Raw genomic sequence first — 228,085 nt, 5'->3', positions numbered from 1 at the left:
TACCCCATGATCGATCGCGCGGCCAACATCGCCGCTGCCGGTTTTGCAAAAAATATGAGGATCATAAAGCGTTATGATCCGTCATTGCCATTTGCCGTCATCAATGACGATGCACTTGTACAGATCATGCTCAACCTGCTGAAAAATGCCGCTGAGGCGCTGGATGGCATCGAAGAACCCTGCATCCGCGTTGAAACCGCGTTCCGCCATGGCGTATCGGTCGTGCTGGGCGATGGAAAGGGCAGCGCGGTACTGCCGATCGAGATACTGGTCATCGATAATGGGCCGGGCGTGCCTGAACATATATTGGATCACCTGTTCAACCCCTTCATCACGGGCAAGCGCGACGGACAGGGGCTGGGGCTGGCATTGGTGGATAAGCTGGTGCGGGACATGAATGGGTTCGTCCAATATTCACGCGATCCAGACGCGGGCGAATCGACGTTCCGTATCCTGCTTCCCATGGGGATGGGCGCATGACGACCACAGGGTCCATTCTGGTCGTCGATGACGATCCCGCCATTTGCATGGTGGTCGGGGAAGCGCTGCGTCGGCAGGGGCATAAGGTAAAGACCGCCTCGTCCATTCGGGAGCGTAGCGCCCTCATCGACAGTTTTGCGCCGGATGTACTCATAACTGACGTCATGCTGCCGGATGGAGATGGCTTGGACGGCGTCGCGGAGATCCTGGAGCGCAGGCCGGGCCTTAGCGTGATCATATTGTCGGCGCAGAACACTTTGAACACTGCGATCCGGGCCACGGAGAAGGGGGCCTTCGAATATCTTCCCAAGCCGTTCGACCTCAATGAATTAGCGCGGGCGGTGGGGGACGCCCTGGGCATGAACAAGGCCGAGGAGGGCAATCAGGAGGATGGCCTTCCGCATGACGGGCTGCCCCTCGTCGGACGATCTCCCGCCATGCAGGAGGTTTACCGGACGATCGCGCGGGTATTGTCCAACGATCTTAGCATTCTGGTGCTGGGGGAGTCGGGTACGGGCAAGGAACTTGTCGCCGAAGCGATCCATGGGCTGGGGCAGCGCCGGACCAAGCCATTTGTCGCCATCAACATGGCGGCAATTCCGCGCGAACTGATCGAGGCGGAACTGTTCGGCTATGAGAAGGGTGCGTTTACGGGGGCCAATGTCCGGACTGCCGGGAAGTTCGAGCAGGCGCAGGGTGGAACCCTATTCCTCGATGAGATCGGCGACATGCCGATGGAGGCGCAGACGCGCTTGCTCCGGGTCTTGCAATCAGGTGAGGTGACGACGGTCGGTGGATCGAAGCCGGTGCGGGTGAATGTCCGCATCGTGGCGGCGACGAACAAGGACCTTCCCAAGCTGATCGAGGAAAACAGGTTCCGGGAAGATCTTTATTACCGGCTGAATGTCGTGCCTATCCCCTTGCCTGCCTTGCGCGAACGGCGGGAGGACGTGATCCTGCTTGCAAGGCATTTCCTGGAGCGCGCCGCGCAAGAGGGACTGCCCCGAAAGACGTTGTCGGATGACGCCGCGCAATTGCTGATGGCCTATCATTGGCCAGGCAATGTCCGTGAGCTTCAGAACCTGATGCAGAGGCTGGCGGTCCTGAGCCGCGAGACCGTGATCGCGGGGGAGGTGTTGCGCAACAGTTTGCCGCTGGACCTGGTGCCTCCGGATTATGCCGCGCCTGCCGATCAATTGGTCCTGGCCTTGCGCGAATGGGCAAAGCGGCAGTTGGGGGTCGGCATCGGACAGCCCAATCGGAACCTGCATGATGATATGCTGGCGGTCGTCGAACCGATCCTGTTGCAGGAAACGCTGGCGAGCGTGGATGGTAACCAGATCCGGGCCGCCGGGTTGCTGGGGATCAACCGTAACACGTTGCGCAAGAAGTTGACCGACTATGGTTTGGACCCGCTGCAGTTGCGCGTTTCCGACTGAGGCGGGACGAAACGACACAGGTGTTCGGCCAAGGGACAATCTGTCCCAAATACTGTGTTTGATCAGGCACGGCGTTGTTGTAAGAAAGCCACTATGGAAGGTGCAGTGACTCTCTCCAGGCGAGGTCGGGCATGGAAGAGATATTTTCCGCCCTTCCTTCGACGTCATCTCGCTCCGCTGGTAGAGGCGGTCACGTTAATGCTGTTCCTAGGAACGGCGGGTATCACCTATTTCCTGTTATCGGGCCAGGGCCAGTCCTACACGCTGCTTACGCCGCCGATCGTCGCGTTGTTGCTGGTGGGAAATCTGGTTCCGGCGATTGCGCTTCTCGTGCTGCTTGGACGCCGGGTTGCAAAGCGCCGCGCCGCCCAGTCCGCGATAGGCAGCGACGGGCAACTTCACGTCAGGCTGGTGGCCATCTTCTCGATCGTGGCCAGCGTCCCGATGTTGCTGGTCGTCATCTTTGCCTCACTGCTGTTCCAATATGGCGTGCAATTCTGGTTTTCGGACAGCGCGCGCGGAATGTTGCAAAATGCCAGCGACCTTGCGCGCGGCTATTATGAGCAGAATCTTCGCGAGGTGGGCGACGAAACCGTCACCATGGCGAGCGACTTGCGGGATTATCTCGGCCAATCGAAGGTATCGAGCCCGCGTTTTGCCGAAGGTTATATTTATCAGGTTGTCACACGAAAGCTCAATCGCTCGGCAATCATTGAAGTGGGTAAGGACGGCGTGGCGCGTACCGCCGCAACGGTTGATCCGGATAGCCGACCCGCCTCAGACATGCTGTCACCCGATGCGATCAAGCGACTGGAAGCTGGCGAGAATGTGGTTGTCGCCGCGAAGCCAAACCAGATCGAAGCGGTGACGCTGCTCTACCCCGGCGCGAAAATCTATCTTTATGCCACTCGGGATTCCGGTTCGACTGCGTTCAGCAACGTGGAGCGCGCCCAGAAGGTCCTGTCCGACTATGATATCTTCGCCGCCCAATCACGCGCCCTTCAGCTACGATTTAACGTTGCCCTTTTCGTGGGATCGCTTCTGCTGGTTGGCATAGCGGTCTATATCGCTTTGGCAGTTGCGGATTGGATGGTTCGCCCGGTGAATGAGTTGGTGACCGCCGCCCGGCGGGTGACGGCAGGTGACCTGTCCGCTCGCGTTACCAGTCCCCAGTCCCGCGATGAAATCGGAACGCTCGCATCTGCCTTCAACAGGATGACCCAGAGGTTGGAAGCGCAGACCGGCGCGCTCGTCGCCGCAAACAGCCAGTTGGATGAACGTCGCGCCTTTATCGAAGCCATCCTGTCAGGGGTTTCCGCAGGCGTATTGTCGGTGGACAGGGAAGGGGTGATCCTGCTTCTCAACAGTTCGGCCGCCGCCATTCTGGTGAAGGACGGCGATGATCCGGTAGGGCGACCGCTGAGCGCCGTTTCGCCAGAACTGGCGGCCCTTATCGCTTCGGAGGAGGGGGCGGGGATTGTCCAGACACGCGCGCATGGCGAAGTACGGACCTTGGCCGTCAAAGTGTCGGAGGACGCGTCCCGCCATATCCTGACGTTCGACGACATCACGCAGCAATTGTCCGATCAACGACGCGCCGCGTGGTCAGATGTGGCTCGTCGGATAGCGCATGAGATCAAGAACCCGTTGACGCCCATCCAGCTCGCGGCCGAGCGTTTGCAGCGGCGCTATGCCGAGGAAGTGACGAGCGACAAGGCCACCTTCGCTCGCCTGACCGGGACCATCGTCAGACAGGTAGGCGACCTGCGACGGATCGTGGATGAATTTTCTTCGTTTGCCCGGATGCCCAAACCTGTGTTCCGCCGCGAGGCTGTTGCGGATATCGCCCGTCATGCCCTGTTCCTGCACGAAGTGGCACATCCCGACGTCAAGTTTGAATTCCATGGCGGGCCACATGATATGGAACTTGTTTGCGACCGGCGGCAGTTGGGGCAGGCGCTGACCAATATCGTAAAAAATGCCGTGGAGGCTATCGAACCCAAGCCCGAACCTGCCGAGGGTGGAGTCCGTGGTCATGTTCGCATGACGGTCGGTCAGGAGGACGGCAACCTGCTCATCAACGTCAGCGATGACGGGATCGGGCTTCCGCCGGAGCGGGAGAGGGTGCTGGAACCCTATATGACGACCCGCAGCAAGGGGACGGGCCTGGGGCTCGCGATCGTCAAGAAGATCGTCGAGGAACATATGGGTGAGATCCGCCTGGAAGATGCGGAAGGCGGAGGGACGAGCGTTACGTTGCGCTTCCCCACTGCCGCTCTTGAGAAATTGGAAGAAGGGCAGGTCGTAGCATTGCCCAAGGGAAAAGTGACAGCCAATGGCGCTTGATATTTTGGTAGTCGATGATGAAGAGGACATCCGTGATCTGGTCGCGGGCGTGCTTGAGGATGAGGGCTTTACCACTCGCACTGCCGCCAACAGCGACAGCGCGATCGAGGCGCTGGATACCAGACGTCCTTCGCTGGTCCTGCTGGACGTCTGGCTTCAGGGATCGACGCTGGATGGTCTGGAATTGCTCGACGTGATCAAGCAGCGCGACGCGACCATTCCGGTGCTCATGATTTCAGGGCATGGAAATATCGACACGGCCGTGGCTGCGATCCGCAAGGGCGCGGCGGACTTTATCGAAAAGCCTTTCGAGGCCGACCGGCTGTTGCATCTGGTCGCGCGCGCTACAGAGACCGAGAGATTGCGGCGGGAAAATCAGGTCCTGCGTGCCCGGTTTGGACAGGATGACGAACTCACGGGCACGTCGGCCGCGATCAATGCGGTTCGGGCGACGATAAAAAAGGTCGCGGGCACGGGCAGCCGGGTGCTGATTTCCGGTCCTGCGGGCGTCGGCAAAGAAGTAGCGGCTCGCATGCTTCACAGCTGGAGCGGGAGGGCCGACGCGCCCTTTATCATCGTCGCGGCGGCGCGAATGGACCCCGACCGGGTCGAAGAGGAACTGTTCGGCGTCGAAGATCCCAGCGGCCTTGTGCGTCCCGGCTATCTTGAGCAGGCGCATGGCGGCACGCTTTACCTTGACGAGATCGCGGACATGCCCGTCACGACGCAGGGCAAGATATTGCGGGTTCTGACGGATCAGAGCTTCACGCGCGTGGGAGGGCAACGGCAGGTGAAGGTGGACGTACGCGTCATCTCTTCGACCGCGCGGGACCTGGCGGCGGAAATTGAGGAGCGGCGGTTCCGGGAAGACCTGTTCTATCGCCTCAACGTCGTGCCCCTGATCATCCCTTCCCTCTCGGAACGGCGAGACGACATTCCACCGCTGGTCGAACATTATCTAGCACGTTTCGCGGCTGAACGGCGGGTGCCGTCGCCCGAAATCGCCAGTGACGCCATGGCTGCGCTTCAGGCGAACGAGTGGCCCGGCAACGTTCGCCAGCTGCGCAATGTCATCGAACGGACAATGATCCTCGCTCCGGGCGAGCGGATTGGCCGGATCGAGCTGGACATGCTGCCTAGCGAACTTTCCAGCAATGGCGCAGGCGAAGGGATGGGTCAGTCCGCGATCATGGGGGCGCCGTTGCGGGAAGCACGCGAAAGTTTCGAACGCGAGTATCTGCGCATTCAGATCAGGCGATTTTCCGGCAACATATCCCGGACGGCCACGTTCATCGGCATGGAGCGGTCTGCATTGCACCGCAAGCTCAAGCTGCTTGGGATCACGGATGGAAAAGACAATTGATGCAAGGGGATGAACGATAGCCCATCTGGGGCATGGACGCCCCTTCGCAATTGCGGTAGCTTTCTGATTGCCCCCGGTGAGCGGGGGCAGGCAAGACACCCTGCCCAGGGGTGCAAGAGCGGGTAACGTCCCGCCAATAAGGTGAAGACCATGGCAGAAAAACTCAATAATCTTCAGGACATATTCCTGAACAACCTGCGCAAGAGCAAAACTCCCGTGACCATGTTCCTGGTCAAGGGCGTGAAGCTGCAAGGGATCATCACCTGGTTCGATAACTTCTCAGTTCTGTTGCGGCGCGACGGGCAATCGCAGCTTGTCTACAAGCACGCGATTTCCACCGTGATGCCCGCTCAGTCGATGGACTTGACCGACCTTCGCAAGGCGAGCGACGGCAATTCAAAGCCCAAACTGCTTCAGGAAGTATTCCTCAGCGCCGTTCGCAAGTCCGGTAGCCCGGTGACCATGTTCCTGGTCAACGGCGTGATGTTGCAGGGCGAGATCGCAGCATTCGATCTTTTCTGCATGCTGCTGGAGCGCGACGGCATGGTGCAGCTTGTCTACAAGCATGCCATCTCCACTGTTCAACCTCTCCATGCGCTTGACCTGAGTGGCGAAGGCGAGGGCGAGGATTGATCAATCTATTTCGGTACGGCCCGCCTTCTGATGAGGCGGGTCGGCGCCTGATGCGTTAGGCGCTTATGGCCGTCTTCAACCGGGACTCTGCCGACGAAGTATCGCGTGGCGCGCGGGCCGTGGTCGTGCGCGCTGAAACTCACGGCGTCGAAAGGCGTGATAGTGACGCCCGCCTTGAGGAGGCGAAAGGCCTCGCTCTGGCTATCGGCATAGACGTGCGCGCGGCGCAGGCGTTTCGCGTGCGGGATCGGAAACCCGCAACTTTGTTCGGAAGTGGTCAGGTCGACCAGATCGCAACGCTTGCGCGGATGGAAGATGCCGAACTGGTGATTGTCGACAACGCGTTGAGCCCGGTTCAGCAAAGCAATCTTGAAAAGGCGACCGAAGCCAAGGTGATCGACCGAACCGGGTTGATCCTGGAAATCTTCGGGGAGCGTGCGGCCACCAATGAGGGACGCCTTCAGGTCGAACTGGCCCATCTCGATTATCAGGCGGGCAGGCTGGTGCGCAGTTGGACCCACCTTGAACGGCAGCGTGGCGGCTTTGGATTCCTTGGCGGCCCCGGTGAAACGCAGATCGAGGCGGACCGGCGGATGATCCGGGATCGCATGGCAAAGATCAGGCGTGAACTTGACCAGGTGACCCGTACCCGCAGTCTGCATCGGGCACGGCGGCAAAGAGCTCCTTGGCCGGTGATCGCGCTCGTCGGTTATACCAATGCTGGCAAGTCCACGCTTTTCAACCGCATGACGGGCGCCGATGTCATGGCGGAAGATTTGCTGTTCGCGACGCTGGACCCCACCATGCGCCAGATCGCATTACCGGGATTGGACAAGGCGATCCTGTCGGACACTGTCGGTTTTGTGTCGGATCTTCCGACTCAGCTTATTGCGGCGTTTCGCGCCACGCTGGAAGAAGTTCTGTCCGCTGACCTCATCATACATGTCCGCGACATCGCGCATCCCGATAGCGAGGCGCAGCGCGATGATGTGCTGGACGTGCTGAGTGAGCTTGGTGTTGCGGGTGAGGGCGCTCTTGAGGGCGGAGCAGGGGACGACGCTCCCCCGATTATCGAGGCTTGGAATAAACTTGATCTGCTCGGTGAGGAAGAAGCTACGCAACTTCGGGAAATTGCGGAGCGGCGCGGAGATGTCGTGATCCTTTCCGCTCTGACTGGGGACGGCGTGGATGATCTGCAACGATGCATAAGCGCCCGACTGACTGCTGGCGCGCAAATCCATCAACTTCGAGTGCCGTTGGCGGATGGCGCTGCCGTTGCCTGGCTGCACGAGCATGGTGAAGTGATAGAAAGCGAAACGGTCGATAGCGAGCTTGTCGTCAAGGTTCGGCTGTCCGACTCTGCCTTTGCTCGTTTCAGCAAACGCGCGGGTTCTTGATCGATTAAGGGCGGGCCAATTCGCGTTTGGCCTGCTGCCACAGAGCTTCTTTTCCATCAAGGTCGAGGCTTTGAAATCGATCGCCAGCGGTCTGTTCCATGACGCGGAATCGGGCTTCGAATTTCGCGCTGGCGGCCCGTAGCGCGGCTTCCGGATCGACCTTCAGGTGCCGGGCCAGATTGACGACAGCAAACAGCAGGTCGCCGACCTCCTCCTTATGTTCTTCGGGCGATGTGGCGTCGTGAACTTCCTGCAATTCCTCTTCAATCTTCGCGACCGCACCTTGGGTGTCGGGCCAGTCGAAACCTGTGCGGGCGGCGCGCTTCTGGAGCTTTTCGGCGCGGAGTAGTGCGGGGAGCGCGTTGGCAACGCCAGCGAGAGCACTGCTGTCGGGTTCCCTGGCGGCGCGTTCGGCTGCTTTGATCGCTTCCCATTGGGCATGGCCATGTTCGCGTTCGGCACCTTTGCCGAAGATGTGCGGATGGCGGCGGATCATCTTGTCGGTGACGCCGTCGATCACGTCCTGGAGATTGAAGTGCCCGACCTGTTCGGCCATGCGACTGTGGAAGGCTACCTGTAGCAGGAGGTCGCCGAGTTCGTCGCAGAGCGCGGGCATGTCGTTACGTTCGATCGCGTCGGCGACTTCATAGGCTTCCTCGATCGTGTAGGGCGCGATGCTGGCGAAATCCTGCTGGATATCCCAGGGACATCCGGTTTCCGGATCGCGGAGACGGGCCATGACGTTGGCGAGCGGCATGATGTCGGCGGGGCTCGCTTTGGTGCTGGATGACATGGGGGTCCTGAAATCAAGAAGGAGGTGGCGAGAAGATAGAGTTTTGGTTGGGGGAAGGCTATCCCTTCCAGAGTGATATTTGTACGATAATATATATTATGTTAAATATAAATTGGGGTGGCCGTTCCGGAGCGTACCCAGATGAAGCAATTAGAGGCAATTAGTCGCTGTCACCGATAGTCACCTGCCACCGAAAACCGGGCCGTGCATTGCCTGAAGGCGGCGCTCCCCACATTCGTGACGTGAACGCCCCCACATATCAGTCTTCCCGGATTTGGCTGTGGCGGCGGGTGTCGGGCATTTTGATGTAGATGATCAGCGATATGGCGATCATGACGCTTACATAGATGTAAAATGCCTGTTCGATGCCGATCTGCTTGAAATAGAGCGCCACGAATTCGGCCGTGCCGCCGAACAATGTGTTCGCCAAGGCATATGGCAACGCGACGCCAAGAGCGCGGATATGGGCCGGGAAAAGCTCCGCCTTCACGACGGCGTTGATCGATGTGTAGCCGGTGACGATGATCAAGCCCGCCATCACCAGCAGGCCCGCTATCAAGGGATCACGAGTTACGGCAAGCGTGGCGAATATCGGATAAGTGAACAGCAAGCCCAGGATGCCGAACCCGATCATCAACGGTTTACGCCCGATCCGGTCGGAAAGCGCCCCGGCTACAGGTTGCAACAACATGAAAAAGAACAAGGTTATCCCATTGATCTGTGATGCTGTTTCCCGGCTTAGCCCCGACGTGTTCACCAGGAATTTCTGCATGTAGATGGAATAGGCATAGAAAGCGATGGTGCCGCCCGCCGTGAGCAGCATCACGGTCAGCGTTTCGCGAGGATGCTTGGTGATGAGCTCGACAAAGCCGGATCGCGGCGCTCCTTCGGCTTTCGCCGCGTGGTAGCTCTGCGTTTCACTGAGCCCACGGCGCAGCCAGAAGACGATCACGGCCAGCGCACCACCAATCACGAAAGGTATCCGCCATCCCCAGGCATCAAGCTGCGCAGTGGTCAGCACGCCCTGAAGGACAAGCAGCACGCAAATTGCGACGAGTTGCCCGGCGATAAGCGTAACATATTGAAAGCTTGAGAAGAAGCCGCGCCGATCTCGTCCCGCCATTTCAGACAGATAGGTTGCGCTGGCCCCATATTCGCCGCCGATCGAAAGGCCCTGCATCAGGCGGGCAAGGACGAGTAGCAGGGGCGCCCCTACCCCGATCACATCATAGCCGGGCGTCACGGCAATAAGCAGCGAACCCGCGCACATGAGAGCCACGGACAGGGTGAGACCGCTTTTGCGTCCATGTCGGTCAGCATAAATGCCCATCAGCCAAGCGCCGATCGGCCGCATCAGGAAGCCCACGGCGAATATCCCTGCGGCGCTCAAAAGCTGGGCGGTGCGATCTTCGCTCGGGAAGAAATGCGGTGCGAAATAGAGTGTGAAGGCGGCATAGGCGTACCAGTCATACCATTCCACGAGATTGCCGGTGGAACCGCCGATGATCGCCTTCAACCTTTCACGCTGGGTCGGTGCGCGCAGCGCCAAGGTTGCCGTCATGGATTCAGCACCATCTCACCATTTTCGACGCCCCAGCTTTTGAGCCGGGACAGCATGTTCATCCCTATGACGTTCACCTCACCAAAGGCGGGCGATATGACGATCGGAAGATCGCTAGACCGGATTGGGCCGATGGCGAGGGTGGAGATGGAGGAACGCTTGGCGTCAATCTGACCGTTGGCGGTCATCATCGACACGCCCGGTGCGTTCAGGTCAAAATTGAGCCCGGCCGCACGCGCCGAGGGGACGGAAAGGGCCGTGATGCTGGCGCCGCTGTCTATGAGGAAACGGGTGGCAGTGCCATTGACTGTTCCTTCGACCCAGAAATGTCCGTCAGGCGCCATGGGAATGCGAAGTGCCTGACCTTCGGCGCGGGCAGGAGGCGGTGTTGGGGGCGTTTCCTGCGAAACCGGCCCTGCCCATTCCCCAGCCATTCTGGTAGAGAAAAGTCCGGCTTTCTCACCAATTTTGAACAATCCCAGCAGGGCCGCGAATATGGCGACCCAGACCAGTGCAAGGCGGAGCATGCCAGCCATGGGCATGCGGCGAGCCAGCAAGGCGGAGCCGACGAGAACAAGCGCGAGCACATACCAGATGCTGGAAGCCGCCTGATCCCCATTCATGCCGTCAGCCCCCATCCCCGTTCAATTCGATCCACATGCCATCATAGCCGGGCTCCACGCCGTCCGGCAGCGTTTTCAACAGAGCCGCATAGTCCATGCTTTGATCCATATGCGTGAGAACGGCGCGGCCGGGACGGACGGCCGAAATGCCATCGAGGGTCAGGGCCAGATGCGGATGGGTCGGATGCGGCTTTTCGCGGAGGGCGTCGACAACCCAGACGTCCAACCCGTCGTAAAGGCTGATCATGTCGGCTGTAAGATCATGAAAATCAGTGGCATAGCCTATCGACCGGCCACCCGATGTGAAGCGAAAGCCGGTTGAGTAAATCTCGCCATGGGGCTGGTCTGTGCAAGCGATGTCGATGTCACCGATGCGCAGGCCATCGGGCAGCACATGCGGTTCAATGGTCTGATGATAGCCCTGTCGTCCTTCAAAGGCGTAGGCAAAGCGTTCCTTCAGAAGTTTGAGCGTCTGGCGGCGGGCATAGCCTGGCACGGGCGTGCGGCGGTGGTGGTAAAGCTGGCGCACGTCATCGATGCCGTGACAATGATCCGCATGGTCGTGGGTCCAGAGAATGGCGTCGATATGGATGACATCGGCGGCCAGCAACTGGGCACGCATGTCGGGGGACGTATCGATCAGGAGGCGCGTGGTGGGGCTTTCTACCAGGATCGAGGCCCGTGTCCGCCGGTTCTTCGGCTCGGCAGGGTCGCAGCTTCCCCAGTCATTGCCGATCCGCGGGACGCCCGAAGAAGTGCCGCAGCCCAGGATGGTGAGCTTAAGGCTCATGCCTTTTGCGCTGCTCCGGCCTTGCTGAACAAGCTGTGGAAGTTCGCTGAGGTTGCGGCGGCCAGTTGCTCCACGCTTTCGCCGCGCAGCTTTGCCAGGAAGCGCGCGGTATCGGCGACGAATGCCGGTTCGCAGGGCTTGCCACGGTGCGGCACGGGCGCGAGGAAGGGAGAGTCCGTTTCGACCAGCAGCCGGTCGAGCGGCAGACGGGCAGCGGTTTCCTGAAGATCCTTCGCGCTCTTGAAGGTCACGATGCCCGAAATGCTGATGTAGAAGCCGAGGTCCAGGGCCGCATCGGCAAAGGCTCCGCTGGCGGTGAAGCAGTGGATGACGCCGGGATAGACGCCCTGCCCCATTTCCTCGCGCAGGATGGCGAGGGTATCCTCCTCGGCATCGCGGGTGTGGACGATGAGGGGCAGGCCGGTCGCGCGGGACGCGGCGATATGGGCGCGGAAGCTGCTTTGCTGCCGGGCGCGGTCGCTATGATCATAATAATAGTCGAGGCCGGTTTCCCCGATGCCTACGACCCGTGGATGGGCGGCGCGTTCGATCAGTTTGGCCGTGTCGATGTGGGGATGTTCGTCGGCCTCGTGGGGATGGATTCCCACTGTGGCGTAGACATCGGGTTGCTGTTCGGCTGTCGCGAGCACCGCATCCCATTCGCTTTCGCGCGTCGCGATGTTGAGCATCAGATCGATGCCAGCGGAGCGCGCCCGTTCAAGCACATTCTGCTGATATTCGACCAAGCCTTTGTAATTCAAGTGGCAATGACTGTCGATCAGCATGGGGTCAGGCGTCCGCTTCGGTGAGTTCGAGGCGCGGGAAGAGTGGCTTGGGCGCGCTGAGGGTGAAGCCGCTGGCGCGGAGGTCGGCGTAGCTGCTGCTGCCGATCGCTTCGTAGGTCCGGCTCGTCTGCGGAACGCCCATCTGATCGAGCAGCGCGGTGGCGCTGGCCGGGATCACGGGCTGGATGATGATGGCGAGGTTGGCGATGGCTTCGTAAAGCGTCGCCAGCACCGCTTCCATCCGCGCCGGGTCGGTCTTGCGCAAGGCCCAGGGTGCTTGCGCGTCGATATAAGCGTTGCAGGCGAACACGGCGCGCATCCATGCTTCGATCGCTGTGGAGGGCGCGAGATCGGCCATGGCGGTTTGGAAGGTTTGGGCAGCGTCGCTGATTGTTTTCAGCAGATCGCGGTCCACATCCTGCGGCGCGGGTTCGGGCAAGCGACCTTCGAGATTCTTGGCGATGAAGCTCAGGGTCCGCTGCGCCAGATTTCCGAAGCTGTTGGCTAGGTCGCTGTTCGATCGGGCAACGATCGCCTCTGCGCTGTAGCTGCCGTCATTGCCGAAAGTGACTTCGGACAGGAGGAAATAGCGGAGCTGGTCCACGCCGAAACGCTCGGCCAGTTCCATCGGGTCGGCGACGTTGCCGACTGACTTCGACATCTTCTCACCACGGTTGAGGAGGAAGCCGTGACCGAAGATCTGCTTGGGCAAAGGCAGCTTTGCACTCATCAGGAATGCTGGCCAGTAAACGGTATGAAAACGCACGATATCTTTTCCGATAATGTGCGTGATGTCGCCACCTTCCGACCAGTAGCGCGCCATGCGCTCGGCGTTGTCGGGATAGCCGCAGCCGGTCAAATAATTGGTGAGCGCATCGACCCAGACATACATGACATGAGATGTACCGGCTTCGGCACTGCCCGGAACCTTGACGCCCCAGTCGAAGCTGGTGCGCGAGACGCTGAGGTCGGAAAGGCCGCCTTCTACGAAGCGCATGATTTCGTTGCGCCGGCTGTCGGGCTGAATGAAGTCGGGCTGGCTGTTGTAGAGGTCGAGCAGCTTTTGCTGATAGGCGGACAGGCGGAAGAACCAGCTTTCCTCGACAGTCCATTCGACCGGCGTGCCCTGAGGTGAGAGCTTTTCGCCCCCTTCCCCATCGACCAGTTCCTTTTCGTCGTAAAAGGCTTCGTCGCGGACCGAGTACCAGCCTTCATAGCGGCCGAGATACAGGTCGCCATTGGCCTCCATCGCCTGCCAGATGGCTTGGGATGCGCGGTGATGGTCAGGCTCGCTGGTGCGGATGAAACGATCATAGCTGATGTTCAGACTGTCGTTCATATCCTTGAAATAGCCTGACATTTCGTCAGCAAGGGCGCGCGGTTCGATGCCGCGCGTGCGGGCGGCCTGATCCATTTTCAGGCCATGTTCGTCAGTGCCGGTCTGAAAGAAGACGTCGCGGCCCATCATCCGCTGGAACCGAGCGATCGCGTCGGTGGCGATCACCTCATAGGCATGGCCGATATGGGGGCGGCCGTTGGGATAGCTGATGGCGGTGGTGATGGTGTAGGGCTGCGACATGCGCCTTCCCTAGCGGCTGTTAAGGCGCGCGCAAAGCCTGCTTTTCAACGCTGATCCGGGGCGAGCGCGGCGACATGGCCCGCGAGTTCGAAAGCAACGGCTGCGGGGTCGAGCGAGAGGATGATGGCGCCGCTGGCGAGTTGGCGGGCGGCTTCCCAGTGGTCCAGTGCTGTGCCGAGCGCGGGGCCGCTGCGCTGGCGGGCGGCGTCGGCGATGAAGGCGGGGACGCGTTCGAGGAAGGCTTCATAGCGGGGGCGCGCAGCTTTGCCGGAGAGCTGCTTTGCGAGGATGAGGCGGTGGCGGTTGCCGGGGTCGCCATCCGCCGCGATGGCGCGGAGCATGCGGTCCAGGTCGGTTACGTCGAGGCCCGCGTAGCGCAGGGCCTTCCCGGGCGCGCCCTCTCCCAGGGCGGCAAGCGCCTCTATGTCTGCGGGTGGGAGGTCCGGCTGCTCTCGGCGGAGGATGGTGCGCATGGCTTCGCTGTCGAGCGGGTCGAAGCGCAGGGTGCGGCAGCGCGAGCGAATGGTGGGCAAGAGGCGGCCGGGCGCGTGGCTGACGAGGAAGAAGAGCATGTCGGCGGGTGGCTCTTCCAGCGTTTTGAGTAACGCGTTGGCGGCGCCGCGTTCGAGGTCGTCGGCGCTGTCTATGACGACGATGCGGCGGGGCGACAGCGACGGGGCGGACTGGACGAGGCGCTGGAGGCCGCGCACCTGATCGACGGAGATGTTGCGGGCGGTGCCGGTTTCTTTTTCCAGGCAGTAGAGTTCGGCGTAGTCGGGATGGGCTTCGGCCTCGATCAGCTTGCGGATGGGGTGATCGGTGGGGACGGACAGGCCTTCGCCGTCGGGTGCGGGGCCTGCTGCTTCGGCTAGGAGGCGAAGGGCGAGCGCGCGGGCGAAGCTAGCCTTGCCGATTCCGCGCGGGCCAGCGAGTATCCAGCCATGATGCATGCGGCCACTGCGGGCGGCGGCGAGCAGCGTGTCGGCTTGGGTGTCATGGCCGAGGATGGCGATCATGGCAGCAGGTCGTGGAGCGCTGCGAGGAGGCGCGAGGTTACGGCTTCGGGGTGGCCTGACGCGTCTATCGTGCGGATGCGGGCGGGGTCCTGATCGGCGAAGCGGGTGAAGGCGGCAGCGACATTGGCGTGGAAGGCTGCGTCGCGGCCGCCGATGCGGTCGGCGGCGTCTCCGTCGCGGGACCAGGCGCGTTGCTGTGCCTCTGCTTCAGGGAGTGTCAGGAAGAAGGTTCGGTCGGGGAGGAAGTCGGCGCTGCCGATGCGGTGGAGGGTCAGTATGTGGGCGTCGGTGAGGTCGCCCATGCCCTGATAGGCGCGGCTGCTGTCGAGGAAGCGGTCGGACAAAACCCAGGCGCCGCGATCTAGCGCGGGGCGGATTGTCTTTTCGATATGATCGGCGCGGGCTGCGGCGAAAAGGAGCGCTTCGGCGCGGGGGCTCCAGCGGTCGGCGGTGCCGGTGAGCAAAAGCGCGCGGATGGCTTCCGCGCCTTCGCTGCCGCCGGGTTCGCGGGTTTCCACGACTTCCAGCCCCTTGGCGCGCAAGGCGGCGGCGAGGGCGCGGAGCTGCGTCGATTTACCGGCGCCCTCCCCGCCCTCCAGAGTGATGAACCGGCCGCGTGTCACCCGAAGAAGGACTTCAGGCCGTTCCAGAGGCGACCGAAGATGCCGGCTTCAGACACTTCCTCACCCGCGACCAGAGGCAGCACCTGCGGCGGGGTGTCGGGGGTGGAGACGATCAGTTCGGCGACCTTCTGCCCCTTTGCGATCGGTGCCTTGATCGGGCCGGTATAGGCGACCTTGACCGAGATGTTGCCCGACGCAGTGCGGGGCAGAGTTACGGCCATGTCCTGCGGCGCGACGAGCGGCACGCTGGTTGCGCTGCCCAGCTGAACTTCAGCGGTGTCGACGGTCTGGCCCTTTTTGAAGAGCGGCTGCGCCTTCCACGCCTTGAAGCCCCAGTCCATGAACCGAACCGATTCCTCGATGCGGCCATTAAAGCTGGTAAGGCCTGCCACGACCATGACCAGGCGGCGGCCGTCCTGTTCGGCTGAACCGGTAAAGCCGTAGCCTGCTTCCTGCGTATGGCCGGTCTTCAGACCATCGGCGCCCGCGACCTTACCCAGGATCGGATTGCGGTTCCCCTGCGCGATGTCGGAGCCGCCCATGGTCTTGCCCCAGGTGAAGGAGCGGGTGGCGTAGAAGCGCTTGTAGAGGTCCGGTGTCTCCTCGATCGTGGCTTCGGCAAGAAGGGCAAGATCCTGCGCAGTTACGTAGGTGACGCCTTCATCGGGCCAGCCGTTGCTGGTGCCGAAATGGCTGTTCTTAAGACCAAGGCGCTTGGCTTCGTCATTCATCTGCGCGACGAAGGCCTGCTCCGTCCCGGCGATCCCTTCGGCCAGCACGACGCAGGCGTCATTGCCGGACAGGGTCACGATGCCGTGGAGGAGATTTTCGACAGACACCTGCTCGCCCGCCGACAGGAACATGGTCGAACCGGCCGCAGGGCCGTGCCACTGCTTCCAGGTTTCGGGGCGGACGGTGAATTTCGTGTCGAGCTTCAGGTCGCCCTTCTGGATCAGGCGGAAGGCGACGTGCGCCGTCATCATCTTCGCCATGGAGGCGGGCGGCATCCGCGTTTCGCCGCCCTTGTCATAGAGCACGGCGCCCGACGACAGGTCCTTCATGTAAGCGATGGGCGCCTCACTGGTGTAAGGAGGCGCGGCGGCCGTGAGAGGCTGCGCCAGCAATCCGACGAAGAGGATGGCGGCTAGTGACTTGTTCATGAGGACTGCCTTCGCACTGATGGATTCGGGTGATGAGAATGCCGTGCCCCTGTCATTAGCCATGACAGACACATTCTCAAGAGGGCTGGCGCTTTACTGCCTGACGGCGTCGGCAAGCAGCCCGACCGACAGCGCGTAGAAATTCGAGCAATTATAATCAAGGATCGCCCGGTAATTGCTGGTGAGCAGATAGGCGGTCTTGCCCGGACCATCGGGTTCGAGCAGCGTTGCCATGACCGTGTCCGCTGGCCAGCTGCCGCCGGTCGGGACGATGCCCCGGCTGCGCCATTCGGCCATTGTCAGCCAGCGGCTGTGACGATTGAACACTCGGGGACAACGCGCGGGTGAAAGCCGTGCCGATACGCTAGCCCGGTTGAACCCGGCGGGCACCGATACGGCGACGCCCCATGGCTGGCCGCGCCGCCAACCGGCATTGACGAAATAATTGGCGATGGAGGCCAGCGCGTCCGCTTCGCTGTTCCAGATATCGACGCGTCCATCGCCGTCGCCATCCTTGCCCAGACGCAGATAGACGCTGGGAAGAAATTGGGGATAGCCCGTCGCCCCTGCCCAGCTGCCGATCAGGCGGCTGCGCGGCACGCCATTGTCCAGCATCTTGAGCGTCGCCAGCAATTCCGGTTCGAACAGGGTGCGGCGGCGCCCTTCATAGGACAGCGTCGCAAGCGAGCGGATGAGGTCGAAGTCGCCGGTATAGGAACCATAATTGGTTTCATGGCCGTAGATCGCGACCATGATTTCCTCCGGCACGCCGGTTTCCACCTCTATCCGAGCAAGCCGGGCGCGGTTCGCCTGATAAGCGGTGCGGCCACGGCTGATGCGCGCGGCATCGACATGCTGGCGCCGATAGGGTTCGAAATTGGGAATGGGCGAATAGGCCCCTCCCCCCGGCTGGTTCTGATCCAGTTGGACGACGCGCGGGTTCGGCGTGAGCGTGGGGAAGACGGAATCCAGCGTGGAAGAGCGGATGCCCATCGCCTGCGCCTTTGGTCGTAGCGTTTCCAGATAGCTGCGAAAACCCGCGTCCTGCGCCATGTCCTGCGTCATGCCAGGCCCCGCCATCAAGCTGCCCGCCGTGACGACGGCAAGACGCAGTAGAAGCGAGTGAATGGTTGAACGCATTAGAGAATCTCCCTCAGCCCTTTGTGGCACAGCGACAGCAGGAGGCGAAATCCCCCTTGTCGCTTCCGTTCCCAGAAGAACGCGCCGAAAGCGGATTTTGCTCATTTTACGCTTGGCATGACGCAAAGCTTCGCTAGGAAGCGAGCGGACGGACAGGTGGCCGAGTGGTTTAAGGCAGCGGTCTTGAAAGCTGCTGGGGGTTGCGAGGCTGCATCGGGCGTGATGGAGGAAAAGGAAGGCAATTAGAGTCGCTTAGCGACAGGTCGGTAACATGCTGCGCGAGCGCGATTTTCGCCTTTGTAGCAGAGTTGTAGCCGCCGTCGCTGGGCCGGCATGGAAGTGTGGCCGAGTGGTTTAAGGCACTGGTCTTGAAAACCAGCGACGGTGCAAGCCGTCCGTGGGTTCGAATCCCACCGCTTCCGCCAACTAGAATGAAGCAGGGGAATATCGATGGCGATAGAAGACGACATCATTAAGCTGCGCGCCCGCATCGCCGCGCTGGAACTCGCCACGGTCACTCAAACTCTGCTGGAGGGCGCCTCCGAGCCCGGCTTCAATCCTATCGAGTTCGCCGCTCAACGTGCATCGTTCTGGAAGCAGATCGGCGAATCTCTGAATGACGATGGCGAGCCCAGCAGTGCAGCTTTTGAAGAAGCTCTGACGAAGCTAGGCAACCTACTGTCCATGATGGCAAAGCCGATCGATGCAGAGTTGCAGAAGCGGCAGAGCGAAGGCTCATAGCAGCACCCCGCGCACGAGGCGCAGGGTGCTGACAGCGTCAGGGCGGAAGGAGTGTCGCCTACCCCCGCTGCTGCGGATGTTCGATTAACGAGGGACCGTCCGCTGATCCTCGGCGCGGGTGAAGGCGACAAAAGCCCGCGCAACCCCATGCTGCTACTGGCCGGCACCGTCAGCGAGCATATGCCAGCGCCCATACCCCGCCCTCGTCCCATTCACGGAGATGGTCGAGGATTCGCAGGAAGTCCCCTGCCAGCGTGCCAGCCATCACCTCCGCATATGTGGCATCGGCGAACGCGTCGAACGAGCCACACATGATGACGATGGGCGACGGTCGCGGCTTCCGAGCGGTCTCCAGTTTCGCCACGCGGCGCTGAAGTGCCCGAAGGCCCGCCACTGTGGTTAGCCCTTCTTGGCGAGCGCCCTGCTCACCTCAATGTCAGCGGCCAGCGCACCGCCCGCGAGTTCGGCGTTCTCGTCCGCGACACCGAAATGGCGCTGCACGATGCGGTCGGCATGTTCGATGGACATGCCATACTTCTCCGCCTTCGGGTGCGAACCGGGTTCGGCGGCTTTCAGAGATTCGGTATTGTCAGTCATGGGCGTATCACCTTCAGTTGAGTGAGAATGTCGTAGGCTTCGGCGCGGACCTCCCGGTCGTCGCAGTCGCGCATCAGTTCACACATGCTGGCAACCGCTATCTGGCGCAGTTCCCCGCGCTCCTGATCGTTCAGGGTGGCGAGCATGTTGGCAAACGGCGTCCAGCGGTCGGTGTTGAGAATGTCGCCGTGGTTGAGGGGCACGACGTAGAGCGGGCGCGCCATCTGGTCCGCGATGGCCACAGCCCAATCCAAGCATTCCTGATAGGCGCTGATTGGGAGGTAACGCAGGCTGCGACCGGCAACGGTTCCGGGCGTATCGCCCTCGCCGAATAGGATCACCTGCACCAGAACGTCATCCGGTTCCGGTGCCTCCGTGAAGACACGGTTCCGCTGTGTGGTTATCGTCGTCATGAGCCGGTGCCCCTATGTGTCAATCGTCGGGGTACGGTCGGTCGCATCGCCGACCTTTCCAACCGAAGTGCAACAAATTGCAGTTCACGTTCGGGCATCGGACGCGGCCTCCAACGCTTCAATCCGAGCCTCAAGGGTCTCCTGCATCCGCACGTCGCCAAGGCGGGCGATGCTGTCGATGATGAGCCGACCGACATCAGGAGCGAGTTGTCCGCGCGCTACGCCATCCAGCACCTGGGCGACCTGCTCGCTGATCGGGGCGGACGCATCAAACTCGAACTGCACCTTCTCCGCCTGCGCCTTGATGCTGGGCAGGCACTTCGCCATCAGAATCGCAGCCGAGTTGCTATCTCCCTCCAGCGCCTTCCCGATCAGCACCGCGACGATGTTACGCATCTCGTCGAGCATCTGTTGTGTGGCCAGCAAACGCCGATCCGGGATGCCTGCGGGCCTTCCGGCAGGATTCGGGCTAGGTCCGCCAGCGATCCAGTTCGGATTACCCGGCCCGCGAGGCTCGGCTGCAGGTGGCGGAGGCGTAGGCTTCCAGTCCGTGCCCCATGGAGGGGTGATGGCGTTCATCGAACTACCTCGATTTGATTAGAACAAGCGTCAGACCGGGATGGCGAACGCTTCGTTGGACTCTTTCACCTGTTTGCGCACCATTGCCGGGGTGATCGTTTTGACGAGGACCGGCGCGCCGTTCACCTTCGACGTTTCGTAGATCTTGATGTCGCCGACCGCATCGGTCACCGCCTTGGTCAGCAGCTTGTATCGGTTGTTGAGCATGTCAGCCGCTGCCTTCATCGCGCGGACCTTCTTGGCTTCAAGCGGGCGCTGGGCATTGTGCCAGTCGCGCAGAAACTCGGCGTGCAGTTCGGGTTCGAGGCCGGAGAGGTAGGGACGACCGCCGAGGACCGCCGTGACAGTCACATCATCGCCCGCCTCGATTGCCTGCCGCAGCGCGTTCATGCGCGGACCCGGTTTCAGGTCGCGGAAGTAGGCGCGGATTTCCGAAGCCATGGACGCGGTAGCGCGCTGCTCGACGGGCGCGTTCAACTCCTTGTCCATCGTCGCGATATTGGCGTTCAGCGTGTCCACAGCGCGGGACCACGACGCATAGACCTTGTTCATCACCTTGGTGGCGTGATTGTCGACCGCGACTAGGCGCGCCGCATCATTCCAAGTCGGATTCCTCTCCGCGCCAGCCTTGGCGTCGTGGATCGACTGCAACGCTTTGAATGCCTCGTCCACCGCTGTCTCGGTCTGGCCAAGCAACGGACGAGTGTCGTCGTCGTAGTCGAGAATCTCACCCGCGATACCGGGATGAAGCGTGGGCGAAATACGGATGTCCATTTCATCGGACATTTTGGGGCCTCCTATGCTTGATGCGGCTAAACATTGGCTACAAGCTAGGAAGGGCGGTTGAAGGTCCGCAAGCAATTATTTTGCTATTACAATTACTTAGGTCAGTTCTGCGGCAGACCCACAGCAAAGAACATATACGCGGCTCGGCGATTTGCGGGTGATGACCACGGTCAGCTGTGGAACAAACTAGGAAACCCTTGATCCTGAGCTTCACTCCGGCAAGTATGTGCTGAGGGGAAAGGGGGTAAGATGACGAACAGGGTTCATATAGACGCACCCGCCGGTGTGGTGGAAATCGAAGGCGAGAAGGATTTCGTAGAGGGGCTTCTTGCGAAGCTGTTCCCGCTGTTGGAGGAGGCTGGCTTCGGCAGCCGACCGCCGAATGGCTCTCCGGCGCAGGCAATTGACGAGCCGGCGGAGGCCGATGATGCAGCACCGGAGCAGGCTGGGAAACCCAGAGCCAAGAGACGGAAAGTAAGTGCGCCGCCAAAGGGGCAATCTTGCGCTGCTAGGATTTTGACGCTCAAGGACGAGGGGTTCTTCAAGGATCATCGGTCTGCCACAGAGATTGTTGAAGGTCTCAAAGGAAAGGGCTGGACTCACGCGCCCAATCAAGTTGGCGCTGCGCTAACGCAGATGTTCGGCAGGGGTGACATTCAGCGCACAAAAGAAGGCAACGGTGCGTGGAAATACTTCTGGGATAGGGGCTGATATTTGAGTCTTCCAAGCCTGAGAGACACGTTAAGCGCGATACCGGCTGGGCTGCGCGACCCTCTTATCGATGAATTTGAGCAGGCGCTTGATGAATACCGCGCTGCGGACTGGGAAAAGGTCGGCCTCAAGGCAGGTAAGTTCTGCGAGATTGCCTATTGCGTTTGCGCCGGTCATGCGACCGGCACCTACGCAGCGACACCGTCCAAGCCGAGCAACTTTCCTCAGGCTTGTCGCAACCTTGAGCAGCACAACGGCACAAAAGGTAAGTCGCTGTGTATGCAGGTTCCGAAGGTGCTTGCGGCGCTCTATGAGCTGCGGAACAACCGCGCCATCGGCCATGTGTCTGCCGAGGTCAGCCCCAACCACATGGATGCGGAGCTTTTCCTCCGCGGCATGAAATGGGTGATGGGGGAACTCGTCCGCAACTACTCGAAACTCCCGCTTGCCGACTCCCATGCCGTTGTCGAGGCGGTGACCGCTCGGACTTTCCATATGGTGTGGTCGAGTGGTGATGTTCGGCGCGTTCTCGAACCGGCAAAAACCTCGGGTCAGAAAGTGCTGATCCTGCTCTACGCCGAAAGCAAACCCGTCTCGGTGTCCCAGCTACAAGCATGGGTCGAGTATAAGAATGGAACCGACTTCAAACGCAAGGTGCTGAAGGATCTTCATAAGAAGGCGTTGGTCCACTTTGACGAGAAGGCAGCCACCGTCCAGATTCTGCCGACCGGGCAGTCGCTCGTAGAGAAGTCCGGCCTGCTGGTGACAAAGTGACCACACAGGCGCGGGCAACGCACCAAAGCACTTTTGCCGTTGACCACGCGCGAACTGACTTAGCGTTGCTTTGGTGCGTTTCCCTATAGGGGCTAACGCAGCAACGCGGCTGCGTAGCGCCCCGCCCTAGGGGCGTTACGCGCACCAAAGCGCACCAATAACGCCCCAACGCACCAAAGCCGGTCGATGTGGTCAAAGCGGGTCAACGGGGCGAAGATGGTTGTGCGCGCCGCCGCGTCCTGAACTGGCCTTGGCTTCGATCACGACCCGCCCATCTTCGAGCAAGCGGCGCAAGGTATTGCGGGTCGCCTTCTGCGAAATTGGGCTGATGTCTTCCAGCGTCCGCCCGGAGTGGCGAACCCCCTTTTCCCACTCGTCCCTGAGTAGCTGCCAGAGCAGGTCCGAATTCTTCCGCATGGACGCCGCCGCGCCCTCGGACGCCGACACCGCTTCATGGCGCTGGAACGTATAACCATGCCGCTTGAGGTAGATGTCGGGCTGTGGTTCGCACCATGTCATCTTGGGTCGGGCAAGAACGAAACCGCCCTCCTTCTCCCCAAGCGTATCGCCTGTCCTCTCCGTCCATTTTTCAGGGGTGAGGCGCTGTAGGACATGCACCATGCGGGCACCGTCAGCGAGCGCGCTGCCGCCGCGACCGCTATACTGGTCTAGCGTTTCCTCGCGAGCGTTGGCCTTGCCGGTGTGGTGAACATACAGCACGGCGCACCGCACGGTATTCCTGATGCGCCGCGCGGCATCAATCATGCCCTGTTCCGCGTCGTTAATGCGGCTTTCGCCAACACCGAATGACACCATCGGGTCGATGACGACGAGCGACGGACAGAGCAGGCCAACCTCTACAATCAGCCGATCAAGCTGCTTGCTGGGCATCACCACGTCCTTCTCCACCGTGGTCAGCTTGATCCCCTTGCCCGATACGTCGGTGATGATGACGCTATCGCGCACCTCCTGAACTTGCTCGTCGGTCAGACCAAGCTCGTGACACATGAAGCGCAACCGGGCGATCAGCGTCTCGCGGCTGTCCTCTGCCGTCAGCAGGACCACTGGACCGGGTGCCCGAACCTCATAGCCGAACAGGTCCAGCCCGAGGACGATATGGATTAGCTGAAACAGCAGGAGTGTCGTCTTGCCGGTGCCACCGGGCGCGATGAATACGCCTACATCCTCATAGAACCACCGATCCACGATGCAGGGTTGCTTGCCACGCGCGCTGTTCCATTCGTCACGCGATATGGGACCGTCCAGCTTGAGCAGGTTCACCTTTTCTGAGCGGCGGTCCATTTCATCGAAGAATGCAGCAGCGACCTTGACGATGGTGCCGTGCTGAGTGCGTTCGGTGTGGTCCGCGTTGTCAGATGGAGCATCGTTCCAGAAGAACCCCTGCTTGGCGAGTTCGGGGTCAACCATGACGAGGGCTCCCGCCGGTCGGGCTACAGGTCAATGTGCGCGCATCGCCATCCGCATCCGGCGAATTTTTACGCGGCGGTGAGTTTTGCGGGAAAACACTCGGGGATTGCGGACCCACGGCGAGGTCCTGTAAATTGGTGCTGTTCACGATGATACTCCACCGGCAGGGCCACCACCCTGCCGGTATTCATGAGGGGAGGGTCAGGCAGCGACCTGTTCGCTGGTGCTGTAGCGCGCACCCGAAGCGAGCCACGCCAGCACATCGCGTTCGGAATACCGAACAATCCGCGTTCCGGGTGGTGCGAAGTGGCGCAAGGGAATGCCACGTCCGCGATAGCCTTCCAGCGTATCGGGCGAGACGCCGATCAATTCGGCAGCTTCCTTCGGATCGAGCGGACGGCCCTTGGGCGTGTAGTTGAACAGCTCACAAAGCTGGTCGAACGTCATATCGGTATCGGCGATCATGCCGGTGAACTCCACATCACCCTGCGCGCCATGGAGCGTCGATCAGGGACGTTGAGCTGTGGTCACCAGCACCGGAGGAACACCCTCCAGCAAAGTGTCCGAGTCCTGAGGGAATTTCACCCCTGCTACGTCGGCTTCGGTTCCGGGAACTTCTCTCGTGGATGCGGGTCCGGCCGCAGTCACCCGTGAGTGACGGCAGTTACCTTATGCTGCTCGTAATGGGTCGTGCAAGCGAGTTAACACTCATTTCCAACATCGGCACAGATCAGGCTGGCAGATTTTTGGTCCGTAAACCGATCAGGGGGCGATTAGCAGGTCGCCGGCCTCGACCGATTTCCCTCGATTGCGCGATTTGGACCTGACCGAGACGGCCTCTCGAATACAGGCCGGCTACAGCCCCGATCGGCACCGTGCCGCCCCTACCCCGGCGGCGACCCCGGCCTCGGGGCTGTGCGCGAGGCTGCGCGGCCTGCCGCGTGCATCACCCAGCCGCGTGCAGCGACACCACATTCGCGCCGCTCGCCTTCGCTGCCTCAACCTCAATCCAGTCCGCAATCTTCTGCACCTCGGGCTGGAGCCACTGGAGGTTCGTGGTGTCGAAGTAGTGCTCGGCGGTCACGTCGCGGGTCAGATGGTTCGTGAGCAGGTCGGTGCGAAACTTCTCAATGCGGCAGCACCGAAGCGATATGTTCGTCATCGTGCGGCGTAGGTCGTGGTTCGTAAGGCGGACACCAGCCGCCGCGCTCACCTTCTTCATCACGTCGCGCGGGTCCGCAATGTGGCCGGTCTTACCCCACGAAGGAAACACGAAGTCGCCGTTCGTCAGAGCGCGGCGGCGCTTGAGCAATTCGACAGCCTGCGTGCTGAGCGGCAGGAATACCTCATGAGAATTCTTCGGATCGGGCAGATGCCAATGGCCCTCGTCCAAATTGATCTGATCCCAACGAAGGGAGTTGCCCTCGGATAGACGGCACCCGGTCAGTAGCAGCCACGTCACCAAATCGATGCTCGCGACCGTTTGCGGGTTGTGCGAATCCTCGCGCAACTGATTGAGCATATTCCAGACCGCGCCGACCTTGCTGTCGGGGATGCGTGTGGTCCGCGCCTTCAACCTCACCCGGTCGTCCTTGAGGACGGCCACGGGATTGAGCGCGACGACAGGCGACCCGTCCGCCAGCTTATATTGGCGGCTGGCATAGTTGATGAGCGCACCAAGGACGGAGAACGCCTGATTGGCTTGCCCCGGCGCGCCCTTCTTGCCGTGCAAACCGCCCGTCAGCATCTTCCGATACAGCTTCTTGCACTGGTCCTCGGTGATCGAGGCAATGGGCTTCTGCGCAAGGCTGGCGAAGGTCGTTCGCAAATGGCGTTCGATGGTTGCCTTGCTGCTCGCCTTCAGCTTGCCGGGGCGGGCGACATAAGCCTCAACCACTGTGGTCAACGTCACCTTGAGCGCTTCGTCATGCCGCTTCGCATCACGTGGGTCGATCCCCTCGCGCATGTCCTGCAACACCTTCTGCGCCCGCTTTCGCGCGTTCTCCTCGGTGTAGGTGCCAAACGCGCCGATGGTGAACTGCACCAGCTTCCCCTTCACCCGGCCCAGCGCGATGAAGGTCTTCTTACCTTCCGACGAGACGCGGAGGCCGTAGCCCTTCACTGCCGCATCCCATCTGATTTCGTATCCCTCGGTTGGGATCGCGACGCGCTCAATGAACGCCTTCGTAATCTTCACCGGCTCTTGCTTTGGCTTCGCCATATCTACGCTCCGTCGAACACATTTGTAACAGGTAATACCGTGCTACGACGTGCGCTCGCGAGCTTGCAAGGACGTTATGTTATTGATTCGTAAGGCGTTTACAGGTGTCTGCGTGCAGTGACAGGTTACTACAGGGCCGGGTGTCCCAAACTTGAAAACCGCCGTGGGTTTACGCTCACCGTGGGTTCGAATCCCACCCTGTCCGCCATTAGTTGATGGCGCGGCCCAAACTATAACAACCTGCGTTCTAACCCCATTTTTGGCTGGCCGAATACGGTCAGATAAGGACGCAACTCCCAGTCGTCCGCATTGGGCATTCTGTCAGTCGTCCCGCAGATCAGGCAACTGCGCGCGGCCGAACAGAAATTCAAAGCCGCGACGGCTGATATACCCACCAGACTCGGCTAATTCAGTTGCGCGATCCTCAGGACCACCCGGATACCGGATCCTATAGCGGACCTGCCCCAAGCGCGTCGAAAAATCGGCAAGTTCGTCGCCCGTGAATTTGACGCGTTTTACGCTCTTTTTATGGACGCGAACGGCCGTGATTTCGTCTGGAGTGTCGGGGCGCCAGTCCCACCGCGAATGGACGACTGCCTGCCTAAAATCGCTTAGGTAGAGGATTTCGTCATATTGCGCCTTCAAGACCGCTTGTCGGGCGCCGTCTTGCTTGTTGGCAACGCGTTCCATCCACAGCTTCAGCACTGAGCTAAATTGAGCATTGTTCATTGAGGCGGGCAGGTCTTCACCATCCTCGAACGACAAAAGCGTTTGCTCAAAAATATCGGACTCCAAAAATCCCCACTGCGACACGATCGAGCCAATCAAAAATATTTCGCGCTCTGAAAGCTCGGTGTTAAGTACGATCGGTACTTCGCTCTTCACGACGATGGTCTCCAGTTGGGAGAGCGCTCATTGCACCCGCTCAAACTGGTTGGCGAGGAAAAAGCCGATCGGTGGTGTCGCTTGTCGATGTCAGCGATCTAATGAGATGTGCTGCATTTAGCCTTATTATTTTTAGCCGCAATGATCAGGAATCTCCGGCGCGCAAGAGAGTGATCGCCCTGTCGGCAACCGGAACGAATGTCTCGGCCCCCTTCTCGTGCAGAGCGAATATCTGCGCTCGCATGCGCGGTTCCCAGAATTTGGCGATGTGATCGGCGACTGCCTGTGCCGCTTTGTCTTCGCCCATGGTCATGAAGTTTCTGGCGATCTGGTTGGCCATATAGACCAGCCGGTCCTGATTGGACATCATCGAGTGGTCTTCGGTCATGCCGTCATTCCGCTGCGTGGATCATGTCGATGCGCCGACTGCGCCGTGCTTGCGCGTCATAGCTTTTCTGCCAGTCGCTGGGACCATTGGACGCGGACACCTGCACCGCCGTCACCTTATATTCCGGGCAATTGGTGGCCCAGTCCGAATAGTCGGTGGTGATGACGTTCGCCTGCGTTTCGGGATGGTGGAAGGTCGTATAGACAACGCCCGGCGCGACGCGTTCGGTCACCAGCGCTCGCAGGGTGGTTTCCCCTGCCCTGCTGCGGAGCGTTACCCAATCACCGTCCTTAAGGCCCCTGTTTTCCGCGTCGCTGGGATGGATTTCCAGTCGATCTTCGGGATGCCAGGCAGCATTGGCGGTGCGGCGGGTCTGCGCGCCGACATTATATTGGCTAAGGATGCGCCCTGTGGTCAGCAATAGCGGGAAGCGCGGGCCGGTCTTTTCATCGGTCGGCACATAGTCGGTGACGACGAACTTGCCCCTGCCCCGCACGAAACCGTCAATATGCATGGTCGGCGTGCCGTGGGGAGCCCGGTCGTTCGCGGGCCATTGCAGCGACCCTTCCGCGTCCAGGCGGTCATAATGCACGCCCGCGAAGGTCGGGGTGAGCGCGGCGATTTCATCCATGATCTGCGCCGGGTGGCTGTAGGTCCAGTCCAGCCCCATGGCGTTGGCGACCAGTTGCACGATCTCCCAATCTTCATAGCCGTTGAGTGGCGTCATCACCTTGCGCACGCGCTGAATGCGCCGTTCGGCATTGGTGAAGGTCCCGTCCTTTTCCAGGAAGGTGGAGCCGGGCAGGAAGACATGGGCGTAATTGGCGGTCTCGTTGAGGAAGAGGTCCTGCACCACGACGCACTCCATCGCCGCCAGCCCGGCCGCGACATGGTGCGTATTGGGGTCGGACTGGAGAATGTCTTCGCCCTGGATGAAAATGCCCTTGAAGGTGCCGTCGGTCGCCGCATCCAGCATGTTGGGGATGCGAAGCCCCGGTTCGGGGTCCAGCGCCACGCCCCAGCTTTGTTCGAACAGCGCGCGGGTGGCATCGTCGGAAACGTGGCGATAACCGGAAAATTCGTGCGGGAAGCTGCCCATGTCACAGGCGCCCTGCACATTATTCTGCCCCCGCAGCGGATTCACGCCCACGCCCTCACGCCCGACATTGCCGGTCGCCATCGCGAGGTTGGCGATCGCCATGACGGTCGAGCTGCCCTGGCTATGTTCCGTGACGCCGAGGCCGTAATAGATCGCGCCGTTGCCTCCGGTGGCGTAGAGGCGAGCGGCGGCGCGGACCTCCTCCGCCTTTACTCCTGTCAGCGGTTCGATCGCTTCGGGAGAACGGGCTGGCTGTGACACGAACTCGGCCCATTCGACAAATTCGTCCCAATCGCAGCGCGCGCGAATGAAGGGTTCATCGTACAGCTTCTCGGTCACAACGACATGAGCGAGAGCCGTCAGCATGGCGACGTTGGTGCCGGGGCGCAGCGGCAGATGATGTTCCGCCTGAACATGAGGCGACTTCACCATGTCGATGCGACGCGGGTCGATGACGATCAGCTTCGTGCCCTGCCGCAACCGCTTCTTCATGCGCGACGCAAATACGGGGTGGCCGTCAGTCGGGTTGGCGCCGATGACGAGGATCACGTCGGACTGCATCACGCTGTCGAAATCCTGCGTCCCGGCAGAGGTGCCGAAGGTCGTGCTGAGCCCATAGCCGGTCGGCGAGTGGCAGACGCGCGCGCAGGTATCGACATTATTGTTGCCGAAGCCCTGGCGGATCAGCTTCTGGACGAGGAATGTTTCCTCATTAGTGCAGCGGCTTGATGTGATGCCCCCGATGGAGCGCGTGCCATATTTGGCCTGGATGCGGCGGAACTCCGCTGCCGTGTGGGCAATGGCTTCTTCCCACGATACCTCGCGCCAGGGCTGGTCCACGGACGCGCGGATCATGGGGTTGAGGATACGGTCCTGATGCTGGGCATAGCCCCAGGCGAACCGGCCCTTGACGCAGCTATGGCCGCGATTGGCCTTGCCCTCTTTCCACGGCACCATGCGTATCAGTTCCTCACCACGCATCTCCGCGCGGAAGGTGCAGCCGACGCCGCAATAGGCGCAGGTGGTGATGATGGCCCGGTCGGGCGTGCCGATCTCGACCACCTTCTTTTCGATTAGCGAGGCGGTGGGACAGGCTTGCACACAGGCGCCGCAGGATACGCATTCGGAGCCAAGGAAATCCTCGCCCTGCGACGCCGAGACTTTCGATCCAAAGCCCTTATCCTCAATCGTCAGCGCGAAGGTGCCCTGCACCTCTTCACAGGCGCGCACGCAGCGGGAGCAGACTATGCATTTGCTGGGATCGAAGTCGAAATAGGGGTTCGACTGGTCCTTGGCCTGCCCCATATTGGTCGCGCCGTCATAGCCATAGCGGACCTCGCGCAGTCCCACCGCACCGGCTTGATCCTGCAATTCGCAGTCGCCATTGGCCGCGCAGGTCAGGCAGTCGAGTGGATGGTCGGAGATATAAAGTTCCATCACCCCCCGGCGGAGCTGCTTCAGCCGATCGCTTTGGGTGCGAACCACCATGCCTTCGGCGATGGGGGTGGTGCAGGATGCGGGATAGCCGCTGCGCCCCTCTACTTCGACCAGGCATAGGCGGCAGGAACCGAAACTCTCCAGATTGTCAGTGGCGCACAGTTTGGGAATGGAGCAGCCGGTGAGCGAGGCGGCGCGCATGATGCTCGTGCCCTCGGGCATGGTGACGCGCTCGCCATCTATTGTGAGCGTGACGGACTTGCCGGTGGAAATGGCGGGTGGCGTGCCATGATCGGCTTCGCGGGTGAAGGTCATTCGGCGGCTTCCTTGGTAGACGCGGGCGCGCCAAAGTCCTCAGGGAAATGGTCGAGCGCGCTCAGCACCGGATAGGGGGTGAAACCACCCAGCGCGCAGAGCGAACCATATTTCATCGTGTCGGCGAGGTCGCGCAGCAGTTGCAGATCCTCATCCACGCCGCATTGCATGGCGCCGGGCGCTCGTGAATAGAGCGCCTTGTTCAGCCCTGCCGAAATTGATGGATTAGCAGGGGGCGGCCCCTCCGCCCTGCGGGTCAACAGCCGATCCATGATCTCTACCCCGCGTGTCGATCCGATGCGGCAGGGCGTGCATTTGCCGCAGCTTTCGACCGAACAGAACTCCATGGCAAAGCGCGCCATATGCGCCATATCGACGCTGTCATCGAAGACGGTGATGCCAGCATGGCCGATTAGCCCCCCAGCTTGCGCAAAGGCTTCATAATCGAACGGCAGATGGAACATCGATGGCGGGAAGTAAGCGCCAAGGGGGCCGCCCACTTGCACCGCGCGAACGGGGCGACCGCTCGCCGCGCCCCCGCCAATGTCGTTCACCAACTCGCCAAGCGTGATACCAAAGCCGATCTCATAAAGGCCGCCATGCTTCACATTGCCTGCGAGCTGCACCGGCATGGTTCCGCGCGAACGACCAAAGCCAACCGCCGCATAGGCGTCCGGCCCCTCTGCCAGGATGAAGGACACCGCAGCCAGCGACAGCACATTGTTAATGACGGTCGGCTTACCAAATAGCCCCTGCAAGGCCGGGAGCGGCGGCTTTGCCCGCACCTGTCCGCGTTTGCCCTCGATACTGTCGAGCAGCGCTGTTTCCTCGCCGCAGACATAGGCGCCCGCGCCCTCGCGCACCTCCAGCGTGAAAGGCGCCATGAGATGCGCGCTGGCGTCGATCGCCGCGCGCATGGTGGCGATGCTGTAGGGATATTCGCTGCGAATATAGATATAGCCATGGGCCGCGCCGACGGCATGGGCGGCGATTGCCATGCCTTCGATCAGGCAGAAGGGATCGCCCTCCATCAGCATCCGATCCGCAAAGGTGCCGCTGTCGCCTTCATCGGCATTGCAGACGATGAACTTGGGGACGCCCGGCGCATCCAACACCGTCTGCCATTTGATTCCGGTCGGGAAACCGGCGCCGCCGCGTCCGCGCAGCCCCGACGCCTTTACCGCGTCGACCACTTGCTGGGGAGGCATGGCGCGAGCCTTTTTCAGCCCCTTCCAACCATCATGGGCGGCATAATCGGTAAGGCTTAGCGGATCGATGATGCCGCACCGCGCGAAGGTAAAGCGCTGCTGGCCAGCGAAGAAGGGCAATTCGTCCACCTTGCCCAGTTTTGCTGGATGCGTGCCATCCAGCACGGCTGTGACATCCTGCGGCCCGACCGGCCCGTAGCCGATGCGGCCTGCATCCGTCTCCACTTCGACCAATGGCTCGATGGAAAACAAGCCGCGCGATCCCGTGCGCACCACTTCCCACCCTGCTTCCGCGAAGCTGCGTGCGACTTCGTCAGCGCCGAGCGCGACGGAGGCCATATCTCGGCTGATAAAGACCCGGCTCATGCCGCCATCTCCGCCGCGATCCGCTCCAGGGCTTTGGCATCGATCCCTGCAACCGGTCGGCCGTCCACCAGCGCGTTCGGGCCGATCGCACAGAGGCCCAGGCAGTAGACAGGCTCCAGGCTTAGCTGGCCGTCGGCCCGGGTCTCCCCCATGGCTACGCCCAGAATTTGCGCCGCCTGACGTTCGACCGCCGCGCCGCCGCGTGACTGGCAGCTTTCCGCCCGGCAGAGCTTCATAATGTGACGGCCGGGCGGAACGCGGCGAAAATCATGGTAGAAGGTGATGACGCCATGCACGTCCGCGCGGGTGAGGTTCAACGCCTGCGCAATTATCAGGACCTGCGCATCGTCGATATAGCCCGCCTCGTTCTGCACCGCATGCAGAAGCGGCAGTAACTGGTCGCGCGTCGCGCCATGACGCGCTGTCCAGCTTTCGATAAACGCTTCCATCCTGCCCCTGCCTGCAGCCTTCGATCCGCCGCCATGGTGCCGGGCCACTCGGCTCGGGTCAAATTGAAGCCTCTAATGGTTGATAGATATATTCTATGAAGCGGCGCGATATCCATTGGGCAGGCGCAGGTCGCGCGCGACGCTGAGGACCGCTTGAGCCAGCGGCCCCATTGGTGCGCGATCCGACACTATCACGCCGACCCGGCTACCTTCCGTTGTGGCGGGCAGCGGATAGGTACGCGCCCAGGCCAGCCCTTCCAGCAAGGTGGCATGATTTTCCGGAATGATGGAACAGAGCCGTCCCTGCTGCACGAGGCCAAGCAGTGCGACATAGCTGTCCGCCGTGACCACCGGGCGCAGGGCAAGCCCCCGTTCGGCCAGACGGGCGTCCAGGATACGTCTGTTCTGCATGCCTTGATGCAACAGGCACAGCGGCAGGTCCGCAAGATCGGCCCAATCGAGCGGATCGGGTATCGCCGCACCGCCAACCGCACCGATGAGGATCGCCCGCTCCGTATAAAGGGGCACTGACAAGGCGTGGGCCGGGGGCTCGAAATCGAGATAGGTGATCCCGGCGTCCAGTTCGAACGCGGCGAGGCCCCGCTCGATCTGCCGCGAAGTGAGCGCGCGGACGGAGATGTTAAGGCCCCGATGGCGCTCCAGCATCGCTTCGGTGAGATGGCCGATCACCGGCATGGCGGCCGGGATTGCGCCCAGCCTTAATTCACCCTTCAGCGGACCACGGGCCGTTTCCGCCGCGTGGCCAAGGGCTTCGGCAGCGGCGATCAATTGGCGTGCCCATGGCAGAATTGCCTCTCCCTCTGCGGTCAAACCCACATATTTGCGATCGCGCCGGATCAGCCGCTTTCCCAGCTGCGCTTCCAATGACGCGATGCCCACGGACAAGGTGGGTTGCGAGACATTACAATAGGACGCGGCGCGCGCGAAATGACCTTCGCGCTCCAACGCCAGGAAATATTCGACAAGGCGCGTCTGCATGCTGCCATCTACACTGGATCGGGCGCAAGTTCATAGAGCGAAACTATGGTAACCACTCGAAGGGGAAACCGGGCGAGAATTCAGCCGTATGCGCATCCTGTTGGCCGATTTTGCAGATGATCGCACCTGCGCCTCGCCTTAACCCTCGTTAAGGAGTATTGTTAGCCAGCATGCTATCACTTCCACCTCACCATCTGGAGGTTGCAATGTCTGGGCAAACGGATGCACCTTATTTGTTCCGGCGCGCACGGGAGGAAGCTGCCAAGGTCAACGACGCCTTGGCAAGGCACGCCCCTGCCGAAGAAGTCGCGGCGCATCGGGAATTGGCGTTGCGGTACAAGGTGCGGGCGCTGGCCGCTTCCTGTCCCGATCAGGTCCTGCATGACGCCATGGAAAATTTTGACGTGCCGGGCGACCCCGTAGGCGGAAAGCCTGCGCATTAATAACCCAGGGGGATTGCGGCCGATACAAATGAAAGCGCCCCCGAGCAAGGGATGCCGGGGGCGCGACTTGTATGCTGTCGGGCATCCAAATCGCGGCGCGTTTAACAGAAATTGTTGACGGCCGCAATCCAGTGATAACTTTCCAGCGGCCATGCCGTAACGTCAATGCGCATGTCATCGTCCTTTGGCGAAGCAATATGCAGGTGGGACAAAAAGGCTAATTGAATTAGGCTCCCCTATCATCACATGGACTTGTGGCAACAAAGGCCCGGAATCAGCACAGGGGAAAGCAGGACATGGTTCAACCGTCGGATAAGTTGCCGCGGCGTTCGCTGATCGAAACGGGCGCTCTGGGCCGTTGCCCCCGGTGCGGAGAAGGACATATTTTCAAGGGGTTTCTTACCGTCCGCGATCGATGTGAGCTTTGCGGACTGGATTATTCCTTTGCGGACCCGGCGGATGGCCCAGCGGTGTTCGTGCAGTTGTTCGCCTGCGTTCCCGGCGTCATCTTCATCGTGATGCTGGAGATATTGGCGCGGCCGCCTCTATGGGTGCACATCGCCGTCGGTATCCCGGTGCTCATATTGACGACAGTGCTGCCGCTACGCCCGATCAAGGGCTGGCTGGTCGCCGCCCAATATGTGACGAAGGCGCAGGAGGCAGGGACGGCGGACTTATGGGCCAAGCTGCACGGAGATGGGTCGGACAAGCGGGATTGAGTAGTCCGGCGATTTTGGGGAGCATCCTTTGCGGCGCTCCCTTTGGCACCACCCGGCAACTGATCCGGGTTCACTTGAGACCTGTTCGCCTGAGATGCCCTGAGTTCACGGAACAAGTGCAACACCTGCTAGGCGCCGTCTGCATTCACCGTATCCAGATCATGGCGCATGCGAGATGGACGAAGCCCATGAAGGCTGAGATGGTTTTCTCGCATCGTAAGGCGATCCTACGGAAGCGTTTGAGTTTGTTGAAGAAGCATTCGACCTGATGGCGCTCCTTGTAGAGCCTCCAGTCAATGGGCGGCGCGACAGCGCGGCTGGGATTGGCCTTGATTTGAGCGGTTGCGCCGAGTTCACCGGCGATGAAGGCGCGTAGCGGATCGGCGTCATAGGCGGCATCGGCAATGACATGATCAACGTCCTTGAGCCCGGCCAGGAGGGACTGGGCCTGCGGGCAATCGCCATATTGCCCCGGCGTTGGATGGATGCGCAGCGGCAGGCCGATCGCATCGACCACGGCATGCAATTTGGTTGTCAGCCCGCCACGCGAACGACCGATGGCGGCACTTTGAGCCCCCCTTTTGCGCCCGCCGCGTCGGCGTGGACCTTTGAGATCGTGCTGTCGATCATGACATACTCAAAGTCGGGCGTATCGGCCATGGCATGGAAAAGCTCTTCCCACACGCCATTGTGAGACCAGCGGCGAAAGCGGGCATGCACCCCCGTCCACTTCCCGAAAACCTCAGGAAGATCCCGCCAATGCGCTGCGTTGCCCGCCATCCACAAGATCGCATCGACAAACAACCGGTTATCCACTCCGCTCCGGCCCGGCATGCCAGATCGCCCGGGAAGATGCCCTTTGATCCGCTCCCACTGGTCGTCCGTCAGTGCACGTCTGCTCAATGATCGTCTCCTTCGACAACCTTGAATCAGAACTTCAACTCAATGGGAATCCTGTGAATGCAGACAGCGCCTAGGGGTGTTGTTGCGATGGGACAGAGATATGGCCAGCTCAGCCTTGAGGAGCGGATCGAGATTTACCGCCTGCATGCAGGCGGTAAATCGCAAAGAGCCATAGCGGCGCATCTCGGGCGGCGCCAGCTACGATCAGCCGCGAACTGCGGCGCAACAGCGTGCGAACCAAGGTCTGGCCCGGTGGCTATGAGCCTGTCCGCGCCCAGCAGCTTGCCGAACGCAGGCGCCGATGGGATTGCCGCTTCAAGCTGGAACGCCAACCGGACCTGCGCGGCCTTGTGAGGGACGGCCTTGCGATGGGATGGTCCCCCGAGCAGATCGCAGGCCGATTGACGCGCGAACATGGTCGCACCCTCATCAGCCCTGAGTCAATCTACCGCTTCATCTACCACCGTTCGGCACAGAAGGATTATTGGCATCGCCTGCTGCCACGCGCCCGGCACAGGCGCGGTCACCCTGTCCCTACCGGCGGGAGCATGCTCGACATCATCAAGCATCGCCGCCCTTGACCGAGCGCCCGCCCGACGCCGATGATCGGCAAAGCCCAGGCCATTGGGAAGCCGATTTCATGCTGTTTGCCCGCTATGGCCAGGCCATCCTCGTCGCCCATGAACGCGCCTCCCGGTTCACGATCATCCACCGGCCACAGGATCGAAAGGCCCGCAGAACCGCAGGCCATCTGGCGGACATGCTGGCCGACCTGCCCCAAACCCTCCGACGCTCCATCGCCTTTGACAATGGACCCGAGTTCGCCCGGCATCACCAGCTCGCAAGCCAGATCGGCATCCAGACCTTCTTCTGCGATGTCCGATCACCCTGGCAAAAGGCGGCGTCGAAAATGCCATCGGACGCCTCCGCCGCAGCCTGCCGCGCAAAACCAACCTCGATGCCATCACCCCCGATGATATCCTCGCTGCCATACAGCGATACAATCATACGCCAAGAAAATGTCTCGACTTCCTTACCCCGCAGAGGCATTCTCTCGCTTCAATCCAAATGTTGCACTTCAAACGTGAATCTACATGCCAGCTTTCGCTGGCATGACGGGGGATTAAAACCGGCCTTCTGCCTTAGAAAATCACTGCCTCAAGCGAGCGCGCCGTGGCAGTGCTTGTATTTTTGACCGGAGCCACACGGGCATAGCGCGTTGCGGCTTATATCCAGATTAGTGAACTCACCAGGCTGAGCGTTGCCGACCGGTGGGCGGGGGAGCGTGGTCGTGATGCCGCCCAACTGACCCGCGTCGATATCACCGCTATTATCTTCGCCCGAGAAGGGGTCGATGTGCGTGGTGATGAAGTCGGGGAGCACCGGCAAGTCGAACTCAGGCAGCGGCTCTTCCATCCTGAACTGAACGCGCGCGATCGAGCCGGTCACATCCTCACGAATGTTGCTCAGCATGCGCTCGAACAGGGCGAAGGCTTCCTGCTTATATTCGTTGATCGGCGTCTTTTGCGCATAGGCGCGCAGGTGAACGACCTGGCGCAGCGCGTCGAGGGTCGACAGATGCTCTTTCCAGTGATGGTCGAGGCTCTGGAGCAGGATCGACTTTTCGATCATGTGCCAGTTTTCCGGATCGATCCCGCCAATCTTTTCGGCGACCGCTTCATCGGCAAGAGTCTTGAGGCGTTCCTCGATCAATTCCGGATCGACGGCATCTTCCGTCAGCCATGCGTCGAAGTCGGGTTCAAGCCCGAGGATTTCGGCGGTGCGCGCCTTCAGCCGGTCGATATCCCACTGTTCGGGATACGTGCCCGGAGGACAGGATGCGCCGACAAGGTCGTTGACCGTTTCGTGCCGCATATCCGTCACGACGTCATCAACGGTATCAGCGTCCATGATGTCGGCGCGCTGTTCATAAATGACCTTGCGCTGGTCGTTCATGACGTCGTCATATTCGACGACCTGCTTGCGGATGTCGTAGTTGCGCGCTTCGACTTTCCTCTGCGCGGTTTCGATCGCCTTGCTGAGCCACTTGGACGGGGGCAGCGCCTCGCCATCCTCAAGGTTCGAGCGGATCATTTTGGCAAACATGGTGTCCGGGCCGAAGATGCGCATGAGATCATCGTCGAGGCTGAGGTAGAAGCGCGAGAGGCCGGGGTCGCCCTGACGCCCTGAACGGCCACGCAACTGGTTGTCGATGCGGCGGCTTTCATGGCGTTCGGTCGCAAGGACGAAGAGGCCACCAGCGGCGAGCACCTCGGCCTTTTCAGCTTCGATCTCGGCGTCGATCCGGGCGATCGCGGCTTCGCGCTCCGGCCCTTCCGGCATGTCGCGCAATTCGTCCTCGACGCGCATTTCCAGGTTGCCGCCCAATTTGATGTCGGTGCCGCGACCAGCCATGTTGGTGGCGATGGTGACCGCGCCCTTCCGGCCCGCCTGCGCGACGATGTGCGCTTCGCTTTCATGGAAGCGAGCGTTGAGGACGGCGTGCTTCACGCCTTCCTGATTGAGGAATTCGGACAGCATTTCCGACTTTTCGATCGACACCGTGCCGACGAGGACGGGCTGGCCCTTTTCGGCATGGACCTTGATCGTCTTGGCGATGCCGCGGAACTTGTCTTCCAGATTCTTGTAGAAGCTGTCTTCCTCATCGACACGCTGAACCGGCCGGTTGGTCGGAATGGTGACGACGTTCATCTTGTAGATTTCGTAGAATTCGGTCGCTTCGGTCGCGGCCGTGCCGGTCATGCCGCCCAGCTTCGGGTACATGCGGAAAAAATTCTGAAAGGTGATGGAGGCGAGCGTCTGGTTTTCCGGCTCGATCTGAACGCCTTCCTTGGCTTCCACCGCCTGGTGCAAGCCATCCGACCAGCGGCGGCCATCCATCATGCGGCCGGTGAACTCATCGATGATGATGACCTTGCCGTCTTTGACAATGTAATCGATGTCGCGGCGGAACATCACGACCGCACGCAGGGCCTGGTTGACGTGGTGAACGACGGCGGTGTTTTCGAAATCGTAGAGGTTCGCGCCCTCCAGCAGACCAGCATCTTCCAGCAGACGCTCGATCTTTTCCGTGCCGTCCTCGGTCAGGGTGACGGTGCGCTGCTTCTCGTCCTTCTCATAATCGGCTTCGTCCAGCTTCTTCACGATAGCATCGACGGCGACATAGAGTTCCGACTTGTCGTCGGTCGGACCCGAGATAATCAGCGGGGTGCGGGCTTCATCGATCAGGATCGAGTCCACCTCATCGACGATGGCGAAGTTGAAGGGCCGCTGCACCATCGATGCGCGGTCGTACTTCATATTGTCGCGCAGATAGTCGAAGCCGAGTTCGTTGTTCGTCGCGTAGGTGATGTCGGCGTTATAGGCTTCGCGACGCTGATCCTCGCTGAGATTCGGGACGATCACGCCCGTGGTGAGGCCGAGGAAGCGATAGACCTGTCCCATCCATTCACAGTCGCGGCTGGCGAGATAGTCGTTGACGGTGACGACGTGGACGCCCTTCCCCTCCAGCGCGTTCAGATAGGTGGCGAGCGTCGCGACCAGCGTCTTACCCTCGCCCGTGCGCATTTCGGCGATCTCGCCGCGATGGAGGACGATGCCGCCGACCATCTGAACATCATAATGGCGCTGATGAAGGGTGCGCTTGGCGGCCTCGCGGACGGTGGCGAAGGCTTCTGGCAGCAGGTCGTCGAGCGTTTCGCCCTGCGTCAGGCGTTCGCGGAATCGCGCCGTCTGGGCCGTCAGTTCCTCGTCGCTCATCGCTGAAATGGCGGGTTCGAAAGATGCGATGCGTTCGACGATCTTGCCCAGCGACTTTACGTAACGTTCGTTGGACGATCCGAAGATGGACTTGGCGAGTGCGCCGAACATGCAAGTTCCTGACAAAAGGGGAGCGCGCACCCTTTTAAGGCAACGCACACGGATATGCGCGGCGATTTAGGGTTTGGCTGTGGGATAGTCAATTGATGAGCGGCCTGAACGCTTCGATCGAGGCAATGATTGACGGACGGATGATATGCGCTAATCCGCGCTCATGACACAGCGCTCTCCCCTCGCCCCCGCAGCCTTTCCTGAACTTCCCGCCATTTCGGGCGTGACCGCGCGCGTTGCCAGGGCGCGATACAAGAATTGGGATCGGTGCGACCTGACCTATGTCGAGCTGACCGAGGGCACAGCGGTTGCTGGCGTCACGACGCAGAGCAAGTGCCCGTCGCCCGAGGTTGAGTGGTGCCGGGACGCCATTCCGCTCGGGGCGGCGCGGGCGCTGGTGGTGAATGCGGGCAATGCCAATGCCTTCACAGGCCATCGCGGGCGGGCGGCGGTCGAGGCGATCGCGGCGAAGGTTGCCAATCATCTTGGGTGCCTGCCTTCGGATGTGTTCGTATCTTCGACTGGGGTGATCGGCGTGCCACTGCCCGTGGACAAGGCGGAGGCTGGGCTGGAGGCAGCTTTCTCCGCCGTGCCTTGCGAGTGGGAAGAGGCGGCGAATACGATCGGGACGACCGACACCTATGCCAAGGGCGCGCGCACCAGCGCGATGATCGGCGGGACGCGCGCTGAGCTGGTGGGGATCATCAAGGGATCGGGCATGATCGCGCCGGATATGGCGACGATGCTCGGCTATATCTTTACCGACGCAGCGGTCGAGCCGAAGCTGTTGCAGCAGATGCTGTCGGCGGCGAACCGGCGGACTTTCTCCTGCATCACGGTCGATAGTGATACGTCGACCAGCGATACGGTGCTGGCTTTTGCCACGGGCAAGGCGGGCAACATCCCGTTGGCGTCTATGGATGACGCGGGAGCGGATGCCTTTCAGGCGGCGCTGGACGACCTTTGCCTACAACTGGCGCATCTGGTGGTGCGCGATGGCGAGGGCGCGTCGAAGTTCATCGAGATCAGCATCGAAGGTGCGGAGAGCGACGCAAGCGCACACCGGATTGCGTTGTCCATCGCCAACTCGCCGCTCGTAAAGACGGCGATCGCGGGCGAGGACGCCAATTGGGGCCGCGTCGTCATGGCCGTGGGCAAGGCGGGCGAGCCAGCGGATCGCGACAAGCTGTCCATCCGGTTCGGCGTGACGCAGGTGGCCTCGGGTGGGCTTGCCGTAGAGGGATATGACGAAGCGCCGGTTGCCGCGCACCTTAAGGGGCAGGATATCCAGATCGGCGTGGACCTTGGCCTTGGCGAGGGCCGTGCGACGGTCTGGACCTGCGATCTGACGCATGGATATATCTCGATCAACGCGGATTATCGCAGCTGATGCCGATCGAGCTACATGACGATGTCGTCACTTTGATGCGTGAGGTGGCGCGAGACATCGTCATGCCGCGCTTCCAGAATTTGCGCGCCGACGAGATCAGCGAGAAGGCCGTCGATGACTTCGTCACCGTTGCCGACAGGGAAAGCGAGATCAGACTGGCCGAAGGGCTGAGCAGCATTTTGCCCGAGGCAGGCATCATCGGTGAGGAAGCCTGTGAGGCGGACCCGGCGATATTGGATCGGGCGGGTGACGGGCTCAACTGGATCATAGACCCGATCGACGGAACAGGTAATTTCGCCGCTGGGCGCCCGCCTTTCGGCATCATGATCGCGTTAGCGGATGCCGGGACGACATTGGCGGGATGGATATTGGACCCGCTGTCCGGGCGCTTGTGTCACGCCACATTCGGCGCTGGCAGTTATATCGATGGCGAGCAGGTCCGGGCGCGGGAGAGCGGTGATCCGCTTCCGATTGCGGCGCTGGCGGTCTATTTCATGACGCCGGACGAGCGAGCCGATATTCAACGGCGGGCGGAGGGGCGCTTTGCGCTTGTGGATATTCCGCGCTGTGCTGCGGAGCAATATCCTCGGCTGGTGCTGGGGCAGAATGATGTTTCGGTCTTTGCGCGGACATTGCCGTGGGACCATGCCGCTGGGACGCTGTTTCTGAATGAGGCTGGCGGGTGCTGTCAGCGGTTGGATGGGTCGCCTTATGTGGTGGGCGATTTGCGGCGGGGGTTGTTGGGGGCTTCGTCGCCGAGGTTGTGGGAGGCGGCGGCGGGGGTGTTGTTTCGCTGAGTTGTGGTGGTCGAGAGGTTGCGCTTTCCCCTCTCCCCGGCCCTCTCCCCCGAAGGGGAGAGGGAGTAGGAACTAATCAGAGAACGCTTTCGATCCAGCCCTTGAGCGCGCTCTTGGGAGCAGCGCCGACTTTCGTGGCGGCTGCTTCGCCATTCTTGAACAGGATCATCGTCGGGATGCCGCGCACGCCATATTTGCCGGGTGCGTCGGGATTTTCATCGATGTTGATCTTGGCGATGATGACCTGATCCGCCAGTTCCTCGGAGATTTCTTCCAGGGCCGGGCCGATCATTTTGCAGGGGCCGCACCATTCCGCCCAGAAATCGACAAGCACGGGCTTGTCTGCGTCGATCACGTCCGCCTGGAAGCTGGTGTCGGTGACTGCCTTGGTAGCCATGTTATATTTCTCCTTCAGTTGGGCGGATATCTAGGACGGTGACGCGTCCGTCTCAACGGGTGAAAGCGGCAAATTCTCCTGCGCGGGGGGAAAGCCCGGCTTGTGCGCGTCGAGAAGATCGTGCGGAAGCGTGATGAGGCGCGGGGCGCTGGTGTAGAGTAGCCCGGCCTCTATCCTCCGGTCGGGGAAGATCACCTGAAGCGCGGCGGCATAAGCTGCCATCTGACGAACATGGGCGGCGGGGACTTCCTCCACGCTGAGCGGCGCTATGCGGCCCGTCTTGAAATCAACGACCTGCACCCGATCGGGGGCGATACATAGCCGATCCACGGTGCCGGAGATGACCATCTCGCCGACGACCGCAGCGACGGGCGCTTCAGCAAGAGCGCCGGGCGCAAAGAGCGGCGCGAAGTCGCTGTCCTCGATGACGCGGAGGGCCTGCGAGATGACGTCATGACGCAGTGATGCGTCGGCCGCGCCCTGTTGTTCGAGCCAGCGGTCAGCGCGTTCGCGACGTTGTTCGGGCGAAACATCCGGCAACCGTTCGAACAAGGCGTGCAGCCAGCGCCCACGCTCACTCGCCGCCCGCATGGCAGGCGTGGGCGGGGGATAGGGCACGTCATCCTCTACCGGGGCGGAAGGCGCGAGCGGCCGGGGCGGACGCGCTTCCTCTGGCGCGGGCTGACGCAGCCAGTCGGGTTCGGCATGCGACGCCGCTTCAACGGCAGCGGCCTTTTGCAGGGCACGTGGAGGCAAGGTTTCCGCGCCCAGCCAACGCCGCCGCGCGCCCCACAAATGATCGTCCTCCCATTCCGCGCCAAGGGCGATCATGGCGTTCTCGACTGCCGTGAACCAGCTTTCGGGTTGCGGCATGCCTCGGGCGCGGGGGCCTAGCGAGCCGGTGACGACCAGCCTTTCCTCCGCACGAGTCAGCGCCACGTAGAGCAGCCGCCAATGCTCCTCTCGCTCGGCGGCGCGGGCTTCCTCCAGAACCTGCCCGATGGGGCCAAGACGCTCGGACTTTCGGGGAGCGAGGATGGGTAGGCCGTTCCATTCGAGGGAATCGCTGCGTGTCCCAGCATCGGGATCAAGGCAGGCATCGGCCAGAATGACGACCGGCGCCTGCAAACCCTTCGCGCCGTGGACGGTGAGGAGGCGGAGCGAAGTCCCCTGAGCCGCCGCGTCGCGGACGATCTCCACTTCGCCCCGGTCGAACCAGTCCACGAAGCGCTGTAAGGAGGGGTGATCGTCCGTCTCAAAGGCGAGTGCGGCGTTGAGCAGTTCCTCGATCGGATCGGCGGCTTCGATGCCGAGCCGTTCGATGAGGCGGCGACGTCCCTCCATCGGTCCGGACAGGATCGATTCGAGATAGCGATAGGGCGTGGTCAGGTCCGCGCGGTTCAGTAGGGTGCGAAGCGGGGCGAGCGCCTCCTCGTCCTGGGTGCGGGTGAGATGCTGCCAAAGTCCAACGCGGCGGTTCATGGCGCGGGCCATGAGATCGTCCTGCGACCAGCCTATTAGGGGCGATACCAATAGCGAGGCGAGGTTGAGGTCATCTTCAGGCTGAACGGCGAAACGGAGGGCGGCGAGGAGGTCGCGCACGGCAAGCGGTGCATTGAGGCGGAGGCGGTCGATGCCTGCTACGGCGACGCCTTCCTCATAGAGGCGGGCAACGATCAGGCGGGCAAGTTCGCTGCGGCGGCGGACGAGGATCATGATGTCACCTGCCGTGACCGGGCGGCCCCGGCTTTCGAGCATCATGCCGTCATCGATCCATTGACGGATTTGCCGCGCGATATTCTGGGCGAGCAGGCGTTCCTGATCGGCGGCCCAATCCTCCTCGCCTTCTGCGTCTTCTGACAGGCCAGCGATCGTGGGCTTCCATAGCAGGACTTCGCCGGGGAAGCGGTTGGCGCTGATGTGCTGGACGTTTCCGGAGAGCAGGCCCAGCCTCTCGGCGCTCAGGGTCGCGATCGTCTGATCGACGACATCGAGCACGGCGGGTGTGGAGCGGAAGCTGCGTTCGAGCGACAGATCGTGGAAGATATGGTCGGCATCTTCCGCATGGCGCTGGAAGGCTATCTGCGCAGCGGCGAACGCCTGAGGGCTGGTGCCCTGGAAGCCGAAGATGGCCTGCTTGAAGTCGCCGACGGTGAAGATGGTGCGGACGCGATCACCCTTGGCCCCCTCCCCTGCGAAGAACTCGGCGGCGAGCGCGCCGACGATCTGCCACTGGCTGACGTTCGTGTCCTGCGCCTCATCGACCATGATGTGGTCTATGCGCTGGTCCAGCTTATAGCGAATCCAGTCGGCGATGCCGGGTTGGGACAGAAGATCGGCGGTGCGGGCGATGAGGTCGTTGAAGTCCACGGCACCGGCAAGCTGCTTCGCCTCATGATAGGCGCGGGCATAAGCGCGGCCTGCATGCAGCCCCTCGGCGAGCAGATCGGCATAGGCGGCGAGCGCCTTGAGGTTCAGAAGCTCGACGCAACGGGAGTGGAGGCGCGCGCTTGCCTCTCCATAGCCATCGACCGGAGGAACCCAGCCTTTGGTCGAGATGAGGTCGCCGTCTTTCTTCGCCCAAGCGGCGTGCAGATCCTCCAAAGCCTCCGCGCGGTCGCGAGCGCTCAGGGCTCGCCACCGGGCTATGCGGTCACAGCGCTCCAGGGCACGGCCGGTGCCCCAATCGGCATTGGCCTGAGCAATCCAGGCGAGGGTTCGCATGTCGAATTGCGCATCGTCGCATTGGTCCGCGAGGTGGGCGATGACGTCACCTTCGGGAAGGCCGAGTTCGCGATAGAGCGACGCGGCGATGTCTTCCGGCAATTGCTCCAGCGCGGAAAGGTGCGCAGCGCAGCGCAGGAGGAATTGTTCCGCGCCGCCTTCCCCCAAACGCAGGCTGATCGCCTGAAGCGCTTCCATGAGGCGGTCGTCGCCCTGATCCTGCGCGCCGACGGCAAGATCGGCCAGGGTCTGGCGGGCGAGCGCCGCCTGCTCCCGCTGGTCGAGCGGGCGGAAGCCCGGCGGCAGATCGGCTTCCAGCGGGAAAGCGGTCAGCAATTGTTGGCAGAAGCCGTGGATGGTCTGGATGCGAAGGCCGCCGCCGGTGGATTCCAGCACTTCCGCAAAGAGGCGGCGGGCGCGGTCGCGGGCTTCCGGGCCGCTATCCTCGTGCAGCGCCTCCAAATCCTCGAACAGTTCGCCTTCCTCCATCTGGACCCAGGCGGCGAGGCGATCATGGATGCGGTCGGCCATTTCCGCCGCGCCCGCTTTGGTGAAGGTGAGGCAGAGGATATTTTCGGGCCGCACGCCCTGTAACAGCAGGCGGAACACGCGAGCGGTCAGCACATGCGTCTTGCCAGTGCCCGCCGAAGCCGACAGCCACACATGCGCATCAGGCGACGCAGCGCGCGCCTGCGCTCCCGCAAGCGGCTGAAGGGCCGAGGTCTTCCTAGACATCGTCGCGGCCATACCATTCCTCCAGCCGCATAAGCTGGTCATAGTCGCCATAATTTGCGACTTCGGGATTTACTTGCGCGTCGAAGGGGGCGTTGCCCGTCAGATAATCCCCGGCGATTTTCTCGGACCATTCATGGACGAGCGATGTGAAAGATGAGGTCACGATCTTGTCCCGCTTGCCCATCGGATCGACCGGGCTTTCCCGGTAGCCGAAGGCGTCGTTCTTCTTGGCGAGGGACCAATATTCGAAGCATCCTGCGGTTCCGGCGCCGTCGATGGCCGGAAAGCCACCCTGTTCGGCGATGAGGCCTAGTAGCCCCAATTGGAGGGAATAGCCCGCCTTGACCTGCTTGGCGCTGGGTGGTTTGCCGGTCTTGTAGTCGACTATCGCGAGCGAGCCGTCCGGCATGCGATCGATGCGGTCAGCCTTGCCGGTTAGGGTCACGCCAGCGATGTCCGCACGGCCGTCCGTCTCCACCGCCAGGATAGAACGGCCCGCTGACTGATCGGCGGTCACCTCAGCAGCGATCCAGCGAATGGCCTCGATCAACCTCGGTTGCCAGAGCGCCTTCAGCAGCGGATGCACATCGGGCCGGTCGAACATCGCGCGGGCGCGGGCTTCCAGGTCGGCGGGATCGCGCCGCCCGGCCTCCGCCCAGTGCTGGAGTATTTCATGGACAGCCGTGCCGCGCCATGCAGGGCCAGCATCGGCATCGACCGGGTCAAGGCGATTTAGGCGCAATATCCGCTTGGCGTAGAAGGCGAAGGGGTCAGCCTTTAGCCGGTCGACGTCCGTTACGGGGATCAGCTTCGGGCGGACGGAGGCGGGTGGCACTGGCGCGGGACGGCGGCTGGGTTGGTGCCTCGCTGAGCGGTCGAGTGCTTGCGCCAGTGCGGCGTAACGATCCGCGCTCTTCCATTGGGGACCAGCCATTGCCTTCAGGCGCAACCAGAAGCGGGAGGCTATGGCGGGACCGCCCGATCCTCTGCGCGCGCGGGTAATCAGGACGTGGGGGGCGCCCAATGCGCTGGCAAAATCATGGGCGGCGCGGCCGATGCGGGTTTCTAGGCCGGGAAGGCCGAGTTCCCTACGAATGCGAGGCGCGAGCCAGGGATCGGGCGACGGCAGGCCGGGCCATGTGCCTTCGTTGAGGCCGCCCAGGATCATGAGGTCAGCTTGAACCAGTTGCGCTTCGATAAGGCCCAATATGGAGATGCGCGGATGCCCGCCCTGAACCGGGCGCACAGAAATGCCGCCCAACATATTGTCGAGCAGCGTCGGGAGGGAGCGGATGTCGGACTGTTGAGGGCCTTCGGGGGCCGATTGTTCCATCTCTGCGAACAGGTCGGCGGCCGCGTGGCCTTGGACACCCGACCATATGGCATCGCCGGTCAATGCTCCGGCTTGTTCGCGGAGGGCCGCCAGTTGCGCGGCGAATGTGGGGGCAACGGCGCAGGCTTGCTCCAGCGGTTCGAGCAGCGCGCGCGCCTGTGACCACCATATGCGGGTTTGAGTGCGTAGCGCCTGCTGACGATCCTCCCCTTCGCGTTCGGCGAGAAGCAGATCGATCCCCTGAAGGCCAGCAGGAGGACGGGGGCCGCGAAGCAGCAGGTCTAGGCCGCGCACGCCTTCCAGCCAGGGGAGCCGCCCTTCACCGCGCATGACCAACGGATGCTTGAGCAATGTCAGAAGCGCGACGGGCGCGAAACGTTCTGCCACTGCTTGAGCCAGCGCGATGAGCAAGGTGCCCGGCGGCAGGCGTGACAGAGGAAGGCCAGCGGAATCATCGGCCGCGATCCCCCAGCGCGCCAGATGCGCCGACACGCGCGTGGCGAGCTGGCGGTCGGGCGTGACCAGCGCGGCGGTGCGGCCCTGCGTTTCCACGGCTTCGCGCAGGGCGATGGCGATCGCCTGAGCTTCTTCACCCGGCGTTGCGACTTCCAGCGCCTCCACCCCTGTGAGAGAGCGGTCGGCGGTTTTCAGATCGCGCCAGCGGCTGGTGAGGCGCGGGGGGAGCATCGCGTTGGAGATGTTGCGGCTGCGGACGGCTCGGGCGTCATGCTCGCTGCCCCAGCGCCACAGTGCCACGTCATCGCGGGTGGCGCTCATTCCATTGAGCAACCGCTTCAGGGCATATTGGGGATGGGTTTCATGCGCAGGGGGCGCACGGCCGGTGACGGGGTCTGGCGCGAAAGGACCGATGGCGTCCCATGCGGCTTCGTCCATTTCATGGTCGAGGCCAGCGAAGACGACGCTGCCGCGTGGCAGGACGGCAATCCGTCGCAACAGGCCCGCAACCGCCGGAGCGGTCGTGGCTATGCCAGCGGCGATCACGAAGCCAGACGGCGCCTCTGCGGCCCAACGTGTGGCGAGGCGATCGAACAGGCGATTGCGCCGGTCGGCGAGGTCGATGAGGCCAAGCCGTGCCAATTCCTCCGGCCAGCGGCGAATGAGGATGGAGAATAGATCGAGCGATCTTTGCCAGTGACCGGACAATTCGTCCGACAGCGTGAGGTCGGAAAGCGCGGTGATGGGCACCCTCTCCACCTGCATCTGGTCGAGGACGGTGCCAAGCGCCTGACCGAGCTTGATCGCCTGCGCGGCGTCCATTGGCTGGCCGGACGCCTGCTGAACCATGCGGGCCAGGATCATCTGGCGGCGCATGGGCGCGATCGCCGGGGGAATGGCCTCCCCCTCCGCCAGAGGATCGAGTGCGCCACCCGCCTGTTCGCCAAGATCGGGATCGCCGATCGCGACCAATCGGGGAAGAAGCAGGCCGCCACCCGATCGGCGGACGAAAGCGTCGCTGACGGCACGGATCGCGCGGTTGGTAGGCAGCAGGATCATGCCCTGCGCCAGCGCCATCGGATCGCCCCCATGCTGCGCTATTATGCCCGCTGCCAAAGCATCGGAAAAGGCGCGGTGCGCGGGGATATTGAACAAGGCGGGCCGGGTGCGGTCACCCATAAGCGAGCATCGATTCCACAAAAGGAATGGCGCGCGGCGTGCCGACGTCGAACCAGAGGCCCTGATGCGAAACGCCGTAGAGGCGCCCCGCTTCTATAGCGCGGTTCCAGAAGATATTGGTCGAAAAGACGTCGGATGGTGGATCGACCAGCAGGCTGGGCGAAAGGATCTGGACACCGGTAAAGACGAAGGGTGCGACGTGGCTCGTCTTGCGGCGGCTCACCCGTCCAGAGGCGTCCATGTGGAAGTCACCCGGTCCCGTATGACAATGGGCGCGGGCGAGCGGCACCAGCAGCAGCAGCGCATCCATGCGATCGGGGTCCCACAGGCGCTGCATCATGCTCAGCGTTTCCTGCGGACCGTCGATCCAGAGATTGTCGCTGTTCGCGCAGAAGAAGGGATTGTCGCCCAGCAGGGCACGGGCATGGATCAAGCCCCCGCCCGTTTCCAGCAGCTTGGGACGTTCGTCCGAAATCAGCACCTGCATGCCGTTCGAATGGGCGTTCAGATGCGTCTCGACCGTATCGGCGAGGTAATGGACATTGACCACCACCTTGCGGATGCCGCCAGCGGAAAGCCGGTCCAGCGCATGGTCCATCAGCGGCTTGCCAGCGACCTTGACCAGCGGCTTTGGGCGCGTGGCGGTGAGCGGGCGCATCCGCTTGCCAAGGCCAGCCGCCATCAGCATTGCGGTGTCGATCATGCGGGGGCGTTATCCTGAAGCGCGAGATGGCGCTTTTCCGCTGGGATGTTGGCGGCGAACCAGTCCGCTACCGGCCCGAGCGCCGGGTGCGCGAGGTCGCGTTCCAGCAAGTCCCACATGCGCGGCAGGAAGGACAGGTAACGTGGCTTTCCATCCCGTTTCCATAGGCGCGTGAAGATGCCGATGATCTTCGCATTCCGCTGCGCGCCCAGCACAGCATAGGCAGCGTCGAAGTCGGCCGGGGGATTTGCGATGGCCTTATAGTGGCCAATCATCGCGACCTCCACCTCCGGCGGCACATCGCGCCGCGCGTCCTGAAGCAGCGACACGAGATCATAAGCGGGATGCCCGGCGAGAGCGTCCTGAAAGTCGAGAAGGCCAAGCCCGCGCACTTCAGGCCGATCGATCAGCATGATATTTTCGGCATGATAATCGCGCAGCACTGTGACTGTGGGGCTGGCGGACTGCTCCACGATCGGCAGCACGGCATCCCAGGCGCTGACATAGGCATCTGTATCGACAGGGAGGCCGATCGCGGGGCAATACCATTCGGTGAGCAGCCCTGCCTCGCGCTGATAAACCACGCGGTCATAGGGCGGCAGGTCGGCGGCAGGCTGGTGATGGAGATCAGCGAGCAGCTCGACTGCGCGGCTGTACACGCCCACTTCATCGGCAGGAACGTCATCCAGATGTTCCTTGACCCGCAAGTCGCCGAAATCCTCGATGAGCACCAGACCTTGTTCCAGATCGCGGGCAAGAATCGCCGGGGCAGCAAAACCCTGTCCCGTCAGATGTTCGGCTATGGCGATGAACGGACGCGGGTCTTCATGCGGGGGCGGCGCGTCCATCAGCACGGCACGACGCGCGCCATCGACCACGCGGAAGTAGCGCCGGAACGACGCATCGCCCGCCAGCGGGACGATAGCGGCATGTCCCCACCCCGCAGCTGAGAGAAAGGCGGGAGCGGAAGCGGGCGGGATCATATCTGCGACCATCGCTCTGTCCAAGCGTCCGGCACGCGCACTGTCAAGCGCCGAGCGCCGTTGGGTTCAATGTCGATGTGGAGCCGCAGCGCATGCGGCCATGCACCCGGACCCAGACGGTCGGGCCATTCCACGATCAGCAGACTGTCCATCAGATATTCGTCCAGAGCCAGTTCCCGCGCCTCTTCCACATCGTCAAGGCGATAGAGGTCGACATGGGCGACGGGCAGCTTCACCTCCGGCACGTCATAGGGCTGGACGATCGCGAAGCTGGGACTTGGCGCCTCTCCTTCAAGACCAAGCCCCTCCAATATGCCGCGCGCGAGCGTCGTCTTACCCGCGCCGAGGCCGCCCTCCAGCGCAATGACGTCACCGATGCGCACCACGTCAGCCAGACGGCGGCCGAGGGCCAGCATCGCCGCTTCGTCGGGCATGGTCAGGCTCTGCTCAGCCACGGGGTAGCTCGATCACGGCCATGGTGCCCTGCCCCGGCTCTGACACGAGCTGGAGGGTGCCGCCATGGGCCTCGGCGAATTGCTTGGCGAGCGGCAGGCCGATCCCGGCCTTTTCGCCGCTTCGCGCCTGTTCCGCCCGCGCCGCAGCATCGAAGATCGTGGCGCGGCGCTTTGCGCTGATTCCGGGGCCATTGTCCGATACGACCAGCCGCGCGGAATCGCCGCTGCCGTCGCCGTGCAGCAATACGCGCGCGCCGCGTCCGCTGTAGCAGACGGCGTTCTCCAGCAGATGATCAAGCGCCTGGCCGATCCGGCGGCTGTCGCCTTCCACCCTCCCCAGCGTTTCATGCAGGGAGATGGCGAGGTCGATGCCCTTGGCCGTTGCCTCACCCTTGATCCGTTCGATGCTTTCCTTTGCCAATGCCGCGAGGTCGACAGGGGCGCGATCGATCGGGAGCGTCCCGGCTTCTCCCTGTGTCAGGTCCAGCACATTGTCGATCAGCATGGACAGTCGGTTGGTACTCTGGAGAATGCCATCGACATATTCCTTGGCGGAATCGCTCATATCCCCGGCATAGCCCGCGCTCATCATTTCGGCGAAGCCCGCGATGGTGGTGAGCGGCGTGCGCAGTTCATAGCTCATATTGGTGACGAAGGCGGTCTTGACCCGGTCGGCCTGCTCCAACGCTTCGTTGCGGTCGCGCAGCACCTGTTCGACACGGCGGCTGTCAGTCACGTCCAGCATCGTGAAAAGCGCGTTCCCGTCTGGCAGAGGGATGGCGGCGAATTCGAAGATGCGGCCGTCCGCGAAACCGACATGGCCGACGCGCTGCTTGCGCTCCACTGTCGCCGCGCGGACCAGTTCGCGGACGAGATTGGCTTGCTGCGGCTTGGCGAGGCGGGATTGGACGGCGCGGAGAAGCTCGTCGATGCGCGGGTGCTGCGCCAGAAGATCTTCGGAGATTTCCCAGATCGAGCGGAAACGGCTGTTCCACAGCGACAGGCGGCCATCGGACGAAAAGACGCCGATCGACTCGAACAGATTGTCGAAGGTCGCCGTGCGGACTCGCAGCAGCGTATCGCGCGCGCTGGAAAGCTGGACCTGCTCCGTCCGATCTTCGAATATCAGGAGCAGGCCGCCGTCGGGCAGTGGCTGACCATAGACGCGCAGATGCGTGCCGTCGGCGAGCAGCCAGTTTTCCTCGCGCGGGTCGGGGGAGAGGAACCAATCGCGGCGTTCTGCCCGCCACGCAGGAAAATCGCGATGTTCGGGCAGGCGGCGGGCCTCACGCATGCGGTCGAGGACGCGTTCGAACACAGGCTGGTCGGCCAGATGTTCCTGATCCAGCCCGAACAGGCTCATGAAAGGCTGATTCCAGAAACGCAGGGTGCGATCCGGGCCAAAGCGGGCCACGCCTGCGGAGAGGCGATCGAGCAGGTCGCGCTGCGCCGCTTCAAGGCGGCGATGCTCGACCCTGGCCTGTTCAAGCTCATTCTGGTCCATCGCGAAACCGGCGACGCCAGCTTCGCCAAGCGGCACATCGACGACCCGCATCGTTCGGCGTTCGCCATCTATGGTCGCTGGCACCATGCGCTCGACCACCCGATCCTCCGCCAGCGCCTGCTCTGCTGATGACTGAGGGCCAAGGCCGCCCACTGCCTCGACCAGTTCTGTCCCGTGGGCAATGACATCTGCCGCATTGGCTCCATCAACCGCGCGGACATAGGCAGCGTTGACGAGGCTGAGGCGCATGTCGGCGGTGCGATGCCACATTGGAAACGGCGCGGCCTCTACAAGGCCGGCGAGCGCTTCCAAGGCTTCGCGCAACTGCTCGACCTTGCTCTTCAGCGCCTGGATTTCCGACTGGCTGTCGGTCGCGTCGAATATCCACAGGACTACGCCGCCGCTTTCGGCGAGCACTGGCCCGGCAGGCGCGCCGCGCACCAGCAGGAGCCGGGAGGAACCCTCTCCTCGCACAGGCAGGGCGAAGCTGCGTCCGGCGCGCTGGGCCGCCGCTATTTCCTGCGCAAGGGCCGCTGCGTCCTCCGGTTCCAGGCCGCCGTCGGGCGCAGTGAGTTCGGATACGAAAGCGGGTACACGGTCCTTGCCAAGCCATTTGGCGAGCCGGTCGGCGGCCTCAATCCGGCCATCGGCATGAATGATGATGGGGGCGGCGGGCGCTGAAGCGAGCAGGCTGGACAGGCGGTCGAACTTGCCCTGAACCTGCGTGCCTTCGCGCCGCATGCGCTGCCCGGTCGAAAGCGCCCACACTGCGGCGGCCAGCCAGGCGGCCAGCACGATCCCCAATATGACTGCGGCAAATGGGGTCAATGACGTCATTGCGCCTGTTTACCCCTCATCGCGACCTGCCACCCCTTTGCATGATTATCAGGGGACTAACCCAAGTCGGGAGCAGCGTGAAGCGGGGAGTTTGAAGAAATGCCCAGCTCCTTAAAGACGGACACGCCCCCATCTTCGTCATGCCAGCGAACACTGGCATCTCAGCCGGACGCCGTTGGCAATAGATCCCAGCTTTCGTTGGGATGACGGGAGGCTAAGCATAAAAAAAGGGGAGACTTTCGCCTCCCCCTTTCCGGTTTGCTTAGTAGCGGTAATGGTCCGGCTTGAACGGACCTTCCGGCTTCACGCCGATATAGGCGGCCTGCTTGGGGGTCAGCTTGGACAGCTTCACGCCGAGCTTTTCGAGGTGAAGCGCCGCCACCTTTTCATCCAGATGCTTGGGCAGCACATAGACGTCGTTCTTATACTGGTCCGACTTGGTCCACAGTTCGATCTGCGCCAGCACCTGATTGGTGAAGCTGGACGACATGACGAAGCTCGGGTGGCCGGTCGCGCAGCCCAGATTGACCAGGCGGCCCTTGGCAAGGACGATGATCTTCTTGCCGTCGGGGAATTCGACTTCGTCGACCTGCGGCTTGATTTCGGTCCACTTCATGTTGCTGAGGCCCGCAATCTCGATCTCGCTGTCGAAATGGCCGATGTTGGACACGATCGCCATATTCTTCATCGCGCGCATGTGATCGACCGTGATGACGGCTTCGTTGCCGGTCGCGGTGACGAAGATGTCGGCGCGGGTGGCGGCTTCTTCCATCGTCACGACTTCATAGCCTTCCATCGCGGCCTGAAGCGCGCAGATCGGATCGACTTCCGTCACGAGCACGCGGGCGCCGCCGTTGCGGAGCGAGGCTGCCGAACCCTTGCCAACGTCGCCGAAACCAGCAACGCAAGCGACCTTGCCCGCCAGCATGACGTCAGTGGCGCGGCGGATCGCGTCGACCAGCGACTCCTTGCAGCCGTAGAGGTTGTCGAACTTCGACTTGGTGACGCTGTCGTTGACGTTGATTGCCGGGAAAGGCAGCTTGCCCTTCTTCGCCAGCTCATAAAGGCGGTGGACGCCGGTGGTGGTCTCTTCCGACACGCCCTTGATCGCGGCAACGGTCTTTGTGAGGTAGCCCGGACGATCGGCCAGGAAGCGCTTCAGCGTGGCGACGAAGATTTCCTCTTCCTCGTTACCCGGCGTGAACAGCTCTTCGCCAGCTTCAACGCGGGCGCCCCACAGCGCGAACATGGTGGCGTCGCCGCCATCGTCCAGGATCATGTTGCAGGGCGTGTCACCCCAGTCGAAGATGCGGATGACATAATCCCAATATTCCTCCAGCGTCTCGCCCTTGACGGCGAAGACGGGGATACCGCGCGCGGCAATGGCAGCAGCGGCATGGTCCTGGGTTGAGAAGATGTTGCACGAAGCCCAGCGGATTTCCGCGCCCAGTTCCGCCAGCGTTTCGATCAGAACGGCGGTCTGGATCGTCATGTGGAGCGATCCGGTGATGCGCGCGCCCTTAAGCGGCTTAGCGGCGCCAAATTCCTGACGCAGCGCCATGAGGCCCGGCATTTCGGTTTCGGCGATCTCGATTTCCTTGCGGCCGAACGCGGCAAGGTTGATGTCGGCGATCACATAGTCCTGCGCCTGGGTGGCGGGTGCTGTGGCCACGAGCGTGTCTCCATCGGTTTAGAATGTGCCGGAGCCGCTCGCATGGCGAAACGGCGGCGATGGTCTGCGCTTTACCAATCGCCGCCGGTGATGGCAACTCGATATAAAGTTTTCTTTATGTCACTCTTCTCCGGGTCGGGAGGCGACCGCGACCCTCGTTTCGCCCAAATCAGCCGATGGCTCCGCTTCCCGACCCCGATCGCCATGACAACGTCGCAGCGAGCGTCCGAAAAATGCGGATTGATGCCCGCAGCGTCCTTCGCAAGTTATGCGACGCAATCAGGCGGAGCCAGCGCCGCTCACAAGATGAGACGCATCGACTCCGGCAGCGGCATAGGCCGCTGCCCATTTTTTTTCCGCCGGAACGTCGAACAATATGTCCGCGCGGCATTTCGCCGGGAACCAGCTTTCGCCAGTCATCTCCTGATCGAGTTGCCCTGCCCCCCAACCGGCATAGCCGAGGGCGACGATATAGCGACTAGGGCCAGTGCCTTCCGCGATCGCCTTCAATATCTCCAGCGAGCCCGAAAGCCCCCAGTCCTCGCCGACCTCCACCATGTCATGCCCTTTCCAATCGAGGGAATGCAGCACGAAGCCCCGGCGCGGTTCGACCGGCCCGCCGCGAAGCACGGGTATGTCGGGGACATTGGCGGGGTTGATGTCAAAGCTTTCGAGCAGCTCATGCAGCCCCACGCCCTCAATCTCATCGCTGACCGCGATGCCGAGAGCACCATTTTCATCATGGACGCAAATGGCGATCACCGAATGATCGAAGCGCATGTCTTCCATGCCCGGCAAAGCGAGCAGGAACTGACCGGCATAGGAGCGAAGCTGATCCATAGGATGAATATACGCTGCCCAGCGGCTTTGCCAATGGCAGGCTGTCGTTCACCGGGGGCGATGCGACACGTTCGCGCACCTTGACACAGGACCGCCAAGCGCCGACCTCCCGCCTCATCAACGGTAGGAGACAGAATATGACCATCGCAAAAGGGGATCGCATCCCCACCACCACCTTTGCCAGGATGACGGAAAATGGGCCGGAGCAGGTCTCCTCCGACGAATTTTTCAAGGGCCGCACGGTGGCGCTCTTCTCCGTTCCCGGCGCCTTTACGCCGACCTGCTCTGCCAAGCACCTCCCCGGTTTTGTCGAGAAGGCCGACGCGCTGAAGGAAAAGGGCGTGGACGAGATTGCCTGCACCGCCGTCAATGACGCCTTCGTCATGGGCGCATGGGGCAAATCAGCTGGCGCAGACGATAAGGTCACCATGCTGGCGGACGGCAATGGCGACTTCGTCAAGGCTGCGGGCCTGACGATGGACGGCAGCAAGTTTGGCATGGGCACGCGTGGCCAGCGCTTTTCCATGATCGTAAAGGATGGTGTGGTGACCGAACTGAATGTCGAGGCACCGGGCGAGTTCAAGCTTTCGTCGGCTGATCATCTGCTGGGGCAGCTCTGACGCGATGGCCGCGCGACGATAACCCCGTCGCGCGGCTACCGGCCTTCCTTCCGTCACATATCTGCGGTAGCAAGGTTCGATGACGAAAAGCATCGGCAGCGCGGCGGTCGCGCAACTGGACCGGATCTACCAGACCTCTATCGGAAATCTGCGCGAGGCCATGCAGGCCTATGCCCGCGATGGCAGCGTACCGCCGCCAGAGGCAAAGTCCGATCGCCGCTTCTGTTATCCCGAACTGCGCATCACCCACCACGCCGAAACCGATGCCCCGCCGCCGGGGCGATCCTTCGCCCGCCTGTCCAAGCCCGGCCTTTATACCACCACGGTCACCCGGCCGGAGATGTTCGGCGATTATCTGGCCGAACAGATCGATTTGCTCGTCCGGGATTATGGAGTGGAGGTCGAAACAGCGGTCAGCGACCAGCAGATTCCCTTTCCCTATGTGCTGGATGGGCTGGACATCAGTGCTCTTGACGGCACCCCTCCCACCGAACTGGCGCGCCATTTCCCTGCAACCGAGTTGGCGGAGATCGGGGATGAGATCGCCGATGGCCTGTTCATGCCCGATGCGGAAGGACAAAGGCCGCTCGCGCTGTTCGACGGACTGCGCACCGATTTCTCGCTGGCCCGACTGAAACATTATACGGGGACGCCAGCCGAGCATATTCAGCGATACATCCTGTTCACCAACTATCATCGCTATGTTGATGAGTTCGTGGCCTGGGCCTGCGCGGAACTGCAAAGAGACGGCTCGCCCTACACCGCCTTGTCCGGCGCAGGCGGCGTCTATGTGACGCGGGAAACGGCCGATCCCGCGCGGATGATCGCGGACAGCGCATGGCGCAAGCATCAGATGCCCGCCTATCACCTGATCGCGCCCAATCGCAGCGGGATCACGCTGGTCAATATCGGCGTTGGTCCTGCCAATGCGAAGACCATCTGCGATCATCTGGCGGTCCTGCGGCCTGAAGCCTGGTTGATGATCGGCCATTGCGGCGGTCTGCGCCCTAGCCAGCGGATCGGCGACTATGTACTCGCCCATGCCTATCTGCGCGATGACAAGGTGCTGGATGATATGCTGCCACCCGAGATACCGGTGCCAGCCATTGCAGAGGTTCAGGTCGCCCTGGCCAAATCCGCCGAGGCGGTGTTGGGCGGCAGTGGCGCCGAGGATTTCAAGCGCAGGCTGCGCACCGGGACCGTGGTGACGACCGATGATCGCAATTGGGAGCTACGCTATTCCAGTTCAGCGCTGCGCTTCAGCCTGTCGCGCGCGGTCGGGATTGACATGGAGTCCGCCACGATCGCCGCGCAGGGCTATCGTTTCCGGGTTCCGTACGGAACATTACTTTGCGTGTCGGACAAGCCAATCCATGGCGAACTGAAGCTGCCGGGTCAGGCCAACCGCTTTTATGAGGAAGCGATTGCCGGACATCTGCGGATCGGCCTGATGACGTGCGAACTGCTGCGGCAGGAAGGTCCCAAGCTGCACAGCCGCAAGTTACGGGCGTTCAACGAGCCGCCATTTCGGTGATCGATTGGCGGGGTCAGCTGGTCAGGAACTCCACCATCGCTTGCCCCAGTTCCTTTTTGGTCACTGCGGCCATGTGATTGCCGGGTATCTCGACATAGCGGCCATTGGGCAGCGTATCGACAAGCTCCTGCGCAATCCCATTATCCTGATCGTCGACGCCGCAGATGACTTCGGTCGGCTGCGTAAAGGTCGCGATCGTTTCGGCGGACGTGTCCACGAAGGTGTTCAGGATATGCAGGAGCGCTACCGGATCGCCCTTCGTCGTTTTCAGGAAGGCTTCCGTCATCCATTCCGACGTGCCACGCTCGAACGTGCCGAGGTTGGTGAGGACGTTGCGATAATAGCCGCCCTTGTCCAGCGTATTGACGAGGCCGCGCAGTCCCATGCCAGCAAGGATCACCCGGCGCGGGGCTGCTCCGCGCGCCAGCATCCGTACCGTCGTCCGCGCACCCAGCGAATAGCCGCCAAGGTCATAATCGGTCAGGCCAAGCTGGTCGATGACAGCCAGATTGTCCTCCGTCAGGGCATCGGGCGGATAAGCGGCGGGATCATGTGGTTTCCCGCTTTCCCCATGCCCGCGCAGGTCCGGCATGATCAGCCGGAAGCCAGCCTCCACAAGCCGCGCGGCATGGCCGTAACGGATCCAATTGGTCCAGGCGTTGGAGAAATAACCGTGGATGAGGACGAGGTCACGCCCCTCCCCCGCGATATGAACCGCAATGGGAAGACCGCCGAGCCCCTCAACTTCCACTTTCTCTAGCTCAAGGTCGGTCATGATAACTCCCTCACTGTGTCGGCGCTGCTCGATATGGCCTTGGCGCCGCCTTGTCGATGGCGGCGTAGGCCAAGGATCAGCAGAGCCATTAGTGCACCGACCTGAGCGGCGGCCATGTCCTTTTGCGGGTCCCAGACGTCGCCTTGCTGGCCATTGTACCAATCGGCCGTTTCCCCTTCCGCGATCAACGTCAGCAGCCATTCGAAACTTTCGTAAAGGGCGCCGATGAAGCCGATCGAGACAAAGCCGAAGGCCAGGCTCCAACCCAATGTCATACCACCCTGCCGCCTGGCGATCTGTGCCAGCGGGTGCGTCAGAAGCAGGCCAAACGCGAAATGGACGAGCCGGTCATAGCCATTGCGCTGCCACCCGAAGGTGCTGGAAAAATCATGGCCTGTTATCGAGCGCGCCCAATCGTCGTAGGGCACATAGGAATAGATGTAGCGTCCGCCCAACGTATGCAGGAGCAGGAACAGGGTGATGCAGGCTACCGCTCCGTTGGTCAGAGGCCAACGACGAAAGAGCCAAGGCGAAGCAAGCGCGATGGCGAGCGTCGGTCCATGCTGTAACGGCGCGAGTTCGGGAAATGGCTGATTGATCTGCGCGGCGGCGATGGCGCCGATCAGCAGCAGGATCATCCGGCGCTGCGCTATCGGAAGGCTTTTCCAAACAGCGGCAGCGCCGGACGTCATCTGTTGGCCTCAGCCCTTCTTCAGGTGACGGCGGCCCAACAGTTCGGCGATCTGCACAGCGTTAAGCGCAGCGCCCTTGCGCAGATTGTCGCTGACGCACCAGAGCGAGAGGCCATTGTCGATGGTCGAGTCCTCGCGGACGCGGCTGACGAAGGTTGCATAGTCGCCCACGCACTCGACGGGAGTGACGTAACCGCCATCCTCACGCTTATCGACGAGCATGACGCCCGGCGCTTCACGCAGGATGTTCTGAGCCTGCTCGGCTGAAATCTCGTTCTCGAACTCGATGTTCAGCGCTTCGGAGTGACCGACGAATACGGGCACGCGGACGCAGGTGGCCGTGACCTTCACCTTGGGATCGAGGATCTTCTTGGTTTCCGCGACCATCTTCCATTCTTCCTTGGTCGAACCATCGTCCAGGAAGACGTCGATGTGCGGGATCACGTTGAAGGCGATCTGCTTGGTGAACTTCTTGGCCTCCGCCGGATCGCCGACGAAAATGTTACGCGACTGTTCGAACAGCTCGTCCATGCCTTCCTTGCCCGCGCCGGAAACGGACTGGTAGGTGGCGACGACGACGCGCTTGATCTTCGCGGCGTCATGCAGCGGCTTGAGCGCCACGACCATCTGCGCGGTCGAGCAGTTCGGGTTCGCGATGATGTTCTTCTTCTTATAGCCATCGATCGCGTCCGGGTTCACTTCGGGCACGATCAGCGGCACGTCCGGGTCCATGCGATAGAGCGACGAATTGTCGATCACCACGCAACCGGCCGCAGCCGCCTTGGGCGCATATTCAGCCGTCGGGCCGGAGCCAGCGGCGAACAGGGCGATGTCCCATCCCGTGAAGTCGAAATGCTCGATATTTTTGACTTTGAGCGTCTTGCCAGTGTCACCGAAATCGATTTCGGTGCCCTGCGACCGGGGCGATGCGACCGCCGCGATCTCGTCAATCGGGAACTCGCGCTCGGCGAGAATGGTCAGCATTTCGCGGCCCACATTGCCCGTGGCACCAACGACGACGACCTTGTAACCCATGACTAAAGACTCCACTCCATGCAAAATTGCGCAAGGGCGCGCCATAGCGTTGTCCCGGCAATTGTCCAGCATGAAGCGGCTTTGTGGGTGGATAGCCTTTATTTAGCTGGCTGCGGCTCTTCGGGCGCGGTTCCGTTACGACGAAGGAAGTCCTCGATCGTGCGCCACAGGTGGACGCTGATGCCGGGGCCGCCCACGCGGTGTGTCTGACCAGGATAGACCATCATCTCGAACGGCACGGCGGCCGCCTGCATCCGGGCCATCAATGCGGTGGCGTTGTCAAATACGACATTGTCATCGGACATGCCGTGGATAAGCAGCATCGGGTCCTTGATCTTGACGGCATCGTCTACCGCTCCGGACGCCGGATAGGCGTTTGGCCGATCCTGTGGCTTGCCCAGATAACGCTCGGTATAATGTGTGTCGTAAAGCTCCCAGCGGGTAACGGGAGCGCCCGCGATCGCGGCAGAGAACAGGCCTGGCGCCTTTTCCAGCAGCTTGACCGACATATAGCCGCCATAGGACCAACCATAGGTCGCGATCCGCTGCGGATCGACATAGGGCTGAGATTTCAACCACTCGACGCCCTTTAGCTGGTCGTCGACTTCTACCGTGCCCATTGCACGATACAATTGATCCTCGAACGCCTTGCCGCGATCCGGGGTGCCGCGATTATCGACTGCAAAGACGATCCAGCCGCGATCCACCAGATATTGATAGACGGGCGATCCCCATTGGTTAGTGACGACCCTGCCCGCTCCCGGCCCGCCATAATGCAGCATGAAGACGGGGTATTTCTTGCCGGCTTCCAGAGGCGGGGTCATGATCCGCGTGTAGAGCGTTGATCCGTCCGCCGCCTTGATCGTGCCGAACCGCGTCTTTGCATGACTGGCGAGGTAGGGGGCATAGGGGTGATCCCCGGTCATGGCATTTTCCGACAGCCAGCGAAGCCGTTTGCCGCTGCCGTAGGCCAGATAGACTTGCTTGGGCTGGTCCGTGTTGCTGCGGGAGATCACCAGATGCGTTGCGCCGCTGTCCATCACCGCATCGTTCCACCAGCCATTGCTGGTCAATTGCCGCAACGGCCCCTTGCCTGACAGGGCGGCAGCGTAAAGCTGCTGCTCCAAAGGCGTTTCGCGATTGCCGGTGAAATAGACGATGCCCTGACGCTCATCGACCGCCACCACGTCCCGTACTTCCCATGCACCACTGGTCAGCGCGACCCACTTGCCGCCGCGAACATGGTAGAGATGGCCGTGCCCCGTCTTCTCCGACCACCACAGGAAGCTGCCATCATTCAGCGGCTTGAAGCTGTTGCTGAGGTTGATCCAGCTTTTCGCTCTTTCGGTCAGGACGACCCTGGACTTGCCCGTCGCAGGATCGACCGCCAGCAGATCGAGCCGCTTCTGGTCACGGGTCTGGCGCTGGACGTAAAGGGTCCGGCCGTCCTTCGACCAATCGACCCGCGCCAGATAGATGTCACTTTCATCGCCAAGATCGACCTTCACCTGGCCACCGCCATCCGGCCGCATGACATAAAGATCGACCAGCGCGTTGGGAGTCCCCGCAGCAGGATAGCGCTGCTGATAGACTTTCGTGCCTTCGCCGCCGATTGCGGTGCGGGTGACGATACCGACCGGTCCTTCATCCACGCGAGCAACCGCGATCAACTGGTCATCGGGCGACCACCAATAACCGGTTCGCCGGTCCATTTCCTCCTGCGCCACGAATTCGGCCACGCCCCAACTGACCGTGTCACTCGCCCCCTGCGTCACTTGCAACTCCTGCCCGCCGATCGGCTGCACGAAGAGGTTGCCGTCGCGCACGAAGGAGACAAAGCCGCCCTTGGGACTGACCACGCCGTTCAGTTCACTGGTAGGACTGTTGGTCAGGCGCGACACCTCGCCATCGAGCGATGCAAGGTAAAGATCGCCATCCACCGGGACGAGGATGCTCCTGCCATTGGGAGCCCAGTCATAGCCGACGATCCCGGTGCTGCCTGCAACCGACCGATCCCGTTCGCGCTGCATCTTTTCCGCTTCGGAAAGCTCGGCGCCGCTGCCGGTCTTCCTTGAATCTACCAGCATGCGCTCCGCTCCGGTCGCGCTGTCGATGGCCCAAAGGTCCAGCCGTTCCTTCTCGTCCGCACGCGGCTTGAGGAGCGTGACAAGCTTGCCATCCGGCGAGAGCTTCAGCGCGCGCGGCTGAGGCCCCGACAGATCGGGATTGGCGAAGACGCGCTCCAGCGTCAGTTGCTGTTGTGCGGAAACCGGGATGGCAGCACTTGCCAGCAGTGCCACAGCGGCTGTGCTGCCCTTCAACAATGAGGACATCCTTATCCTTTCGCCTCGGCCAAGACAGCCGGATGTATCGCCGCGAGTTAACGCGGAGCGGACGAAAAGATCAATGTAGGGACATAATCTTTCTCACCATGACCGGAGGAGATCATGGTGGGCGCGACAGGGATTGAACCTGTGACCCCACCCGTGTGAAGGGTGTGCTCTACCGCTGAGCTACGCGCCCCCTGAAAGGAGGATGCGGCCATTGGCATCGGCCACGGCTCCTGTCAAGACGAGCTTAGACGGGGAGTTGCAAATTGCACTCATTGCCTTTTAGGCGTGAAAGTTTAGTGGCAGGAACGATACAGGGAGTGACTATCGATGCGTCAGACCATTGCCCTCATGATCACTGGGCTTCTTCTCACCAGCTTGGCGGCCTGCAACACCGTCAAGGGCGTTGGCCGGGACATTGAATCGGTCGGCCGGGCCGGTGAGAGGGCGATGTAAGGATAAGTCAGCCTTACCTTCACACTGATTATTGGAGGACGCGGTTAGTCATGGCCGCGCTTCTTTCCAGCTTCACGCCGTCGCAATCCGGCTGGCCGCAGTTGCATGCCGCGATGGTGTAGCGGACGCCGCACATCACAAGGACGTCATGGTCGAAGGTATAGTTGGAAATCCCTGCCCGCTCGACCTTCTCTCGTGCTCTGGCTTTCAGAGACATGTGAAATTTCCTCCCATTCACCGTCCGGACATGATCTTTGCTGCTCTGCACAAAGTCAATTGACCGGGATCGGTTCCTGAACGGATTGTCATAAATCTGTCCAGAAAATGACACGATCCAACGCCCTCCGCTACTATGCTTGCGCGGTAGCCCATTCGCACCCATATGCCGCGCCATGAACGACCAACGCTCCTCCGCCATGCCCGTCTGGCACGGCACCACCATCATGTCGGTACGAAAAAATGGGAAGGTGATCGTGGCCGGTGACGGCCAGGTTTCCATGGGTCAAACGGTGATGAAGCCTAACGCCCGCAAGGTTCGTCGGCTGCATGACGGTTCCGTCATCGGCGGTTTTGCGGGGGCCACGGCCGACGCCTTCACCCTGTTCGAACGGCTTGAAGCGAAGCTGGAACGGCACAATGGGCAGTTGATGCGCGCCGCAGTGGAGTTGGCCAAGGACTGGCGCACCGACAAATATCTCCGCAATCTGGAGGCGATGATGATCGTCGCCGACAAGGAAGTGACGCTGATCCTGACGGGTAATGGCGATGTGCTGGAGCCGGTTGGCGGCGTGGCGGCTATCGGATCAGGCGGCAATTTCGCGCTCGCAGCAGCCCGCGCGCTGGTGGAGTATGAGGAAGATGCAGAGACGCTTGCGCGTAAGGCGATGGCCGTGGCCGCAGATATCTGCGTCTATACCAACGATCAGCTTGTGGTCGAAGAATTGGCGAGCCTGAGTTGATGTAAAGCCCCTCCCGCAAGCGGGAGGGGTTGGGGTGGGCATTTTCCCTATCCCTAAAAGTTGAAGTCGATCGCTTTCGCAATCGCCCCCACCCCCGGCCCCTCCCGCTTGCGGGAGGGGAGTGAGAAGAAGATGAACGACAATCTGACACCCAAGGCCATTGTTTCCGCTCTCGACGCACACATCATCGGCCAGGCCGATGCCAAGCGCGCCGTTGCCGTGGCGCTGCGCAACCGTTGGCGTCGACAGCGCCTATCGCCCGATCTGCGCGACGAGGTTACGCCCAAGAATATCCTGATGATCGGCCCCACCGGCTGCGGCAAGACCGAGATCAGCCGCCGCCTTGCCAAGCTCGCCGACGCACCTTTCGTGAAGGTCGAAGCCACCAAGTTCACCGAAGTCGGCTACGTCGGCCGCGATGTGGAACAGATCGTGCGCGATCTGGTCGAGGAAGCGGTGCGTCTTGAAAAGGATCGTCGCCGCGAAGCCGTGCGTGAAGCTGCTTCCGAGGCCGCGATGAGCCGTCTGCTCGATGCCCTCACCGGCAAGGAAGCGAGCGAGGCGACCCGCCTCTCCTTCCGTCAGCGGATCGAAAACGACCAGATGAATGATGTCGAAGTCGAGGTGGAAGTGGCCGACAGCCCCTCCATGCCGATGGAAATCCCCGGCATGGGCGGGCAGATCGGCATGATCAACCTGTCCGACATGATGTCAAAGGCGTTCGGCCAGACCCAGAAGAAGCGCCGCAAGCTGCGCGTCGCCGAGGCTTGGGACAAGCTGGTCGAAGAAGAGCAGGACAAGCGGCTGGATCAGGACGATGTTGCCCGCGTCGCCATCGCAAGCGCCGAACAGAATGGTATCGTCTTCCTCGATGAGATCGACAAGATCGCCGTCAGCGACGTGCGCGGCGGGTCCGTCAGTCGCGAAGGCGTGCAGCGCGACCTGCTTCCGCTGATCGAAGGCACGACGGTCTCGACAAAATATGGGCCGCTAAAGACGGATCACATCCTGTTCATTGCATCGGGTGCTTTCCACGTCGCAAAGCCCAGCGACCTGCTGCCCGAGCTTCAGGGCCGCCTGCCGATCCGCGTCGAACTAAAGGCGCTGACGGAAGATGACTTCGTCTCGATCCTGTCAGACACCAAGGCGAGCCTTGTTGCGCAATATCGCGCACTGCTGGCGACGGAAGGCGTCACGATCGACCTCACGCCCGACGGTATTCGCGCGGTCGCGAAGATCGCCGCCGAGGTGAACGGCGAGATCGAGAATATCGGCGCCCGCCGCCTCCAGACGGTCATGGAAAAGCTGCTGGAAGATGTGAGCTTTGATGCGGAGGATCGTCAGGGCGAGACTCTGGTGGTCGATGCGGCCTATGTCGAGAAGCAGCTGAGCGAAGTGGCGCGCAACACTGACCTCAGCAAATATGTGCTGTAACTAACATAAAGCCCCTCCCTTTTAAGGGAGGGGTTGGGGTGGGTGCGAGAGTAGCGAGCCTCCTTCGGAGGCCCCACCCCTTGATCCCCTCCCGCCTGCGGGAGGGGAGATTGATTAGTAAGAACGCCCTACCAAGACTCGCTCCACCGCCTTCTCGCCGGTGAAGATGCACGCACCATCAGCAGCGTCCGCATCCAGCGGCACGTTGCGCAGCGTCAGCTTCTCGCCCTTCAGCCACTCGATCACCTTATCGAGCGCCGGACCCGTGGGCTTGGCCCATTGCACCAGCGCCCAGCCCTGCTTCTTGCTCGCAGCGAAATGGGCTTTGAGCGCATCCAGCGACGCAATCGACTTGTCGATATTCCCATGCAGCCGCGACTGGGCGTCGGCGAAGAGCGCCTGCTGAATCTCCTCCAGCATGCCGGTCGCCGCGCTCAGGAAATCGCCCTTTGCGACGATCTGGCTGTCGAGCTTCCCGTCCTCCCGATACAGCCGGTCACGGCGCAGAACCGATACGTTCCCGCCCGCAACATCGCGGCCGCCCACTTCGATGACGATCGGCGCGCCCTTCTTCACCCAGCCCCAGCGCTTGTTGGCGGCCTTGGCGGGTCGCTTGTCCAGAAGCGCGCGGACGGGCTCGCGGAATACGTCCTGCTTGTTCAACTCGGCGACCAGATCGGCGCAATACTCCAGGATCGCGGCATCCTCGTCATTGTCGCGCAGCATCGGGACGACCACGACCTGATAGGGTGCCAGACGCGGCGGCACGCGCAGGCCGTCATCGTCGCCATGCACCATGATGAGGCCGCCGATCATGCGGGTCGACATACCCCAACTGGTCGTCTGCGCCAGCTCCTGTTGCCCTTCCGCATTCTGGAACTTGATGTTCTGCGCCCGCGAAAAAGTCGTGCCGAGGAAATGCGACGTGCCCGCCTGAAGCGCCTTGCCGTCCTGCATCATCGCTTCGATGGAATAGGTCGCGACAGCGCCGGGAAAGCGCTCATTTTCCGGCTTCTCGCCAGCGACCACCGGGAGCGCAACGCATTCCTCCGCGAAGCTGCGATAGACCTCCAGCATCTTCATCGTCTCTTCCATCGCCTCATCGACGGTGGCGTGCGCCGTATGCCCTTCCTGCCAGAGGAACTCGGCGGTGCGCAGGAACATGCGCGTGCGCATTTCCCAGCGAACGACATTGGCCCATTGGTTGATCAGCACCGGCAGGTCGCGCCAGCTCTGCACCCAGCGTGAGAAGGCCGCGCCGATAACCGTCTCCGAAGTCGGACGAACCACCAGCGGTTCCTCCAGCTTTGCCTCCGGATCAGGCACCAGCTTGCCGTCTTTCTGGATCAGGCGGTGATGCGTGACGACCGCCATTTCCTTGGCAAAGCCGTCAACATGCTCCGCTTCCTTTTCGAAATAGGAAAGCGGGATGAAGAGGGGGAAATAGCAGTTTTCGTGGCCGGTTGCCTTGATCCGTTCATCCAGCAACTTCTGGATGCGTTCCCAGATGCCATAGCCCCATGGCCGGATGACCATGCTGCCGCGAACGCCGCTTTCCTCGGCCATATCGGCTTCGCTGACGACGGCCTGATACCAGGCGGCGAAATCCTGTTCGCGGGTAACGGAAAGGGCGTGCTTCACGGGTCCGGCCTTGTTCTTCGACTTAAAGGATGGCGCGCCATAGGCGAAGCGCGCCGTCCCGTCGACCCCGAACGCGCGGGCTCAGCCCAGCTTGTCGATCTTCGCATTGAGGGCGGAAAGCTGCGCCTTCAAATTCGCGATCTCGTCGTCCTTGCTACTTTCGGACGTCGGCTGCGCAGGAGTAGGCGCGCCCGGCATTCCCGGCATGGTGGGCATTCCGGGCACGTTGCCAAAGGCATTCGCCGCGGCTTCGATCATCTGCATGTTGCGCTTCGCGATCTCCGCCAGCGGACCGCCGCCGAAGGCGCCCTTCATCGCTTCCTGGAACTGCATCTGGTTCTTGCGGAACGCGTCCATTGACGCTTCCAGATATTGCGGCACCATCGACTGCATGGAATCGCCATACATGGCGATCAGCTGGCGCAGGAAGTTGACGGGCAGCATGTTCTTGCCCCGCTGCTCTTCCTCCATGATGATTTGCGTGAGGACATTATGCGTGATGTCCTCCCCGGTCTTGGCATCCACGACCACGAACTCGCGCCCCTCACGAGTCATTTGCGACAGCAGATCAAGGGTGATGTAACTGGACGTTTCCGTGTTATAGAGACGCCTGTTCGCATATTTCTTGATAATGACCGGCTCTGATTCATTGGCGGTCTTGGTTTTGGCCATGGATTCCTCTCCCACACCTGCACTTTCCGCATTAGCACAAGGCGTTGCCGCACCGCAACATGGCCCTCGCCCATTGCCCCTCTTTCTCGACATTTTATGGCGGGAAACGGAGCATGACCCTGATCTGCGACGCGCAGCTTTCCAGGGCTTGCGCAAATATCAGGCCGCCATCCGGCCGCCTCCCCCACCGGCGCCCGCCGTCTTTGCTGCAGCCGGAAGCACCAGATTGCTGCGATACGGCAAGGAAAATGATCGTGCGCCCGTGGTCTTCATCCCCTCGCTGATCAACCCGCCCCAGGTTCTGGACCTGTCAGAAGGGCGATCCATGCTGCGCCACATGGCCGCAGCAGGACATGACGCCTATCTGGTCGATTGGGGCAGCCCCCGCGCCGATGACGCGCACCTTGACCTTGAGCATCATGTGACCAAGCGCCTTCTTACTCTGCTGGAAGCGCTCCCCCACCCGCCCATCCTCGTGGGCTATTGTCTGGGGGGCAGCCTTGCGCTGGGAGCGGCGGCGGTTGCCGAGGTGAAGGCCGTCGCCACCATCGCGGCGCCGTGGCAATTTGATGGCTTTCCCGATGCCGACCGCAACCTTATCGCATCGCTCTGGCGTGGCGCGAAGGCCACCAGCGAGCAGCTCGGCTATGTGCCGATGGAAGTGCTGCAATCGGGCTTCTGGGCGATGGACCCGGCCCGCACCATCCGGAAATATGCGGCATTCGCCGGAATGGAGCCAGGCTCTGAAGCGGAGCGCGCTTTCCTGGCCGTGGAGGATTGGGCGAATGGTGGATCGCCCCTGACCTTCGCGGCGGGCCAGGAGCTGTTCGAAAACTTCTACGGAAGCAATGTCACTGGCCACCGGCAATGGCGAGTCGATGGCAAAACGGTCGATCCTGAAAGCCTTCGCTGCCCGACATTCTCCGTCCGATCCGCCACCGACCGCATCGTCCCGGCCAGCGCCGCGCCGGAACTGGCCGATGGTTTTACACTGCAACTCGGCCATGTCGGGATGATCGTCGGAAGCAACGCCCCTCAACTCCTCTGGCACCCTTTGTCCCTATGGCTTTCAACCCATGGAGGTTGATGATATTGCAGCCCCGAGCCGAAACCCTTCATCGAGGACAGGATTTTGTCAGACATCGTCATAACCGCTGCAAAGCGTACCGCCGTCGGCAGTTTCATGGGCGCATTCGGGTCCACGCCTGCGCATGAGTTGGGACGCACCGCCATCATCGCGGCGCTCAATCAGGCCGGGATTGCGGCGGAGGAAGTCGACGAGGTCATACTGGGCCAAGTCCTGAGTGCGGCGCAGGGGCAGAACCCCGCGCGTCAGGCCGCCGTCAACGCCGGAATACCTGTGGAACGCACGGCCATCGGCATCAACCAGCTATGCGGTTCGGGTCTTCGCGCGGTCGCGCTCGCGGCGCAGGCGATCAAGGCGGGTGATGCCCGCATCATGATAGCGGGCGGGCAGGAAAGCATGTCGCTCGCTCCCCATGCGCAATATCTGCGTGGCGGCGCGAAGATGGGGCAGATCTCATTCATCGACACGATGACGCACGATGGCCTGACCGATGCGTTTAACAACTACCACATGGGCGTCACTGCCGAAAATCTGGCGGAGCGGTATCAGATCAGCCGCGAAGCGCAGGATGAGTTCGCCGTGGCAAGCCAGAACAAGGCGGAAGCCGCGCGGGCGTCCGGCCGGTTCAGGGACGAGATCGTCCCGGTGACCGTGAAGGGTCGCAAGGGTGATACCATCGTCGATGCCGACGAATATATTCGCGCTGGCGCTACACTGGAAGCAATGCAGAGCCTGCGCCCGGCGTTCAAGAAGGACGGCAGCGTAACCGCAGGCAATGCCAGTGGCATCAATGACGGCGCTGCCGCACTCGTCCTCATGACCGCAGCCGATGCCGCCCAGCGGGGCACTGCCATTCTTGGGCGCATCGCAGGCTTTGCTACCTGTGGGGTTGATCCTGCGATCATGGGCATCGGCCCCGCCCCCGCGTCCCGCAACGCGCTTGCCAGGGCGGGTTGGTCGCTCGCTGACCTTGACCTGATCGAAGCGAACGAGGCGTTCGCGGCCCAGGCGCTGGCGGTTGGGCAGGAACTTGGATGGGACCCGGAAAAGGTCAATGTGAACGGCGGCGCGATCGCCATCGGCCATCCGATTGGAGCGTCGGGCGCGCGCGTTCTAACCACACTGCTTTATGAAATGCCGAAGCGCGATGCGAAGAAGGGCCTTGCCACACTATGCATCGGTGGTGGCATGGGCGTTGCCATGTGCATCGAAAGATAGCTGGTAGTTGGGCCGCCGGATCGAGTTCGGCGGCCTACCACATCCTTATTCCCAGAGCCGATCGTAACGGGGACCAAGGCCGGTCAGCAATTCATATTGCGACAGGCCAGATAGCGACGCGGTCGCGGGCAAGTCGTAGGCGATGTCGAGCCAATCCCCTTCCGACACCGACGGCATCGCAGAGACATCCACCGCAACGAGGTCCATCGAAACGCGCCCCACGACCGGCAGTTGAACATCGCCTGCGCTAACCATCCCTCGGCCGGAAAAACAGCGCAGATAGCCGTCCGCATAGCCGATGTTCAACACAGCTATTTCCATGTCGCGCTCGGCGATATGCACCGCGTTATAGCCGATACCATCCCCTGCGGGCACATGGCGTCTTTGCAGGACCTGCGCCTGCGGAAAGACGACCTGCGCGATGTTTCCGGCCGCTTCGGTTCTGGGAACACCCCCATAAAGCGCCAGCCCCGGCCGCGTCAGGTCAAATGCATAGGCTTGGCCCAGGCAAATGCCCGCGCTGTTCGCCAAGCTGTAACGGCGCGCGGTAGCTTCACCCCGCAAGGCGCCGAACCGATCAAGTTGCAGTTTGCTAAGCCCGGTATCCTCATCGGCCGACGCCAGGTGACTGAGCAGCGTGTCAACGGTCAACCCGTCCAAAGCGGCGGCAACGTCACTCCGCCAATCCAGTCCGAGCCGATTCATGCCCGTATCAACCATGATGTCGCAGGCACCTCCGCCAGCAGCCTTCCAGCGCGCGATCTGACCCGCAGTGCAGAGAACGGGCCGCGCGCGCGACGCGATCGCGGCCTGCATATCCTCACCGCGCACGCCGTGGAATACCGACAGGCTGATTCCATCCTGTAGCATCGGCTCCAGCAAAGCCGCTTCAGCCCAGTTCGACACGAAAAAGTCCCGGCAACCGGCGACAAGCAGGCGGCGCATCACCTCGACCGCGCCGGTGCCGTATCCATTCGCCTTGATAGCGGCGCCACATGCAGCGCCGCCGCTAAGCCGTTGCAACCAGCGCCAGTTATTCACAAGTGCATCGCCATCGAGGCGAAGGCGCAGCGGAGCGGTAAATCCGGTCATCGCCGTTGCGATAGCGGCATCCAGTACAGGCGTCGAGGGTTTCGAAGGGCGCGGCTTCTTGCTCCGGGGTCAGCGGCGCTGCCGACGTGACAGCCTCTGAGAGCTGGCCCCTTCATCCAACCGCAGACAGCCCATCGGCCCCTGAAAGACCGAACCTGACGCAGCCCCTATCGGCTTACGCAGCGCGGGGTTTTGGCATCAACAAGATTTGGGCGCGGTAAGGAGACAATCCCACCGCACCCAATTCCAATTCCTATTCCAGTTCCAGAATGATCGCGTCCACCGGCAGGCTTTCGCCCTGCGCGGCCGACACGCTCTTCACCACGCCCGCCTTGGCAGCGCGCAGGATATTTTCCATCTTCATCGCCTCGATCACCGCAAGCGGCTGGCCAGCCTCGACCTTGTCGCCTTCCTTGACGTTCAGGGCGACCAGCAGGCCGGGCATCGGACAGATCAGGAAGCGCGACAGATCAGGCGGGATCTTTTCGATCATATGCTTGGCGTGAACTGCCGCATGAGCAGGTAGGATGCGCAGCTTGTGGCTTGCACCATGAGCCGTCAGCACGAAGCCGGAGCGAACCGGCGCGATCTTCACCGCCAGCAATTCCTCGCCAAACTCCGCCTCGATCAGGCGATCACCCGGCGTATATTCCAGCGCCATGTCGATGGCTTCGCCATCCACGGTGACGTCATCCCCGTTGATCGCCACGTCATGGACCGCCTCGCCGATCTTCACCTGCCAGTTGGTGGGAGCCCGCAACTTCTTGCCAAGCTGCCCGTCGATGCGACGGGCGCGATCGGCCTGCGCCATGGCGGCGAAAGCACCGATCGCCGACAGCTTCTTCAGCAGCGTTTCGGAAGCAGGAGCGCCGGTGAAGCCTTCCGGATACTCCTCGGCGATGAAGCCGGTGGTGATGTTGCCCGAACGGAAACGCTCATGCTGCATCAGGGCCGAGACGAAATCGATATTATGCCCCGGTCCCTCGATCTCGAACTGGTCGAGCGCGGCGATCTGCTTGTCGATCGCCTCCAGACGGGTCGGCGCCCACGTGATCAGCTTGGCGATCATCGGGTCATAGAACATCGACACTTCGCCGCCTTCGACCACGCCGTCATCGACGCGCACGCCATCGCCAGTTTCGGGCGGATTGTAGCGGATCAGGCGCCCGGTGGAGGGCAGGAAGCCGCGATAGGGGTCTTCGGCATAGACGCGGTTCTCAATCGACCAACCGTTGATCTTAACATCTTCCTGACGGAAACTCAGTTCCTCGCCATTGGCGACGCGGATCATCTGCTCGACGAGGTCGAGGCCGGTGATTTCCTCCGTGACCGGATGCTCCACCTGAAGCCGCGTGTTCATTTCCAGGAAGTAGAAGCCATCGCCGGTCTTGTCCGCGCCCGATACGATCAGTTCGACCGTACCGGCGCTGAAATAGCCGACCGCGCGCGCCAGAGCGACGCACTGCTCGCCCATCTTCTTGCGCATTTCCGGCGAGACGAAGGGCGAAGGCGCTTCCTCGACCACCTTCTGGTGGCGGCGCTGGATCGAGCATTCACGCTCGTTCAGGTAAACGATATTGCCGTGCTGATCGCCCAGTATCTGGATTTCGATGTGGCGCGGGCTTTCGATGAACTTCTCGATGAAAACGCGGTCGTCGCCGAAGCTGTTGAGGCCCTCGCGCTTGGTCGCTTCGAAGCCTTCGCGGACGTCCTGCTCCGAATAAGCAAGGCGCATGCCCTTGCCACCGCCGCCGGCCGAAGCCTTCATCATCACCGGATAGCCGATCTCGTTGGAGATGCGGACGGCATGTTCGGTGTCCTCGATCACGCCGACATAGCCGGGGACGACATTGACGCCCGCTTCCATGGCGAGCTTCTTGGACTCGATCTTGTCGCCCATCGCGGCGATGGCGTTGGCGGGCGGGCCGACGAAGATTATGCCCTCGGCGTCCAGCGCCTTGCGAAAGCTCTCACGCTCCGAAAGGAAGCCGTAGCCCGGATGGACGGCATCAGCGCCCGTATCCTTGCAAGCCTGAATGATCTTTTCGGCGATCAGATAGGACTGGGAGGCAGGCGACGGTCCGATATGAACGGCTTCATCGGCCAGCAGCACGTGCGGCGCGCGGGCGTCGGCATCCGAATAGACCGCCACGGTCTTGATGCCCATCTTCCGCGCCGTGCGGATGACGCGGCACGCAATTTCGCCACGGTTTGCGATCAGGATCTTGGTGATTGGCATAGCTTAACCTTCAGTCCAGATAAATGGGCATTCATCATATTGGGAAGAAAGCAGCGTCTCGTTGACCCGTTTTCTACCGGTGAAATAGGTGCACTCAAACCTAGCTGCTTCTCCGGGATCGTGGACCGTAATGCCCCAAACCGCCTCTCGTTCGGGGTAATATTCCTCGTCCAGCAAGACCCGCTTTCCAGAAAGCAGCAACAAAAACTCTATGACCGCCAGAAGGGTGATAATTGCAATAAAACTATATCTGAGCGGCTCGCGCTTCACTCCGCCGCTTCCAGATGCCCGTGCGGCTGCGCTATCATTGGCGTCAGCCCGAGCTTGGAAAGCAGCGCGCTATCCTTGTCATCCCCGGCATTGGCTGCGGTGAGCAGCTTGTCCCCGGTGAAGATGCTGTTCGCCCCAGCCATGAAGCAGAGCGCCTGACAGGCCTCGCTCATGCTCTCGCGGCCCGCCGAGAGGCGCACCATCGACTGCGGCATGACGATCCGCGCCACGGCGACGGTGCGAACGAACTCGACCTCATCGATCTTCGCGAGCGGCGTGTCCTTCAGCATGTCACCCAGCACAGTGCCCTCCACGGGCACCAGCGCGTTGATCGGCACGCTCTCGGGATGCGGCATAGTGCCCAGCGCATGAAGGAAGCCGATGCGATCCGCCCGCGTCTCGCCCATGCCTACAATTCCGCCGCAGCACACATTGATCCCCGCCGAACGCACATTTTCCAGCGTCTCAATCCGGTCCTCGAAGGTCCGGGTGGTGATGACGTTCGCGTAATTTTCCGGCGAGGTGTCGATATTGTGGTTGTAATAATCCAGCCCCGCATCCGCGAGTTGCTTCGCCTGATCCGACGACAGCATGCCCAGCGTCATGCAGGTTTCCATACCCATCTGGCGCACGCCCTTCACCATTTCGATGAGCTTGGGCATGTCCCGTTCCTTGGGATTGCGCCACGCAGCCCCCATGCAGAAACGGCCCGAACCATGGTCCTTCGCCTGCGCCGCCGACTGAAGCACGGCCTGCACGTCCATCAGCTTGGTGGCCTTCAGGCCGCTGTCCGCCTCGGTCGACTGGCTGCAATAGCCGCAATCTTCCGGGCAGCCACCGGTCTTGATCGACAGCAGGGTCGACAGTTGCACTTCATTGCGGGGATGGTTCGCGCGATGGATCGATTGCGCCTCGAACATCAGGTCGTTGAAAGGCAGATCGAACAGCGCGGCAATCTCGTCGCGGGTCCAATCAGTGCGGGGCGTAACGGTGGTCAAGCGGCTTCCTCCAGCCCCGCCGGGGGCATGTTGTGGCCGAGGAGGCGCAGCACATCGGCGGCGCATTCCACGACGTTGGAGCCCGGTCCATAAATGCCCTGAACGCCCGCGTCACGGAGATAGTCATAATCCTGCGGCGGGATCACGCCGCCCGCGATCACCTTGATGTCGTTGCGGCCCTTTTCGCGCAGTTGGCGGATGAGTTCGGGGATCAACGTCTTGTGCCCTGCGGCCAGCGACGAAGCGCCCACCACGTCTACGCCGCTATCCAACGCCAGAACCACCGTTTCCTCCGGCGTCTGGAACAGTGGCCCGGACACGATGTCGAAGCCCATGTCCCCGAAAGCGGACGCGATCACGTTGGCGCCCCGGTCGTGGCCGTCCTGTCCCATCTTGGCGATGAGTAGTTTCGGTTTGCGACCGAGGCGCCGCTCGACGGCCTGCACGCCGTCAAGAACCTGTTTCCAGCGGCTGTCCTGCGCATAAGGCTTGCCATAAACGCCCTTCACCGGCGTCGGCACAGTGCCATAGCGATCGAAGCTGTCCTCCATTGCGGAGGAGATTTCCCCCAGAGTGGCGCGCGCCCGCGCGGCTTCGACCGCATGAGCGAGGAGGTTGTTTTCGATCGACTGCGGTCCGGCGGCGGCTGCACGCAGCGCTTCCAACGCGGCCTGACAGGCTGCTTCGTCCCGCTCCGCCTTGACCCGATTGATGCGGGCGATCTGGGCTTCGCGGACCTTCGTGTTATCGACTTCCAGCGTTTCGAGCAGATCTTCGTTGGCGAGGCGATATTTGTTTACGCCGACGATGACGTCCTCACCCCGGTCCACGCGCGCCTGACGCGCCGCTGCCGCCGTCTCGATCATCGCCTTGGGCCAGCCAGCACCCACGGCCTTCGCCATGCCGCCTTCAGCTTCCACACGGTCGATGATTACCTGCGCCGCATCGACCAGTTGCTGGGTCAGTGCCTCGATATAATAGCTGCCACCCAGCGGATCGACGACATTGCACATGCCCGTCTCTTCCTGGATGACGATCTGCGTGTTGCGCGCGATGCGGGCCGAGAAGTCGGTCGGCAGCGCAATCGCCTCGTCCAGCGCGTTGGTGTGGAGCGACTGCGTCCCGCCCAGCATCGCCGCCATCGCCTCGATGGTGGTGCGCATGACGTTGTTATAGGGGTCTTGCTCGGTCAGCGACACGCCCGACGTCTGGCAATGGGTGCGCAGCATCTTGGAGCGCTCGTCCTTAGCGCCCAGCTTGGTCATCACCCGATGCCACAGCACGCGAGCGGCGCGCAGCTTGGCGATCTCCATGAAGAAGTTCATGCCTATCGCGAAGAAGAAGCTCAACCGCCCCGCGAACTTGTCGATGTCGAGGCCACTCGCCACGCCGTAGCGCACATATTCGGCGCCGTCCGCGATGGTGAAGGCCAGTTCCTGGACCTGCGTCGCGCCCGCTTCCTGCATATGATAGCCGGAGATGGAGATGCTGTTGAACTTGGGCATCTCGCGGCTGGTGTAGCCGAAAATGTCCGAGATGATCCGCATGCTGGGTTCGGGGGGGTAGATATAGGTGTTGCGGACCATGAACTCCTTCAGAATGTCATTCTGAATGGTCCCGTCGAGCAGCTTGCGCTCGACGCCCTGCTCCTCGCCCGCGACGATGAAGAAGGCGAGGATCGGGATCACCGCGCCGTTCATGGTCATGGATACGGACATCTTGTCGAGCGGAATGCCGTCGAACAGGATCTTCATGTCCTCGACGCTATCGATCGCCACGCCCGCCTTGCCGACGTCGCCGACGACGCGCGGATGGTCGCTGTCATAGCCGCGATGTGTGGCAAGATCGAAGGCGACGGAAAGGCCCTTCTGCCCGGCCGCGAGGTTACGGCGATAGAAGGCGTTGGATTCCTCGGCGGTCGAGAAACCCGCATATTGGCGGACGGTCCAAGGGCGCCCCGCATACATGGATGCGCGCACACCACGGGTGAAGGGCGCGAAGCCGGGCAGACCGGGATCGACGGTCACGTCTTCGGCAGTATAGAGCGGCTTGACGGTGATCCCTTCCGGGGTCTCCCAGTTCAAATCCTTGCCCTTCACTTCCTTGGCGGCGGCGGTCGCCCACTGATCCAGCGTCGGCTTGTCGGTCATCGTTCCCATTCCTTTCCTCGCCCGTTCAGGGGAGAGGATACGCAGGCTTGTCAGCTTGGCTGACTAGCCGAAGTTGGAGAGGGCCTCTGCCCACCCCGCTGCGACTAGGGCCTGCTGCACAGACCCAAGTCTCGCTGCCCCTCCCGCCTGCGGGAGGGGTGAATTCAATGCGCCTCTTTCGGCGTCTCCATGATCTCCGTCAGCACCCCATTCATATCCTTGGGGTGGACGAAGAAGATAAGCGTCCCATGCGCGCCGATGCGCGGCTCGCCCAGAACCTTCTTTCCGAGCCCCTCGAACCAAGCCTTGGCCTCGTGAATGTCGGGCACCTCATAGCACATATGATGCTGCCCGCCCGCCGGGTTCTTGGCGATGAAGCCGTGGATCGGGCTGTTCTCACCCAAAGGTTCGATCAGTTCGATCTGCGTGCCTTCGGTGCCATTTTCGCCCGGCGTATCCACGAAGCATACCTTCACCCCCTGCGCGGGCAGGTCGAACGGTTCATGCGTCAGCGTCGCGCCCATGATATCGCGATAATAAGCGAGTGACGCTTCCAGCGAAGGCGTCGCCACGCCGATATGGTTCAAGCGACCGAGTTTCATCACGTCTTCCCTACTTCGTCACCCCAGCGAAAGCTGGGGTCTCCTGCCTTGAAGATCCAGCCCAGCCGCCTGAGATCCCAGCCTGCGCTGGGATGACGACCCTTGCGAGCCATCAAAGCGGAATATTGTCGTGCTTCTTCCACGGATTCTCCAGGCTCTTGTTGCGCAGCTTGCGCAGGCCCAGAGCGATCCGCTTGCGGGTCGAGTGCGGCTGGATCACCTCGTCGATGAAGCCCTTGCCCGCCGCCACGAAGGGGTTGGCGAAGCGGTCTTCATATTCCTTGGTTTTTTCCGCAATCTCTTCCGACGTCTTGCCGCGGAAGATGATCTCGACCGCTCCCTTCGCACCCATCACCGCGATCTCGGCGGTCGGCCACGCATAATTGAGGTCGCCGCGCAAATGCTTGGACGACATGACGTCATAGGCGCCACCATAGGCCTTGCGCGTGATGACGGTGATCTTCGGCACGGTCGCTTCGGCATAGGCGAACAGCAACTTCGCGCCATGCTTGATGATGCCCGAATGCTCCTGCGCGGTCCCCGGCAGGAAGCCCGGCACGTCGACAAAGGTCACGATCGGGATTTCGAACGCGTCGCAGAATCGGACGAAACGCCCCGCCTTCTTCGATGAATTAATGTCGAGCACCCCGGCAAGCACCATCGGCTGGTTGGCGATGATGCCGACGGTCTTGCCCTCGATCCGGCCGAAGCCGCAGAGGATGTTGCCCGCATGAGCAGGCTGAACCTCGAAAAAGTCGCCTTCGTCCACGACCTTGCGGATCAGCTCATGCATGTCATAGGGCTGGTTCGCATTGGCCGGGATCAGCGTGTCCAGGCTCTCTTCCATCCGGTCCCACGGATCAGCGCTCGGTCGCTCGGGCACCGGCTCCCTGTTCGACGCGGGCAGGAAGTCCACGAAATCACGGGTCGCCAGCAGCGCCTCGATATCATTCTCAAACGCCACGTCCGCCACGCCTGACTTGGTGGTATGCGTCACCGCACCGCCCAGTTCTTCCTGCGTCACGATCTCGTTGGTGACGGTCTTCACCACATCGGGGCCGGTGACGAACATGAAGCTCGAATCCTTCACCATGAAGATGAAGTCGGTCATGGCAGGCGAATAGACCGCGCCGCCAGCGCACGGCCCCATGATCACGCTGATCTGCGGCACCACGCCCGACGCCAGCACGTTGCGCTGGAAGATTTCGGCATAGCCAGCGAGCGAAGCCACGCCTTCCTGAATGCGTGCGCCGCCGGAGTCGTTAAGGCCGATCACGGGCGCGCCGACCTTCAGCGCCATGTCCATGATCTTGCAGATCTTCATCGCGTGCCGTTCCGACACCGCGCCGCCATAGACCGTGAAGTCCTGGCTGAACACGAAGACCAGGCGGCCGTTGATCGTGCCCGATCCTGTGACCACGCCATCGCCCGGAATATGCTGCTCGTTCATGCCGAAGTCGACGCAGTTATGTTCGACATACATGTCGACTTCTTCAAAGCTGTCTTCGTCCAGCAGGACTTCCAGACGCTCCCGCGCGGTCAGCTTGCCCTTGGCATGCTGCGCGTCGATACGGCGCTGGCCACCGCCCAGGCGCGCGGCCTCGCGCTTGGCTTCCAGCTGTTCGATAATGGCGAGCTTCGACATATAGAATATCTCTCCGGTGACGGACGGTCGACTATATTGCCCCCTTTCCCTGCTTTCGCATTTTTCGCAAATGCAAATTTGCCAATTTGCAAATCACGATTTCGCAAATTAAGAGCCGCGCATGGCACGAGGCAATCGTATTTTCGCAGGTCCACGACTGCGGCAGCTTCGCCTGGACCACCGGATGGACCAGGCGACCATGGCGCAAGCGTTGGGGATTTCCGTCTCTTATCTCAGCCAGCTGGAAAATGACGACCGCCCCCTGACCGCCAAGGTAAAGGCTGCCGTTGCCAGCGCCTTCCCCACTGATTGGGCCAGCTTCGACAGCCGCGAGGAAGAGCAATTGCTCGGCGCCTTCACCTATGCGCTGGCCCATCCCGAACTGCCCGGTCCGCTGATGGAACCGGAGCGGATCGAGAAGCTGCACCTCCAGTTCCCGGAGTTCGCAGCCCGCTATATCGATCTCTACAACGCCCATATGCGCGCCAACGAACGCATCAACATGATCGAGGAGGCGATCGCCAACGATCATGAAGTACAGGCCCGCCTTCCCTGGGAAGCGGCGCGCGACTGGTTTCATGAGGCGGGCAATTATGTCCACGCGCTCGATTGCCTGGCGGAGGACATGGCCTCCAGCTTCACGGCCGGGCAAGTCCTGGACGAAGGCATGCTGGTCGAGGCGCTGGCCCGCCGCCACGGCATCGAAACACTGATCGCCGACACGCCCGATTCAGCCCTGCGCGCCTATTCATCGAACGATCGCCGCCTGTTCGTGAACGCGGCTCTCCCGACGGAAAGCCGCAAGTTCATGCTGTCTCACCAGCTCATGATGCTGGAGGGGCAGGCCGTGATTGCCGACGTTGTGAATCGGGCCGCCTTGCCGGTGGAAGGCGCCGACAGGCTGCTGGCCATCGGTCTTGGCAATTATGCGGCGGGCGCGCTGCTGATGCCCTATGCCCAATTCCGTGCGGCGGCGCGTGAAGTGCGTCATGATATCGACCGGCTGGCTCGCCGTTTCGGTGTGAGTTTTGAACAGGCCTGTCACCGCCTGTCGACCCTTCAACGACCCGGCCTGCGCGGCATCCCCTTTTTCTTCTGCCGCGTCGACATGGCGGGGAACATCACCAAGCGACACAGTGCCACCCGCCTGCAATTCGCCCGTTTCGGTGGCGCCTGCCCCTTGTGGAACGTGCATGAAGCCGTCGCCATACCCGACCGCATCAACGTCCAGCTCGGCGAAACGCCTGATGGGGTGCGTTACGTGTCCATGGCCAAAGGACTGGTGAAGCCTTCCGGCAGCTATTCGCGCACCCCTCGCCGCTATGCCGTCGTCCTGGGGTGCGAAGTCGCCCATGCCGCGAACTTCGTCTATGCTGACGGGCTACAGCTAGAGATGGAGGGGGCCGCCACCCCCATCGGCATAACCTGCCGCCTCTGCCCGCGCCAAAGCTGTGACCAGCGCGCTTTCCCGCCCGCCGACCGGCCGATCCGGGTCGATCCGGACAACCGCCAGATCGTGCCCTACTGGATCGGCTGATCCGCCTCGCCAGCACCCAGCTTGCGGAAACTGGCCCTTTGCGGGCTTCTCCGGCTGCTTAAGATCGGACTTATGGACCACGGCCTTTTTCACCGCGCCGAATTGCAGGCAGACCTAACGCGCGATGGCTTTGCCCGCATCGCCGGACCTCACATGCTGGCGATGCTGAAAGCCGATGAACCATGCTGGGAGCAATTCGCCGATAGCTGGAACGACCTTGGTCCTGACCTCTACATGGCGGACGGGGGACGTTATCGTCGGCGACGGCATGCTGCATTTCGCTGTGAGCAGGGGCATTTCACTCGCAAGCCACACCAACCGCATTTCCAGAGCCGCGACTACAACCCACTGAACGGCGATGTGCAGCGCTGGTTTGATCCGGTTCATCAGGGGACGATCGACAATCCTGTCATGCAGGCGATCTTCGCCTTTTGCGCGGCGAATTTTGGAGCCGATGGCGCAAGGGAGTGGCATGTCGAAATGCATCAGTTCCGCATCGAGACGCGCGAGGAGCATATCGGCCGCCCGACGCCTGAGGGACTTCACCGCGACGGAGTGGACTGGGTCCTCGTGATGCTGATCGAACGGCGCAATGTTGACGAAGGCGTGACCCGCATCGGCGCGCCGGACGGCAATGCTCTAGGCGAATTCACCCTCGCCCGGCCTGGGGACACGGTGTTGATCGACGACCGCCGCATCCTGCATGGCGTCACCGAAATCCACCCCGTCGATCCACGGCAAGCCGCATGGCGCGACGCATTGGTCGTGACCTTCGCGGCGGCTCGCTGACCTATTTCAGCAGCACCAGTTCCTCGGCCATGCTGGGGTGGAGCGCTACAGTGTCGTCAAACTGCTGCTTGGTCAGTCCCGCCTTCACCGCCACCGCCGCAGCCTGTAAAACCTCCGGTGCATCCGGCCCGATCATGTGCAGCCCGACCACGCGGTTCGTCGTCGCGTCCACCACCATTTTGTACAGCGCCCGTTCGTCCCGACCGGCCAGGACGTTCTTCATGGGGCGGAAGTCTGACGTATAGACCTTGACCGTCCCCAGCTTGTTCTTCGCCTGCGCCTCGGTCAGTCCCACGCCAGCCAGGGGCGGATGACTGAATACGGCGGACGGGACGCAGTCATAATCCACCGTCCTGGGATTGTCGCCAAACACCGTGTCGGCGAAAGCATGACCTTCCCGGATGGCGACCGGCGTCAATTGCAGCCGGTTCGTAACGTCGCCGACCGCATAGATGCTCTCGCAACTCGTGCGGCTATATTCATCGACCTTGATCGCACCCTTGTCGTCCAGTTCCACGCCTGCATTTTCAAGGCCAAGCCCCTCGACATGCGGCTGGCGTCCCGTCGCGAACATCACCGTGTCGCAGGGGATGGGGTCGCCATTGCTGAAATGCATGCAAAGCGTGCCATCGTCATTCTTCTCGATCCGATCCATTTCCGCATTGAAGCGGAACTGGATGCCCTTCATCGTGGAGATCTGGAGCAGCCGATCGCGGATCTGCTCGTCATAACCGCGCAGCAGCGTCGATGACCGGTTGACGATGGTTACATGGCTGCCCAGTTGATGGAAGATGCCCGCAAATTCATTGGCGATATAGCCGCCGCCGACAATCACCATCCGCTTGGGCGCATCCTCAAGATGAAAGGCTTCGTTGGACGTGATGCCATGCTCCGCTCCTTCCATCTCCGGGATAGCGGGCCAGGCCCCCGTCGCGACCAGGATATATCTGGCGCTGATTTCGCGGCCGCTTGAGAGCTTCACCGAGTGCGGCCCGGTGATCGTGGCTCGTTCCGCGATCAACTCGACCTTATGGCTCTCGAGCGTGTTCCTGTAGAGCCCTTCCAGCCGATCGACATCGGCCAGCACATTGTCGCGCAGGACTTTCCATTCGAAATCGCAATCGGGGACATGCCAGCCAAAGCGCCGCGCATCCTTCAGATCCTCAGCAAAATGGGCGCCGTAGATCAGGAGCTTCTTGGGCACGCAGCCCCGGATAACGCAAGTGCCGCCGACCCGATATTCCTCGGCGACCGCGACCTTCGCGCCATGCGCCGCCGCCACGCGAGATGCACGCACCCCTCCCGATCCCGCACCAATGACGAAAAGGTCGAAATCGTAGTCGGTCATGCTGCTCTCCGCTGGATGGAGGCCGGATATGGCGGCTATCCAGCGGAGTTACAATCATCTTGGGGCTCTACGCGCCGCCCAAGGCCAGCTCGATCAGTGCCATGGTCGAGGGGTCAAAGCCCTTCGCCCCTTCCGCCTCGATCGACTTGGCGATTTCCTTGCCCAGTTCCACGCCGAACTGATCAAAGGGATTGATCCCCATCAGTACGGCGTTGGCAAAGGTACGATGCTCATAAAAGGCAATCAGCGCGCCCAGCGCATCGGGCGTAACATCCTCCAGCAGGATAGTGGTGGATGGCCGATTGCCGGGATAGGCGCGCGCGGGATCGGCGTCATTATCCTTGCCCCGCATCAACGCAGCCCCTTGCGCGAAGCAGTTGACCAGCAACGCCTTGTGATGCGCCGGGTCCAGCGCATGCCCCGGCTCGATCGAAGCGACGAACTCGACCGGCGCGAGGATCGTCCCCTGATGCAGTAGCTGGAATACAGCATGCTGTGCGTCCGTGCCCACACCACCCCATGTGATCGGCGCTGTCGGCCCGTCGACAGGCTGGCCATCGCGCGTCACGCTCTTGCCGTTGCTCTCCATCTCCAGCTGCTGGAGATAGGATGGCAGCAGACGCAGCCGCTCGTCATAGGCGAACAGCGCGCGGGTCTGGCACCCCAGGACACGCGCATAATATTGGTCCACGAAAGCAGCGATCAGCGGGGCGTTCCGCGCCAGATCAGACAGCCGGAAATGCCGGTCCATGGCCGCCGCGCCCTCCAGCAGGCTCTCAAACGCATCCCAGCCCAGCGCCAGCGCAGCAGGGAATCCGATGGAGGACCAAAGTGAATAGCGCCCGCCTACCGTCTCGGAAAACGGCAGAATACGCGTTTCGTCCACGCCCCATTGGATCGCCTTGTCGGGATTGGCGGTCAGCGCAATCACCTTGCCATAGGGATCATCGATCCCGGCCTCGACCAACCAGTTGATCGCGCTTGCGGCGTTCAACATGGTTTCGGTGGTGGTGAAGGTTTTGGACGCAATGGCGATCAGTGTCGCTTCCGGATCAAAGCGCGAGATCGCCCGCTCCAGCGCCGTCCCGTCAACATTGGACACGATCGCCACGTCATAGCGCGCGCCGTCGCCGCCCAGCGCGTCGATGATCAGGTCAGGTCCCAACGCCGACCCGCCGATGCCGATATGCAGGATATGGCGGATCGGGCCTAGCGCCTCCCCCTCGATCGCGTCGATCAGCGCGCGCATGCGGGCGTGCAGCATCTTTGCCCGCGAAACGCTTTCCGCATTGCCTTCGCCACGTTCGGCAGGATGTTCGGCCGCGCGACCTTCGCTATTATTGATCGGCTCGCCCGCGAAAAAGGCGTCACGCCATTTGGCGAAGTCCTTCTCCTGCGCCAGCTTCAGAAAGCCGTCCAGCAGATCGCTGGTCAGATGCGTTTTGGACCAGTCGAAACGGATAGGCCCTTGGGTCAGCGTGAACTTGCTCAGCCGGTTCGGGTCCGCCGTAAAGATGGACTTCAATTCGGGCTGCGGGATGGCCGCAATGGCCTCCAGTGCAGGGCTGGTCATGGAAGGGTAAATCCTCATTTTTCCGTGGTTAGCGACGACGCCGCACCTGTCGATTCTCCCGTCTCTTACCCAAGCGTAACGGCCAATGCACCGCCCGCCATGCTTGACGGCGGGTTTACAACGCAGCAAAAGCCGCAACGGCCTGTTTTCAAGGCGGATCGAAGGACTAGACAATATAGCATGAGCGCAAAATCCGAAACGCGGGACTTCCTTTGGTTTCTCGCTAAGCTGGCGGTGTTCGTCTTTGTCCTGCGCAGCTTCATCGTATCTCCGTTCAATATCCCGTCTGAATCGATGCAGCCCCGCCTGCTGATCGGTGACTATCTGCTCGTTGCCAAATGGCCCTATGGCTATTCGCGCTATTCGCTGCCCTTCAACCTCCCGCTGATCCCCGGCCGCATCCTGGCATCCACGCCCCAGCGCGGTGACGTGGTGGTGTTCAAAGCGCCGCCGAGCCAGAAAAATGACTATATCAAGCGGGTGATCGGCCTACCCGGCGACATGATTTCGGTACGCGGGGGCACGGTTTACCTCAACGGTCAGGCCATTCGGAAACAGAGGGTCGCCGACCTCGTCATCCCCGTCTCACCTAACATGGTCGATGCCGCAGCCAAGGAGGGCAGCCCCTCTCCCTGTTACCGCCCGAAATTCGAGGAAGATGCAGCGGGTGGCGGGCGTCAGTGCCGTTATCCGCAATATCGTGAAACGTTGCCGGGCGGCAAAAGTTACAACGTCCTTGACCTCGTTCCCGACGGCGCGGCCGACGATCGCGACACCGTCCTTGTTCCCGAAGGTCATCTGTTCATGATGGGCGACAATCGCGATCGCAGCGCGGACAGCCGCTTCCCGGCCGTTGAAGGCGGCGGCATCGGGCTGGTGCCTGAGGAAAATCTGGTTGGAAAGGCGATGATTTCGGTCTTCTCCACCGATGGCAGCGCTAATTGGCTCCTCCCCTGGACATGGTTCACCGCAGCGCGCTGGAACCGCATCGGGGAAGGCTTTTGACGAAGCCCGACACGTCTGGCTGGCTCGCCGGGCTGATCGGACGAGCGCCGAAGGACGAGGCGCCTTTCCGTCAGGCGCTTACCCACGGCAGCGCGAATGCCGTCAATTATGAGCGGCTGGAATTTCTCGGCGATCGGGTGCTTGGCCTGATCGTTTCCGAATGGGTTTATGAGCGTTTCTCGGGAGAACCCGAAGGCAAGTTGTCGCGCCGCTTCAACGCGCTGGTGTCGGGTGAGACATGCGCCGAAGTAGCGCGCGCGGCTGGCGTCCCCACGCATCTTATCCTCGGCAAACAAGCCCGCGACGACGGCGCGGCCGACAGCGACAATGTGCTGGGTGACGTCATGGAGGCGCTCATCGGCGCGCTCTATCTGGAAGCAGGCATTGACGATGCCCGCAGGCTGGTGCGTCGTCTCTGGGCCGACCGGGTGGACACGCAGGAAAGCGCGCCAAAGCATCCCAAGTCCACCCTTCAGGAATGGGCCGCCGCCAATCGCCGCAAGCCCCCGGAATATGCGATGACTGACCGCTCCGGGCCACACCATGCGCTGCGCTTCACGGTGACTGTGAGCATCAAGGGCGCAGGCGAAGCGAGCGCGACGGGAGGAAGCAAGCAGGAGGCGGAAACGGCTGCGGCGAAGGCGTTATTGGATAAGCTAAACGGCTGAATCCCGCCTTCCAACGTGCTACTTACCCCCGTTCGCCCTGAGCTTGTCGAAGGGCTCCACTTCCCTTCTTCGAGCCAACATGCCTTTCTACACCTACATGCTCCACTGCGCCGACCGCAGTTTTTACATCGGCCACACGGACGATCTGCAAACCCGGATCGCTCAGCATGAAGTCGGCGCGATCCCCGGCTACACGCAAAACCGCCGCCCGGTAAAACTGGTCTGGTCGCAGGAGTTCGGAACCCGTATGGAGGCGCTAGAAGCCGAACGCCAAATCAAGGGCTGGAGCAGAGCCAAAAAGCTCGCTCTGATCCGAGAAGATTGGAGACTAGTCTCCACATTGGCGCGCCCAAAATTAAAGTAGAGCCCTTCGACAAGCTCAGGGCGAACGGAGTTTTTGTTTGACGATTGATCCTGAATCCCAACGCTGCGGCGTCATCGCCATAGTCGGCGCCCCCAACGCTGGTAAATCCACACTGGTCAACGCCCTGGTCGGCCAAAAGGTCGCGATCACCAGCCCCAAGGCGCAGACGACCCGCACCCGCGTCATGGGCGTCGCTATCGAAGGCGACACGCAGATTGTCCTGGTCGACACACCCGGCATCTTTGCACCAAAGCGCCGCCTTGATCGCGCGATGGTCCAGGCTGCCTGGGGCGGCGCGCAAGGCGCTGACCTGATTGCATTGATTGTCGATGGGAAGGCAGGCCTCGGCTCAAAGATGGAGCCGATCATCGAGGCGCTGACACACCGGCCCGAACGCAAATGGCTGATCCTCAACAAGGTCGATATCGCCATCAAGGAGAAGCTGCTGGTCCACACCCAGAAGCTTTACGAACGCGTTGGCTTCGAAGAGACATTCTTCATCAGCGCCGCGACCGGCGACGGCCTGCCCGAGCTCAAGACCGCTTTCGCCAATGCCATGCCCGAAGGCCCCTGGCACTTTCCGGAAGATCAGGTCTCCGACGCAACCGACCGCATGCTGGCCGCCGAAATCACCCGCGAGCAGCTTTATCACCAGCTCCACGCCGAACTGCCTTACGCGGCTGCGGTCGATACGGAACAATATAAGGAACGCGAGGATGGCTCAGTCGAAATCCATCAGCAGATCCTCGTCGGCCGTTCCAGCCAGCGCGCCATCGTGCTCGGCAAGGGTGGCCAGCGCCTCAAGGAAATCGGTTCAAAGGCCCGCGCCGAGCTGGCGCAACTGCTGGGTGTCAAGGTCCACCTCTACCTCCACGTCAAGGTAAAGGAAGATTGGGAAGACGACCGCTTCATCTACCGCGACATCGGGCTTGATTGGGTGGAGTAGCACTCATCTATCCCCGTTCGCCCTGAGCCTGTCGAAGGGCTCTTCTTCCTTTCAAAAAAGTAAGAGACTTCGACAAGCTCAGCCCGAACGGGAGGTGGGGGGAGATCTACTCCGCCGCCGCCTTCTTCTTCGCGGGCGCCTTCTTGGCAGCAGGCTTCTTCGCCGCAGCCTTCTTGGGCGCCGCCTTCTTTTTCCCCTTCTTCGCAGGCGCCGCGGCGGCGCGCGCGTCGATCAACTGCGCCGCTTCCTCCAGCGTCAAGGCATCCTGCTCGATCGTCTTGGGCAAGGTCGCATTGGTCGTACCGTCCGTGACATAAGGGCCATAACGCCCCGCCATCAGCTTGATCTCGGCCTCGGTACGCGGATGCTTGCCCAGCACCTTCAAAGGCTCACGCGAGGCGCCACCGCGCCCGCCCTTGTTCGCCGCGTCCGCCAGCTTGGCGACGGCGCTATTCATCCCCACCTCGAAAATCTCGGCGGTGGAGGACAGCCGACCATATTTGCCGTCATGCAGCAGATAAGGCCCAAAGCGTCCGATATTCGCTACGATCGGCTTGCCCGTTTCCGGATGCAGCCCGACCTCACGCGGAAGGCTCAATAGCTTGACCGCCCAATCCAGCGTCATTTCGCCATCAGGCAGGTCCTTGGGAATCGATCCGCGCTTGGCCTCCTTCCCCTCGCCCATTTCGATATAGGGACCAAAGCGCCCCGATTTGCGCACGATGTCCTGCCCGGTTTCGGGATGCTGCCCCAGCACCTCCGGCCCCTTGTCATCACCGCCATCGCCGCCGCCCGGTTGCCCGAACTTGCGCGTAAATTTGCACTCCGGATAGTTGGAGCAGGCGATGAACGCGCCGAACCGGCCGCCACGCAATGCCAGCTGTCCATCGCCGCACATCGGGCAGGCACGCGGGTTGCTGCCGTCAGCCTTCGACGGGAACAGCATCGGTTCCAGGAACTTGTCCAGCTCCGCCGTGATGTCGGAGGGCTTCTGCTCCATGACCTCGGCGGTCTTCGGTTTGAAGTCGCGCCAGAAGGCCTCCAAAACGGCCTGCCATTGCGCCCGGCCACCAGAAATCTCATCCAGCTCATCTTCCAGCCCCGCCGTGAAGTCGTAGGACACATAGCGTTCGAAGAAGCGCTCAAGGAACGCTGTCACCAGCCGTCCGCTTTCCTCGGCGAAGAAGCGGTTCTTTTCCACCCGCACATAGTCGCGGTCCTTGAGAACCTGCAGAGTCGAGGCGTAGGTGGAAGGCCGCCCGATCCCCAGTTCCTCCAGCTTCTTGACCAGCGATGCTTCCGAATAGCGCGGCGGCGGCTGAGTGAAATGCTGCTCGGCCGTCACCTTCTTCTTGGCCGGCGCGTCGCCCGCCACGAGACGCGGCAGCAGCTTGCTGTCGTCATCCTCGGCGTCATCGCGCCCTTCTTCGTAGAGCGCGAGGAAGCCCGGAAAGATCACCACCTGACCTGTCGCGCGCAGCGCATGCTGCCCAGTGCCATCTACCAAATCGATCACCGTCCGCTCCAGCCGGGCCGAAGCCATCTGGCTCGCCAGCGCCCGCTTGAAGATCAGGTCATACAGCCGCGCATGATCGCCCGATCCAACCTTGTCCCGCCCGAACTCCGTCGGGCGAATGGCCTCGTGCGCTTCCTGCGCATTCTTGGCCTTGGTCTGATATTGTCGCGGTTTCTCCGGCAGATAGCCGCCATCATAGCGCTCTGCGATCGCCTTGCGCGCGGCGGAAATGGCGCTGCCATCCATCTGCACGCCATCGGTACGCATGTAAGTGATCGCGCCATCCTCATAGAGCTGCTGCGCGATCCGCATCGTGTGGCTGGCGGAGAAGCCGAGCTTGCGCGCGGCCTCCTGCTGCAATGTCGACGTCGTGAACGGCGCGGGAGGATTGCGCGAAACGGGCTTCGTCTCGACCTTCTCGACGGTGAAGCGCCCGGCCTCCACGTCCGCCTTCGCGGCCATGGCGTCGCCTTCCTTGCCGATGGTCAGCCGGTCGATCTTCTCGCCCTTCCAACGTACCAACCGCGCGGTAAAGCCCTGCCCCCCCTGCTCCATCTCAGCCGCGACCGACCAATATTCCTGAGCGACGAAGCTCTCAATCTCACGCTCGCGATCAACGACAAGACGCAGCGCGACCGATTGCACACGCCCCGCCGACTTGGCCCCTGGCAGCTTGCGCCACAGCACGGGCGAAAGTGTAAAGCCCACCAGATAGTCAAGCGCCCGCCGCGCCCGATAGGCGTCGATCAAATCCTCATCCAGCGCGCGAGGCTTCGCCATCGCGTCCAGCACTGCGGCCTTCGTGATCGCGTTGAAAGTCACCCGGTCCACGGTCGCGGGCAGCGCCTTCTTCGCGCGCAGCACTTCCTGCACATGCCAGCTGATCGCCTCCCCTTCGCGATCAGGGTCAGTCGCCAGGATCAAGCGCGTCGCCTTCTTCGCCTCATCGGCGATGGCTTTCAGCTGCTTGCCCTTGTCCCCATAATTTTCCCACGACATCGCAAAGCCATTGTCGGGGTCCACTGACCCGTCCTTCGGCGGCAAATCGCGGATATGGCCATAGCTGGCGAGGACGTGGAAATCGCCGCCCAGATATTTCTCGATGGTCTTCGCCTTGGCTGGCGATTCAACGATGACAAGCTGCATTCATGCCCCGGTTTTTGAGTTCTCTCACGTACACGCGCGAGTCTGGAAGGCGGCGGTGCCCTGCGTCAAGAGCATCACGACAGGCTTACCTTGCCGCCCGCATGACGTTCCAGCCGACCGGCCAGTTCCAACTCCAGCAGCACGGTCTGAACAATGGCTGGGGAAAGGCTGGACAAACGAATGATCTCATCGACTGGCACCGACGCATGGCCGAGCAGGCCCAGAACGACCTCCCGCTGCTGCCCCGCCACATCGGATGAAACCGGTGCGCCGCTGAAGTCGAGCCGCCCCTGCCGCACCATCCTTGCGTCGATGCCTCCAATCGCCTCGATCACGTCCGCGCCATTCTGCACCAGCGTCGCGCCTTCGCGGATCAGGTGATTGCAACCTTGCGCCCGTGGATCGGCTGGCGATCCCGGCACCGCCATGACTTCTCGTCCGGCCTCGACAGCCAGGCGCGCCGTGATGAGCGATCCCGATTTGGGCGCCGCTTCCACGACCACCGTCCCTGCGGCCAATCCAGCGATAATGCGGTTACGCGCCGGAAAGTGACGCGCGAGCGGCTGCGTACCGGGAGGATGCTCCGTAACTAGCAGACCCTCACTCGCCACCTGCTCCTGCAAGTCGCCATTTTCTGGCGGAAACACGACATCGATGCCGCAGGCGATGACCGCGATCGTCCCGGTTCCCACCGACCCTTGATGCGCGGCCGTATCGATACCCCTCGCAAGGCCCGACACCACCACCGCGCCCTGCTGTCCCAATTCCTGCGCCAGCGTCCGCGCGAAACGACAGGCGGCGGCAGAGGCATTTCGCGCACCCACCATGGCCACGCACTGCCGCCCGGTTAGGCCGACATCGCCGCGCACAATCAACGCAGGCGGCGAACCATCCATCTGTTCCAGCAGAAAGGGATAGTCCTGATCCCCCATTAGCAAGTAGCGCGCGCCGAGCGCCCGGCTGCGGGCAATCTCCTGCTCGACAGCGCCTGCGTCCGCCACAGCCGCCTTCCCGCCGCCCCGCGCGGCAAGCTCCGGCACCGCCCGTAAAGCCTCTCCCGCCTTTCCGAAGCGCGCCATCAGCTGCCGGAAAGTTACCGGCCCGATGCGTGGCGAACGGATCAGGCGGAGGCGATCGAACCGCTCCTGCTCGCTCACTCTTTGGCAGCCCCGATCTTGGGTTCGGTTCCCTTCGCAAGCCGCGCGATATTGGCCCGGTGCCGCCACAACAGGATCAGCGTCATTGCCAGTGCTACAGGAACCAGATCAAACCGCCCCATGAACCACAACGCAACCGGTGCGCTGATCCCCGCCGCCATGCCTCCAACTGAAGACCATTTCGTCCCGAACAGCGCGCCCAGCCATACAAGCGCAAACACTATTCCCGCAGGCCAGTGCAGCGCGGTCACCACGCCCATCATCGTCGCCACGCCCTTGCCCCCCGCAAAGCGCAGCCACACCGGATAGCAATGCCCGATAAAGGCCATCGCGCCCGCCATCGGCCCGCCATTGTCGATCAACGCCGCGCCGATCAGGACGGCCGCCGCGCCCTTTAGCAGGTCAAGCAGCAAGGTTGCCGCTGCCAGCCCCTTGCGACCCGTCCGCAGCACGTTGGTGGCGCCGATATTGCCCGACCCGATTTGCCGCAAATCCCCGGCGCCTGTAACTCGCGTCAGCAGGAGGCCAAAGGGAACGGACCCCAGCAGATAGGATATCAGCAGGACGAATGTGGGAAGTAGCCAGGGAGGGTTCATGATCTCGCCGAAATGATTGCGGCGCGACCATAGCGTTGCCGCCGTGGGGGGCAATGGCGAAGCTGCCCCAACCGAAACAAATCCTCCCCACGCCTTCGGCGCAGGGCGGATCAGGAGACCCCAATATTGACAGCCTCATCCTCACCCGCGACATGTGCGCCATAATGAAGGTCGCCCAATCAGCCCCACTGCTCTTCTTCGATTCCGGCGTCGGCGGGCTCTCCATCCTCGCGCCAGCACGCGCAGCGTTGCCCAACGCCCCTATCGTCTACGCCGCCGACAGCGCAGGCTTCCCCTATGGAACGAAGAGCGAGGCGGAGATTGCCGCCCGTGTGCCCGCACTGCTCGGTCGCCTGGTCGAACGCTTCCGCCCGCGCCTCGCCGTGATCGCCTGCAACACCGCCTCGACCATCGCGCTCTCCGCTGTCCGTGCTGCGCTCGACATCCCCGTCGTCGGCACCGTCCCCGCTATCAAGCCCGCCGCGCTTCTTTCCAAAAGCCGCGTCTTCGGCGTGCTCGGCACCGATGCCACCGTGCGACAGCCCTATGTCGATCGCCTCACCGCCGAGTTCGGAGCAGACTGCACCGTCCTGCGTCACGGTTCTGCCGCCCTTGTCCAACTGGCCGAAGCCAAGCTGCGCGGCGAGCCTTTGAACCCGGCTATCGCCCACGACGCGCTTGCTGGCCTTCTCGATCAGCCCGGCGGCGACCTTATGGACACGGTCGTCCTCGCCTGCACGCACTTCCCGCTGGTGGAGGCGGAACTCTCGGCCGCCGCACCCAGGCCCCTCACCTTCGTCCACGGCGGGGAAGGCATCGCGCGCCGCATCGCCTATCTGACACAAGGACAGGATTGGCCAGCCTCGCCCCCGTCCGGAAGAGCCGTGTTCACGCGCCTCGACAACAGCGTGGCGGCGCTCGCTCCCGCGCTCGCCGACTTCGGCCTTACCCAGATGGAAGCGCTTTGAGGGGTGAGACCTTTGGTCCACTCCCAATTTCCTCTATCATCGTGATAGGTAATTCTCCCTAACGCTGCGAACGGTTATCGCTGGTAATGAGGCGCCGCAGCAGGTAAACGCCCGCAAGAGGGGAATGCGGGCCACTAAGGGACTAGGGCGTTACGTGAACTACAAGCATATCTTCGCGCAGGCGATCGACCGGCTTCATAGCGAAGGCCGTTACCGCGTGTTCATCGATATCCTGCGGAACAAGGGTGCCTTCCCTAACGCCCGCTGCTTCCACGGCCATAATGGCCCGAAGCCGATCACCGTCTGGTGCTCCAACGACTATCTCGCCATGGGTCAGCATCCCAAGGTCGTCGCCGCCATGGAAGAGGCGCTGCACGATGTCGGCGCAGGCTCCGGCGGCACCCGCAACATCGGCGGCAACACTCATTATCATGTCGATCTGGAAGCTGAACTGGCCGATCTGCATGGCAAGGAAGCGGCTCTACTGTTCACGTCCGGCTATGTGTCGAACGAAGCGGCGCTGTCCACTCTCGCCAAGCTGCTTCCCGGCTGCATCGTCTTTTCCGACGAACTGAACCACGCCTCGATGATCGCGGGCATCCGCAATTCGGGCTGCGAAAAGCGCGTATTCCGCCACAATGACGTCGACCATCTGCGCGAACTGCTCGCCGCCGAAGACCCTGACGCGCCCAAGCTGATTGCCTTTGAAAGCGTCTATTCGATGGATGGCGACGTCGCCCCCATCGCCGAGATCTGCGACCTCGCCGACGAGTTCAACGCGCTCACCTATCTGGACGAAGTCCATGCGGTCGGCATGTATGGCGCACACGGCGGCGGTATCTCCGAACGTGACGATGTCGCGCATCGCCTGACGATCATTGAAGGTACGCTAGGCAAGGCTTTCGGCGTCATGGGCGGCTATATCACGGCCGACCAGATGATCGTCGATGTGATCCGCAGCTATGCGCCGGGCTTCATCTTCACGACGTCACTCTCGCCCGTCCTGGTCGCGGGCGTCCTTGCAAGTGTTCGCCACCTCAAGCAGTCGAACGAAGAACGCGAAGGCCAGCAGGCCGCCGCTGCTACGCTCAAGCGTTTGATGGCGGAATCGGGCTTGCCGGTCATGCCGTCCGTCACCCACATCGTCCCACTGATGGTCGGCGACCCAGTCAAGGCAAAGCGGATCAGCGACATTCTGCTCGCCGAATATGGCGCCTATGTGCAGCCCATCAATTACCCCACCGTCCCGCGCGGCACCGAGCGGCTGCGCTTCACGCCCGGCCCCGCACATACCGTGGAGATGATGCGGGACTTGGTGCAGGCGCTGGTCGAAATCTGGGATCGGCTGGAACTGGAACTCAAGAAGGCCGCCTAACCGGACCTCTTGCGGAACAATAGGGGCATTTCCCATCTTCTTGGATGGATATGCCCCACTGGATCGAACCGCACCCCACCGGAATATACGTCCGCCCCGCTGACGCCTGGATCGATCCATCACAGCCAGCCGAACGCGCGCTCGTCACCCACGGCCATGCCGATCATGCGCGCGGCGGCCACGGCCATGTCTGGGCGACCCAAGAAACACTTGCCATCATGGCGCTTCGCTACGGCACAGCGAACGGCACGCCCGTCGGCTATGGCGAGCAAGTCCGTATGGGCGGGGTGGACATCTCCTACATTCCCGCAGGCCATGTCCTCGGCTCGGCCCAAATCCTGCTCGAACATGCAGGGGAGCGCGTCATCGTCACCGGTGACTACAAGCGCCGCCCCGATCCCACCTGCAAGCCGTTCGAGCCAGTCCCCTGCGACATCTTCGTAACCGAAGCCACATTCGGCCTCCCCGTCTTCCGTCATCCCGACACCGGCAGCGAAGTCGACCGCCTGCTCGCCGCACTCCACGCCCATCCCGACCGCTGCGTCCTCGTCGGCGCCTATGCACTAGGCAAAGCCCAACGCCTGATCTGCGAAGTCCGAGCACGCGGCCATCACGACCCCATCTACATCCACGGCGCGATGGAGCGCATGTGCGCCCTCTATCAGGATTTCGGCATCGACCCCGGCGGACTCCGCCCCGCCACCGGCGTTCCGGCGAAGGAGATGCGCGGCCACATCGTCGTCTCTCCCCCATCCGCCCTCAACGACCGCTGGAGCCGCCGCCTGCCCGACCCGATCACCGCCATGGCATCAGGCTGGATGCGCGTTCGCCAGCGCGCGCGGCAGAAGAATGTCGAACTGCCGCTCGTCATCTCCGACCATGCCGACTGGGACGAACTGACCAGCACCATCCGCGAAGTCGCTCCATCCGAAACCTGGATCACCCACGGCCGCGAGGAAGCCCTGCTCCACTGGTGCATGACCCACCAGCTGCGCGCGCGAGCGCTGGAACTGGTCGGCCGCGAAGATGAGGATGAGGGGTGATGATCACCAAACGCCCCCTATCGCCGTTCGCCCTGAGCCTGTCGAAGGGCTTTTCTTTCTTGAAGAGAGGTAAAGGGCTTCGACAAGCTCAGCCCGAACGGAAGAGAGGTTTCATTCTGTGAGACAATTCTCCCAACTCCTGGACGGCCTCGTCTACACCCGCTCCCGCAACGGCAAGCTGGACCTCATCGCCCGCTACATGCGCGAAGCCCCTGATCCCGATCGAGGCTGGGCACTCGCCGCCCTAACCGGCAATCTCGACATAAAAGCCGTCAAAGCCTCCGCCATCGGAGAGATGATCCGCGCCCGCACCGACCCCGTCCTCTTCGAAATGAGCCGCGACTATGTCGGCGACCTCGCCGAAACCGTCGCCCTTCTCTGGCCCAAGCGCGAAGACCAACCCGCAGAAATAGACGACGCCACCCTCACCCTCTCCGCCATCATCGACCGCCTGCACAGCGTCAGCCGAGCCGCAGCCCCAGCCACCCTCGCCCAAATGATGGACCACCTGGACGCGTCCGGCCGCTTCGCCCTCCTCAAGCTCGCCACCGGAGGCCTGCGCGTCGGCATCTCCGCCCGCCTCGCCAAGACCGGCTTCGCCCAAGCCTTCAACCTCGACGTCGATGATGTGGAGGAATGCTGGCACGCCCTCAGCCCACCCTACACAGCCCTGTTCGACTGGGCCGAGGGCAGGTCCGGCCGCCCCGACCCGGCAGGCACGCCCTTCTTCCGCCCCTTCATGCTCGCCCACCCACTCGAAGCCGACAGCGTGGACCTGACCCACTATGCCGCCGAATGGAAATGGGACGGCATCCGCATCCAGATCGTCGGCACGGGCGAGCAGACCCGCCTCTACAGCCGCGCCGGAGACGACATCACCGCCAGCTTTCCCGAAATCGCACAGGCCTTCACCGCCCACGCAGTCCTCGACGGCGAACTCCTCGTCAAAGGCGAATTTCAGGGGGGCGAGGCGGCCAGCTTCAACGCCCTCCAGCAACGCCTCGGCCGCAAGGCGGTGACGGCCAAGACGATGGCCGACTACCCCGCCTTCGTCCGCCTCTACGACATCCTCCTCCACGCCGACGAAGACCTCCGCGCCCTGCCGTGGGATCAACGCCGCCCCCGTCTCGAAGCCATCGTCCCGACCCTGAACCCCGACCGCTTCGACATATCCGCCCTGATCGAAGCCCCCGATTTCGAAAGCCTCGCCGACATCCGCGCAGGCGCCCGCGACGCCGCGATCGAAGGCGTCATGCTCAAGCGCCGCGACAGCCCCTATGTCGCCGGGCGCAAGGCCGCGCTCTGGTATAAATGGAAACGCGATCCCCTGACCGCCGACTGCGTCATGATGTACGCCCAGCGCGGCCACGGCAAGCGCTCGTCCTTTTATTCGGACTACACCTTCGGCTGCTGGACGGAGGAAGGCGAACTCCTCCCCGTCGGCAAAGCCTATAGCGGCTTCACCGACGAGGAACTGAAATGGCTGGACCGCTTCGTACGCACCAACACGGTCAACCGCTTCGGCCCCGTCCGCGAGGTGGAAAAGTCACTGGTGCTGGAAGTGGCATTCGACAGCATCCACGACAGCAAAAGGCACAAGTCCGGGCTGGCGATGCGCTTTCCACGGATCGCGCGGATCAGGCGGGATAAGCCTGCGGCGGAGGCGGATACGGTGGAAGGGTTGAAGAGGCTGGTGAGTTAAGTCCTGCCACCACCTAGCTCTTGCAGCCCTCCTCGCTTCTGTAAGATCATTTAGCTTCTGTAAGAACATAATGATAGCAAACAGGTCGATCCTTGCATTCTAAGAGGCAGGCGTTCCGTTATTTTCGTCAACCGTGCGCATAGCCTGCACCCCGTGCTGGATGATACTAGACAAAATATTGGCGGATGTGCCAGGCGTGAACATTTCACCGATTTCTTTAAACCCCTTCGACAGCCGGTACATTTTGGCGAAATGAGTATTAAAATCGTCGATAGACCATTCGACATCAGGATATTGAAGCTGCCTCTTGGCTTTGATCGTCAGAAACTTCACCTTCCCATCAGATGTAGGACCGAACACCGTATGCGCGACGATATTACGCACTTCTAATTGCTCCTGCGCTTCTTTTATATTGTCGTCTGCCGTTTTCTCGGAATGGGTAGATCGAAGCGCATTCGCTGATCGCAGGATGTAAAGTTTACGGCTCAAATCCATATTTGCGAGCATAATAGCCGCATCTAAGTCACCCATCGACATTGCACTTTTCACCGCGTCGTTGATAGCGCTCTCCATCATGGCAAAGCAGAACATAAACTTGCCCACCAAAGCAAAGCAGTGTTCTTGGGTCAGGGGTTTGGGAGAGTGGATCATGTTTACTTAATGTCGAAGACCTAACTAATCGGCAAGCTCTCTCGATAGCTGAGGGGACCGGTATCAATGCGGACAATATATCCCAAAAGATTTTGGGGATGTGTACGACCCACCTTCAGAATCTGCTGGATTCGCTTGAAGTCAGCAGTTCGCATCCCATAGTCGGGCGCCTAACCTCCACTCCAAAGGAGCCCCCCATGCCCTACATAGGAAGCTGCCACTGCGGCGCAGTCACCTTCACCGTCGCCGCCGACGCCCCCACCCAAGCCATGTCCTGCAACTGCTCCCATTGCAGCCGCAAGGGCTTCCTCCTCACCTTCGTGCCCGCCGACCAGTTCACGCTAAACAGCGGCGAGGACAAGCTAACCGACTATCAATTCTACAAGCACAAGATCACGCACCGCTTCTGCAACATCTGCGGCACGCAATCCTTTGCGGAAGGCGATTCCCCGAACGGCCCGATCCGCGCCGTCAACCTGCGCTGCGTGCCCTCGGTGGAAATCGACGCGCTCACGATCAACAAGGTCGACGGCGCGAGCTTCTAGCCCCCCTCCGTTCGTTTCGAGCGTAGTCGAAAAACGGCAAGCGCAAACATGTCATTTCTCGACTTCGCTCGAAACGAACGGCGGTAGCTTATGTCTGACTTTGCGCTGTCACGCTCACCCCCTATATGGGCGCTTTCGCGCAACGGGCGCGCTTCACCTATGGAGCAGTGGAATTGAGCAAGGTTCTGGTCATCGGCGCGGGCGGCGTCGGGTCTGTCGCGGTTCACAAGATGGCGATGAATCCTGACATTTTCAGCCATATCACGCTCGCCAGCCGCCGCCTCATCAGCTGCGAAAAGGTCGCCGAATCGGTGAAGGCTCGCACCGGCGTCACCATCGACGTGGCGCAGGTCGATGCCGACAATGTCGCGGAAACCATTGCGCTCATCGAGAAGGTTCAGCCCAAGCTGGTCGTCAATCTGGCCCTGCCCTATCAGGACCTGGCGATCATGGACGCCTGCCTCGCGACCAAGACCGACTATCTCGACACCGCCAATTACGAACCGCGCGACACGCCGAAGTTCGAATATAGCTGGCAGTGGGCCTATCAGGACCGTTTCAAGGAAGCGGGCATCATGGCGCTGCTGGGTTCGGGCTTCGACCCCGGCGTCACCAGCGTTTTCGCGTCCTACATCAAGAAGCATCTGCTCGACCGCATCGACACGCTCGACATATTGGACTGCAATGGCGGCGACCACGGCCAGCATTTCGCGACCAACTTCAACCCGGAAATCAACATCCGCGAAGTGACCGCCCCCTCGCGCCACTGGGAAGGCGGCAAGTGGGTCGAAGGCCCGGCGCTCAAGCACAAGCAGGTCTTCGACTTCGATCAGGTCGGCGAGAAGAACATGTACCTCATGTATCATGAGGAACTGGAGTCGCTCGCGAAATTCTACCCGGAAATCAAACGCATCCGCTTCTGGATGACCTTCGGCGACGCTTATCTGAAGCATCTGGAAGTCCTTCAGAATGTCGGCATGACCCGCATCGATCCGGTCATCTACAATGGCCAGGAAATCATCCCGCTCCAGTTCCTGAAGGCCGTGCTGCCCGAACCGTCGAGCCTGGGTTCGACCACCAAGGGCAAGACCAACATCGGCGACGTCGCGACCGGCATGAAGGACGGCCAGCAGAAGACCGTCTACGTCCTCAACGTCTGCGATCATGAGGACGCCTATGCCGAAACCGGCAATCAGGCGGTCAGCTACACCACCGGCGTCCCCGCGATGATCGGCGCCGCCATGATGCTGACCGGTGCATGGAGAGGCGAAGGCGTGTTCAACATCGAACAATTTGATCCCGATCCCTTCATGGACATGCTGAACAAGCACGGCCTGCCCTGGCAGGTGAAGGAACTGGAAGCGCCGCTGGACTTCTAAATAGCCCGTCGCCCCAGCGAAGGCTGGGACCTCGTGCCTCTATACTGCGCCCTCTCGCCTGAGACCCCGGCCTCCGCTGGGTGACGGAGAATTGTTGATGGAAACCAAAGCCGGCGACCCCGCCGCCTTCGCGCATTTCGACCTGAACCGCGTCCCCTCCCCCGCTTTCGTGGTGGACGAGGCTGCGATCCGCCGCAACCTCGCCATCCTGCGTGACATAGGCGACCGCGCGGGCATCAAGGTGCTGGGCGCGCTAAAAGCCTTCTCCATGTGGTCGCTGGGCGGCGTCATCAGCGAATATCTCGACGGGGTCTGCGCATCGGGCATCTACGAAGCCCGCCTCGCCCATGAGGAATATCGCGGCGAAATCGCGACCTATTGCGCCGCCTACAAACCTGATGATCTCGCTGAAATCCTCAAAATCTCCGACCATGTCATTTTCAACAGCCCGGGTCAGATTGCGCGTCTGAAACCCATCATCGACGATGCTCGGATGAACGGTGTGAACTTCGACATCGGCCTGCGCATAAATCCCCTCCACGCGGAAGGAGAAGTGCCCAAATACGACCCCTCGCAACCCCACAGCCGCCTCGGCTTCCCGGTCGATCAACTCCGCCCCGAACATCTTGAAGGCGTCGATGGCCTCCACATCCACAATCTCTGCGAGCAGGATTTTCTGCCGCTAGAACGCACCTGGGCAGCGATCGAATCACGCGTCATGCCCCATGTCGGCAGCCTCAAATGGCTGAACCTCGGCGGCGGCCATCATGTCACCCGCGCCGACTATCAGATCGACGACCTGATTGCCTTTCTCCAGCGGATCAAGGCGCAGACCGGCCTCGACCTTTACATCGAACCCGGCGAAGCAATGGCGCTCGACGCAGGCATCCTGATCGGAGAAATTCTCGACGTCATCGACAATGGCATGCCTGTCGCCATCACCGACATTTCCGCGACCTGCCACATGCCCGACGTAATCGAGGCGCCTTATCGCCCTGCCATGCTTCACGAGCAGGAAGAGGGACCCGTGACGCGACTCGGTGGGCCATCCTGCCTAGCGGGCGACATCATCGGCGACTATCGAGTCCCCGGCGGCGCGACTCCAGGGCGGCGGATCGCCTTTCTCGATCAGGCGCACTACTCGATGGTAAAGACCAACACCTTCAACGGCGTACCGCTTCCAAGCATCTGGCTCTGGAACTCGGCAACCGGAGAACTCAAGGAAATCCGCCGATTTTCCTACCAGGACTTCAAGGCCCGTCTCTCCTGACGCACATTTCGTAGCGACCCGCGCAACAAAATTTATCGGTGCGCTTTACAGGGGGGCACCTGCCGCATATATCGCCGTTCCGCTGCCCCATGGGACTTCCACCGCAAGGCAGCTTTAATGCCCTGAACTACACTGGAGGTCCCTTGAGTTGCACAAGCACCATAGCGCGCTGGGGGTAGCGACCGCCCTCAAACCGGCAGCACCGGTAACGCTTATTCGTCCCCAGGCAGCAGCCCGGGCCGCCCAATTCTTCGCTCAGAAGTTTCCGGGGCGCTCGCTCTATGCGGTCAAGGCGAACCCTTCTGCGGACCTTCTCCGGACCCTGTGGGATAGCGGGACTACGCATTATGACGTGGCGTCCATCGCCGAGGTGCGGCTCGTTGCGCAAACGCTGCCCGATGCCAAGCTGTGCTTCATGCACCCGGTCAAGGCCGAGGAAGCGATTGCCGAAGCCTACCACGTCCATGGCGTGCGCACCTTCTCTCTCGACACGATGGACGAGTTGGAAAAGATTGTCCGCGCGACCGATGAAGCGACGGACCTGGAACTGTGCGTGCGCCTGCGCGTCTCGTCGGAGCATTCCGAACTTAGCCTTGCGTCGAAGTTCGGCGCGGAACTGGGCGAGACCCGTGGACTGTTGATGGCCACCCGTCAGGCGGCCGACGCCCTTGGCATCTGCTTCCATGTGGGCAGCCAGGCGATGAGCCCACAGGCCTACAGCGACGCCATCGAGCGTGTCCGCGCCGCCATTGTCGATGCGGCCGTCACGGTCGATATCATCGATGTCGGCGGCGGCTTCCCGTCCGTTTATCCCGGCATGGAACCGCCTGCGCTGGAAGCCTATTTCGACGCTATCTACCGCGGCTTTGAAAGCCTGCCGATCAGCTATTCGGCGGAACTGTGGTGCGAACCCGGCCGCGCGCTGTCTGCGGAATATAGCTCCATCATCGTTCGGGTAGAACGTCGTCGCGGCACCGAACTCTACATCAACGACGGTGCCTATGGCGCGCTGTTCGACGCTGCACATATCGGCTGGCGTTTCCCCGTTGCCTTGTTGCGCGAGGAAGAGAGCGAGGCGGATCTGACCGGTTTCTCCTTCTACGGCCCGACATGCGACGACATGGATCACATGGTGGGTCCGTTCATGCTGCCCGACGATGTGGTGGCGGGCGATTATATCGAAATCGGCATGCTCGGCGCATATGGCGCGGCGATGCGCACCGGCTTCAACGGTTTCACGTCAGAAGCGGTCATTGAGGTGGAGGACGAGCCTATGGCCAGCCTTTACGCCGATCCGGTTCCGGCACGCCGTCGCGCAACTGTCATCAAGCTGGGCTAAAAGGCTCAAGCTCCCCTTTGGAGAGGGTGCCTGTCCCTCGCCGCAAATATGTGGCGAGGGATTTTCTTTAAGGTCGGCGAAAGACCGCCGCCAGTTCGACATGGGTCGACCATCGGAACTGGCCGACCGGCTTCACCTTGTCCAAAACATATCCGCTCGCCACAAGATGCGCCGCATCGCGGGCAAAGCTCGCCGGGTTGCACGAAACATAGGCGATCACCGGCACTGTTGACGCCGCCAACTGCATCACCTGCTCCCGCGCGCCCGCGCGTGGCGGATCGATCACCACCGCTGCAAACCGATTGAGCTCTTCAGGAACCAGCGGCCGCCTGAACAGATCGCGATGGTCGGCAACCATTCGCCGCTGTGCCCGATTGGCCGCCAGTTTGAGCGACAGCACCAGATCGCGCGCACCCTCGGCCGCATAAACCGGACGCTCCTTACCGATGCCCAGGGCGAAAGTACCAAGCCCACTAAAAAGGTCGGCAACCGCACCGCTTACGGGTAGAGCCTCTCTCACGACCCCCAGCAGAGCAGATTCCCCATCCGGCGTGGCCTGAAGAAAGGCGAAGGGAGGGAAGGCTACGGCAACGCCACCAAATGTCATCGTGCCCGGCTCAGGCTCCCACCGCGTTTGCTGGCCATCGCCTTCGTCGATCGTCAATCGCGCCAAGCTGTGAACAGCAGCAAAGTCACGCAACGCCTCGTCCGCCGCCAAGCCGGAAACCTGAACATTCTCCAAAAGCAGGTCCACGCCCTGATCGATGAGGGACATGCGAACATGCGCCGCTCGCCTATCCGGCAGGATCAGGGGCAGCAACGCTCTCAGCGGCTCGATCAGGGTAAAAAGCCGAGGCTCCAATATCTCGCACATCGCAAGATCGATCAGCTTGTGACTACCCGATTCAGCAAAACCGATGGCGATCCGTCGCCCCTCCCGAGCGGCGCGTAATGACGCGCGGCGCCGTGTCTTGGGCGGCGACAAATGAGGCAGCAGCAATGGCACCGTCAGGCCCTGCCCCGTCAAGGCGCCGGTCACGCGCCCCGTGACGAACTCAGCGAGGCTTTGTTCATCGACATGCTGCAGTTCACACCCACCACAGGCGGGGAAATGAATACAGGGAGCTTCAACATGATGGGGACCAGTTGAAAGACTGCCATCGGCCGCCAGCCTGTCTCCCGGCGCTGCGAGCGGCACGTGCCTCCCGTCGGCGGTTACACCATCGCCCTTTGCGGCGATGCGAATTATAAGGTCATTGTCGATGTCGGTCACAGGCGGGAGGCGATAGCCGCTGGCAACCGGGTGATCAAATCATCCGCAATAAACGCCGCTCCTGCACGTCTCGCTGCCTCGCCATGAAGCCACACGGCTTCGCTCGCCGCGCGAAACGGGTCTCCCCCAACCGCCAGCCGTCCAGCAGCCAGGCCTGCCAGAACATCCCCCGTCCCGGCTGTCGATAGCCAGGATGACGCGCTGGTTGCTACAGCAACGCGGCCATCGGGTGCCGCGATGATGCTATCCGATCCTTTGAGGATCACTATGGCCCCCGTTCGCTGGGCTGCTTCAGCCGCTCGATCAATCTTGCTACCGGGCAGATCGCCAAACAGCCGCACGAACTCCCCCTCATGTGGCGTCAGGATCGACGAAGGCGGAACTGGCCCCACCTGCCCCGTTGCCAACAATGTTAGTGCGTCAGCGTCGAGCACCAGTGGATGACCGCATTGCAGCACTGCCTTCAAACGATCGGCTGCATGCTCATCAAGGCCCAAGCCAGGCCCGACCAGCACCGCCGCAAACCTGTCGTCCTGAAGTTGCGCCTTTACCTGATCAGGCTCGCCAGCCCGCAACGTCACGATGGCGTTCGCAGCGGAAGAAGTTGTGTCCATGACCAGATGTCGAACCATGCCTGCGCCGGAGCGCGCCGCAGCCTCGGCAGCAAGCCGCCCTGCCCCCGCCATGCTGCCGCCCACTATGGCTACCAGTCCACGGCTATATTTATGATCTGTTGCTCCCGGCGCTGTCAGGCGAGGCGGAGCAAGCCTATGAACGGCCCCGTCACCGCCCACGCCAATGTCCACACAAATCAGCCGCTTGAACGTACCGGCCGCAGGATGCAGCACATGAGCAGGCTTGAGTGCCCCCAGCGCAATACAGACGTCGAATTGCGGCACCGGGGACAGCAGCGCACCATTGTTCGTATCGACCCCGCTCGGCAGGTCGATGGTGTAGCTGAGACCCGCTCGCTGCCTGAGGCTGTTCAGTCGTTCGGCGACAGCTCTATCCAGCCCACGCGAAAGCCCCGTGCCGAATAGAGCATCGACCAGCTGGGTTGCCGAACCAGCGTCATTGAGGAACTCGATCGGCCCATTCCATGCTGCCCGTGCACGGCGGCTCGAATCCGTGCGGCTTTCCCCCAATGCCGCGACACGGACAGGCACGCCCCGCGCCCGCAGCAAACGGGCAACGACAAAGCCATCGCCGCCATTATTACCTGGACCGCACAGCACCAGAAGGTCTCGCCGACCGCCCGCGCGCCAAATGACCTCTGCCGCAGCGGCCCCTGCGCGCTCCATGAGTTCATATTCTGGAATACCACTCGCGAACACGGCCTGCTCGGCTTGCCGCATCTGGTCGGCAGTCAGGATGGCCGTCCCCATCATGGCATAGCCGCCGGAGGGATGGTTGCTGGCAGCCTATAATGATCCTGACCCGCGCTTACTTCGATAACAGCGTCGCTAATTATGGCGATCTTCGCGGGCTCCGCGCCATCAGCCGATGCTAAACCCCGCCTGTCTCCCAGAATATGAAAGCGGCGGAACCCACCATCGGGGTGGCGGATGGTTAGAAGCTGTCCGTCCTGCTCAACCAGGCAAGTACGCGCCCATTTGGCGTCGGCACCGATCGCGCAGTCCGCAAGAGCCCTCTTTTCCGATGCAGAGTTCGCAAAGGGGCTATGCGCCCCTTCGCCCTGATCACAGCCTGCCAGGGCAAGGCACATCAGCCCCGCCCCGGCGATCTGTTCAGATATCCGCATAGACATGGGTTTCGGTCTTTGCTCCCGGATGCGTCACTGCCCCCTTGTAAGCCGGTCCCACATTCTGTGCATAGCGCCACAGAGCGCCTGACTGATAATCATTCTGGCGAGGCTTCCAGTTCCTCTGCCGCTCGGCCAGCAGGGACTCGGAAACCTTAAGATCGATCGTGCCCGCTTCGGCGTCGATAGCGATGACGTCGCCATTCTCGACCAGCGCGATCGGACCTCCCTCGGCAGCTTCCGGTCCCACATGGCCAATGCAGAAGCCGCGCGTCGCGCCGGAGAAGCGTCCGTCGGTGATCAACGCCACCTTCTCGCCCATGCCCTGGCCGTAGAGCGCGGCAGTCGTCGATAGCATCTCGCGCATGCCGGGACCGCCCTTAGGGCCTTCGTAGCGGATGACGATAACCGATCCTTCGGCGATGTCGCGCGCTTCGACCGCCGCAAAAGCGTCTTCCTCACAATCGAAAACGCGGGCAGGCCCTTCGAACTGGAGGCGGTGCATGCCCGCGACCTTCACGATCGCGCCATTGGGAGCAAGCGACCCCTTCAAGCCCACAACGCCGCCGGTCGGCGTGATCGGCGACTTGACGTCATAGATGACCTTCTGGTCCGGATTCCAGGTCACTTCCTCGATATTTTCGGCGATAGTCTTGCCGGTGACGGTCATGCAATCGCCATGCAGCAGGCCGTTGTCGAACAACGTCTTCATCAGCATGTAGACGCCGCCAGCATCATACATATCCTTGGCGACATATTTACCGCCGGGCTTGAGGTCAGCGATGTAAGGCGTCGACTTGAAGATTTCCGCCACGTCGAACAGGTCGAAATCGATGCCGCATTCGTTCGCCATAGCGGGCAAGTGCAGCGCTCCGTTTGTCGAGCCGCCCGTCGCAGCGACGATGCGGGCCGCATTCTCGAAGGCTTCACGAGTGCAGATATCACGCGGACGGATGTTCTTCGCCAACAGTTCCATCACTTGACGGCCGGCGGCGACGGCGACCTCTTCGCGGCTCTTGTAGGGAGCGGGCGCCATGTTGCTGTTCGGCAGCGAAAGGCCGATTGCCTCGCCTACGCAGGCCATGGTATTCGCCGTATACTGACCGCCGCAAGCGCCGTGTCCGGGGCAAGCGACCTTTTCCAGCGCGATCACATCCTTCAGCGGACAGGCACCCGCCGCATATTTGCCGACCACCTCGAACACATCGACGACGGTAACGTCGCGATTTTCAAAACGGCCCGGCAGGATCGACCCGCCATAAACGAAGATCGACGGCACATTCAGGCGCAGCATCGCCATCATCATCCCCGGCAACGACTTGTCGCATCCCGCGAAAGTGACGAGAGCGTCATAGCAGTGGCCGCGAACCGAAAGCTCGACCGAGTCCGCGATGACTTCGCGGCTCGCCAGCGAGCTCTTCATGCCCTGATGGCCCATTGCGATGCCGTCCGTGACGGTGATGGTGTTGAACCGGCGCGGCATGCCGCCTGCTTCGTTCACGCCCTGACGACAGAAGTCCGCCTGCATGTCGAGCGTCGTGTTGCAAGGTGCGCTGTCATTGCCCGCCGAAGCAATACCTACGAAGGGACGGCCAATCTCTTCTTCGGTCAGGCCCATCGCATAATAATAGCTACGATGCGGAGCGCGCTCCGGACCAACCGAGACGTGGCGGCTCGGCAGTTTCGACTTGTCGAATGTATGAGACATAAAACCTACCCTTCTTGCGCGCCTCCTTTCCAAAAAGGGACGAGTCACGCAAGGCTATTGCGGCATTGTAGCACGATAGGGCTGATTATGCTGGCGAAGCGGTCTTGTCCTTCGCCATCGCTCACCAGATCCTGCCGCATCTCGATACCAAGATAAGGTATGCCATTGGCTTCGGCATGACGGTTCATTGTCGCGTTCAGCAGCCGCCCCGAGTAGGGCAACTGATCGCCGACCATCAGGCCAGCCTCCTCCAGCATCGGAATGGCGATGCGGGCCGCACGGTCATCTTCATTGTAAAGCACGCCGATGTCCCATGGCCGTTCTGTCTCGGGGTCACTTGCCAACTGCGGCGTGAAGCTGTGCACTGAGAGGATGAAAGGCGACGTCATTCCGTCGAGCAGTCGGCCAATCTGATGATGATAGGGATGATGAAAGCGGATCATCCGGTCGGAAAGGTCTGCATGGCGATTGCCGGGAATGACATGGCCGTCGCTCATCACGGGTAGCAGGCCCGGCGCGTCTTCCTCACGATTAAGGTCGATCACAAGCCTGGAAACACCACCCAATATCGCGGTACATCCCAGCTGCTCCGCGAGTAACCGACTGACCTCGGCCGCTCCGATGTCTATGGCGATGTGGTTGCTCAGCAGGGCAGGATCGATACCCAGATCGATGTCGGCAGGCACATGAGCCGACGCATGATCCGCGATGATCAGAAGGTCGGTCGGGCCGCCCTCAACTTGCGTAAATGCCTCGCTCACGCTCTGCGAATCTCCGTTTCCATGACCCACCAGCGGGGTTGCATCGCTGATATTGCGCGCGCAGCCGCTGCTCCCTCACCCGGATCATTGAATAACGCAAAACAGGTTGCGCCGGACCCTGACATCCGAGCCAGCCTGACGCCCGCTTGCTTCCGTAGCAGTGAAAGCACGTCGGCAATGACGGGCGCTACCGCGATCGCCGCCGGTTCCAGGTCATTGCGCGCGCTTGCGATCACATCGTCGAGGGTAGTGGCAGTCAAGGGGCCTCGATCCAGTTGGTCCCATCGGCTGAAGACATCGGCCGTGGAAACGCCGACACCTGGATTGACCAGGAGCATCACGGTCCCCTCCAAGCCTCGCACGTCCAGCGCCTCGAGTACTTCGCCCCGCCCACGCACCATCTGCGTAACGCTGCTGACGCAGGCCGGCACGTCCGAACCCAGTGACAGGCCGATGCGCTCCAGTTCAGCGCCGGGGAGTCGTGCGTCCCACAGCCGGTCCAGCAATCGCAACGCCGCCGCCGCATCGGCGGACCCGCCGCCAATGCCCGATGCCACCGGAAGGTTCTTCGTCAGCTTCAACACTGCGCCGCGCGCTTCACCCAGATGGTTCTGCAACGCTCGGGCAGCTCTCATGACGAGATTATCCGTGCCGGAGCCCAACGCCTCCCCGAACGGCCCATCCAGCGTCAGACTGATTTCCTCTCCATGACCTAAACTCCCGCTGAGGAGGTCTCCGTCTTTCGCAAAGACAAACAGGCTTTCCAGCGCATGATAGCCATCCGCCCGCCAATCACGCACATGCAGGGCCAGATTCACCTTGGCGAAGGCGGTTTCCACCAACATTGCAGCTTCAGGGCGCGACATATTCTGGCGTCATCCCCGTTTTCACCTTCGCCTGAAGTCGCGCCGCCACTTCTCCTTCCGCGAAGACAGCCGCAGCCCGCCAGGCGTAGCGCGCTTCATAGCGGCGTCCGGCCGCCCATAACGCGTCGCCCAAATGCTCGTTGATGGTCACATCAGCGGGAGCGCCTTCTGCCGCACGCTCCAGCACCGGCACCGCCGTTTCCACATCTCCAGTCACGAAATGCGCCCATCCAAGAGAATCCGTTATGGACGGGTCGTCTAGTTTCAGGGCGCTCGCCTTCTTCAGAAGTTCAAGCGCAGCCGGAACATTCTGCCGCCGTTCGATCTGAGCGTAGCCCAAATAGTTCAGCACCGCGGGTTCATTGGGCGCGATCTTCGCGGCGCGCTCCAAGGCTCCGCGCGCTTCGTCCCAGCGGCCCGCCTGCTCAAGCGCACTGCCCTGCATCAGCAAGAGAGCCCAAGGGACATTGTCCGCGCCGTAGCGCCCTTCGGCCATCCGGAAAGCATCAGCAGCCCCGGTGAAATCCTTCGCTTGGGCCAGCAACTGCCCCAGCTTCACCATATGATCCACGTCCGCACCAGGCGCCTTAGCCAAAGAGCGGGCGAGCAATATTGCTGCCGTGCGGTCATCAGACGCCGCGAGTGCATTGACCATCGCCGCCTGCCTAAGCGACCCAAACCAACCTTCTGGCGCGACCTGGTTCAGTTCAGACACAGCCTGTTCCCCGCGCCCAGCTTCGGTCAGCAATTGCGCCAGGACCAGCCTGTCATCAGCGCCGCCGGGATTGGCGAAGCTGGCGATGCGAGCCAGCCTGATCGCCAGCATACGGGTGCTCTCATCAGACGAAATGTCTGCAGCCAAACGCGCAAGCAGGCGGGCAAACCCTTGTGCTGGCGTCAGCGCTCGCCCCGCTTCCCCGGCTCCGCGTTTGCGCGCGATATCCTTCCGCGCCAGAGCATAATCGGCACGCCCATCGGGAAGCAAAGCCATCGCCTCCGTTCTCGCGCCCCGATCCGCAAGCTGCGCCGCGAAGGTCAGCCGCATTTCGGCGAGTTCGACCGTGCGCAGCCCCAGCGCGCGATTGATCGCCAGCCCAGCATCCGCAATGTCTCCACGGCCAAGCGCCTGGAGCGCGATATGCTCATCAATGTATCGGCGCGCGAGGGAGGCATAGCGATCCGCCGGGTCGATCTCTGGCGGCGCAACCCGGCCTTCGCCCACCGCAATCCAGCTGCGGATTATCGGCGCCAGAAAGCCGAAATTGCCTTCAGCCGCGACCCGATCCGTGATCTGACCGGCCGCCTTCCAATCCTTACGGGCCAAAGCTTCGCCAAGGAACAGGAGCGTACCGTCCCTCGGCATCAGGCCTTTGGCGTCAAGCAGCCTTGCCGATCGCAGAGCCAGAGCCATGTCCCCGCTCAGCAGGGCATGCAGGTAGGAACGCCTCGCGACCTCCACATTGTCCGAATCACCGACCAGTGCATCGCGATAGCTGTTAAGCGCGATGCGCGTCGCTCCATCACTGTCGGCCAACCTGCCCCGCGCATAGGCATGCAGCGCGCTCGACCGATCTACCGATGCGCCAGCAGGGGAAGCCAGCAGCATCGGCAGCAACATCGCAGAGAGCAGGCGCCTACATGTTGGGATAGTTCGGCCCCCCGCCGCCTTCGGGCACGACCCAGTTGATGTTCTGCGTCGGGTCCTTGATGTCACACGTCTTACAGTGGACGCAGTTCTGGGCGTTGATCTGGAACCGGGGATTGCCCTCTTCCTGCCCAACCACTTCATAGACCCCTGCCGGGCAGTAGCGCTGCGCCGGTTCGTCATACATGGGGAGGTTGTAGGCAATCGGGATGGACGGGTCCTTCAACTGAAGGTGAACCGGCTGGTCCTCCTCATGATTGGTGTTCGACAGGAACACAGAGGACAGGCGGTCAAAGCTGATCACCCCATCAGGCTTGGGATAATCGATCTTGTGCCCGATCTCCTTGCGCCAGATCTTTTCATTATCCGGCTTGTGCTTCATCGTGAAAGGCAGGCCGATCTTCAGCGTGCGCATCCACATGTCGATGCCTGCGAGCAGCGTGCCGATCGTATTGCCGAACTTGGCCAGCAGCGGCTCGGCATTCTTGACCAGCTTCAGCTCGTCAGCGATCCAGCTGGAGCGCAGGCGATCATCATAGTCATGCAGGACATCGCGCGAGCGTTCATTCTGAATCGCCTCGAACGCCGCTTCGGCTGCCAGCATGCCGGACTTCATTGCCGTATGCGTACCCTTGATGCGCGGCACATTCACGAATCCTGCCGAGCAACCAATCAGCGCGCCGCCGGGGAACACCAGTTTCGGCACCGACTGCCAGCCACCTTCATTGATCACGCGCGCGCCATAGGACACGCGGCGGCCGCCCTCCAGATACTGGCGGATCGCCGGATGCTGCTTCCAGCGCTGGAACTCCTCGAAGGGATAGAGGTAAGGATTGCGGTATCCGAGACCAACCACAAAGCCGATTGCAACCTGCCCGTTGGCCTGATGATAAAGGAAGCCGCCGCCATAGGCGTCAGTTAGCGGCCAAGCCTGCGTATGGATGACCAGGCCCGGTTTGTGTTTCGCGGGATCGATATCCCACAGTTCCTTCATGCCCAGGCCATAGACCTGCGGTTCACAATCCTTGTCCAGTTCGAACTGGCGCTTGAGAATCTTGGTCAGGTGACCGCGCGCACCCTCTGCGAAGAAGGTATATTTGGCGTGCAGTTCCAGCCCCGGCTGATAATCACCCTTGCGATTGCCTTCCCGGTCGATGCCCATGTCGCCGGTGGCAACGCCTTTTACGCTACCATCTTCATTGTAGAGAATTTCAGCGGCGGCGAAGCCAGGGAATATTTCGACGCCCAATCCTTCGGCCTGCTCGGCAAGCCAGCGGCACAGATTGCCCAGCGACCCGGTATAGGTCCCCTTGTTGTGCATCCAGCGCGGCGTGGCGATGTGGGGCACAGGCAATTTGCCGCGCTTGGTCAGGAACCAATGCTGATTATCGCGTACCGGCACCTCAGCAAGCGAGCAGCCCATCTCACGCCAGTCCGGCAGCAGTTCATCGAGCGCCTTGGGATCGACCACCGCGCCCGACAGGATATGAGCGCCGATCTCGGACCCTTTTTCCAGAACGCACACCGCCAGTTCCTGACCCGCGTCGTTGGCCAGCTGCTTCAGCCTGATCGCCGCAGACAGCCCCGCCGGTCCCCCGCCGACGATGACGATGTCATAGGGCATCGATTCCCGTTCGCTCATAATCCCTCCATCGAGACGGCCCGGATAGTTTCCCTCTCCTGTCCGGCCGCCGCATTACTCAAACGATTTACCACTGGTTGCCGATGAAGATTCTTGACCCCGGCGTCAACCTCTGGCCCTAGAAGAACGATGCGGGGAATGACGGAAGACTTGGCCGATGCTGCCAGCGCCTATCTGGCATGGTGGGACATGGCGGGCGTTGATGGCGCGACGACGGAAACGCCGGTGAATTGGCTGCGCCCAACTCCAGCTGCCGCTCCGCCATCGTCTACCTCCGCTCCCGTCACAGTGAAGAAGCCCGAAACGCTTCAGGATTTCACGACCTGGCTCACCGAGGATGCGGGACAACCCGAGCGCCGCTGGTCCGGACCATCGATATTGCCGCAGGGACAAGCCGGATCGCCGCTGATGGTAATTACGGACATGCCCGATCCGGCCGACATGGAAGCAGGCGCATTGCTTGCCGATCGCGCCGGACGCTTGTTCGACGCCATGCTCTCTGCGATCGGCTTGTCGCGTGAGACGGTCTACATCGCTTCCCTCTTTTGCGCGCGCCCACCCGGCGGCATGGTGGAGGCGGCGGATCTGAATGCCGCAGCAGATCGCATGCGCACCCATGTCTCCCTCGCTGCTCCCGGCAAGCTGCTGCTTATGGGCGACCGAACGATCCGCACATTCCTTCCCGTACAAGACAAGCAAGGGATGGAAAGTTTACACTTTTTTAACCATGATGGCGGCATTGTGCCTGCTTTAGCCACTTTCCACCCGCGGCTCCTGCTCGGGCAGCCCGCAGCGAAAGCGGAATGTTGGCGCACATTGCAACGCCTGGTCGAGGATATGCATCAGTGATTCGCGCGCTCACACGATCTTCCTGTCTGGCTCTGGCCGCCATGGGTGCCGCCGCAGCCATGCCCGCAAAAGCGGATGAAGCGCCATCAACAGCCGCCTTCAGGTCCGACTTGAACTCCGCCTTGTCCATCAATGACGCAGACAAGGGGCGTTACTCGGCCATCTACGGCGCACTGGCGAATCAGAGTTGGGCTGACGCAAAAGCCATGATCCTGGCGTTGGATCCGCAGGATCCGATGCGTTTCGTTGCCCTCTCCGACCTCTATGTGGCGAAGGACTCTCCACGCGTTGAGCTGTTCGATGTACTCGAACTGGTGAACAAGGCAGCGTGGCTTCCCAACGCGGATCAACTTTCGCGTCTGGCGCAAAAGCGGGGGGCGACGATCCTGCCAACCCTTCCGCAAATCCAGAAGATGGTATGGCTGGGTTCCGCACCCCGCCGCGAATATGTCGCCACGACGAAGACCGACCTGCTGGCCCAGGCGCTGGTTGGCCAGATCACGCCTTTCATCAAGAATGATGATCCTGTCGGAGCGGAAACGCTGCTGGCGTCCGGGGAAATCGGCCTCACTCCTGAAGGCGTGACGGAAGTGCGCCAGCGTGTCGCCTGGTCCTATTATATTGAGAATAACGACGCCGACGCACGCCGCATGGCCAACCGAGCGCTCGAAACCCGTTCGACCAGCGACTGGACGGTGCAAGCACATTGGACGCTGGGCCTCGCATCTTGGCGGCAGCATGATTGCGCCACAGCCGCGCCCGCGTTCGCCAATGTTGCGGCTCTCGCTGGAAATGCCGACATGCGGGCAGCGGGAGCCTATTGGGCTTCCCGCGCCTATATGGTCTGCGGTCAGGCCGAAAAGGTCGAAAGCCTTCTGAAGACTGCGGCTCGATCCGATGAAACCTTCTATGGCCTGCTCGCCCGCGAGACATTGGGCCTGCCGGTTGGGGGCGCCAAAGTGGCGCCCCGCTTTGGCGCCGCCGATTGGCAGCAGCTCAAGGACAGCCCGAATGCCCGCGCGGCCATTGCTCTTGCCTCCATCGGGCAGATCTCGAAGGCCGACCAGTTCATCCGCCACCAGGTCCGGATCGGCGGCGCGGCCCAATATGACGCGCTGCTGAAACTCGCCAACGCTCTCAGCCTTCCAGCGACCCAGCTTTGGCTCGCCCATAATGGTCCGGCGGGTAAACAGCCTGGCAGCTTCGCCCGTTTCCCGACGCCCGACTGGCGTCCGGATGGCGGATGGCGTGTCGATCCCGCATTGATCTATGCCCACACGCTTCAGGAATCAGGTTTCCGTAGCGACGTCGTCAGCAGTGCAGGCGCCCGCGGCCTGATGCAGGTCATGCCCGGCACCGGCAGCGACATGGGCCTTTCCTCCCCTGCCCAACTCTTCGTGCCATCGACCAACATGGAATATGGTCAGCGTTACCTGGAAAATCTCCGCAACATGAGCGCCACCGGCGGTCTTCTGCCCAAGGTCATGGCCGCTTATAATGCAGGCCCGCTGCCCGTCGAACGGTGGAACAGCGAGGTCAAGGACAATGGCGACCCTCTCCTGTTCATGGAGTCGCTGCCCTATTATGAAACCCGCGCTTATGTGAACATCGTCATGCGCAACTACTGGATGTACCAAATCCAGGCGAAGGGCAGCGCCGATTGCCTCACCGGCATGGCGCAGGGCATGTGGCCGACCTTCCCCACCGCCAAGGGGACGCGCATGGTGAGGCTGAGCCAGAACAGCAACCTGTCCGCACCCAGCATCGCGGGCGGCTCTGACTAATGCCGATCGATGAGGACCGGCCATTTCTGCCGGTGCGGATTGCGGTCCTGACTGTGTCCGACAGCAGAGGCCTTGCAGACGATCGCTCCGGCGACACCTTGGTGGAACGGATAAAGGCGGCGGGCCACATATTGGCTGCGCGCTATATCGAAAAAGACGATCGAGCCGCGATCGTTGCCCGCCTCCATAGCTGGATTGACGATCCACAGATCGACTGCATCATTACCACCGGAGGCACGGGCGTCACCGGTCGCGATGTGACCCCGGAAGCGATCGCACAGGTCCAGGACAAGGAAATACCCGGCTTCGGCGAACTGTTCCGCTGGCTCAGCTACCAGACAATCGGAACCTCGACGATACAGTCGCGGGCCACCGCCTGCGTCTCGCGGGGGACCTATATCTTTGCACTGCCGGGTTCTACCGGCGCGGTGAAGGACGCTTGGCACGGAATTCTCTCCACCCAGCTCGACAGCCGTTATCGCCCCTGCAATTTCGTCGAACTGATGCCCCGCTTGATGGAGCGCTGACTTACTGAGGCTTGCCACCGTGTTCCCTTTATGTTCTAAGTAAGCATGGTTGCTGAAAAGGGTCGAGGCGCGACGTTGAATGTCGCTAGTCACCGCTTCAATATCGCGGAACAGATCGCTGACGGCGACTGGCTCGACGCAATTGACACCGCAAACGGACCAGCCCCACGTCGGCGTACACAGGTCACGGTTGAACATCCGCGCACCATCATCAGCCGCAATAAATCGCCCGACATCTCCTTTACCCAATCAATCAACGCCTATCGGGGCTGCGAACATCTCGTTAACTATACTGCACAAACAAGCTCTGGGCGCGGTGATCCAAGCAGGCTAAAGAGTCATCATGGCTAAGCAGCGACATTGGCATATAACTGGGTGGCCTGCATTTCTACTCGCCCCTATTGCCATTCCAGCCATTGTCTTAGTTCTGATTTTACAAAAGCTCTCCATTCTAAAATCGACGACGGATCTCACGGTAGGAGAAGTCGTGACATATCTACAGCAACATCTGGACGGAATTGAGGGCGAATGGGATTGGGATGATTTCACCAGCGTTCCAATCACCGATCCATTTCTAGACAGCATTCGCGAAGAAGCATCATCCCTCAATCTGCCGATGGGTCAAGGCGACGAAGACGATCTGCGAAAGCTGATAAAGGAAGTATCTCAGTTTCTATGAAGTGAGAAATACCTCTTTCCCATATGCAGTTTGTTCTTTATATGTTCCAGCCATGCCCGACGCTATCAAAGGACGCGGCGCGACGACCAATGGAGCGTCAGCGCGGTTCAACCTGCCTCAAAGGGAGCGGGATGGCGATTGGCTGGATTCCCAAGTTCTGATTGACGGCGAAACTCCGCGCCCGAAAACAACGGTTCAAGTTCTGCACCCGAAGACAATTATATCAAGGAATTCAAGCCCAGACATCGGATTTAGCCAATCAATAAATCCGTTAGTGGGCTGCGAGCATGGATGCATCTACTGTTTCGCCCGGCCAACCCACGCCTATCACGATCTGTCACCCGGTCTGGACTTCGAAACGCGGCTCTTCGCCAAGCCGGATGCGCCCGCCCTGCTCCGCGCCGAACTGTCAAAGCCGTCCTACCGAGTCTCCCCTATCGCCATGGGGACGAACACCGATCCCTATCAACCGATCGAACGGGATTGGAAGATCACCCAGCAATGCATTGAGATATTAGCTGAATGCCGCCACCCACTCTTCATCACGACAAAGTCCGACCGGGTTCTTCGTGACCTCGATCTTCTGAAGGAGATGGCGCGCGACCGGCTCGTCGCCGTGATGATCTCCGTAACGACCCTTGACCCGAAGGTCGCGCGCACTCTCGAACCTCGCGCAGCCCATCCACTTCGGCGGGTGGAGGCTATCCGTCAGCTGGCGCAAGCAGGCGTGCCAGTCGTCGCCAGCGTCTCTCCCATCATTCCCGCCATCACGGACCACGAGATAGAGGCCATAGTCGAGACGGTCGCCGCCGCCGGAGCTCGCGACGCCACCTTCATTCCGGTGCGGCTCCCCTTCGAAGTGGCGCCCTTGTTCCGCGCCTGGCTTCAGGAACATTACCCAGACCGAGCGTAAGCGGGGTCTGACGGCCGCCTTGCGCCGCGCCCGTTCGCCGGGATGATTGCCGCTCTTTGAACGGGGTGGCTGGTGTCGGACGAGATCGAGGATTCAGCGAGCGGTGCAGCGACTACTCATACGAGCGGTCGTATGAGTAGTCGGATAGAGATCGTTAGCCGGGTGTCGGGTCGGCGGCGGTGGACGGTGGAGCAGAAGCTGGCCGTCCTGCGGGATGCATTTGGCCCCGAGGGTTGCGTGCGCTCGGCCTGTGAACGTCATGATGTCGGCAGCGGATCGATCTACACATGGCGGCGACAGGCAATGTCTGGCGAGCTTGCCGGGGTGCGCAAGCCGATCGAGCCTGCCTTTGCGGAGGTGCAGATCTGCGACCAGCTAGCCTTGCCTGCGCCGGCGGTCGCGGCGCGCAGCGTCGGCGTGATCGGCATCGAGCTGCCGTCGGGCATCAGGGTGAGTGTGGACGCCACGGTAGATGCCGATGCCCTGTCGCGGGTAATCGGCGTTCTGACGCAATGATCCCGCTGCCGCCCTCAACGCGGATATTCCTGGCCTGCGGGGCGACGGACATGCGCAAGGGCTTTGACGGCCTGGCCGTGATGGCGCAGCAGGTTCTGGAGCAGAGCCCGCATTCCGGTGCGCTGTTCGCCTTTCGAGGGAAGCGCGGTGATCTGGTGAAGCTGCTCTGGTATGACGGTCAGGGCATGTGCCTTTTCTCCAAACGGATGGACCGTGGCCGGTTCGTGTGGCCATCGACCAAGACCGGGTCGGTGGTGATGACCGCGGCCCAGCTTTCCATGTTATTGGAAGGCATTGACTGGCGACGGCCGGAGCGCACTTTTACCCCTTCGCTCGCGGGATAAAGCGCCCATTTTCCGGCACTTTTTCTGGCATTGCAGCCCCTGATCCGCTATAGGATCGCAGTGTCGGACGCAGGCCTTTCCACCGCTGACAAAGACGCTCGGATCGCCGAGCTCGAAGCTGCTTTGGCGGCCGCCCACGCCGATATTTCTGCCCGCGACATCTTGATCGACACGCTGCGCGTGCAGATCGCGCGCCTCAAGCGGATGCAGTTCGGCAAGTCGTCCGAGAAGCTCGATACCCAGATCGCACAGCTTGAGCTGGCCCTTGAAGAACTCGAAGGCGAGGCGATCGTCGCCGCCGCGCGTCGGGCCGATCCGGCAGAGGTTGATCGGCCGTCGCCTGTTCGTGCGCTACCCGCTCATCTGCCGCGGGAGGAACAGCGGATCGAGCCCGAACAGGGCAGTTGCACCTGTCCAGATTGCGGCGGAGCGCTGCGGCCTCTGGGGCAGGATAGCGACGAGATGCTCGATGCCGTGCCAGTGCAATGGCGTGTCGTTCGGACCATCCGGCCCAAGTATAGCTGCCGGTCCTGCGAGAAGATCGTGCAGGCGCCCGCGCCGGTAAAAGCCATTGCCCGGGGCAAGGCGACCTTCGGCACGCTGGCTCACGTCGTCGTCTCCAAGTTCGATCATCATCTGCCGCTGTACCGGCAGGCCGAGATCATGGCGGCACAGGGCATCGAGATCGACCGCTCGACGCTCGCAGGCTGGGTGGGACAGGCATCCGTGCTGCTCGACCCGATCATCAGTCGTATCCGAGAGGTCGGCCTCACCGCCTCGAAGATTCATACCGACGATACGCCGGTTCCCATGCTTGATCCGGGGCGGGGCAAGACGGCGACCGGTAGGCTTTGGGCGTATGCCATCGACGATCGGGGTTCTGGCGCCACGACCCCGCCGCTGGTCTGGTATGAGTTCACCACCGATCGCACCGGTGCGCATCCCCAGCGGCAGCTGGCCAACTTCACGGGCTATCTCCAGGCCGACGGCTATGCCGGTTATGACAAGCTCTACAACACCAACCGCGTCACCGAGGTTGCTTGCTGGGCGCATTTCCGGCGGAAGATATTCGACATCCACGCCTCCAAGCCGACGCCGCTCACCACCGACCTGCTGGAACGTATCGGCCAACTCTATGAGATTGAGGCAGAGGTTCGAGGCCAGCAACCCGAGATCCGCCGACGAAGCCGGCACGACCGCACTAAGCCGTTGATCGATGATCTGCGGCAAGCAATTGATGATGCCCTGCGCCGCCTCTCGCCCAAGTCCGAGATGGCGAAAGCGATAGCCTATGGTCGCAAGCGCTGGGTGGCGCTCACGCGCTTCCTCGATGATGGGCGTCTGGAGATCGATAACAACATCGCGGAGCGTGCCATGCGGTGCGTGGCCCTGGGCCGTAAAAACTGGCTGTTCGCCGGCTCAAAGGCGGGCGGCGATCGGGCGGCGGCCATCTACTCCGTCATCGAAACCGCAAAGCTCAATGGCCTCGAACCGCAGACTTATATCGCAGATGTCATCGCCAAGATCGCTGGCGACTGGCCTGCTGCCCGCTGGGATGAACTCCTGCCCTGGAACTGGCGGCCAGATCAGCAACCGATCGCCGAAGCCGCCTGATCTGCGGCCTCCAGCCCACGCTTACGACCGAGCCGCGAAGGTCATGGGAATCATTCGTGAAATCAGGGGAGGCCGCGACAATGATCCTGATTTCGGGAGCAGAATGCGAGGACAGGGGGTTTGGGCCGACCTGATACGCACCCGCGTCATCAAAGCGCGAAAACGCGTCGGCTTTTCAGGCGAGAGGCTAACACTCAGGACCGACCTGTTCCGTCCGCCCGCAGGTCCACAGCTTCAACTCTTTTGATCAGGCCGTTGCCGCGACCAGCCTGAAGCCGGAGCGCCGAGTCCGTGCCCGATACCCATCCGCTTTCGGCTCCATCCGTTCGAAGCTTTGGATGGACAAGCCCGGAATGAGCGCGATCGCATCCACCTGGTCCGCCCCGATCAGGAAATCATCCCCAACGAACATCCGCGCAGCCTTACCGCCCGCCAGTGGGGTACGCAGGAAAACCTCGCTGCGCCCACCCCTGTTGCGCAGCAGCAGTTCCGCCAACGCGTTTACAGCTGAAGCATCCTGCACGTCCACCACCAATTCCATCCGCGATGCGCTGGCGAGTTGATTGAACTGCTCCACGCCTCTGATCGTCACTCGAGGTGTTTCTTCGCCCGGCATACGATCCAGCTCTACCATCAACAGGGCGCAATCACCGTCCCGCGCCATAGCCTCGATAGCCTTGCATGCATCTTCATCGAAGCAACTCGCCTGGAATTGCCCGCTGCTGTCGGAGAATGTCGCTGCCGCATATCGCGCGCCGCGTCGCGTTTCGCGCCAGCGCACCTCTTCCACCATCGCGGCCATGACCGCGTTGGCGCGACCGCCCTCCGCCACCTGCTCGGCACAGATCGCTCCGTAGCTTTTCGCACCGCGCGCCTCAGCCAGATGACGATAGCGATCGACAGGGTGCGCCGAGAAATAAAAGCCAAAGGCTTCTTTTTCCTGCGCCATTCTGTCCGCAGTGGACCAGGTCTGATGGGGCGGAATCCGGACGTCTGCATGCGGCGTCTCGACGTCGCCAAACAAGCCGCCCTGCCCGCTTTCGCGCGCTTCAGCAGCACTGGCGGCAACGCTCAGGATAGTGTCTGCCGCTGCATGCACTCCAGCCCGATCAGGATGGATTTCGTCGAACGCGCCTGACGCTGCCAGGCTTTCAAGCTGGCGGCGGTTCAACAGTCGCGGCTCTATCCGATCCGCAAAGTCATCAAGGGACTTGAACGAGCCGCCCGCATCCCGCTCGGCAACCAGCTGCTCCATCGCCTTTTCACCGACGCCCTTTAGGCCCCCCAGGGCATAGCGCACCGCGAAACCTAGGCGCGCATCCTCACCCTCATACTGGATCGGTTCAACGGAGAAGTCGGCAAGGCTGCGATTGATATCGGGCGCAAGGCAGCTGAGGCCCATGCGTCGCATGTCATCAACAAAGATGGTCAACTTATCCGTGAGATGGATATCGAATGCCATCGAGGCGGCATAGAATTCCGCCGGGTAATGCGCTTTCAACCATGCCGTCTGATAGGCAAGCAGCGCATAGGCCGCGGCGTGGGACTTGTTGAAGCCATAGCCCGCAAACTTGTCGATCAAATCGAACAGCTCATTGGCTTTGGCGGCCGGAATGTCGCTCCCGGCGCAACCTTCCACGAACCGCGCTCGCTGAGCATCCATCTCCGCCTTGATCTTCTTGCCCATGGCACGACGAAGAAGGTCAGCGTCCCCAAGGGAATAGCCCGCCAATATCTGGGCGGCCTGCATCACCTGTTCCTGATAGACGAAGATGCCGTATGTCTCTTCGAGGATAGGCTTCAGAAGAATATGAGGATATTCAATATCTTCCTGGCCATTCTTACGGCGTCCGAACATGGGAATATTGTCCATCGGGCCGGGTCGATAGAGCGAAACGAGCGCGATGATGTCGCCGAAATTGGTGGGTCGAACGGCGGCCAGCGTCTTGCGCATGCCTTCCGATTCCAGCTGGAACACGCCGACTGTGTCACCCCGCTGAAGAAGGTCATAAACCGCCGGATCGTCCCAACTGAGGACGCTTAAATCGATCTCGACGCCGCGCCCGGCCAGCAGCTGGACCGCCTTTTGCAGAACAGACAGCGTTTTGAGACCCAGGAAGTCAAACTTCACCAATCCCGCGCCTTCGACATATTTCATGTCGAACTGGGTCACCGGCATGTCCGACCGCGGATCGCGATAGAGCGGCACAAGCTGTGACAGCGGCCGGTCGCCAATGACGACGCCCGCCGCATGCGTTGAACTATGCCGGGGGAAGCCCTCCAGCTTCATCGCATAGTCAATCAGTCGTTTGACTTGATTGTCATTGTCATATTCGGCCTTGAACTCCGCCACGCCGTTTAAGGACCGCTCCAGCGTCCAGGGGTCTGTGGGATGATTAGGCACCAGCTTGGCAAGCCGGTCGACATGGCCATAGCTCATTTGCAGGACGCGTCCGGTATCCTTCAACACCGCGCGCGCCTTCAGCTTACCGAATGTGATGATCTGCGCCACATGGTCGGAGCCATATTTCTGCTGAACATAGCGGATCACTTCACCACGCCGCGTTTCGCAAAAGTCGATATCGAAGTCCGGCATGGAAACGCGTTCGGGGTTGAGGAATCGTTCGAACAGCAACCCCAGTTGCAGGGGATCGAGATCGGTAATGGTGAGCGCCCAGGCGACCACCGAGCCAGCGCCCGATCCGCGGCCCGGACCCACCGGAATATCCTGCTCTTTCGCCCATTTGATGAAGTCGGCAACGATCAGAAAGTAGCCGGGGAAACCCATCTGAATGATGATGTCGGTTTCGAACTTCAGCCGGTCGAAATAGGGCTGGCGGGCCTCCTCTCCCTCGATCCCCGCCTTTTCCAGCCGCCACTCCAGTCCTGCCGTTGCCTGCTCGCGCAACATCTGCGCCTCGCCTTCGATGTCGCCAGCGAGGCTCGGCAAGATCGGCTTGCGTTTTGGTGCAGCGACCGCGCAACGCTGGGCGACTATAAGCGTGTTGGCGATTGCTTCCGGCAAATCCTCAAACAGCCGCTTCATTTCTGCGGCCGGTTTCATCCAGGCGTCAGGCGAACTCGTCCGCCGGTCGGGAGTTTCGACATAGGCCCCATCGGCGATGCAGAGCATCACATCATGCGCCTCGTGAAAGTGAGGTTCGGCAAAGCAGGTCGGATTGGTAGCGATCAGCGGCAGATCACGCGAATAGGCAAGTTCGAGCAATTCAGCTTCCGCCTTGCCTTCGACGGGATCAAGCCTCCGGCAAATTTCGACATATAGACGATCCGGAAAGAGGGTCTGAAGCCGGTCAGCATAGGCAAACGCGGCGTCAGGCTGGTCCTCCGCGAACAATCGAGCAAGCGCTCCCTCCGCCCCAGCGGTCAGAGCGATAAGCCCTTCCGTCCTGCCAACCAGCGCATCCAGAGTAACGTGGGGAACTTCTTCGACCGGACGGTCGAGGTGGGCCATCGAAACCAGCGCGCAAAGATTATCGTATCCCGCTTCATCCTGGGCATAAAGCGCCAGCCAATCATGGACAGCAGCGGCATTGGCAGGGCGCCCCGGTCGCAATATGCCCAGCATGGCTCCAATTATTGGCTGAACGCCCTCGCCCTTACAGGCATCTGAAAAAGCCATCGACCCATAAAGGCCATTGCGGTCAGTAATCGCTGCTGCCGGAAAGCCCAGCGTTCGCGCTTGCTTCGCGATCTTCTTCGGCTCGATCGCGCCTTCCAGCATGGTGAAAGAGGAAAAGATGCGAAGGGGTACAAAACCGGCATGAGGCATTTTGCATTGATAGCGCCGCTACCACCTCGGGCGCCAGTCCTTCTTGAGAAATGCTGTGGATAAACGGAAGCGTCCGTCAGCTCGCCAGCTTCACCGATGCGGCGCAATCTCGGGGCCGCTTTCCCCATGATTAAGCGTCCTCCAACTTATCACACATAATTGGACGCATATGCGTTTACGGCTTCATTCGGGCTCGCCGCCTATCCCGATCATGGCAAACCTGGGCAACTCGTCCAAACCCCCGACGCAGCGCTCCTCCGCGCCAACACGCAGGGGCGAAACCAGATCGTGGTAGCCACTGTCCGGGAAGGTGCCTCAGCTCAAGTCTGAAGCCTCTTCCAGCAACCCTTCATGAAGGCGGACGACGCGATCCATCTTTTCCGCGAGCCTTTCATTATGGGTCGCGACCAGAGCGGCCGAGCCTTCCTCCCGCACAAGGCGGAGAAACTCTGCTAGCACGATATCGGCTGTCCGTTCATCCAGGTTGCCCGTCGGTTCATCGGCTAGGATCAAGGCAGGCCGGTTTGCGAGTGCCCGCGCCACCGCCACACGTTGCTGCTCGCCGCCGGAAAGTTGGCTAGGCCGATGATCCAGTCGATGACCGAGGCCCAAAGATGTCAGGAGCGATTCAGCCCGAGCGCGCGCCGCATTGACTTCCTTGTCGCGGATAACCTGCGGCAGGATGACATTCTCCGCAGCGTTAAAATCCGGCAGCAGATGGTGGAATTGATAAACGAAGCCCAATGCATCCCTGCGCAAACGCGTCCGCCCGTCATTATCAAGACGCGCAGCTTCCTCACCACCGATGCGAATGGACCCGTCGAATCCGCCTTCCAACAGACCGACCGCCTGCAACAGGGTCGATTTGCCAGACCCTGATGGCCCGAGCAGCGCCACGATCTCTCCCTCTCCGACGGTCAGATCGACGCCGCGCAGGACCTCGATCGTGACCCCTCCTTGAGTGAAGCTGCGCTTCAGGCCCGCAACCTTCAATATGTCATTCATAGCGCAGCACCTGAACGGGATCGGTATTGGCAGCCTTGAAGGCCGGATAGAGCGTAGCGAGAAAACTGAAAATCAGCGCCATCAGGCAAATGATCGTGATTTCGATGGGATCTGGCTTGGCCGGTAATTCGGTCAAAAAACGGATCGAGGGATCCCACAAATTCTGCCCGGTCAGGAACTGGATCGCATTCACAACACTCTGCCGGAAAAAGAGGAAGGTGAAGCCCAGCGCCATCCCGGCCACCATCCCCAGCGATCCGATGGTCACGCCTACGGTCATGAATATCTTTACGAGCCCAACCCGGCTTGCACCCATCGTTCGCAGGATCGCGATATCACGCGTTTTCGCTCGCACCAGCATGATCAGCGAGGAAAGGATGTTGAAAACCGCGACCAGCACGATGATCGAAAGCACCACGAACATCGCGACCCGCTCAACAGCCAGCGCTTCAAAAAGGGAGGCGTTCATCTGACGCCAATCGGTCACGACAGCCCGACCCGCGACTTTTCCAGCCAGCGGTTCCAAGATCGTTCCCACCCGATCAGCGTCCACAGTCTCGATCTCGATCATCCCGACCACGTCGCCGAGCAACAATAGGGTCTGCGCATCTTCCACAGGCATCACGACGAACGCCTTGTCGTAGTCGTAGACACCCACCTCAAAAATCGCCGCCACCTGATAGGATATCTGGCGCGGTACAGTACCGAATGGCGTCGATCGCCCTGCGGGATTTATTATGGTGATGCTGTCGCCAAGCTGAAGGCCCAGATTTTCGGCCAGTCGCGATCCTATACCGACCTTGCTCGCGTTGGCGGTGAGGTTATCCATGCTCCCCGCGAGCACCTTCGCCTTCAGTGTAGCATTGTTCCGGATATCCTTGAGGGTCATGCCGCGAACGAGGACCGCTTCAACCCGTCCTTGAAAACTGCCGAGCAGCGGCTGTTCGATAAGCGGCGTTGCGCTGGTGACGCCGGGCGTCGCCTTTGCTTCTTTCAGAATGGATCGCCAATCGGGCAACCGCCCACCATAGCCCTGCACCACCGCATGGCCATTCAGTCCCACAATTTTGTCGAACAACTCAGCGCGGAACCCATTCATCACACTCATCACGATGATCAGCGCGGCCACCCCCAACATCACGGCGGCGAGGCTTATCCCGGCGACGAGGAAAATGAATCCTTCCCCCTTCCCAGGCAGCAGATAGCGCTTGGCAATCATGCGTTCGTAGCGTGACAAGATCATGGTGGCGCGAACGGCCCTTTGCGTGATGTTAATTACTGCCCGTCTAGCAGGGTCTCCACTAACGGCAAGCATCGCAGATTGTTGCACCTCAGCCACAGGCATGAAGCTAAAATCTTCCCGTACGGAAATAGCCCGTGACAGCGGGCCTTCGGAGCCATAGCAAAGTCAGCGAAGCACAGGTTAATGGCCGTGGTTCAGGGATACTGCTTCCCGCTTCGAGCTTAGGGGGCTAAGAAGTGGTTGAGGCAGACCAAGGGGGAGACGAGCAATCGTCCATTAGTGCCCGGATCGTGGAAACATGATCCGGGCACTTTTGATTCCGGCCGAAACAGGCCTCTTGAAACCCGATTTCGTTCAACCATATCAACGACGCGCGGCCGCCTGATGGGGTCGCGCATCGTATCGCTGGACGCCAGCATGGGTCCGGTATGATCATTTTGCTCTGATGGAGATTATGACATGCGTGGTTTTGACCTTACCCCCTATCGCCGCTCCACGGTGGGTTTTGACCGACTTTTTGATCTGATCGAAAACAATGCCCGCCTGCAGCAGGGCGACAACTATCCCCCCTTCAATATCGAGCGTCTTTCGGAGGACCGATATCGGGTTACGCTTGCGGTGGCGGGCTTTCGGCCTGACGAAATCGACATCACTGCCCAGCAAAATCTGTTGCAGGTTGTCGGTCGCAAGGAAGATAGCCCGAACTCTGATCGCTCCAAATTCCTGCATGTCGGCATCGCCAATCGCAGCTTCGAGCGGCGTTTCGAACTGGCCGACTTCGTGCGGGTGGAAAAGGCCGATCTTGCAGACGGGCTGTTGACGATCGAACTCGTCCGCGAAATTCCTGAAGCGATGAAGCCCAAGAAGATCGCTGTGAATGGCGGGCAGCTGGTCGATATCAACAAGGATCGCGACGCAGCCTGATCGGATGTTCATGGGGCGCGACCTGATGGTCGCGCCCTTTTTGCATCTCAAATCTCTACCTGGCTCCCCAGCTCGACAACGCGGTTGGTGGGAAGGCGGAAAAACTCCATCGCGCTTTCCGCGTTTCGCAGCATCCAGGCGAAGATTTTCTCTCGCCACAGCGGCATCCCTGGGTTGGCAGACGGCAATAGCGTTTGGCGTGCCAGGAAGAAACTGGTTTCCATCATCCTGAATGCCTGACCACATCCGGTGACATTCTTGAGGGCCGCTGGAACGTCCGGTTCCTGCATGAACCCATATTCCAGAACAAGGCGGAAAAATCCTTTCCCCAGATCCTCCAACCTGCATCGGCCATGATCCTCAACGACCGGTACATCCCTGATCTTCACCGTCAGCAGGATGACCCGCTCATGCAACACCTTGTTGTGTTTCAGGTTGTGGAGCAAGGCATGGGGAACACCGTTTGGCGTGGATGTCATGAAAACGGCCGTCCCGGGAACGCGTACGGCGCTGTTGGCGGCCGAGGCCACGAACACGGGGATCGGCATCGCGCCCTCGCGCAAGCGATCCTGTACCAACCGGCGCCCCCGCGACCATGTGGTCAGCAGCGTGAATACGACGAACCCGATCAGCAGCGGGAACCAGCCGCCATCCGGCACCTTGGTAAAATTCGCCGCGAGATATGCGCCATCCACAATGAAGAACACAGCAAGCAAGGGAGCGGAATAATACCAGCGCCACTTCCAGAGCCTATAGAGCAGCACGGTCAGCAGCAGATTGTCGATGAACATCGCTCCTGTGACGGCGATGCCATAGGCAGCGGTCAGATTTGACGATGTCTGGAACACCAGCACCAGCAGGATGACCATCACCATCAATCCCCAATTGATGAGGGGGATATATATCTGCCCTGCGGTCGAAGCACTGGTATGCGCAATCCGCAAGCGGGGCATGAAGCCCAGTTGGATCGCCTGCTGCGTCACTGAAAATGCGCCGGAAATGACCGCTTGACTGGCGATTATCGCAGCCAAAGTTGCGAGGCCAACCAAAGGCAACTGCGCCCATTGGGGGGCCAGATAATAGAAGGGGCTGTGGAGCGCAGCCGCACCTTCTCGGAACAACAAAGCTCCCTGCCCCATATAGTTCATCATCAATGCCGGGAGCACGAAGCAAAGCCAGGATACGCGGATAGGGCTCCGCCCGAAATGGCCCATGTCAGCATACAGCGCTTCAGCCCCGGTCACCGCAAGGACGACCGCGCCCAAGGCGAGGAATGCCGGCAGCGGATCGGTCATGAAAAACATGAACGCCCAATAGGGGTTGAACGCGAAGAGAATGCCAGGCGTCTTGATGATGCTGATGACGCCCAAGGCCGCGATTGTAACGAAATACAGGAGCATGATGGGGCCGAAGAGGGCAGCAACCCGATTGGTCCCAAATCCCTGTATCCAGAACAGACCTACCAATATGATCACCGCAGCAGGCAAAATCGCAGGTGCCAGTTCAGAGTTGTAAACGGCCAGACCTTCAACCGCCGACAGCACTGACACCGCAGGGGTGATCATGGAATCGCCATAGAAAAGAGCGGTGGCAAACACGCCCAAAAGGACGATGCCGCGCGACCATCGTTGAGTCTTCGTTTGCCCGTTGATCAGCGCGAGCAGCGCTAAGCTGCCACCTTCGCCCTTGTTGTCGGCCCGCATGATGATCGAGACATATTTCAGCGTCACGACCAGCATCATCGACCAGAACATCAGGCTGATGACGCCAAGAATGTGGTCGGGATCGAGCGCCAGATGATGATGGCCGGCGAAAGTTTCACGAAAAGCGTAAAGCGGGCTGGTTCCGATGTCGCCGAACACGATGCCGATCGCGCCGACGACAAGCTTGGTCGTCGCCTTCTGGCCTGCGTGGCTGTGTCCTTCAGACTCGTCGTCCTGCGCGTTCGCGGCGGCGCTCGCCAATTGATCAGCCATGAAGGAAACGCCAGATGGTCATGATCATACGACACTCAAGCCAAGGCATGCGCTCGGGGGCGACCCCGCCTGCCTCACAAAGATGGCGCGCGCCCTATCACGCCTCCTTGACCAGCGCAATTGACGAGCCATGTCATTGAACCGCAGGCGCGCTGTCAGCCAGCATCGCGTCGATACGCTCAATGTTAAGCTCCAATTCCGCCTTGATTTTCGAGCCTTCAGGCGCCCTTGCGGCCAAAGGCGCCCAAAGATCGCGGGCGGCCTGCAACTGGCCCGCCCGAACGAGAGCCAGACCGTAGAAATAGGGCGGAGCAGGAGCTTGTGGGTCAAGCGACATCGCGCGTCGGTAAGCAAAGTCAGCGCTCGGTGAAACGACGCCGCCAGCATGCACCACAAGCGCATTGCCAAGGCCAAGCCACAGGTTGGGATCATCGGGCGATTGTTTGATCCCCGCAAGCAGCACATTCGCCGATTCTTTCGTCTTGCCCTGCCTGCCAAGTCCGTCCGAGAGCATCAACCATTGCCCTGCCGGACCATAGCGTTCCGCCATGCCGCGGCGCAGCTGGGCGACTTGCTCATCAAACTGCTTGCCGGTTGAAGCAGCCGCATTTCTGGGCGCTCCCGCCAGGCCAGGATTGCCCTGCCACGCATAACCAGCAAGGCCGAGCAGCAGAGCGGCGGCCGTAAGTTCCCATGAAACGCGCGGAATACGCCCGACAGCTACCAGAAGCGCCATCAGGCAAATAGCGAAGGCAGCCGCTATGACCCATCCTGTCATTGCGGCCCTCCCCGCTTGATCCGTCCGCGCACAAGCAACAGTCCAAGACCGATCAGCAATAATGGCGCGCCCCAAAGCGGCCAAAGAACCGGTTCCGCCGTAGGCTCATAACTTACCCAATCGCCATAACGTTCAATGAGCCAGCTGCGGATGTGCTCGGGTCGTTCCCCAGCCATGATCCGCTCCCTGATCTGGGAACGCATATCACCTGCCAGACTGGCGTTGCTGTCTGCAATAGATTGGCTCTGACAAGTGAGGCAGCGAATCGTTTCCATCAGCGCCTTCGCCTTACGCTCGAGCGCTGGATCATCGATTTGCCGGTCTGCATAGGGAGCCGGAGGAAGCGCCGACTGCGCCAGCAAAGGCGAACTCATCAGCAATGCAAGCAATGCCAGAAGCCGTGTCATCGCGCAGCCTCCAAACGCTGGAGAATCATCGGGATGTCATCCGCCCTTATGTCACCGACATGCTGGTAGGCGATGCGCCCCTTTCCATCGATGATGAAGCTTTCCGGCACGCCGGAGGAGCCAATCGCGATCTGCACGCTGCTGCGCGCATCAAGGCCGATACGGCTATATGGATTGCCATAGCGCTGAAGAAAGCGATCGACATCAGAACGGGCGTCACGGATCGCGACCCCGTCAATTTCCACACCTGCTTGCTTCAGCGCCATAAGCTGAGGAGCTTCCGCAGCGCACGGCAGGCACCAGCTGGCGAAGACGTTTAGCAGCCGGGGTTTGCCCGTTGCCAGTTCCGCGCTGGCCAAGGCGGGGCGATCGCTAGCCGCTGCTGGCAAAGTGAATTCGGGCAATGCTTTGCCGACGAGCTTGGAGGTGATGACCCGGTCGTCCGGTTTCAGCAAGCCGCTCGCAAACAGGATGAAGAATCCCGCAAAGAGCGCAAGGGGTAGCCAGATCAAGAGCTTCTTCATGCTGCAAGCGTCCTGCTGCGCCATTTAAGAAGCCATCCCCGGCGCTCGCGCCCTACCAATGCCAAAGCGCCACCAAGGGCAATCAGCCCGCCGCCAAACCAGATCAGCGTGACGAAGGGCTTCCACCAGACCCGCAGTTGCCAACGTCCCTCGGTCGCCTCCTGGCCCAACACTACGTAAAGCTGCCCGTTCCATCGGGTCAGCAGGGCCGCTTCAGTGGTGGTCGTGGGGGGAGAAGGGAAGAAACGAGATTGTGGATGCAGGGCAACCGGCGCCCCATTCCCCCGGCTCACCTCCATGTCAGCTTGTAACGCTGTCCAATTGTCTCCGGCGATCGGCGAAATCTGCACGAGGCGGAGTTTCCAATCAGCAGCTTCGACGACGTCACCGGGGCGGACGGCCGCCAGCTTTTCAACGGTAAACGCGGAATCGCAAGCCATGCCCGCGAGACTGACAGCGCATCCCAGATGGGCGATGACCATTCCCCAGGTGAACAGCGGCGTGCGCCGCAAGTTGCGCTTCCACAAGGGGGCAATGCTTCCGGCGGCCACAGCCAAGGCGATGACCAGACCAAGAAACGGCAGCACGCCGATTCGGCCCCAAGCGAAAATCGCCATCATGGCAACAGCGGTCAACGCGATTGCCGCAGGGATGATCATGCGCCCGGTAACCTCTGCCAGCTTGTCCCGGCGCCAGCGGGTCAAGGGTCCGGCCGCCATAAAGATCATCAGGATGAGCGCGATTGGACCAACTATCCTGTCGAAATAGGGAGCACCGACCGATACCTTGTGCCCAAATGCCTCGGTTAGCAGCGGATAGAGGGTCCCGATCAACACCAGACCAAGGATGACCGTCAGCAGCAGATTGTTGATCACCAACATGGTTTCGCGGCTGACAAGCTCAAATGGCGCACCCTCGCGAACTGCGCCAACCCGCCAACCGAACAACGCCAGCGCCCCCCCGATATAAAGGCCCAGGAGGATGAGGATGAAGCTGCCGCGTTCCGGATCGACAGCGAAGGCATGGACGCTCGTCAATATGCCTGAACGGACGAGAAAGGTCCCAACCATCGACATCGAGAATGCGACAACAGCCAACATCACGGTCCAGGCCCGCAACGCATCGCGGGTGGCAAGCACTGTCACGCTGTGCAGAAGTGCCGTTGCCGCCAGCCACGGCATCAACGAAGCGTTTTCCACAGGGTCCCAGAACCACCAGCCTCCCCAACCGAGCTCATAATAGGCCCAGTAGCTGCCAGCCGTGATCCCAAGCGTCAAAAGTATCCACGCCGCCAGTACCCATGGGCGCATCGCCCGGGCGAAATCTGCGTCGACCCGCCGCGTCAGTAGCGCGCCAACGGCAAAGGAGAAGGCGACTGAAAGGCCGACATATCCAAGATATAAGGTGGGCGGGTGGAACGCGAGGCCCGGATCCTGCAACAAGGGATTGAGCCCCTGACCATCCGCCGCAGGGGGAGTGATCCGTGCGAAGGGGTTGGAGGCAAAAAGCAGGAAGGCATAAAACCCCAGGCTAATAGCCGCCTGACCGCCCAGCGTCGCCATATGCGTGTCCCGCCGTAGCGCCCGTTCAAACAGGGCAACCGCAGCCCCCGCGACGCCCATGACCGTCACCCAGAGCAGCATGGAGCCTTCGTGGTTGCCCCAGGTTCCCGCGAACTTGTAAAGCCACGGCTTCATGGAATGGCTGTTGGTGGCCACTAACAGCACCGACATGTCCGATCGCATGAAAAGCGTTACCAGCGCCACAAAGGCAATGGCGGTGAGAGCGCCTTGGGCGACAGCTACCGGTCGGACAGCCTGGAGCAGTTCGTTCTTTTTTCCCGCCAGCCCGAAAGCCACCAGGCTCAGTTGTAAAAACGCCAGCGCCGCCGCAAGCCATAGTGCGGCCAGACCCGCTTCGGCGATCATGCCGCCTTCTCCGCTCGTTTCCGCCCTTTGGCCACCCTGATAGCGCTCACTGGCCTGCCTTCATCTCGTGGGTCGTCTCATTATACTGAATGCCTTCGAGTTCCCGCGGCATATACCGTTCATCATGCTTGGCCAGCAGGTTGGTGGCGATGAACGTGCCCGCGCCATCGAATGATCCTTCCGCGACCACGCCTGATCCTTCCTTGAAAAGATCTGGGGCGATGCCCTTGAAAACAGCGGGAACTGTCGCTTTCCCATCCGTCACCTCAAAATGCATGGTAACGCCATCGGCGGCTCGCTTGAGACTGCCTTTCACCACCATGCCGCCTAGACGAATGGACTTGCCCGGTTCGACACCTTTGGCACGAACGTCGGCGGGCGCGTAGAAATAGGCGGCTTCGTCGCGCAATGCCGATGCCGCGAGCAAACCCGCACCGATCAAGGCGAGCAAGGCGACGACCGCCAGAATAAGGCGCTGATGCTTCGCTTTCATGGCCGGTCTGACAATCTCTGCGCGGCTGACTCTGCATCGCGCATGGAGCGCCAGCATGCAAGGCAGAGGGCCAAGGTGCCCGAAAAGGTCAGCGCATAAGCGCCGACGACGAAAGCCCATTGGTTCATGCCATTATCCCCGCGCCAGCCGCTGCATGCGCGCTTCCACCTTGTTGCGCGCCAATATCGTGCGCATCCGCATCAACACGATCGCCCCGAACAATAGGGAAAAACCGATAAGGGTAAATCCAAGCGGCCAGAGAATCGAAGCGTCGATACTCGATCCGCGCATCGTGATGCTGGGTCCCTGATGGAGGCTGTTCCACCACACGACTGAGCGGTTTATGATCGGAATATTGACCGCCCCCACCAACCCAAAAATGGCTGTGGCCGCACTCACGCCCCCCTGTTCCTGACGCGCACTGGCATTCGCCAATGCTATATACCCGAGATAAAGGAACAAGAGGACGAGCATGGACGTCATCCGGCCGTCCCACTCCCACCAGGTTCCCCAGGTGGGACGCCCCCAAATGGACCCTGTCCCAAGACAAATCGCCGTAAACAGCGCGCCCGGAACAGCAATCGCACGTCCCGCAACAGCAGCCAGCGGATGCCGCCAGACCAGCTGCATCAGCGCCGCCACAGCAATACCTGTCCATCCGGCCATTCCAAGCCATGCTGCGGGCACATGGATATAGAGTATGCGAACCGTCTCGCCCTGGAGATAGTCAGCCGGGGTGATGAACAGCCCGCAGCCCGCACCCACCAGAAGCAGAACGAAACCTGGCCAGAACAGCCAAGTGGTCAGCGGCCGAGCGATCTTCAGGAAACGGGCAGGATTGGCGAAGCGATGCATTTGGACAGGCTCTTTAGCTGCGCCGAACGCGCAAAGCCAGTGGCGCTTTTTCTGTTACGCACAGTACATAATGTCGCTGCCACAGCGGCCCAGACAGCCTTTTTTGTTTCAGACAGGCGACAAATCAGGATCGAACCACTATATGCGCGCGCAGCAGCCATTTTTAGGCGCACAGCATCGGCTATGGATCCGCTCGCACCCATGTTTACGACAAACCCGTTCGACGACGACAAGCTGCGTGAAGAATGCGGCATTTTCGGCGTCATTCAAGCCGAGACCGCTTCGGCGATCGTCGCGCTTGGCCTTCACGCGCTTCAACACCGTGGACAGGAGGCCGCCGGCATCACCAGCTGGGACGGTCACGACTTCCATACCCACCGCGCCATGGGGCACGTGGCGGGAAATTTCGACCGTGACGAAGTGATTCGCGGCCTGCCAGGCAACACGGCATCGGGCCATGTCCGTTATTCGACTACGGGCGAAACATCCCTCCGCAACGTACAGCCCCTCTATGCCGAACTCAATTCCGGCGGCTTCGCCATTGCCCATAACGGCAATATCTCGAATGCGATGAAGCTCCGTCGCGAGCTGATTCGTCGAGGTTCGATCTTTCAGTCGACCTCCGACACCGAAGTGATCATCCACCTGGTCGCGACTTCGACCTACCGTACTCTGCTCGACAAGTTCATCGATGCGCTCAAGCAGATCGAGGGTGCCTACTCGCTGATCGTGACCACGCCCGAGGGCATGATCGCGTGCCGCGACCCGCTCGGCATCCGGCCGCTGGTCATGGGCAAGTTGGGCGACGCCACCATTTTCGCGTCTGAAACCGTCGCCTTTGACGTAGTAGGCGCCGACCATATTCGCTCCATCGATCCGGGTGAGCTGGTCATCGTCACTCATGATGGGCAGATGCGCAGCCATCGTCCCTTCGGCGATGTGCATCCGCGCCCCTGCATTTTCGAACATGTTTATTTCAGCCGCCCCGATTCGATCGTGGATGGCTCGAGCGTTTATTCGGTTCGCAAGGCGATCGGCGCTCAACTGGCAATAGAAAATCCTGTCGATGCCGACCTGGTTATTCCCGTTCCCGACAGCGGCGTGCCTGCGGCCATCGGCTATGCCCAGCAGTCCGGGCTTCCCTTCGAACTGGGCATCATCCGTTCCCACTATATCGGACGGACCTTCATTCAGCCGGGCGACAAGGTTCGTCACCTTGGCGTCAAGCTCAAGCACAACGCCAATCGCGCGCTAATCGCCGGGAAGCGCGTCGTCCTTATAGATGATTCGATCGTGCGAGGAACGACCAGCCTCAAAATCGTGCAGATGATGCGCGAGGCAGGCGCCAAGGAAGTGCATATGCGCATTGCCAGCCCGCCGACTAAACATAGCTGTTTCTATGGCGTCGATACGCCGGAACGCACGAAGTTGCTGGCTCATCGGCTGGACATTGGCGGCATGCAGGACTTCATCCATGCCGACAGCCTTTCCTTCATTTCGATCGACGGCCTCTACAAGGCGCTGGGCGAAACGAAACGAGCGGACATCCGTCCTCAATATTGCGATGCCTGCTTTACCGGCGACTATCCGACCACGCTCACTGATCAGGATGATGTCGTGGTGCAGAACCAGCTTGAACTGCTCGCTGAACGGGTCGTCTGATCGATAGGTCATTTCTGGATGGCTGCCCGGTCATGGGCAGCCACTACCTTTTCCACTAAACCGGCCCTCTCCATCCGGAAGGGCGAACAGGATGCTTCATGTCCACTTTTCCTCTTTCCGGTAAGCTTGCCCTGGTGACCGGCGCGAGCCGTGGTATCGGTGCCGCCACTGCCAAGGCCCTTGGCGCTGCCGGTGCTCATGTCATTCTGACAGCCAGAACTGCCGGTGGTCTTGAGGAGGTGGAAGAATATATCCACGACGCTGGAGGCAGTGCCACCATAGCGCCGCTCGACCTTGTCGATGGCGAAAGCATCGGGCGGCTTGCTCAGGCGGTTTCGGGCCGGTGGGAGGCGCTGGATATTCTGGTTCTGAACGCGGCGACCCTAGGCAGCCTGGCTGCGGTGCCCGCGATCGACGTGAAGGAATTCGCCCGGCTCCTGACGCTGAACATAGCAGCACCACAGGCCTTGATCGCAGCTTTCGACAGAATGCTCCGCGCAAGTTCCGACGCGCGTGTCATTGCTATCACATCATCGGTCGCTACCGCGCCGCGCGCTTATTGGGGGGCCTACGGCGCGTCGAAGGCAGCGCTCGAAACACTCGTAAGCACTTATGGCGAGGAAGTGAAAAATATCTCGGCTATACGCACTCACATCGTTGACCCGGGCGCGACCCGGACGGCGATGCGCGCCAGAGCCTATCCGGGTGAAGATCCCGCGACGGTGAAAGACCCCGAGGTCGTGGGCCAGGCTATAGCTGATCTCGTCCTTTCGGATCGGCCAAACGGCTATCACCAACGTTTGGATTGATCTTAGCCCGGCTTGACCAGCGTCACTTGGGCGACGTCGATCGTGCCGCCGCGAAAGCCGCCTTCGCAATACATCAGGTAATAGCGCCAGAGCGCAACGAAATGCTGGTCGAAGCTGGCTGGTAAAAGACCGCAGTCCACGATTCGGTCGAACCTTTCCCGCCAGCGCCGAAGAGTTTCCGCATAGTGGAGGCCAAAATGGCGGACCTCCCCCCATTCCAGCCCGTTGGCTTCCGCCAAAGCCCTGAAACGGCTTTCCGACAGCAGCATTCCACCGGGGAAAATGTAAGTCTGGATAAAATCGGCGCCCCGCGCATATTTCTCGAATATGGCGTCGTCGATGAAGATATATTGGATTGCCGCCTTCCCGCCGGGTTTCAGCAGCCTCTCTATGGCAGCGACATAAGCGGGCCAGTATTCCTGACCCACCGCTTCAACCATTTCGACGCTTGCAATGGCGTCATACTGTCCTTGAGCGTCCCGATAATCCGTCAGCAGGATGTTTGCGCCAGTACCGAGCCGTTCCCGCGCATATTCAGCCTGCTCGATCGAGAGGGTCAGTCCGTCATAACGGATAGCGCAACGTTGCAGCGCCTGCTCGGCCAAGCCTCCCCACCCGCAGCCTATCTCGAGCAGTGCGCTGCCTTCCTTGAGGTCGAGCCGGTCGAGGATGGCGTCCACCTTGCGCTGCTGCGCTCGTTCAAGGCTCTCGAGCCGGTCATCGGGATCACGGAACAACGCACTGGAATAATGCATGTCCCAGTCCAGCCATAGGCGGTAGAAGTCGTTCCCAAGATCATAATGATAGGCGATGTTACGACGCGACCCCTTCCGGTCGTTGCGACGCACCCAATGCCCGAACCGGCCAATCCATCGGGCCGGGCCATTTGGGCGAGCCACATTACCCAGTGTCGCGGCGTTCGCCATGAACAACTCGAACAAGGCGACCGGGTCCGGACTACTCCATTCACCAGCCGCCCATGCCCGATACCATCCGGCCGATCCCCCGGCGACCAGCCGCAACAGAGCGCGCCAGCGGACCAGTCGGACTTCACAGACCGGCCCCCTTCCACGCCCCCCCAATATTCTCGCGGTTCCATCCGGCAGCGTGGCTTCAAGCCTTCCTTTCAGAAGGCCCGAATCGATACGGTCCAGCAAACGGTGAAAGTGAGGGGCAACCAAGCGCGATGCCCATCCGCGCCTATGTTCCCCGGCCGGGCGCCGCACGGTCGGCGCTCGTCTGCCATGCCTGGGATCAATCGCGTTCATCCCTTCACCCCTGTTCCCTTGTCTATGCGTCCGTCCTTAAGCCCTGCTTTGTCGGTAGGTCGCAAGCGCGCGTTCGCGTGCCTCGCGATGACCAACGCGCTTGGCAGGATATGAGGCCGGTCGTGCATCATAGGCTTCAGGATCGTGAATCGCCGTGTCATCGAGATGAGCCAATTCGGGCACCCATTGCCTGATATAATCACCCGCTTCGAATTTTGGAGACTGGGTCAGCGGTGCCATGATTCGGGAAAACAGGTTTGCGTCAACGCCACTGCCCGCCACCCATTGCCAATTCACGCTATTGTTGGCGTAATCCGCGTCCACCAATGTGTCCCAGAACCATCGCGCGCCGTGTCGCCAATCTATCAGAAGATGTTTGATGAGGAAGCTGGCTGCGATCATGCGAACCCGGTTGTGCATCCATCCGGTCGCCCAAAGCTGGCGCATACCGGCATCCACTATCGGGTAGCCCGTTCGTCCTGTTTTCCAGGCGGCAAAATCATTGCCCGCTTCGCGCAAGCTGCGCCAGGCAAAGCGGTCGAAATCGGAGCGGGCATTTTGTGACCCATAGCTCGGCAATGCCCAAATCTGCGTATGCGCATAGTCCCGCCAGATCAGTTCCTTAAGAAAGGTGGTCGCATCTGCCGCCGCCTCGCTCACCCGATGCCAGACATAGGCGGGAGAGACTTCCCCAAAATGGAGATGAGGCGAAAGCCGCGAAGTTCCTTCCACGGACGGAAGGTTACGCGCCACATCATATTCGTCCGCCTCGTCGATAAAGGAGGCGACGCGGTGACGTGCCCCAGCTTCACCAGGCGACCAGTCCTCGGCAAAGCCTGCTGCCCAGTCGGGATGACGGGGGCATAGTTCCCAATCGTCGAGCGAATCGCTCACGGGCCATTTTGCTGGCGCGTCGATCCTTGACGGGGTCACGACGGGTTCGGCCGGTGGCATGTGAAGCATCGTTGCCCGGGCGAACGGCGTGTATATCTGATAGAGATTGCCGCCCGACGTGCGGACGCTCCCAGGCGGCAACAACAGCATACCGTCGTGAAGCTGAAGATCGATCTGCTTCGCTGCTGCCTTTTCGGCATTCCGCCACCATGGCTCATAATGAGCGAGTGCATGCACCCGCTTGGCACCGGTTTCGCGGGCGAGCCTCTCCAGCTGCTCGGCGCTCTCCCCTTTGCGCAGGATGAGGCGAGACCCTTTACGACGAAGGCTATCGTCCAGCGATTTCAGGCTGTGATGAAGCCACCACCGCTGCGCACTGCCCATTTTCCATTGCTTTGGGGATGTATCGTCCAGGATATAGACCGGGATGACCGGCCCTTCCTTCACTGCCGCCGCCAGAGCTGCTTGATCAGATAAGCGGAGGTCTTGGCGGAACCAAAGGATTACGGAATTGGACATTTGCAAGCTTTGCCATTGCGAGGCCGAGCTTCCAATCCCCTCTCCCATTTCGGCGCGAAAAGCTGTCCGGATATGGTGCTGTGCGTTTTAGCGCATGGACGGCCGCTGCTTCGCCCATTATCATTGCACTGCACAAAGCGGGCCAAAGGCTTGCGGCCAGGACAATGATCAGGGGACATCATGGCATCGGCGCCAAATGATTCGGAACTCGCGTATCGGCCCTGTGTCGGCGTGATGCTCGTCAGCATGGATGGCAAGGTCTTTGTCGGCCAGCGGATCGATAGCCAGGTGGAAGCTTGGCAAATGCCTCAGGGCGGAATCGATCATGGGGAGGAGGAAAGAACTGCCGCCCTGCGTGAGCTTGGCGAGGAAACCGGCATCGGGCAGCATCATGTAGAGATCATCGCGAAGGCGCGGGACGAACATTTTTACGACTTGCCGCCTGAGCTGGTCGGAAAGTTATGGGGCGGCAAATATCGCGGTCAGCGCCAGATATGGTTCCTCGCGCGTTTTCTCGGCAGCGACGAGGATATCAACATCGCTACTGAGGATGCCGAATTCTCAGAGTGGAAATGGATTGAGCCGGAAGCCCTTCCGGATGTGATCGTTCCGTTCAAACGGAAGCTGTACCGGGACATTTTGCAGGAATTCAAGGCCCTGATCTGACCGTTCACAAACAGGGATAAATAGCCAGATCGCAAGGCTGGAGACGATCAGCTTCGTCTGATAAGCTCCTACACATGAACGGCCTTTCGTCGTCAGACCGCGAACTACTGGATCGCGCCGCAGCCGCCCCGATGCTGGATCAGGTGCAGAAATGGGCGGCTATTAATAGCGGATCGCGGAACCTGCCCGGTTTAGCGATGACTGCTTCCATGCTGGCAGATGCTTTCTCCACGCTGCGCGGCGACATTCGCCTGGTCGAAGGCGCAAAAGTCGATGCCGTCGATCCCGAGGGACGCGTTCAACTGGTTGAACATGGACAGCATCTGCTGCTTTCGGTGCGTCCCAACGCTGCGATCAAGCTCCTCCTGACTGGACATATGGATACGGTCTTTCCGGCGGATCATGGATTCCAATCGCTTCGATGGATCGATCCCGGCAGTCTGAACGGTCCTGGGGTTGCCGACATGAAAGGCGGCCTCGCCGTCATGCTGTCGGCGCTCGAAGCGTTCGAGGGGTCTCCGGCTGCCGCCCGGATCGGTTATGACGTCGTCATAAACAGCGATGAGGAAGTTGGCAGTCCTTCTTCGGCAGACCTTCTCATGATGGCCGCGAAGGGGAAAGTTGCAGCGCTGACCTATGAACCGGCGCTTCCCGATGGGACGTTTGCAGGTGCGCGGCCGGGTAGTGGGAATTTCTCCTTCATAGTCAGTGGCCGGAGCGCCCACGCTGGGCGCAATCCGGAAGAAGGCCGCAACGCCTTGCTCGCAGCGGCCGATCTCGCCCTCAAGCTTAAAGCTGGCAGCGGCGCTGGCTTTACGTGCAATCCCGCGCGGATAGATGGAGGCTCGCCCAACAATGTCGTACCCGACCGCGCGATCCTGCGGGTGAATTTCCGGCCTCGGACTGCGGAGGCTGAAGAGAGCGCGAAGCGACTCATCAGTCATTCCGTCCAGGAGGTTGCTCGCGATCATGATGTGAGCTTGAAAGTTCACGGGGGCTTCGGCCGTCCGCCTAAACCTCTCGATGAGAAAGCCGCTGCCCTCTTTCAGTTGGTCAGGCAATGCGGGGCGGAACTAGGTTTGGCCGTGAACTGGCGGGACACAGGGGGCGTTTGCGATGGTAACAACATCGCGGCGTGCGGCGTGCCTGTGGTGGACACGATGGGCGTTCGGGGCGGTGCCATTCATAGCGACGAGGAATATTTGATCGTCAAAAGCCTTGCCGAACGCGCCCAACTTTCCGCGCTCACCCTGCTGCGCATTGCGGAGGGCAAGTTTCCACAGGAGAAGATGGTTTGAGCTTTGTCATGCGGACTGCGCGGGCGGATGATCTGCAAACCCTGTATGAATTAGCGAAAATAACGGGGGGCGGATTTACCAACCTGCCCGCCGACCGGAGGGCGCTGGAGCAGAAGCTGATCCGGACCGAGACGGCGCTCGCTCGGGAGAGTGGAGGGGTGGAGGATGAGCTTATCCTGATGGTGCTAGAAAACTGCACCACAGGGCAGGTTCGTGGCACCTGCCAAATCTTCAGCAAGGTGGGGCAAAGCTGGCCATTCTATTCCTATCGGTTGGGCGTCCTGACCCAGCATAGCCGGGAATTGTCCCGCACATTCCGGGCGGAGATGCTGTCGCTCGTCACGGACCTGGAAGGTTCGACGGAGGTCGGCGGCCTCTTTCTCCATCCACGAGAGCGCGCCGAGGGCCTGGGCCTGCTGCTCGCCCGCAGCCGATATCTCTACATCCGCAGTCATCGCCAACGTTTCGGAGACCGGGTGATCGCCGAACTGCGCGGAGTGATCGATGAGGCGGGAGGCTCGCCTTTCTGGGATGGGCTCGCGGGGCGCTTCTTCGGCATGACTTTTCAGGAAGCGGATGAATTCAATGCGATCCATGGCAACCAGTTCATCGCGGACCTGATGCCCAAGACGCCTATCTACACCGCCATGCTGAGCGACAGCGCAAAGGCGGTGATCGGCCTGCCACATCCAAATGGCCGCGCGGCCATGCGGATGCTGGAAACGGAAGGTTTTACGAATCCCGGCTATATCGACATCTTCGACGGCGGCCCGACGATGGTGGGACAGACAAACGCACTGCAAACCATCTCCCATGCGCAGGATGTCATCCTGTCCGCCGTTCACGACAGCGGAGGAGAAAGACAGCTGGTCGCCACCGGCGAACGTGCGGATTTTCGTTGCACATATGCAATGGTCAAGGAAGACAGCGATAGCCTGTCGCTTGACCGGCAAAGCGCCGAACGGCTGGGACTGGAACCGGGGCAGCAATTCACCATGGTGTCCCGCGCATGACGGTCAGGGAAATCAATTTCGACGGCTTGATGGGGCCGAGTCACAATTATGCAGGGCTTAGCCCGGGAAACCTGGCATCGGCGGGCAGCGCTGGCACGGCCTCATATCCGCGGGCCGCAGCGCTGGAGGGCATCGAGAAGATGCGCGCGAACCTGCGCCTGGGATTGGTACAGGGTATATTCCTGCCCCAGTGGCGGCCGGACGGGCGATGGCTAAGCGCGCTGGGCACAAATATCGGAGAGGCTGAGCCCCATATCCGGGCAGCGGCGATGTCCGCATCCTCCATGTGGGCGGCGAATGCTGCGACCGTGTCGCCCGGCCCAGATACGGCCGACGGACGCACGCACCTGACGATCGCCAACCTCGTCACCATGCCGCATCGAAGCCATGAGTGGCAGCAAACGCTGGCCCAGTTGCAGGTCGCTTTTTCCGACAAGGATGCCTTTGCGATTCATCCCCCTGTCCCCGCGCCCTACGGCGATGAAGGCGCGGCCAATCACATGCGATTGTGTGACAATCATGCGGATCGGGGCGTCGAGATATTCGTCTATGGCCAATCCGGCGGCCCCTACCCCGCCCGGCAGCATGTAGAGGCCAGCAAAGCCATAGCGCGGCTCCATGGCCTTGATCCGGCACGCACATTGTTCGTCATGCAGTCCGAAGAGGCCATAGCGGCTGGCGCGTTCCACAATGACGTCGTCGCCGTCGCCAACGAGACCGTGCTTTTCGCCCATGAGCAGGCCTTCGCCGACAAGGCGCGATTCTACGAGCAACTCCGCGCGATGTTGCCAGCCGTCCAGATCATCGAGGTGCCAGCGGCGGCCGTCAGCTTGGCCGATGCCATCCAAAGCTATCTGTTCAACGCGCAATTGGTGACACTGCCGGATGGCGGCATGGCGCTGATCCTGCCTGCCGAGGCCAAGGGGGTTGCGAGTGTCTGGGGCTGGCTGGAAAAGCTGGTTGCGGGCAACGGCCCCATTCGCGAGTTGATCACCGTGAATGTGCGGCAATCCATGGCAAATGGGGGCGGCCCGGCCTGTCTGAGGTTGAGGGTCGTGGCTGATCCCGCCAATGTCGATCCCCGCTTTCTGGTGAACGAGACGAGGCTGGATGAGATCGCCAGCATAATCGAGCTCTATTGGCCCGAGCGGATCGTGCCTGCCGATCTGGCCGACACCCGACTGATCGCCCAGATCGAACAATCGTGGTTAATGCTTGTTGACCATTTACAGCTTTCGGGCGACTTAATTCCCTAGAGCAGGTCGCAGCTCGAGTGGGACCATGAAACGGATCAAGCGCCTCTTCACGATCAAGACGAAATTCGAGGCATTTCTGGTCATCTATGCGCTTGCGCTGGGCGCCACCGAACGCGGGATCGTCTATCTCCAGCAATATCCCGGTTTTGGCGGGCAATTGCTTGCCCTGGCATGCACCGGATCGGTGTTCATGGCAGGCGGAATGATCATCGATGCCGTCGAGATGCGGCGGCGCCTGATCTTCTGAATAATTGCCTTTCGCAAAGCGGCGGTTGACCGGCAACGGACAGCCATGCAGGAGCGGCGTCATGGCCGCCATCATGCTTCAGGGAACAGGGTCCGACGTTGGAAAGTCGGTGCTCGTCGCCGGATTGTGCCGGGCGCTGGTGCGCCGGGGCTACAGGGTGCGCCCGTTCAAGCCGCAGAATATGTCCAACAACGCGGCCGTCACCGTCGATGGTGGAGAGATTGGCAGGGCGCAGGCTCTACAGGCGCTGGCCGCTGGCGTAGAGCCGCACAGCGACATGAACCCCGTACTGCTGAAACCGCAGGCGGATCGTACATCGCAGTTGGTGGTCCATGGGAAGGTTCGCGGCACACTGAACGCTGGCAACTTTCGAACGGCTCGTGCCGAATTGTTGGGCGCGGTGTTGGCAAGCTACGACCGGCTACAGCAGCAATGCGATATCGTCGTGGTCGAGGGGGCCGGATCTCCGGCGGAGATCAACCTGCGGGCGGGCGACATCGCGAATATGGGGTTCGCGCGCGCCGCCAACGTGCCGGTCATACTGGTCGGCGACATAGACCGTGGCGGCGTGATCGCGGCGATCGCAGGCACGAAGGCAGTCATCGATTCGGCGGATGCGGCGATGATCCAAGGATTCCTGATCAACAAGTTCCGGGGTGACCCGGCCCTGTTCGAAGACGGTTATCGGCAGATCGAGCAAATATCGGGCTGGCGCGGCTTTGGCGTGGTGCCATGGCTTACCGCGACCGCCCGGCTGCCCAGCGAGGATGCGGTCGTGCTGGAACGGGCAAGCGGCCCGGGTGGCAAGCGCACCGTCATCGCCTGCCCTATCCTGCCCCGCATCGCGAACTTCGACGATCTTGATCCGTTCAAGCTGGAACCCGACGTCGCGCTTGTCATGGTGCCACCCGGCCAGCCCATTCCGGCCGAAGCCAGCCTGATCATCCTGCCGGGTTCCAAAGCGACGATCGCCGACCTGCGCGCAATGCGAGAAGAAGGATGGGACATCGATATCCTTTCGCATCATCGTCAGGGCAAGCCTGTATTGGGAATTTGCGGTGGTTATCAGATGCTTGGTGGTAGAATTTCCGACCCCGATGGAATTGAGGGTGAGCCCGGGAGCGTCGAGGGGCTGGGCCTGCTCGACATCGAAACGCGTCTGACTCCGACAAAATCGTTGGAGAGAGTGACAGGCACGGCCTGGGCGCAGAGTTTCCATGGGTATGAAATGCATCTGGGCTCCACCGATGGGCCGGACTGCACGCGCCCGTTCGCTCGATTGGACGATGGGCGGGTAGATGGCGCGATTAGCGCCGATGGCCTTGTATCCGGCACCTACGTCCACGGCCTGTTTGCCAGCACAGGCGCTCGCACCGGATTAATGGCCTCGATCGGCATTCATTCTGAAGGCGTGGATTATGCCGCGTCGGTCGATCGGGCGCTGGACGACATTGCAGAACAACTGGAACGACATGTTGATATCGATGCGATGATCAGGATCGCCACCTGCGGCTGAAGGATCGCGATCGCGCTTAAACTAGCGCTGGATATGCTCGGGCCTGCAAAGCTCTGCATGATCTGAAATCATGCAAACAGGAACAGCTACAATACTCTCAGAGGAGCATCTGATAAGCTACTGATTTTCCGTGAAAAGAAAATGGTGCGCCCGGAACGATTCGAACGTCCGACCCTCAGATTCGTAGTCTGATGCTCTATCCAGCTGAGCTACGGGCGCGTTGTGGAGCGGCAGATAGAGGGGGGCGGGAGATTGGGCAACCCCCTTTTTTCAGTTTTTTTACGGCGTCTGCCCGGCAGTTTCGCCAGCGCAACTTTTTGCAGCGCTGGCTCGTTGCGAAGAGGGGCAAGGAGGCGAAGCATGGCTTTCACTTTGAACGAGATTTCGCTGCTCGTGATCGCGCTGGTTATTGGATTGGTGATCGGCCTGATGATCAGCGGCCGTGGAAAATATAAGAGGTTGTGGCGCGATGAGCAGATGGCTCATCGCGAAACGATCAAGGAGCGCGATGCGCGGCTCGCAACCGTTGCTTCCGACCGAAGAGCGGAAGCTGGAGATATTCGCGGCGAACGAAATGACCTGACGCGGATCCGGGGAATTTCGGCAAAAGACGCTGCTCAGTTGGAGGCTGCAGGCTATCACAGCTATGCGCAGCTCGGATCGATTGATCATGAGGAGCAGGCTGCGCTGGAATCAAGGCTGGGGCGAGAGCCGGGGACCATCGAACGCGAGGAATGGCGCCTGCAGGCGCGGCTGCTCGAAGCGGGCAAGATGCGCGAGCATGAGCGGCGCTACCTGGAGGTGTAATAGGATCCGGGTGCCCCTCCCACGGTCGCGGGAGGGGCTGGAGCCTTACTTCTTCGCCAATGCGGCCTGAGCGGCGGCAAGACGCGCGATCGGCACGCGGTAGGGCGAGGCCGAGACATAATCGAGGCCGGTCTGCTCGCAGAAGGCGATGGAGGCCGGATCACCGCCATGTTCGCCGCAGATGCCGAGCTTGATCCCCGGACGGGTCGCGCGGCCGCGTTCGGCGGCTAGCTCGATAAGTTGGCCCACGCCCTCCACATCGATGCTGACGAACGGGTCGCGGGCGAAAATGCCCTTGTCCACATATTGCGTCAGGAAGCGACCCGCATCGTCGCGGCTGATGCCGATGGTGGTTTGGGTGAGGTCGTTGGTGCCGAAGGAGAAGAATTCGCCCACTTCGGCAATCTCGCCTGCCTTCAGCGCAGCGCGCGGCAGTTCGATCATGGTGCCGACGAGATATTCGACCGAAGCGCCCTGCTCCGCAAAAACTTCGCTGGCGACGCGATCGACGATCGCCTTCATCAGTTCCAGCTCCTTCTTGGTCGCGACGAGCGGGATCATGATTTCCGGGATCGGCGCCTCGCCGCTGCGCTGCTTAACGAGGAGCGCGGCTTCGAAGATGGCGCGGGCCTGCATCTCATAGATTTCGGGGTAAGTGACGCCGAGGCGGCAACCACGATGGCCGAGCATCGGGTTGAACTCATGCAGTTCGGCGGCGCGGCGCTTGAGCGCGTCCACACCCACGCCTGCGGCCTTGGCCACTTCCTCGAACTCCGCTTCGCCATGCGGCAGGAATTCGTGGAGCGGCGGGTCGAGCAGGCGGATGGTGACGGGCAGGCCCGCCATGACCATGAATATCTGCGCGAAGTCGTCGCGCTGCTCGGGCAGCAGCTTGTCGAGCGCCACGCGACGGCCCTTTTCGCTGTCGGCGAGGATCATCTCACGGACGGCGGTGATGCGGGCTGCGTCGAAGAACATATGTTCGGTACGGCAGAGGCCTACGCCCTCGGCGCCGAACTCACGCGCGACCTGGCAGTCCTGCGGGGTTTCGGCATTGGCGCGGACACGCAAGCGGCGGACCTTGTCGGCCCAGGCCATCAGGACGCCAAAGTCGCCCGCCAGTTCGGGCTGCACGGTCGGGACCTCGCCCGCCATCACCTCGCCGGTCGCGCCGTCGATGGTGAGGATGTCGCCTTCCTTGAGCGTGCGATCAGCGATGCGCAGCGTCTTGGCGGCGTTGTCGATCGACAGGCTTCCCGCGCCGGACACGCAGGGACGGCCCATGCCGCGCGCCACCACGGCGGCGTGTGACGTCATGCCGCCGCGCGCGGTCAGGATGCCCTTGGCCGCGTGCATGCCGTGAATGTCTTCGGGCGAGGTTTCGACGCGGACGAGGATGACCGAATCGCCCAGCTCATTGCGACGCTCGGCAGTGTCGGCGTCGAACACGATCGCGCCCGAAGCGGCGCCCGGCGAGGCGGGCAGGCCCTTGGTCAGCACGTCGCGGGGTGCCTTGGGGTCGAGCGTCGGGTGGAGAAGCTGGTCGAGCGCGGCGGGATCGACACGGGCGACGGCTTCTTCCTCGGTGATCAGGCCTTCGCTCGCCATTTCGACCGCGATCTTGAGCGCGGCCTTGGCGGTGCGCTTGCCCGAGCGGGTCTGGAGCATCCAGAGCTTGCCCTGCTGCACCGTGAACTCAATGTCCTGCATGTCGCGATAATGGGTTTCGAGGATCTGGAACACCCGCGCCAGTTCGGCATAGGTTTCCGGCATCGCCTCTTCCATCGACAGCGGCTTGGCCCCTGCCCGCTCGCGCGCTTGCTTGGTCAGGTACTGCGGCGTGCGGATACCCGCCACCACATCTTCACCCTGCGCGTTGATCAGATATTCGCCATAATAGGCGTTTTCGCCGGTTGCAGGATCGCGGGTGAACGCGACGCCAGTGGCCGAGGTATCGCCCATGTTGCCGAAAACCATCGCCTGCACGTTGACGGCAGTGCCCCAATCGTGCGGGATCGAGTTCAGGCGGCGATAGACTTTCGCGCGGTCGGCCTGCCAGCTGCCGAACACGGCGCTGATCGCGCCCCAGAGCTGGTCGTTTACGTCCTGCGGGAAGGGCTTATTCCAGAGCTTTGAAACAAGGGCCTTATATTCAGCAACGAGCGCCTTCCAGTCATCGGCGGTCATTTCCGTGTCGAGCGTATAACCCTGATCTTCCTTCGCGACTTCGAGCGCTTCCTCGAAAGCGCCATGGTCGAGTTCCAGCACCACGTCGGAATACATCTGGATGAAGCGGCGATAGCTGTCCCAGGCGAAACGCTCGTCGCCCGATGCGGTGGCGAGGCCGAGGACGGTTTCGTCGTTCAGGCCGAGGTTGAGGACCGTGTCCATCATGCCTGGCATGGAAATGCGCGCGCCTGAGCGGACGGAGACGAGCAGCGGATCGGCCGCGTTGCCGAACTTCTTGCCCGTCACACCCTCGATATGGGCGATGCCGTTTCCGACTTCCGCCTTCAGACTATCCGGGAATACGCCGCCATCTTCATAATAGCGGGTGCACATCTCGGTCGTGATGGTGAAGCCCGGAGGAACAGGCAACCCGATGGCGGCCATGCCGTCGAGATTGGCGCCCTTGCCGCCGAGGAGATTCTTGTTACCCTTTCCACCATCATCGACGCCGCCGCCGAAACGATAGACATAACGCGTCGCGGTCGTGCTCATGCTGGCCTCTTCCATTGTCAACATAGTCCCGGCTCTCCCTGCACTGATTGCCGTGTATTTGTGCGTTGCAGCAACTTTCCTACAACAGGCGGGGCGGTGAACGCACCCGCTTTTACGATGATCCTTTGTTCTTCTCTATCCTCTATTGCTGTGAAGCGTCGGACTTTTCCGAACTACCCTGCAATTTTCGAGAAGTCGGCGACCGCATGCACGGCGTCCCGCACCCGCGCCAGCAGCGCGAGGCGAGCCGACCGCTTGTCCGGATCAGCGTCGTTCACGGTCACCTTGTCGAAGAAAGCGTCGATCGGCGCGCGCAATGTTGCGAGTGCGGCCATGGCGCCTTCGAAATCTTCCGCCTGAACAGCTGCGGTTGCGTGTGGTTCGGCGGTGTCGAGGGCGGCGATGAGATCGGCTTCGGCGGGTTCGGGGGTGTAGGTCAGTTCGACCTTTTCAGCGGTTTCGACGCCTTCCTTCTTCAGGATGTTGGCGGCGCGCTTGTAACCGGCGAGGAGGTTGGTGCCGTCGTCGGTGGCGATGAAGGACTGGAGCGCCTTCACGCGGGCGAGCAGGCGGACGAGGTCGTCCTCGCCGCCGAGGGCGAAGACGGCGTCGATGAGGTCGTGGCGGACGCCCGCTTCCTTTTGCTGGACCTTGAGGCGGTCGGCGAAGAAGTCGATAATCGCTTCTATTATACTCGCCACTGATCCCAAGAATGCCACATGTTCGGCTACTGCCGTGCGATCGAGATGTAAGCCTTGCTTCGCCTGAGCGCCAAACCAATATAAGCCGACTTGCTCAACGTCGTAGCCGCCAAGAGTATAACGAAAGAAATCGTCCCAACATTCAGATTCTCGAGGCGCATCATAGAGCCGACCGTATTCTTCAATCGGCTCGTTGTTCTTATCAAAGCTAGTGAAGCGAATATCTTCGGAGAAGATATTCAGCCGACCTTCACGCAACCAAGCTTGCAAGCTCTGCCAATAGGTATGCCCCACAACATTACTCAAAGGCAGACGCAATGCGTTTTCGAGAATAAGAGAAATTGCTCCGAGGACCGAGCGCCGCAGCGCAAATGGGTCTTTGGAACCCGTCGGTGTTAAACCGACAGCAAAGAAGTGAATGATGCTGTCCAGCTTATCCGCCAGCGACACCGCCACCGTCACCGGCGCGGTTGGCACATCGTCGCCCTGCCCGACCGGCTTGTAGTGGTCGCGGATGGCGTCGGCCACGGCATCAGGCAGACCTTCGGCGCGGGTGTAGTAGCCGCCCATGATGCCCTGAAGTTCGGGGAACTCGCCGACCATTTCGGTGACGAGGTCGGCTTTGGCTAGGCGGGCGGCTTGTTCGGCTAGGTTGGCCAATTCAGCGACCGTTGGCGCCTGCCCACCCCCGGCCCCTCCCGCTTGCGGGAGGGGGGAAGAAGTTATGATGCCTTGTTCTACCAGCCAGCGGGCTAGTTTGGCTACGCGTTCCACCTTGTCGGCGACGGTGCCTAGCTTTTCGTGGAAGGTGATGCGTTCGAGCTTCTTGGCGTGGTCTTCAAGGCTCGTCTTGCGGTCCTGTTCCCAGAAGAAGCGAGCGTCGGAGAGGCGGGCGGCGAGGACCTTGCGGTTGCCTGCGATGATGGCTTCGCCGCCGTCCTTCGCCTCGATGTTGGCTGTGCAGATGAAGGCGGGGGCGAGTTTGCCCGCGCCATCACGCAGCACGAAATATTTCTGGTTTATCCGTAGGGTTAGCTGGATGACTTCAGGCGGAACCTCAAGAAACGCCGGATCGAAATCGCCTAGCAGCGGGACCGGCCATTCCGTCAGCCCGGCATTCTCCGCGATGAGGCCCTTGTCCTCGATCACGGTGTAGCCCTTCGCGGCGGCGGCTTCGTTCGCCTTTGCCTCGATGATCGACTGGCGTTCCTGATGACTGACGATCACATGGCAGGCGCGCAGCTTTTCGACATAGTCGTGGGCGCTACCGATCGTGATTTCGCCGGGGTGGTGGAAGCGGTGGCCGAGGGTGGCGTAGCCGCTGCGGACGCCTTCGATTTCAATGTCGACCAAGTCTTCGCCGAGGATCGCGACGATGCCTTGCAGCGGGCGGACCCAGCGGAGGCTTTCGGTCGTCTGGGAGGCCGTGCCCCAACGCATCGACTTGGGCCAAGGGAAGGCGCGGACGATGGTGGGGACGGCTTCGGCCAGAACCTGCGCCGTCGCGCGGCCGGGCTTGTTGACCGTGGCGAACCAGACGCCGTCGCGGTCTTCGAGCTGGTCTTGTGTCAGGCCGGTCTTGCGGAGGAAGCCTTCAAGCGCCTGCGCGGGGGCGCTGGTGCGGGGGCCTTTGAATTCCTCGCTGACGGCGGCGGTTTCCAGCGGGAGGTTGCGCGCGATCAGGGCGAGGCGGCGGGGGGTGACGAAGCTATCGATGCTTGTCGGCGCAAGGCCAGCCTTCGCCAGTTCTTCGGTGAAGAGGCGGGCCAGATCTTCAGATGCCTTGAGCTGCATCCGGGCCGGGATTTCTTCGCAGCGGAGTTCAAGGAGGAAGTCGCTCATTCCGACACCATATTCTGAAGAGAAGTAAGGGGCTTCGACAGGCTCAGCCCGAACGGGAAGAGAGGGGCGCGCATCACGCGGCCCACCCGTTGACTTCCATCCACTTTTCGCAGGAGCCTTTTGCAAGGTCGCGGACGCGGCCGATGTAGCTGGCGCGTTCCTGCACCGAGATGACGCCGCGTGCCTGGAGCAGGTTGAAGACATGGCTCGCCTTGATCGCCTGGTCATAGGCGGCGAGCGGGACGCCTGCTTCCAGCGACGCCTTGCATTCTGCCTCGGCGTCCTTGAACCAGCGGAACAGCTTTTCGGTGTCGGCGATCTCGAAATTCCATTTCGACATCTGCTGCTCATTGGCGAGGAAGACGTCGCCATAGGTGACGCCCGCGTCGTTGAACCTCAGGTCATAAACGCTGTCCACGCCCTGAATATACATGGCGAGGCGTTCGAGGCCGTAGGTTAGCTCGCCCGCGACGGGCTTGCAGTCGAAGCCGCCCATCTGCTGGAAATAGGTGAACTGGGTGACTTCCATGCCGTCGCACCAGACTTCCCAGCCAAGGCCCCAGGCACCCAGCGTCGGGCTTTCCCAGTCATCCTCAACGAAGCGGATATCGTGGACGAGCGGGTCGATGCCGATCTCCACCAGCGACCCCAGATAGAGTTCCTGGAGGTTCGCCGGGGACGGCTTCATGATCACCTGATATTGGTAATAATGCTGGAGGCGGTTGGGGTTTTCGCCATAGCGGCCGTCGGTCGGACGGCGGCTGGGCTGCACATAGGCAGCGTTCCAGGCGTTGGGACCGAGGCTGCGCAGGGTGGTCGCCGGGTGGAAGGTGCCCGCGCCGACTTCCATGTCATAGGGTTGCAGGATGACGCAGCCCTGCTTTCCCCAATAGGCGTGCAGGGTCAGGATCAGGTCCTGAAAGGAGAGCGGCTTACCTGTCGCCACGGACGGTCCCTTGCGAAAATGACGGTTTGATCGCGCGCGCCTTGGCGCAGGAGGGCTTTTGGGTCAAGGAAAAGCGGGTGCGAAGGGGGTTAATCCACTTGCCCAAATGCCGCCTGCCCCGCATGGATATGGCGAAACTCTTCGCAATGGATCGACAGCCGGTATGAAATGGTCGCTTTCGCGCTTGATGGTCGCGGGCTTGCTGCTGCTAAGCGGCTGCACTCAGGAACAGCAGGCCACCGCTCGGCCGTCAGCGACAAAGACCGCCTATGCGACGCCCGCCCTGTGGCAGGTGAAGGATGAGGATACCACCATCTACCTGTTCGGCACGGTGCATGTGCTGAAACCCGGGACCGAATGGTTCAGGGGCGGGATCAAGCAGGCGTTCGAAGCATCAGGCGAGCTGGTGCTGGAGATCGTGGAGCCGGAAGATCCGCAGGCGATGGCCGCAACCATGGCCCATACGGCGCTGGCGCATGACGGGGTGAAGCTGTCGGATCGTCTGGATGCCGACATGCGGGGTAAATATCAGGCGGCGATGGCGGCAAACGGCTTGCCATGGCAGATGTTCGAGCCCTTCAATCCCTGGATGGCTGGCATGGCGCTGGCGGTAAAGCCGCTCGAAAAGCTTGGCTATCAAGCGGACCTTGGCGCGGAGAAGACACTGACGTCCGCAGCAAAGGCGGCGGGCAAGAAGATAGGCGCTCTGGAGACGGTGGAGCAGCAACTGGGCTATTTCGCCGGGCTGCCGATGGACAGCCAGGTCAAGTTCCTGAACGCGACCGTGGAGGGTCTGCCGGACATGGACAAGGAATTCTCCCGCCTGATCGCGCACTGGCAGGAGGGTGATCCGGACAAGCTGGCCGCTGAAATGAACGAATCGCTCGAAGCTACGCCGGAACTGGCTCAGGTGCTGCTGATTCAGCGGAACATGAATTGGGCCAAATGGATCAAGGAACGGCTGGCGCGCCCCGGAACGGTGTTCATCGCTGTCGGCGCCGGGCATCTGGCAGGCAAGGGCAGCGTACAGGAGCAGTTGAAGGGAATGAACGTCGCATCGGCCAGGGTCGCCGAGTGAGCCTGCTACGGTGGCTGGGCCTATGCGCGCTGCTGATGATCGCGGCGTGCGGGCCGGAGCCAGTGTCGCCTCCGACAGGTGGCGGGCCTGCACTATGGCGAGTGCAGGGGCATGGAGTCGATGGATGGCTGTTCGGGACCATTCATGTGCTGCCCAAGGGGGTCGACTGGCGGACGGAGAAGATCCAGCAGGCGATGGACGCTTCTGACCAGTTGGTGCTCGAATCTGCGGAAATTCAGGACCAGATGCGAACGAGGGCGCTGTTCGAGAAGATGGGCCGCAGCCCCGATCTCCCCACGCTCGAAGCCCGTGTGCCTGCGGACAAGCGGGATGAGCTTCAGCGAATCGCTGGCGAAGGGGGCGCTAATATGCAGCATCTGTCCGGATATGAAAGCTGGGCAGCCGCGATGCTGCTTTCGGCGGCGGCTCAGCAGTCGCTGCACCTGAGCGCTGACGAGGGCGTCGAGCCGGTGCTGATCGCCGCATTTCAGAAGGCGGGCAAGCCGATCGGGGGACTGGAGACGGTCGCGCGGCAGTTCGGCGCCTTTGATACCTTGCCCGAGGCCTCGCAGCGGCAACTTCTGACTCAGACTGTGGCGGAGGCCAAGGGGATGAAGGCGCTATATGAACGCATTCTTCATGCCTGGCTGAAGGGGGACATGGCCGCGATCGCGCGGGAGGATCAGGGTGGAGAACAGCCCGACCCGGTGGTTGAAAAGGCGGTGTTGGTTTCCCGCAATCGGGATTGGAGCGCGGCTATCACGAAGCTGAAGGGGCGACCCTTCATCGCGGTGGGCACGGGGCATCTAACGGGGCGGGACAATCTTATCAGCTTGATCGAGGCGCGCAGCTACAAGGTGACACGGGTGCAATAGTGCCGCGCCCTTGCCTTTGCGCGCCTTTCTGCTACAGGGCCGCCTTCCCGTGATGGTCATCCCTGGAGGCGTTATGGGAAGTTTTGACATATCAGCTTTTGGAGACACGCAATGAGCGAGCAGCTTACGCTGTCGGCAGAGGCACGCGATCGGGCAGGCAAGGGAGCCTCCCGCGCTCTCCGCCGTGAGGGCCGCGTACCCGCCGTCATCTATGGAATGAACGAAGAACCCCAGTCGATCCACGTCGAGGAAAAGCTCCTCAACAAGCTGCTCGGCACCGGCCACTTCTTCAATTCGGTCGTCATGGTCGAGGTTGGCGGCAAGCAGGTTCGTACCCTGCCCAAGGACGTCGCTTTCCATCCCGTGACCGATCGTCCGCTGCACGCCGACTTCCTGCGCGTTTCGGAACATGCCACCGTCCACGTCAACGTGCCGGTTCGCTTCGCCAATGAAGACGCTTCGCCTGGCCTGAAGAAGGGCGGCGTGCTCAACATCGTCGCGCATGAGATCGAACTGATCGTCGACGCGGCCGAAATCCCCGACGACGTCGTCGTTGACCTGACTGGCCTCGACGTGGGCGAATCGATCCACATCGGCACGGTAAAGCTGCCCAAGGGCGCGAAGGCTGCGCATGATGAGAGCGACTTCACCGTCGCGACCATCGTTGCTCCTTCTGCCATGAAGAGCGCCGAGGGCGACAACGAAACTCCGGCGGAAGGCGAATAAGCCTTTCACCCCGGCTAATCGATTGCCGGTTTGCTCACCCCCGTTTGGGCTGAGCTTGTCGAAGCCCGTCCCTTTTCTTGAAAAAGGAAGAGAGGTCCTTCGGCAGGTTCAGGCGAACGGGGGTTCGCTTTGTTTGGAGACGTGGGATGCAGATCTGGGTCGGGCTGGGCAATCCGGGCACCCAATATGCGATGCACCGGCATAATGTCGGCTTCATGGCGGCCGACGTCATTGCCGACATGCACCGCTTCTCCCCGCCCAAAAAGCAGTTTCAGGGATGGGTGCAGGAAGGTCGCATTGGACCTCAGAAGATCATCCTGCTGAAGCCCGCCACCTTCATGAACGAAAGCGGCCGGTCGGTCGGCGATGCCATGCGCTTTTATAAGCTGACGCCGCAGGACGTGACCGTCTTTCACGACGAACTGGACCTTGCGCCGATGAAGGTGAAGGTAAAGCGCGGCGGCGGCAATGCGGGGCATAACGGCCTGCGATCGACGGATGCGCATGTCGGCCCGGACTTCCGTCGCGTGCGGATCGGCATTGGGCATCCGGGGCACAAGGACCGGGTGCATGGCTATGTGCTTGGCAATTACCATAAGAGCGAGATGGATGCGCTGGCCGACATGCTGGGCGCGATCGGCGCCGAGGCGGAATGGCTGGCCAAGAACGACGACGCGCGCTTCATGAATGAGGTGGCGCTGAGGCTGGCGGACTGATCTGCGGGCATGCGCTAATAGATGAAAGTTCGTTCCGCCGCCCTATCCGTGCGGTGAAACCAAGGGAATGGATTGCGCAGTGCAGCATTGCCGGGCCATAGAAGACGCCTGCTCCACTTCCCAAAGGGATACAGGTGATACTGACCGTCTCGACTAAGCCTTTCAATGACCAGAAGCCGGGCACTTCCGGCCTGCGCAAAAAGGTCCGCGTCTTTCAACAGGCGCATTATGCCGCCAACTTCGTGCAGTCGGTGTTTGACAGCCTTACCGGCTTTGAAGGCCAAACGCTCGTCGTTGGAGGCGATGGGCGGTATCTCAACCGCGAAGTCATCCAGATCGTGCTCAAGATGGCGGCGGCAAATGGCTTCGGCCGTGTGCTGGTCGGGCAAGGCGGCATATTATCGACCCCTGCGGCATCGCATCTGATTCGATCGTCAGGCGCGTTTGGCGGTCTGCTTCTGTCGGCCAGCCATAATCCCGGAGGCCCGGACGAGGATTTCGGCATCAAGTATAATGTCGGCAATGGCGGCCCCGCGCCGGAGAAAGTGACGGACGCCATCCACGCCCGCACGCTCACGATCGACAGCTATCTGATAGTCGATGTGGACGACATCGACATCGACACCATCGGCACGGCCCAGCTTGGCGGAATGACGGTCGAAGTGGTCGACCCGGTCGCCGCTTATGCCGACCTGATGGAGCAATTGTTCGACTTTTCAGCTATTCGGGAGATGATCGCCCAAGGCTTCACCCTCTCCTTCGACGCAATGAGCGCGGTCACCGGCCCTTATGCGACAGAGATTTTCGAGCGGCGCCTGGGCGCACCCTCCGGAACCGTGCGCAACGGCACACCCCTGCCCGACTTCGGCCATCACCACCCCGACCCGAACCTCGTCCACGCAAAGGAATTGTACGACCGGATGATGGGCGAAAACGCGCCCGATTTCGGTGCTGCGTCGGACGGCGATGGCGATCGCAACCTGATCATCGGCCGCAACTGCTATGTGACGCCATCGGACTCGCTCGCGGTGCTGGCGGCCAACGCGCATCTTGCGCCCGGCTATGCGAAGGGCCTCAAGGGCATTGCGCGGTCGATGCCCACCAGTGGCGCTGCCGACCGGGTGGCGGTAAAGTTGGGCATTCCGCTTTACGAGACGCCGACCGGCTGGAAATTCTTCGGCAACCTGCTGGACGCGGGCATGGCGACGATCTGCGGCGAAGAAAGCGCCGGAACAGGGTCCAACCACGTTCGCGAGAAGGACGGCATATGGGCGGTGCTGCTATGGCTCAACATCCTCGCCTCGCGCAGGCAAAGCGTTTCAGAGATTATGGCCGATCACTGGGCCACCTACGGCCGCAACTATTATGCGCGGCACGATTATGAAGCCATCGCCAAGGATCGCGCCGAAGCGCTGATGGGTGCGTTGCGGGACAAGCTTTCCGCCTTGCCCGGAACCTTGAACAGTGGCGGCACCGTGAAGAGCGCGGATGATTTCGCCTATACCGATCCTACCGACCAATCCGTCAGCCGCAATCAAGGTATCCGCATCCTGTTCGAAGATGGTTCGCGCATCGTGTTTCGCCTCTCCGGCACCGGCACCGAAGGCGCTACCTTGCGCGTCTATATTGAACGCTATGTGGATCGTGACGGCAACCTTGGTATGGAAACCGCCGACGCCCTCGCGCCGCTGGTCCGGGGCGCGCAAGAAATCGCCGATATCGCAGGATTTACCAGCATGGACCGGCCGAGCGTGATCACCTGATAGACATAAAAACTTATCCGAAGGACATGGGACGGCAAGAGCGAAAGACTAGGGACGCGCCATGTTTCGCTCCCGCACTATTGCTCGTTCTTTCCGCGCATTTTCAGGCGCCTGCACCCTTCTGACCGGCGCTGCCGCGCATGCGGCGACGGCCGAAGATGAGCAGGTCTGGCTCAATCTGACTGCCATGGGGCAGGTCAGCGGCGACCTCATCTATTTCGCCGAGATCCAGCCTCGGTTCGGCAATGGCGCCTCACGGGCCGACCAGACTCTCCTGCGCGGTGCGGTTGGATGGAAGCTGTCGCCTCAGCTGTCCGTCTATCAGGGCTATGCGCATATCGTCCTGCCGTCGCAGGGCGGGCGCGATGTCAATGAAGAGCGCGGTTTTCAGCAGATCAGCTGGACGATCGGCAAGCCGTGGGACGGCGAACTATCGTCCCGCACGCGGCTGGAGCAACGCTGGCGTTCGGATGGCAGCGGCATGGGATGGCGGCTGCGGGAGATGCTCCGCTATGAAAAGCCGCTGAAAAATGACAATCAGGCCGTCAATGCACTGGTTTATGCGGAAGGATTTGCCGCTCTCAACAGCACAGATTGGGGGCAAAGGGCAGGCTTCGACCAGCTACGCAGCTTTGTCGGCGCGGAGGTCAAGCTGATGGGCAAGTCCACGGCCGAGATTGGCTACCTCAACCAGATCATCAACCAGCGGGGCGGGAACGAGCGCATGAACCATGTCGCGTCGATCACCCTCTTCTTCCGCCGCTGAGCACAGGCTGGCCTTCGGACGCGGAACAGGCTATCGGCCCGGCCATCATTTTGACGTGAAGGCAGTTCCATGGGTTTTCGTTGCGGTATCGTCGGGCTTCCCAATGTGGGCAAGTCCACCCTGTTCAATGCACTGACTGAAACGCAGGCGGCGCAGGCGGCGAATTATCCCTTCTGCACGATCGAGCCCAATGAGGGACGCGTTGCCGTGCCCGACGACCGGCTCCAGACCATCGCGAAGATCGGCGGCAGCGCCAAGATCATCGAAACGCAGCTGTCCTTCGTAGATATTGCGGGCCTGGTGCGCGGCGCTTCCAAGGGCGAAGGGCTGGGCAACCAGTTCCTCGCCAATATCCGTGAAACGGACGCCATCGTCCACGTACTGCGCTGTTTCGAAGATGGCGACATCACCCATGTCGAGGGCAAGGTCGATCCTATCGCGGACGCGGAAACGGTCGAGACCGAGCTGATGCTGGCGGACCTGGAAAGCCTGGAAAAGCGCGTGCCGAACTTCGCCAAAAAGGCAGCGCAGGGCGACAAGGAAGCAAAGGTGGCCGCTTCCGTCCTGGGCAAGGCGCTGGACCTGCTGCGCGACGGCAAGCCCGCGAGGCTGACGCAGCCCGCCGATGACGAGGAGGCCCGCATCTTCCAGCAGGCCCAGCTGCTAACCGCCAAGCCTGTCCTCTATGTCTGCAATGTCGAGGAAGAGGCGGCGGCCGAGGGCAATGCCCATTCCGCTCGCGTGTTCGAAAAGGCTGCGGCTGAGGGGGCAAAGGCGGTCATCGTATCGGCCGCGATCGAAGCGGAACTCATCACCATGCCGGTCGAGGAGCGCGCCGAATATCTGGAAGCGCTGGGCCTGACCGAAGCAGGTCTCGCCCGCATCATTCGGGCAGGTTATGAATTGCTCGGACTCATCACCTTCTTCACCGTTGGTCCGAAGGAAGCACGCGCCTGGACCGTGACCAAGGGGTCGAAGGCGCCCCAGGCGGCAGGCGCGATCCATACGGATTTCGAAAAAGGCTTCATCCGCGCCGAAACCATGGCCTATGCCGACTATGTCCAGTTCAATGGCGAAGCCGGAGCCAAGGAAGCGGGCAAGTGGCGGTCCGAAGGCAAGGATTATGTGACGCAGGACGGCGACATCATGCTGTTCCGCTTTAACGTCTGACGCCGTGACGCTGCGGCCCGGCCAGATACCGGCCCAGCGCAAGGCCGCCTTTCCACCGAGCGTCGATGAACGCACGACACTGCTGATCCTTGGCAGCCTTCCGGGTGATGCCTCAATCAGGCAGGGCGAATATTATGCCCATCGCGGCAATGCTTTCTGGTCGCTGATGGGTGATGTGCTGGGCGAGGATTTGCGCGCCCTGCCCTATGCCATGCGACTGAAGCGTTTGCGTGGGCGAGGCGTTGGTTTGTGGGACGTGATCGAGAGCGCAGACCGGGAAGGTAGCCTCGACAGCGTGATCCGTGGCGCGGAACTTCGGGATTTACGCGCCTTTATCGCGCGCCTGCCTGCGCTGCGAGCGATTGCCTTCAACGGCAAGACGGCGTCTGTGCATGGCCGCCGCCAGATCGGCGCAGACACGGGGCTGTCCTTGATCGACCTGCCGTCCAGTAGTGGCGCTAACGCCATGCTATCCCGCGACAAGAAGGCAGAGCTGTGGCGGATGCTGCGCCAATGGATCGCGTCATCCTGACATTGACGTAAACGTAAGCCTTGCCTAGATCATCTGCAACGTGAGAGGTGCTGGATCATGAGCGAGATTGTCTATTTCGAAGATGTGGAAGTCGGCAGCAAGCTGGAGTTCGGTTCAATCACCGTCAGCCGGGACGAGATCATCGCCTTCGCCGCTGAATTCGATGCCCAGCCCTTTCACCTTTCGGACGAAGCTGCGGCAGAAACGCATTTTGGCAGCCTTTCGGCCAGCGGATGGCACACCACTGCGCTGTTCATGAAGATGTTCGTCGCGAAAATGCAGGCTGGCGGACATCAGGATGCGAGCCTGGGTGCCATGGGCATAGATGAACTACGCTGGCTGCGCCCGGTTAGGCCCGGCGACACGCTGCGGGGCGCATCAGAGGTTGTGGAAAAGAAGGCCTCGCGCAGCAGGCCGGAGATGGGCATCATCAAGAGCAAGGTGACGATCTTCAACCAGGATGACGAGCCGGTCATGACGCTGATGCCCATCGTGCTTTTTCGCACCCGTCCGAACTGAACGGATCGGCAGCCTATCTGTCGCGCTTTGGCGGCAGCGGCTGGTTGGCGAGAGCATCCGCAGCCATCAGGCGAATCTGGCTGGCTGACGAGCTCGACAGTTGAATGAGGTGCAGGCCCGGCGGCAGATCGAACCAGACGATCTTCTTAATGCCCGAACATGCGGCGCCATGACCATGGGCGGAAGGCGCGACTATGCTGCGGCCGGCGACAATATCGACCCACGCGGAACCGGACAGGCCTATGCCCACCCGGGCGGGCGTCTTGATCGCCAGGCTGAAGAGGCCGCCATAGCTTTTAGGCTGCTGACGTCCGGGCTTCACAGCATATTGGACCTGCGCTGAAGGACGCAAGGTTGCGACGATCGGCTTGCCGAGGATCAGCCGGGGTGCGGAAGCTGCTTCGCCCGCCGCTGTCTCCGTGCCGCTCTGGTTCCAGCTCGTCCATGGTTCAGGGGGAAGCGGCGCATTGCGGCATGGGTCATCGCCGTGCGTTGCGGCAAGGGCGGGCGCGGACAGGCTCAAGGCAGCCAAGCAGGCGATCATGCGCATGGTCATTTCCTCCCGAACAGCTTCTCGATGTCGCCATGACCCAGCTTCACCCAAGTTGGACGGCCGTGGTTGCACTGCCCGCTGCGTGGCGTGATTTCCATCTCCCGCAGCAGCGCGTTCATTTCCGTGACGCTCAGCATACGACCGGCGCGCACCGATCCGTGGCATGCCATCGTCGCAGCGACGAGATCGAGCCGTTCCTTCAAGGACAGAGCATCATCGTAGGCGGCCAGATCATCGGCGAGGTCGGTGACGAGCCCCTGTACGTCGCCCTGCCCCAGCATTGCGGGGACCGCGCGCACGAGCATGGCGGAAGGACCGAACCGCTCCAGTTCCAGGCCGAAGTCGCGTAGCTCATCGATGCGTGTTTCGAGGCGGTCGCAGGCAGGCTCGTCCAGTTCGACCACTTCGGGCAGCAGCAGCGCCTGCGCGGCGACGCCCTGCCCCTCCATAGCGCGGCGCATGCGTTCGAGCGTCAGGCGCTCATGGGCGGCGTGCTGATCGACGATCACAAGCCCGTCTTCAGCTTCAGCGACGATATAGGTTCGCGCTACCTGCCCGCGTGCCACGCCAAGCGGGAAGCTGGTTCCTTCCGGCGCGGGTGCGGCGGCGGGTTCCGCGCGCGCTTGGGGCGGAGGAGCCATGAAGGACGGACGGCGGTCAGCGAACGCAGCGGCTTGCGGCGGGTAAGATGCTGACGCAGCTTCGAAGATGGGGAGCGCATTAATGGGGGTGGGCGACACAGGCTCTGCCCTCCAGGCGGAAAGGCTCGCCGGATCGGCCTGCTGCACGGATCGGAATCCTTCCGCATCCAGCGCGCGGCGCACGCCTGAAACGATCATGCCCCGGATCATGGCTGGATCACGGAAGCGGACCTCGGTCTTTGCCGGGTGGACATTGACGTCCACCTCAAGCGGCGGAACATCGAGGAACAGGGCTACGACGGGATGCCTGTCGCGCGCCAGCATGTCGGCATAGGCACCGCGCACCGCTCCTATCAGCAGGCGATCGCGAACCGGGCGGCCGTTCACGAAGAGGAACTGATGGTCACCCACACCGCGATTATAGGTCGGCAGCGAGGCAACGCCTGACAAGCGAACGCCTTCCCGTTCAAGCGAGACTATTACATGATTCTCGGCAAGCGCACGGTCGGTGAGCGCTGCCACCCGGTCCTCTCGCGCTTCTCCTGCCTGCACGGCGACGGCTCGGCGGCCGTCATGCTCCATGGTGAAGGCAACGGACGGATGGGCCATCGCGAGGCGGCGGACGATGTCGAGGCAGGCGGCATATTCCGCCTTGGCCGAGCGCAGGAATTTGCGGCGGGCGGGCACCCGCGCGAAAAGCTGCTCCACGGTCACGCGAGTGCCGGGCGGTAGGGCGGCAGGCCCCTCAGACAACAGCGCGCCATTATCGACAGTCCGGTTCCAGCCATCCTGCCCCTTGGGCCTACTGTCGATCGACAGGCGTGCGACGCTGGCGATGGATGGCAGTGCTTCTCCACGAAAGCCCAAGGTCGATACATTTTCGATCGCATCGTCGGGCAATTTGGAGGTCGCATGCCGCTCCAGCGCCAGTGCGATCTCGTCAGGCGCCATGCCGCAGCCATCGTCGCTGACCTCTATCCGGTCCAGCCCGCCGCCGCCTAACCGTATGAAAATGCGGCTTGCCCCGGCATCCAGCGCATTTTCAACAATTTCCTTGAGCGCGCTGGCGGGTCTTTCGACCACTTCACCGGCAGCGATACGGTTGACCAGATGTTCGGGCAGGCGGCGTATTGACATTGATTAGTGACTAGCCCAAGCGAGCGCTTTCCGCGAGCCGTTGCCCCCGAAAATTTTGCCTCATCACACGGAATGATGACAGGGGCGGCGGAACGTGGCAGGGACCTCCGAACGCCCCGGTTCGCGTCGCCGGGACGGGCGGGCTGAACAGGAACTAGCATGTCGATCTTTTCGCGACTTTTCAAACTCTCCTCCCAGGATATGGCTATCGATCTCGGCACGGCGAACACCGTCGTCTATGTGCGGGGCCGCGGGATCGTACTGAATGAGCCATCGGTCGTGGCGGTGGAGACACTGAACGGCGTGAAACGGGTCAAGGCCGTGGGCGACGACGCCAAATTGATGATGGGCAAGACGCCCGATTCGATCGAGGCGATCCGCCCCCTGCGCGACGGCGTGATCGCCGACATCGATGTCGCCGAACAGATGATCAAGCACTTCATCACGAAGGTGCATGGCGGCAAGTCGCGCCCCTGGCGCTTCCCTGAGATCGTGATCTGCGTGCCGTCAGGCTCCACCAGCGTCGAACGCCGCGCGATTCGCGATGCGGCGAGCAATGCGGGCGCGAGCCAGGTCTTCCTGATCGAGGAACCGATGGCCGCCGCGATCGGCGCCGACATGCCAGTGACCGAGCCCATCGGATCAATGGTCGTGGACATTGGCGGCGGCACCACCGAAGTCGCAGTGCTTTCGCTTCGCGGCCTCGCCTATACCACCTCGGTTCGCGTCGGCGGTGACAAGATGGACGAAGCCATCGTTTCGTTCGTGCGCCGGCACCACAACCTCCTCATCGGTGAAGCGACCGCCGAGCGCATCAAGAAGCAGTTCGGCGTGGCTCAGCCTCCCGAAGACGGCGTGGGCGAAACCATCCACATCAAGGGTCGCGATCTCGTCAACGGCGTGCCCAAGGAAATTTCCATCAATCAGGGGCAGATCGCGGACGCGCTGGCGGAACCGATCAGCACCATCGTTGAGGGTGTCCGGATCGCTCTGGAAAACACCGCTCCGGAACTGGCGGCGGATATCGTTGACCAAGGCATTGTTCTGACTGGCGGCGGCGCGCTGCTGAAGGGTCTGGACGATGAACTGCGCGATGAGACTGGCCTGCCCGTCACAATCGCCGAAGATCCGCTGACCTGCGTCGCGATCGGAACTGGCCGTGCGATGGAGGACCCGATCTTCCGAGGCGTGCTGCAGACCGCTTAAGGTCAGGGGGACCACAGCATGGCGCGGCCATCCAGCCGACGTCCCGGCCATAACCGCAAGGCGCAGTACAGCCTGTTCGCCAGCTATGTTGTGGCGGTAACGGGTGCGGCTGCTGGCTTGCTGCTGGTCGCCGTGGCAATTTTCGATCCCACAGGATTCGCGGCGATCCGTATGGCTACGGCGGAAATCTCCCGCCCCGCGTCGCTCGGCCTGCGCAACATGGTGAGCGGGGCCAGTTCGCTGGACGACGTGCTGACCGCCTATTGGCGCGCCGGATCACAGAATATCGCCTTGCGCCATCAGGTGGATGCTGATCGCAACCGCATCATCGAGGCGAAGGCGATCGCGCAGGAAAATCTGCGCCTCAAGAAGCTGTTGAAGCTGGTCGATGAAGATCAGAGCGACCTTCTCACGGCACGACTGATATCCTCCTCTTCCTCCAGCGCCCGCCGTTTCGCCCGCCTGAACGCCGGCCGGTGGCAAGGTGTCCGCCCCGGGATGCCGGTACGTGCATCCGAGGGCCTGGTGGGCCGCATCCACAGCGTTACGCCCAACACGGCTGACGTGCTGCTGCTGACCGACAGCAGCAACATCGTGCCGGTCCGTCGTGCGACGGACAGCGTCGCGGCTATCTCAACCGGGCTGGGCGATGGAACCGTCGAAATCCGTTCCCTCGCGGCAGGCCGAAATCCGTTCAGTCCCGGCGACATCCTGGTTACATCAGGTGTCGGCGGTATATATCAACCCAATATTCCGGTTGCGGTTGTCGTGCGCATAGCGGGCGAGATCGCCTATGGTGTGCCGCTCGCCAATCCGTCGAAAGTGGATGCCGTGATCGTCGAACGCTCCTTTGAAGAGGTCGTGAGCCGCAGCAGCCCGACCACACCTGAAGCCGCGTCAGCCGAAGCGGCGGCGAACGCCAGCGCGCCATGATCGACCCGCACCTCCAGCATGTTCCCAGGCTGGGCCGCTCTCCGTCCACCTTTCGTCTGACCGGAACGCCCGTCATCACGGTCATGCTGGGATCGTCGATCACAATCCTGCCGATTATCGCGCAGGCGCCGATCATGCCGCCCTTCGGCCTGCTGCTATTGCTGTCATGGCGATTGCTGCGGCCAGAGTTGTGGCGCGTCTGGATCGGCGTTCCACTCGGCCTGTTCGACGACATCATGAGCGGGCAGCCAATCGGATCGGCGATGTTCCTGTGGACCATGATGTTGATCGGGATTGACGCCGTAGAACATCGCATGGTGTGGCGCAGCTATCGGCAGGACTGGCTAATCGCGGCGGTAGCCATTATCTTCTGTATCGCCGGTGGCCTGTTCTTTGCTCGGATTACCGGCGGAGGAAACATCAAGCTGGAACTGGTCGCCCCACAAATGCTCTGGACGATCCTGCTCTTCCCCTTCGTGGTGCGGCAATGCGCCCGGATCGATCGCTGGCGCGTGATGGCATGAAGCTGCCCAAGCTAAAGCGTAAGATCGTCACCGAGGCATCGCTATCTTTCACCTTCACCCGTCGAGCGATGGTCGTTGGGGGACTGCAAGCCGGGATCGGCGCCATGCTGATTGGCCGAATGGGTTGGATCAGCGTCGCGGAGAACGAGAAATATAATCTTCTTTCGGAAAGTAATCGCGTCAACCTGACGCTCATTCCCCCGCGTCGTGGGTGGATATTGGATCGGAACGGCCGCGCGCTGGCGAATAACCGAACGGATTTTCGCGTCGACCTGATTCCGGAGCGTGTCACTGATCCGGAAGGCACGTTGCGCAACCTGGCGCACCTTCTGGGATTGGCTCCGGACGAGGTTGAGCGGATCAGGACCGAACTGGACAAGGCGCCCGGTTTCCGGCCAGTCCAGGTCGCTGAAAAACTAACCTATGACCAGTTTGCAGCCGTCAGCGTTCGTTTGCCCGACCTCCCCGGGGTTGCCCCTAGCCAGGGGTTTTCTCGCTATTATTCCACGGGATCAACGGTTGGCCACCTGCTAGGCTATGTTGGCGCAGCATCAGCGAAGGATTATGAGAAGCGCAAGGACCCGCTGCTGATTACCCCAGGCTTCAAGGTGGGCAAAGAAGGCCTGGAGAAATGGTTCGACCTTGAGCTTACAGGGAAGCCCGGGGCCAAGCGGGTCGAGGTGACGGCGCGCGGCAAGATCGTTCGGGAGTTGACTACGCGACCCGACGCGCCGGGTAATGCAGTGAGACTTACCATCGATGCCGGGCTTCAAGATTATGCTGGGCGTCGGCTAGGTGCAGAATCCGGTTCCTGCATTGTCATCGATTGTCTGACAGGAGAAATCCTGTGCATGGCGTCGATGCCCGCCTATGATCCCAATAATTTCTCTGACGGCATCAGCCATGATGAATGGGACATGCTGTCGAGCGATGAGCGCCATCCGCTGATCAACAAATCCTTGAACGCCCTTTATCCGCCGGGTTCGACCTTCAAGCCGATGGTGGCGATGGCATTGCAGAGCGCCGGGATCGATCCGAAGGAACGGGTGCACTGTCCGGGAGGATACCGGCTGGGCAACCGGTTCTTCCGTTGTCTTGGCCGCCACGGTTCGGTGGACATGCACCGCGCTCTGGCCAAGAGCTGCAACACCTATTTCTACACGATGGGCAACCGGGTCGGCATCGACGTGATCGCTCGGATGGGACATGCCATGGGGTTTGGCGAAAAGTTCGACCTGCCGGTGACTTCGCAAAGCTATGGTACCATGCCTGATACCGAGTGGAAGATGCGTCGCTATGACCAGAAATGGACCGCATCCGACACGCTCAATGCGTCCATCGGCCAAGGTTATGTGGTCGTGAATCCTCTGCAACTGGCCGTCATGGCCGGGCGGATCGCGTCGGGCCGTAACATTCAGCCCCGTTTGGTGAAAGGCCGCTATCCCGAAGCACCGTTCATGCCCTTTCCCAAGGAGCATTTCGACGCCGTGCGAGCGGGCATGTGGGAAGTGGTGAACGGTGATGGAACCGCGGGACGCAGCCGCTTGGACCTACCCGGCATACAGATGGGCGGGAAGACCGGCACTGCGCAGGTCCGAAAGATAGCGGGCAGCCAGCGCGGGCAAAGCGGTGCATGGAAATATCGCGACCATGGCCTGTTCGTCTGCTTCGCCCCCACAAGCAATCCGCGCTATGCCGCATCGGTTGTGATCGAACATGGGATGGGCGGCTCTCGCGCCGCCGCCCCTGTAGCCAAGGATGTGCTGACCTTTCTGTTCGATCCAGCAAAGGCTATGACCAGGCTGATTGAGTTGGAGAAAGGCTGGGGCGGCACCCCTGCTGAGCGCATGGAGCGGCAGATGGCAGCCTATCGCCTCGCCAAGGCGATCAGGAAGGGAGAGGCCGTGCCTGATGGGGCCAAGGCTTCAAAGGCGGTGAGCAGCGGCAACGCAGCATCGCCAGCCAATGCGTCGGCCACTGCTAACAGCGCTCAGTCTCAGCGCGGTCCGAACACGGAAGCAGATTGATGAGCATTGTTCCCCAGCCACTTACGGAATTCCCCTGGCGAGTGGTGGGCCTTCTGGTCGCGATCGCGGGCTTTGGTACTCTCGTACTCTACAGCGCCGCGAGCGGCAGCATTACGCCATGGGCGATCAACCAGGGTGTGCGGTTCGTCATCTTTTCGGTGATGGCCTTCGTCATCAGCCGGGTGCCGCTTGAAGTTTTCGCGCGGTTCGCTTTCCCCGCCTACGGGGCTGTTCTCATCTCGCTGGTGCTTGTCGAACTGATCGGCGGCGTTGCGGGCGGCAGTCAGCGATGGATCAACCTTGGCTTCATGCAGTTGCAGCCATCGGAATTCATGAAGCCGATCATCGTTTTGGCCGTAGCGCGCTTTTATGCTTTGCTCCCGGTAGGTGAAATCCGCCGCTGGACGGCGATATGGCCCGCCCTCGTCCTCATCGGGGTGCCATGGGCGTTGGTTCTGGTACAACCGGACCTGGGGACAGCGACGATGATCGCGGCGGGCGGCGTAACAGTCATGTTCCTGGCCGGATTGCCGCTGCGCCTGTTCGTGGGATCTGGCCTGGCAATAGCGGCGATCATCCCGATCGCCTTTAGTTTCCTGCACGACTATCAGCAAAAGCGCGTGCTCATCTTCATGGATCCGGAAAGCGATCCGCTGGGTGCGGGCTACCATATCAGCCAGTCGAAGATCGCGATCGGGTCGGGCGGCATCTGGGGCAAGGGCTTCCTAAAGGGCACCCAGAGCCACCTCGACTATCTCCCCGAAGGTCATACCGACTTCGTCTTCGCCACCATGGCGGAGGAATGGGGTCTTGTCGGCGGGATTTTCCTGATCGGCGCGTTCCTGCTGCTCTTCCGGTGGGGTATCGGCGTATCGCTGCGCGCGCAGGACAAATATGCGCGGCTGGTCGCGGCGGGCCTGACCACGACGATCTTTTTCTATGTCGCGATCAACCTCATGATGGTGATGGGCCTCGCACCTGTCGTTGGTATTCCCCTGCCTTTCATGTCCTATGGCGGGTCGTCCATGTTGACCGTCATGCTGTGCATCGGGATCATCATGGCCATTGACCGGTCCAGCCGACGGGGCGGGAGACGGCCCGGAAATTGGGGCTGAAAGTAGCCGCTAGCCAAAATTTTCCGCACTGCGGCGATTTACTGTTTGCAAAGCCGGAGGATAATGCTAACCGCCCGGCCACGCCAAGGCGAGGCTCCAAACGGAGCGATCCGAAAGCGAGTGTGGACGCATAGCTCAGTTGGTAGAGCAGCTGACTCTTAATCAGCGGGTCCTTGGTTCGAGCCCAAGTGCGTCCACCATTTTTCCCAGAACAACAGCATTTCATTCCGGGATGGCACTGGCGCGCCTTGTTCTAACGGACCTGCCGTAAGAAGATTTCTCGTCCCGGATGCTGCGACCGGATTTCGCTTCACAGAAGCGCGTAAGGTCTGCTCCTTAAGCCCCAACCCTTTCCAATAACTCCATCAACAGCGGCCGCAGCCGCCCGATTTCCTGCCGATGCGCAGCGCTCAGCGTTGTCAGTATCCCGTGCGCCTGCTCAGTCAGTTCGAGCAGCGCCTGTCGGCGATCCTGCTCCGATAAACGGCGCCGCACGAGGCCCAGCGCCTCCAGTCGGTCGACAAGGCCTGTCGCGCTATGGGGTTTGAGGATCAGGCGTTCCGCGACATGCCCTACCGTCGCCCTGCCCCGTGGTGCGGCGCGGATGGCGAGGAGAGCTTGATGCTGCTGGGGCGTTAAACCGCACTGCGCCGCCTCCCTTTCGCTGAACGCCTGAAACTGCCGCAGGGAGAAGCGGAAATCGGCAAGGGCCGCATAGTCATTGTCGGTCAACTCATCGGCCATGCAACATCATAGCGTGCTAAGGGGCGTTGATAAATATCGTAATACGATATAGTTGCTCCCCGCATGGCATCATCGACCTCCTCTCCATCGCAAAGCCTTCTTGCCGACCATAGCGCCAACCTACGCATGATGATGCTGGCCGCCGCCGCACTGATCGTGGGGACGGGCGGTGCTCTGGGCGCATGGCTGCTGCTTCGGGCGATTGCGGTGGCGACTAATCTCTTCTGGTTTGGCCGTCTCTCTGCCGCCCCTGCTGCGATCACGGACAACGCGCTAGGGATCGGCGTCATCGCAGTTCCGGTCATAGGCAGCCTGATCGTGGGCGTGATGGCGCGTTACGGGTCGGAGAAGATCCGGGGGCACGGCATTCCAGAAGCGATCGAGGCGATCCTCTATGGAGAAAGCCGCTTGTCGCCCAAGGTCGCGGTGCTGAAGCCCCTCTCCTCTGCCATTTCCATCGGCAGCGGCGGCCCGTTCGGCGCCGAGGGGCCGATCATCATGACCGGCGGAGCGATTGGGTCTCTATTCGCTCAACTCTTTCATCTGAGCGCGGCGGAGCGCAAAACCCTTCTGGTCGCAGGCGCGGCGGCGGGTATGACAGCGATCTTCGGCACGCCAATGGCCGCTATCCTGCTCGCCGTCGAGGTTCTGCTGTTCGAGTGGAAGCCGCGCAGCTTCGTGCCAGTGGTTATTGCAGTGCTGATCTCATTGCTATGGCGGCCAGTGCTGATCGAAAGCGGGCCGCTCTTTCCCGTGCATCATGCGGTGGTGCTGACTCCCGTGCTGATCAGCATCGCACTGGGCATGGGGGCAATCGCAGGGGTGCAAGCGACGTTGCTGTCCGCGCTGCTGTACCGGATCGAAGATATGTTTGGGCGCCTGCCCGTCCACTGGATGTGGTGGCCGACGATCGGAGGGCTTGCCGTCGGTATCGGCGGACTGGTGGACGCGCACGTGCTGGGCGCGGGTTATGAGAGTATCAGGGGACTCCTGGACGGGTCGTTGGCGGTGCGGGTGGCGCTGGCGCTGTTGGTGGTCAAGGCGGCGGTGTGGCTGATCGCGCTAGGATCGGGCACATCGGGCGGCGTGCTGGCGCCGCTCTTAATGTTGGGCGGAGCGTTGGGCTTTTTGCTGGGCCAATATCTGCCGGGCGGGAGCGCACTATGGGCAATGGCCGGGATGGCCGGGACGATGAGCGGGGCGATGCGCGCGCCGCTGACCGCCGCCTTGTTCGCGGCCGAGCTAACCGGGGATTTCGCGATGCTTCCGCTGACGATTGCGGCGTCGGTGGGGGCCTATGCGGTGAGTGTGCTGTTGATGCGGCGCTCGATACTGACCGAGAAGATTGCACGGCGCGGGCGGCATGTTCTTCAGGAATATACGGTTGATCCGTTCGATTTCCTTCAGGCAAAGCAAGTGATGACGCGAGAACCGCAGACGCTGGAAGGAACGATGTCCATTGGCGCGGTCATCGCCTTCTTTGCGGGGCAGGCCGTCCATCGCAGTTATCCGGTGGTGGACAAGGAAGGGCGGCTCATCGGCCTTGTTTCCCGTTCCGATGCGCTGCGCTGGCAGGTGGACGGCGCACCTACGCAAGCGACCCTTGCAGAGGCCTTGTCCGATGCATCGCAGCCCTTTGGCACGCCGAGTGATCCGATCAGCCGCATCGCGGACATGATGGTCGATGCGGGCATCGGCCGAATCCCCATCGTTGAGCCCGCATCGAGCCGGGTCATCGGCATGGTCGCGCGGCAGGACCTGCTCAAGCTGCGCTCCGTCCATCACGGCGCGGAGGTGGCTCGTACGAGGGGGTGACCGAGCCGTTCGGTCGGCGGGGGTACACGATCAAGGCAATACGGTGATGGCGGCCCGCGAAGATCGCTGATCCAACCATTAACCCAAGGAAGGAATTTGGAGCATGATCCGCATCAGGAAGGCGCGATGCGCTCCGTCGTGACGATCCGGCAGAACATCTTCAGAAACGATATTGCTCGATGGACCACCCCGTTGGGCAGGGCCATCTGAGCCACCTTCCTCCGCACCTCAGCGCCTAGATTCCCCGGATGATCAGGAAATGGCCAGAACGCCCTGATAGGCGGGATCTTCCAGAGCTTTGCCCGCTCCCATTGCCACGCACATCAGCGGCATTTCCGCGACCTTCACTGGCAAGCCGGTCTCCTCCATCAGCGCCTGGTCCAGTCGCCGCAGCAGCGCGCCGCCGCCCGTCAGGGTGATGCCTTCCTCGATGATGTCGGCCGCCAGTTCCGGCGCGGTCTGCTCCAGCGCCGTCCTGACCGCCATCTTGATCTGGCCGACAGGTTCGGCGAGCGCGTCCGCGATCTCCGCCTCGCTGATCGTCATTTCGGCAGGGCGGCCATTCACCAGATCGCGGCCCTTGACCACTATCCGCCGTCCTTCGCCATCGGGTAGCGTCGCCGCTCCGAGTTCACACTTCACCCGTTCGGACGTTGCTTCGCCGATCAGCAGGTTGTGGTTGCGCCGGATATGCGATGCGATCGCGTCGTCCATCCGGTCACCGCCGACCCGCGCGGAATTGCTGTAAGCGATACCACGCAGCGACAAGACCGCGACTTCCGTTGTTCCGCCGCCGATGTCGACCACCATCGCGCCGCGCGGTTCCGTAACCGGCAATCCCGCGCCGATCGCCGCCGCCATCGGTTCCTCGATCAGTTGAACATGCGCGGCCCCCGCATTGGCGGCGGCATCGCGAAGCGCGCGTCGTTCCACCATGGTCGATCCAGACGGAACGCAGACCACAACCTCATGCCGCCGACCAAAGCGGCTGCCGTTCAGCGCCTTGTCGATAAAATGCTTGATCATCTGTTCGGCGACGTCGATGTCAGCGATGACGCCATCGCGCAAAGGCCGAATCGCCTGTATATTGGCGGGCGTCTTCCCCATCATCAGCTTGGCTTCATTGCCTACGACCTTTACGCGACGAAACCCCTGCCGGGTTTCGATGGCGATGACCGACGGCTCATTGAGGACGATCCCCCGGTCGCGGACATGGATAACCGTGTTAACGGTGCCGAGGTCGATGGCCATGTCAAAGGCAGAGGACGAGAAAAACCGGGGCAATTTCATCGAAAGAAGGCAATCTTTGTGCGGGAGAGAAAGACAGGTCTTGCCCCTGCCGATGCCTCTAGGCGAGCAGAAGAGCGCTGCGACGACCCGTCCGGTAACCGGGTCCAACCGAAAGGCCGTGGCACTAGCGCATTGAGAAATCTGCCCTCGCCCGGACCAAGGCTCATTCTCTAGAGAAGCCCGCCCTCCCCGCTGCGGCCCAACGATTGTCCTTCCTGTAGAAACGCCACATGCCATAAGTCCGGAAGGCCAAATTCACCTGGCGATATCCCAGATTTTCAACAACGGCAGCGACGCCGATCATGAAAAGGTCGCGTGCACTTGGCGTCCGTCTGAGCTGCATTTCCTCAAGCGCCAGGGTTCCAAGACTGAGCGCGGTTCCGAACAGCACCGTCAAGGAGAAGAAGGCAAGCACGACCGTGCCCGATCCGATCCCCAAAAAGTAGAGGATGGGTATCAGAAGATAGCCGAACAGCTCGCAAGGCGGTCCGAGCACATCTTCAATCACGATCAACGGCATACCGATCAGGCCGATGCGGCCGTATCGCGGGTTGAACAGCATGCGCCTATGCTCGACAATCGTCTCCAGCGCGCCCTGTTCCCACCGTGCGCGCTGGTTGCGCAGTCCGCGCCAGCTTTCGGGCGCGTCGGTCCAGCATACGACTTCAGGAACAAAGGCAATGCGATAAGGTCGCTTCTGCTCCCGCATCCGGCGATGGATACGCGTGACGACTTCCAGATCCTCACCGACCGTATCATGCCTGTAGCCGCCGATCTCCACCAGTGGCGCTCGCCGGAATATGCCAAAGGCCCCGGAAATCAGCATCAGCATATCCAGCCGCGCATTGGCGATGCGGGCCGTCAGGAAGGCCCGAAGATACTCCAATATCTGATAGCGCGGCAACCAGCGACGCGGCAGCCGAATCTGGCGAACATGCCCGCCTTCGACAATTGATCCGTTCGCAATGCGAATTGCTCCGCCTACTGCCAACAACGAACCGTCATCTGTCATGAATGGCTCGGCAGCGCGCAGCAGGCCATCGGGCTCAATAATGGAATCGGCATCGATGACGCAAACCAGCGGCGCGGCGGCAAAGCCCAATCCGGCGTTCACTGCATCCGCCTTCCGCCCATTTTCCTTGTCGATCAGAATGAGGTTCGGATAGCGAGCGGAGCCATAGATGCCCAATATGCGCGTTTTCTGAAGCACCGCCAATTGTTCTCGTTCAATCGGGCGGAGATCGAACTCCTGAATTAGGACAGACAGCGTTGCGTCGCTGGACCCGTCATTCACCAGTATCACTTCATGGTCAGGGTATTCCAGCGCCAGCAACGCGCGCGCACTGTCTGCGATCGAAAGCTCTTCATTGAAGCAGGGCGCGATAACCGACACCGGAAGAGCAAGGTCCGCGTAGCGAGACCAGAGGTCATAGGATCGCTGCGCAGGTCTGACCCGCGTCGCAAAAACTCGCGCAGCAAGCAGCAACTGAATCGTCGAAACGAGATTACGGACGGTCACGACCAAAAAGCACAGGACGCCTATCGCGACCATGGCGTTCAGGCCGATGTTTTCCAACGTCGAGGATATAGAACCCGCCCCCATCAGGCGGTCCCCAGCACCTGTTGAGCCTGCTGCGCGCGAAGGCGTACCCAGGGCGAAGGATCTTTGCGCAGTTCCGCGATAGCAGGCAGGCTGCTGTTCAACCGCATCAACTGACACGCGCGGATAGCTCTGGCACGGACGGGAGGCACGGGGTCGTTCAAAAGCGGCAATATCCATTTGGCGCTGCCGGGGTGCCCCAATCGGGCGGCCGAATCCAATGCGGCCAGACGAACGGGCGCATGGGTGTCGGCGGCGGCAGCTTCCAATAGTGGAAGCGCGGAGAAATCCTCCGTCCACCCAAGCGCGTCGATCACCAGTGCCCGCACCGCTGGCGGCAAATCGGCGGACTGAGCCAAGCTGAACAGTTCGGATGGATGGCGTGCAGCGATCAACCTGAACAAGGTTCGATGTAGCGGCGTGATTTGCGCGCTTCGCAGTTCCAGATGGTCGATCAATTCGTTTGGCGGAGGCAAGGCATCCAACCGAGCAAGCAGCGAAGCGGCCTCCAACCGGGTGTCGAGCTTCGGATCCTCCCGCAGCACAAGGTAGAGCATATCGATCGCCTGCCCTCCTCCTATACTGCCGAGTAGTCGCAGGGCGTCGATCTGCCGCCTCGGGCGGGACCGCCTTGCCGCCAGCAGCGCCTGCTTGAGCAACTCTTGCTCCTCCACCAGGGCAACAAGCCGCTCTCTTTCTTCGCCCCTAAGTAGTTGAACAATCCGGCTGATCGCCGCCAGCTTTTCAGCAGGGCACGCGAGCTGGAAAGCGGGCGACGCGGCGATATTCTGGCCAGCCCCCATGATTTCCCTCGTCAGGGTGCGGGTCAATTCCGCCCTGGCGATACTGGCGCGCTCCTTTCGATCACGACGCATCACCAGGAAGAGCAGCCAGGCGGCCATCGCCAGCGCCCCGTAGACGGATATGAATATGGCGATCCGGGCAACATGATCGGCGATGGGGAAGCCCGGCACGATCAGAACCTGACCTGAAGACCTAGCGTCCCACCTGTCCGCCTGTAGGTAACGCGACGGCGGTCATAGTCGACCCCTGCCCGAAATGAGACCTTGTCAGCGATCGGCATGGTCGCGCCCGCGAACAGGGAATGAACCTGCCGGGTTATCCCTGCTTCCGTATCGGGATAGGTGGCTGCTCCGGCATAGAGTGTTGCTCCGCCCGAGAAGGTGCGATCCATTCGGCCGGACACGCCCCACCGGTGGGTGCCATCTTCATCCCACAGGTTGATCATCCGGGCAGTGGCAGCCAGTCCCAACTTTTGCGCTGCAAGCCGAACGCCGGGCTGAAAGACGGTGACCGACGCATCGCGATATTCCGCATGCCGTAAATCAGCCACCACCGTCGCAAATGAGGTGATGTCCGCCTCCATTCCGGCTGTCACGCCCGATTTTTCCCGGAAATTCGCATTCGGCGTCACGGCTAAAGCGAGGAAGGTCCGAAACTTGTTGCCAAACCGATGGTCGATGCGGGTTTCGAGGCGAGTGTCAGCAAATGATCGCCGGTCTTCTCTTTCCACGGTCAAGGCTGCCGACGTATGGGAATCAATGGCGCCGAAAAGAGCGATATTTGTGTCATACCAGGTTTGGCTGGGCCGATTTGCAAAGGACACGCGGGAAACGCTCTGCGTGGCCGCCAAGCCCCAGTGCGTCGGCGCGGCACTGGCAGGATCGCGATCGTCCAATTGACGCCTGATCGCAACAGCGTCCGCATTTGCTGGCGAGCGCTGCTCCAAGGCGACAAGCTCCCGCTCTGCCGCTGCCCGGTCGCCAGACCACAGATAAGCGCGCGCCAGCGCTGCGCGAATGTCGAGGTCTTCTGGTGCCAGCAGTTCTGCCCGACGGAGCGTTGAGATCGCCTGCGGATAGCGTTTGTCAAAGGCATAGGCACTGCCAAGCATGCGCAAGATTTCCGCATCATTTGGATTGGCGGCATCCGCTTGCTCCAGCCTGTCAATTGCGGCAGCGAAGTCTTGCCGTGCCAAGGCTGCCCGTGCTTGTGCGATCAACTCATTGCGAGACGCATCAACCGGGCCACCCTGCGTGACGGTTGCCGCTGCAATCGCCAGAACGAGCAGGCTCATTGAACGGGCCGCGCAGATTTCAGGATGGCGTTTACCCGCACGACAAGTTCATCCGGGATGAACGGTTTCGTCAAATAGTCACGAGCGCCAGCGGTCAGCGCCGCCAAAACGTCGGCCTGCGCCTTCCGAGAGGTCAGCATGACAACCGGCATCCCAGGTCGCTCTTCTGCTAAAGCCCTGAGCACATCGGGACCGGACATCACCGGCATCATGGCATCGAGTACGAGAAGATCGTACTCGCCTCTTCGAGCCTCTTTAAGCGCAGATGCGCCATCCTGCTTGATCGTCACATCATGACCTGCCGCTTCAAGCTTGAACCGAACCAGTTCGCCCAGCAGATCATCATCGTCTGCGACCAGGATATGCGCCACCTGACCTTTTCCTCTTTTTTGCCGATCCCTTAAGTATCAGCTACATGCGACTAGTGCGAAAAATTTCTTTTCTTAACAATGGGTAAACCACCATTCCGGTTCAATTCGCCGTAGCGGAAAAACGCTTTGGCAGACTTGCCATGCTTTGTGGAAAGCTGATTTGGGCGCTGGGGCGAGAAATTGAAACGGCGCGACAAGGTCTGCCCTGCCCCCCGAAGTGGACGACACATCCGACAAATTGGATGTCGGACACGCCATGATTTAACAGCGAGTCTCGAACTGCTCATTTAATGTGCTGCACGCCCCAAAATGACGCGGAATTCGCGCACCAAAATTTACAAATCGAGTAGAAAACTCTTCTTTTTTACATCAAAACTTCTATTTGTGATGGGCGTATCGCATGGGGCTATTGCAGATGATCGACCTGTCACCTCAACCTCAGGATGAGACTTCCGACGGGGCAGAACTTCAGTCGGGGCCGCGTCACGATACGGCCGTTCGAAACCGCCCCGCAGACCCCCATCATCATCGCGCACGGCTGTTCACGCATGAGAGAGCCGAGGCGAGCGTACAGTTTTTATCGCGTTGGGCGGGACCGATCGCGCTGGCCGGGACTCTAGTTCTTCTTGGGTGGTGGTTCGTCACCTGATTCGCGAAAATGACGGCCTGATTCGAACAAGCGCTTCGGAAGTGCGGTAAATTTTCGCTTGCACATTTCGGCCATTGAGTTTCGGGTCGTCGCAGATGTGGGGCGCCGTACCTCCCCATCCTAACGGATCATCGGAAAAGAGCATCCGAGCGTCCCAGCAATGATTGCCAGCCCGATACAATTATGTCCTGCTGCTCCGCAACATAATCACAAGGCAGCGGATGCCTGATGTACACATTCGTCTTTCGGGATGAAGCGTAGTTGACGTCAGGACACGAAAAGGGTTGCAGATGTCGAAAATCGATCTGGCGATCGAGGGATTTCCCGGTCGCCAGCCTACAACATCCGCCGTTCAGCGGAACGTAAGGCTTTGGCTGTGCCTATTGCTCGTGGCAGCGGACATGGCCGCTCTCGCAACTGGCTTTGGTCTTGGCTTGCGCGCGGCTGGCGTGCCCTTACTCTTCTCGGGGCTGTGGCAACCACTTGGCGGGGGCATGATCGTCTACGGGATCGTCGCCTTCCACAATCAGGCATTCAATCCCGTCTGCCTGACTCAATTAACGCCCAGCTTGCGCAATGCATCGCTGGCGCTGGCTGGGACGCTGCTGATCTTCCTGCTCACGGTTTTCTCGCTGAAGGCGACCGGTCATCTTTCGCGGCTGGGCATTTCGGCGGGCATTCTTTGCAGTGCCACTCTACTTGTCATGCAGCGCCTAATTATCGTTCGCACCGTACGGCGGCATTTCAGCGACAATTTATTCGCGCAACTGATGATCATCGATGGAGGCATGATTCCTGAAGATGTCAGCGGCATGGTAATTGTCGACGCGGAAGGTGCGGGGATCAAGGCAGACCTCGACGATCCTTATATGCTGCACAGACTAGGCACCTTGCTGCGCGATTTCGACCGTGTGGTCATATCCTGCCCTGCCGATCGCAAGACGGATTGGGCTCAGATGCTCAAGGGCGGCAATATCCTTGGTGAGATCATTGTGCCGGAACTGGATTCGATGGCGCCCTTGGCTGTGCAAACATATCGCGGCGTCTCCACTCTCGTCGTGGCGCGTGGTCCTCTCAACCTCGCAAACCGGGCGCAAAAGCGGCTTTTGGATATTGCCATCACCGTACCGCTGCTGATCGCACTGGCGCCGTTGCTGGTTGCGATCGCGATCGCGATCCGGCTCGATTCGCCTGGCCCCATCTTCTTCAAACAAGAACGTATCGGTCGCGGAAATCGACTGTTCCACATTCTGAAGTTCCGAAGCATGCGCGTTGAACAATGCGACGCCGCTGGCGCCTCGTCCACACGACGGGATGATGATCGCATCACTCGAGTAGGTGCGTTCATCCGCAAAACCAGCATCGATGAACTGCCTCAACTGATCAATGTTCTGCTAGGCGAGATGAGCCTGGTGGGACCGCGTCCTCACGCTCTGGGCTCGACAGCCGAAGAACAGCTGTTCTGGCAAGTCGATCGACAATATTGGCATCGACACGCACTGAAGCCCGGCATCACAGGCCTTGCTCAAATCCGCGGATTCCGCGGCGCTACCGAGACGCGCCGGGACATTCTCAATCGCGTGGAGGCCGACCTGGAATATCTCCACGGCTGGAGCCTTATGCGCGACATCGCTATCCTGATTGGAACATTCAACGTCCTGATTCATCGCAACGCTTACTGATGGGCAGGCGGTATCGCCCTCTACGTAGGATTTTTGCACCACCCCATTGAATTTGCGACGGAATGAGTGACGCTGAACGCGTACGTGAACTATTTGTTAAGCGTAAAATCGGATATGTCTGCTATCTTGAATAGGGCGGACAAATCACGTGGCAGACGATCTTGCACCGGTTGCCGTTGCGCAACATTCTTCCTTTGATAGCAACAAGGATTGTGCGCCAGAACTGGGGTATTCTTCCTTCGCGGATCGCGCCGATCGCGGCGTCGAAATTCTGTCCCGTTGGGCAGGGATCGTCACCTTCGCAGCTGCAACCTGTTTGATCATCTGGTATTTGCTCTGACCAGGACTCGGCCTAATCTTGCTGCCAGATGAACAGCGCCCCGGTTTGATACCTTGCTGGCAGATTAACAGCTCTCAACCGCAACAAAGCGCCGATGATCGCTAGTTTTCACGATGAAGCGAAGCGTGGCATAGTCGCGACAAGTTGCATGTTAAGAGGTTCGTTTTGCGCGCAAAGGCGCCTAGCATGCCCTGATTGCTGCAATGCAATAAAGGGTTGCACGTTTGGTTATCACTTACACTCCACATTTTTGGAGGCGCTTTAACGCGCCTGCAAGCCATGATTTTTCTCCGGTCACTCGGGTGGTTGCCGCAGCCATGAGCTGCGCTGCGCTCACTGTTCTGCCGTGTCCGGCCAGCGCTCAAACGGCGACGGTCGATGACGCTTCACGGCTCAAAACGATGGGCCTCCATGCGACGGCTGGCGTCGACCTTCTATATGACGACAATGTTTATCGCGTGGATGATCGGCTGGAAGCCCCCACCGATGACATCATCGTGACGCCCTGGGCTGAACTGACTTATGGGAAGCCGATAGGACGACACGACCTGCTGCTGAGAAGCCGGGTTGGCTATGACCGGTTTATTTCGGAAGGGCAGCGCAGCAAATTGCGCCTCGATGCCGAGGCGAAGGCAGTCATTCGTTTTGGCGCTAATTGTTCCATCACGCCAGTTGCATCTTACAGGCAGCAGCGTGCCGATTATGGCGACATCAATCAGCAGACGGAAAATCTGCAGCGGTTCACCGCTTTTGGCGCAGACCTGAGTTGCGAGCGCCCAGGCTTGTTCCCGGTGACATCCTACCGTCGCGACATGACACGCAACGATAACGCTTTCGACTATGCGGATCAGACCAGCGACACATTTGTTGCCGGGGTTGGCTATAACATGCCGAGCCTCGGTACGCTGACCGCCTTTTATGAGCGCGTGAACAGCAACCGGAACAAGCTTGGCATCGAAAATCGAACCGACAGCTATGGCCTCCGGTTCAAGCGTGCGGTGTCGCCAATCACGCAACTTGATGCCGAGGTACGCTGGCTGGATGTGAGCAGCGATTCGGCGGCCGTTGGCAATTATGACGGCCCAGGCTGGGATGTGAGTATTTCGACCAGCATCGTTCCCCGGCTCAAACTGACAGCCACGACGGAACGCAGCATTGTTAACGACAGCCTGATAGCCAGTGGTTTTGCCATCCGGATCAGATATCGACTGGAGGGCGAGTTCACGATTTCGGAACTCACCTCTGCCGGACTGTACGGCGAATTGGAGCGGCGCAGGTTCCGCCAGGACGCCGCTTTGCGGCCATTTTCCATAACCGCCGACCGCAACCAGCGGTTCGGAGCAATGCTGAAACGCAAGCTGTCGGATCGCGTCGACATCTCGCTCGATGCGCAACGCTACAAGCGCCGCACCGATACGGATGTGGCTGAATATAGCGGAACCCAGGTGACACTGGGCACGGCGATCCGATTTTGACCTCGAACATAAAGGAGCATGAACTGTGAAAGCAGAGGCTCTCCTGACCAGCCTTTCGATCTTCCTTGCAGTCGCCGCGGCAGCACCCGCTGGCGCACAGACGGCCGAAATGGCGGTCACTACTGCGCCGCCGTCGGCCAAGCCCGAAGCCGATGCGGGTTATCAATTGGGGCCTGACGACGAAGTAAGGATTGCGATCTTCGGTCAACCAGACCTGTCATCCACTACTCGCATCAAGGCAGACGGCACCGTCACTCTCGCCTTGATCGGGCCGGTCCAGGCGCGAGGCAAGACGACGTCGCAACTGGCTCAGGCAATCGCGGCCAGTTACGCGAGCGGAGGCTTCCTTGCCAATCCTTCGGTGAACGTCGAGGTGAGCAATTATGTCAGCCGCTTCGTGACTGTTCTGGGCAACGTGCCCCAAGCGGGCAATTATCCGCTGGATCGCGACTATACGGTGGCGTCGATGCTTGCCAAGGCTGGCGGCTCGACGAAGGATGGCGCCAATGCCGTAATCCTGACGCCAGCCGATGGCAGCGGCGCCGTCCGCATCTCGCTCGCCGACATGGCTGTTGGGGGCAGTCGCCAGCTGAAGCCCGGAGACATCCTGTTCGTCCCGCCAGCGGAGAAGGTCTATGTCTACGGCCAGGTGCAGCAGCCTGGCGCCTTCTCGTTCGCGCCGGGCCAGAGCTTCCGCCAAGCGCTCGCGCTGGCGGGAGGGCCGACGCTCGCAGGTTCTACCAAGCGCATAAAAGTACGCCGGGGAGGCAAGGAAATACAGGCGAACCTGGATGATCCGGTTCAGCCTGAGGACGTCCTCATCATCCGGGAGAAGCTGTTTTGACGACAATCGATCATGGCTTCGCGCAGGATCGGTCCGGCGGCATGCGGGACTGGCTCCTGTCCTTTCGCCGCAGCGCGGCACGTGCCGAGACTCCCAATGGTGGGCCTCGCGCAGCAATGGCTGAGCCTCTGCTGCTCGACACGCCCGTGGCGCCGGGGTTCCGGCAACAGCAAGATGAGATGACGGATGGACCCCGCGCCCTTTCGATGGGAGCAATGGCCGCGCCCCTGAAGCCGATCAGCTTGCGGCGGGATTCCATCTACAGCGCTTTCAGCACGGCGATGCCGGTGACGGATCGTCATGGGCTGGCGGGGCGGAATAGCGAACTTGAAAAGCTGGTCGAGGCGATCGTCGTTCAGCGGAAGCATGCGGTGATCTTTGGAACGCGCGGGTCGGGCAAGACTTCGTTGGCGCGGGTTTTTGGCGATCTGGCGGATGAGGCCGGATGCATCGCGCTTTATGGATCGGCTAGCGGGGATGCGGACTTCGACGCGTTGTTCCGGCCGTTCCTGAGCGAATTGCCGATGAGTGCGGGGGGGCAGGAAAAAGCGCGGAAATTAATGAATGAAACCATTGATGGAACGCGGTTGGCGAACCTGTTGGTGGAGGACGTACGTCAGCGTACCATCTTGATCCTGGACGAGTATGACCGGGTCCGGTCTGATGAGGCAAAAGCGGATGTGGCGACGCTGCTCAAGTTGCTGACTGACATTCATTCGCCAGTGCAAGTGGTACTGGTGGGCATCGCGGGAGATGTGGATGGGCTGATCGCGGCGCATCCGTCCTTGCGGCGGCATATCGCGCCGCAGCGGGTTGCGCCGATCCCGAAGCCGGAGCTGGAGCGGTTGTTGATGAGCTGCGCGGACAATGCGCGGCTGAAGCTCGATCCCGACGCGCTTGACGCGCTGGCGGGCGCGGCGATGGGGTCGCCCTATCATGCGCGCTTGTTCGGTATGCAGGCGGCGCTCGTCGCCGAAGCGGCTGGCCGTGACCGTATGACGCTGGCCGATGTGGAGCAGGGCCTCGCTTCCGCGCTGGAAGATTGGGCGGAGATGAGCGGGGCGACCCATGCGCTGTTCCGCCGCGTGCTTTGGGAAGCCGGTGCGAGCCGCCGGATGATCGCGCTGGCAGGCGTGGCCGCTTCGCAGATGTCGGTCATTTCCTATGACCGGCTGGTTCGGCTGGGCCATGAGGTGCTGGGCGGCGGATCGATCAATGAAGGTCAGGCGGCCGATGCGATGCGGCGGCTGGAGCCTGCCCTTACGCCAATGCCCGGCGGCGAGCTGTTCATGTTCGAAGACACGCTGGCGCCGCAGTTCCTGTTGTTGATGGCGAAGCAGCCGGTGCCCGCGACGCCACCTGCCCCCACCCCCGCCGAAGAAATGCGAGCCATGTTGCGAGGAGTTGACGGGCTATGACCATGAACCCGATCGATCTGCTGTCGGCCGTGCAGGCGCGATGGCGGACGGCGGCGCTGCTGGGCGGCGCGCTGTTCCTGATCATCGCCATATTGGCGTTTATCCAGCCGCGCCAATATGCGGCGACATCCTCGCTGCTGCTGGACCTGTCGCAAACCGATCCCACGGACGCCAACAACCAGCCCGGCGTTCGCGTCGAGGTGGACAGCATCCTGGGCACGCAGACCGACGTCATCCGATCCGCCAAGGTGATCAATGCCGTGGCAAAGGAAGCCGGTTTCGTCGATGCCCTGCCAAAGGACATTCCCCTGGACGCGCGTGTGCAGCAAGCCGCCGACCGGGTGCGAGCCAATCTGACCGTGACGACGGGACGGCAGAGCAATGTGCTGCAATTGCAATATCTGGATGCCGATCCGGCGATAGCGGCCAAGGTCGCGAATCTGGCCGCCCAGATTTACATGCGTGAGCAGGTCGAACTGCGCGCCTCCCCCGCGCGTGGTTCTGCCAAATGGTTCGACGAACAGACGCAGGAAGTGCGCCGCCGCTACGAACTGGCGCAGAAACGGCTGTCCGATTTCCAGCGGGCGCATGACATTATCGGCATCAACCGCATGGACCTTGAGGCCGAGAAGCTGAAGAACATGTCCTATCAGCTGACGCAGGCGCAGGCCGAGGCGGCGGCGGCACGGTCAAAGGCTGGCGCGGGGTCCGTTTCGGACATCGAAGGATCGCTGATCGTCCAGAATCTGCAGGAGCAGGTGGCGACACAGTCCGGGCGGGTTTCGGAGCTGTCGAAGACATTAGGTCCGAACCACCCGAGCATGGTCGCGGCCAATGCGCAATTATCGGAACTGCAATCCAAGCTGGCATCTGCGCGGTCGAGCCAGGCAGGCGCGGTGAATGCAAACAGCGTCGCTGCGAACCGTCGTGAAGGCGACCTCAAATCCAACATGGCGGGCCAGGAAGATCGTATGATCCGCATGTCGGAGGTGCAGGACCAACTGATGGTCCTGCAACGGGATGTGGATGCCGCGCGACAGACTTATGATACGGTTCGGCAGCGCTTCAACGAGGCCACGCTGAAAAGCCAAATCTCGCAGCCCAATGCAAGCCTGCTGGATAAAGCTTCCGTCCCGCTGATACCAGCCAAGCCCAATCTGATGCTGTGGCTGATCGCCGGGATCGCCCTGGGCCTGATCGGCGGGGTGGCGGCAGTCGTGATCGCGGAGATTCTGAAGCCCCGCGTTCGATCCGCCGCTGGCGTCGCAAAGGCGACGGAAGTGGAAGTCATTACCGAAATGCTGCCGGTCCCGACCCGGGGCGGCTGGTTTCTCAAAAGGCAGGAGGCCGCATGAGACTGCGTTCCACGGCAGGCGCCCCACCCCAGTTAATGCCTGGCGGCGGGACCGCTGCCATCCGTCCGAGAGGGCGGGACAAGCAGAGCTTCGCAAAGCTGGCGGTCGATCAGGGGTTCCTGGCGCAATCCGATGTCACCCGCGTTGACATGCATGCGCGCGAACATGGCCTTGCCTTCCATGAGGCAGCTGTTGAGATTGGCGCGCTGGATACCGAGGCGGCAAATCTGCTGGCGGCGCTGGCAGGTGGGTTTTCACTTCTGCCCACAGGAGATGAGCGGATAGACCCGGCGGTGGTGGCCGCATTCGATCCGGCGAACCCCTACGCGGCGAAGGTCAGGACGATCCGGGCCAAGATGCGGGCGGCGGCAAAGGCAGGCGATCCGTCCGCACTGCGGCTGGCGGTGCTGTCCGTCGATGCGGGGAATGAGGCTGCGGTCATGGCCGCGAACCTTGCCGTCGTACTGGCGCAGATGGACGGGCAGACGATGTTGATTGACGTCGATATGGGCAACCCGTCGCTCGACCGACTTTTCCGGGTAGCGAACAAGGCTGGTCTCGCCGAACAGTTGATGGGCAGTGCGGCATTGTTGCCCGCAGCCAAGACAGCGATCGACGGATTGTGGCTGATGACCGCAGGGCGCGTTTCCGGCAGTGCGTCGAGCCTGATCACGCGCGGCCCGTTGGCCGACACGGCCAATGGATGGGGCCTGAAGGAAACATCGATGCTGTTCTACCTTGCCGAACGCAAGGGCGAGCAGACGCCGGTTGGCAGCATTTTGGCGGGCTTCAACGCCGTGGTCATCGTGGCGCGGCGTGGCGATACCGCGATCGCCGATTTGCGCCGCATCATCGACGATCTGGACCGGCAAGGCGTGCCGATCGCCGGGACGGTCATTGCATGAGTGCCGAGCGAGCCCTCCCCCAGTCTTTTCCGTCCGTCGAACCGCAAGACAAGAGCGTGCTGGTCGGCGGCGTGCCGGTTTCGACCCTCTCGCTTGATGCCCTGATTATGAAGATGGTGCGTGAAGCGCCGCTGCGCCGAATGCAGAAGGAAGCGCCGTTGCTGGTGTTCGACTGCAACGGACAGGGGCTGTCGATGAATGCCCTCGATGCGAACTTTCGCGCCGATCTGGCTCAGGCGGACCTGATCCATGCCGATGGGCAAATCATCGTCATGGCGTCACGCTGGTTCAGCAAGACGCCGATTGCCGACCGGTCGAGCACGACCGACATGTTCATCGACAGCCTGCCGCAGGCGGCTGCAGGCGATGTCCGCTATTATCTGCTGGGCGGCGAGGAGAAGGTGAACGCCGAATGCGCGCGGCGGATCACCGATTCAACGCCGGGCCTGAAGCTGGCCGGGCGGCGCAATGGCTTCTGGAGCGCGGAGGAAGAAGGCGGGCTGATCGAGGAGATCAACGCGGCGGCGCCGGATGTGCTGTGGGTTGGTACGGGAAAGCCGCGAGAGCAGGCCTTTTGCGTCCGCAACCGCCATCGCATCAAGGCGGGGTGGATCGTCACCTGTGGCGGCCTGTTCAACTATGTGACGGGCGATTATCCGCGCGCGCCGATGTGGATGCAGAATGCGGGCCTTGAGTGGCTGCACCGGATGGTGACGCGCCCTCGGCAGTTGGCCTGGCGCTATATCACCACCAATCCCCATGCGCTCTGGCTGATCTGGAAGCATCGCCATGGCTGATGGGATTGGGCCTCAATCCCAGTCGGTGAAAGCCCCCCTCCCGCGCGCGGGAGGGGCCGGGGGAGGGTTTGTGCAGGACTCTCCTTCGTCGCTGGCGCTGAGCGATGGAACAGCGGTTGCGCAGGCCCACCCCCTAACCCCCTCCCGCTTGCGGGAGGGGGAACAGGAGGCAGGCTTGCGGAAACTTGGCGGTATCTTTGGCCGATTCGGCCTGGCCAGCCTCTCGTCCGCCATCGTGTCGGTCAGCCATCTGGCCGTGCAGCTGTTTTCCATCCATCATCTGGGCACGGCGGCGATCGGTACGCTGGCCTTCCTGCTGGTCATCATCCAGTTCGGCTATGGCCTGTCCAACGCGCTGGTTTCGACGCCTTATACGATAGCGGTCAATCAGGATGATGAGGCCGATCACAAGTCTTTCGACTTCTTTTTTCCGGTGAACCTGCTGCTGGCGGCAAGCCAGGGGCTGATCTGCGCGGGCATTGCCTGGGCGACGGCTTCTCCGGCAGCTGCGGCAATGTTCGGGTTGGCTGGCGCATTGTCCCTCATTCGCTGGTTCGGGCGGTCCAATTCCTATGCGCATCACCGGCCAGCGCGGGCGGCGCGATCCGACCTTGCCTATGCCGGGACGATCGTTGCCGGTCTGTTGGTGGCCTCCCGGACGGGTGCTGATCTGGCGAGCATCGGCGCGATGCTGGTGGTGGCGAGCCTTGCCGGGCTGCTGCCGTTCGGGCTCTCCTATTTGCGGCGGCACTTTGCCCTGCGACCGACCAGGGCGATCAGCGCCTATCGTCCGGTTTGGCGCGAACAATCCGGATGGACCCTCGTCGGTGTGCTTTCGACCGAGGCGACGTCCAACGCGCACAGCTATATCGTGACTCTGCTCGCGGGTCCGGCAGCTTTTGCGCCGGTCGCGGTGGGCATGCTGTTCTTCCGCCCCGTCAATGTATGCATCACCGCGCTTACCCAGCTGGAACGGCCGCGCATGACGCGGGCCGTGGCGCGCGGCGATCATCACGCCGCGATCAGGTCCGAGCGTATCTTCATGGGCGCGCTGATCTTCCTTTGGGCGGGGACATGCCTGCTCGCGGCGCTGGTGCTGTTCGTGTTTCCGCAACTGATCCTGAAGCCGACGCTTGACTGGCGGCTGGTCGCCATCGCCGTCGGGCTTTGCGCGCTGCTGTCGCTGGTCCAGTGCGTGCAGACGCCGATGAGCGTCATGACGCAGGCGCGTAAGGCGTTCCGGCCGCTTGCTCATCAGAGCCTGCGCAGCTGCGGCGTGGGGATCATCGCAGTGACGCTGCTGACACTGGCGGTTGCGCCGATCTTCTCCATCGCTGGCGTCGTGCTGTCACAGCTGGTGATGATGCTGGGCATCTGGCAGCTCGACCGCAAGTGGCGGGCGAGCCAGCGGGCGGAAGGCTGAAGCCATGGCGTCGACATGGCATCGCATGGGCACCGCGCCGTCCCTCCCCTCTCCTGCTGCTTCGCAGGAAAGCCGGATGGTCGTGGTCGCGCAGATCTTTTACTATGTGTTCCTGATGATGGTCTTCATCGGCCAGCAGCCTTTCGCTTCCCGCACGCAAGACGAGCTGGTCGCGATGGCGCAGGCCAATGACGGGTCGGACCTGTTCAAGCAGGCGCTGTTCATCGGCTTTGCGCTGTTGCTGACGGTGGTTCAGGTCTTGCGGCAACATCCGCTGAAATACCGTTTCACCTTTTGGCCGCTGGCGATCATGCTGGTCTGGTTCCTGATCACCTGTAGCTGGGGCGTCGATCCGTTCGTATCCTTCAAGCGGGTGATGCAGCAGTTCATCGTGATCTACATCACCTTTTGCGCATTGGCTCTGATCGGGCCGGAGCGGTTGTTCACTGCGCTACGATGGGCGCTGATTACCTCGCTTCTCATATGTTGGATTTCGATGCCGCTGACCTCGGCCGCAGTGCATCCGCCCACCGAGAGCGACAAGGCGCTGATCGGCGCGTGGCGGGGTTTCTTCTTTCACAAGAATATTGCGGGCGCGGTGATGGCACTGTGCTTCATCGTGTGCGGCAATGCGTGGGTGGATCGCCGGAAATGGTATTATGCGCTGTTCGCGATCATGGCGTTCGTGTTCGTGATCGGGACGAAGAGCAAGACGTCGCTGGCGCTGTGCATCGGCATGTTGGCGATCAGCAACATCTACCGGGCGCTGAGCGACAATACGCAGAAGCGGGCGATATTGCTCATCATGCTCGGGTTTGGGATGGTGGGGTTTCTGGCGCTCTACATCGCCTATCAACCTACGATCGAGCGGCTGTTTGCTGATCCGACAAGCTTCACCGGGCGGGTGTCGATCTGGCGCGTGGCGTTGGATTATCTGGCCGATCATCCGTTCCTGGGGGCGGGGTTTGGCGGCTTCTGGCAGGTCGGGGCGAACTCTCCGGCGCATGATTATCTCAATCAGCAATTCCAGATGCTGACGGCGCATTCGCATGATGGATATCTGGAGATCTGGGTGACGACCGGGCCGTTGGGGCTCGTCATGCTGCTAGTGAGCTTTCTGGCGCTGCCCGCTTACTGGTTCCTGACCGGATCGACCAAGGAGAACCAGCATCTGATGGTTCCGGCTTTCGCCATCTGGGTGTTCGTCATGTACCAGAATCTGCTGGAAACCTCCTTCTTCGACAAGGACCGGCAGGTCTGGGTGATCTTTCTCGCCGCGGTTGCCACCGCGCACGCCACTTTCAAGGCCAAGCCGCGCCCGCAATGGCAGCGGCGGCGCATTTCTTCCCCGGAGGCTGTTAATGGCTAGGGTTATTATCTGCATCGCGACGTGCAATCGGCCGCAAGGGTTGCGGCGGACGCTGGAGTCGATTGCGGCGCTGGAGACGAGGCACAAGCTGGAAGTGCTGGTCGCGGACAATGATGCCGCGCGGGCCGAGGGCATGGGCGTGGTCGAGAGGCTGGCTTCGCAAGGCTATCGTTGGCCGATCAAGGCGCTGCTGGTGGCTGAGCGGGGGATACCCGTGGTGCGCAATGCTCTGGTGGCGGAGGCGCTGGCGCGACCCGGCGTGACGCATGTCGCGATGTTGGACGATGATGAAGCCGCCTCCCCCGGTTGGATCGATGCGCTGGTGGATACCGCCATGCGCTGGAATGCGGATGTCGTGGGCGGTGCGGTGGCGCGGGAGATGGATGCGCGGGTTGCGCCCTGGGCCGCGCGGCATCCCTTGTTGCAAGCCAAGCGGCGCGGTACTTCGGGGCCTGTCGCGCTCGTCGATAGTACGGCCAATGTGCTGATCTCTGCGCAGGCGCTGCACCAGATGGGCGAGCGGCCGTTCGATGAACGCATGGCGCTGACCGGCGGGTCGGACAAGCAGCTGTTCAGCCGGATGGCGCGCAAGGGCTTTCGCTTTGCCTGGTCGGAGGAGGCTCTGGTGACGGAGCTCATTCCGGCGAGCCGGGTCACTGCCCAATGGCTGCTGATGCGCGGCTATCGGCTGGGGATGACCGACATGATGGTCGAGCGGTTCCATAAGGGGCGGCTGCGCACCTTGCTAGGCGAGGCGCCGCGCATCGCCGCAGGATTCTTAGTCGGCACGCTGGGCGCTGCGGCCACTCTGGACCGGGGCAAGCGGGTGGTGCGGCTGGGCAAGCTATACCGCGCCATTGGCAAGATCGCCGGTATCGCCGGCTTCCGTTACGAAGAATATCGAAAGGTGCATGGCGCATGAGCGATGCCGCCCCCTTCTTTTCCGTCGTCATCCCGCTCTACAACCGCGCCGATATCGTGGGTGACACGATCCGGTCGGTACAAGCGCAGGACTGGCAGGATTTTGAGATCGTCGTGATCGATGACGGATCGCGCGACGATCCGGCGCCGGTGATCGAAGCCATTGGCGACCCGCGCGTGCGGTATATCAGACAGGATAATGCCGGGGGTGGCGCGGCGCGCAATCACGGGATCAAGGCCGCGCGGGGCCGATATATCGCCTTCCTCGATTCCGACGATCTTTTCCTGCCGGGCAAATTGTCAATCATGGCGCAGGCGCTGAAAGATGATGACGGTCGCACGGTCCTATATTCCCGGATGAAGGTGGATCGGGGCGTCGATCGTTACTGGATCAGGCCTGATCGCGGCATCCGGGACGGCGAGGATGTTGGCGAATATCTGTTCTGCGCCAACCAGTTCATGCAGACATCGACCATGGTCGTGCCAAGCGACATGGCGCGAAAGGTGCTGTTCGATCCAGCGCTGAAGAAGGGACAGGATCTCGACTTCTGCGTCCGATTGCAGGGCGCTGGTGCGCGGTTCAAGATGATCGACGAGCCTTTGACGGTTTGGCTGGACGCGACCGAAGCTGGCCGCACATCCTATGTCCGGGGCTATGAAACCTCGCTCGACTGGCTGGATCGCTGCGGTCACATGCTCACCGGCCGGGCGCGGCGTGGCTATCGCGCGACAGTGCTCGCCTATCATATGGCGCCAGTGCGCCCCGTCGCGGCGCTGCGCGATCTGATAATCGGCCTGTTCGCGGGAGGGGTGCCGCCCAAGGTGGTCGCGCGGCAGATATTGCGGTCATATCTTCCAAAGCCGATCTACCGCTCGCTGGTGAATCTCTTCGTGCTGCGGTTCGGCAAGGGCGAACCGGCCCATGGCGGGGCACGGTCGTGATGAGCGCCTGGCAACCCCCATCGCAGCTTCAGGCTGCCGTCGCCCAACCGCTTTTTTCGGTTGTGATTCCCACTTATCAACGCCGCGACGCCGTGGTCGCAGCCGTGCTTTCTGCACTTGAGCAGAGCATCGCGGTGATCGAGGTGATCGTCGTCATTGACGGCTCCACCGACGGCACCGAATTGGCGTTGGGAGCAATCAAGGACCCACGCCTGACCATCGTCGTGCAGCAGAACCGGGGCGCGTCGGCGGCGCGCAATGCCGGTGTCGATCGGGCGCGGGGCCGCTACATCGCCTTTCTGGATTGCGATGACCGTTTCCTGCCGCATCACCTTGCCGACCTGTTGCCGCTGCTGGAAGAGAGTGAGCATGTCGTAGCCTATGGCCAGGTGCTGGCCGACCGGGGCGGTGGACGGAACTTCCTGAAACCGCCGCGCGCGATCCAGCGGAATGAGCCAGTCGATCGCTACCTGATGTGCGATCGCGGCTTCATCCAGACCAGCAGCGTGGCGCTGAGCCGTTCGCTGGCCGAGAAGGTCCGTTATCGCGAAGATGTAAAGTTTGGGGACGACACGGATTTCGCGTTGCGGCTGTCGCTGGCGGGCGCGCGCTTCGTGATGACCAGCCGCCCCGGAACGATCTGGGCGGACCGTCAAGCGGAGGACCGGCTGTCGCAGGTTCGTGGCAATGCGGGCAGCCTCACCTGGCTGGCGGACCTGCGTCCCCATATCTCGGCGCGCGCCTTTTCCGGTTATATGGGTTGGCATGCGGCAAAGAGCATCTGGCCGACTAAGCGGCTTCGAGCCATCCGTTACTATCTGACCGCGCTGATGCATGGAGCCTATGGGCCGCGCCTGGCGGGTGCGGTTCTGATGCAGATCGTTCTGCCGGACGGCGTTTATCGCAAAATCTGCGATCGCTGGATCGATGTCATGCGACTGTTGAGCGGGCGGAGGCAAAGCCTGTGAGGCGGCGGGATTTTCTGGCGGGGGCAGCGACGCTGGCGGCCTGCTCTCCCCTGCCGCCCGGCGCGGCCCGCGTCGCGTCGCGCGACGGATTGGCCGATCATGCCAAGCGTTCCGGTCGCCATTTCGGTGTTGCCGTCAAGTCGCGACTGCTGCGGGAGGACAAAGCCTATCGGGCCACAGCCGCGCGGGAATGCAGCATCCTGGTGCAGGAATATGAACTGAAGCGTAAAACCACAGAACCCAAGCCCGGCAAATACGACTTTAGCGGCGCTGACCAGATCATCGACTTCGCGCAGGCGCATGGGATGCGAGCGCGCGGGCACACATTGGTCTGGTACACCGCCAATCCGCCCTGGCTGGAACCGGCGGTGCGGCGGGCAAGCGATGCACAGCAACGGCGGTTGATGACGAGCTACATCGACGTCGCCATGCGGCGCTATGCGGGCCGGATTTCAGAATGGGACGTGGTCAATGAAACGATCGAGCCCAATCAGGGCCGCGCCGACGGGATGCGCGCGGAGAACCTATGGATGAAAGCCATGGGCGAGCATTATATCGACCTGGCGTTTCACCGCGCGCGGGAAGTCGATGGCGAAGCGACGCTGTTTCTGGGCGATTATGGGCTGGAACATGACTCCCCCCGTTGCGAACGACGTCGAACCGCTATGCTGAAGCTGGTCGACCGGCTGCTGAGCCGGGGGGTGCCTGTGGACGCCATCGGCATTCAGGGCCACCTCAAGCCCTATAAGGAGCCGTTCAATCAGCGGCAATTTGCCGACTTTTTGCAGGCGCTGAGTGGATATGGGCTGAAGTTGGCGATCACCGAACTGGATATCGCCGACCGCAGTGGCCCGCCCAATCCGGAAAAGCGCGATCGGGAGGTGGCAGCTTTTGCCAAGGCGTTTCTGGACGTGGCGCTAGACAATCCGGCGGTGGGATCGGTCCTGTGCTGGGGGGTGTCGGACAAGGATTCATGGCTGTCCAAATATCCCGATTATAAATGGCCTGACGGGCAGCTGTCCCGTGGTCTGCCCTTTGACGGTAAAATGGCCCGGAAGCCATTTTGGGACGCAATCGCTGGCGCCTTCGATGCGGCGCCGCCTGCCAAGAGGAACCGGGCATGAGGGTCGCCTCACTCACCGGCCTGCGCGGGGTCGCGGCCGTTTCCGTCCTGCTTTATCACATCCCGCACCAACCGGCCTTTGCGCAGTTCGCCATCCCGCTATTTTCGCGCGCTTATCTGGCCGTCGATCTCTTCTTCATCCTGAGCGGCTTTGTGATTTCCTACGGCTATCATGACCGGGTGGTGAAGCATCTGGGCCGAGCGAGCTATATGGATTTCCTCTTCAACCGCATGGCTCGGGTCTGGCCGCTGCACCTGATCGTGACATTGGTTTTTGGGCTACGCATCCTGCTCAACGTGTCGGGTAATCAGTCGATAGATTTGAACGCCGCGAACATCGTCAGTAACCTGTTCATGGTGCAGAGCTGGGGCTGGGGCACGGAGCCGATCGCAGGCAATAGCTGGTCGGTCAGCACGGAAGTTGCGGCCTATCTAATCTATCCATTTATCGCGATCCTTGCCTTTTCGCGCTGGGCATGGACGCAGGTGACGCTGTGCATTGGATTGCTCCTGCTGGTTGCGTCGTCGGGACTGGGGGCCAGCGGACCACTGGACGTCAATGACAGCGACAGCGTGCTGACGCTGCTGCGCTGCATTGCGGGTTTTTCGTTGGGGGTTCTGACATATCGTGTTGCGGACCATCCTTTGTGCAAGGCCGTGATTGGCTGCAAAGGCGGCTTTGCGGCGGTTTGTGGTCTGATCGCGCTGGCGCTGCTGTTGCCGGGAGCCGATGTGCTGGTGGTGTGCCTGATGCCCGCGCTGGTGCTGAGCTGCTATTATGACGGACCAGCCGCGCGCGCGGTGATGGCCAACCGGCTGAGCTTTCACCTCGGCCTCATCAGCTATTCCATCTATCTTTGGCATCCACTGGTGCGCGACGTCGCCGCGCGAGCAATGGGCGTGGCGCAGCGGCATGGGATCGTCGGGGTGGATTGGCTGTTCCTGGCTGGGACGCTGGTCATCACCTGGCTGATCTGCTGGGTCAGCTATTTGCTGATCGAGGTGCGAGGGCATCAGTTCATCAAATGGCTGCAAAAGCGGCGCTCGCAGCGCTCCACCGTGCTGGAACCAGTGGCACGATGATGGGCAAGCCGATATGGATTGCCGTTCCGACGTTTCGGCGACCCGCCGAGTTGCGGCATTTGCTGGAGACGTTGGCCAAGCTGGCGCAGCGGCAAGATGTCATGGTGCTGGTCGCCGACAATGACGGGGATGCGGCGGAGGGTGCCGCTGTGGTCGAGGCGTTGCGGAAAAGCGGCTATCCCCATCCGCTGACTCTGTTGCCGGTGGCGGAGCCGGGGCTTTGCTCGGTTCGCAATGCGATATGTGATGTTGCGATGGCCGATCCCGCTATGCGGTTCATTGCCATGATCGATGATGATGAGTGGCCGCAGCCGGGCTGGCTCGACGCGCTCCTTGCCTGTCAGGCGCAGGTGGGTGCCGATGTGGTCGCGGGGCCTGTTGATTTTCACTTCAAGGATGGGCCGCCGCGATGGGCGCAACAGACTTTGGTGTTCCGGCCGGAGCAGCGTGCATGGGGCGCAACAGGCATGTTATGGGCGAGCAATAATCTGCTGGTGAACCGCAGGGCGCTGGAAATGGTGCCACGGCCGTGGTTCGATGTGCGCTTCAACCGCAGCGGGGGTGAAGATCTGGATTTCCTTGCGCGGTTGCGGGAGGCGGGCGCGCGGTTCGCCTGGGCGCCCGATGCGCGCGTCAGCGAGTGGGTGCCGCCGGAGCGGGCGAAGCTGAGCTGGGTGTTGAAGCGGATGTGGCGGATCGGCTTTACTGAGACGCTGGCGCGGCGGAAGCGGCGGCCGGGGCGCGTTGCGCAGGCTGTGCTGGTAGCGCGGACACTCGGCATTCTGGGGTTGCGCACCGCTGGGCTTGCAGGGTTGCTGCTGCCCGGCGTTCGCCGCGTGGACGTTGCCGGGCAGTGGGTCAAATGCTGGGGGCGCCTCTATGCCCTGTCAGGCGGCGCCCATAGCCATTATGGCGCGCTGTAGATGCGCAGGCTCTTGATGATCATGTCTCCTGACCCATCATCATAGGCGCCACTGGTCTTCACCGCGACGTCCATGATCGGATACCAGCGGTGGCCCTGGAAGGGATTGACCGACTGGTATGTTTCGACCCCATCCACGAACCAGGTGATATAATCGCGCTGAATATCGACGGCGAAGCGGTGGAAGTCTTGGGCGAAGCCATTGAGGCCGTAAGCCTGCTCAGCCTGGATCGTGACGCCCCGCTGGAAGCTGCGGACCCCGTCTGCGCCGCCATGGATGGTGTGAGCGATGTGGCGATCAAAGTCCCAATAGCTTTGATAGCCGAAGCCCTCATAGATATCGATTTCGGGCGGCCATCCGCTGGTGGAGATCAGCCAGAATGCAGGCCATGAGCCCCGGCGGTCGGGCATCCGGGCCACCCATTCATATTGGCCATAGCCGATCTGCGAGGCGATGAAGTTGCGGCCATCCAGCACCGACGCGCCATAATACCAGTTCCAGCCTTCATACCAGATGGGCGACTTCAGCTTCTGGCTGTGCAGGACGAGGCCCTGTGTGCCCCAGTAGACTGGACCTTCGACGCCGGGGAATAGCGACGAATCCAGATAGAGGCCGGTCTCTCCATTGGCTATCTGGGTACGGCCATGCGACAGCGAGGTGGCCCAGCGATCCCAGCCGCCGTCGGGCGAGCGCTTGTGCGCGTCCTTCTTCAGCTCGAACTGGAGCGTGCCCGTCGCCGAGAAAGTCCGAGGCTGGCGGAAGGTGCCGCTTGCCTTGGGTGTGGGCGCTACGTAGCTGGTCGCGGTGATGGTCGCCAGCGACTGGCCCTGCAAGGCACCCCAGGGCGCCTCACGCAGCTTCAACTGGAATTGCTGTCCTTGAGCAAGACCGATGATCGGCACTTCCACCGTCTGAACAAGCGGGTCGCCGGGACGGAAGATCACGACGGTATCCACCGTCTCGTAGTTATAGCCCGACAGCGCGCGCAGCGTGCCTGAGCCGTTCACGGTAATGACTCGTGCGATGACCGTGTTCGGCGTCGGACGATCAAGCTTTACCGACACATAGGCCGTACCGCTGCCCGGACGGACGGTCGCGTTGCTCAGCCATAAGGTCGACTTGCCCGGCAGCTTTGTACCATTGGCGAAATCGAAAGTGGAAAAGCTGGATGAAACAGCCGAAGTGGTTTCGATAGGCGACAAAGTTGTCGCATTCGTTGTCGATGTTGATCCACTGCTAAGTAGGGTCGTGGTGGACCCATCCTGCAAGTCAGAAGATGTCGATTCGCTCGACAACATTGTCGCGGCTCCCGCCGCCATGACGCACAGAAGCGATAATCCGGCTCCAACCATGGAGCCGGTCAGCCTGATATTCATTTCTGCAACCCCCGCTTATTAAACCCCTTGAGGGTCCTATACGAAGATTAACAAAAACTTCTGGTCAAGCACGGCTCATCGCAAAGCAGCAGCATTTGCGATGAGCCGAACCGGGCAAGCTTTATTCCGCCGCCTGGATAAGAGGTTCGGGCTCTGGCTCTGCGCCCCGCCCTACGCTGACATAGGAGAAGCCCGCCGCTTCCGCGTCGGCGGCCCGGTAGATGTTGCGAAGGTCGACAAGGCCCTCGCCGCTCATCACGGATCGCAGGCGCGGCAGGTCGAGCGCACGGAGCGCATCCCATTCGGTGACGATCACCACGGCCGAGGCTCCCTGAGCCGCTTCATAGGGACTGGTGCAGAAGTCGACGTCGCGCAGCATGGCGCGGGCGGCTTCCATCCCTTCCGGATCATAGGCGCGGACCTGGGCACCGGCATCCTGCAACGCCTGGATGATAGAGAGTGAGGGCGCGTCCCGCATATCGTCCGTGTTGGGCTTGAAGGTAAGGCCCAGCACGCCGATCGTCTTGCCGCGAACGGAGCCATTGCACACCGCTACCACCTTGCGGGCCATTGCTCGCTTGCGGCTTTCGTTGATCGCGACCGTCGTTTCGATAAGGCGGATGGGCGCGCCTGCGTCCTCTGCGGTCTTCACCAACGCCAACGTATCCTTGGGGAAGCAGGAGCCGCCATAGCCGGGACCCGCGTGGAGGAACTTGCTACCGATGCGGTTGTCGAGGCCGATGCCGCGCGCAACCTGCTGAACGTCCGCGCCGACATGTTCGCACAGTTCCGCGATCTCGTTGATGTAGGTGATCTTCATCGCGAGGAAGGCATTAGCCGCATATTTGATGAGTTCGCTGGTGCGCCTGCCAGTGAACTGGATCGGCGCCTGGTTCAGGTAAAGCGGGCGATAGACCTCCTCCATCACGGGGCGTGCACGATCATCCTCAATGCCGATGACGATACGGTCGGGCCGCTTGAAATCCTGAATCGCCGCGCCTTCGCGCAGGAATTCGGGGTTGGAAGCGACAGCAAATTCGGCTGCAGGATTGGTTTCGCGGATGATGCGGTCAACCTCGTCCCCTGTTCCGACGGGAACAGTCGACTTGGTGACAACGACCGTAAAGCCGCGCAATGCGGATGCGATTTCGCGAGCGGCATCATAGACGTAACTTAGATCAGCGTGACCATCGCCCCGGCGCGCGGGCGTACCAACCGCGATGAAGACGACGTCCGCCTCGGCCACCGAAGCGGCCAGGTCCGTGGTGAAGGTGAGACGTCCTCCCTTCACATTGCGCGCGATCAGGTCGGCGAGCCCCGGCTCGTAGATCGGTACGCCGCCATCGCGCAATACCTCGATCTTCGCAACGTCCTTGTCCACGCAGACGACATCATGCCCAAAGTCGGCAAGGCATGCGCCTGAAACCAGCCCAACATAGCCCGATCCGGTCATCACGATCCGCATCACCTATTCTCCTTAACAAGCGGCTCACCTTGCGCAGCGATCCAAAGAAAAAGGGCACGAAAAGCCGATCCCGCGAGCGCGGAATTAATGGGCTTAGCCTTTCACCATGGATCGGACGCACAAGCGTAAAGCCCGACATCCAAAAGCTGGAACCAGCCAGCTATTGATGCAGCGCAGCATAGCGTTTCGTACCAAGTGCATGCAACGCAACCCGCCGCTAAGCAGACACATATGGGCGTGGAACCAGCCAGTTGCTGGCAAAAATCGGACCTAGATGCCGCCAGCGAAGACCGGCCAGCCGCCTTGCTCCAGTCGAGCGCTCAAATCGGCAATGCACTGCTCCAGCACTGCGGCCCGGGTTGAGCGGATGACGAAGTTTGCCCCCGTCCGGCCATCCCGGAAGAAGGGATAGCTGCCGATCTGACAGCCTTCATGCGTGCGCTCCGTCGCGGCGAGAAGGTCGGCTATTTCGCTTTCCGCGACCCAGCAGCCAATCTGCGCCGACAGCAGAGGTTGGCCGCCCTCCAACGTCCCGGTCAGCATGTCGAGCATGCCAGCCGTGATGTGCGGCACGCCCGCCATGATGAAGATATTGCCATGTCGAATGCCAGGCGCGCCAGACATGCGGTTTTCGATAAGGTCGGAACCGGCAGGCACCCTGGCCATGCGCAACCGCGCGTCGGTCAGCCCGCCGCGTGTTTCATAATAGCCCTGGAGCATGGCGCGGGCCTGGGGATGAATTTCGACATCGACATCAAGGGCGCGGGCGATCGCATCGACGGTGATATCGTCATGCGTCGGCCCGATCCCGCCGGTGGTGAACAGATAATCGTGGCGTGCCCGAAGCGCATTTACCGCTTCCACTATGGAGTCGCTGTCATCGGCGATCACGCGTACTTCCCGCAGCCGGATCCCCTGCACATTCAGCCAGGACGCGATCTGCGCGATATTCTTGTCCTGGGTTCGGCCGGACAGAATCTCGTCTCCGATCACGATCAGCGCGGCGGTCCAGATACGTTCGGTTACGGGCATGAGGCTGGCCATAGCGTTTGACGGGTCGGCTGCCTAGCCCGACGCGATCGGGGCCTCGCAATATCCTGCTGCCCCGCCTATAACTGCGTCATGACCGAATATATGACGATGACGGCCGATGCGCCGATTTCGCGATCGACCGCGATCAAACTATATGACGCCGCGGGTTTCGAAGGCATGCGCAAGGCGGGACGGCTCGCTGCCGAAATCCTTGATGCGCTGGTGCCGCATGTGGTTCCGGGCGTGACCACCGGCGAGCTGGACGACATCGTCCGGCGGATGACGCTGGATGGTGGCGGCGTGCCAGCGACCCTTGGCTACCGTGGCTATACGCACAGCTGCTGCATCTCGCTCAACAATGTCATTTGCCATGGCATTCCCGGCGACATGAAGCTCAAGGATGGCGACATCCTGAATATCGACGTGACGCCGCTGGTCGATGGGTGGCACGGCGATACGAGCCGGATGTTCATCGTCGGCGAAACCAGCATCAAGGCGCGGCGGCTGATCGAAGTGACCTATGAATGCCTGATGCTGGGCATCGAACAGGCAAAGCCCGGCAATCATCTGGGCGACATCGGCCACGCTATTCAGAAGCACGCCGAAAAGCATCGCTATGGCGTGGTCCGCGATTTTTGCGGCCATGGTCTGGGCCGCGTCTTTCACGACAGCCCCGAAGTCGTCCATGTCGGGCGTCCCGGCGCGGGGCCGGAACTGCGCCCCGGCATGTTCTTCACCATCGAACCGATGATCAACATCGGAAAGCCCGGCGTGAAGATGCTGGAAGATGGATGGACCGCCGTCACGCGCGATCGCACGCTATCCGCGCAGTTCGAACATAGCATCGGGATCACCGAAAATGGCTGCGAGATTTTCACGAAGAGCCCGGCAGGCCTGGACGCACCGCCTTATCTGAGTTGAAAAACCCTGCCTAAAAATCAGGCACCGTGGGACAATATTGCCTTCAAATCAGGCAATATGGACAAAGATTGCGGCATCGCCGAAAGCGTGGCGTAGCGATTCGCCGTTTGGCACGGTAATTGATTGTTGAAAGGCACGGCGCATGTCGCGGGGGCATGAAGATCGTCGCTTTTGAATGATGAGGGCGAAGATTACTTCGTCATCGCGCGCGCGTTTGAGTTGGGATTAGAGTGATGAAAAAGATCGAGGCGATCATCAAGCCGTTCAAGCTCGACGAGGTGAAGGAAGCGCTGCACGAAGTGGGCGTGTCCGGCATCACGGTTACGGAGGCCAAGGGCTTTGGCCGTCAAAAGGGCCATACCGAACTGTATCGTGGCGCTGAATATGTCGTCGACTTCCTGCCCAAGGTGAAGCTGGAGGTCGTCGTGGACGACTCGCTGGCGGACCGCGTGGTGGAGGCCATCTCCGCCGCCGCGCAAACCGGGCGGATCGGCGACGGCAAGATCTTCATCTCGGCAATCGAAGGCGCGGTTCGTATCCGCACCGGCGAGCGGGACAGCGACGCAATCTGATCCCTACCAGTTTTGATTTCGCGTCGGCTTCGTAGAGGAGCGGACGAACTGCAACATCCACTACCCCTTCGGGGGGGCAAATATGAAAGAAGGGCAAGCGCACATGGCCAACACGCCAAAAGACATCCTGAAGATGATCGAAGAGAAGGAGATCGAGTGGGTCGATCTGCGCTTCACCGATCCCAAGGGCAAGTGGCAGCACCTGACCATGGTGTCTTCGGTCCTGGGCGAAGATGAGCTGAACGAAGGCCTGATGTTCGACGGTTCGTCGATCGAAGGCTGGAAGGCGATCAACGAGTCGGACATGATCCTGAAGCCCGACCTGGACGCGGTCTATGTCGATCCGTTCAGCGCGACCCCGATGCTGATCCTGTTCTGCGACATCGTCGAGCCCGACACCGGCGAACTTTACGCCCGTGACCCGCGTTCGACCGCGAAGCGCGCGGAAGCCTTCGTCAAGTCGGCCGGTTTCGGCGACACCGTCTATGTCGGCCCCGAAGCCGAATTCTTCATGTTCGACGATGTCCGCTTCAACAACGACTATAACGAGTCCTTCTACAAGATCGACGACATCGAGCTGCCGACCAACACCGGCCGCGAATATGAGGGTGGCAACCTTGCTCACCGCCCGCGCGCCAAGGGCGGCTATTTCCCCGTCGCTCCGGTCGATCCGGCCACCGACATTCGCGCCGAGATGGTCACCACCATGCTCGAAATGGGCCTGCCCTGCGACAAGCACCACCATGAAGTGGCCGCTGCCCAGCACGAACTCGGCCTGACCTTCGGCACGCTGGTCCAGACCGCCGACCGCATGCAGATCTACAAGTATGTCGTGCAGATGGTCGCCCAGGCCTATGGCAAGACGGCGACCTTCATGCCCAAGCCTATCGCGCAGGATAATGGTTCGGGCATGCACACCCACATGTCGATCTGGGACAGCGGCAAGCCGCTGTTCGCGGGCGAAGGCTATGCCGGCCTCAGCGACATGTGCCTCTACTTCATCGGCGGCGTCATCAAGCACGCGAAGGCCCTGAACGCCTTCACCAACCCGACCACCAACAGCTACAAGCGCCTGGTGCCGGGCTTCGAAGCGCCGGTTCTGCTGGCCTATTCGGCCCGCAACCGCTCGGCCTCCTGCCGTATTCCGTACGGCGCGGGTTCGAAGGCAAAGCGCGTTGAGTTCCGCTTCCCCGACGCGATGGCGAACCCCTACCTCTGCTACGCAGCGCTGCTGATGGCTGGTCTGGACGGCATCGAGAACAAGATTCATCCGGGTTCCGCGATGGACAAGAACCTCTATGACCTGCCGCCGGAAGAACTGAGCCAGGTGCCGACCGTCTGCGGTTCGCTGCGTGAAGCGCTGAACAGCCTGGAAGCCGACTATGAGTTCCTGCTGAAGGGTGACGTGTTCACCAAGGACCAGATCGAAGCCTATATCGAGCTGAAGTGGCCCGAAGTGTACCGCTGGGAAATGGCTCCCTCGCCGGTCGAATTCGACATGTACTACAGCGCCTGATTTTTTCGGGTTGCCGTCAGAAAAGAAGCTCGGTCACGCAAGTGGCCGGGCTTTTTCTTTTGGTTGGGCCAACGAGATCAGAAACATTTGCACGCGGCAACGAGTTACAAGGCCATCGACAACCGCCTGAAGCCCTTCGGCCCAGATGCGGTCCAAGGACCGAACCGCTTCTTCATAACCGAAGAACAGTCGGGAAATATTATGACCTGAACAGGCGACGCCGGATCAGGACAGCTTCATCCGGGGATAGAAGCGCCGAACAGCAGCACGGGCTCTCCGGCAGGGGATAGAGCGACCTCTCCTCCCGCGCTCGTCACCAGGCTGCGGATCATCCACGCGGCTGCTGTGCGGGACGCGAGGCTGTCTTCCGGGAGAGTTCCTGCCAGAGCGGCGCGAAGGTCGGGGTCCAGCACCAGCTTGGGACCTTCGGCACGGACCACGATTTCGGTAACGCCAGGACGCTTTTCAGCGCCGATGTCCAGTTGGCCACCGCGCACCAGTGCGTCGCCCGCGATGAGAGCCAGGTTCAGCAACACCTTGACCGGCAGCTTGTCGAGCATGTCGTCTTCGACCAGCCAGCCAACCTTGACCCGGCCCGCCGCGAACATGCCCTCGATCGCGACGCGGGCTTCATGCGTGGGCACCGCATCGCCGAAGCCGCCCGCCGATCCGAAGGCAAGCCGGAAAAATTTCAGCTTGTTGGCCGAAGTCTTCGCGCTGTCGGCCAAAAGATCAAGGCAGCGCTGGCGCATTTCCGGGTCGGTTTCATCCGCCATCAGCTCCAGGCCGTTGTTAAGGGCACCAACCGGACTCAGCAGATCATGGCACAGGCGCGAACAAAGCAAGCTGGCAAATTCGATGCTGTCGGTCGGGTTGGTCATGAAGGGTTCTGCCGCCGGAATAACTGGAAGGAATGACAGGCTAATGCGCTGCCGGGCCAGATGATGCAACCCCGGCCTACCGCCTTTGCCTCACATGATGTCGAGCATAGCCTCGGAAAATGTCACCTTTTCCGTCCGCCCCATGCTCGCGATCCAAAGCCGCGCCTCCCCACGGCCTATGATAAGCCACAGGCTGCCGTCGGGGGCCGCGCAAGCCGCATCCGTCGCGGACGGTTCAGAGCAACCGCCAGGGTGCGAGTGATAATGGCCCATCACGGGTGGCCCACCCGCCCTCGCAGCCTTATGAGCGGCAAGGAGCGCTGCGGGATCAAGTTCGAAATGCCGTGAAGGATCAGGTGCGACATTTGCCGCCGGAAGCGCTTGCGTGATGCAGCCGGAATGCCCCAGCAGCAACCCGCAGACTTCGTCAGCGCTTCCAGCAGCGTGAGACATGATCTGTTCCAGCAGCAATCTTGAAATGCGGACCATCATTCTTACATGCTTAACCAATGGGTTCGGGGGATTCTATCATCGAGACGACGATAGGCGAAGCGCAGCATGGGCTTCGCCTGGACAAGGCACTTGCCGAGCTGGTTCCGGAACTTTCACGCGAACGATTGAAGAGCCTGATCGTCGATGGTCAAGTGACACTCGCGGGGCGAACGCTGAGCCCGTCGATGAAGGTGGCCGATGGTCAGACTTTTGCGATCAGCGTTCCAGCGCCCATTGATGCCGAGGCGATCGCCCAGGATATTCCGCTGACCATCGTGCATGAGGATGCCGACCTGATCGTCGTCGACAAACCAGCGGGTCTGGTGGTCCACCCGGCGGCTGGCAATCTGGACGGGACGTTGGTCAATGCCCTGCTCCATCATTGCCGCGGACAATTGTCCGGCATCGGCGGCGTGGCTCGGCCCGGTATCGTTCATCGGATCGACAAAGATACGTCCGGCCTTCTGGTCGTCGCAAAGTCCGACCGGGCGCATGAAGGGCTGGCACAGCAGTTCAAGGCGCACAGCATCGACCGGCTATATGCAGCGATCGTCTATGGACATCCCCAACCGGCAGCCGGAACGATCGACACATGGATCGGAAGGTCGGATTCGGATCGCAAGAAAATGGCGGTCCATCGCGAAGGGCGTGGCAAACATGCCGTCACCCATTATCGCACCATAGAGCGCCTTGCCGGAGCGGCTTTGGTTGAATGCAGGCTGGAAACTGGACGGACCCATCAGGTGCGCGTTCACATGGCGCATCTGGGTCACCCCTTGATCGGCGATCCGGTTTACAGTAGAGAGAGAAAAGGTTTCAAAACGATACTGGAAACGATGCGTTTCAGAAGGCAGGCATTGCACGCGAAACAGCTGGGGTTCATACATCCGGTGACGGGGCAAAAACTTAGCTTTGACAGCGCACTGCCTGCCGACATGCAGGAACTGTTAAGCGAGCTCCACGTATAGTTTTTGACAAGTTTGCGACGGCGCATCGGACGCCTCTTCTGGGTCCCGCCGCGCACGAAAGGGAAAGGTGAAGCGACATGGCTGCAAAAAGCAATGTCCCCGCGGTTCCAGCGCTGGGCGGTGAAGCCAGCCTCAACCGCTATCTGTCGGAAATCCGCAAGTTTCCGCTGCTGACGCCTGAGCAGGAATATATGCTCGCCAAGCGTTATGCGGAACATCAGGATCCGGAGGCGGCGGCCCAACTGGTGACGTCCCACCTGCGTTTGGTGGCGAAGATCGCCATGGGTTATCGCGGCTATGGCCTGCCGGTCAGCGAGCTGATCAGCGAAGGCAATATCGGCCTGATGCAGGGCGTGAAGAAGTTTGAGCCGGAACGCGGTTTCCGCCTGGCCACTTACGCCATGTGGTGGATACGCGCGTCGATCCAGGAATTCATCCTTCGCAGCTGGTCGCTCGTGAAGATGGGCACCACCGCGGCGCAAAAGAAGCTGTTCTTCAACCTTCGCCGGATGAAGAACAACATCGAAGCGTTCGAGGATGGCGACCTGCACCCCGACGACGTCAAGAAGATCGCTACCGACCTGGGCGTGACCGAGGAAGACGTGGTCTCCATGAACCGTCGCATGGCGATGGGCGGGGACACGTCGCTCAACGTGCCGATGCGCGAGGACGGCGAAGGGCAATGGCAGGATTGGCTCGCCGACACCGACCCGTTGCAGGACGAGCTGGTCGCGGATGAGCAGGAAAAGACGCTGCGTCACGATATGCTGGTCGAGGCGATGGATGATCTGAACGATCGTGAAAAGCATATCCTTGCCGAGCGGCGTCTGGCCGAAGAGCCCAAGACGCTGGAAGAACTGAGCCAGGTTTATGGCGTATCGCGCGAGCGTGTCCGCCAGATCGAGGTGCGCGCCTTTGAAAAGCTGCAAAAGGCCATGATGCGGATTGCTGGCGACAGGCTGGGCAAGATGCGGCTGGCGCTGGCCTGACGCTGATTGCAATGAATAGGAAGCCCCGGAGTGATCCGGGGCTTTTTTTGTGGGCATTTCCGGCCCCCCGCTATGGCGGATTGCCTCGGCGGTGCGTGCCAACTTGAATGCTCGACAGATCGCGCTACGAACGAGCAAATGAGCTCCACCGTCGCCGCTTCGTCTCGCCGCCGCTTCCGTTGGGTCGGCTTCGTCATCCGGATATTGGGCGGCTTTGTCGCGCTCTCGCTGCTGCTGGTATTGCTCTATCGCTTCGTACCGCCCCCTGTGACGTTGACGATGCTGGCCGATCCGAATGGCATCACCAAAGATTGGGTAGGTCTGGACGATATCGATCCGAACATGGCACGCGCGGCCATCGCAGGCGAAGACAGCCGCTTTTGCAGTCATCATGGTTTCGACGCGGTCGCGATCGCGCAAGCGCTGCGTCACAATGCCAGTGGCGGCAGGATTCGCGGTGGATCGACTATCAGCCAGCAGACCGCGAAGAACGTGTTCCTGTTTCAGGGTGGCGGTTTCATCCGCAAGGGGTTTGAAGCCTGGTTTACTATCTTGATCGAGGTGATTTGGGGCAAGCCGCGGATCATGGAGGTGTATCTGAACGTCGCGGAGACGGGGATTGGAACCTATGGCGTGCAGGCTGGTGCCATGCGCTATTTCCATCATGGCGCGGGCAAGCTGACACGCGCGGAAGCGGCCCGAATTGCTGCCGTACTGCCGTTGCCCAAGAAAAGGGGGGCGATTGCACCGCGCGGTTTTACCCGGCGCTATGGCAACAGCATCACGAGCCGGATTGGCGTGGTCCAGCGGGATGGTTTGGATAGTTGCGTTCGGTGACTGAGTGGGCGTATTTGGGTGGTGAGCAGACATCCCCGCATCGTCACGCCAGCGAAAGCTGGCATCTCTCACGATAGGGCACCGCCTAGCCTCACGAGATCCCCTGAGTTCACGGAACAAGTGCAACACCTGCTAGGGTGTTGTTGCGATGGGACAGAGATATGGCCAGCTCAGCCTTGAGGAGCGGATCGAGATTTACCGCCTGCATGCAGGCGGTAAATCGCAAAGAGCCATAGCGGCGCATCTCGGGCGGGCACCGGCTACGATCAGCCGCGAACTGCGGCGCAACAGCGTGCGAACCAAGGTCTGGCCCGGTGGCTATGAGCCTGTCCGCGCCCAGCAGCTTGCCGAACGCAGGCGCCGATGGGATTGCCGCTTCAAGCTGGAACGCCAACCGGACCTGCGCGGCCTTGTGAGGGACGGCCTTGCGATGGGATGGTCCCCCGAGCAGATCGCAGGCCGATTGACGCGCGAACATGGTCGCACCCTCATCAGCCCTGAGTCAATCTACCGCTTCATCTATCACCGTTCGGCACAGAAGGATTACTGGCATCGCCTGCTGCCACGCGCCCGGCACAGGCGCGGTCACCCTGTCCCTACCGGCGGGAGCATGCTCGACATCATCAAGCATCGCCGCCCCTTGACCGAGCGCCCGCCCGACGCCGATGATCGGCAAAGCCCAGGCCATTGGGAAGCCGATTTCATGCTGTTTGCCTGCTATGGCCAGGCCATCCTCGTCGCCCATGAACGCGCCTCCCGGTTCACGATCATCCACCGGCCACAGGATCGAAAGGCCCGCAGAACCGCAGGCCATCTGGCGGACATGCTGGCCGACCTGCCCAAAACCCTCCGGCGCTCCATCGCTTTCGACAATGGACCCGAGTTCGCCCGGCATCACCAGCTCGCAAACCAGATCGGTATCCAGACCTTCTTCTGCGATGTCCGTTCACCCTGGCAAAAAGGCGGCGTCGAAAATGCCATCGGACGCCTCCGCCGCAGCCTGCCGCGCAAAACCAACCTCGATGCCATCACCCCCGATGACATCCTCGCCGCCGTACAGCGCTATAATCATACGCCAAGAAAATGCCTCGACTTCCTTACTCCCGCAGAGGCATTCTCACACTTCAATCCAAATGTTGCACTTCAAACGTGAATCTACATCCCAGCATCCGCTGGGATGACGAAGAAGGGTGGGGAGTGGACTTTCTCCCCTCCCGCAGGCGGGAGGGGCCGGGGGTGGGCTTGCGTGACATTCGCCTTGCTTTGCAGCGGATCGCTGACTCCCTCCGCCACCCCATTTTACGTGGGAAAGGACACGGCGAAATGGGTGGCTAACAGTCGGGCCGCTTATGGGTTTTGAAGTTGACTAGCCAACGGTTGATGAGGGTTACCGAGATACTTTTGAAGCACACCTTGTTCAATTAACGCAGTGGTGGCAGCGGAGAATGCTTGGTCAACCAAGATATTGACGCCATTTGCCTCGAATTTTAGTAGTTGACCCACGCCCTGCGTCATCACTGTGTCAACGACGTGCTGCTTGCTGCGGTCGTAAATTTGCCATTCGACGGAGATGGTTAGAGTGCCTTTCAGCCCGTTGACTGAGTCGCAGACGTTTACGGACTTTGGACGGAAAGTTGCCCCGATCAGGATGTCGGGGCTGGGACTGCTACCCTCGCCTTCGAACAGATTTGACGATTTCGCGATGGCGTTGAAACCGCGACTATGCAGCGTGGCCGAAAAAAGTCTGTCGAACCGTTCATAGTTGAGCGTACGCTCTCCAGACCCGAAGTCGAGAGGGCTGCCAGCGAGAAGGCAGATCGTTCCCACCTTCACGCGCTGGTCTGTCTTGGGGATATCTGGATTGATGATGACTTTGCTCAGTTGGACCGCCTTGGTTGGCGTTGACACGACCTGAGCGCTGCCCGCGACCGATCCAGCAAACACCGCACAAAGCAATGCATAGCGAATTCGCTGCATAATCCCCCCCCCAATTAGTATCAAATTTTAATAATCAGAACAGTGGGGTCAAGTCGGCTTGGTGGGTTTCTTGAGGATCCGCTCGTAGGGAGTTCGATTACGGCACGGGAGGCCGCTTCTTGTCGAAAGCCGCCCTGTTTTCCAAGGCGCCAAAAAAGCCCCGCTGGATTGCTCCAGCGGGGCTTTTGAACGCCTAAGAGAACACTGCATTCAGGCGGCGTCTTCGGCGCGCTTGTCCTTTTCGCTGAAGACCCGGATCGGTTCCTTCGTTCCCGCCACGACATCCTTGTCGACGACGACTTCGCCCACGCCTTCCATCGACGGCAGATCGAACATCGTATCGAGCAGGATCGATTCCAGGATCGACCGCAAACCGCGCGCGCCGGTCTTCCGCTCGATCGCCTTCTTGGCGATTGCTGTCAGCGCATCGTCGGTGAAGCTCAGTTCGACATTTTCCATGTCGAACAGCTTGCCATATTGCTTCACCAGCGCGTTCTTCGGTTCGACCAGAATCTTGACCAATGCGGTCACGTCGAGATCTTCCAGTGTCGCGATCACCGGCAGACGGCCGACGAACTCGGGAATCAGGCCGAATTTCAACAGATCTTCCGGCTCAGACTGACGCAGCAGTTCGCCGGTCTTACGCTCTTCGGGGGCCGCGACATGAGCGCCAAAGCCGATCGACTTGGCTTCCAGACGGTCGCCAATGATCCGCTCCAGCCCGGCAAAGGCGCCGCCGCAGATGAACAGGATGTTGGTCGTGTCGACCTGAAGGAATTCCTGCTGCGGATGCTTGCGGCCGCCCTGCGGAGGAACCGAAGCAGTGGTGCCTTCCATCAACTTCAGCAGCGCCTGCTGCACGCCCTCGCCCGATACGTCGCGGGTGATCGAGGGGTTTTCCGCCTTGCGGCTGATCTTGTCGATTTCATCGATATAGACGATGCCGCGCTGCGCCTTCTCGACATTATAGTCCGAGGCCTGGAGCAGCTTGAGGATGATATTTTCCACATCCTCACCGACATAGCCCGCCTCGGTCAGGGTCGTGGCATCAGCCATGGTGAAGGGCACGTCGAACGTCTTGGCCAGCGTCTGCGCGAGCAATGTCTTGCCGCAGCCGGTGGGTCCGACGAGCAGGATGTTCGACTTGGCAAGTTCCACCTCGCCCGGCTTGGTGCCGTGGTTGAGGCGCTTGTAATGATTGTGGACCGCGACGGAGAGGACGCGCTTCGCCCGATTCTGGCCGATCACATAATCGTCCAGCACATCGCAGATTTCCTGCGGGGTCGGCACGCCGCCATCCTTCTTGCCGACGAGACCGCCCTTGGTCTCCTCGCGGATGATGTCGTTGCACAGTTCCACGCACTCGTCGCAGATGAAGACGGTCGGCCCCGCGATCAGCTTACGCACCTCATGCTGCGACTTGCCGCAGAAGGAGCAGTAAAGCGTGCTTTTGGAATCGGAGCCTGTAAGCTTAGTCATTCGCCAATCTTTCCTCCCTGCCCCAAGCGAAAAGCCGCGACGGCGAGGGATATTCTGGTCCTAGGATCATCCTAGACCGCGTCACGCCGATTTCACAAGGGGAGAAAACGGCGCGCGCGATTAAGATCCATGTTAGCTGTCAGTCGTTTCGGGTGCCGCTGGACGGCGATCAAATACCTCGTCCACCAGCCCGAACGCCTTCGCCTCATCGGCTTCAAGGAAGGTATCGCGGTCCATCGCGCGCTCAACCTCGTCCAGCGACCTGCCGGTGTATTGCACATACAGGTCATTGAGACGGCGGCGAATCCGGAGGATTTCCTTCGCCTGGATTTCGATGTCCGAAGCCATGCCCTGGGCGCCGCCGGACGGCTGATGCACCATGATCCGTGCGTTAGACAGCGCGATGCGCTTGCCCGGTTCACCCGCTGCCAGAAGGAAGCTGCCCATGGATGCTGCCTGACCGATGCAGACCGTGCCGACCTGGGGGCGGATATATTTCATCGTGTCATGGATCGCCATGCCCGCCGTCACCACGCCACCGGGGGAATTGATGTACATCCAGATGTCCTTCTTCGGATTTTCCGACTCGAGGAACAGGAGCTGGGCGACGATGAGCGAGGCCATATGATCCTCAACCTGACCGGTCACGAAGATGATCCGTTCACGCAGCAGGCGGGAGAAAATGTCAAAACTGCGTTCGCCGCGATTGGATTGTTCGATGACGATAGGAACAAGCGCGGCCATGGGATCAGACATGATATTGGTCATTTTGCTCTTTCAGGGTGATTTTTGCCCGTTCTCTACATCGGCACAAAAGCGGGCGGGTTCAAGGGGTCCTGTGATCGCCGGTCGCGAGTTCAGCGGCGCGGTTCAAAATCGGAAGGCGCACGGAATGTCAGATAAGCAAGGCGCCGCACTTCCCGACGTCCGCGCACTACGGTGTCGAGGATCAGCCCACACATGCCCGATAGGGTAGCGAGTATCATCAGCCCCGTCACGAGAATCGCGGTAGGAAAGCGTGGCACAAGCCCGGTATCGAGATAGGTAAGGATCAACGGCGTGGCCAGAATTACAGCCGTGACCGCCAGCAACGCGGCGATGATGCCGAAGAAAAGGATCGGCTTTTCGATCCGGTAGAGCGTGAAGATCGTTCGCAGGATGCGCCAGCCGTCGCGATAGGTGGAGAGCTTGCTGACCGAACCTTCCAGCCGGGCGCCATAGGCAGTCATGATTTCGGAAACGGGCATGGCCAGTTCAAGCGCATGAACGCTGATTTCCGTTTCGATTTCGAAACCTGCCGAAAGGACCGGGAAGCTCTTGACGAAACGGCGGGAAAAGACGCGATAGCCCGACAATATATCGGTGAAGCTACGGCCAAAGAGTTGCTTGAGCAGGCTGGTGAGCGCCCAGTTTCCGAAGCGATGGCCACGGCGATAGGCTTCTTCCACCTCGCTCTTGCGCGCGCCAACGACCATGTCGAGATTATCTTCCAACATGGCGGCTACGAGACTGGGCGCGGCGGCGGCATCATAGGTCGCATCACCGTCGGCCATGACGTAGATGTCAGCATCCACATCGGCGAACATGCGGCGCACGACATGGCCCTTGCCCTGCTGTGTCACCCGGCGAACGATCGCGCCCGCTCCGGCGGCGAGTTCAGCGCTGCCGTCGCTACTGTTGTTATCGAAGACGTAGATGTCGGCGGTGGGCAGTGACCGGCGGAAATCCTGCACCGTCTTCACGATCGCGCCCGCTTCATTATAGCAGGGCAGGATTACGGCAATGCGCGGACCTGCCGCCCCCTGCCCGCTTGCCACTGCCGGAAATTCCTTCATCTGCCCCAAACCTCACCCGAACTTATCGCGGCATGACGTGCCGGGATTAACATTTCGTCTGCCATGACGAGTGCTAAATGAAAAGCGCCCGTCTTCCATCTGGAGACGGACGCTTTTCATGTTTTGGCAGTGGCCCGAGCTCGCATCAGCACTCAGCCGGGCAACCCCAACCCTTATTCAGCCTTGGCAGCAGCCTTCTTGGCCGGAGCCTTCTTGGCCTTGGGCTTTTCCTCAGCGGCAGCTTCTTCAGCCACGGCCTCGTCCTTCTTGGCGGCAGCCTTCTTGGCCGGGGCCTTTTTCGCCGGAGCTTCCTCGGTCGCAGGCGCGGCTTCGTCAGCGTCCGCAGCCTTCTTCTTGGGAGCAGCCTTCTTCGCCTTGGGCTTTTCGTCATGATCATGATGATCATGGCCGCAACCCGGGCCGTGCACGTGGGGCTTCAAATCGCCATCTTCCGCTTCAATCGCTGCTTCCAGCTCTTCGCGGCTGACGGCGCGATCGGTGACTTCGGCCTTGCCGAACAGGAAGTCTACGACCTTGTCTTCATAAAGCGGCGCACGGAGTTGAGCGGCGGCCATCGGGTCCTGGCGGACATATTGGACGAACCGTTCACGATCCTGCGGGCCGTACTGCTGAGCGGCCTGCATGATCAGGCGGTTCATTTCCTGATCGGAAACCGCCACGCCATTTGCCTGACCGATTTCGGACAGGAGGAGGCCAAGGCGCACGCGGCGAACAGCGATCGCGCGATAATCTTCCTTCTCGGCTTCCATTTCCTTGAGAGCGGCTTCCGGGTCCGCCTCATGGCTGGCTTCGTGCTGAAGCTGTGCCCAGATCTGTTCGAACTCGGCTTCCACCATGCTCGGCGGCACGTCGAAATCATGGGCAGCGGCAAGCTGATCGAGCAGCTTGCGCTTCATGTGCGTGCGGGTGAGGCCATTATGTTCCTGCTCGATCTGGCCCTTCAGCAGTTCCTTGAGCTTGTCGAGACCTTCCAGACCCAGCGACTTGGCGAAATCATCGTCCAGCTTGGGCTTGTCGGCGTTCAGGATTGCCTTGACCGTGATGTCGAAGGTGGCTTCCTTGCCGGCGAGATGGGCCGCGCCATAATCCTCCGGGAAGGGGACTGTGATGGTCTTTTCGTCGCCCTTCTTGACGCCCGTGAGCTGTTCTTCGAAGCCGGGGATGAACTGGCCCGAACCGATCTTGAGCTTCACATCTTCGGCCGAACCACCTTCAAAGGGCTCGCCGTCGATCTTACCGACGAAGTCGATGGTCAGCGTGTCGCCATCCTTCGCCTTGTGCGAAGCGGCATGCTCTTCCAGCGCGCCCTGCTGGATCGCGATGCGGCCAGCGGCTTCATCAACCTGCGAATCAGCGACTTCGACGGTCAGACGCTCCAGCTTCAGACCTTCGATGCTGGGCGCGGCGATTTCAGGAAGCACTTCCAGCGCCACCTTAACCTCGGCGTCCTTGCCGAATTCAAAGCCTTCGTCCAGCTCCACGGAAGGCTGCATCGCCGGGCGCAGCTTGTTGTCCGCGATCAGCTTTTGAATGCCTTCCTGGATCGAATTGTTAAGGGCATCGCGCTGAAGCGATTCACCATGCATTTTCTTGACGAGGTTGGCAGGCACCTTGCCGGGGCGGAAGCCAGGCATCCGAACCTGCGGTGCGATCGCCGCCACTTCCTTTTCCACGCGGGCGTCGATGTCCTTCGACGTGATGGTCACGGTGTAGGCGCGCTTCAGGCCCTCGTTCAACGTCTCGACAGTCTGCATCTCTTCTCTCAAACGCTTTCTTCAGCTGAATTCAGGTGGCGCCTGACATGATACAAGCCGGGCGCACTGGTGCGGGCGAAGGGACTCGAACCCCCACATCTTGCGATACCAGAACCTAAATCTGGCGCGTCTACCAGTTTCGCCACGCCCGCATCGGCCGCCGGTCGGCGCGGCATAGAGAAAAGCATCCGGGGAGGCAAGCAATTGTGGATAACTTGCCCGGAACTTGCGCAAGGCCTCAGGCGTAACGTTTAGACAAGGAGAGAAACATGGCCACTCAGCCTGATCCCGAACCGATCGGCGTACCCCCGCCCGACACGATTCAGCCGCAGTCACCCCCGGAGTCGCCTCCCCCCTCTACCCCGGATGAAACCCCATCGGGCGAACCACCCGAGGTCGTGCCGACGCGGCCCGATTTTGACCAGCCGGATCGGTCCATCCCGGAATTGCCGCCGGATTGAGTGTATCAGCGGCGTCATAATCTTGTAGTAGCGAGAAATTTTCTCCCTCTCCTGTGCTGGACAGGCCCCTGCAAGCATGATTGAACCACGGCAGATAGAAGAAAAGCGGGAGAGGCGCGGCTGACATCAAGGGGGTCATCGTGCATCGGGTTCGCGCCAAATTGGACTGGTTCAAGGCAGTTATATTACCACAGGAGGCTGCGCTTCGGGGACGGCTCCGGAGGATTTTGCCTTCCTGCCTGGAACTTGACGACATGGTCGCCGAGGTCATGGCCCGTGCCTATGCGACGGAAAATTGGAACAATGTGACGACGGGCCGTGCCTATCTGTTCACGATCGCCCGCAATCTGATCATCGACAATGCCCGCCGCAACAAGGTGGTCAGCTTCGAAACGATCGCTGACCTGGAACTGCTGCAAGCCGAAAACAGTGTCGAAGCTCAACTTCATGCCCGCGAAGCCCTGCGGCAGATCGAAGCGATCGTCGAAACGCTTCCGCCGCAATGCCGGAGGGTATTTGTCCTGCGCCGTATCCACGAAAGATCGATGGTCGAAATAGCGGCAGAAATGTCCTTGTCCGTTTCTACAGTTGAAAAACATCTGGCCAAAGCCATCGCGATAGTTATGCGGGCATGGTCGAAACGTGAGGAAACGGATTTCGAACGTGCAAGCGTCGGGGCGAGGGTCAAGCAGCAGGGAGGAAATCGAGGCGGAAGCCGCGCGTCTGCTGGTCAGGCTTAACGCGGACCCGACTGCTCAGGATGAGGCGGAACTTTCCGCGTGGATCGAGGCGGACCCACAGCACGCAATTGCTTATGCAAGGGCAGAGGCCGCCTGGGAATTCGCTGAACGACTGAAGAGCGCGACGGCTGACTTCGGTCTGCCGACTATCGCGCACACCACCAGCGAGCCGCAGCGCCGCTTATCGCGCAATATCATGATCGCGACCGGAGTCGCCGTAATCTTGTTCATCATCGCCGCCATCTTCTCGGTCCGTACGGTCGACAACGCCGATCATCAGGAAACGCGAATCAGAGAGAGGCCCCTTCGCTCCGCTTGACGAGCGACGCCGAGGCATAACTGGCGGAATCTAGGCCAGTAATTCCCGTACCAGATCAGGCACGAGATCGCTGGCAAGACCGATGCGAGTTTCTTCGAAATAGAAGCTGCCCGCCGAGGGCTCCAGATTCAACTCCACCGTCCGGGCGCCAGCATGCCGCGCCGTCTGGACAAAACCTGCGGCCGGATACACCGCGCCAGAGGTGCCGATCGAGACGAATAGGTCGGCCCGGCGGAGCGCTGCGTCGATCACATCCATCTGGTACGGCATCTCACCGAAGAACACGATGTCCGGACGCAGGCTCGCACTGCGGCACGCTCCGCACTGCGCGCCCGGAGGCAAGGAATCTGACCAGGGCACCGCCTTGCCGCAACCGGCGCAGAGGGCCGATCGAAGTTCGCCGTGCATGTGTATCAGGCGGTCGGCACCCGCCCTTTCGTGAAGATCATCGACATTCTGCGTAACGATGAGCAGATCGCCTGGCCATTGCGCGTCCAAGGCTGCCAAAGCCTGATGCGCCGCATTGGGCTCAACTTCATGCAGCTTCGCGCGCCGTTCGTCATAGAAGCGATGCACCAGTGCGGCATTGCGTTCCAGCGCCTCTGGCGTGCAGACATTTTCCACATGATGGCCTTCCCACAAGCCATCAGGTCCTCGAAATGTCGCGAGCCCGCTTTCGGCGGAAATTCCGGCGCCAGTCAGAATGACGATGTTGAAGATGTTGTCCATCTCTTCATCATGTCTGCTGCTCAATCCAAAAGCTACAGCTTCCAGATGACAAGGCGGGGTCATTCTGGCATCGGACGGGCAGATTTCGGGGACAAGCACCATCATGACGAAGATCGGACTTTTTGGAGCAGCGGGCCGCATGGGACGCACGATCGCCCAGGTCGCGATCGAAGCAGGGCTGAACATCAGTGGCGGTACAGACCGGGAAGGCAGTGGAGAGCTTCTGCCCGGGCTCGCGATCACATCCGATCCGCTGGCGTTGGCCGAACACAGTGACGTGCTGATCGACTTTTCGGTTCCGGCTGTTCTTTCCTCTCATCTTGATGCGTGCGTGGCGGCGAGGAAGCCGATCCTTATCGGCACCACCGGACTGGAGCAGGTTCATCACAATCTGATCGATGAGGCGGCACGGATGATCCCCGTGCTCCAGACGGGCAACACCTCTCTGGGCGTAAACCTGTTATCGGCATTGGTTGAGCAGGCTGCCGCCCGCCTTGGAGACGATTGGGATATCGAAATCGTCGAGATGCATCATCGGCACAAGGTTGATGCGCCGTCGGGCACCGCGCTCTTGCTGGGTGAAGCGGCAGCACGTGGCCGAGCCATCGAGCTTTCCAGCAACAGCGAAAGGGGCCGCGACGGCATCACCGGCGCGCGGGCTCAGGGTGCGATCGGGTTCGCGGCTCTTCGGGGCGGGTCGGTTGCGGGCGACCATCAGGTGATCTTCGCCGCCGATGGCGAGCGCATTGAACTCGGCCATCGCGCGGAGAGCCGCGTCATCTTCGCACGCGGCGCCGTGAAGGGCGCGGCCTGGCTGATCGGTCAGCCTGCTGGGCGCTATGACATGAAGGCAGTGCTTGGCCTTTGATCCTGCGATGAACAAGGCGCAGATCTTCGACTTCTTCAGCCGCCTCGCGGAAGCCAATCCGGCGCCGCGAACGGAACTGGAATATGGCAACGACTATCAGCTTCTGGTCGCGGTCGTGCTGTCCGCTCAGGCGACCGACGTCGGCGTCAACAAGGCCACGCGCGCGCTTTTCAAGCAGGTGGAAACGCCCGCCGAGATGGTGGAGCTTGGCGAAGAGGGCTTGAAGCAGCACATCAAGACGATCGGCCTGTTCAATGCCAAGGCGAAGAATGTCATCGCCCTGTCCGAAATATTGGTGCGCGATTTTGGCGGCGAAGTCCCGCAGGATCGCGACATACTCACGACACTACCGGGGGTGGGCAGAAAAACGGCGAATGTGGTGATGAACACGGCCTTCGGGCATGAGACGTTCGCCGTCGATACCCATATCTTCCGCGTAGGCAACCGTACCGGCCTTGCACCGGGCAAGACGCCCCTGGCGGTCGAACAAAAGCTGGAGAAGCGCGTACCTGGCCCATTTCGCCGCGATGCACACCACTGGCTCATCCTTCATGGCCGCTATGTGTGCAAGGCGCGTCGGCCAGAATGCTGGCGCTGCATCGTCGCCGACCTGTGCCGCTACAAGCCCAAGACCCCTGCTCCCAAAGGAGCCACGCCGATCGGCTGAACGCCCGCCATTTTCATGCGGTTCAGCCAAGCTGTGCTAGGGCAAAGACGGAACGCGCCACTCGATGACGTGTTACCCGTGACGACAATAAGGAGAGACAATCATGTTCGTCCCTGTTTCCCCGGCGCTTCGGCTGGGTGTCGCCGTGGCGCTCATGTCCCTGGTTGCCCCGGCATCGGCCAAGCCGCGGCCCGACAATCTGGTCGCAGCTGGCAAGCCTGTTGATTGCGTCCAGATAAATTCGATCCGCCAGACCGATGTTCGTGATGATCGGACGATCGATTTCATTCTGAACGGCAATAAGGTGTACCGGAACACGCTGCCGAACAGCTGCCCAAGCCTGGGTTTCGAAAAGCGTTTCATGTACAAGACCAGCCTGTCGCAGCTCTGCTCCGTGGATATCATCACGGTTCTGTACAATTCGCCTGATCTGATGCGCGGTGCCAGTTGCGGGCTCGGCAAGTTCCAGCCCATGAAGAAGATCAAATAGTCGGCGCGTCGCGATTTTGGTGCTGGCGTCGGCAGTTGGGCTTTGCTAAGCGGCGCTTCGCACCAAGCGACATGCACCCATAGCTCAGCTGGATAGAGCGTTGCCCTCCGAAGGCAAAGGCCAGTGGTTCGAATCCACTTGGGTGCGCCATTCTCCTCCGGTTCGCAGCACAGACTGCTCATGATCCAGCAGGTATCGCTTGGCTTCCAGCCCGCCAGCAAAGCCGGTCAGCGCGCCCGCCGATCCAATCACCCTGTGGCAGGGCGCGATAATGGAGAGCGGGTTGCGGCCGTTAGCAGCGCCGACCGCGCGGGAGGCTGAGGGATGGCCGATATCCGCTGCCACCTGACCATAGCTGCGCAATTGCCCGAACGGAATGCGTAGCAGGGCCGCCCAGACCTGCTTCTGAAAATCCGTCCCCTGAAAATCGAGCGGAATATCGAAGCGAGTGAGCCGACCCGAGAAATAGGCGCGCAATTGCCTCGACGTTTCCTGAAGCAGTGGGTGATCCGGGGTCTTCGCCCCAGGCCTGACCCGTACGCGCAGGGGATCGTCATTTTCCCACAGCAGGGCAGCCAGGCCCTTTCCGCTGGCGATCATGGTGAGATCGCCCACCGGGGACCGGAATATGTCAAAGGCGAATGTCACGGCCTATCCTCTCAACTTCGGAAGGTCTGACGAATAGCCCGCCCTCTTTGCGTTGGCTTCCTGCCACTTGCCTTCAAAAGACCGTCGTACCGTCAGCGAGCGTCCACCCCCTCCGGCAGCACCACAGCCGACCAGCTCTTCCCCGGAACCAGATATTTGGCGGCAAGCGCCTGAAGCTGAGCGGGGGTCACCGACAGCATGTCCTTCGCCATGGTCTGCATGGCCTGCACATATTGCGGGTTCTGGGTCGCGCCTTCCATCTGGTTCATCCAGAAGGCATTGCCAGTGCTCGCCCGCATCAGCAGCTGGCGCATCGGCGCGACGGCGCGCTGAAGCTCGTCGTCGCTGACCGGGTTTTTGGCGAGGTCGGCCGCCGTATCCTTAACGACGCCGTAGAAATAATTGATACGGTCGGGACGCACCTGGCTGGTCACCAGAATATAGCCGCCGCTTTCGTAGGAAAAGGGCCAATTATTCTGCACGCTGGGCGAATAGGCGGCTCCTTCCGTCGACCTCAGCCGATCGAACAGACGATCATTGAAGATTTGCGTCAGGATTTCGAGCTGACGCGCTTCCTTCGTAAGCGCAAAACCCCCTGCCGTTGGCCAGGCCATGACCGCTGCGGCTTGCTCCTTGTCGCCCTTGTGCCGCAGAACGACCGGCGTCGCGACATGGGCGGGGAAGCGCATCTGCTTGTTCGCGGGCGGAACCGGAACGTCCGGCCTTGCGGGCAGCGCGCCAAAGGTGGCGGCCACCGCCTCGATCGCTTCGTCGGGCTTAACTTGTCCAAAAATCTGCACTTCAATCGGTCCAGAAGCCAGCAGTGGCTCCCAGGTGGAGCGAAACGCCTGCGGGGTCAGCGCCTCTATCTCGTTTCGCGAAGGGGTGCGGAATCGAACGTCCTTGTCATGAAGCAACCAGTTGAGATCGCGTGCCAACACTGAATCTGGCGCGCGCGCCATGGCGTCATAAGCAACCGCGGCGCCTGTCTTCACTCGGGCGATCGGTGCCGGGTCCCAGCCCGGCGCGGCCAATTTGGTCGCGAAGAGTTGCAACTGATCCCTGTAATCAGCCGGGCGGGTGACGGCCTGCATTTCGAAGGCATCATCGTCGATTGAGAAATCCATTCCCATGCGGCGACCATTCGTCAGGTCATCCAATTCACGCTGACCCAGCTTGCCGATGCCACTCGCCACCAAAGCATAATTGGCGGCCCAGCCGGGTGCTGCCTTCGTAGGCGAAAAGGCCAGCTGCCCGTGGCCGAAGCGGACGTTGATCCGCACCTTTTCCGTTTCAGCATTATTGGCGAACAGGGTGAGTTTCACCCCGTTGGCAAAGGTTATGCTCTCCATGCCGGGCAACCCGACCTGCGTCCGCGACACCACTTTGCCGGGAGGACCAAGCTTGGGAAGGTCCGCCATCGTGATCGCCTTGTCCGACAGCCGGGCGTTGGTGGCAGCCTTCACGGGCGCGGCAAGGGCAGCGGACAGGCGGGCGTCGATCCCCGGCACCGGCTTGCCCGTAATCAGGAGCGCTCGGAACACACCGGCAGAAAACAGGCGGCGCGTGGAGTCCAGTATCTTCTGCGGCGTCATCGCCGGTTTGCCGGATCGGAATATCTCCAGCGCAGCCTGAGGGCTGACAGTGGTTTCGCGAATATCGACGGCGCTCACGAGATCGCTCGCCTGCTTGGCGCCCGCTTCCGTGTCGGCGTTCTCGACCTGAATGGCGAGCGCCGTGTCGATCTGGGCATATTCCCGGTCAATTTCGAGCTGGCTCGGGGCGGTCGCCTTCGCGTCCTCGATGATCGCGCGGACATCGCCCAAGGCCTTTTCCCAATTCTCGCCGGTCGGAACCAGGGTGACGAAGGTCCCATCGGCCGAGCGGCTGACATCCTGCTGATCGACGCTGGCCTGAATGAAGCTGCCTCCGCTGCGGGCCGCTTGTTCGAGGCGACGGCTGATGATCTGCAGCGCCAGCATATCCGTCAGCTTGTCCTGGTTATAGACGATGGTGTCGGCATGGGGCTTCCATGGACGGAGCCAGGCCATGGTCAGGCCCGTTGGCGCGCCCGGCTCAACGGCGACGCTGGTTGCAGGTGCTTTGGCATCCGGCTCACCGAAATCCGGGAGTGCAGCCCCCTGCCCCGGCACCGACCATGACGCGAAATTATCCTTGATGATCTGCTCGGCTACAGCGGGATCGATGTCGCCCGCTATCGAGATCACTGCATTTTCCGGGCGATACCAGCGCTGATGAAAGGCCTCCATCCGCGCGGCAGTGGCAGCATTGAGGCTGGCGACCGTGCCAATGGGGCTGCGCTCCGCAAGAAGCTGACCTGCGAAGAAGTGGCGGCGGCTTGCGTCGGAGATGCGCATTTGCGGCCCATCCCCTTCCCGCCGCTCAGCCAGCACGACCGCCCGCTCCGCTTCAACGGCACTATCCACGATGTTGGGATCGACCATCATGCCCGCGAGAATTTTCATGCTCTCGCCAAGGCTGGCCGATGTCGCCTGAGGAAGGTCGAGCGCATAGGTGGTGCCGGTGGGCGTCGTCTGCGCATTGCTGTCGCTGCCGAAGGTAACGCCCAGCCGCTGCCATATTCGTTTGGACTCGCCATCGGGCACATGGCGCGATCCGCGGAAGGTCAGATGCTCCATGAAGTGCGCATAGCCCTGCTCATCGGGCTGCTCCATCAGGGCGCCGACATCCATGCGCAGGCGGACGGAGACCTGCCCCGGCGGAACGCCATTGCGGCGAACGGCATAGCGCAGGCCATTGGGCAAGGTGCCGAAGTGCCATGCCGGATCGATGGGCACGTCGCTATTTTCATAGAGCCACGGCCTGACCTGCGCCTGCGTATCGTTGGTGGCCGACGCCGACTTTGCCGGGGTCGTGCCAGTTCTGGCCGACAGGGAAGCCGGGATGCCCGAAAGCAGCAATGCAATGACGGACAGCGAAACGGCAGGACGCCGGAGGGAAAAGCTCATGGCGCCGTAGCCTAGAGCCAAAATTCTGAATGGCTACTGACAAAGAGCAACCATGTTCCGCCAGGAAAGGTCAGGATGGCGCCACCCGGCGCCATCCTGCCTGAAACTTAACGGCCGCCGGTCTTTTGCACAGCACCCTTGTGTGCGCCGACCCCATTCCGGTTGCGACGGAAGTTCTTCTTCGCGGGCTTTGCGTCTCCATCGGGGCGATGAGCCCGTTCGGCGGTGCCGCGCTGCTGCTGCTGCTTCTGCTGGTCCTGATAGCGACGCTGGCCGTCGGCCCGACGCGTTTTCTGTTCCGGCGTTTGCTCGCGGCCTTTGCGCTGAGGCGCTGCCTTCGGGAGGTTGCGGACGGCTTCGGTGAAATTATCAGGCAAGGGCACGATCTCGAGCTTCACCTTAGCGGTACGCTCGATCGCCTTGAGATAGGGCCGTTCATCATCGGCCACGAAGCTGATCGCAATACCTTCCGCGCCTGCCCGCGCGGTGCGGCCGATGCGGTGGACATATTGTTCGGGCACATTGGGAAGCTCGAAATTGATGACATGGCTGACGCCCGACACGTCGATGCCACGCGCAGCGATGTCGGTGGCGACGAGCAGCTTTACATGACCGTGACGGAAAGCCTGGAGGGCAGTGGTGCGCTGCCCCTGGCTCTTGTTGCCATGGATCGCGACCGCCTGGATGCCAGCGCCTTCTAGGAAGCGGACGACGCGATCGGCGCCGTGCTTGGTGCGGGTAAAGATCAGCGCACGATCGATCGGCTCGTTGCGAACCGTGAGAGTGAGGAGCGCCTGCTTTTCCGCCTGATTGACGAAGGTCGCCTGCTGGCGGACGCGCTCGGCCGTGGTGGACTGGGGCGCTACGCTGACCTTGACCGGGTTGTTCAGGAACTGGGCGGCCAGCGCCTCGATCTCGCCGGGCATGGTGGCGGAGAAGAAGAGGTTCTGCCGTTCCTTGGGAAGCAGCTTGGCGATGCGCTTCAAGGGGTGGATGAAGCCCATGTCCATCATCTGGTCGGCTTCGTCGAGGACGAAGATTTCCGTGTCCTTGATGGTGAAGGCGCGCTGGTCGATCAGGTCGAGGAGACGGCCCGGCGTGGCGACTACGATGTCGACGCCGCGCCCCAATGCCCGGATTTGACGGTTGATGGGGACACCGCCGAAGACGACTTCGACCGACAGCTTCAGGAAGCGGCCATAGTCGCGGAAGCTCTGCGCGATCTGGGCTGCGAGTTCGCGGGTGGGGGACAGGACCAGCATCCGGCAGCCCTGAAGCGGCGTCGGCTTGGGATTGCGGGCGAAATGGTCGAGGCTGGGCAGCGCGAAGGCAGCGGTCTTGCCGGTGCCTGTTTGGGCGATGCCGCACAGGTCCTTGCCCTGAAGCAGGACGGGAATCGCCTGCGTCTGGATGGGTGTGGGGTTGGCGTAATTCTTGGCGGCGAGCGCCTTCAGGATGGACTCGGCGAGGCCAAGGTCGGTGAATTGCATGAATGAACTCTCGAATTAGAAAGGCTCAGGCGGCCATGGGTTGCGAATCGCAACTGGACGCAAAGCGGGTTGCGAAACGACCCGCGTGAATAGGGAAGCCTCAAAAGCTTGGCGCAGACTTTCATTGGCCGGCCCCGTCACCCCTCAAGGGTCGGGACGATCACGCTGCCAATCGCTGATGGGCCATGAAGGCCGCCCGCTGCGTTGCGGGCCATATGCTTTCATTCATGCAAAAAAGCAAGGGCTTCGCCGAAACGAAGCCCCACTCGAGACATTAGAGCGAGATTTCCACATGCTTCCCGCGCATCTCATCGCGCACGTCGCCGCCGAACAATTGCTTGAAGACCCCGCCCAGCGACATGTCCGCGCGCCAGATTTCCGCATGGCCAAGATCAAAGCGGAGCATGAGCAGATTGGGGTCCTGCCGCCCGCCGGGATACCAGGCCGCGACTTCGTGGGTCCAGTAGCGGTCGATCACCGCCGGGTCGGTTTCCTCCACAAGAGTGCCGTCGATGCAGGCGAACAAATAATGGCCCTTCCCCGAAAACTGCGCCATGGCCGGGCCGCCCTTCGCCAGACGATTGTCCCGGGTCGTGTAGAACCAGAAGCAATGGTTGGCACCGGGGTCGAGCTGCGCCGTCATCGGCAGGCTGTGTTCGTGCGATCCCAGCAAGCCGATCATCAGAAAGGGGCTCTGCGACAATTCGGTCCAGAAACGGTGGCGGATATCGGATTCGGTGCTCATCCTTTGTCTCCTGCTCATGCTGATAGGAGTTTAATCGCCAGCATCTGGCGAAGTTCCCCAAAAGCCCGTCAGAAAGCTTGATCTTGAGCAACCTTCTCTCCACATAGCGGCCATGCTGATCGAGACCGAACCAACGCCAAATCCGGCAACCGTCAAGTTCATCCCCGGCCGGGTGGTCATGGGCATGGGCACCCGCGATTTCGCGACGCCGGAGGAAGCGGAAGCCTCTCCGCTCGCCGATGCCCTTTTCGGCCTTGGCGACGTCACCGGCGTCTTTTTCGGCGGCGACTTCATTTCCGTCACCATCGCGCCCGGCGCGCAGTGGAGCGATGTGAAGCCCGATATCCTGTCGATCCTGCTGGAGCATTTTTCGGCGAACATGCCGCTGTTCACCCCCGGATCGGCAGGCGAAATCTTCATCCCCGAAGAGGAGGAAGAGTTCACCGATGATCCCGCCGACGCGGAGATCGTCGCGCAGATCCGCGACCTTATCGACACGCGAGTCCGGCCCGCCGTCGCCAATGACGGCGGCGACATCGTCTATCGTGGCTTTGATCGCGGAACGGTCTATCTGCGGATGCAGGGCGCCTGTTCCGGTTGCCCGTCCTCAAGCGCCACGTTGAAGAACGGGATCGAGCAACTGCTCAAACATTATGTCCCGGAAGTGACGGAAGTGCGCGCCGTCTGAAATAGCGGCGGCGGCGTTTGGCAAAACGATCGCGATCGACTAACCGCTTGCCATAGGCCGCCCGCTCCCACGCCGGTTTTCACAGGGGATTTTCTTGCGCACTCTCGTCATCGACACCGCTACGCAGGCGCTGTCCGTGGCGCTGCTGGAGGACGGCAGGCCGATCGGCCATTTCCATGAGATAGTCGGCCGGGGCCATGCCGAAGCGCTGGTGCCCGCGATTGCCGCCCTGCCCGACGGCGGCCGGGCGAACGCGATTGCGGTCGACCTTGGCCCCGGCAGCTTCACGGGCGTGCGCATCGGCATAGCGGCCGCTAGAGCGCTTGCCCTCGCATGGTCGCTGCCCCTACAGGGTTATTGCGCGCTGTCGCTGATCGCGGCCAAGGCGGCCCAAGGTCAGGATCAGCATCAGGATGGCGGGCCGATCGCGGTCACCATTACGGGGGGGCATGGCGAACTGTTCTGGCAATGTTTTGAGGCCGATGGCCTGACCGCCATCACCCAGCCCTCGTCCACCCCGATCGCGACGCTTGCCACGATGCTGGACCAGCCGGTGATATATGGCACGGGCGCCGAAGCATTGGTGACCGCGCGTGGCCATGGAACGGCCGTCAGCCTTTATCCCAACTCCGCCGATTATCCGTTGATCGCAGAACTGCCGCCCCTGCCGCCCTCCCCCATTTACTGCCGCGATGCCGACGCGCAGCCCATGATGCAGCCTACGCCGCAGCAGGGCCGTTCATGATCCCCGGCCTTACGCTGGACATATATGAGGATGGCGAGCGCAACGCGCTGGCCGACGCGATGGATGTCATGGCAGAGGCATTCGACCCCGCCTATGGCGAGGCATGGACGCTGCCACAGCTTTCCGGCGTCATGATGATGCCGGGCACATGGCTGACGATCGCGCGGGTGGATGCGGCGGCGATGGGTTTCGCACTGGTCCGGTCGGTGTTGGACGAATGCGAACTGCTGTTGCTGGCCGTCCATCCGGCATGGCGCGGACGGGGCATTGGCCGGGAACTGTTGATCGATAGTTTGAAGACGGCGCGACGGCGAGGCATCAAGTCGATGAATCTCGAAGTCCGTTCGTCAAATACAGCGATCAAATTATATGAAAGAGCAGGGTTCGAATATGTACATAGGCGTCCTGGTTACTACCGGGGTGCCGATGGACAACTTCACGATGCCCTGAGCTTTCGTATAGAAATGCTGGGATAGACTGGATCACCCTTGCTAATCGGCGTATCCGGGTATAACGCTGACATACCGCTCCTGAAACGAATTCACCTGGGCGGGTCGCACTAAATTTAGCATTCGCGGGATAAAAGAAATGGAAATCGAATCAGCCCAGAGCGAGCTGCTCATTACTTTGACTTCGGACATTGTGGCAGCACATGTTTCTAACAACAGTGTCGCCGTGTCTGACGTTTCAACGCTTATCCAGAACGTTCACGCGGCCCTGTCTGGCCTGACCAAGCCAGCTGCTGTCCCGGAAGTAAAACCGGAACCAGCAGTGTCGGTGCGTTCTTCGATCAAGCCCGACTATATTATCTGCCTGGAAGACGGCAAGAAGCTGAAGATGCTGAAGCGGCACCTGATGACTCACTATCAGATGACGCCGGACGATTATCGCGCGAAGTGGGGTCTGCCCGCCGACTATCCGATGGTCGCCCCCAACTATGCCGAACAGCGCCGTTCGCTGGCGAAGAAGATCGGGCTTGGGACAAAGCGCCGCCGCACCCGCGCGAAATAAGCAGCAACTGCGGGCGATCCGCGATGAGAGGGGCGCATTTGCCATGCGCCCCTTTTATAATGACGTTTATGCCGCTAGATTTCCGCTGATTATCCGACACACCTGAATGAGCGAGCCCGCATGAACCGCAAGATCGATGTAGAAGCCCTTTGCCATGAGAAGGGCCTGCGCATCACTGAACAGCGCCGCGTGATCGCTCAAGTGCTGAGTGACGCGGTGGACCATCCCGATGTGGAGGAACTGCACAAGCGGTCGTCCGCCATCGATCCGGGCATTTCGATCGCGACCGTGTACCGCACCGTCCGCCTGTTCGAAGAGGCGGGCATTTTGGAGCGGCACGACTTTGGCGATGGACGCGCCCGTTATGAGGCAGCGCCCGAAGCGCATCACGACCATCTGATCGATGTCGAAACTGGCAACGTGATCGAGTTCGTCGATCCGGAGCTGGAACAGTTGCAGAAGCAGATTGCCGAGAAGCTGGGTTTCCGCCTGGTCGACCATCGCATGGAATTGTACGGCGTATCGTTGGACCGCAAGAACTGACAGCCTTGCGGCGGCTTCGCTTTCTCTATCGGCTGAGCGCTCTGGCGGCATGCCTGCTGCTTTGCCTGATCCCGCATCTGCTATGGCGGGCCGTTGGTGCTCGATCGCCCTGGCCTCCCCGCTTTCTGGGAATGGCGGCAAGGGCCGTCGGTGCGCGGGTGCGGGTAGAAGGGCATCCCTTTCACGGCGACAGTTTCATCATCGCCAATCATGTCAGCTGGGTCGATATATTGGCGCTGGGCGGTGCAACCTCCGCCGCATTCGTCGCGCATGACGGGATCGCGGGCTGGCCGATCGTCGGGTGGCTGGCGGCCCAGAATAATACCCTGTTCGTCGCGCGTAACCGGCGAGGCGCGCTTGGCGGACAGATCGAGGCGTTGCGCGCGGCGCTGGCCGGGCACCAGCCGGTTGCGCTGTTCCCAGAGGGAACGACCAGCGATGGGCAGGGCCTGCTGCCGTTCAAGCCGTCGCTATTGGCGGTTCTGCTGCCCCCGCCGCGCGCGGTGATGATCCAGCCGGTCCACATCGACTATGGCGCGGCCACGGCGGAGATTGCGTGGCATAGCGACGAACCGGCAGGGCAGAATGTGCGGCGACTGCTGGAACGGCGCGGCAGGCTGAACGTCACGCTGCGTTTTCTGGAGCCGTTCGACCCCGCGCTTTACCCCGATCGCAAGCAGTTAGCGGCAGTGGCGCGCGAAAGGATCGCTGCGAGCATTGCGATGCACCTGCCGCCTTTCACTCCGGTCGTGGCCCCTGTATAGATGGACGGCATGAATCGTAACGACGCCCAAAAGACTCCAGCGACATTCCACGTCAAATCCTTCGGCTGCCAGATGAACGTCTATGATGGCGAGCGCATGGCCGAGATGCTGGGCGAACGGGGCATGACCGCTGCGGCCGATGGCGCTGAAGCGGATCTGGTCATCCTGAACACCTGCCACATTCGCGAAAAGGCGGTGGATAAGGTTTATTCCGACATTGGCCGGTTGAACCGCGAGGATGGCACGCGGCCGATGATCGCGGTTGCGGGTTGCGTTGCGCAGGCGGAAGGCGGCGAGATCAGTCGCCGGGCGAAGAGTGTCGATATCGTGGTGGGGCCGCAGGCTTATCACCGGCTGCCTGACCTGATCGAGAAGGCCGGGCGTGGTGAGGAGGCGGTCGATACCGACATGCCGCTGGCGTCGAAATTCTCTGCCCTGCCGGGACGAACGAAGCAGGCTCGGCCGACTGCTTTCCTGACGATCATGGAAGGGTGCGATAAGTTCTGCACCTACTGCGTGGTGCCCTATACGCGTGGGGCGGAGATCAGCCGGACTTGGGGCGCGATCCTTGATGAAGCGAAGGCGCTGGTGGATGGCGGCGTCCGGGAGATCACGCTGCTGGGGCAGAATGTGAACGCCTGGGCTGGCGAGGATGACAAGGGCCGGATGCAGGGCATGGATGGCCTGGTGCGCGAGTTGGCGAAGATCGGCGGGCTGGCGCGTATCCGCTACACGACCAGCCATCCCAATGACATGAGCGACGGGCTGATCGCGGCGCATGGCGACGAGGCGAAGCTGATGCCTTTCCTGCATCTGCCGGTGCAGTCGGGGAACAACCGCATATTGAAGGCGATGAACCGCAGTCATGATGTGGACAGCTATTTGCGGATCATCGAGCGGGTGCGCAAGGCGCGGCCGGACATTGCGCTGTCGGGCGACTTCATCGTCGGCTTTCCGGGCGAGAGCGATGCGGAGTTCGAGGATACGCTGAAGATCGTCGAGCAGGTGCGTTATGCGCAATGCTATTCGTTCAAATACAGCCCCCGCCCCGGCACGCCTGCGGCAGAAATGGACGGGCAGGTTCCGGCGGCAGTGATGGACGAGCGGCTGGCGCGGCTTCAGGCGGTGATCAACCGGCACCAAGTGGAATTCAACGCCGCCACGGTGGGGCGCACGACCGAGATATTGCTGGAGCGCAAGGGGCGCCATGCCGGGCAGTTGATCGGGAAGACGCCTTGGTTGCAATCCGTCCATGTCACAGCGCCCGAACTTGCCATCGGCGACATGGTCGAAGTCGATATCATCAGTGCCGGTCCGAATAGTCTGGCTGGCGAACTCAGCAGGAGGAAAGCCGCTTGAACCCAAAACCCGTCGTTCCCGCTTTTGCAGGAACCCATCTCCGAACCTGTCCACCGGGATCGAAGACAAGGAGATGGATAACCGCCAGCGCGGTTGTGACGGATGGAAAGGGAGGCTGCTGAATGTCCAAGAAACCGAACCAAAATCATCGCGTGGACGTTGCGGAACGCGCGCGATTGGAAGTGACTTTCGAGAAGCCGCATCTGCTGGGGGCGCTGTTCGGGCAATATGACCAGAATCTGGTGGCGATCGAAAACCGGCTGGGCGTCTATATCGCGGCGCGGGGGAATAAGCTTCAGATTGAGGGCGATGCCGAAGCAGCGGCGCGGGCTCGTGATGTGATGACGGGCCTCTACAACCGGATCGTCGCGGGGCAGGAGATTGACAGCGGCGCGGTGGAGGCGGTGATCGCCATGTCGGCCGAACCGATGCTGGACGGCATCATCCGCCATGATGTTGCCGAACCGCCCAAGGTGATGATCCGCACGCGCAAGAAGACGATCGTTCCGCGCTCCGCCACGCAGGTCACCTATATGGAGGCGCTGACCCGGAACGACATCATCTTCGCGCTGGGTCCGGCAGGCACGGGCAAGACCTACCTCGCCGTCGCGCAGGCGGTGAGCCAGTTGATCACGGGCAGCGTCGACCGGCTGATCCTGTCGCGCCCGGCGGTCGAGGCGGGCGAGCGGCTGGGCTTCCTGCCCGGCGACATGAAGGAGAAGGTCGATCCCTATCTTCGGCCGATCTATGACGCGCTCTATGACACGCTGCCCGCCGAGCAGGTCGAGCGGCGGATCGCGAGCGCGGAGATCGAGATCGCGCCACTGGCCTTCATGCGCGGGCGGACGCTGGCGAATGCGTTCATCGTGCTGGACGAGGCGCAGAACACGACCATCGCGCAGATGAAGATGTTCCTCACCCGCTTTGGCGAAGGGAGCCGGATGGTGATCTGCGGCGATCCGCGTCAGGTCGACTTGCCGCAGCCCGGGATTTCGGGGCTGGCAGACGCCGTGGCGCGGCTGGAGGGAGTGGATGGCATATCGGTCGTGCCGTTTGGGATCGGCGACGTTGTGCGCCATCCCGTCGTCGGTCGGATTGTGCAGGCTTATGAGGGGCCGGATGCGTGAATGGGCAGTGGAGCGCACATAGATGATTGAAGTTGCGGTCCTTCATGATGAAGGCTGGCCGGGCGAAGATTGGGAGTTGCTGGCGCAGCGGGCGGTGGTGGCGGCGATCACGCACAGTCCTTATGCGTCCTTTGCCGCGGACGAGGCGCTGTATGAGGTCGCCGTCAAGCTGACCAGCGACGAGGAGGTGCATGGGCTCAACCGCGCCTATCGCGACAAGGACAAGCCGACCAACGTCCTGTCCTTTCCCATGGTGCAGTCCGACCTGCTGGAGGGGACCGGCAACACCGACGATGGCGAGGTGCTGCTGGGCGATATCGTGCTGGCGGAGGGCGTGTGCGCCACCGAGGCGGCGGAAAAAGGCATAACGGTGGCCGAGCATGCCACCCATCTGATCATCCATGGGACTTTCCATTTGCTGGGATATGATCATATGGAGGATGCCGAGGCGGAGGCGATGGAGGCGTTGGAGACGCAATCATTGCTGAGCCTTGGCATTTCCGATCCCTATGGGGATCGACTGACAGGATAATAGGAAGAACGATGGCTGAGGGCAGTCCGAAGGACGGCAACGGTTCAAAGGAATCGGACAGTAGTAGTCACGAGGGCGGTTTATGGAGCGGCCTGAAGTCGCTGCTGTTTGGTGAGGAAGAAAGCCCCAGCCTGCGACGCGAGCTGGAAGAGGCGCTCGACGATTATGATGAGGATGAGCAGGACGAAGGCGCGTCCGCTCCCGCCAAGGGCGACC

205 protein-coding genes, 6 tRNA genes and 5 pseudogenes (2 of these 216 cut by a window edge) are annotated in these 228,085 nt (G+C 61.3%); 112 read left to right on the top strand and 104 right to left on the bottom strand.

The genetic code is table 11. The features are described 5' to 3' along the window. From ACZ5U1_RS04550 to hflX, 6 genes are all read left to right on the top strand, one after another. On the top strand, positions 1-480 hold the end of the coding sequence (locus ACZ5U1_RS04550; protein WP_464779567.1) for a two-component system sensor histidine kinase NtrB. The gene continues 633 nt to the left of window position 1, outside the view; only the last 480 of its 1,113 coding nucleotides appear in the window; its start codon lies beyond the left edge, outside the window; its stop codon occupies positions 478-480. Then, positions 477-1,919 (top strand): nitrogen regulation protein NR(I), encoded by a 1,443-nt coding sequence (gene ntrC, locus ACZ5U1_RS04545; RefSeq protein WP_464779566.1) that lies wholly within the window; start codon positions 477-479, stop codon positions 1,917-1,919. The genes ACZ5U1_RS04550 and ntrC overlap by 4 nt, the downstream gene beginning before the upstream one ends. Before the next feature lie 93 nt (positions 1,920-2,012). Next, entirely contained in the window at positions 2,013-4,265 is a 2,253-nt protein-coding gene (locus ACZ5U1_RS04540) for a sensor histidine kinase (protein WP_464779565.1), read from the top strand. After that, the gene (gene ntrX, locus ACZ5U1_RS04535) at positions 4,255-5,628 is read left to right on the top strand and encodes a nitrogen assimilation response regulator NtrX (protein WP_464779564.1); all 1,374 of its coding nucleotides are present in this window, start codon (positions 4,255-4,257) and stop codon (positions 5,626-5,628) included. Before ACZ5U1_RS04540 ends, ntrX begins: the two co-directional genes overlap by 11 nt. Before the next feature lie 150 nt (positions 5,629-5,778). After that, positions 5,779-6,261 (top strand): RNA chaperone Hfq, encoded by a 483-nt coding sequence (gene hfq, locus ACZ5U1_RS04530; RefSeq protein WP_464779563.1) that lies wholly within the window; start codon positions 5,779-5,781, stop codon positions 6,259-6,261. 65 nt (positions 6,262-6,326) lie between these two features. Continuing rightward, positions 6,327-7,658, top strand: coding sequence for a GTPase HflX (gene hflX, locus ACZ5U1_RS04525; protein ID WP_464779562.1), 1,332 nt, complete (start codon positions 6,327-6,329; stop codon positions 7,656-7,658). Between the two features lie 4 nt (positions 7,659-7,662). Here the strand turns inward: hflX and mazG are convergent, their stop codons facing one another. The 10 genes from mazG to ACZ5U1_RS04475 form a co-directional block, all read right to left on the bottom strand. Next, on the bottom strand, positions 7,663-8,451 hold the full coding sequence (gene mazG / locus ACZ5U1_RS04520; protein ID WP_464779561.1) for a nucleoside triphosphate pyrophosphohydrolase: 789 nt from the start codon (positions 8,449-8,451) through the stop codon (positions 7,663-7,665). A 259-nt stretch (positions 8,452-8,710) separates the two neighbouring features. Next, on the bottom strand, positions 8,711-10,012 hold the full coding sequence (locus ACZ5U1_RS04515) for an MFS transporter (RefSeq protein WP_464779560.1): 1,302 nt from the start codon (positions 10,010-10,012) through the stop codon (positions 8,711-8,713). Next, the gene (locus tag ACZ5U1_RS04510) at positions 10,009-10,635 is read right to left on the bottom strand and encodes a retropepsin-like aspartic protease family protein (protein ID WP_464779559.1); all 627 of its coding nucleotides are present in this window, start codon (positions 10,633-10,635) and stop codon (positions 10,009-10,011) included. The genes ACZ5U1_RS04515 and ACZ5U1_RS04510 overlap by 4 nt, the downstream gene beginning before the upstream one ends. Before the next feature lie 4 nt (positions 10,636-10,639). Next, positions 10,640-11,425 (bottom strand): MBL fold metallo-hydrolase, encoded by a 786-nt coding sequence (locus ACZ5U1_RS04505; RefSeq protein WP_464779558.1) that lies wholly within the window; start codon positions 11,423-11,425, stop codon positions 10,640-10,642. Continuing rightward, positions 11,422-12,210 carry a TatD family hydrolase gene (locus tag ACZ5U1_RS04500; protein ID WP_464779557.1) on the bottom strand — a complete coding sequence of 263 codons (789 nt, stop codon included), beginning with the start codon at positions 12,208-12,210 and terminating at the stop codon, positions 11,422-11,424. Before ACZ5U1_RS04500 ends, ACZ5U1_RS04505 begins: the two co-directional genes overlap by 4 nt. 4 nt (positions 12,211-12,214) lie before the next feature. Then, complete coding sequence (gene metG / locus ACZ5U1_RS04495; RefSeq protein WP_464779556.1) at positions 12,215-13,789, bottom strand: methionine--tRNA ligase; 1,575 nt, start codon at positions 13,787-13,789, stop codon at positions 12,215-12,217. A gap of 44 nt (positions 13,790-13,833) precedes the next feature. Continuing rightward, positions 13,834-14,805, bottom strand: a complete 972-nt coding sequence (locus ACZ5U1_RS04490; protein WP_464779555.1) for an AAA family ATPase — start codon at positions 14,803-14,805, stop codon at positions 13,834-13,836. Beyond that, entirely contained in the window at positions 14,802-15,428 is a 627-nt protein-coding gene (gene tmk, locus ACZ5U1_RS04485) for a dTMP kinase (protein WP_464779554.1), read from the bottom strand. Before tmk ends, ACZ5U1_RS04490 begins: the two co-directional genes overlap by 4 nt. After that, positions 15,425-16,588 (bottom strand): D-alanyl-D-alanine carboxypeptidase family protein, encoded by a 1,164-nt coding sequence (locus ACZ5U1_RS04480; protein WP_464779553.1) that lies wholly within the window; start codon positions 16,586-16,588, stop codon positions 15,425-15,427. The genes tmk and ACZ5U1_RS04480 overlap by 4 nt, the downstream gene beginning before the upstream one ends. Positions 16,589-16,681: 93 nt before the next feature. Further along, entirely contained in the window at positions 16,682-17,728 is a 1,047-nt protein-coding gene (locus ACZ5U1_RS04475) for a lytic murein transglycosylase (RefSeq protein WP_464779552.1), read from the bottom strand. 335 nt (positions 17,729-18,063) lie between these two features. On the opposite strand from ACZ5U1_RS04475, the gene ACZ5U1_RS04470 reads away from it, so the two are divergent. Further along, positions 18,064-18,153, top strand: a tRNA-Ser gene (locus ACZ5U1_RS04470). A 25-nt stretch (positions 18,154-18,178) separates the two neighbouring features. Then, entirely contained in the window at positions 18,179-18,469 is a 291-nt protein-coding gene (locus ACZ5U1_RS04465; RefSeq protein WP_464779551.1) for a hypothetical protein, read from the top strand. A 169-nt stretch (positions 18,470-18,638) separates the two neighbouring features. Here ACZ5U1_RS04465 and ACZ5U1_RS04460 read toward each other — a convergent pair whose 3' ends face one another. From ACZ5U1_RS04460 to ACZ5U1_RS04440, 5 genes are all read right to left on the bottom strand, one after another. After that, positions 18,639-18,863 (bottom strand): hypothetical protein, encoded by a 225-nt coding sequence (locus ACZ5U1_RS04460; protein ID WP_464779550.1) that lies wholly within the window; start codon positions 18,861-18,863, stop codon positions 18,639-18,641. 5 nt (positions 18,864-18,868) lie between these two features. Further along, entirely contained in the window at positions 18,869-19,066 is a 198-nt protein-coding gene (locus ACZ5U1_RS04455; RefSeq protein WP_464779549.1) for a hypothetical protein, read from the bottom strand. After that, the gene (locus tag ACZ5U1_RS04450; protein WP_464779548.1) at positions 19,063-19,479 is read right to left on the bottom strand and encodes a hypothetical protein; all 417 of its coding nucleotides are present in this window, start codon (positions 19,477-19,479) and stop codon (positions 19,063-19,065) included. Before ACZ5U1_RS04450 ends, ACZ5U1_RS04455 begins: the two co-directional genes overlap by 4 nt. 84 nt (positions 19,480-19,563) lie before the next feature. Then, on the bottom strand, positions 19,564-20,058 hold the full coding sequence (locus ACZ5U1_RS04445) for a hypothetical protein (protein WP_464779547.1): 495 nt from the start codon (positions 20,056-20,058) through the stop codon (positions 19,564-19,566). A 30-nt stretch (positions 20,059-20,088) separates the two neighbouring features. Then, on the bottom strand, positions 20,089-20,844 hold the full coding sequence (locus ACZ5U1_RS04440) for a hypothetical protein (RefSeq protein WP_464779546.1): 756 nt from the start codon (positions 20,842-20,844) through the stop codon (positions 20,089-20,091). Positions 20,845-21,093: 249 nt separating this feature from the next. Between ACZ5U1_RS04440 and ACZ5U1_RS04435 the strand changes: the two genes are divergently transcribed. Next, the gene (locus ACZ5U1_RS04435; RefSeq protein WP_464779545.1) at positions 21,094-21,555 is read left to right on the top strand and encodes a hypothetical protein; all 462 of its coding nucleotides are present in this window, start codon (positions 21,094-21,096) and stop codon (positions 21,553-21,555) included. 3 nt (positions 21,556-21,558) lie between these two features. Next, complete coding sequence (locus ACZ5U1_RS04430) at positions 21,559-22,329, top strand: hypothetical protein (protein WP_464779544.1); 771 nt, start codon at positions 21,559-21,561, stop codon at positions 22,327-22,329. Between the two features lie 192 nt (positions 22,330-22,521). Here the strand turns inward: ACZ5U1_RS04430 and ACZ5U1_RS04425 are convergent, their stop codons facing one another. The 9 genes from ACZ5U1_RS04425 to ACZ5U1_RS04385 all read right to left on the bottom strand — a co-directional run bounded on the left by ACZ5U1_RS04425 (position 22,522) and on the right by ACZ5U1_RS04385 (position 33,124). Then, positions 22,522-23,757, bottom strand: coding sequence for an AAA family ATPase (locus tag ACZ5U1_RS04425; RefSeq protein ID WP_464779543.1), 1,236 nt, complete (start codon positions 23,755-23,757; stop codon positions 22,522-22,524). A 201-nt stretch (positions 23,758-23,958) separates the two neighbouring features. Further along, a complete protein-coding gene (locus ACZ5U1_RS04420; RefSeq protein ID WP_464779542.1) occupies positions 23,959-24,222 on the bottom strand; it encodes a helix-turn-helix transcriptional regulator in 264 nt (87 codons plus the stop codon). A gap of 481 nt (positions 24,223-24,703) precedes the next feature. After that, entirely contained in the window at positions 24,704-25,978 is a 1,275-nt protein-coding gene (locus ACZ5U1_RS04415; protein ID WP_464779541.1) for a tyrosine-type recombinase/integrase, read from the bottom strand. 321 nt (positions 25,979-26,299) lie between these two features. Beyond that, positions 26,300-26,863: a hypothetical protein gene (locus ACZ5U1_RS04410; RefSeq protein WP_464779540.1), complete on the bottom strand. Its 564-nt coding sequence runs from the start codon at positions 26,861-26,863 to the stop codon at positions 26,300-26,302. A 145-nt stretch (positions 26,864-27,008) separates the two neighbouring features. After that, positions 27,009-27,251 (bottom strand): formate dehydrogenase subunit delta, encoded by a 243-nt coding sequence (locus ACZ5U1_RS04405; protein ID WP_464779539.1) that lies wholly within the window; start codon positions 27,249-27,251, stop codon positions 27,009-27,011. Positions 27,252-27,255: 4 nt separating this feature from the next. Beyond that, positions 27,256-30,102, bottom strand: a complete 2,847-nt coding sequence (fdhF, locus tag ACZ5U1_RS04400; RefSeq protein WP_464779538.1) for a formate dehydrogenase subunit alpha — start codon at positions 30,100-30,102, stop codon at positions 27,256-27,258. Further along, positions 30,099-31,676 (bottom strand): NADH-ubiquinone oxidoreductase-F iron-sulfur binding region domain-containing protein, encoded by a 1,578-nt coding sequence (locus ACZ5U1_RS04395; protein WP_464779537.1) that lies wholly within the window; start codon positions 31,674-31,676, stop codon positions 30,099-30,101. The genes fdhF and ACZ5U1_RS04395 overlap by 4 nt, the downstream gene beginning before the upstream one ends. Then, positions 31,673-32,125, bottom strand: a complete 453-nt coding sequence (locus ACZ5U1_RS04390; protein WP_464779536.1) for an NAD(P)H-dependent oxidoreductase subunit E — start codon at positions 32,123-32,125, stop codon at positions 31,673-31,675. The genes ACZ5U1_RS04395 and ACZ5U1_RS04390 overlap by 4 nt, the downstream gene beginning before the upstream one ends. A 93-nt stretch (positions 32,126-32,218) precedes the next feature. Then, positions 32,219-33,124, bottom strand: coding sequence for a LysR family transcriptional regulator (locus ACZ5U1_RS04385; RefSeq protein WP_464779535.1), 906 nt, complete (start codon positions 33,122-33,124; stop codon positions 32,219-32,221). A 206-nt stretch (positions 33,125-33,330) separates the two neighbouring features. Here ACZ5U1_RS04385 and ACZ5U1_RS04380 point away from each other — a divergent pair, with 206 nt between their 5' ends. Next, positions 33,331-33,567 (top strand): hypothetical protein, encoded by a 237-nt coding sequence (locus ACZ5U1_RS04380; RefSeq protein WP_464779534.1) that lies wholly within the window; start codon positions 33,331-33,333, stop codon positions 33,565-33,567. Between the two features lie 296 nt (positions 33,568-33,863). Then, complete coding sequence (locus tag ACZ5U1_RS04375; RefSeq protein WP_464779533.1) at positions 33,864-34,286, top strand: DUF983 domain-containing protein; 423 nt, start codon at positions 33,864-33,866, stop codon at positions 34,284-34,286. Positions 34,287-34,431: 145 nt separating this feature from the next. Here the strand turns inward: ACZ5U1_RS04375 and ACZ5U1_RS04370 are convergent. Beyond that, positions 34,432-35,189 (bottom strand): IS5 family transposase gene (locus ACZ5U1_RS04370; RefSeq protein WP_464778136.1). Its coding sequence is split into 2 segments (ribosomal slippage): positions 34,432-34,871 and positions 34,871-35,189, totalling 759 coding nucleotides; the frame shifts between segments, so codons are not numbered across the junction. An 87-nt stretch (positions 35,190-35,276) separates the two neighbouring features. Between ACZ5U1_RS04370 and ACZ5U1_RS04365 the strand changes: the two are divergent. Then, positions 35,277-36,277: pseudogene (locus tag ACZ5U1_RS04365) on the top strand (IS30 family transposase). 70 nt (positions 36,278-36,347) lie between these two features. On the opposite strand, the gene secA reads toward ACZ5U1_RS04365, so the two are convergent. Beyond that, positions 36,348-39,080 (bottom strand): preprotein translocase subunit SecA, encoded by a 2,733-nt coding sequence (secA, locus tag ACZ5U1_RS04360; protein WP_464779532.1) that lies wholly within the window; start codon positions 39,078-39,080, stop codon positions 36,348-36,350. A 163-nt stretch (positions 39,081-39,243) separates the two neighbouring features. Here secA and argJ point away from each other — a divergent pair, with 163 nt between their 5' ends. Together argJ and ACZ5U1_RS04350 are read left to right on the top strand one after the other, a co-directional pair. Then, entirely contained in the window at positions 39,244-40,470 is a 1,227-nt protein-coding gene (gene argJ, locus ACZ5U1_RS04355) for a bifunctional glutamate N-acetyltransferase/amino-acid acetyltransferase ArgJ (RefSeq protein ID WP_464779531.1), read from the top strand. Further along, on the top strand, positions 40,470-41,267 hold the full coding sequence (locus ACZ5U1_RS04350; RefSeq protein WP_464779530.1) for an inositol monophosphatase family protein: 798 nt from the start codon (positions 40,470-40,472) through the stop codon (positions 41,265-41,267). Before argJ ends, ACZ5U1_RS04350 begins: the two co-directional genes overlap by 1 nt. Positions 41,268-41,343: 76 nt before the next feature. Here ACZ5U1_RS04350 and trxA read toward each other — a convergent pair whose 3' ends face one another. From trxA to ACZ5U1_RS04305, 9 genes are all read right to left on the bottom strand, one after another. Then, positions 41,344-41,664 carry a thioredoxin TrxA gene (gene trxA / locus ACZ5U1_RS04345; protein ID WP_196226073.1) on the bottom strand — a complete coding sequence of 107 codons (321 nt, stop codon included), beginning with the start codon at positions 41,662-41,664 and terminating at the stop codon, positions 41,344-41,346. 30 nt (positions 41,665-41,694) lie between these two features. Continuing rightward, a complete protein-coding gene (gene addA, locus ACZ5U1_RS04340; protein ID WP_464779529.1) occupies positions 41,695-45,135 on the bottom strand; it encodes a double-strand break repair helicase AddA in 3,441 nt (1,146 codons plus the stop codon). After that, a complete protein-coding gene (gene addB, locus ACZ5U1_RS04335) occupies positions 45,116-48,091 on the bottom strand; it encodes a double-strand break repair protein AddB (RefSeq protein ID WP_464779528.1) in 2,976 nt (991 codons plus the stop codon). The genes addA and addB overlap by 20 nt, the downstream gene beginning before the upstream one ends. Beyond that, entirely contained in the window at positions 48,084-48,794 is a 711-nt protein-coding gene (locus tag ACZ5U1_RS04330; protein WP_464779527.1) for a nucleotidyltransferase family protein, read from the bottom strand. Before ACZ5U1_RS04330 ends, addB begins: the two co-directional genes overlap by 8 nt. Beyond that, entirely contained in the window at positions 48,791-49,777 is a 987-nt protein-coding gene (locus ACZ5U1_RS04325; protein WP_464779958.1) for an aminoglycoside phosphotransferase family protein, read from the bottom strand. Before ACZ5U1_RS04325 ends, ACZ5U1_RS04330 begins: the two co-directional genes overlap by 4 nt. Next, the gene (gene tsaE / locus ACZ5U1_RS04320; protein WP_464779957.1) at positions 49,774-50,211 is read right to left on the bottom strand and encodes a tRNA (adenosine(37)-N6)-threonylcarbamoyltransferase complex ATPase subunit type 1 TsaE; all 438 of its coding nucleotides are present in this window, start codon (positions 50,209-50,211) and stop codon (positions 49,774-49,776) included. The genes ACZ5U1_RS04325 and tsaE overlap by 4 nt, the downstream gene beginning before the upstream one ends. A gap of 13 nt (positions 50,212-50,224) precedes the next feature. Then, positions 50,225-52,573 carry a PAS domain-containing sensor histidine kinase gene (locus ACZ5U1_RS04315; RefSeq protein ID WP_464779526.1) on the bottom strand — a complete coding sequence of 783 codons (2,349 nt, stop codon included), beginning with the start codon at positions 52,571-52,573 and terminating at the stop codon, positions 50,225-50,227. A 262-nt stretch (positions 52,574-52,835) separates the two neighbouring features. Continuing rightward, entirely contained in the window at positions 52,836-54,245 is a 1,410-nt protein-coding gene (ahcY, locus tag ACZ5U1_RS04310) for an adenosylhomocysteinase (protein WP_464779525.1), read from the bottom strand. Positions 54,246-54,524: 279 nt separating this feature from the next. After that, positions 54,525-55,085 carry a YqgE/AlgH family protein gene (locus tag ACZ5U1_RS04305; RefSeq protein WP_464779524.1) on the bottom strand — a complete coding sequence of 187 codons (561 nt, stop codon included), beginning with the start codon at positions 55,083-55,085 and terminating at the stop codon, positions 54,525-54,527. A gap of 137 nt (positions 55,086-55,222) precedes the next feature. Between ACZ5U1_RS04305 and ACZ5U1_RS04300 the strand changes: the two genes are divergently transcribed. Beyond that, positions 55,223-55,705 carry a redoxin family protein gene (locus ACZ5U1_RS04300; protein ID WP_464779523.1) on the top strand — a complete coding sequence of 161 codons (483 nt, stop codon included), beginning with the start codon at positions 55,223-55,225 and terminating at the stop codon, positions 55,703-55,705. 79 nt (positions 55,706-55,784) lie between these two features. Next, positions 55,785-57,239 carry an AMP nucleosidase gene (locus ACZ5U1_RS04295; RefSeq protein ID WP_464779522.1) on the top strand — a complete coding sequence of 485 codons (1,455 nt, stop codon included), beginning with the start codon at positions 55,785-55,787 and terminating at the stop codon, positions 57,237-57,239. A gap of 13 nt (positions 57,240-57,252) precedes the next feature. Here the strand turns inward: ACZ5U1_RS04295 and ACZ5U1_RS04290 are convergent, their stop codons facing one another. The 5 genes from ACZ5U1_RS04290 to ACZ5U1_RS04270 all read right to left on the bottom strand — a co-directional run bounded on the left by ACZ5U1_RS04290 (position 57,253) and on the right by ACZ5U1_RS04270 (position 62,264). Next, positions 57,253-58,014, bottom strand: a complete 762-nt coding sequence (locus ACZ5U1_RS04290; protein ID WP_464779521.1) for an alpha/beta fold hydrolase — start codon at positions 58,012-58,014, stop codon at positions 57,253-57,255. After that, complete coding sequence (locus tag ACZ5U1_RS04285) at positions 58,011-58,706, bottom strand: DUF2238 domain-containing protein (RefSeq protein ID WP_464779520.1); 696 nt, start codon at positions 58,704-58,706, stop codon at positions 58,011-58,013. Before ACZ5U1_RS04285 ends, ACZ5U1_RS04290 begins: the two co-directional genes overlap by 4 nt. Positions 58,707-58,715: 9 nt before the next feature. Then, positions 58,716-59,741, bottom strand: a complete 1,026-nt coding sequence (locus ACZ5U1_RS04280) for an aspartate-semialdehyde dehydrogenase (protein WP_464779519.1) — start codon at positions 59,739-59,741, stop codon at positions 58,716-58,718. Positions 59,742-59,839: 98 nt separating this feature from the next. Next, positions 59,840-62,074, bottom strand: coding sequence for a S9 family peptidase (locus ACZ5U1_RS04275; protein ID WP_464779518.1), 2,235 nt, complete (start codon positions 62,072-62,074; stop codon positions 59,840-59,842). A gap of 115 nt (positions 62,075-62,189) precedes the next feature. Beyond that, positions 62,190-62,264 (bottom strand) — tRNA-Val (locus tag ACZ5U1_RS04270). Between the two features lie 137 nt (positions 62,265-62,401). Between ACZ5U1_RS04270 and ACZ5U1_RS04265 the strand changes: the two genes are divergently transcribed. After that, positions 62,402-62,527: an entericidin A/B family lipoprotein gene (locus tag ACZ5U1_RS04265; RefSeq protein ID WP_097091531.1), complete on the top strand. Its 126-nt coding sequence runs from the start codon at positions 62,402-62,404 to the stop codon at positions 62,525-62,527. Between the two features lie 28 nt (positions 62,528-62,555). Here the strand turns inward: ACZ5U1_RS04265 and ACZ5U1_RS04260 are convergent, their stop codons facing one another. Next, positions 62,556-62,744 (bottom strand): hypothetical protein, encoded by a 189-nt coding sequence (locus ACZ5U1_RS04260; protein ID WP_449472385.1) that lies wholly within the window; start codon positions 62,742-62,744, stop codon positions 62,556-62,558. Between the two features lie 199 nt (positions 62,745-62,943). Between ACZ5U1_RS04260 and hslV the strand changes: the two genes are divergently transcribed. Together hslV and hslU are read left to right on the top strand one after the other, a co-directional pair. Then, positions 62,944-63,486, top strand: coding sequence for an ATP-dependent protease subunit HslV (gene hslV / locus ACZ5U1_RS04255; RefSeq protein WP_464779956.1), 543 nt, complete (start codon positions 62,944-62,946; stop codon positions 63,484-63,486). 132 nt (positions 63,487-63,618) lie between these two features. Then, positions 63,619-64,920 (top strand): ATP-dependent protease ATPase subunit HslU, encoded by a 1,302-nt coding sequence (hslU, locus tag ACZ5U1_RS04250; protein WP_464779517.1) that lies wholly within the window; start codon positions 63,619-63,621, stop codon positions 64,918-64,920. Between the two features lie 114 nt (positions 64,921-65,034). Here the strand turns inward: hslU and proS are convergent, their stop codons facing one another. Continuing rightward, entirely contained in the window at positions 65,035-66,561 is a 1,527-nt protein-coding gene (gene proS / locus ACZ5U1_RS04245) for a proline--tRNA ligase (protein WP_464779516.1), read from the bottom strand. An 81-nt stretch (positions 66,562-66,642) separates the two neighbouring features. Then, the gene (gene phaR, locus ACZ5U1_RS04240) at positions 66,643-67,233 is read right to left on the bottom strand and encodes a polyhydroxyalkanoate synthesis repressor PhaR (protein ID WP_464779515.1); all 591 of its coding nucleotides are present in this window, start codon (positions 67,231-67,233) and stop codon (positions 66,643-66,645) included. On the opposite strand from phaR, the gene ACZ5U1_RS04235 reads away from it, so the two are divergent. Beyond that, the gene (locus ACZ5U1_RS04235) at positions 67,232-68,320 is read left to right on the top strand and encodes an alpha/beta fold hydrolase (protein WP_464779514.1); all 1,089 of its coding nucleotides are present in this window, start codon (positions 67,232-67,234) and stop codon (positions 68,318-68,320) included. The two genes, phaR and ACZ5U1_RS04235, sit on opposite strands and share 2 nt — an antisense overlap. Before the next feature lie 45 nt (positions 68,321-68,365). After that, positions 68,366-69,538 (top strand): acetyl-CoA C-acetyltransferase, encoded by a 1,173-nt coding sequence (locus ACZ5U1_RS04230; protein WP_464779513.1) that lies wholly within the window; start codon positions 68,366-68,368, stop codon positions 69,536-69,538. Positions 69,539-69,583: 45 nt separating this feature from the next. Here the strand turns inward: ACZ5U1_RS04230 and alr are convergent, their stop codons facing one another. The 7 genes from alr to ACZ5U1_RS04195 form a co-directional block, all read right to left on the bottom strand. Then, on the bottom strand, positions 69,584-70,630 hold the full coding sequence (gene alr / locus ACZ5U1_RS04225) for an alanine racemase (protein ID WP_464779512.1): 1,047 nt from the start codon (positions 70,628-70,630) through the stop codon (positions 69,584-69,586). A 253-nt stretch (positions 70,631-70,883) separates the two neighbouring features. Beyond that, positions 70,884-72,869 carry an acetyl-CoA carboxylase biotin carboxylase subunit gene (locus ACZ5U1_RS04220; protein WP_464779511.1) on the bottom strand — a complete coding sequence of 662 codons (1,986 nt, stop codon included), beginning with the start codon at positions 72,867-72,869 and terminating at the stop codon, positions 70,884-70,886. A 3-nt stretch (positions 72,870-72,872) separates the two neighbouring features. Continuing rightward, entirely contained in the window at positions 72,873-73,139 is a 267-nt protein-coding gene (locus ACZ5U1_RS04215) for a hypothetical protein (RefSeq protein WP_464779510.1), read from the bottom strand. Continuing rightward, entirely contained in the window at positions 73,136-74,137 is a 1,002-nt protein-coding gene (bioB, locus tag ACZ5U1_RS04210; protein ID WP_464779509.1) for a biotin synthase BioB, read from the bottom strand. Before bioB ends, ACZ5U1_RS04215 begins: the two co-directional genes overlap by 4 nt. Continuing rightward, positions 74,134-76,287 (bottom strand): methylmalonyl-CoA mutase, encoded by a 2,154-nt coding sequence (gene scpA, locus ACZ5U1_RS04205; protein WP_464779508.1) that lies wholly within the window; start codon positions 76,285-76,287, stop codon positions 74,134-74,136. Before scpA ends, bioB begins: the two co-directional genes overlap by 4 nt. 164 nt (positions 76,288-76,451) lie before the next feature. Continuing rightward, entirely contained in the window at positions 76,452-76,889 is a 438-nt protein-coding gene (gene mce, locus ACZ5U1_RS04200; RefSeq protein ID WP_464779507.1) for a methylmalonyl-CoA epimerase, read from the bottom strand. Positions 76,890-77,001: 112 nt separating this feature from the next. Continuing rightward, positions 77,002-78,534, bottom strand: a complete 1,533-nt coding sequence (locus ACZ5U1_RS04195; RefSeq protein ID WP_464779506.1) for an acyl-CoA carboxylase subunit beta — start codon at positions 78,532-78,534, stop codon at positions 77,002-77,004. 121 nt (positions 78,535-78,655) lie between these two features. Here ACZ5U1_RS04195 and ACZ5U1_RS04190 point away from each other — a divergent pair, with 121 nt between their 5' ends. After that, the gene (locus ACZ5U1_RS04190; protein ID WP_464779505.1) at positions 78,656-80,071 is read left to right on the top strand and encodes a helix-turn-helix domain-containing protein; all 1,416 of its coding nucleotides are present in this window, start codon (positions 78,656-78,658) and stop codon (positions 80,069-80,071) included. 72 nt (positions 80,072-80,143) lie between these two features. Beyond that, on the top strand, positions 80,144-80,860 hold the full coding sequence (locus ACZ5U1_RS04185) for a 2OG-Fe dioxygenase family protein (RefSeq protein ID WP_464779504.1): 717 nt from the start codon (positions 80,144-80,146) through the stop codon (positions 80,858-80,860). Between the two features lies 1 nt (position 80,861). Here the strand turns inward: ACZ5U1_RS04185 and gor are convergent, their stop codons facing one another. Both gor and pgi read right to left on the bottom strand, forming a co-directional pair. Further along, positions 80,862-82,208, bottom strand: a complete 1,347-nt coding sequence (gene gor / locus ACZ5U1_RS04180; RefSeq protein ID WP_464779503.1) for a glutathione-disulfide reductase — start codon at positions 82,206-82,208, stop codon at positions 80,862-80,864. 67 nt (positions 82,209-82,275) lie between these two features. Beyond that, positions 82,276-83,781, bottom strand: coding sequence for a glucose-6-phosphate isomerase (gene pgi, locus ACZ5U1_RS04175; RefSeq protein ID WP_464779502.1), 1,506 nt, complete (start codon positions 83,779-83,781; stop codon positions 82,276-82,278). 180 nt (positions 83,782-83,961) lie between these two features. Between pgi and lepB the strand changes: the two genes are divergently transcribed. The 4 genes from lepB (at position 83,962) to era (ending at position 86,764) form a co-directional block, all read left to right on the top strand. Further along, a complete protein-coding gene (gene lepB, locus ACZ5U1_RS04170) occupies positions 83,962-84,786 on the top strand; it encodes a signal peptidase I (protein ID WP_464779501.1) in 825 nt (274 codons plus the stop codon). Next, positions 84,741-85,454, top strand: coding sequence for a ribonuclease III (gene rnc / locus ACZ5U1_RS04165; RefSeq protein WP_464779500.1), 714 nt, complete (start codon positions 84,741-84,743; stop codon positions 85,452-85,454). The genes lepB and rnc overlap by 46 nt, the downstream gene beginning before the upstream one ends. A gap of 79 nt (positions 85,455-85,533) precedes the next feature. Then, complete coding sequence (locus ACZ5U1_RS04160) at positions 85,534-85,818, top strand: GIY-YIG nuclease family protein (RefSeq protein WP_464779499.1); 285 nt, start codon at positions 85,534-85,536, stop codon at positions 85,816-85,818. Between the two features lie 37 nt (positions 85,819-85,855). Continuing rightward, positions 85,856-86,764, top strand: coding sequence for a GTPase Era (gene era, locus ACZ5U1_RS04155; RefSeq protein WP_464779498.1), 909 nt, complete (start codon positions 85,856-85,858; stop codon positions 86,762-86,764). Positions 86,765-86,870: 106 nt separating this feature from the next. Here the strand turns inward: era and topA are convergent, their stop codons facing one another. The 3 genes from topA to plsY form a co-directional block, all read right to left on the bottom strand. Then, positions 86,871-89,426 carry a type I DNA topoisomerase gene (topA, locus tag ACZ5U1_RS04150; RefSeq protein ID WP_464779497.1) on the bottom strand — a complete coding sequence of 852 codons (2,556 nt, stop codon included), beginning with the start codon at positions 89,424-89,426 and terminating at the stop codon, positions 86,871-86,873. A gap of 74 nt (positions 89,427-89,500) precedes the next feature. After that, positions 89,501-90,583 carry a DNA-processing protein DprA gene (gene dprA, locus ACZ5U1_RS04145; protein ID WP_464779496.1) on the bottom strand — a complete coding sequence of 361 codons (1,083 nt, stop codon included), beginning with the start codon at positions 90,581-90,583 and terminating at the stop codon, positions 89,501-89,503. After that, positions 90,580-91,179: a glycerol-3-phosphate 1-O-acyltransferase PlsY gene (plsY, locus tag ACZ5U1_RS04140; protein ID WP_464779495.1), complete on the bottom strand. Its 600-nt coding sequence runs from the start codon at positions 91,177-91,179 to the stop codon at positions 90,580-90,582. The genes dprA and plsY overlap by 4 nt, the downstream gene beginning before the upstream one ends. 164 nt (positions 91,180-91,343) lie before the next feature. On the opposite strand from plsY, the gene murI reads away from it, so the two are divergent. From murI to ACZ5U1_RS04120, 4 genes are all read left to right on the top strand, one after another. Continuing rightward, on the top strand, positions 91,344-92,147 hold the full coding sequence (gene murI / locus ACZ5U1_RS04135; RefSeq protein ID WP_464779955.1) for a glutamate racemase: 804 nt from the start codon (positions 91,344-91,346) through the stop codon (positions 92,145-92,147). 154 nt (positions 92,148-92,301) lie between these two features. Further along, a complete protein-coding gene (gene hemA / locus ACZ5U1_RS04130; protein WP_464779494.1) occupies positions 92,302-93,522 on the top strand; it encodes a 5-aminolevulinate synthase in 1,221 nt (406 codons plus the stop codon). A 50-nt stretch (positions 93,523-93,572) separates the two neighbouring features. After that, positions 93,573-94,565, top strand: coding sequence for a ligase-associated DNA damage response exonuclease (locus tag ACZ5U1_RS04125; protein ID WP_464779493.1), 993 nt, complete (start codon positions 93,573-93,575; stop codon positions 94,563-94,565). Between the two features lie 118 nt (positions 94,566-94,683). After that, on the top strand, positions 94,684-96,267 hold the full coding sequence (locus tag ACZ5U1_RS04120) for a cisplatin damage response ATP-dependent DNA ligase (protein ID WP_464779492.1): 1,584 nt from the start codon (positions 94,684-94,686) through the stop codon (positions 96,265-96,267). A gap of 99 nt (positions 96,268-96,366) precedes the next feature. Here ACZ5U1_RS04120 and ACZ5U1_RS04115 read toward each other — a convergent pair whose 3' ends face one another. After that, the gene (locus tag ACZ5U1_RS04115) at positions 96,367-96,918 is read right to left on the bottom strand and encodes a hypothetical protein (RefSeq protein ID WP_464779491.1); all 552 of its coding nucleotides are present in this window, start codon (positions 96,916-96,918) and stop codon (positions 96,367-96,369) included. A gap of 197 nt (positions 96,919-97,115) precedes the next feature. Between ACZ5U1_RS04115 and ACZ5U1_RS04110 the strand changes: the two genes are divergently transcribed. From ACZ5U1_RS04110 to ACZ5U1_RS04095, 4 genes are all read left to right on the top strand, one after another. Beyond that, complete coding sequence (locus ACZ5U1_RS04110) at positions 97,116-97,463, top strand: GFA family protein (RefSeq protein ID WP_464779490.1); 348 nt, start codon at positions 97,116-97,118, stop codon at positions 97,461-97,463. A gap of 173 nt (positions 97,464-97,636) precedes the next feature. After that, entirely contained in the window at positions 97,637-98,842 is a 1,206-nt protein-coding gene (locus ACZ5U1_RS04105) for a saccharopine dehydrogenase family protein (protein WP_464779489.1), read from the top strand. 97 nt (positions 98,843-98,939) lie between these two features. After that, on the top strand, positions 98,940-100,112 hold the full coding sequence (locus ACZ5U1_RS04100) for a carboxynorspermidine decarboxylase (protein ID WP_464779488.1): 1,173 nt from the start codon (positions 98,940-98,942) through the stop codon (positions 100,110-100,112). Between the two features lie 148 nt (positions 100,113-100,260). Continuing rightward, positions 100,261-101,451: a type III PLP-dependent enzyme gene (locus ACZ5U1_RS04095; RefSeq protein WP_464779487.1), complete on the top strand. Its 1,191-nt coding sequence runs from the start codon at positions 100,261-100,263 to the stop codon at positions 101,449-101,451. 67 nt (positions 101,452-101,518) lie between these two features. Here ACZ5U1_RS04095 and ACZ5U1_RS04090 read toward each other — a convergent pair whose 3' ends face one another. The 7 genes from ACZ5U1_RS04090 to ACZ5U1_RS04060 form a co-directional block, all read right to left on the bottom strand. Beyond that, positions 101,519-102,724 carry a class I SAM-dependent RNA methyltransferase gene (locus ACZ5U1_RS04090; RefSeq protein WP_464779486.1) on the bottom strand — a complete coding sequence of 402 codons (1,206 nt, stop codon included), beginning with the start codon at positions 102,722-102,724 and terminating at the stop codon, positions 101,519-101,521. Continuing rightward, positions 102,721-104,112, bottom strand: coding sequence for an NAD(P)H-hydrate dehydratase (locus tag ACZ5U1_RS04085; protein WP_464779485.1), 1,392 nt, complete (start codon positions 104,110-104,112; stop codon positions 102,721-102,723). Before ACZ5U1_RS04085 ends, ACZ5U1_RS04090 begins: the two co-directional genes overlap by 4 nt. 360 nt (positions 104,113-104,472) lie before the next feature. Further along, a complete protein-coding gene (gene ilvD / locus ACZ5U1_RS04080) occupies positions 104,473-106,194 on the bottom strand; it encodes a dihydroxy-acid dehydratase (RefSeq protein ID WP_464779484.1) in 1,722 nt (573 codons plus the stop codon). 44 nt (positions 106,195-106,238) lie between these two features. Beyond that, entirely contained in the window at positions 106,239-106,955 is a 717-nt protein-coding gene (locus ACZ5U1_RS04075) for an N-formylglutamate amidohydrolase (protein WP_464779483.1), read from the bottom strand. Further along, entirely contained in the window at positions 106,952-107,821 is an 870-nt protein-coding gene (locus tag ACZ5U1_RS04070; protein WP_464779482.1) for a 4-(cytidine 5'-diphospho)-2-C-methyl-D-erythritol kinase, read from the bottom strand. The genes ACZ5U1_RS04075 and ACZ5U1_RS04070 overlap by 4 nt, the downstream gene beginning before the upstream one ends. Then, positions 107,808-109,439, bottom strand: coding sequence for a tetratricopeptide repeat protein (locus ACZ5U1_RS04065; protein ID WP_464779481.1), 1,632 nt, complete (start codon positions 109,437-109,439; stop codon positions 107,808-107,810). The genes ACZ5U1_RS04070 and ACZ5U1_RS04065 overlap by 14 nt, the downstream gene beginning before the upstream one ends. A gap of 16 nt (positions 109,440-109,455) precedes the next feature. Next, positions 109,456-111,108, bottom strand: a complete 1,653-nt coding sequence (locus tag ACZ5U1_RS04060) for an electron transfer flavoprotein-ubiquinone oxidoreductase (protein ID WP_464779480.1) — start codon at positions 111,106-111,108, stop codon at positions 109,456-109,458. Between the two features lie 138 nt (positions 111,109-111,246). Between ACZ5U1_RS04060 and ACZ5U1_RS04055 the strand changes: the two genes are divergently transcribed. The 10 genes and pseudogenes from ACZ5U1_RS04055 to ACZ5U1_RS04010 form a co-directional block, all read left to right on the top strand. Then, positions 111,247-111,957, top strand: coding sequence for a uracil-DNA glycosylase family protein (locus tag ACZ5U1_RS04055; protein WP_464779479.1), 711 nt, complete (start codon positions 111,247-111,249; stop codon positions 111,955-111,957). Beyond that, positions 111,954-113,741 carry a lytic transglycosylase domain-containing protein gene (locus ACZ5U1_RS04050; protein WP_464779478.1) on the top strand — a complete coding sequence of 596 codons (1,788 nt, stop codon included), beginning with the start codon at positions 111,954-111,956 and terminating at the stop codon, positions 113,739-113,741. Before ACZ5U1_RS04055 ends, ACZ5U1_RS04050 begins: the two co-directional genes overlap by 4 nt. Further along, positions 113,741-114,268 (top strand): molybdenum cofactor biosynthesis protein B, encoded by a 528-nt coding sequence (moaB, locus tag ACZ5U1_RS04045; protein ID WP_464779477.1) that lies wholly within the window; start codon positions 113,741-113,743, stop codon positions 114,266-114,268. Before ACZ5U1_RS04050 ends, moaB begins: the two co-directional genes overlap by 1 nt. Before the next feature lie 45 nt (positions 114,269-114,313). After that, positions 114,314-114,547: pseudogene (locus tag ACZ5U1_RS04040) on the top strand (PA0069 family radical SAM protein); the annotation flags it as partial. Between the two features lie 64 nt (positions 114,548-114,611). Continuing rightward, on the top strand, positions 114,612-114,947 hold the full coding sequence (locus ACZ5U1_RS04035) for a hypothetical protein (RefSeq protein WP_464779476.1): 336 nt from the start codon (positions 114,612-114,614) through the stop codon (positions 114,945-114,947). 52 nt (positions 114,948-114,999) lie between these two features. Continuing rightward, positions 115,000-115,857, top strand: a pseudogene (locus ACZ5U1_RS04030) (PA0069 family radical SAM protein); the annotation flags it as partial. A 135-nt stretch (positions 115,858-115,992) separates the two neighbouring features. After that, on the top strand, positions 115,993-116,376 hold the full coding sequence (gene tnpA, locus ACZ5U1_RS04025) for an IS66-like element accessory protein TnpA (RefSeq protein WP_464777950.1): 384 nt from the start codon (positions 115,993-115,995) through the stop codon (positions 116,374-116,376). Continuing rightward, the gene (gene tnpB, locus ACZ5U1_RS04020) at positions 116,373-116,720 is read left to right on the top strand and encodes an IS66 family insertion sequence element accessory protein TnpB (protein ID WP_065847213.1); all 348 of its coding nucleotides are present in this window, start codon (positions 116,373-116,375) and stop codon (positions 116,718-116,720) included. The genes tnpA and tnpB overlap by 4 nt, the downstream gene beginning before the upstream one ends. A 60-nt stretch (positions 116,721-116,780) precedes the next feature. Then, positions 116,781-118,334: an IS66 family transposase gene (gene tnpC / locus ACZ5U1_RS04015; RefSeq protein WP_464777949.1), complete on the top strand. Its 1,554-nt coding sequence runs from the start codon at positions 116,781-116,783 to the stop codon at positions 118,332-118,334. A gap of 16 nt (positions 118,335-118,350) precedes the next feature. Next, positions 118,351-118,581, top strand: a pseudogene (locus ACZ5U1_RS04010) (PA0069 family radical SAM protein); the annotation flags it as partial. On the opposite strand, the gene dnaE reads toward ACZ5U1_RS04010, so the two are convergent. From dnaE to ACZ5U1_RS03995, 3 genes are all read right to left on the bottom strand, one after another. Next, entirely contained in the window at positions 118,582-122,124 is a 3,543-nt protein-coding gene (gene dnaE, locus ACZ5U1_RS04005; RefSeq protein ID WP_464779475.1) for a DNA polymerase III subunit alpha, read from the bottom strand. It abuts the pseudogene before it with no gap. A gap of 315 nt (positions 122,125-122,439) precedes the next feature. Continuing rightward, positions 122,440-123,129: an ABC transporter ATP-binding protein gene (locus tag ACZ5U1_RS04000; protein WP_464779474.1), complete on the bottom strand. Its 690-nt coding sequence runs from the start codon at positions 123,127-123,129 to the stop codon at positions 122,440-122,442. Then, entirely contained in the window at positions 123,122-124,372 is a 1,251-nt protein-coding gene (locus ACZ5U1_RS03995) for a lipoprotein-releasing ABC transporter permease subunit (RefSeq protein WP_464779473.1), read from the bottom strand. The genes ACZ5U1_RS04000 and ACZ5U1_RS03995 overlap by 8 nt, the downstream gene beginning before the upstream one ends. A gap of 459 nt (positions 124,373-124,831) precedes the next feature. Between ACZ5U1_RS03995 and ACZ5U1_RS03990 the strand changes: the two genes are divergently transcribed. Then, positions 124,832-125,296: an Hsp20 family protein gene (locus ACZ5U1_RS03990; protein WP_196226014.1), complete on the top strand. Its 465-nt coding sequence runs from the start codon at positions 124,832-124,834 to the stop codon at positions 125,294-125,296. Positions 125,297-125,343: 47 nt separating this feature from the next. On the opposite strand, the gene ACZ5U1_RS03985 is transcribed toward ACZ5U1_RS03990, so the two are convergent. The 8 genes from ACZ5U1_RS03985 to ccmC form a co-directional block, all read right to left on the bottom strand. Then, positions 125,344-127,272 carry a potassium transporter Kup gene (locus ACZ5U1_RS03985; protein WP_464779472.1) on the bottom strand — a complete coding sequence of 643 codons (1,929 nt, stop codon included), beginning with the start codon at positions 127,270-127,272 and terminating at the stop codon, positions 125,344-125,346. A gap of 133 nt (positions 127,273-127,405) precedes the next feature. After that, positions 127,406-128,050 (bottom strand): tetratricopeptide repeat protein, encoded by a 645-nt coding sequence (locus tag ACZ5U1_RS03980; RefSeq protein WP_464779471.1) that lies wholly within the window; start codon positions 128,048-128,050, stop codon positions 127,406-127,408. Then, positions 128,047-128,457, bottom strand: a complete 411-nt coding sequence (locus ACZ5U1_RS03975) for a cytochrome c-type biogenesis protein (RefSeq protein ID WP_464779470.1) — start codon at positions 128,455-128,457, stop codon at positions 128,047-128,049. Before ACZ5U1_RS03975 ends, ACZ5U1_RS03980 begins: the two co-directional genes overlap by 4 nt. Then, complete coding sequence (locus tag ACZ5U1_RS03970) at positions 128,454-128,981, bottom strand: DsbE family thiol:disulfide interchange protein (protein ID WP_464779469.1); 528 nt, start codon at positions 128,979-128,981, stop codon at positions 128,454-128,456. The genes ACZ5U1_RS03975 and ACZ5U1_RS03970 overlap by 4 nt, the downstream gene beginning before the upstream one ends. After that, positions 128,978-130,909 (bottom strand): heme lyase CcmF/NrfE family subunit, encoded by a 1,932-nt coding sequence (locus tag ACZ5U1_RS03965; protein ID WP_464779468.1) that lies wholly within the window; start codon positions 130,907-130,909, stop codon positions 128,978-128,980. Before ACZ5U1_RS03965 ends, ACZ5U1_RS03970 begins: the two co-directional genes overlap by 4 nt. A gap of 46 nt (positions 130,910-130,955) precedes the next feature. Then, positions 130,956-131,402: a cytochrome c maturation protein CcmE gene (gene ccmE, locus ACZ5U1_RS03960; RefSeq protein ID WP_464779467.1), complete on the bottom strand. Its 447-nt coding sequence runs from the start codon at positions 131,400-131,402 to the stop codon at positions 130,956-130,958. Then, a complete protein-coding gene (locus ACZ5U1_RS03955; protein WP_464779466.1) occupies positions 131,399-131,530 on the bottom strand; it encodes a hypothetical protein in 132 nt (43 codons plus the stop codon). The genes ccmE and ACZ5U1_RS03955 overlap by 4 nt, the downstream gene beginning before the upstream one ends. Before the next feature lie 4 nt (positions 131,531-131,534). Continuing rightward, positions 131,535-132,257: a heme ABC transporter permease CcmC gene (ccmC, locus tag ACZ5U1_RS03950; RefSeq protein WP_464779465.1), complete on the bottom strand. Its 723-nt coding sequence runs from the start codon at positions 132,255-132,257 to the stop codon at positions 131,535-131,537. Positions 132,258-132,440: 183 nt separating this feature from the next. On the opposite strand from ccmC, the gene purF reads away from it, so the two are divergent. Continuing rightward, entirely contained in the window at positions 132,441-133,919 is a 1,479-nt protein-coding gene (gene purF, locus ACZ5U1_RS03945; protein WP_464779464.1) for an amidophosphoribosyltransferase, read from the top strand. Between the two features lie 98 nt (positions 133,920-134,017). After that, positions 134,018-134,728, top strand: coding sequence for an SDR family NAD(P)-dependent oxidoreductase (locus ACZ5U1_RS03940; RefSeq protein ID WP_464779463.1), 711 nt, complete (start codon positions 134,018-134,020; stop codon positions 134,726-134,728). A 2-nt stretch (positions 134,729-134,730) separates the two neighbouring features. Here ACZ5U1_RS03940 and ACZ5U1_RS03935 read toward each other — a convergent pair whose 3' ends face one another. Beyond that, positions 134,731-135,996, bottom strand: coding sequence for a class I SAM-dependent methyltransferase (locus ACZ5U1_RS03935; protein ID WP_464779462.1), 1,266 nt, complete (start codon positions 135,994-135,996; stop codon positions 134,731-134,733). A 36-nt stretch (positions 135,997-136,032) separates the two neighbouring features. Then, entirely contained in the window at positions 136,033-137,409 is a 1,377-nt protein-coding gene (locus ACZ5U1_RS03930) for a cryptochrome/photolyase family protein (protein ID WP_464779461.1), read from the bottom strand. A 180-nt stretch (positions 137,410-137,589) separates the two neighbouring features. On the opposite strand from ACZ5U1_RS03930, the gene ACZ5U1_RS03925 reads away from it, so the two are divergent. The 6 genes from ACZ5U1_RS03925 (at position 137,590) to ACZ5U1_RS03900 (ending at position 143,405) form a co-directional block, all read left to right on the top strand. Beyond that, positions 137,590-138,075 carry an RNA pyrophosphohydrolase gene (locus ACZ5U1_RS03925; RefSeq protein WP_449472505.1) on the top strand — a complete coding sequence of 162 codons (486 nt, stop codon included), beginning with the start codon at positions 137,590-137,592 and terminating at the stop codon, positions 138,073-138,075. Positions 138,076-138,149: 74 nt separating this feature from the next. Continuing rightward, positions 138,150-139,373 carry a hydrolase gene (locus ACZ5U1_RS03920; protein ID WP_464779460.1) on the top strand — a complete coding sequence of 408 codons (1,224 nt, stop codon included), beginning with the start codon at positions 138,150-138,152 and terminating at the stop codon, positions 139,371-139,373. After that, positions 139,370-140,386 (top strand): arginine N-succinyltransferase, encoded by a 1,017-nt coding sequence (locus ACZ5U1_RS03915; RefSeq protein ID WP_464779459.1) that lies wholly within the window; start codon positions 139,370-139,372, stop codon positions 140,384-140,386. The genes ACZ5U1_RS03920 and ACZ5U1_RS03915 overlap by 4 nt, the downstream gene beginning before the upstream one ends. After that, complete coding sequence (locus ACZ5U1_RS03910; RefSeq protein ID WP_464779458.1) at positions 140,383-141,642, top strand: N-succinylarginine dihydrolase; 1,260 nt, start codon at positions 140,383-140,385, stop codon at positions 141,640-141,642. Before ACZ5U1_RS03915 ends, ACZ5U1_RS03910 begins: the two co-directional genes overlap by 4 nt. Positions 141,643-141,667: 25 nt before the next feature. After that, positions 141,668-141,889 (top strand): hypothetical protein, encoded by a 222-nt coding sequence (locus ACZ5U1_RS03905; RefSeq protein WP_464779457.1) that lies wholly within the window; start codon positions 141,668-141,670, stop codon positions 141,887-141,889. A 61-nt stretch (positions 141,890-141,950) separates the two neighbouring features. Next, positions 141,951-143,405 (top strand): cobyric acid synthase, encoded by a 1,455-nt coding sequence (locus ACZ5U1_RS03900; RefSeq protein ID WP_464779456.1) that lies wholly within the window; start codon positions 141,951-141,953, stop codon positions 143,403-143,405. A gap of 142 nt (positions 143,406-143,547) precedes the next feature. Here ACZ5U1_RS03900 and ACZ5U1_RS03895 read toward each other — a convergent pair. Beyond that, a tRNA-Arg gene (locus ACZ5U1_RS03895) sits at positions 143,548-143,624 on the bottom strand. Between the two features lie 141 nt (positions 143,625-143,765). Between ACZ5U1_RS03895 and ACZ5U1_RS03890 the strand changes: the two genes are divergently transcribed. Then, complete coding sequence (locus tag ACZ5U1_RS03890) at positions 143,766-144,212, top strand: hypothetical protein (protein ID WP_464779455.1); 447 nt, start codon at positions 143,766-143,768, stop codon at positions 144,210-144,212. Between the two features lie 45 nt (positions 144,213-144,257). Here ACZ5U1_RS03890 and ppdK read toward each other — a convergent pair whose 3' ends face one another. The 3 genes from ppdK to ACZ5U1_RS03875 all read right to left on the bottom strand — a co-directional run bounded on the left by ppdK (position 144,258) and on the right by ACZ5U1_RS03875 (position 150,422). Continuing rightward, positions 144,258-146,957: a pyruvate, phosphate dikinase gene (ppdK, locus tag ACZ5U1_RS03885; protein ID WP_464779454.1), complete on the bottom strand. Its 2,700-nt coding sequence runs from the start codon at positions 146,955-146,957 to the stop codon at positions 144,258-144,260. Between the two features lie 149 nt (positions 146,958-147,106). After that, positions 147,107-149,476 carry a glycine--tRNA ligase subunit beta gene (glyS, locus tag ACZ5U1_RS03880; protein ID WP_464779453.1) on the bottom strand — a complete coding sequence of 790 codons (2,370 nt, stop codon included), beginning with the start codon at positions 149,474-149,476 and terminating at the stop codon, positions 147,107-147,109. Between the two features lie 73 nt (positions 149,477-149,549). Next, positions 149,550-150,422 carry a glycine--tRNA ligase subunit alpha gene (locus ACZ5U1_RS03875; protein ID WP_464779452.1) on the bottom strand — a complete coding sequence of 291 codons (873 nt, stop codon included), beginning with the start codon at positions 150,420-150,422 and terminating at the stop codon, positions 149,550-149,552. Positions 150,423-150,585: 163 nt separating this feature from the next. Between ACZ5U1_RS03875 and ACZ5U1_RS03870 the strand changes: the two genes are divergently transcribed. From ACZ5U1_RS03870 to ACZ5U1_RS03830, 9 genes are all read left to right on the top strand, one after another. Continuing rightward, positions 150,586-151,500: a TraB/GumN family protein gene (locus tag ACZ5U1_RS03870; RefSeq protein ID WP_464779451.1), complete on the top strand. Its 915-nt coding sequence runs from the start codon at positions 150,586-150,588 to the stop codon at positions 151,498-151,500. A gap of 35 nt (positions 151,501-151,535) precedes the next feature. Beyond that, positions 151,536-152,375: a TraB/GumN family protein gene (locus ACZ5U1_RS03865; RefSeq protein ID WP_464779954.1), complete on the top strand. Its 840-nt coding sequence runs from the start codon at positions 151,536-151,538 to the stop codon at positions 152,373-152,375. A 111-nt stretch (positions 152,376-152,486) separates the two neighbouring features. Further along, positions 152,487-153,101, top strand: a complete 615-nt coding sequence (locus tag ACZ5U1_RS03860; RefSeq protein ID WP_464779450.1) for a 50S ribosomal protein L25/general stress protein Ctc — start codon at positions 152,487-152,489, stop codon at positions 153,099-153,101. 146 nt (positions 153,102-153,247) lie between these two features. Then, positions 153,248-153,817: an aminoacyl-tRNA hydrolase gene (pth, locus tag ACZ5U1_RS03855; protein WP_464779449.1), complete on the top strand. Its 570-nt coding sequence runs from the start codon at positions 153,248-153,250 to the stop codon at positions 153,815-153,817. A gap of 134 nt (positions 153,818-153,951) precedes the next feature. Continuing rightward, complete coding sequence (locus ACZ5U1_RS03850) at positions 153,952-155,580, top strand: alpha-D-glucose phosphate-specific phosphoglucomutase (RefSeq protein WP_464779448.1); 1,629 nt, start codon at positions 153,952-153,954, stop codon at positions 155,578-155,580. Positions 155,581-155,641: 61 nt separating this feature from the next. Then, positions 155,642-156,346, top strand: a complete 705-nt coding sequence (locus tag ACZ5U1_RS03845) for a DUF2490 domain-containing protein (RefSeq protein WP_464779447.1) — start codon at positions 155,642-155,644, stop codon at positions 156,344-156,346. A gap of 69 nt (positions 156,347-156,415) precedes the next feature. Beyond that, positions 156,416-157,516 (top strand): redox-regulated ATPase YchF, encoded by a 1,101-nt coding sequence (gene ychF, locus ACZ5U1_RS03840; RefSeq protein ID WP_464779446.1) that lies wholly within the window; start codon positions 156,416-156,418, stop codon positions 157,514-157,516. Positions 157,517-157,520: 4 nt separating this feature from the next. Then, positions 157,521-158,048 (top strand): DNA-deoxyinosine glycosylase, encoded by a 528-nt coding sequence (locus ACZ5U1_RS03835; protein ID WP_464779445.1) that lies wholly within the window; start codon positions 157,521-157,523, stop codon positions 158,046-158,048. A 57-nt stretch (positions 158,049-158,105) separates the two neighbouring features. Next, the gene (locus tag ACZ5U1_RS03830; RefSeq protein WP_464779444.1) at positions 158,106-158,567 is read left to right on the top strand and encodes a MaoC family dehydratase; all 462 of its coding nucleotides are present in this window, start codon (positions 158,106-158,108) and stop codon (positions 158,565-158,567) included. Positions 158,568-158,580: 13 nt separating this feature from the next. Here ACZ5U1_RS03830 and ACZ5U1_RS03825 read toward each other — a convergent pair whose 3' ends face one another. Beyond that, complete coding sequence (locus ACZ5U1_RS03825) at positions 158,581-159,123, bottom strand: hypothetical protein (protein WP_464779443.1); 543 nt, start codon at positions 159,121-159,123, stop codon at positions 158,581-158,583. Beyond that, complete coding sequence (mutL, locus tag ACZ5U1_RS03820) at positions 159,120-160,898, bottom strand: DNA mismatch repair endonuclease MutL (protein WP_464779442.1); 1,779 nt, start codon at positions 160,896-160,898, stop codon at positions 159,120-159,122. The genes ACZ5U1_RS03825 and mutL overlap by 4 nt, the downstream gene beginning before the upstream one ends. Positions 160,899-161,057: 159 nt before the next feature. Here mutL and ACZ5U1_RS03815 point away from each other — a divergent pair, with 159 nt between their 5' ends. The 6 genes from ACZ5U1_RS03815 (at position 161,058) to ACZ5U1_RS03790 (ending at position 166,903) form a co-directional block, all read left to right on the top strand. Further along, positions 161,058-162,104, top strand: coding sequence for a rod shape-determining protein (locus ACZ5U1_RS03815; RefSeq protein WP_007685698.1), 1,047 nt, complete (start codon positions 161,058-161,060; stop codon positions 162,102-162,104). A gap of 18 nt (positions 162,105-162,122) precedes the next feature. Continuing rightward, positions 162,123-163,037: a rod shape-determining protein MreC gene (gene mreC / locus ACZ5U1_RS03810; RefSeq protein WP_464779441.1), complete on the top strand. Its 915-nt coding sequence runs from the start codon at positions 162,123-162,125 to the stop codon at positions 163,035-163,037. Further along, positions 163,034-163,561, top strand: a complete 528-nt coding sequence (gene mreD, locus ACZ5U1_RS03805; protein WP_464779440.1) for a rod shape-determining protein MreD — start codon at positions 163,034-163,036, stop codon at positions 163,559-163,561. The genes mreC and mreD overlap by 4 nt, the downstream gene beginning before the upstream one ends. Next, positions 163,558-165,588 (top strand): penicillin-binding protein 2, encoded by a 2,031-nt coding sequence (mrdA, locus tag ACZ5U1_RS03800; protein ID WP_464779439.1) that lies wholly within the window; start codon positions 163,558-163,560, stop codon positions 165,586-165,588. The genes mreD and mrdA overlap by 4 nt, the downstream gene beginning before the upstream one ends. Then, the gene (rodA, locus tag ACZ5U1_RS03795; protein ID WP_464779438.1) at positions 165,588-166,703 is read left to right on the top strand and encodes a rod shape-determining protein RodA; all 1,116 of its coding nucleotides are present in this window, start codon (positions 165,588-165,590) and stop codon (positions 166,701-166,703) included. Before mrdA ends, rodA begins: the two co-directional genes overlap by 1 nt. A gap of 124 nt (positions 166,704-166,827) precedes the next feature. Continuing rightward, positions 166,828-166,903 (top strand) — tRNA-Lys (locus ACZ5U1_RS03790). 136 nt (positions 166,904-167,039) lie between these two features. On the opposite strand, the gene ACZ5U1_RS03785 is transcribed toward ACZ5U1_RS03790, so the two are convergent. Beyond that, positions 167,040-167,447 carry a MarR family winged helix-turn-helix transcriptional regulator gene (locus ACZ5U1_RS03785; protein WP_464779437.1) on the bottom strand — a complete coding sequence of 136 codons (408 nt, stop codon included), beginning with the start codon at positions 167,445-167,447 and terminating at the stop codon, positions 167,040-167,042. 63 nt (positions 167,448-167,510) lie between these two features. Here ACZ5U1_RS03785 and ACZ5U1_RS03780 point away from each other — a divergent pair, with 63 nt between their 5' ends. Next, on the top strand, positions 167,511-169,262 hold the full coding sequence (locus ACZ5U1_RS03780) for a chloride channel protein (protein WP_464779436.1): 1,752 nt from the start codon (positions 167,511-167,513) through the stop codon (positions 169,260-169,262). A 252-nt stretch (positions 169,263-169,514) separates the two neighbouring features. Here the strand turns inward: ACZ5U1_RS03780 and ACZ5U1_RS03775 are convergent, their stop codons facing one another. The 5 genes from ACZ5U1_RS03775 to ACZ5U1_RS03755 all read right to left on the bottom strand — a co-directional run bounded on the left by ACZ5U1_RS03775 (position 169,515) and on the right by ACZ5U1_RS03755 (position 174,621). Next, the gene (locus ACZ5U1_RS03775) at positions 169,515-170,552 is read right to left on the bottom strand and encodes a rod shape-determining protein (protein WP_464779435.1); all 1,038 of its coding nucleotides are present in this window, start codon (positions 170,550-170,552) and stop codon (positions 169,515-169,517) included. A gap of 163 nt (positions 170,553-170,715) precedes the next feature. After that, a complete protein-coding gene (locus ACZ5U1_RS03770) occupies positions 170,716-172,155 on the bottom strand; it encodes a glycosyltransferase family 2 protein (protein WP_464779434.1) in 1,440 nt (479 codons plus the stop codon). Beyond that, on the bottom strand, positions 172,155-173,126 hold the full coding sequence (locus tag ACZ5U1_RS03765; protein ID WP_464779433.1) for a HEAT repeat domain-containing protein: 972 nt from the start codon (positions 173,124-173,126) through the stop codon (positions 172,155-172,157). The genes ACZ5U1_RS03770 and ACZ5U1_RS03765 overlap by 1 nt, the downstream gene beginning before the upstream one ends. Before the next feature lie 2 nt (positions 173,127-173,128). Further along, positions 173,129-174,250, bottom strand: a complete 1,122-nt coding sequence (locus ACZ5U1_RS03760) for a YaiO family outer membrane beta-barrel protein (RefSeq protein WP_464779432.1) — start codon at positions 174,248-174,250, stop codon at positions 173,129-173,131. Beyond that, positions 174,247-174,621 (bottom strand): response regulator transcription factor, encoded by a 375-nt coding sequence (locus ACZ5U1_RS03755; RefSeq protein ID WP_464779431.1) that lies wholly within the window; start codon positions 174,619-174,621, stop codon positions 174,247-174,249. The genes ACZ5U1_RS03760 and ACZ5U1_RS03755 overlap by 4 nt, the downstream gene beginning before the upstream one ends. 939 nt (positions 174,622-175,560) lie before the next feature. On the opposite strand from ACZ5U1_RS03755, the gene ACZ5U1_RS03750 reads away from it, so the two are divergent. The 16 genes from ACZ5U1_RS03750 to ACZ5U1_RS03675 all read left to right on the top strand — a co-directional run bounded on the left by ACZ5U1_RS03750 (position 175,561) and on the right by ACZ5U1_RS03675 (position 192,838). After that, positions 175,561-176,952, top strand: a complete 1,392-nt coding sequence (locus ACZ5U1_RS03750; RefSeq protein ID WP_464779430.1) for a sugar transferase — start codon at positions 175,561-175,563, stop codon at positions 176,950-176,952. Between the two features lie 148 nt (positions 176,953-177,100). Continuing rightward, complete coding sequence (locus tag ACZ5U1_RS03745; protein ID WP_464779429.1) at positions 177,101-177,292, top strand: hypothetical protein; 192 nt, start codon at positions 177,101-177,103, stop codon at positions 177,290-177,292. Positions 177,293-177,693: 401 nt separating this feature from the next. Beyond that, positions 177,694-178,767 carry a hypothetical protein gene (locus tag ACZ5U1_RS03740; RefSeq protein ID WP_464779428.1) on the top strand — a complete coding sequence of 358 codons (1,074 nt, stop codon included), beginning with the start codon at positions 177,694-177,696 and terminating at the stop codon, positions 178,765-178,767. Between the two features lie 25 nt (positions 178,768-178,792). Beyond that, the gene (locus ACZ5U1_RS03735) at positions 178,793-179,611 is read left to right on the top strand and encodes a polysaccharide biosynthesis/export family protein (protein WP_464779427.1); all 819 of its coding nucleotides are present in this window, start codon (positions 178,793-178,795) and stop codon (positions 179,609-179,611) included. Then, the gene (locus ACZ5U1_RS03730) at positions 179,608-181,029 is read left to right on the top strand and encodes an ATP-binding protein (protein WP_464779426.1); all 1,422 of its coding nucleotides are present in this window, start codon (positions 179,608-179,610) and stop codon (positions 181,027-181,029) included. The genes ACZ5U1_RS03735 and ACZ5U1_RS03730 overlap by 4 nt, the downstream gene beginning before the upstream one ends. Next, positions 181,026-182,384 carry a GNVR domain-containing protein gene (locus ACZ5U1_RS03725; RefSeq protein ID WP_464779425.1) on the top strand — a complete coding sequence of 453 codons (1,359 nt, stop codon included), beginning with the start codon at positions 181,026-181,028 and terminating at the stop codon, positions 182,382-182,384. The genes ACZ5U1_RS03730 and ACZ5U1_RS03725 overlap by 4 nt, the downstream gene beginning before the upstream one ends. Beyond that, complete coding sequence (locus tag ACZ5U1_RS03720) at positions 182,381-183,289, top strand: P-loop NTPase family protein (protein WP_464779424.1); 909 nt, start codon at positions 182,381-182,383, stop codon at positions 183,287-183,289. The genes ACZ5U1_RS03725 and ACZ5U1_RS03720 overlap by 4 nt, the downstream gene beginning before the upstream one ends. Beyond that, the gene (locus ACZ5U1_RS03715) at positions 183,286-184,086 is read left to right on the top strand and encodes a WecB/TagA/CpsF family glycosyltransferase (RefSeq protein WP_464779423.1); all 801 of its coding nucleotides are present in this window, start codon (positions 183,286-183,288) and stop codon (positions 184,084-184,086) included. Before ACZ5U1_RS03720 ends, ACZ5U1_RS03715 begins: the two co-directional genes overlap by 4 nt. A gap of 175 nt (positions 184,087-184,261) precedes the next feature. Next, the gene (locus tag ACZ5U1_RS03710; RefSeq protein WP_464779422.1) at positions 184,262-185,509 is read left to right on the top strand and encodes a polysaccharide biosynthesis protein; all 1,248 of its coding nucleotides are present in this window, start codon (positions 184,262-184,264) and stop codon (positions 185,507-185,509) included. 4 nt (positions 185,510-185,513) lie between these two features. After that, positions 185,514-186,878 carry an O-antigen ligase family protein gene (locus ACZ5U1_RS03705; protein WP_464779421.1) on the top strand — a complete coding sequence of 455 codons (1,365 nt, stop codon included), beginning with the start codon at positions 185,514-185,516 and terminating at the stop codon, positions 186,876-186,878. Then, positions 186,871-187,800 (top strand): glycosyltransferase family 2 protein, encoded by a 930-nt coding sequence (locus tag ACZ5U1_RS03700; RefSeq protein ID WP_464779420.1) that lies wholly within the window; start codon positions 186,871-186,873, stop codon positions 187,798-187,800. Before ACZ5U1_RS03705 ends, ACZ5U1_RS03700 begins: the two co-directional genes overlap by 8 nt. Further along, on the top strand, positions 187,797-188,741 hold the full coding sequence (locus ACZ5U1_RS03695; protein ID WP_464779419.1) for a glycosyltransferase family 2 protein: 945 nt from the start codon (positions 187,797-187,799) through the stop codon (positions 188,739-188,741). Before ACZ5U1_RS03700 ends, ACZ5U1_RS03695 begins: the two co-directional genes overlap by 4 nt. After that, positions 188,741-189,709, top strand: a complete 969-nt coding sequence (locus ACZ5U1_RS03690) for a glycosyltransferase family 2 protein (RefSeq protein ID WP_464779418.1) — start codon at positions 188,741-188,743, stop codon at positions 189,707-189,709. Before ACZ5U1_RS03695 ends, ACZ5U1_RS03690 begins: the two co-directional genes overlap by 1 nt. Further along, entirely contained in the window at positions 189,706-190,833 is a 1,128-nt protein-coding gene (locus tag ACZ5U1_RS03685; RefSeq protein ID WP_464779417.1) for an endo-1,4-beta-xylanase, read from the top strand. The genes ACZ5U1_RS03690 and ACZ5U1_RS03685 overlap by 4 nt, the downstream gene beginning before the upstream one ends. Then, a complete protein-coding gene (locus tag ACZ5U1_RS03680; RefSeq protein WP_464779416.1) occupies positions 190,830-191,915 on the top strand; it encodes an acyltransferase family protein in 1,086 nt (361 codons plus the stop codon). Before ACZ5U1_RS03685 ends, ACZ5U1_RS03680 begins: the two co-directional genes overlap by 4 nt. Then, entirely contained in the window at positions 191,858-192,838 is a 981-nt protein-coding gene (locus ACZ5U1_RS03675; RefSeq protein ID WP_464779415.1) for a glycosyltransferase family 2 protein, read from the top strand. Before ACZ5U1_RS03680 ends, ACZ5U1_RS03675 begins: the two co-directional genes overlap by 58 nt. On the opposite strand, the gene ACZ5U1_RS03670 is transcribed toward ACZ5U1_RS03675, so the two are convergent. The 3 genes from ACZ5U1_RS03670 to ACZ5U1_RS03660 form a co-directional block, all read right to left on the bottom strand. Further along, complete coding sequence (locus ACZ5U1_RS03670) at positions 192,823-194,214, bottom strand: glycoside hydrolase family 16 protein (protein ID WP_464779414.1); 1,392 nt, start codon at positions 194,212-194,214, stop codon at positions 192,823-192,825. The two genes, ACZ5U1_RS03675 and ACZ5U1_RS03670, sit on opposite strands and share 16 nt — an antisense overlap. A 121-nt stretch (positions 194,215-194,335) precedes the next feature. Further along, the gene (locus ACZ5U1_RS03665; RefSeq protein ID WP_464779413.1) at positions 194,336-195,679 is read right to left on the bottom strand and encodes a UDP-glucose dehydrogenase family protein; all 1,344 of its coding nucleotides are present in this window, start codon (positions 195,677-195,679) and stop codon (positions 194,336-194,338) included. Positions 195,680-195,949: 270 nt separating this feature from the next. Next, the gene (locus ACZ5U1_RS03660; protein WP_464779412.1) at positions 195,950-196,711 is read right to left on the bottom strand and encodes a competence/damage-inducible protein A; all 762 of its coding nucleotides are present in this window, start codon (positions 196,709-196,711) and stop codon (positions 195,950-195,952) included. 90 nt (positions 196,712-196,801) lie between these two features. Here ACZ5U1_RS03660 and map point away from each other — a divergent pair, with 90 nt between their 5' ends. From map to glnA, 3 genes are all read left to right on the top strand, one after another. Continuing rightward, positions 196,802-197,632 (top strand): type I methionyl aminopeptidase, encoded by an 831-nt coding sequence (gene map, locus ACZ5U1_RS03655; protein ID WP_464779411.1) that lies wholly within the window; start codon positions 196,802-196,804, stop codon positions 197,630-197,632. 233 nt (positions 197,633-197,865) lie between these two features. Then, positions 197,866-198,204, top strand: a complete 339-nt coding sequence (locus ACZ5U1_RS03650) for a P-II family nitrogen regulator (RefSeq protein ID WP_021319928.1) — start codon at positions 197,866-197,868, stop codon at positions 198,202-198,204. Positions 198,205-198,307: 103 nt separating this feature from the next. Continuing rightward, the gene (gene glnA / locus ACZ5U1_RS03645; protein WP_464779410.1) at positions 198,308-199,720 is read left to right on the top strand and encodes a type I glutamate--ammonia ligase; all 1,413 of its coding nucleotides are present in this window, start codon (positions 198,308-198,310) and stop codon (positions 199,718-199,720) included. Positions 199,721-199,956: 236 nt separating this feature from the next. On the opposite strand, the gene ACZ5U1_RS03640 is transcribed toward glnA, so the two are convergent. Continuing rightward, on the bottom strand, positions 199,957-200,601 hold the full coding sequence (locus ACZ5U1_RS03640; protein ID WP_464779409.1) for a histidine phosphotransferase family protein: 645 nt from the start codon (positions 200,599-200,601) through the stop codon (positions 199,957-199,959). 90 nt (positions 200,602-200,691) lie between these two features. After that, positions 200,692-201,093: a M67 family metallopeptidase gene (locus ACZ5U1_RS03635; protein WP_464779408.1), complete on the bottom strand. Its 402-nt coding sequence runs from the start codon at positions 201,091-201,093 to the stop codon at positions 200,692-200,694. A gap of 17 nt (positions 201,094-201,110) precedes the next feature. Here ACZ5U1_RS03635 and ACZ5U1_RS03630 point away from each other — a divergent pair, with 17 nt between their 5' ends. The 4 genes from ACZ5U1_RS03630 (at position 201,111) to ACZ5U1_RS03615 (ending at position 205,040) form a co-directional block, all read left to right on the top strand. After that, entirely contained in the window at positions 201,111-202,061 is a 951-nt protein-coding gene (locus tag ACZ5U1_RS03630; RefSeq protein ID WP_464779407.1) for an RluA family pseudouridine synthase, read from the top strand. A gap of 77 nt (positions 202,062-202,138) precedes the next feature. Continuing rightward, a complete protein-coding gene (rpoH, locus tag ACZ5U1_RS03625) occupies positions 202,139-203,050 on the top strand; it encodes an RNA polymerase sigma factor RpoH (RefSeq protein ID WP_196225951.1) in 912 nt (303 codons plus the stop codon). A gap of 138 nt (positions 203,051-203,188) precedes the next feature. Further along, entirely contained in the window at positions 203,189-203,887 is a 699-nt protein-coding gene (gene mtgA / locus ACZ5U1_RS03620; protein WP_464779406.1) for a monofunctional biosynthetic peptidoglycan transglycosylase, read from the top strand. A 148-nt stretch (positions 203,888-204,035) separates the two neighbouring features. Further along, entirely contained in the window at positions 204,036-205,040 is a 1,005-nt protein-coding gene (locus tag ACZ5U1_RS03615) for an IS30 family transposase (protein WP_464779405.1), read from the top strand. A 194-nt stretch (positions 205,041-205,234) separates the two neighbouring features. Here the strand turns inward: ACZ5U1_RS03615 and ACZ5U1_RS03610 are convergent, their stop codons facing one another. From ACZ5U1_RS03610 to ACZ5U1_RS03585, 6 genes are all read right to left on the bottom strand, one after another. Beyond that, positions 205,235-205,864, bottom strand: a complete 630-nt coding sequence (locus ACZ5U1_RS03610; protein WP_464779404.1) for a hypothetical protein — start codon at positions 205,862-205,864, stop codon at positions 205,235-205,237. 210 nt (positions 205,865-206,074) lie between these two features. Then, complete coding sequence (gene clpX, locus ACZ5U1_RS03605) at positions 206,075-207,343, bottom strand: ATP-dependent Clp protease ATP-binding subunit ClpX (RefSeq protein ID WP_066523548.1); 1,269 nt, start codon at positions 207,341-207,343, stop codon at positions 206,075-206,077. A 132-nt stretch (positions 207,344-207,475) separates the two neighbouring features. Continuing rightward, the gene (gene clpP / locus ACZ5U1_RS03600) at positions 207,476-208,111 is read right to left on the bottom strand and encodes an ATP-dependent Clp endopeptidase proteolytic subunit ClpP (protein ID WP_196225949.1); all 636 of its coding nucleotides are present in this window, start codon (positions 208,109-208,111) and stop codon (positions 207,476-207,478) included. 89 nt (positions 208,112-208,200) lie between these two features. Beyond that, complete coding sequence (locus tag ACZ5U1_RS03595) at positions 208,201-209,178, bottom strand: glycosyltransferase family 2 protein (protein WP_464779403.1); 978 nt, start codon at positions 209,176-209,178, stop codon at positions 208,201-208,203. A 173-nt stretch (positions 209,179-209,351) separates the two neighbouring features. Next, positions 209,352-210,953: a trigger factor gene (tig, locus tag ACZ5U1_RS03590; protein ID WP_464779402.1), complete on the bottom strand. Its 1,602-nt coding sequence runs from the start codon at positions 210,951-210,953 to the stop codon at positions 209,352-209,354. 67 nt (positions 210,954-211,020) lie between these two features. Further along, positions 211,021-211,105, bottom strand: a tRNA-Leu gene (locus ACZ5U1_RS03585). Between the two features lie 117 nt (positions 211,106-211,222). On the opposite strand from ACZ5U1_RS03585, the gene ACZ5U1_RS03580 reads away from it, so the two are divergent. The 3 genes from ACZ5U1_RS03580 to ACZ5U1_RS03570 all read left to right on the top strand — a co-directional run bounded on the left by ACZ5U1_RS03580 (position 211,223) and on the right by ACZ5U1_RS03570 (position 212,473). Then, complete coding sequence (locus tag ACZ5U1_RS03580; RefSeq protein WP_464779401.1) at positions 211,223-211,414, top strand: hypothetical protein; 192 nt, start codon at positions 211,223-211,225, stop codon at positions 211,412-211,414. A gap of 140 nt (positions 211,415-211,554) precedes the next feature. After that, positions 211,555-212,154, top strand: coding sequence for a sigma-70 family RNA polymerase sigma factor (locus ACZ5U1_RS03575; RefSeq protein ID WP_464779400.1), 600 nt, complete (start codon positions 211,555-211,557; stop codon positions 212,152-212,154). Then, positions 212,057-212,473 (top strand): DUF4880 domain-containing protein, encoded by a 417-nt coding sequence (locus ACZ5U1_RS03570; RefSeq protein ID WP_464779399.1) that lies wholly within the window; start codon positions 212,057-212,059, stop codon positions 212,471-212,473. Before ACZ5U1_RS03575 ends, ACZ5U1_RS03570 begins: the two co-directional genes overlap by 98 nt. Before the next feature lie 30 nt (positions 212,474-212,503). Here ACZ5U1_RS03570 and ACZ5U1_RS03565 read toward each other — a convergent pair whose 3' ends face one another. After that, entirely contained in the window at positions 212,504-213,202 is a 699-nt protein-coding gene (locus tag ACZ5U1_RS03565) for an NAD-dependent deacylase (protein ID WP_464779953.1), read from the bottom strand. Between the two features lie 103 nt (positions 213,203-213,305). On the opposite strand from ACZ5U1_RS03565, the gene dapB reads away from it, so the two are divergent. From dapB to ACZ5U1_RS03545, 4 genes are all read left to right on the top strand, one after another. Then, a complete protein-coding gene (gene dapB, locus ACZ5U1_RS03560; RefSeq protein WP_464779398.1) occupies positions 213,306-214,070 on the top strand; it encodes a 4-hydroxy-tetrahydrodipicolinate reductase in 765 nt (254 codons plus the stop codon). A gap of 7 nt (positions 214,071-214,077) precedes the next feature. Continuing rightward, positions 214,078-214,737 (top strand): endonuclease III, encoded by a 660-nt coding sequence (nth, locus tag ACZ5U1_RS03555; RefSeq protein ID WP_464779952.1) that lies wholly within the window; start codon positions 214,078-214,080, stop codon positions 214,735-214,737. Between the two features lie 103 nt (positions 214,738-214,840). Continuing rightward, positions 214,841-215,227, top strand: a complete 387-nt coding sequence (locus ACZ5U1_RS03550) for a hypothetical protein (RefSeq protein WP_464779397.1) — start codon at positions 214,841-214,843, stop codon at positions 215,225-215,227. Between the two features lie 73 nt (positions 215,228-215,300). Beyond that, positions 215,301-215,377, top strand: a tRNA-Arg gene (locus ACZ5U1_RS03545). Between the two features lie 24 nt (positions 215,378-215,401). On the opposite strand, the pseudogene ACZ5U1_RS03540 reads toward ACZ5U1_RS03545, so the two are convergent. The 4 genes and pseudogenes from ACZ5U1_RS03540 to ACZ5U1_RS03525 form a co-directional block, all read right to left on the bottom strand. Further along, positions 215,402-215,875: pseudogene (locus ACZ5U1_RS03540) on the bottom strand (methylated-DNA--[protein]-cysteine S-methyltransferase); the annotation flags it as partial. A 92-nt stretch (positions 215,876-215,967) separates the two neighbouring features. Further along, positions 215,968-218,865 carry a M16 family metallopeptidase gene (locus ACZ5U1_RS03535; protein WP_464779396.1) on the bottom strand — a complete coding sequence of 966 codons (2,898 nt, stop codon included), beginning with the start codon at positions 218,863-218,865 and terminating at the stop codon, positions 215,968-215,970. Between the two features lie 107 nt (positions 218,866-218,972). Continuing rightward, the gene (locus tag ACZ5U1_RS03530; protein WP_464779395.1) at positions 218,973-220,355 is read right to left on the bottom strand and encodes a DEAD/DEAH box helicase; all 1,383 of its coding nucleotides are present in this window, start codon (positions 220,353-220,355) and stop codon (positions 218,973-218,975) included. 274 nt (positions 220,356-220,629) lie between these two features. After that, entirely contained in the window at positions 220,630-221,100 is a 471-nt protein-coding gene (locus ACZ5U1_RS03525) for a pyridoxamine 5'-phosphate oxidase family protein (protein ID WP_464779394.1), read from the bottom strand. 112 nt (positions 221,101-221,212) lie between these two features. Here ACZ5U1_RS03525 and ACZ5U1_RS03520 point away from each other — a divergent pair, with 112 nt between their 5' ends. The 10 genes from ACZ5U1_RS03520 to ACZ5U1_RS03475 all read left to right on the top strand — a co-directional run. After that, complete coding sequence (locus ACZ5U1_RS03520) at positions 221,213-221,788, top strand: NifU family protein (RefSeq protein ID WP_464779393.1); 576 nt, start codon at positions 221,213-221,215, stop codon at positions 221,786-221,788. A gap of 94 nt (positions 221,789-221,882) precedes the next feature. Beyond that, positions 221,883-222,533, top strand: a complete 651-nt coding sequence (tsaB, locus tag ACZ5U1_RS03515) for a tRNA (adenosine(37)-N6)-threonylcarbamoyltransferase complex dimerization subunit type 1 TsaB (RefSeq protein ID WP_464779392.1) — start codon at positions 221,883-221,885, stop codon at positions 222,531-222,533. Next, positions 222,530-223,009: a ribosomal protein S18-alanine N-acetyltransferase gene (gene rimI, locus ACZ5U1_RS03510; protein ID WP_464779391.1), complete on the top strand. Its 480-nt coding sequence runs from the start codon at positions 222,530-222,532 to the stop codon at positions 223,007-223,009. Before tsaB ends, rimI begins: the two co-directional genes overlap by 4 nt. A gap of 112 nt (positions 223,010-223,121) precedes the next feature. Continuing rightward, positions 223,122-223,544 carry a Ros/MucR family transcriptional regulator gene (locus tag ACZ5U1_RS03505; protein WP_464772441.1) on the top strand — a complete coding sequence of 141 codons (423 nt, stop codon included), beginning with the start codon at positions 223,122-223,124 and terminating at the stop codon, positions 223,542-223,544. Positions 223,545-223,664: 120 nt separating this feature from the next. Further along, positions 223,665-224,087: a Fur family transcriptional regulator gene (locus tag ACZ5U1_RS03500; protein ID WP_196225926.1), complete on the top strand. Its 423-nt coding sequence runs from the start codon at positions 223,665-223,667 to the stop codon at positions 224,085-224,087. Positions 224,088-224,092: 5 nt separating this feature from the next. After that, positions 224,093-224,851 carry a lysophospholipid acyltransferase family protein gene (locus ACZ5U1_RS03495; protein WP_464779390.1) on the top strand — a complete coding sequence of 253 codons (759 nt, stop codon included), beginning with the start codon at positions 224,093-224,095 and terminating at the stop codon, positions 224,849-224,851. Positions 224,852-224,860: 9 nt separating this feature from the next. Further along, positions 224,861-226,210, top strand: coding sequence for a tRNA (N6-isopentenyl adenosine(37)-C2)-methylthiotransferase MiaB (gene miaB / locus ACZ5U1_RS03490; RefSeq protein WP_464779389.1), 1,350 nt, complete (start codon positions 224,861-224,863; stop codon positions 226,208-226,210). A gap of 122 nt (positions 226,211-226,332) precedes the next feature. Then, a complete protein-coding gene (locus ACZ5U1_RS03485; RefSeq protein WP_464779388.1) occupies positions 226,333-227,337 on the top strand; it encodes a PhoH family protein in 1,005 nt (334 codons plus the stop codon). Positions 227,338-227,359: 22 nt separating this feature from the next. Then, entirely contained in the window at positions 227,360-227,869 is a 510-nt protein-coding gene (ybeY, locus tag ACZ5U1_RS03480) for an rRNA maturation RNase YbeY (protein WP_464779387.1), read from the top strand. An 11-nt stretch (positions 227,870-227,880) separates the two neighbouring features. Further along, positions 227,881-228,085 carry the beginning of a hemolysin family protein gene (locus ACZ5U1_RS03475; protein WP_464779386.1) on the top strand. The gene runs 740 nt beyond the window's last position, so only the first 205 of its 945 coding nucleotides appear in the window; the start codon lies at positions 227,881-227,883; its stop codon lies off the right edge, out of view.

The sequence above is a fragment of the Sphingobium sp. TomTYG72 genome, from assembly GCF_055394715.1.
This window is presented reverse-complemented; position numbering and strand designations above follow the sequence as displayed.

What these genes read in the sequence shown, in the direction of transcription:
- ntrC (WP_464779566.1), top strand. Translation starts at nt 477, where the DNA reads ATGACGACCACAGGGTCCATTCTGGTCGTCGATGACGATCCCGCCATT.
- ACZ5U1_RS04540 (WP_464779565.1), top strand. Translation starts at nt 2,013, where the DNA reads ATGGAAGGTGCAGTGACTCTCTCCAGGCGAGGTCGGGCATGGAAGAGA.
- ntrX (WP_464779564.1), top strand. Translation starts at nt 4,255, where the DNA reads ATGGCGCTTGATATTTTGGTAGTCGATGATGAAGAGGACATCCGTGAT.
- hfq (WP_464779563.1), top strand. Translation starts at nt 5,779, where the DNA reads ATGGCAGAAAAACTCAATAATCTTCAGGACATATTCCTGAACAACCTG.
- hflX (WP_464779562.1), top strand. Translation starts at nt 6,327, where the DNA reads ATGGCCGTCTTCAACCGGGACTCTGCCGACGAAGTATCGCGTGGCGCG.
- mazG (WP_464779561.1), bottom strand. Translation starts at nt 8,451, where the DNA reads ATGTCATCCAGCACCAAAGCGAGCCCCGCCGACATCATGCCGCTCGCC.
- ACZ5U1_RS04515 (WP_464779560.1), bottom strand. Translation starts at nt 10,012, where the DNA reads ATGACGGCAACCTTGGCGCTGCGCGCACCGACCCAGCGTGAAAGGTTG.
- ACZ5U1_RS04510 (WP_464779559.1), bottom strand. Translation starts at nt 10,635, where the DNA reads ATGAATGGGGATCAGGCGGCTTCCAGCATCTGGTATGTGCTCGCGCTT.
- ACZ5U1_RS04505 (WP_464779558.1), bottom strand. Translation starts at nt 11,425, where the DNA reads ATGAGCCTTAAGCTCACCATCCTGGGCTGCGGCACTTCTTCGGGCGTC.
- ACZ5U1_RS04500 (WP_464779557.1), bottom strand. Translation starts at nt 12,210, where the DNA reads ATGCTGATCGACAGTCATTGCCACTTGAATTACAAAGGCTTGGTCGAA.
- metG (WP_464779556.1), bottom strand. Translation starts at nt 13,789, where the DNA reads ATGTCGCAGCCCTACACCATCACCACCGCCATCAGCTATCCCAACGGC.
- ACZ5U1_RS04490 (WP_464779555.1), bottom strand. Translation starts at nt 14,805, where the DNA reads ATGATCGCCATCCTCGGCCATGACACCCAAGCCGACACGCTGCTCGCC.
- ACZ5U1_RS04480 (WP_464779553.1), bottom strand. Translation starts at nt 16,588, where the DNA reads ATGAACAAGTCACTAGCCGCCATCCTCTTCGTCGGATTGCTGGCGCAG.
- ACZ5U1_RS04475 (WP_464779552.1), bottom strand. Translation starts at nt 17,728, where the DNA reads ATGCGTTCAACCATTCACTCGCTTCTACTGCGTCTTGCCGTCGTCACG.
- ACZ5U1_RS04465 (WP_464779551.1), top strand. Translation starts at nt 18,179, where the DNA reads ATGGCGATAGAAGACGACATCATTAAGCTGCGCGCCCGCATCGCCGCG.
- ACZ5U1_RS04455 (WP_464779549.1), bottom strand. Translation starts at nt 19,066, where the DNA reads ATGACTGACAATACCGAATCTCTGAAAGCCGCCGAACCCGGTTCGCAC.
- ACZ5U1_RS04450 (WP_464779548.1), bottom strand. Translation starts at nt 19,479, where the DNA reads ATGACGACGATAACCACACAGCGGAACCGTGTCTTCACGGAGGCACCG.
- ACZ5U1_RS04445 (WP_464779547.1), bottom strand. Translation starts at nt 20,058, where the DNA reads ATGAACGCCATCACCCCTCCATGGGGCACGGACTGGAAGCCTACGCCT.
- ACZ5U1_RS04440 (WP_464779546.1), bottom strand. Translation starts at nt 20,844, where the DNA reads ATGTCCGATGAAATGGACATCCGTATTTCGCCCACGCTTCATCCCGGT.
- ACZ5U1_RS04435 (WP_464779545.1), top strand. Translation starts at nt 21,094, where the DNA reads ATGACGAACAGGGTTCATATAGACGCACCCGCCGGTGTGGTGGAAATC.
- ACZ5U1_RS04425 (WP_464779543.1), bottom strand. Translation starts at nt 23,757, where the DNA reads ATGGTTGACCCCGAACTCGCCAAGCAGGGGTTCTTCTGGAACGATGCT.
- ACZ5U1_RS04420 (WP_464779542.1), bottom strand. Translation starts at nt 24,222, where the DNA reads ATGATCGCCGATACCGATATGACGTTCGACCAGCTTTGTGAGCTGTTC.
- ACZ5U1_RS04415 (WP_464779541.1), bottom strand. Translation starts at nt 25,978, where the DNA reads ATGGCGAAGCCAAAGCAAGAGCCGGTGAAGATTACGAAGGCGTTCATT.
- ACZ5U1_RS04405 (WP_464779539.1), bottom strand. Translation starts at nt 27,251, where the DNA reads ATGACCGAAGACCACTCGATGATGTCCAATCAGGACCGGCTGGTCTAT.
- fdhF (WP_464779538.1), bottom strand. Translation starts at nt 30,102, where the DNA reads ATGACCTTCACCCGCGAAGCCGATCATGGCACGCCACCCGCCATTTCC.
- ACZ5U1_RS04395 (WP_464779537.1), bottom strand. Translation starts at nt 31,676, where the DNA reads ATGAGCCGGGTCTTTATCAGCCGAGATATGGCCTCCGTCGCGCTCGGC.
- ACZ5U1_RS04390 (WP_464779536.1), bottom strand. Translation starts at nt 32,125, where the DNA reads ATGGAAGCGTTTATCGAAAGCTGGACAGCGCGTCATGGCGCGACGCGC.
- ACZ5U1_RS04385 (WP_464779535.1), bottom strand. Translation starts at nt 33,124, where the DNA reads ATGCAGACGCGCCTTGTCGAATATTTCCTGGCGTTGGAGCGCGAAGGT.
- ACZ5U1_RS04380 (WP_464779534.1), top strand. Translation starts at nt 33,331, where the DNA reads ATGTCTGGGCAAACGGATGCACCTTATTTGTTCCGGCGCGCACGGGAG.
- ACZ5U1_RS04375 (WP_464779533.1), top strand. Translation starts at nt 33,864, where the DNA reads ATGGTTCAACCGTCGGATAAGTTGCCGCGGCGTTCGCTGATCGAAACG.
- secA (WP_464779532.1), bottom strand. Translation starts at nt 39,080, where the DNA reads ATGTTCGGCGCACTCGCCAAGTCCATCTTCGGATCGTCCAACGAACGT.
- argJ (WP_464779531.1), top strand. Translation starts at nt 39,244, where the DNA reads ATGACACAGCGCTCTCCCCTCGCCCCCGCAGCCTTTCCTGAACTTCCC.
- ACZ5U1_RS04350 (WP_464779530.1), top strand. Translation starts at nt 40,470, where the DNA reads ATGCCGATCGAGCTACATGACGATGTCGTCACTTTGATGCGTGAGGTG.
- trxA (WP_196226073.1), bottom strand. Translation starts at nt 41,664, where the DNA reads ATGGCTACCAAGGCAGTCACCGACACCAGCTTCCAGGCGGACGTGATC.
- addA (WP_464779529.1), bottom strand. Translation starts at nt 45,135, where the DNA reads ATGGCCGCGACGATGTCTAGGAAGACCTCGGCCCTTCAGCCGCTTGCG.
- addB (WP_464779528.1), bottom strand. Translation starts at nt 48,091, where the DNA reads ATGGGTGACCGCACCCGGCCCGCCTTGTTCAATATCCCCGCGCACCGC.
- ACZ5U1_RS04330 (WP_464779527.1), bottom strand. Translation starts at nt 48,794, where the DNA reads ATGATCGACACCGCAATGCTGATGGCGGCTGGCCTTGGCAAGCGGATG.
- ACZ5U1_RS04325 (WP_464779958.1), bottom strand. Translation starts at nt 49,777, where the DNA reads ATGATCCCGCCCGCTTCCGCTCCCGCCTTTCTCTCAGCTGCGGGGTGG.
- tsaE (WP_464779957.1), bottom strand. Translation starts at nt 50,211, where the DNA reads ATGCCCGACGAAGCGGCGATGCTGGCCCTCGGCCGCCGTCTGGCTGAC.
- ACZ5U1_RS04315 (WP_464779526.1), bottom strand. Translation starts at nt 52,573, where the DNA reads ATGACGTCATTGACCCCATTTGCCGCAGTCATATTGGGGATCGTGCTG.
- ACZ5U1_RS04305 (WP_464779524.1), bottom strand. Translation starts at nt 55,085, where the DNA reads ATGGATCAGCTTCGCTCCTATGCCGGTCAGTTCCTGCTCGCTTTGCCG.
- ACZ5U1_RS04300 (WP_464779523.1), top strand. Translation starts at nt 55,223, where the DNA reads ATGACCATCGCAAAAGGGGATCGCATCCCCACCACCACCTTTGCCAGG.
- ACZ5U1_RS04295 (WP_464779522.1), top strand. Translation starts at nt 55,785, where the DNA reads ATGACGAAAAGCATCGGCAGCGCGGCGGTCGCGCAACTGGACCGGATC.
- ACZ5U1_RS04290 (WP_464779521.1), bottom strand. Translation starts at nt 58,014, where the DNA reads ATGACCGACCTTGAGCTAGAGAAAGTGGAAGTTGAGGGGCTCGGCGGT.
- ACZ5U1_RS04285 (WP_464779520.1), bottom strand. Translation starts at nt 58,706, where the DNA reads ATGACGTCCGGCGCTGCCGCTGTTTGGAAAAGCCTTCCGATAGCGCAG.
- ACZ5U1_RS04280 (WP_464779519.1), bottom strand. Translation starts at nt 59,741, where the DNA reads ATGGGTTACAAGGTCGTCGTCGTTGGTGCCACGGGCAATGTGGGCCGC.
- ACZ5U1_RS04275 (WP_464779518.1), bottom strand. Translation starts at nt 62,074, where the DNA reads ATGTCCTCATTGTTGAAGGGCAGCACAGCCGCTGTGGCACTGCTGGCA.
- ACZ5U1_RS04265 (WP_097091531.1), top strand. Translation starts at nt 62,402, where the DNA reads ATGCGTCAGACCATTGCCCTCATGATCACTGGGCTTCTTCTCACCAGC.
- ACZ5U1_RS04260 (WP_449472385.1), bottom strand. Translation starts at nt 62,744, where the DNA reads ATGTCTCTGAAAGCCAGAGCACGAGAGAAGGTCGAGCGGGCAGGGATT.
- hslV (WP_464779956.1), top strand. Translation starts at nt 62,944, where the DNA reads ATGCCCGTCTGGCACGGCACCACCATCATGTCGGTACGAAAAAATGGG.
- hslU (WP_464779517.1), top strand. Translation starts at nt 63,619, where the DNA reads ATGAACGACAATCTGACACCCAAGGCCATTGTTTCCGCTCTCGACGCA.
- ACZ5U1_RS04235 (WP_464779514.1), top strand. Translation starts at nt 67,232, where the DNA reads ATGGATTCCTCTCCCACACCTGCACTTTCCGCATTAGCACAAGGCGTT.
- phaR (WP_464779515.1), bottom strand. Translation starts at nt 67,233, where the DNA reads ATGGCCAAAACCAAGACCGCCAATGAATCAGAGCCGGTCATTATCAAG.
- alr (WP_464779512.1), bottom strand. Translation starts at nt 70,630, where the DNA reads ATGACCGGATTTACCGCTCCGCTGCGCCTTCGCCTCGATGGCGATGCA.
- ACZ5U1_RS04220 (WP_464779511.1), bottom strand. Translation starts at nt 72,869, where the DNA reads ATGCCAATCACCAAGATCCTGATCGCAAACCGTGGCGAAATTGCGTGC.
- scpA (WP_464779508.1), bottom strand. Translation starts at nt 76,287, where the DNA reads ATGACCGACAAGCCGACGCTGGATCAGTGGGCGACCGCCGCCGCCAAG.
- mce (WP_464779507.1), bottom strand. Translation starts at nt 76,889, where the DNA reads ATGAAACTCGGTCGCTTGAACCATATCGGCGTGGCGACGCCTTCGCTG.
- ACZ5U1_RS04195 (WP_464779506.1), bottom strand. Translation starts at nt 78,534, where the DNA reads ATGTCGAAGCTCGCCATTATCGAACAGCTGGAAGCCAAGCGCGAGGCC.
- ACZ5U1_RS04190 (WP_464779505.1), top strand. Translation starts at nt 78,656, where the DNA reads ATGGCACGAGGCAATCGTATTTTCGCAGGTCCACGACTGCGGCAGCTT.
- ACZ5U1_RS04185 (WP_464779504.1), top strand. Translation starts at nt 80,144, where the DNA reads ATGGACCACGGCCTTTTTCACCGCGCCGAATTGCAGGCAGACCTAACG.
- gor (WP_464779503.1), bottom strand. Translation starts at nt 82,208, where the DNA reads ATGACCGACTACGATTTCGACCTTTTCGTCATTGGTGCGGGATCGGGA.
- pgi (WP_464779502.1), bottom strand. Translation starts at nt 83,781, where the DNA reads ATGACCAGCCCTGCACTGGAGGCCATTGCGGCCATCCCGCAGCCCGAA.
- lepB (WP_464779501.1), top strand. Translation starts at nt 83,962, where the DNA reads ATGAGCGCAAAATCCGAAACGCGGGACTTCCTTTGGTTTCTCGCTAAG.
- rnc (WP_464779500.1), top strand. Translation starts at nt 84,741, where the DNA reads ATGGTTCACCGCAGCGCGCTGGAACCGCATCGGGGAAGGCTTTTGACG.
- ACZ5U1_RS04160 (WP_464779499.1), top strand. Translation starts at nt 85,534, where the DNA reads ATGCCTTTCTACACCTACATGCTCCACTGCGCCGACCGCAGTTTTTAC.
- topA (WP_464779497.1), bottom strand. Translation starts at nt 89,426, where the DNA reads ATGCAGCTTGTCATCGTTGAATCGCCAGCCAAGGCGAAGACCATCGAG.
- plsY (WP_464779495.1), bottom strand. Translation starts at nt 91,179, where the DNA reads ATGAACCCTCCCTGGCTACTTCCCACATTCGTCCTGCTGATATCCTAT.
- murI (WP_464779955.1), top strand. Translation starts at nt 91,344, where the DNA reads ATGAAGGTCGCCCAATCAGCCCCACTGCTCTTCTTCGATTCCGGCGTC.
- ACZ5U1_RS04125 (WP_464779493.1), top strand. Translation starts at nt 93,573, where the DNA reads ATGCCCCACTGGATCGAACCGCACCCCACCGGAATATACGTCCGCCCC.
- ACZ5U1_RS04115 (WP_464779491.1), bottom strand. Translation starts at nt 96,918, where the DNA reads ATGATCCACTCTCCCAAACCCCTGACCCAAGAACACTGCTTTGCTTTG.
- ACZ5U1_RS04110 (WP_464779490.1), top strand. Translation starts at nt 97,116, where the DNA reads ATGCCCTACATAGGAAGCTGCCACTGCGGCGCAGTCACCTTCACCGTC.
- ACZ5U1_RS04100 (WP_464779488.1), top strand. Translation starts at nt 98,940, where the DNA reads ATGGAAACCAAAGCCGGCGACCCCGCCGCCTTCGCGCATTTCGACCTG.
- ACZ5U1_RS04085 (WP_464779485.1), bottom strand. Translation starts at nt 104,112, where the DNA reads ATGATGGGGACGGCCATCCTGACTGCCGACCAGATGCGGCAAGCCGAG.
- ilvD (WP_464779484.1), bottom strand. Translation starts at nt 106,194, where the DNA reads ATGTCTCATACATTCGACAAGTCGAAACTGCCGAGCCGCCACGTCTCG.
- ACZ5U1_RS04070 (WP_464779482.1), bottom strand. Translation starts at nt 107,821, where the DNA reads ATGTCGCGCCCTGAAGCTGCAATGTTGGTGGAAACCGCCTTCGCCAAG.
- ACZ5U1_RS04065 (WP_464779481.1), bottom strand. Translation starts at nt 109,439, where the DNA reads ATGTTGCTGCCGATGCTGCTGGCTTCCCCTGCTGGCGCATCGGTAGAT.
- ACZ5U1_RS04060 (WP_464779480.1), bottom strand. Translation starts at nt 111,108, where the DNA reads ATGAGCGAACGGGAATCGATGCCCTATGACATCGTCATCGTCGGCGGG.
- ACZ5U1_RS04055 (WP_464779479.1), top strand. Translation starts at nt 111,247, where the DNA reads ATGACGGAAGACTTGGCCGATGCTGCCAGCGCCTATCTGGCATGGTGG.
- moaB (WP_464779477.1), top strand. Translation starts at nt 113,741, where the DNA reads ATGCCGATCGATGAGGACCGGCCATTTCTGCCGGTGCGGATTGCGGTC.
- ACZ5U1_RS04035 (WP_464779476.1), top strand. Translation starts at nt 114,612, where the DNA reads ATGGCTAAGCAGCGACATTGGCATATAACTGGGTGGCCTGCATTTCTA.
- tnpA (WP_464777950.1), top strand. Translation starts at nt 115,993, where the DNA reads ATGAGTAGTCGGATAGAGATCGTTAGCCGGGTGTCGGGTCGGCGGCGG.
- tnpB (WP_065847213.1), top strand. Translation starts at nt 116,373, where the DNA reads ATGATCCCGCTGCCGCCCTCAACGCGGATATTCCTGGCCTGCGGGGCG.
- dnaE (WP_464779475.1), bottom strand. Translation starts at nt 122,124, where the DNA reads ATGCCTCATGCCGGTTTTGTACCCCTTCGCATCTTTTCCTCTTTCACC.
- ACZ5U1_RS04000 (WP_464779474.1), bottom strand. Translation starts at nt 123,129, where the DNA reads ATGAATGACATATTGAAGGTTGCGGGCCTGAAGCGCAGCTTCACTCAA.
- ACZ5U1_RS03995 (WP_464779473.1), bottom strand. Translation starts at nt 124,372, where the DNA reads ATGATCTTGTCACGCTACGAACGCATGATTGCCAAGCGCTATCTGCTG.
- ACZ5U1_RS03990 (WP_196226014.1), top strand. Translation starts at nt 124,832, where the DNA reads ATGCGTGGTTTTGACCTTACCCCCTATCGCCGCTCCACGGTGGGTTTT.
- ACZ5U1_RS03985 (WP_464779472.1), bottom strand. Translation starts at nt 127,272, where the DNA reads ATGGCTGATCAATTGGCGAGCGCCGCCGCGAACGCGCAGGACGACGAG.
- ACZ5U1_RS03980 (WP_464779471.1), bottom strand. Translation starts at nt 128,050, where the DNA reads ATGACAGGATGGGTCATAGCGGCTGCCTTCGCTATTTGCCTGATGGCG.
- ACZ5U1_RS03975 (WP_464779470.1), bottom strand. Translation starts at nt 128,457, where the DNA reads ATGACACGGCTTCTGGCATTGCTTGCATTGCTGATGAGTTCGCCTTTG.
- ACZ5U1_RS03970 (WP_464779469.1), bottom strand. Translation starts at nt 128,981, where the DNA reads ATGAAGAAGCTCTTGATCTGGCTACCCCTTGCGCTCTTTGCGGGATTC.
- ACZ5U1_RS03965 (WP_464779468.1), bottom strand. Translation starts at nt 130,909, where the DNA reads ATGATCGCCGAAGCGGGTCTGGCCGCACTATGGCTTGCGGCGGCGCTG.
- ccmE (WP_464779467.1), bottom strand. Translation starts at nt 131,402, where the DNA reads ATGAAAGCGAAGCATCAGCGCCTTATTCTGGCGGTCGTCGCCTTGCTC.
- ACZ5U1_RS03955 (WP_464779466.1), bottom strand. Translation starts at nt 131,530, where the DNA reads ATGAACCAATGGGCTTTCGTCGTCGGCGCTTATGCGCTGACCTTTTCG.
- ccmC (WP_464779465.1), bottom strand. Translation starts at nt 132,257, where the DNA reads ATGCATCGCTTCGCCAATCCTGCCCGTTTCCTGAAGATCGCTCGGCCG.
- purF (WP_464779464.1), top strand. Translation starts at nt 132,441, where the DNA reads ATGGATCCGCTCGCACCCATGTTTACGACAAACCCGTTCGACGACGAC.
- ACZ5U1_RS03940 (WP_464779463.1), top strand. Translation starts at nt 134,018, where the DNA reads ATGTCCACTTTTCCTCTTTCCGGTAAGCTTGCCCTGGTGACCGGCGCG.
- ACZ5U1_RS03935 (WP_464779462.1), bottom strand. Translation starts at nt 135,996, where the DNA reads ATGAACGCGATTGATCCCAGGCATGGCAGACGAGCGCCGACCGTGCGG.
- ACZ5U1_RS03930 (WP_464779461.1), bottom strand. Translation starts at nt 137,409, where the DNA reads ATGTCCAATTCCGTAATCCTTTGGTTCCGCCAAGACCTCCGCTTATCT.
- ACZ5U1_RS03925 (WP_449472505.1), top strand. Translation starts at nt 137,590, where the DNA reads ATGGCATCGGCGCCAAATGATTCGGAACTCGCGTATCGGCCCTGTGTC.
- ACZ5U1_RS03920 (WP_464779460.1), top strand. Translation starts at nt 138,150, where the DNA reads ATGAACGGCCTTTCGTCGTCAGACCGCGAACTACTGGATCGCGCCGCA.
- ACZ5U1_RS03910 (WP_464779458.1), top strand. Translation starts at nt 140,383, where the DNA reads ATGACGGTCAGGGAAATCAATTTCGACGGCTTGATGGGGCCGAGTCAC.
- ACZ5U1_RS03905 (WP_464779457.1), top strand. Translation starts at nt 141,668, where the DNA reads ATGAAACGGATCAAGCGCCTCTTCACGATCAAGACGAAATTCGAGGCA.
- ACZ5U1_RS03900 (WP_464779456.1), top strand. Translation starts at nt 141,951, where the DNA reads ATGGCCGCCATCATGCTTCAGGGAACAGGGTCCGACGTTGGAAAGTCG.
- ACZ5U1_RS03890 (WP_464779455.1), top strand. Translation starts at nt 143,766, where the DNA reads ATGGCTTTCACTTTGAACGAGATTTCGCTGCTCGTGATCGCGCTGGTT.
- ppdK (WP_464779454.1), bottom strand. Translation starts at nt 146,957, where the DNA reads ATGTTGACAATGGAAGAGGCCAGCATGAGCACGACCGCGACGCGTTAT.
- glyS (WP_464779453.1), bottom strand. Translation starts at nt 149,476, where the DNA reads ATGAGCGACTTCCTCCTTGAACTCCGCTGCGAAGAAATCCCGGCCCGG.
- ACZ5U1_RS03870 (WP_464779451.1), top strand. Translation starts at nt 150,586, where the DNA reads ATGAAATGGTCGCTTTCGCGCTTGATGGTCGCGGGCTTGCTGCTGCTA.
- ACZ5U1_RS03865 (WP_464779954.1), top strand. Translation starts at nt 151,536, where the DNA reads ATGATCGCGGCGTGCGGGCCGGAGCCAGTGTCGCCTCCGACAGGTGGC.
- ACZ5U1_RS03860 (WP_464779450.1), top strand. Translation starts at nt 152,487, where the DNA reads ATGAGCGAGCAGCTTACGCTGTCGGCAGAGGCACGCGATCGGGCAGGC.
- pth (WP_464779449.1), top strand. Translation starts at nt 153,248, where the DNA reads ATGCAGATCTGGGTCGGGCTGGGCAATCCGGGCACCCAATATGCGATG.
- ACZ5U1_RS03845 (WP_464779447.1), top strand. Translation starts at nt 155,642, where the DNA reads ATGTTTCGCTCCCGCACTATTGCTCGTTCTTTCCGCGCATTTTCAGGC.
- ychF (WP_464779446.1), top strand. Translation starts at nt 156,416, where the DNA reads ATGGGTTTTCGTTGCGGTATCGTCGGGCTTCCCAATGTGGGCAAGTCC.
- ACZ5U1_RS03830 (WP_464779444.1), top strand. Translation starts at nt 158,106, where the DNA reads ATGAGCGAGATTGTCTATTTCGAAGATGTGGAAGTCGGCAGCAAGCTG.
- ACZ5U1_RS03825 (WP_464779443.1), bottom strand. Translation starts at nt 159,123, where the DNA reads ATGACCATGCGCATGATCGCCTGCTTGGCTGCCTTGAGCCTGTCCGCG.
- mutL (WP_464779442.1), bottom strand. Translation starts at nt 160,898, where the DNA reads ATGTCAATACGCCGCCTGCCCGAACATCTGGTCAACCGTATCGCTGCC.
- ACZ5U1_RS03815 (WP_007685698.1), top strand. Translation starts at nt 161,058, where the DNA reads ATGTCGATCTTTTCGCGACTTTTCAAACTCTCCTCCCAGGATATGGCT.
- mreC (WP_464779441.1), top strand. Translation starts at nt 162,123, where the DNA reads ATGGCGCGGCCATCCAGCCGACGTCCCGGCCATAACCGCAAGGCGCAG.
- mreD (WP_464779440.1), top strand. Translation starts at nt 163,034, where the DNA reads ATGATCGACCCGCACCTCCAGCATGTTCCCAGGCTGGGCCGCTCTCCG.
- mrdA (WP_464779439.1), top strand. Translation starts at nt 163,558, where the DNA reads ATGAAGCTGCCCAAGCTAAAGCGTAAGATCGTCACCGAGGCATCGCTA.
- rodA (WP_464779438.1), top strand. Translation starts at nt 165,588, where the DNA reads ATGAGCATTGTTCCCCAGCCACTTACGGAATTCCCCTGGCGAGTGGTG.
- ACZ5U1_RS03785 (WP_464779437.1), bottom strand. Translation starts at nt 167,447, where the DNA reads ATGGCCGATGAGTTGACCGACAATGACTATGCGGCCCTTGCCGATTTC.
- ACZ5U1_RS03780 (WP_464779436.1), top strand. Translation starts at nt 167,511, where the DNA reads ATGGCATCATCGACCTCCTCTCCATCGCAAAGCCTTCTTGCCGACCAT.
- ACZ5U1_RS03775 (WP_464779435.1), bottom strand. Translation starts at nt 170,552, where the DNA reads ATGAAATTGCCCCGGTTTTTCTCGTCCTCTGCCTTTGACATGGCCATC.
- ACZ5U1_RS03770 (WP_464779434.1), bottom strand. Translation starts at nt 172,155, where the DNA reads ATGGGGGCGGGTTCTATATCCTCGACGTTGGAAAACATCGGCCTGAAC.
- ACZ5U1_RS03760 (WP_464779432.1), bottom strand. Translation starts at nt 174,250, where the DNA reads ATGAGCCTGCTCGTTCTGGCGATTGCAGCGGCAACCGTCACGCAGGGT.
- ACZ5U1_RS03750 (WP_464779430.1), top strand. Translation starts at nt 175,561, where the DNA reads ATGTCGAAAATCGATCTGGCGATCGAGGGATTTCCCGGTCGCCAGCCT.
- ACZ5U1_RS03740 (WP_464779428.1), top strand. Translation starts at nt 177,694, where the DNA reads ATGGGCCTCCATGCGACGGCTGGCGTCGACCTTCTATATGACGACAAT.
- ACZ5U1_RS03725 (WP_464779425.1), top strand. Translation starts at nt 181,026, where the DNA reads ATGACCATGAACCCGATCGATCTGCTGTCGGCCGTGCAGGCGCGATGG.
- ACZ5U1_RS03720 (WP_464779424.1), top strand. Translation starts at nt 182,381, where the DNA reads ATGAGACTGCGTTCCACGGCAGGCGCCCCACCCCAGTTAATGCCTGGC.
- ACZ5U1_RS03715 (WP_464779423.1), top strand. Translation starts at nt 183,286, where the DNA reads ATGAGTGCCGAGCGAGCCCTCCCCCAGTCTTTTCCGTCCGTCGAACCG.
- ACZ5U1_RS03705 (WP_464779421.1), top strand. Translation starts at nt 185,514, where the DNA reads ATGGCGTCGACATGGCATCGCATGGGCACCGCGCCGTCCCTCCCCTCT.
- ACZ5U1_RS03700 (WP_464779420.1), top strand. Translation starts at nt 186,871, where the DNA reads ATGGCTAGGGTTATTATCTGCATCGCGACGTGCAATCGGCCGCAAGGG.
- ACZ5U1_RS03695 (WP_464779419.1), top strand. Translation starts at nt 187,797, where the DNA reads ATGAGCGATGCCGCCCCCTTCTTTTCCGTCGTCATCCCGCTCTACAAC.
- ACZ5U1_RS03690 (WP_464779418.1), top strand. Translation starts at nt 188,741, where the DNA reads ATGAGCGCCTGGCAACCCCCATCGCAGCTTCAGGCTGCCGTCGCCCAA.
- ACZ5U1_RS03680 (WP_464779416.1), top strand. Translation starts at nt 190,830, where the DNA reads ATGAGGGTCGCCTCACTCACCGGCCTGCGCGGGGTCGCGGCCGTTTCC.
- ACZ5U1_RS03675 (WP_464779415.1), top strand. Translation starts at nt 191,858, where the DNA reads ATGGCTGCAAAAGCGGCGCTCGCAGCGCTCCACCGTGCTGGAACCAGT.
- ACZ5U1_RS03670 (WP_464779414.1), bottom strand. Translation starts at nt 194,214, where the DNA reads ATGAATATCAGGCTGACCGGCTCCATGGTTGGAGCCGGATTATCGCTT.
- ACZ5U1_RS03665 (WP_464779413.1), bottom strand. Translation starts at nt 195,679, where the DNA reads ATGCGGATCGTGATGACCGGATCGGGCTATGTTGGGCTGGTTTCAGGC.
- ACZ5U1_RS03660 (WP_464779412.1), bottom strand. Translation starts at nt 196,711, where the DNA reads ATGCCCGTAACCGAACGTATCTGGACCGCCGCGCTGATCGTGATCGGA.
- map (WP_464779411.1), top strand. Translation starts at nt 196,802, where the DNA reads ATGACCGAATATATGACGATGACGGCCGATGCGCCGATTTCGCGATCG.
- ACZ5U1_RS03650 (WP_021319928.1), top strand. Translation starts at nt 197,866, where the DNA reads ATGAAAAAGATCGAGGCGATCATCAAGCCGTTCAAGCTCGACGAGGTG.
- glnA (WP_464779410.1), top strand. Translation starts at nt 198,308, where the DNA reads ATGGCCAACACGCCAAAAGACATCCTGAAGATGATCGAAGAGAAGGAG.
- ACZ5U1_RS03640 (WP_464779409.1), bottom strand. Translation starts at nt 200,601, where the DNA reads ATGACCAACCCGACCGACAGCATCGAATTTGCCAGCTTGCTTTGTTCG.
- ACZ5U1_RS03635 (WP_464779408.1), bottom strand. Translation starts at nt 201,093, where the DNA reads ATGATGGTCCGCATTTCAAGATTGCTGCTGGAACAGATCATGTCTCAC.
- ACZ5U1_RS03630 (WP_464779407.1), top strand. Translation starts at nt 201,111, where the DNA reads ATGGGTTCGGGGGATTCTATCATCGAGACGACGATAGGCGAAGCGCAG.
- rpoH (WP_196225951.1), top strand. Translation starts at nt 202,139, where the DNA reads ATGGCTGCAAAAAGCAATGTCCCCGCGGTTCCAGCGCTGGGCGGTGAA.
- mtgA (WP_464779406.1), top strand. Translation starts at nt 203,189, where the DNA reads ATGAGCTCCACCGTCGCCGCTTCGTCTCGCCGCCGCTTCCGTTGGGTC.
- ACZ5U1_RS03615 (WP_464779405.1), top strand. Translation starts at nt 204,036, where the DNA reads ATGGGACAGAGATATGGCCAGCTCAGCCTTGAGGAGCGGATCGAGATT.
- ACZ5U1_RS03610 (WP_464779404.1), bottom strand. Translation starts at nt 205,864, where the DNA reads ATGCAGCGAATTCGCTATGCATTGCTTTGTGCGGTGTTTGCTGGATCG.
- clpX (WP_066523548.1), bottom strand. Translation starts at nt 207,343, where the DNA reads ATGACTAAGCTTACAGGCTCCGATTCCAAAAGCACGCTTTACTGCTCC.
- clpP (WP_196225949.1), bottom strand. Translation starts at nt 208,111, where the DNA reads ATGACCAATATCATGTCTGATCCCATGGCCGCGCTTGTTCCTATCGTC.
- ACZ5U1_RS03595 (WP_464779403.1), bottom strand. Translation starts at nt 209,178, where the DNA reads ATGAAGGAATTTCCGGCAGTGGCAAGCGGGCAGGGGGCGGCAGGTCCG.
- tig (WP_464779402.1), bottom strand. Translation starts at nt 210,953, where the DNA reads ATGCAGACTGTCGAGACGTTGAACGAGGGCCTGAAGCGCGCCTACACC.
- ACZ5U1_RS03580 (WP_464779401.1), top strand. Translation starts at nt 211,223, where the DNA reads ATGGCCACTCAGCCTGATCCCGAACCGATCGGCGTACCCCCGCCCGAC.
- ACZ5U1_RS03565 (WP_464779953.1), bottom strand. Translation starts at nt 213,202, where the DNA reads ATGGACAACATCTTCAACATCGTCATTCTGACTGGCGCCGGAATTTCC.
- dapB (WP_464779398.1), top strand. Translation starts at nt 213,306, where the DNA reads ATGACGAAGATCGGACTTTTTGGAGCAGCGGGCCGCATGGGACGCACG.
- nth (WP_464779952.1), top strand. Translation starts at nt 214,078, where the DNA reads ATGAACAAGGCGCAGATCTTCGACTTCTTCAGCCGCCTCGCGGAAGCC.
- ACZ5U1_RS03550 (WP_464779397.1), top strand. Translation starts at nt 214,841, where the DNA reads ATGTTCGTCCCTGTTTCCCCGGCGCTTCGGCTGGGTGTCGCCGTGGCG.
- ACZ5U1_RS03535 (WP_464779396.1), bottom strand. Translation starts at nt 218,865, where the DNA reads ATGAGCTTTTCCCTCCGGCGTCCTGCCGTTTCGCTGTCCGTCATTGCA.
- ACZ5U1_RS03530 (WP_464779395.1), bottom strand. Translation starts at nt 220,355, where the DNA reads ATGCAATTCACCGACCTTGGCCTCGCCGAGTCCATCCTGAAGGCGCTC.
- ACZ5U1_RS03525 (WP_464779394.1), bottom strand. Translation starts at nt 221,100, where the DNA reads ATGAGCACCGAATCCGATATCCGCCACCGTTTCTGGACCGAATTGTCG.
- ACZ5U1_RS03520 (WP_464779393.1), top strand. Translation starts at nt 221,213, where the DNA reads ATGCTGATCGAGACCGAACCAACGCCAAATCCGGCAACCGTCAAGTTC.
- rimI (WP_464779391.1), top strand. Translation starts at nt 222,530, where the DNA reads ATGATCCCCGGCCTTACGCTGGACATATATGAGGATGGCGAGCGCAAC.
- ACZ5U1_RS03505 (WP_464772441.1), top strand. Translation starts at nt 223,122, where the DNA reads ATGGAAATCGAATCAGCCCAGAGCGAGCTGCTCATTACTTTGACTTCG.
- ACZ5U1_RS03500 (WP_196225926.1), top strand. Translation starts at nt 223,665, where the DNA reads ATGAACCGCAAGATCGATGTAGAAGCCCTTTGCCATGAGAAGGGCCTG.
- miaB (WP_464779389.1), top strand. Translation starts at nt 224,861, where the DNA reads ATGAATCGTAACGACGCCCAAAAGACTCCAGCGACATTCCACGTCAAA.
- ACZ5U1_RS03485 (WP_464779388.1), top strand. Translation starts at nt 226,333, where the DNA reads ATGTCCAAGAAACCGAACCAAAATCATCGCGTGGACGTTGCGGAACGC.
- ybeY (WP_464779387.1), top strand. Translation starts at nt 227,360, where the DNA reads ATGATTGAAGTTGCGGTCCTTCATGATGAAGGCTGGCCGGGCGAAGAT.